172 protein-coding genes, 2 pseudogenes and 1 riboswitch (1 of these 175 only partly in view) are annotated in these 189,776 nt (G+C 72.3%); of the genes and pseudogenes, 66 read left to right on the top strand and 108 right to left on the bottom strand.

What is annotated here, in order from left to right; all coding sequences use genetic code 11:
- Positions 1 to 623 precede the first annotated feature (623 nt).
- On the top strand, positions 624 to 947 hold the full coding sequence (locus FDO65_RS15850) for a DMT family transporter (protein ID WP_137450613.1): 324 nt from the start codon (positions 624 to 626) through the stop codon (positions 945 to 947).
- Between the two features lie 110 nt (positions 948 to 1,057).
- Here the strand turns inward: FDO65_RS15850 and FDO65_RS15845 are convergent, their stop codons facing one another.
- Positions 1,058 to 2,788, bottom strand: coding sequence for a PHA/PHB synthase family protein (locus FDO65_RS15845; protein ID WP_137450612.1), 1,731 nt, complete (start codon positions 2,786 to 2,788; stop codon positions 1,058 to 1,060).
- A gap of 295 nt (positions 2,789 to 3,083) precedes the next feature.
- On the opposite strand from FDO65_RS15845, the gene FDO65_RS15840 reads away from it, so the two are divergent.
- Both FDO65_RS15840 and FDO65_RS15835 read left to right on the top strand, forming a co-directional pair.
- A complete protein-coding gene (locus FDO65_RS15840; protein ID WP_137450611.1) occupies positions 3,084 to 4,154 on the top strand; it encodes an alpha/beta fold hydrolase in 1,071 nt (356 codons plus the stop codon).
- A complete protein-coding gene (locus FDO65_RS15835) occupies positions 4,151 to 5,014 on the top strand; it encodes a shikimate dehydrogenase (protein ID WP_137450610.1) in 864 nt (287 codons plus the stop codon). Before FDO65_RS15840 ends, FDO65_RS15835 begins: the two co-directional genes overlap by 4 nt.
- Positions 5,015 to 5,021: 7 nt before the next feature.
- Here the strand turns inward: FDO65_RS15835 and FDO65_RS15830 are convergent, their stop codons facing one another.
- Positions 5,022 to 5,885 carry a DUF333 domain-containing protein gene (locus tag FDO65_RS15830; protein ID WP_137450609.1) on the bottom strand — a complete coding sequence of 288 codons (864 nt, stop codon included), beginning with the start codon at positions 5,883 to 5,885 and terminating at the stop codon, positions 5,022 to 5,024.
- 103 nt (positions 5,886 to 5,988) lie between these two features.
- Complete coding sequence (locus FDO65_RS15825; protein WP_137450712.1) at positions 5,989 to 8,085, bottom strand: PhoX family protein; 2,097 nt, start codon at positions 8,083 to 8,085, stop codon at positions 5,989 to 5,991.
- A gap of 383 nt (positions 8,086 to 8,468) precedes the next feature.
- Between FDO65_RS15825 and FDO65_RS15820 the strand changes: the two genes are divergently transcribed.
- A complete protein-coding gene (locus FDO65_RS15820; RefSeq protein ID WP_137450608.1) occupies positions 8,469 to 9,623 on the top strand; it encodes a DUF5685 family protein in 1,155 nt (384 codons plus the stop codon).
- A 110-nt stretch (positions 9,624 to 9,733) separates the two neighbouring features.
- Complete coding sequence (locus tag FDO65_RS15815; protein ID WP_166442214.1) at positions 9,734 to 10,642, top strand: alpha/beta hydrolase; 909 nt, start codon at positions 9,734 to 9,736, stop codon at positions 10,640 to 10,642.
- A gap of 69 nt (positions 10,643 to 10,711) precedes the next feature.
- On the opposite strand, the gene FDO65_RS15810 is transcribed toward FDO65_RS15815, so the two are convergent.
- From FDO65_RS15810 to pheS, 7 genes are all read right to left on the bottom strand, one after another.
- A complete protein-coding gene (locus tag FDO65_RS15810) occupies positions 10,712 to 11,923 on the bottom strand; it encodes a ribonucleotide-diphosphate reductase subunit beta (protein ID WP_137450606.1) in 1,212 nt (403 codons plus the stop codon).
- Positions 11,924 to 11,970: 47 nt separating this feature from the next.
- Positions 11,971 to 14,868, bottom strand: a complete 2,898-nt coding sequence (locus FDO65_RS15805; RefSeq protein ID WP_137450605.1) for a ribonucleoside-diphosphate reductase subunit alpha — start codon at positions 14,866 to 14,868, stop codon at positions 11,971 to 11,973.
- A 141-nt stretch (positions 14,869 to 15,009) separates the two neighbouring features.
- Positions 15,010 to 15,251, bottom strand: a riboswitch (cobalamin riboswitch).
- Between the two features lie 55 nt (positions 15,252 to 15,306).
- On the bottom strand, positions 15,307 to 16,065 hold the full coding sequence (locus FDO65_RS15800; RefSeq protein ID WP_137450604.1) for a methyltransferase domain-containing protein: 759 nt from the start codon (positions 16,063 to 16,065) through the stop codon (positions 15,307 to 15,309).
- A 77-nt stretch (positions 16,066 to 16,142) separates the two neighbouring features.
- Entirely contained in the window at positions 16,143 to 17,756 is a 1,614-nt protein-coding gene (locus FDO65_RS15795; RefSeq protein WP_166442213.1) for an FUSC family protein, read from the bottom strand.
- 166 nt (positions 17,757 to 17,922) lie between these two features.
- A complete protein-coding gene (locus tag FDO65_RS15790) occupies positions 17,923 to 18,510 on the bottom strand; it encodes a DUF5998 family protein (protein ID WP_137450602.1) in 588 nt (195 codons plus the stop codon).
- Between the two features lie 126 nt (positions 18,511 to 18,636).
- Positions 18,637 to 21,147, bottom strand: a complete 2,511-nt coding sequence (gene pheT, locus FDO65_RS15785) for a phenylalanine--tRNA ligase subunit beta (RefSeq protein ID WP_137450601.1) — start codon at positions 21,145 to 21,147, stop codon at positions 18,637 to 18,639.
- Positions 21,148 to 21,150: 3 nt separating this feature from the next.
- Positions 21,151 to 22,251: a phenylalanine--tRNA ligase subunit alpha gene (gene pheS, locus FDO65_RS15780; protein WP_137450600.1), complete on the bottom strand. Its 1,101-nt coding sequence runs from the start codon at positions 22,249 to 22,251 to the stop codon at positions 21,151 to 21,153.
- A gap of 237 nt (positions 22,252 to 22,488) precedes the next feature.
- Here pheS and FDO65_RS15775 point away from each other — a divergent pair, with 237 nt between their 5' ends.
- The gene (locus tag FDO65_RS15775) at positions 22,489 to 23,028 is read left to right on the top strand and encodes a type II toxin-antitoxin system PemK/MazF family toxin (RefSeq protein ID WP_420847547.1); all 540 of its coding nucleotides are present in this window, start codon (positions 22,489 to 22,491) and stop codon (positions 23,026 to 23,028) included.
- 72 nt (positions 23,029 to 23,100) lie between these two features.
- Here the strand turns inward: FDO65_RS15775 and FDO65_RS15770 are convergent, their stop codons facing one another.
- The 5 genes from FDO65_RS15770 to infC all read right to left on the bottom strand — a co-directional run bounded on the left by FDO65_RS15770 (position 23,101) and on the right by infC (position 26,948).
- Positions 23,101 to 24,531, bottom strand: coding sequence for a dicarboxylate/amino acid:cation symporter (locus tag FDO65_RS15770; RefSeq protein ID WP_137450598.1), 1,431 nt, complete (start codon positions 24,529 to 24,531; stop codon positions 23,101 to 23,103).
- Between the two features lie 110 nt (positions 24,532 to 24,641).
- Positions 24,642 to 25,466, bottom strand: a complete 825-nt coding sequence (locus FDO65_RS15765) for a TrmH family RNA methyltransferase (protein ID WP_137450597.1) — start codon at positions 25,464 to 25,466, stop codon at positions 24,642 to 24,644.
- A gap of 161 nt (positions 25,467 to 25,627) precedes the next feature.
- Positions 25,628 to 26,017: a 50S ribosomal protein L20 gene (rplT, locus tag FDO65_RS15760; protein ID WP_137450596.1), complete on the bottom strand. Its 390-nt coding sequence runs from the start codon at positions 26,015 to 26,017 to the stop codon at positions 25,628 to 25,630.
- 70 nt (positions 26,018 to 26,087) lie between these two features.
- Positions 26,088 to 26,282, bottom strand: coding sequence for a 50S ribosomal protein L35 (gene rpmI, locus FDO65_RS15755; protein ID WP_137450595.1), 195 nt, complete (start codon positions 26,280 to 26,282; stop codon positions 26,088 to 26,090).
- A gap of 105 nt (positions 26,283 to 26,387) precedes the next feature.
- Positions 26,388 to 26,948 (bottom strand): translation initiation factor IF-3, encoded by a 561-nt coding sequence (infC, locus tag FDO65_RS15750; RefSeq protein ID WP_137450594.1) that lies wholly within the window; start codon positions 26,946 to 26,948, stop codon positions 26,388 to 26,390.
- A 304-nt stretch (positions 26,949 to 27,252) separates the two neighbouring features.
- Here infC and FDO65_RS15745 point away from each other — a divergent pair, with 304 nt between their 5' ends.
- Positions 27,253 to 27,645, top strand: coding sequence for a DUF1844 domain-containing protein (locus FDO65_RS15745; protein WP_240757642.1), 393 nt, complete (start codon positions 27,253 to 27,255; stop codon positions 27,643 to 27,645).
- A 3-nt stretch (positions 27,646 to 27,648) separates the two neighbouring features.
- Here FDO65_RS15745 and FDO65_RS15740 read toward each other — a convergent pair whose 3' ends face one another.
- From FDO65_RS15740 to FDO65_RS15725, 4 genes are all read right to left on the bottom strand, one after another.
- Positions 27,649 to 28,278 carry a PH domain-containing protein gene (locus FDO65_RS15740; protein ID WP_137450593.1) on the bottom strand — a complete coding sequence of 210 codons (630 nt, stop codon included), beginning with the start codon at positions 28,276 to 28,278 and terminating at the stop codon, positions 27,649 to 27,651.
- On the bottom strand, positions 28,275 to 28,775 hold the full coding sequence (gene ribH, locus FDO65_RS15735) for a 6,7-dimethyl-8-ribityllumazine synthase (RefSeq protein ID WP_137450592.1): 501 nt from the start codon (positions 28,773 to 28,775) through the stop codon (positions 28,275 to 28,277). Before ribH ends, FDO65_RS15740 begins: the two co-directional genes overlap by 4 nt.
- A 33-nt stretch (positions 28,776 to 28,808) precedes the next feature.
- The gene (locus FDO65_RS15730; protein WP_137450710.1) at positions 28,809 to 30,032 is read right to left on the bottom strand and encodes a bifunctional 3,4-dihydroxy-2-butanone-4-phosphate synthase/GTP cyclohydrolase II; all 1,224 of its coding nucleotides are present in this window, start codon (positions 30,030 to 30,032) and stop codon (positions 28,809 to 28,811) included.
- Positions 30,033 to 30,103: 71 nt separating this feature from the next.
- On the bottom strand, positions 30,104 to 30,805 hold the full coding sequence (locus FDO65_RS15725) for a riboflavin synthase (RefSeq protein WP_205850066.1): 702 nt from the start codon (positions 30,803 to 30,805) through the stop codon (positions 30,104 to 30,106).
- 305 nt (positions 30,806 to 31,110) lie between these two features.
- On the opposite strand from FDO65_RS15725, the gene FDO65_RS15720 reads away from it, so the two are divergent.
- The gene (locus FDO65_RS15720; protein WP_137450590.1) at positions 31,111 to 31,698 is read left to right on the top strand and encodes a DUF4188 domain-containing protein; all 588 of its coding nucleotides are present in this window, start codon (positions 31,111 to 31,113) and stop codon (positions 31,696 to 31,698) included.
- Here FDO65_RS15720 and rpe read toward each other — a convergent pair.
- From rpe to FDO65_RS15630, 19 genes are all read right to left on the bottom strand, one after another.
- A complete protein-coding gene (rpe, locus tag FDO65_RS15715; RefSeq protein WP_137450709.1) occupies positions 31,695 to 32,351 on the bottom strand; it encodes a ribulose-phosphate 3-epimerase in 657 nt (218 codons plus the stop codon). The genes FDO65_RS15720 and rpe overlap by 4 nt on opposite strands.
- 74 nt (positions 32,352 to 32,425) lie before the next feature.
- Positions 32,426 to 33,910, bottom strand: a complete 1,485-nt coding sequence (locus FDO65_RS15710) for an RsmB/NOP family class I SAM-dependent RNA methyltransferase (protein WP_137450589.1) — start codon at positions 33,908 to 33,910, stop codon at positions 32,426 to 32,428.
- Complete coding sequence (fmt, locus tag FDO65_RS15705) at positions 33,907 to 34,863, bottom strand: methionyl-tRNA formyltransferase (protein WP_137450588.1); 957 nt, start codon at positions 34,861 to 34,863, stop codon at positions 33,907 to 33,909. The genes FDO65_RS15710 and fmt overlap by 4 nt, the downstream gene beginning before the upstream one ends.
- A 94-nt stretch (positions 34,864 to 34,957) precedes the next feature.
- Complete coding sequence (locus tag FDO65_RS15700; RefSeq protein WP_205850065.1) at positions 34,958 to 37,021, bottom strand: primosomal protein N'; 2,064 nt, start codon at positions 37,019 to 37,021, stop codon at positions 34,958 to 34,960.
- A gap of 185 nt (positions 37,022 to 37,206) precedes the next feature.
- The gene (locus FDO65_RS15695; RefSeq protein WP_137450587.1) at positions 37,207 to 37,872 is read right to left on the bottom strand and encodes a GNAT family N-acetyltransferase; all 666 of its coding nucleotides are present in this window, start codon (positions 37,870 to 37,872) and stop codon (positions 37,207 to 37,209) included.
- A gap of 8 nt (positions 37,873 to 37,880) precedes the next feature.
- Positions 37,881 to 39,083, bottom strand: coding sequence for a methionine adenosyltransferase (metK, locus tag FDO65_RS15690; protein ID WP_205850064.1), 1,203 nt, complete (start codon positions 39,081 to 39,083; stop codon positions 37,881 to 37,883).
- 7 nt (positions 39,084 to 39,090) lie between these two features.
- Positions 39,091 to 39,240 (bottom strand): hypothetical protein, encoded by a 150-nt coding sequence (locus FDO65_RS22240; protein WP_166442212.1) that lies wholly within the window; start codon positions 39,238 to 39,240, stop codon positions 39,091 to 39,093.
- On the bottom strand, positions 39,240 to 40,544 hold the full coding sequence (gene coaBC / locus FDO65_RS15685) for a bifunctional phosphopantothenoylcysteine decarboxylase/phosphopantothenate--cysteine ligase CoaBC (protein ID WP_205850094.1): 1,305 nt from the start codon (positions 40,542 to 40,544) through the stop codon (positions 39,240 to 39,242). The genes FDO65_RS22240 and coaBC overlap by 1 nt, the downstream gene beginning before the upstream one ends.
- A 119-nt stretch (positions 40,545 to 40,663) precedes the next feature.
- Positions 40,664 to 40,948, bottom strand: a complete 285-nt coding sequence (rpoZ, locus tag FDO65_RS15680; RefSeq protein ID WP_240757638.1) for a DNA-directed RNA polymerase subunit omega — start codon at positions 40,946 to 40,948, stop codon at positions 40,664 to 40,666.
- A 184-nt stretch (positions 40,949 to 41,132) separates the two neighbouring features.
- The gene (gene gmk / locus FDO65_RS15675; RefSeq protein WP_240757637.1) at positions 41,133 to 41,711 is read right to left on the bottom strand and encodes a guanylate kinase; all 579 of its coding nucleotides are present in this window, start codon (positions 41,709 to 41,711) and stop codon (positions 41,133 to 41,135) included.
- A gap of 20 nt (positions 41,712 to 41,731) precedes the next feature.
- Positions 41,732 to 42,046 carry an integration host factor, actinobacterial type gene (mihF, locus tag FDO65_RS15670; protein ID WP_137450586.1) on the bottom strand — a complete coding sequence of 105 codons (315 nt, stop codon included), beginning with the start codon at positions 42,044 to 42,046 and terminating at the stop codon, positions 41,732 to 41,734.
- Between the two features lie 255 nt (positions 42,047 to 42,301).
- Positions 42,302 to 43,816, bottom strand: a complete 1,515-nt coding sequence (locus tag FDO65_RS15665; RefSeq protein ID WP_137450585.1) for an amino acid permease — start codon at positions 43,814 to 43,816, stop codon at positions 42,302 to 42,304.
- Positions 43,817 to 43,931: 115 nt separating this feature from the next.
- Positions 43,932 to 45,155, bottom strand: a complete 1,224-nt coding sequence (manA, locus tag FDO65_RS15660) for a mannose-6-phosphate isomerase, class I (RefSeq protein ID WP_137450584.1) — start codon at positions 45,153 to 45,155, stop codon at positions 43,932 to 43,934.
- Positions 45,156 to 45,287: 132 nt separating this feature from the next.
- The gene (locus tag FDO65_RS15655; protein WP_137450583.1) at positions 45,288 to 46,604 is read right to left on the bottom strand and encodes a hypothetical protein; all 1,317 of its coding nucleotides are present in this window, start codon (positions 46,602 to 46,604) and stop codon (positions 45,288 to 45,290) included.
- Entirely contained in the window at positions 46,601 to 46,855 is a 255-nt protein-coding gene (locus FDO65_RS15650; RefSeq protein WP_137450582.1) for a Trm112 family protein, read from the bottom strand. The genes FDO65_RS15655 and FDO65_RS15650 overlap by 4 nt, the downstream gene beginning before the upstream one ends.
- A 121-nt stretch (positions 46,856 to 46,976) precedes the next feature.
- The gene (locus FDO65_RS15645; protein ID WP_137450581.1) at positions 46,977 to 48,386 is read right to left on the bottom strand and encodes a phosphomannomutase/phosphoglucomutase; all 1,410 of its coding nucleotides are present in this window, start codon (positions 48,384 to 48,386) and stop codon (positions 46,977 to 46,979) included.
- A gap of 206 nt (positions 48,387 to 48,592) precedes the next feature.
- Positions 48,593 to 48,940 (bottom strand): DUF3499 domain-containing protein, encoded by a 348-nt coding sequence (locus tag FDO65_RS15640; protein WP_137450703.1) that lies wholly within the window; start codon positions 48,938 to 48,940, stop codon positions 48,593 to 48,595.
- Positions 48,941 to 49,014: 74 nt separating this feature from the next.
- Entirely contained in the window at positions 49,015 to 49,614 is a 600-nt protein-coding gene (locus FDO65_RS23125) for a metallopeptidase family protein (RefSeq protein WP_137450580.1), read from the bottom strand.
- Between the two features lie 39 nt (positions 49,615 to 49,653).
- A complete protein-coding gene (locus FDO65_RS15630; protein WP_137450579.1) occupies positions 49,654 to 50,055 on the bottom strand; it encodes a YccF domain-containing protein in 402 nt (133 codons plus the stop codon).
- A gap of 222 nt (positions 50,056 to 50,277) precedes the next feature.
- Here FDO65_RS15630 and FDO65_RS15625 point away from each other — a divergent pair, with 222 nt between their 5' ends.
- Positions 50,278 to 51,207: a CAP domain-containing protein gene (locus FDO65_RS15625; protein ID WP_166442211.1), complete on the top strand. Its 930-nt coding sequence runs from the start codon at positions 50,278 to 50,280 to the stop codon at positions 51,205 to 51,207.
- A gap of 83 nt (positions 51,208 to 51,290) precedes the next feature.
- On the opposite strand, the gene FDO65_RS15620 is transcribed toward FDO65_RS15625, so the two are convergent.
- Positions 51,291 to 51,572, bottom strand: a complete 282-nt coding sequence (locus tag FDO65_RS15620; RefSeq protein ID WP_137450577.1) for a WhiB family transcriptional regulator — start codon at positions 51,570 to 51,572, stop codon at positions 51,291 to 51,293.
- A 309-nt stretch (positions 51,573 to 51,881) separates the two neighbouring features.
- Between FDO65_RS15620 and FDO65_RS15615 the strand changes: the two genes are divergently transcribed.
- The 4 genes from FDO65_RS15615 to FDO65_RS15600 all read left to right on the top strand — a co-directional run bounded on the left by FDO65_RS15615 (position 51,882) and on the right by FDO65_RS15600 (position 55,714).
- The gene (locus FDO65_RS15615; RefSeq protein WP_137450576.1) at positions 51,882 to 52,631 is read left to right on the top strand and encodes a site-2 protease family protein; all 750 of its coding nucleotides are present in this window, start codon (positions 51,882 to 51,884) and stop codon (positions 52,629 to 52,631) included.
- Positions 52,632 to 52,702: 71 nt separating this feature from the next.
- Entirely contained in the window at positions 52,703 to 53,719 is a 1,017-nt protein-coding gene (cofD, locus tag FDO65_RS15610; protein WP_137450575.1) for a 2-phospho-L-lactate transferase, read from the top strand.
- Positions 53,706 to 55,091: a coenzyme F420-0:L-glutamate ligase gene (locus tag FDO65_RS15605; RefSeq protein ID WP_137450574.1), complete on the top strand. Its 1,386-nt coding sequence runs from the start codon at positions 53,706 to 53,708 to the stop codon at positions 55,089 to 55,091. The genes cofD and FDO65_RS15605 overlap by 14 nt, the downstream gene beginning before the upstream one ends.
- A complete protein-coding gene (locus tag FDO65_RS15600) occupies positions 55,088 to 55,714 on the top strand; it encodes an NUDIX hydrolase (protein ID WP_137450573.1) in 627 nt (208 codons plus the stop codon). The genes FDO65_RS15605 and FDO65_RS15600 overlap by 4 nt, the downstream gene beginning before the upstream one ends.
- Positions 55,715 to 55,726: 12 nt before the next feature.
- Here the strand turns inward: FDO65_RS15600 and FDO65_RS15595 are convergent, their stop codons facing one another.
- From FDO65_RS15595 to FDO65_RS15555, 9 genes are all read right to left on the bottom strand, one after another.
- On the bottom strand, positions 55,727 to 56,377 hold the full coding sequence (locus FDO65_RS15595) for an META domain-containing protein (RefSeq protein WP_137450572.1): 651 nt from the start codon (positions 56,375 to 56,377) through the stop codon (positions 55,727 to 55,729).
- Between the two features lie 128 nt (positions 56,378 to 56,505).
- The gene (gene manB, locus FDO65_RS15590) at positions 56,506 to 57,597 is read right to left on the bottom strand and encodes a mannose-1-phosphate guanylyltransferase (protein ID WP_137450571.1); all 1,092 of its coding nucleotides are present in this window, start codon (positions 57,595 to 57,597) and stop codon (positions 56,506 to 56,508) included.
- A gap of 131 nt (positions 57,598 to 57,728) precedes the next feature.
- Entirely contained in the window at positions 57,729 to 58,619 is an 891-nt protein-coding gene (gene rfbA / locus FDO65_RS15585) for a glucose-1-phosphate thymidylyltransferase RfbA (protein ID WP_137450570.1), read from the bottom strand.
- Positions 58,620 to 58,770: 151 nt separating this feature from the next.
- Positions 58,771 to 59,679 (bottom strand): glycosyltransferase, encoded by a 909-nt coding sequence (locus tag FDO65_RS15580; protein WP_420847546.1) that lies wholly within the window; start codon positions 59,677 to 59,679, stop codon positions 58,771 to 58,773.
- 77 nt (positions 59,680 to 59,756) lie between these two features.
- Positions 59,757 to 60,947, bottom strand: a complete 1,191-nt coding sequence (locus tag FDO65_RS15575) for a glycosyltransferase family 4 protein (RefSeq protein ID WP_137450568.1) — start codon at positions 60,945 to 60,947, stop codon at positions 59,757 to 59,759.
- 124 nt (positions 60,948 to 61,071) lie between these two features.
- Positions 61,072 to 62,157 (bottom strand): glycosyltransferase family 4 protein, encoded by a 1,086-nt coding sequence (locus FDO65_RS15570; RefSeq protein WP_137450567.1) that lies wholly within the window; start codon positions 62,155 to 62,157, stop codon positions 61,072 to 61,074.
- A gap of 68 nt (positions 62,158 to 62,225) precedes the next feature.
- On the bottom strand, positions 62,226 to 63,353 hold the full coding sequence (locus tag FDO65_RS15565) for a glycosyltransferase family 4 protein (RefSeq protein ID WP_137450566.1): 1,128 nt from the start codon (positions 63,351 to 63,353) through the stop codon (positions 62,226 to 62,228).
- Complete coding sequence (locus FDO65_RS15560) at positions 63,350 to 64,306, bottom strand: GDP-mannose 4,6-dehydratase (protein ID WP_137450565.1); 957 nt, start codon at positions 64,304 to 64,306, stop codon at positions 63,350 to 63,352. Before FDO65_RS15560 ends, FDO65_RS15565 begins: the two co-directional genes overlap by 4 nt.
- Positions 64,303 to 65,289 (bottom strand): GDP-mannose 4,6-dehydratase, encoded by a 987-nt coding sequence (locus FDO65_RS15555; protein WP_137450564.1) that lies wholly within the window; start codon positions 65,287 to 65,289, stop codon positions 64,303 to 64,305. Before FDO65_RS15555 ends, FDO65_RS15560 begins: the two co-directional genes overlap by 4 nt.
- Before the next feature lie 131 nt (positions 65,290 to 65,420).
- Between FDO65_RS15555 and FDO65_RS15550 the strand changes: the two genes are divergently transcribed.
- The 9 genes from FDO65_RS15550 to FDO65_RS15510 all read left to right on the top strand — a co-directional run bounded on the left by FDO65_RS15550 (position 65,421) and on the right by FDO65_RS15510 (position 77,339).
- The gene (locus FDO65_RS15550) at positions 65,421 to 66,545 is read left to right on the top strand and encodes an FkbM family methyltransferase (protein ID WP_137450563.1); all 1,125 of its coding nucleotides are present in this window, start codon (positions 65,421 to 65,423) and stop codon (positions 66,543 to 66,545) included.
- Entirely contained in the window at positions 66,542 to 68,161 is a 1,620-nt protein-coding gene (locus tag FDO65_RS15545) for a glycosyltransferase (RefSeq protein ID WP_137450562.1), read from the top strand. The genes FDO65_RS15550 and FDO65_RS15545 overlap by 4 nt, the downstream gene beginning before the upstream one ends.
- On the top strand, positions 68,148 to 69,767 hold the full coding sequence (locus FDO65_RS15540) for a glycosyltransferase family 4 protein (RefSeq protein WP_137450561.1): 1,620 nt from the start codon (positions 68,148 to 68,150) through the stop codon (positions 69,765 to 69,767). Before FDO65_RS15545 ends, FDO65_RS15540 begins: the two co-directional genes overlap by 14 nt.
- Complete coding sequence (locus FDO65_RS15535) at positions 69,760 to 70,695, top strand: ABC transporter permease (RefSeq protein ID WP_137450560.1); 936 nt, start codon at positions 69,760 to 69,762, stop codon at positions 70,693 to 70,695. Before FDO65_RS15540 ends, FDO65_RS15535 begins: the two co-directional genes overlap by 8 nt.
- A 3-nt stretch (positions 70,696 to 70,698) precedes the next feature.
- Positions 70,699 to 71,901 carry an ABC transporter ATP-binding protein gene (locus FDO65_RS15530; RefSeq protein ID WP_137450559.1) on the top strand — a complete coding sequence of 401 codons (1,203 nt, stop codon included), beginning with the start codon at positions 70,699 to 70,701 and terminating at the stop codon, positions 71,899 to 71,901.
- 82 nt (positions 71,902 to 71,983) lie between these two features.
- Positions 71,984 to 72,970 (top strand): methyltransferase domain-containing protein, encoded by a 987-nt coding sequence (locus tag FDO65_RS15525; protein ID WP_137450558.1) that lies wholly within the window; start codon positions 71,984 to 71,986, stop codon positions 72,968 to 72,970.
- A gap of 257 nt (positions 72,971 to 73,227) precedes the next feature.
- Positions 73,228 to 74,838, top strand: a complete 1,611-nt coding sequence (locus FDO65_RS15520) for a hypothetical protein (RefSeq protein WP_137450557.1) — start codon at positions 73,228 to 73,230, stop codon at positions 74,836 to 74,838.
- A gap of 87 nt (positions 74,839 to 74,925) precedes the next feature.
- Entirely contained in the window at positions 74,926 to 76,224 is a 1,299-nt protein-coding gene (locus FDO65_RS15515) for an alpha/beta hydrolase (protein WP_137450556.1), read from the top strand.
- 47 nt (positions 76,225 to 76,271) lie between these two features.
- The gene (locus tag FDO65_RS15510) at positions 76,272 to 77,339 is read left to right on the top strand and encodes a glycosyltransferase (protein ID WP_205850092.1); all 1,068 of its coding nucleotides are present in this window, start codon (positions 76,272 to 76,274) and stop codon (positions 77,337 to 77,339) included.
- A 74-nt stretch (positions 77,340 to 77,413) separates the two neighbouring features.
- Here FDO65_RS15510 and FDO65_RS15505 read toward each other — a convergent pair whose 3' ends face one another.
- Positions 77,414 to 79,549: a DUF4214 domain-containing protein gene (locus tag FDO65_RS15505; RefSeq protein WP_166442210.1), complete on the bottom strand. Its 2,136-nt coding sequence runs from the start codon at positions 79,547 to 79,549 to the stop codon at positions 77,414 to 77,416.
- 337 nt (positions 79,550 to 79,886) lie between these two features.
- Here FDO65_RS15505 and FDO65_RS15500 point away from each other — a divergent pair, with 337 nt between their 5' ends.
- Positions 79,887 to 81,017, top strand: a complete 1,131-nt coding sequence (locus FDO65_RS15500; RefSeq protein ID WP_137450554.1) for a glycosyltransferase family 4 protein — start codon at positions 79,887 to 79,889, stop codon at positions 81,015 to 81,017.
- Between the two features lie 30 nt (positions 81,018 to 81,047).
- Here the strand turns inward: FDO65_RS15500 and FDO65_RS15495 are convergent, their stop codons facing one another.
- The 4 genes from FDO65_RS15495 to rfbB all read right to left on the bottom strand — a co-directional run bounded on the left by FDO65_RS15495 (position 81,048) and on the right by rfbB (position 85,338).
- Positions 81,048 to 82,196, bottom strand: coding sequence for a M15 family metallopeptidase (locus FDO65_RS15495; protein WP_137450553.1), 1,149 nt, complete (start codon positions 82,194 to 82,196; stop codon positions 81,048 to 81,050).
- Between the two features lie 383 nt (positions 82,197 to 82,579).
- Positions 82,580 to 83,503: a dTDP-4-dehydrorhamnose reductase gene (gene rfbD, locus FDO65_RS15490; protein WP_137450552.1), complete on the bottom strand. Its 924-nt coding sequence runs from the start codon at positions 83,501 to 83,503 to the stop codon at positions 82,580 to 82,582.
- Between the two features lie 9 nt (positions 83,504 to 83,512).
- A complete protein-coding gene (locus tag FDO65_RS15485) occupies positions 83,513 to 84,283 on the bottom strand; it encodes a PIG-L deacetylase family protein (protein WP_137450551.1) in 771 nt (256 codons plus the stop codon).
- Between the two features lie 38 nt (positions 84,284 to 84,321).
- Positions 84,322 to 85,338, bottom strand: a complete 1,017-nt coding sequence (gene rfbB, locus FDO65_RS15480) for a dTDP-glucose 4,6-dehydratase (RefSeq protein WP_137450550.1) — start codon at positions 85,336 to 85,338, stop codon at positions 84,322 to 84,324.
- Positions 85,339 to 85,677: 339 nt separating this feature from the next.
- Here rfbB and FDO65_RS15475 point away from each other — a divergent pair, with 339 nt between their 5' ends.
- The 3 genes from FDO65_RS15475 to FDO65_RS15465 are packed head-to-tail and all read left to right on the top strand — an operon-like array spanning position 85,678 to position 89,859.
- Positions 85,678 to 87,870: an LCP family glycopolymer transferase gene (locus FDO65_RS15475; protein ID WP_137450549.1), complete on the top strand. Its 2,193-nt coding sequence runs from the start codon at positions 85,678 to 85,680 to the stop codon at positions 87,868 to 87,870.
- A gap of 55 nt (positions 87,871 to 87,925) precedes the next feature.
- A complete protein-coding gene (locus FDO65_RS15470) occupies positions 87,926 to 88,702 on the top strand; it encodes a TIGR03089 family protein (protein ID WP_137450548.1) in 777 nt (258 codons plus the stop codon).
- A gap of 50 nt (positions 88,703 to 88,752) precedes the next feature.
- Positions 88,753 to 89,859, top strand: coding sequence for an iron-siderophore ABC transporter substrate-binding protein (locus FDO65_RS15465; RefSeq protein ID WP_137450547.1), 1,107 nt, complete (start codon positions 88,753 to 88,755; stop codon positions 89,857 to 89,859).
- Between the two features lie 51 nt (positions 89,860 to 89,910).
- Here the strand turns inward: FDO65_RS15465 and FDO65_RS15460 are convergent, their stop codons facing one another.
- From FDO65_RS15460 to FDO65_RS15445, 4 genes are all read right to left on the bottom strand, one after another.
- Positions 89,911 to 91,095, bottom strand: a complete 1,185-nt coding sequence (locus tag FDO65_RS15460) for an acyl-CoA dehydrogenase family protein (RefSeq protein ID WP_205850062.1) — start codon at positions 91,093 to 91,095, stop codon at positions 89,911 to 89,913.
- Positions 91,096 to 91,184: 89 nt separating this feature from the next.
- Positions 91,185 to 91,721, bottom strand: a complete 537-nt coding sequence (gene purE, locus FDO65_RS15455; protein ID WP_137450546.1) for a 5-(carboxyamino)imidazole ribonucleotide mutase — start codon at positions 91,719 to 91,721, stop codon at positions 91,185 to 91,187.
- Positions 91,718 to 93,091 (bottom strand): 5-(carboxyamino)imidazole ribonucleotide synthase, encoded by a 1,374-nt coding sequence (locus FDO65_RS15450; protein ID WP_137450545.1) that lies wholly within the window; start codon positions 93,089 to 93,091, stop codon positions 91,718 to 91,720. The genes purE and FDO65_RS15450 overlap by 4 nt, the downstream gene beginning before the upstream one ends.
- Before the next feature lie 63 nt (positions 93,092 to 93,154).
- Entirely contained in the window at positions 93,155 to 93,934 is a 780-nt protein-coding gene (locus FDO65_RS15445) for a hypothetical protein (RefSeq protein WP_137450544.1), read from the bottom strand.
- 395 nt (positions 93,935 to 94,329) lie between these two features.
- On the opposite strand from FDO65_RS15445, the gene FDO65_RS23120 reads away from it, so the two are divergent.
- Together FDO65_RS23120 and FDO65_RS15425 are read left to right on the top strand one after the other, a co-directional pair.
- Positions 94,330 to 97,386: a sigma-70 family RNA polymerase sigma factor gene (locus FDO65_RS23120; protein WP_166442209.1), complete on the top strand. Its 3,057-nt coding sequence runs from the start codon at positions 94,330 to 94,332 to the stop codon at positions 97,384 to 97,386.
- 146 nt (positions 97,387 to 97,532) lie between these two features.
- Complete coding sequence (locus FDO65_RS15425; RefSeq protein ID WP_205850061.1) at positions 97,533 to 98,087, top strand: GtrA family protein; 555 nt, start codon at positions 97,533 to 97,535, stop codon at positions 98,085 to 98,087.
- Here FDO65_RS15425 and FDO65_RS15420 read toward each other — a convergent pair.
- From FDO65_RS15420 to FDO65_RS15390, 7 genes are all read right to left on the bottom strand, one after another.
- Positions 98,048 to 99,352: an ATP-binding protein gene (locus tag FDO65_RS15420; protein ID WP_137450543.1), complete on the bottom strand. Its 1,305-nt coding sequence runs from the start codon at positions 99,350 to 99,352 to the stop codon at positions 98,048 to 98,050. The genes FDO65_RS15425 and FDO65_RS15420 overlap by 40 nt on opposite strands.
- Before the next feature lie 22 nt (positions 99,353 to 99,374).
- Entirely contained in the window at positions 99,375 to 100,058 is a 684-nt protein-coding gene (locus FDO65_RS15415; RefSeq protein WP_137450542.1) for a response regulator transcription factor, read from the bottom strand.
- A gap of 9 nt (positions 100,059 to 100,067) precedes the next feature.
- Positions 100,068 to 101,282 carry a PH domain-containing protein gene (locus tag FDO65_RS15410; protein WP_137450541.1) on the bottom strand — a complete coding sequence of 405 codons (1,215 nt, stop codon included), beginning with the start codon at positions 101,280 to 101,282 and terminating at the stop codon, positions 100,068 to 100,070.
- Positions 101,283 to 101,413: 131 nt separating this feature from the next.
- A complete protein-coding gene (locus FDO65_RS15405; RefSeq protein ID WP_137450540.1) occupies positions 101,414 to 102,139 on the bottom strand; it encodes a YggS family pyridoxal phosphate-dependent enzyme in 726 nt (241 codons plus the stop codon).
- 28 nt (positions 102,140 to 102,167) lie between these two features.
- A complete protein-coding gene (locus FDO65_RS15400) occupies positions 102,168 to 103,220 on the bottom strand; it encodes a D-2-hydroxyacid dehydrogenase (protein ID WP_137450539.1) in 1,053 nt (350 codons plus the stop codon).
- Between the two features lie 66 nt (positions 103,221 to 103,286).
- The gene (locus tag FDO65_RS15395; RefSeq protein ID WP_137450538.1) at positions 103,287 to 104,168 is read right to left on the bottom strand and encodes a biotin--[acetyl-CoA-carboxylase] ligase; all 882 of its coding nucleotides are present in this window, start codon (positions 104,166 to 104,168) and stop codon (positions 103,287 to 103,289) included.
- A complete protein-coding gene (locus tag FDO65_RS15390) occupies positions 104,161 to 105,618 on the bottom strand; it encodes a DUF222 domain-containing protein (RefSeq protein ID WP_137450537.1) in 1,458 nt (485 codons plus the stop codon). The genes FDO65_RS15395 and FDO65_RS15390 overlap by 8 nt, the downstream gene beginning before the upstream one ends.
- Before the next feature lie 243 nt (positions 105,619 to 105,861).
- Between FDO65_RS15390 and FDO65_RS15385 the strand changes: the two genes are divergently transcribed.
- Together FDO65_RS15385 and FDO65_RS15380 are read left to right on the top strand one after the other, a co-directional pair.
- Entirely contained in the window at positions 105,862 to 106,227 is a 366-nt protein-coding gene (locus FDO65_RS15385) for a TraR/DksA family transcriptional regulator (RefSeq protein ID WP_137450536.1), read from the top strand.
- A 319-nt stretch (positions 106,228 to 106,546) separates the two neighbouring features.
- On the top strand, positions 106,547 to 106,804 hold the full coding sequence (locus FDO65_RS15380; protein WP_137450535.1) for a hypothetical protein: 258 nt from the start codon (positions 106,547 to 106,549) through the stop codon (positions 106,802 to 106,804).
- 83 nt (positions 106,805 to 106,887) lie between these two features.
- Here the strand turns inward: FDO65_RS15380 and FDO65_RS15375 are convergent, their stop codons facing one another.
- A complete protein-coding gene (locus tag FDO65_RS15375) occupies positions 106,888 to 107,127 on the bottom strand; it encodes a hypothetical protein (protein ID WP_137450534.1) in 240 nt (79 codons plus the stop codon).
- A gap of 770 nt (positions 107,128 to 107,897) precedes the next feature.
- Between FDO65_RS15375 and FDO65_RS15370 the strand changes: the two genes are divergently transcribed.
- On the top strand, positions 107,898 to 108,278 hold the full coding sequence (locus FDO65_RS15370) for a cold-shock protein (RefSeq protein WP_137450533.1): 381 nt from the start codon (positions 107,898 to 107,900) through the stop codon (positions 108,276 to 108,278).
- 1,325 nt (positions 108,279 to 109,603) lie between these two features.
- On the opposite strand, the gene FDO65_RS22230 is transcribed toward FDO65_RS15370, so the two are convergent.
- Positions 109,604 to 109,828, bottom strand: coding sequence for a hypothetical protein (locus FDO65_RS22230; RefSeq protein WP_166442154.1), 225 nt, complete (start codon positions 109,826 to 109,828; stop codon positions 109,604 to 109,606).
- Between the two features lie 82 nt (positions 109,829 to 109,910).
- Here FDO65_RS22230 and FDO65_RS15365 point away from each other — a divergent pair, with 82 nt between their 5' ends.
- The 5 genes from FDO65_RS15365 (at position 109,911) to FDO65_RS15345 (ending at position 114,756) form a co-directional block, all read left to right on the top strand.
- A complete protein-coding gene (locus tag FDO65_RS15365) occupies positions 109,911 to 110,936 on the top strand; it encodes a CapA family protein (RefSeq protein WP_205850060.1) in 1,026 nt (341 codons plus the stop codon).
- A 35-nt stretch (positions 110,937 to 110,971) separates the two neighbouring features.
- Positions 110,972 to 111,619 carry a Maf family protein gene (locus FDO65_RS15360; protein WP_137450532.1) on the top strand — a complete coding sequence of 216 codons (648 nt, stop codon included), beginning with the start codon at positions 110,972 to 110,974 and terminating at the stop codon, positions 111,617 to 111,619.
- Positions 111,620 to 111,710: 91 nt separating this feature from the next.
- Positions 111,711 to 112,178 (top strand): DUF1707 SHOCT-like domain-containing protein, encoded by a 468-nt coding sequence (locus tag FDO65_RS15355; protein ID WP_166442208.1) that lies wholly within the window; start codon positions 111,711 to 111,713, stop codon positions 112,176 to 112,178.
- Between the two features lie 319 nt (positions 112,179 to 112,497).
- On the top strand, positions 112,498 to 112,890 hold the full coding sequence (locus FDO65_RS15350) for a VOC family protein (RefSeq protein WP_137450530.1): 393 nt from the start codon (positions 112,498 to 112,500) through the stop codon (positions 112,888 to 112,890).
- A gap of 129 nt (positions 112,891 to 113,019) precedes the next feature.
- Entirely contained in the window at positions 113,020 to 114,756 is a 1,737-nt protein-coding gene (locus FDO65_RS15345) for an ATP-binding cassette domain-containing protein (protein ID WP_276606862.1), read from the top strand.
- Here FDO65_RS15345 and FDO65_RS15340 read toward each other — a convergent pair.
- Positions 114,737 to 116,143: an NAD(P)H-quinone dehydrogenase gene (locus FDO65_RS15340; RefSeq protein WP_137450529.1), complete on the bottom strand. Its 1,407-nt coding sequence runs from the start codon at positions 116,141 to 116,143 to the stop codon at positions 114,737 to 114,739. The two genes, FDO65_RS15345 and FDO65_RS15340, sit on opposite strands and share 20 nt — an antisense overlap.
- Before the next feature lie 222 nt (positions 116,144 to 116,365).
- Between FDO65_RS15340 and FDO65_RS15335 the strand changes: the two genes are divergently transcribed.
- Positions 116,366 to 116,833 (top strand): gamma-glutamylcyclotransferase family protein, encoded by a 468-nt coding sequence (locus FDO65_RS15335; protein ID WP_137450528.1) that lies wholly within the window; start codon positions 116,366 to 116,368, stop codon positions 116,831 to 116,833.
- 10 nt (positions 116,834 to 116,843) lie between these two features.
- Here FDO65_RS15335 and FDO65_RS15330 read toward each other — a convergent pair whose 3' ends face one another.
- The 5 genes from FDO65_RS15330 to FDO65_RS15310 form a co-directional block, all read right to left on the bottom strand.
- Positions 116,844 to 118,754 (bottom strand): sensor histidine kinase, encoded by a 1,911-nt coding sequence (locus FDO65_RS15330; protein ID WP_137450527.1) that lies wholly within the window; start codon positions 118,752 to 118,754, stop codon positions 116,844 to 116,846.
- Positions 118,754 to 119,179, bottom strand: coding sequence for a response regulator transcription factor (locus FDO65_RS15325; protein ID WP_137450526.1), 426 nt, complete (start codon positions 119,177 to 119,179; stop codon positions 118,754 to 118,756). Before FDO65_RS15325 ends, FDO65_RS15330 begins: the two co-directional genes overlap by 1 nt.
- Positions 119,176 to 119,643, bottom strand: a complete 468-nt coding sequence (locus FDO65_RS15320; RefSeq protein WP_205850059.1) for a response regulator — start codon at positions 119,641 to 119,643, stop codon at positions 119,176 to 119,178. Before FDO65_RS15320 ends, FDO65_RS15325 begins: the two co-directional genes overlap by 4 nt.
- 162 nt (positions 119,644 to 119,805) lie before the next feature.
- Positions 119,806 to 121,095 carry an amidohydrolase gene (locus FDO65_RS15315; RefSeq protein ID WP_137450525.1) on the bottom strand — a complete coding sequence of 430 codons (1,290 nt, stop codon included), beginning with the start codon at positions 121,093 to 121,095 and terminating at the stop codon, positions 119,806 to 119,808.
- 202 nt (positions 121,096 to 121,297) lie between these two features.
- Complete coding sequence (locus FDO65_RS15310) at positions 121,298 to 122,215, bottom strand: DMT family transporter (RefSeq protein WP_137450524.1); 918 nt, start codon at positions 122,213 to 122,215, stop codon at positions 121,298 to 121,300.
- Between the two features lie 60 nt (positions 122,216 to 122,275).
- Here FDO65_RS15310 and FDO65_RS15305 point away from each other — a divergent pair, with 60 nt between their 5' ends.
- From FDO65_RS15305 to FDO65_RS15290, 4 genes are all read left to right on the top strand, one after another.
- Complete coding sequence (locus FDO65_RS15305) at positions 122,276 to 122,917, top strand: TetR/AcrR family transcriptional regulator (RefSeq protein ID WP_166442207.1); 642 nt, start codon at positions 122,276 to 122,278, stop codon at positions 122,915 to 122,917.
- A gap of 110 nt (positions 122,918 to 123,027) precedes the next feature.
- Positions 123,028 to 124,527 (top strand): glutamate-cysteine ligase family protein, encoded by a 1,500-nt coding sequence (locus FDO65_RS15300; RefSeq protein WP_137450522.1) that lies wholly within the window; start codon positions 123,028 to 123,030, stop codon positions 124,525 to 124,527.
- Positions 124,528 to 124,696: 169 nt separating this feature from the next.
- Positions 124,697 to 125,809, top strand: a complete 1,113-nt coding sequence (locus FDO65_RS15295; RefSeq protein WP_137450696.1) for an LLM class flavin-dependent oxidoreductase — start codon at positions 124,697 to 124,699, stop codon at positions 125,807 to 125,809.
- A complete protein-coding gene (locus FDO65_RS15290; RefSeq protein ID WP_137450521.1) occupies positions 125,806 to 126,456 on the top strand; it encodes a CE1759 family FMN reductase in 651 nt (216 codons plus the stop codon). Before FDO65_RS15295 ends, FDO65_RS15290 begins: the two co-directional genes overlap by 4 nt.
- Before the next feature lie 157 nt (positions 126,457 to 126,613).
- On the opposite strand, the gene guaD is transcribed toward FDO65_RS15290, so the two are convergent.
- The 9 genes and pseudogenes from guaD to FDO65_RS15250 all read right to left on the bottom strand — a co-directional run bounded on the left by guaD (position 126,614) and on the right by FDO65_RS15250 (position 137,142).
- Positions 126,614 to 127,921, bottom strand: a complete 1,308-nt coding sequence (gene guaD / locus FDO65_RS15285; protein WP_137450520.1) for a guanine deaminase — start codon at positions 127,919 to 127,921, stop codon at positions 126,614 to 126,616.
- A gap of 71 nt (positions 127,922 to 127,992) precedes the next feature.
- Positions 127,993 to 128,391: a hypothetical protein gene (locus tag FDO65_RS15280; RefSeq protein WP_137450519.1), complete on the bottom strand. Its 399-nt coding sequence runs from the start codon at positions 128,389 to 128,391 to the stop codon at positions 127,993 to 127,995.
- Between the two features lie 149 nt (positions 128,392 to 128,540).
- Positions 128,541 to 129,413, bottom strand: coding sequence for a xanthine dehydrogenase accessory protein XdhC (xdhC, locus tag FDO65_RS15275; protein ID WP_137450518.1), 873 nt, complete (start codon positions 129,411 to 129,413; stop codon positions 128,541 to 128,543).
- The gene (gene xdhB / locus FDO65_RS15270) at positions 129,413 to 131,860 is read right to left on the bottom strand and encodes a xanthine dehydrogenase molybdopterin binding subunit (RefSeq protein WP_240757633.1); all 2,448 of its coding nucleotides are present in this window, start codon (positions 131,858 to 131,860) and stop codon (positions 129,413 to 129,415) included. Before xdhB ends, xdhC begins: the two co-directional genes overlap by 1 nt.
- Positions 131,857 to 133,467, bottom strand: a complete 1,611-nt coding sequence (locus FDO65_RS15265) for a xanthine dehydrogenase small subunit (protein ID WP_137450517.1) — start codon at positions 133,465 to 133,467, stop codon at positions 131,857 to 131,859. The genes xdhB and FDO65_RS15265 overlap by 4 nt, the downstream gene beginning before the upstream one ends.
- A gap of 93 nt (positions 133,468 to 133,560) precedes the next feature.
- Positions 133,561 to 134,037 (bottom strand): annotated as a pseudogene (uraD, locus tag FDO65_RS23340) (2-oxo-4-hydroxy-4-carboxy-5-ureidoimidazoline decarboxylase); the annotation flags it as partial.
- A 99-nt stretch (positions 134,038 to 134,136) separates the two neighbouring features.
- Positions 134,137 to 136,044, bottom strand: a pseudogene (uraD, locus tag FDO65_RS15260) (2-oxo-4-hydroxy-4-carboxy-5-ureidoimidazoline decarboxylase); the annotation flags it as partial.
- A gap of 397 nt (positions 136,045 to 136,441) precedes the next feature.
- On the bottom strand, positions 136,442 to 136,903 hold the full coding sequence (locus FDO65_RS15255) for a helix-turn-helix domain-containing protein (RefSeq protein WP_137450515.1): 462 nt from the start codon (positions 136,901 to 136,903) through the stop codon (positions 136,442 to 136,444).
- On the bottom strand, positions 136,900 to 137,142 hold the full coding sequence (locus FDO65_RS15250) for a thiamine-binding protein (protein ID WP_137450514.1): 243 nt from the start codon (positions 137,140 to 137,142) through the stop codon (positions 136,900 to 136,902). Before FDO65_RS15250 ends, FDO65_RS15255 begins: the two co-directional genes overlap by 4 nt.
- 61 nt (positions 137,143 to 137,203) lie before the next feature.
- Here FDO65_RS15250 and FDO65_RS15245 point away from each other — a divergent pair, with 61 nt between their 5' ends.
- Positions 137,204 to 138,232, top strand: a complete 1,029-nt coding sequence (locus FDO65_RS15245; RefSeq protein ID WP_137450513.1) for an MSMEG_6728 family protein — start codon at positions 137,204 to 137,206, stop codon at positions 138,230 to 138,232.
- A gap of 168 nt (positions 138,233 to 138,400) precedes the next feature.
- Positions 138,401 to 138,790 (top strand): nuclear transport factor 2 family protein, encoded by a 390-nt coding sequence (locus FDO65_RS15240; RefSeq protein WP_137450512.1) that lies wholly within the window; start codon positions 138,401 to 138,403, stop codon positions 138,788 to 138,790.
- 63 nt (positions 138,791 to 138,853) lie between these two features.
- Here FDO65_RS15240 and FDO65_RS15235 read toward each other — a convergent pair whose 3' ends face one another.
- The 3 genes from FDO65_RS15235 to FDO65_RS15225 are packed head-to-tail and all read right to left on the bottom strand — an operon-like array spanning position 138,854 to position 142,076.
- On the bottom strand, positions 138,854 to 140,083 hold the full coding sequence (locus tag FDO65_RS15235) for an MFS transporter (protein WP_137450511.1): 1,230 nt from the start codon (positions 140,081 to 140,083) through the stop codon (positions 138,854 to 138,856).
- Positions 140,080 to 141,279, bottom strand: a complete 1,200-nt coding sequence (locus tag FDO65_RS15230) for an acyl-CoA dehydrogenase family protein (RefSeq protein ID WP_137450510.1) — start codon at positions 141,277 to 141,279, stop codon at positions 140,080 to 140,082. The genes FDO65_RS15235 and FDO65_RS15230 overlap by 4 nt, the downstream gene beginning before the upstream one ends.
- On the bottom strand, positions 141,276 to 142,076 hold the full coding sequence (locus FDO65_RS15225; protein ID WP_205850058.1) for a DUF429 domain-containing protein: 801 nt from the start codon (positions 142,074 to 142,076) through the stop codon (positions 141,276 to 141,278). The genes FDO65_RS15230 and FDO65_RS15225 overlap by 4 nt, the downstream gene beginning before the upstream one ends.
- A 131-nt stretch (positions 142,077 to 142,207) precedes the next feature.
- On the opposite strand from FDO65_RS15225, the gene FDO65_RS15220 reads away from it, so the two are divergent.
- Together FDO65_RS15220 and meaB are read left to right on the top strand one after the other, a co-directional pair.
- Entirely contained in the window at positions 142,208 to 142,651 is a 444-nt protein-coding gene (locus tag FDO65_RS15220; protein WP_137450509.1) for an SgcJ/EcaC family oxidoreductase, read from the top strand.
- Positions 142,652 to 142,711: 60 nt separating this feature from the next.
- A complete protein-coding gene (meaB, locus tag FDO65_RS15215) occupies positions 142,712 to 143,740 on the top strand; it encodes a methylmalonyl Co-A mutase-associated GTPase MeaB (protein ID WP_240757632.1) in 1,029 nt (342 codons plus the stop codon).
- Positions 143,741 to 143,756: 16 nt separating this feature from the next.
- Here the strand turns inward: meaB and FDO65_RS15210 are convergent, their stop codons facing one another.
- Positions 143,757 to 145,232: a serine/threonine-protein kinase gene (locus FDO65_RS15210; protein WP_166442206.1), complete on the bottom strand. Its 1,476-nt coding sequence runs from the start codon at positions 145,230 to 145,232 to the stop codon at positions 143,757 to 143,759.
- 215 nt (positions 145,233 to 145,447) lie between these two features.
- On the opposite strand from FDO65_RS15210, the gene FDO65_RS15205 reads away from it, so the two are divergent.
- Positions 145,448 to 146,266, top strand: coding sequence for a purine-nucleoside phosphorylase (locus FDO65_RS15205; RefSeq protein ID WP_137450507.1), 819 nt, complete (start codon positions 145,448 to 145,450; stop codon positions 146,264 to 146,266).
- 28 nt (positions 146,267 to 146,294) lie between these two features.
- Positions 146,295 to 147,959, top strand: coding sequence for a phospho-sugar mutase (locus FDO65_RS15200; protein WP_137450506.1), 1,665 nt, complete (start codon positions 146,295 to 146,297; stop codon positions 147,957 to 147,959).
- Here the strand turns inward: FDO65_RS15200 and FDO65_RS15195 are convergent.
- The 3 genes from FDO65_RS15195 to upp form a co-directional block, all read right to left on the bottom strand.
- Positions 147,956 to 148,438 carry a hypothetical protein gene (locus FDO65_RS15195; protein WP_137450505.1) on the bottom strand — a complete coding sequence of 161 codons (483 nt, stop codon included), beginning with the start codon at positions 148,436 to 148,438 and terminating at the stop codon, positions 147,956 to 147,958. The genes FDO65_RS15200 and FDO65_RS15195 overlap by 4 nt on opposite strands.
- 36 nt (positions 148,439 to 148,474) lie before the next feature.
- Positions 148,475 to 148,981: a hypothetical protein gene (locus tag FDO65_RS15190; protein WP_137450504.1), complete on the bottom strand. Its 507-nt coding sequence runs from the start codon at positions 148,979 to 148,981 to the stop codon at positions 148,475 to 148,477.
- Between the two features lie 105 nt (positions 148,982 to 149,086).
- Entirely contained in the window at positions 149,087 to 149,782 is a 696-nt protein-coding gene (gene upp / locus FDO65_RS15185; RefSeq protein ID WP_137450503.1) for a uracil phosphoribosyltransferase, read from the bottom strand.
- A 70-nt stretch (positions 149,783 to 149,852) separates the two neighbouring features.
- Between upp and FDO65_RS15180 the strand changes: the two genes are divergently transcribed.
- Together FDO65_RS15180 and FDO65_RS15175 are read left to right on the top strand one after the other, a co-directional pair.
- Positions 149,853 to 150,938 (top strand): alpha/beta hydrolase, encoded by a 1,086-nt coding sequence (locus FDO65_RS15180; RefSeq protein WP_166442205.1) that lies wholly within the window; start codon positions 149,853 to 149,855, stop codon positions 150,936 to 150,938.
- 38 nt (positions 150,939 to 150,976) lie between these two features.
- Positions 150,977 to 151,426: a nitroreductase family deazaflavin-dependent oxidoreductase gene (locus tag FDO65_RS15175; RefSeq protein ID WP_137450501.1), complete on the top strand. Its 450-nt coding sequence runs from the start codon at positions 150,977 to 150,979 to the stop codon at positions 151,424 to 151,426.
- 88 nt (positions 151,427 to 151,514) lie between these two features.
- On the opposite strand, the gene FDO65_RS15170 is transcribed toward FDO65_RS15175, so the two are convergent.
- The gene (locus tag FDO65_RS15170) at positions 151,515 to 152,150 is read right to left on the bottom strand and encodes a DUF937 domain-containing protein (RefSeq protein ID WP_137450500.1); all 636 of its coding nucleotides are present in this window, start codon (positions 152,148 to 152,150) and stop codon (positions 151,515 to 151,517) included.
- A gap of 167 nt (positions 152,151 to 152,317) precedes the next feature.
- Between FDO65_RS15170 and deoC the strand changes: the two genes are divergently transcribed.
- The 5 genes from deoC (at position 152,318) to FDO65_RS15150 (ending at position 157,620) form a co-directional block, all read left to right on the top strand.
- Positions 152,318 to 153,322, top strand: coding sequence for a deoxyribose-phosphate aldolase (deoC, locus tag FDO65_RS15165; protein ID WP_137450499.1), 1,005 nt, complete (start codon positions 152,318 to 152,320; stop codon positions 153,320 to 153,322).
- Between the two features lie 5 nt (positions 153,323 to 153,327).
- A complete protein-coding gene (locus FDO65_RS15160) occupies positions 153,328 to 154,854 on the top strand; it encodes an aldehyde dehydrogenase family protein (RefSeq protein WP_137450498.1) in 1,527 nt (508 codons plus the stop codon).
- Positions 154,851 to 155,759: an aldehyde dehydrogenase family protein gene (locus FDO65_RS15155; protein ID WP_137450497.1), complete on the top strand. Its 909-nt coding sequence runs from the start codon at positions 154,851 to 154,853 to the stop codon at positions 155,757 to 155,759. Before FDO65_RS15160 ends, FDO65_RS15155 begins: the two co-directional genes overlap by 4 nt.
- Before the next feature lie 141 nt (positions 155,760 to 155,900).
- A complete protein-coding gene (locus FDO65_RS23115; RefSeq protein WP_276606861.1) occupies positions 155,901 to 156,023 on the top strand; it encodes a hypothetical protein in 123 nt (40 codons plus the stop codon).
- Positions 156,024 to 156,258: 235 nt separating this feature from the next.
- A complete protein-coding gene (locus FDO65_RS15150; protein ID WP_137450496.1) occupies positions 156,259 to 157,620 on the top strand; it encodes an FAD-dependent oxidoreductase in 1,362 nt (453 codons plus the stop codon).
- Between the two features lie 79 nt (positions 157,621 to 157,699).
- On the opposite strand, the gene FDO65_RS15145 is transcribed toward FDO65_RS15150, so the two are convergent.
- The 3 genes from FDO65_RS15145 to FDO65_RS15135 form a co-directional block, all read right to left on the bottom strand.
- On the bottom strand, positions 157,700 to 158,728 hold the full coding sequence (locus tag FDO65_RS15145) for a peptidoglycan-binding domain-containing protein (protein WP_205850057.1): 1,029 nt from the start codon (positions 158,726 to 158,728) through the stop codon (positions 157,700 to 157,702).
- A complete protein-coding gene (locus FDO65_RS15140) occupies positions 158,725 to 158,928 on the bottom strand; it encodes a DUF5302 family protein (protein ID WP_137450495.1) in 204 nt (67 codons plus the stop codon). The genes FDO65_RS15145 and FDO65_RS15140 overlap by 4 nt, the downstream gene beginning before the upstream one ends.
- A 101-nt stretch (positions 158,929 to 159,029) precedes the next feature.
- A complete protein-coding gene (locus tag FDO65_RS15135; RefSeq protein WP_137450494.1) occupies positions 159,030 to 159,263 on the bottom strand; it encodes a hypothetical protein in 234 nt (77 codons plus the stop codon).
- 333 nt (positions 159,264 to 159,596) lie between these two features.
- On the opposite strand from FDO65_RS15135, the gene FDO65_RS15130 reads away from it, so the two are divergent.
- Positions 159,597 to 160,889, top strand: a complete 1,293-nt coding sequence (locus FDO65_RS15130) for a primosomal protein (RefSeq protein WP_205850056.1) — start codon at positions 159,597 to 159,599, stop codon at positions 160,887 to 160,889.
- Between the two features lie 37 nt (positions 160,890 to 160,926).
- Here FDO65_RS15130 and FDO65_RS15125 read toward each other — a convergent pair whose 3' ends face one another.
- A complete protein-coding gene (locus FDO65_RS15125) occupies positions 160,927 to 162,030 on the bottom strand; it encodes an adenosine deaminase (RefSeq protein WP_137450493.1) in 1,104 nt (367 codons plus the stop codon).
- A 69-nt stretch (positions 162,031 to 162,099) separates the two neighbouring features.
- Between FDO65_RS15125 and FDO65_RS15120 the strand changes: the two genes are divergently transcribed.
- Genes FDO65_RS15120 through FDO65_RS15110 form a run of 3 tightly spaced genes read left to right on the top strand, consistent with a single transcriptional unit; the run spans position 162,100 to position 164,215 of the window.
- Complete coding sequence (locus FDO65_RS15120) at positions 162,100 to 163,350, top strand: FAD-dependent monooxygenase (RefSeq protein ID WP_137450492.1); 1,251 nt, start codon at positions 162,100 to 162,102, stop codon at positions 163,348 to 163,350.
- Between the two features lie 13 nt (positions 163,351 to 163,363).
- Positions 163,364 to 163,768 carry a GatB/YqeY domain-containing protein gene (locus tag FDO65_RS15115; protein ID WP_205850055.1) on the top strand — a complete coding sequence of 135 codons (405 nt, stop codon included), beginning with the start codon at positions 163,364 to 163,366 and terminating at the stop codon, positions 163,766 to 163,768.
- 24 nt (positions 163,769 to 163,792) lie between these two features.
- Positions 163,793 to 164,215 (top strand): OsmC family protein, encoded by a 423-nt coding sequence (locus FDO65_RS15110; RefSeq protein ID WP_137450491.1) that lies wholly within the window; start codon positions 163,793 to 163,795, stop codon positions 164,213 to 164,215.
- A 2-nt stretch (positions 164,216 to 164,217) separates the two neighbouring features.
- On the opposite strand, the gene FDO65_RS15105 is transcribed toward FDO65_RS15110, so the two are convergent.
- From FDO65_RS15105 to FDO65_RS15060, 10 genes are all read right to left on the bottom strand, one after another.
- Positions 164,218 to 164,625 carry a type II toxin-antitoxin system VapC family toxin gene (locus tag FDO65_RS15105; protein WP_205850054.1) on the bottom strand — a complete coding sequence of 136 codons (408 nt, stop codon included), beginning with the start codon at positions 164,623 to 164,625 and terminating at the stop codon, positions 164,218 to 164,220.
- The gene (locus FDO65_RS15100; RefSeq protein ID WP_137450490.1) at positions 164,622 to 164,858 is read right to left on the bottom strand and encodes a FitA-like ribbon-helix-helix domain-containing protein; all 237 of its coding nucleotides are present in this window, start codon (positions 164,856 to 164,858) and stop codon (positions 164,622 to 164,624) included. The genes FDO65_RS15105 and FDO65_RS15100 overlap by 4 nt, the downstream gene beginning before the upstream one ends.
- Before the next feature lie 48 nt (positions 164,859 to 164,906).
- Positions 164,907 to 166,190 (bottom strand): thymidine phosphorylase, encoded by a 1,284-nt coding sequence (locus tag FDO65_RS15095; protein ID WP_137450489.1) that lies wholly within the window; start codon positions 166,188 to 166,190, stop codon positions 164,907 to 164,909.
- Positions 166,191 to 166,230: 40 nt separating this feature from the next.
- Positions 166,231 to 166,665 carry a cytidine deaminase gene (locus FDO65_RS15090; RefSeq protein ID WP_137450488.1) on the bottom strand — a complete coding sequence of 145 codons (435 nt, stop codon included), beginning with the start codon at positions 166,663 to 166,665 and terminating at the stop codon, positions 166,231 to 166,233.
- Positions 166,665 to 167,960: an ABC transporter permease gene (locus FDO65_RS15085; protein ID WP_137450487.1), complete on the bottom strand. Its 1,296-nt coding sequence runs from the start codon at positions 167,958 to 167,960 to the stop codon at positions 166,665 to 166,667. The genes FDO65_RS15090 and FDO65_RS15085 overlap by 1 nt, the downstream gene beginning before the upstream one ends.
- A complete protein-coding gene (locus FDO65_RS15080; protein WP_137450486.1) occupies positions 167,957 to 169,069 on the bottom strand; it encodes an ABC transporter permease in 1,113 nt (370 codons plus the stop codon). The genes FDO65_RS15085 and FDO65_RS15080 overlap by 4 nt, the downstream gene beginning before the upstream one ends.
- Complete coding sequence (locus tag FDO65_RS15075) at positions 169,066 to 170,691, bottom strand: ABC transporter ATP-binding protein (protein WP_137450485.1); 1,626 nt, start codon at positions 170,689 to 170,691, stop codon at positions 169,066 to 169,068. Before FDO65_RS15075 ends, FDO65_RS15080 begins: the two co-directional genes overlap by 4 nt.
- A 102-nt stretch (positions 170,692 to 170,793) precedes the next feature.
- Entirely contained in the window at positions 170,794 to 171,921 is a 1,128-nt protein-coding gene (locus tag FDO65_RS15070; protein WP_137450484.1) for a BMP family lipoprotein, read from the bottom strand.
- A gap of 284 nt (positions 171,922 to 172,205) precedes the next feature.
- A complete protein-coding gene (locus FDO65_RS15065) occupies positions 172,206 to 173,225 on the bottom strand; it encodes a fibronectin type III domain-containing protein (protein WP_137450483.1) in 1,020 nt (339 codons plus the stop codon).
- A complete protein-coding gene (locus FDO65_RS15060; protein WP_166442204.1) occupies positions 173,222 to 174,259 on the bottom strand; it encodes a fibronectin type III domain-containing protein in 1,038 nt (345 codons plus the stop codon). Before FDO65_RS15060 ends, FDO65_RS15065 begins: the two co-directional genes overlap by 4 nt.
- A 481-nt stretch (positions 174,260 to 174,740) precedes the next feature.
- On the opposite strand from FDO65_RS15060, the gene sdhC reads away from it, so the two are divergent.
- Genes sdhC through FDO65_RS15040 form a run of 4 tightly spaced genes read left to right on the top strand, consistent with a single transcriptional unit; the run spans position 174,741 to position 178,158 of the window.
- Positions 174,741 to 175,169 (top strand): succinate dehydrogenase, cytochrome b556 subunit, encoded by a 429-nt coding sequence (gene sdhC / locus FDO65_RS15055; RefSeq protein ID WP_137450481.1) that lies wholly within the window; start codon positions 174,741 to 174,743, stop codon positions 175,167 to 175,169.
- On the top strand, positions 175,169 to 175,600 hold the full coding sequence (locus FDO65_RS15050; protein ID WP_137450480.1) for a succinate dehydrogenase/fumarate reductase transmembrane subunit: 432 nt from the start codon (positions 175,169 to 175,171) through the stop codon (positions 175,598 to 175,600). The genes sdhC and FDO65_RS15050 overlap by 1 nt, the downstream gene beginning before the upstream one ends.
- A gap of 15 nt (positions 175,601 to 175,615) precedes the next feature.
- Positions 175,616 to 177,367: a succinate dehydrogenase flavoprotein subunit gene (gene sdhA, locus FDO65_RS15045; RefSeq protein ID WP_137450479.1), complete on the top strand. Its 1,752-nt coding sequence runs from the start codon at positions 175,616 to 175,618 to the stop codon at positions 177,365 to 177,367.
- Positions 177,367 to 178,158: a succinate dehydrogenase iron-sulfur subunit gene (locus tag FDO65_RS15040; protein WP_137450478.1), complete on the top strand. Its 792-nt coding sequence runs from the start codon at positions 177,367 to 177,369 to the stop codon at positions 178,156 to 178,158. Before sdhA ends, FDO65_RS15040 begins: the two co-directional genes overlap by 1 nt.
- A 78-nt stretch (positions 178,159 to 178,236) precedes the next feature.
- Here the strand turns inward: FDO65_RS15040 and FDO65_RS15035 are convergent, their stop codons facing one another.
- The 3 genes from FDO65_RS15035 to FDO65_RS15025 form a co-directional block, all read right to left on the bottom strand.
- On the bottom strand, positions 178,237 to 178,548 hold the full coding sequence (locus tag FDO65_RS15035) for a hypothetical protein (RefSeq protein ID WP_137450477.1): 312 nt from the start codon (positions 178,546 to 178,548) through the stop codon (positions 178,237 to 178,239).
- A 34-nt stretch (positions 178,549 to 178,582) separates the two neighbouring features.
- Positions 178,583 to 179,986, bottom strand: a complete 1,404-nt coding sequence (locus FDO65_RS15030; RefSeq protein WP_137450476.1) for a trypsin-like serine peptidase — start codon at positions 179,984 to 179,986, stop codon at positions 178,583 to 178,585.
- A gap of 397 nt (positions 179,987 to 180,383) precedes the next feature.
- Complete coding sequence (locus FDO65_RS15025; RefSeq protein WP_137450475.1) at positions 180,384 to 181,094, bottom strand: LuxR C-terminal-related transcriptional regulator; 711 nt, start codon at positions 181,092 to 181,094, stop codon at positions 180,384 to 180,386.
- Positions 181,095 to 181,431: 337 nt separating this feature from the next.
- Here FDO65_RS15025 and trxA point away from each other — a divergent pair, with 337 nt between their 5' ends.
- From trxA to FDO65_RS15005, 4 genes are all read left to right on the top strand, one after another.
- Positions 181,432 to 181,812, top strand: a complete 381-nt coding sequence (gene trxA / locus FDO65_RS15020) for a thioredoxin (protein WP_137450474.1) — start codon at positions 181,432 to 181,434, stop codon at positions 181,810 to 181,812.
- An 82-nt stretch (positions 181,813 to 181,894) separates the two neighbouring features.
- Positions 181,895 to 182,779 carry a GNAT family N-acetyltransferase gene (locus tag FDO65_RS15015; RefSeq protein ID WP_137450473.1) on the top strand — a complete coding sequence of 295 codons (885 nt, stop codon included), beginning with the start codon at positions 181,895 to 181,897 and terminating at the stop codon, positions 182,777 to 182,779.
- Positions 182,780 to 182,882: 103 nt separating this feature from the next.
- Positions 182,883 to 186,413 carry an ABC transporter ATP-binding protein/permease gene (locus FDO65_RS15010; RefSeq protein ID WP_137450472.1) on the top strand — a complete coding sequence of 1,177 codons (3,531 nt, stop codon included), beginning with the start codon at positions 182,883 to 182,885 and terminating at the stop codon, positions 186,411 to 186,413.
- A 137-nt stretch (positions 186,414 to 186,550) separates the two neighbouring features.
- Positions 186,551 to 188,134, top strand: coding sequence for a D-alanyl-D-alanine carboxypeptidase family protein (locus FDO65_RS15005; RefSeq protein WP_205850053.1), 1,584 nt, complete (start codon positions 186,551 to 186,553; stop codon positions 188,132 to 188,134).
- Between the two features lie 24 nt (positions 188,135 to 188,158).
- Here the strand turns inward: FDO65_RS15005 and FDO65_RS15000 are convergent, their stop codons facing one another.
- A complete protein-coding gene (locus FDO65_RS15000; RefSeq protein WP_137450470.1) occupies positions 188,159 to 189,325 on the bottom strand; it encodes a YhjD/YihY/BrkB family envelope integrity protein in 1,167 nt (388 codons plus the stop codon).
- An 81-nt stretch (positions 189,326 to 189,406) separates the two neighbouring features.
- On the bottom strand, positions 189,407 to 189,776 hold the end of the coding sequence (gene trpS, locus FDO65_RS14995; RefSeq protein ID WP_137450469.1) for a tryptophan--tRNA ligase. The gene runs 638 nt beyond the window's last position; 370 of the gene's 1,008 nt are visible here — the last part of the coding sequence; the start codon falls outside the window, past its right edge; its stop codon occupies positions 189,407 to 189,409.

The following is a 189,776-nucleotide window of genomic DNA, read 5'->3' as shown; positions in this document are numbered from 1 at the left end:
ACAACCAACCACCCACCCCCAAAGGAGAAGGACCGGTCAGTCAACAAACCATAGAAAACATTATCCAGGCGTCAAAATGAGCTAGCTCACTTCAATACCAAAGGAATCCCAAAGACCAGACACAAAGTCTGGCCAACGGGGTAAAACATAAATTGGCACTGACTATCGGTACACTGTTGAGTTCTCAAGAAACGGACGCGCACACCTTGGAATTTCGCAATCCCGCGTTGGGCACTCGTACTACGTTACCCGATCCAGTTCGCAGTGTCAACTGCCTGTCTCGGACTCTTCCGGGGCCTGGCGGCTCCGTCCTCCTTGCGGAGGCACACTCTGTCGGCCGGAGTTCCGGCTGTGTGAGCGGGAGAGTGTCGCTGCCTTGTCCCTGTGGGGCTCGGCGGCGACAGGTGAAACATTACGGAAACGTTCTGAGCTTGGCAAATCGCCTGGTCAGGCCCGGTTTCGAGCCCCTGTGAGGCCCTCAGGGGCCTTCGTGACCCCCTCCTGTGGAGGTGCTGAACCTCGAAACGCCCATATCGGTCGCGGTCGTTGACCAGTGCTGTGACCGTGCGTCGTCGATACTGACTCTCCGTCGATGAGTTACCCGGGTAACGCGGAGGTTTGTCATGGTCTGGTGGTTTCTGGTCGGGGCGATCGTGTCGGAGGTCACCGCCACCGTCTCCCTCAAGCTGTCCGACGGTTTCTCCCGACTGCTGCCGTCGGTGCTGGTGGTGGTCGGCTACGGCGCCGCCTTCGTGCTGCTGGCCCTGGTGCTGAAACGCGGCATGCCCCTGGGGCTGGCGTACGGCATCTGGGCCGCAGCCGGTGTCGCGCTCGTCGCCCTCGTCGGCGCGATCTTCCTCGGCGAGGGGTTGTCCGGGATCCAGATCGTCGGTCTGGTGCTGGTGGCCGGCGGGGTCCTGGCCCTGGAACTGGGTGCCCAACACTGACCGGACTCTCGACCCGGAACCCAGCTGCACATCCGAGGCCGGAAACGACGAAACGGGTGGGTTCGACCTCTCGGCCGAACCCACCCGCTGTCGACGGACCGCACCTGTCGTCAGGAGCGCACGTACTCCCCCGGACCCTCGCCCAGCACCGGGTACTGCGCACTGCCCATCGCGGGCGGCGACACCAGGGCACCGGCGTTCTCGGACGACCAGCTCGCCCAGTCCTCCCACCACGTGGTGCTCTGCTTGGCGGCGGCCGCGCGCCACTCCTCCGGCGTCGCCGGCAGCTCGTCGGACTCGCCGACCAGGTACCAGGCCTTCGGGTTCGGCGGCGCGACGATCCCGGCGATGTGACCGCCACTGCCCAGTACGAACCGAACCGGGCCACTGATCAGATCGACCGTCCGGTACGCCGCCTGCCACGGGACGATGTGGTCGTTGATCGCACTGACCACGTACGTCGGCGACTTGATCACGCTGAGGTCGACGGTCACCCCGCCGATCTCCAGCTCGCCCTGAGCGAGCTTGTTCTGCACGTAGAAGTTGCGCAGGTAGAACGCGTGCATGGCCGCCGGCATCCGCGTGCTGTCGGAGTTCCAAGCGAGGATGTCGAACTTCGGCGGCTCCTGGCCCATCAACCAGTTGCTGACCACGTAGTTGAAGATCAGGTCGTTGGCCCGCAGCACGTCGAAGGTGCCGGCCATGGTCTCGCCCTCGAGGGTGCCCGCCTTGGTCATCTTCTTCTCGAGCCGGGCCACCGCCCGACGGTCGGTGAACGCCGACAACGCCCCCGGCTCGGAGTAGTCGAGCATCGTGTTCAGCAGGGTCAGCGAACCGATGCGATCGTCGCCCTCCTGGGAGAGCACCGCGGCGGTGATCGCCGTCATCGCGCCGCCGAGACACAGGCCGACGATGTCGATCGTGTCGGCCCCGGTGATCTCCTGGATCACGTCCAGCGCAGTGCGCGGACCGTAGATCAGGTAGTCGTCCATCGTCGTCCCGGACATCTCCTTGGACGGGTTCCGGTAGCTGATGGCGAAGACCGTCCGGCCGTGCTGCACGGCCCATTCGATGAAGCTGCGCCCGGGGGCGAGGTCCATCACGTAGTACTTGTTGATCCACGGCGGGCTGCACAGCAGCGGGGTCTCGTGGACCTCCTCGGTCTGCGGCTCGTACTGCAGCAGTTCCATCAACTCGTTGCGGTAGACGACCTTCGCCGGGGTGCAGGCCAGGTTGCGGCCGACCTCGAAGTCGCTGGCATCGACCTGTCGGGGACGGCCGTTGTTGTTCACCACGTCGTCCAGGAACTGCCGGGCGCCCTTGACCAGACTGGCGCCACCGGTGTCGAACGCCCGCTGCAGCGCCGCCGGGTTGCCGCCCAGGAAGTTCGTCGGGGCCAGCGCGTCGATCAGCAGGTCCGTCGCGAGGCGCGCCTTCTTGGCCGACTCCTCGTCCAGCGGGACCCCGTCGACGATCTCGCGGGCGAACCGCGACGAAGCCAGGTAGGCCTGACGCAAGGAGAAGTACGCCGGGTTGGACTCCCAGGCCGGGGCGGCGAAGCGCCGGTCCTTCGGATCCACCGGAACCGGCGGCTCCGCCGGCTTGCCCAACCACCGGGACACGGCCGCCAGCGGCGTCCGGGCCAGGTCGCCGGCCAGACTCAGTGCCGCCTTGGCCGGAACCGTCGGGTGGGTCAGTGAGGAACCGACCGCCTTGACCAGGGCCTCTCCGAATCCCGCCGAATCCAGATCCTCGAAGACACTCGACTCCGGGCCCAGCACCGCAGCCGCCCGTTCGGCGATCTCCGTCGGATCGGTCGGGAACGGCAGGGGCGCGGCCATGGTGGCTTCTCCTCAGGACGAGCGCCGGGACGACGGGCGCGATCGCGGTGTCGGGCGGAGCGCACCCATGGACATCGGGCGCATGTCGACTCTATCGAGCCCGACCCCGCCAACCCAGACCCCGGCGAGCGACGCCCGTCACTTCCCTTCCGTCCTCCCGCCCAGCGGAAGGACGGAAGGGAACGCGGTCGACCGGCCTGGTTAGGCTGCGGCGCGGTGGAAGTCGAGGGGGCAGCGGCGCCGTCCTGCGGTCCGCCGCGACCAGCGCTGACGTCCGACCGGAGACGAGGACCCGATGGCCACCACTGACGACGCGATCACGGTGCGGACCGTGGACACCTCACGCATCGGCGTCCAGGTCCACCACCGCACCCCGGACGCCGGGGATGCCGCCGGCGTCACCACCGTTCTCGTGCACGGCAACGTCTCGTCCAGCGTGTTCTTCCACCCTCTCTTACGGGCCCTGCCGACCGACGTTCCGGCCATGGCTGTCGACCTGCGCGGGTTCGGTGGCAGTGACCCCGCACCGGTGGACGCCACCCCCGGCCTGCGCGACTTCGCCGATGACGTCTGGGCCACGCTGGACGCCCTCGGTCTGGACCGGGTCCACCTCGTCGGCTGGTCCATGGGCGGCGGGGTGGTCCTGCAGATGCTGCTCGACGCCCCCGGTCGCGTGCACGCGCTCACCCTCGTCAACCCGGTGTCGCCCTACGGATTCGGCGGCACCGGACCGGACGGAGCCCCGGTCCATCCCGACGGGGCCGGGTCCGGCGCGGGCGGGGCGAATCCGCAGTTCGTCGCCGCCCTGGCGGCCGACGTCGGGACCGACCAGTCCGACCCGTTCTCGCCCCGCTCCGTGCTGCGGGCGTTCTACGTGGCCCCCGGCTGGCCCCACCAGGGCACGCCGCTGGAGGACGAACTCGTGGCGAGCATGCGGACGACGGTCACCGGCATGGACAACTACCCCGGTGACGCGGCCGCCTCGCCGCACTGGCCGACGCTCGCCCCCGGCCGCCGCGGAGTGCTGAACACCATGGCTCCGACCCACCTCGACCTGTCCGGTGTCGTCGACATCGCCCCCCGGCCCCCGGTCCTGTGGATCCGCGGCGAGGTGGACCAGATCGTGTCCGATGCGTCGATGTTCGACCTGGCCCAGCTCGGCCGGCTCGGAGCCGTCCCGGGCTACCCGGGCGTCGACGAGTTCCCACCGCAGCCGATGGTGGGCCAGACCCGCGCCGTGCTGGACCGGTACGCCGCGGCCGGCGGGCAGTACCGCGAGGTCGTGCTGCCGGGTGTCGGGCACTCCCCGCACATCGAACAGACACAGGTCGTCGCCGATCTGCTGGTCGGGCAGGCGCGGTCGTGACCGTCGCACGTCGGGCCGCCGTGCTCGGCAAGCCCATCGGCCATTCGCTGTCCCCGGTGTTGCACACCGCCGCCTACGCCGCATCGGGACTGACCGAGTGGTCCTACGACCGCCACGAGTGCGACACCGACGGGCTCGTCCCGTTCGTCGATGGTCTCGGCCCGGAGTGGGCCGGTCTGTCGTTGACCATGCCGCTCAAACACGCGGCACTGGACGTGGCGACCCGGGTCACCGAGCGGGCCGCGGCGGTCGGCGCGGCCAACACGCTGATCCCGGACGGCGGCGGGTGGCTGGCCGACAACACCGACGTCCACGGAGTGGTCGGGTCGCTCCGGGAGGCCGGGGTCACCACCGTTGGCCGGGCCGCCGTACTCGGCGCCGGAGGGACCGCACAGGCGGTGGTGGCCGCCCTGTCCGATCTCGGTGCGCCCGAGACCACGGTGCTGGTCCGCAATCTCGCCCGGGCTGCCGGGGTGCGGGCGACCGCGGAACGGCTCGGAGTGCCGATCACCGTCCTCGACGGGGTGCCGGACCGACCGATTCCCCCCGTCGACCTGGTGGTGTCCACGCTGCCCGGCCGCGCGGCCGACGCCTACGCGGGCACCGAGTGGGCGCCCCGCACCGTGCTGTTCGACGTGCTCTACGACCCGTGGCCGACCCGGCTGGCCGAATCGGCCGCGGCCGCGGGCTGCACCGTCATCAGTGGTCTGGACATGCTGCTGCACCAGGCAGTGGAGCAGGTACTGCTGATGACCGGTCGCCCCGGTCCGGTGGAGGCGATGCGGTCGGCCCTGCGCGCCGAGGTGGTCCGGCGTGGCCTGTCGCCGGACGCCCTGCGGCTGGCACCCGCGGAGCGGTAGGACCCGGTCAGGACGTCGGCGTGCTGGTGCTCGACGGGCTGGGCGACCCGGTGACTCCGACGGTCGGCTGCCCGATGGGGGTACCCACCGGGAAGACGCCGGGCAGCGGATCCGGGGGCTGATAGGTCATGACCTGCGTCAGGTCCAGCCCGCGGACCACGCCGCCGGCGTGGTAAGCTAGCCCCCACTCGTCGATGAACGACTCGTCCGGGAACACGCACAGGTTGACGACGACTTCGTCCGGGTCGTCCTTGTTCACCCAGCCGCCCCCACTGGCGCTGATCTCGCCGAACGTCGACGAACCGCCGAGCTTCGCGCAGTAGCCGGTGGCCGGATTGGCGCCTCCGCTGGAGGTCGGCACCGGCGGCCGGGACAGGTAGGCGAGACCGGCCAGCGTCGGTCGGGCCGAGGTGAGCGTGGCGAAATCGACGTAGATCCGGCTGCGGGCCTCGTCGTCGGCCTGGAAACGGCAGACCTGGGTGGTCCCGGCCAGCGGGAGCCACCCGGTCTGGTCGCCGTTGGTGCCGAAGGTCGCGTCGCGCGTCTGGACGTCGCCGCCCTTGCTCTCGCAGTACGCCGCGCCGCCGCCGTCGCCCCCGCCCGACGCGGCCGTGGCACTGGACGTGGGGCTGACGGGGATGCCCGACCGCGCCGTCGCCGCACTGGACGACAGGGCGGACGCGGCCGAGGACGGAGCCGCCGCGGACGACCCGGACGCCGCGGTCGAGGCCGACTCGACGCTCGCCCCACCCGAGGAACAGGCGGCCACCGCCAGGACGGTGCCGACGGCCAGCGCCGCCGCCGCGACGCGGATCGGCCCCCGACCCGCAGGTCCCACGATCCTCGGCGGCCGCTGTCCGGCTGTGGTCATGGCTCCCCCGTCCCCGACCCGGCGGGTCCGACCGCCAGCATGGCACCGGGGCCGGCCCGGCGCGCCCCGGGACACGACGGGTCCCGGGGCCGCGCACTGCGGATCAACTCGTGCGGTACACCTGCACGATCGACGGCCGCGGCCCGCGCCACGAGCCGGCGGGGGCCGACTGGCCGTCGGCGACATAGTCCGGGAAGTAGGAGTTCTGGGCGGCCCAGGTCCCGTCCTCGCCCGGGTGCTGGACGGCGACGTAGACCATGCCGTCCCGGTCGCGGACGACCGGCCCGCACGTCTCGGCCTCGGCCGGGACGGCGAGGAACTGCCGTACGTACCCGCGGTTGCGGCCGGTCAGCGGGACGTGGAACAGACCGTCGCTGTAGCCGATGCTGCTGGGCGCCCCGTCGGTGGCGATCCACAGGTCACCGCGGGAGTCGAAGGCGATGTTGTCCGGGCAGGAGATCGGGGACACCTGGTCGGCGGGGAACCCGGCGAAGTAGGTGTGCGGGTTGGTCTTCGGATCACCGCACACCAGCAGCAGCGACCAGCGGAACGTGGTGGCGCGCACGTCGTTCCGGTCCTCGGTGATCTCGACGATGTGCCCGTCGCGGTTCTCGTTGCGGGGGTTGACCTCGGTGGCGCCCTCGTTGCCGCTGGTACCGCGGCGGCTGTTGTTGGTGCAGACGACGTACACCTTGCCGGACTTCAGGCTGGGCTGGACGTCCTCGCAGCGGTCCATCTTGGTGGCGCCGACCGCATCGGCCGCGAGCCGGGTGTTGACCAGCGCCTGCTCGGCGGTGAAACCGGCGACCTTGCTGACGCCGTTGACGACCAGCGGCAGCCACTGGCCGGTGCCGTCGAACTTCCCGTCCGTCGGAAGCGTTCCGCTGCCGTCGATCTCGGCCGCCGGCGAGTTGCCACTGAACTTCGCGACGTACAGGCTGCCCTCGGAGAGCAGGGTCTTGTTGTGGGCGCGGGCGGCCTTGCCCTGGCCGGGCTTGACCTTCTTGCTGGACACGAACTTGTACAGGTAGTCGAAGCGCTCGTCGTCGCCCATGTAGGCGGCGACCTGCCCGCACGATCCGACGATGACGTTGGCACCCTCGTGCTTCAACCGGCCCATCGCGGTGTGCTTGACCGGCGCCTCCTTGGGCGAGAACGGGTCGAGCTCGACGATCCAGCCGAACCGGTTGGGTTCGTTGACGTAGCCCTCGGCGCGCGCGTCGAACCGCGGGTCGATGTTCTCCCAGCCGTAGGTGCTCTCCTTGTCGGCGAGCCCGTACCGCTTCTCGGCGGGCGAGGTGCCGGCGGCATGGAAGTAACCGTTGAAGTTCTCCTCGCCGGACAGCACCGTGCCCCACGGGGTGGTACCGCCCGAGCAGTTGCCGAAGGTGCCGAGCACGGTGCGACCAGCCGGGTCGTCCTTGGTCTTCAGGGACGCGGTACCGGCCGCGGCACCGTCCACGGAGAACGGCGTCGAGGCGGTGATGCGGCGGTTGTAGCCGCTGCCGACCACGGGACGCCAGGGCTGGCCGGCCTTCTCGCGGCGCAGGTGCACCACGGCCATGCCCTGGGCGGCCATCTCGACGGCCCGCTGCCGGTTCAGGACGGCGGGGTCGGACGTCTCCGAGAACATGATCCCCGGGTTGGTGTACTCGTGATTGCAGACCAGCAGGGCTTCCCGGCCGTCCTTGCCCGGCAGCATCAGCAGGTCGGTGTAGTCGTTGTTGTAGCCGAACTGCCGGGCCTGCCGCTGCGCGGTCTGGTTGTTCACGTCGAACGTCTCGGCCGGATCGAACAGCGGGTCGCCCCAGCGGATGATCGGCGACCAGGTCCAGCCCGGCGGCACGGTCAGGGCGTCGACGTCGGCGGGTACCGGGGCGATCGCGGTGAAGTCGATGCTGGCCCCAGCGGTGCTGCGGGCGGTCGCGGCCGTCGGGCCGGCATCGCCGGCGGCGGTGGCCGCGTCCGGCACGGCCGGGTCGGCCGCGGCCGCGGCCGGCAGCGCACCCAGCGCGGGCAGCACCAGGGTCAGCGCGCCGACTCCGGCGCCCTTGAGCATGGTGCGGCGGGTCAGGGCCGCGGAGACGACATCGCGGAAGTAGATGTTGTCGGTCTCGTTGGGGACCGGCTGGGTGCAGGCGTCGGCGCACTTGAGGTGACAGGTCACCGGGCTCCGCTTGCCCCGGGTGTGGCCGAGCATCGGCAGCAGGCGACGGCCCCCGGCCGTGGGATCGACGGACGAGTGATCGGACGGAGCAGCGGTCACCGGGTTCTCCTTCGGGGCAGGCGGCGTCCCCCTCGGACAGCGGGAGACCAGCGGACGGCGGCGGCCCGTCGCAGGTGAAAGCTATGAGAGCCGCCCGAGCGTGGCGTCGACGTGCGGTGACCCGTCGGTGAATGGTCCGTGACCGGATGGTGACGCAGTGCGGTTTCCCCTCACCACGACGGTGCACGGACCGTGCCCGGAGGGGTGGTGCACCCCGCTGCGGCGGCACGGGGGATGACACCGGTGCGGCCGACCCCCCTTCGGGTCGGGGGCTGTCACCCGCGCGGGACGCCGTCCCCGGTGGTCGACTGTCGCCCATGTTCGGACTGCTGCACACCTGTGGTCATGTGCTCGACGGCGAGTTGCTGGAGCGCTGGCGGGCGCACCTGTGCGGCCTGTGCCTGACCCTCCGCGACCGGCAGGGCCAGCCGGCCCGGGCGCTGACGAACACCGACGCCGTCGCGCTCGCCGTGCTGGTCAACGCCCAGAGCAGAGCGGCGGTGGCCACCCGCACCGCGGGCCCCTGCCCGCTGCGCGGCATGCGCCCCGCCCCGGTCGTGTGCAGCAGCAACGACGGGATGCGGCTGGCCGCGACCGCGTCCGTGACGCTGGCCGCCGCGAAAGCCCAGGACCGACGGGTGGAACGCGAGAACGACCTCGGCGCAACCGGTGTCGTGCAGCGGGGCGTCGACCGGGCGACGGCGCGCATGGCCCCGTCGCTGATCCGGCGGGCGCAACGGGACACCGAGATGGCGGAACGGATCGACCTGCACCGCACCGTGCGACAGCTCGCGGACCAGGGGCGGGGCGAACGGGCCGTCCGGGTCGGAGATCCGGTGCTGTCGGTCACCGGGCCCAGCGCGGCCGCCGCCGGTCGGATCTTCGCCGCGTCCGCCGGTCTCGCCGGTCGCCCGGAGAACGAGTCCAGTTTGCGGGCCGCGGGCGAGGCGTTCGGCGCGCTCGCCCACCTCCTGGACGCCGTGGAGGACCTCGACCGCGACCGGCGTACCGGTGCGTTCAACCCCATCCTGGCCACCGGCACCCCGATTCCGCTGGTGCGGCGGGACTGCGCCCGGCAGGTGCGGCGTCTCCGTCACCACCTGGGACGGCTGGACCTGGACCGCACGAGCCCGGACGCCCGCCTGGCGCTGCGACTGCTGGGCGACGGCACCCACCAGGCCGTGCACCGGACGTTCGATCGGGCCGCCGCCGGTCCGGGGTCACCGGACCGGACTTCGGGCGCCGGCTGGCCCACCGACCTCCCGCCACCGGTGCCGAAACCGCCGTCCCGGCCGCCGTTCTGGCCCAGGCTCCTGCCCTGGATCGGCGTCTACTGCACCGGCTACGCCTGCTGCGCCGAACACGAGAACCCGTGCACCGGCCAACGGCACCCACCCGCGTGCAGCGGCGGGGACGGGTGCGGGGACTGCGGGGATTGTTGCGACTGCTGCGACTGCGGATGCGACTGCTGACCGCGGGTCTGACCGGGCCTCCTTGGGGTGGTCGTCACCGGCAAGGCGGCGCCCAGCGATAGGGGACGGCCATGCTGCCGGGAGGCCATCGGAACACGGGGGGGGGCGACATGGTCAGTCCGCAGGCGGTCACCTGGTTCGAGGAACATCTCGCGCCGGGGTCGAACGCCCCACCGGCGGGTCCGTCACTGCCCGCCGACGTCCGGATCGAGACCGCCGGGGACATCGGCGACCCGGCCTTGACGGCCCGGTGGTTCGTGCCCGCGGCGGCGGACGTCGAGACGGTCATCGCGGTGGACGCCCCGTGGCCGGCTGCCGTGCTCTTCCTGCCCGGCTCGAAGGTCGCCGGCGGCGCGGACCCCTCCGCGTGGGCGGCCCAGTTGGCCGCGCGGAGCGGCGTCCGGGTGCTCCTGCCGTCGGGCGACGCCCCCGGCGGTCTGTCGTCCGCGGCAGTGCGCTGCTACCACTGGCTGCTCGCCGACGCCGGCTACTTCGGCGACCACCTCGCGATCGTCGCCGAGGGTGATGCGGCGGCGTCGGCGCTGGCCGTGCTCGGCGACCTGGCGCGGGCCGACCACGGCGGGGACGGCCCGGCGCTGCTGGTGCTGCTCTCGCCCTGGGTCGACGGCCAGGTGGCCGACCCGCTCGACCGGGACCGGGGCGAGATCTCCGCCCCCGATGCCACCGACCTGCGCCTCGGCGGCGACCTCGTCCACACGGTGTCGGGTCTGCGCCGACGGGCGCCGGAGATCCTGCCGACCGCCCCCGGGACCGCCACCGACATCGAGCTGTTCGCCGTGGGGCAGGTCATGGTCCACGTCGGCAGCGCCGAGATCCTCGTCGGCGACGCCCTGACCGCGGTCCGCGCGTTCGCGGGTCAGGACATCCCGGTGACCCTGCGGGTGTGGCCCTACCAGCAGCACGGATTCCACCGGCCGATCGGCAGTTTCCCCGAGGCCGACCTCCTCACCGACGACATCGCCGGCGCGGTCCGGGCCACCCTCCGGACGGCACCGTAGGCCGCCTGGAGGTCGGTCGGGGTCACTTCCACGGACGTCACCGTAGGGCGACCCGCACCGCGGTCACGGTCACTCCCAGGCGAGCCCCCCACCGGACTGGTACTCGATGACCCGGGTCTCGAAGAAGTTCTTCTCCTTCTTCAGGTCCATCATCTCGCTCATCCAGGGGAACGGGTTGTCGACCGCCGCGTAAAGCGGCTCGAGACCGATCTGGGCGCAGCGTCGGTTGGTGATGAACCGCATGTACTGCTCGCACTGGGCGGCCGTGAGGCCGAGCATCCCGGTCGGCATGGTGTCGCGACCGTAGGCGATTTCGAGTTCGCAGGCCCGGGCCAGCATCCCGCGGACCTCGGCCTGGAAATCGGTCGACCACAGGTGCGGGTTCTCGATCTTGATCTGGTTGATGACGTCGATGCCGAAGTTCAGGTGGATCGACTCGTCCCGCAGGATGTACTGGTACTGCTCGGCGATGCCGACCATCTTGTTGCGGCGGCCGAGCGACAGGATCTGCGCGAAACCCGTGTAGAACCACATGCCTTCGAAGATCACGTAGAACGCGACCAGGTCCCGGAGGAAGGCCTGGTCGGCCTCCGGGGTGCCGGTGCGGAACTCCGGATCCTCCAGCGACTGAGTGTACTGCAGCGCCCAGGCGTCCTTCTCGGTGATGGACGGCACCTCCCGGTACATGTTGAACAGCTCACCCTGGTCGAGCCCGAGCGAGGTGCAGATGTACTGGAACGTGTGCGTGTGCACGGCCTCCTCGAAGGCCTGCCGCAGCAGGTACTGGCGGCACTCCGGGTTGGTCAGCTGCCGGTAGACGGCCAGCACGATGTTGTTCGCCACCAGCGACTCCGCGGTGGCGAAAAAGCCGAGATTGCGCTTGAGCATGAGCCTTTCGGCGTCGGTCAACCCGTCCCGCGACTTCCACAGGGCGATATCGGCCTGCATCGACACCTCGGTCGGCATCCAGTGGTTGTTGCATCCGGCCAGGTACTTCTCCCAGGCCCAGGTGTACTTCAGCGGGAGCAGCTGATTGACGTCGGCGCGGGCGTTGATCATCGACTTGTCCGACACCGACACCCGGCCGCCGGTGCGGTCGATGTCGCCCAGACCGGTGGCCGACACCGCCCCCGGCGCAGCGACCGGGGCCGGCGCCGTGGGGGTGGACGGGGCGGGCGTCGGGCGCGGCTGGGTCGGGACGGCGGCGGGAGCTGGCGGGGCGACGGTGGCGGTGGCGGTGGAACCGGCCGGCTCGTCGAAGGTGGACCAGAAGTCCGTCATGAGGGGACCTTTCGAGAGTTCAGGGATCGACAGTGCAGGGCGGGCGGCTACTGGCAGGCCTCGCACTCGGGGTCCTCCAGGGAGCAGGCCGCCCCCGCGGGTGACGACGGCGCCGGCACCGCGACCGTGACCGGCACCGGCACCGGGGCCACCGTGGTCGGCGAGACGGCGTTCAGCTTGCCGTCGGTGCCCCGCAGGGTGGACTTCTCGACGTGGCTGGCCGACGTCGACCGCAGGTAGTAGGTGGTCTTGCAGCCGGTGGTCCAGGCCAACTGGTACAGCTCGTCCAGCTTGCGGCCGTTCGGGTCGGCGACGTAGAGGTTGAGCGACTGGGCCTGGTCGATCCACTTCTGCCGCCGGGACGCCGCGCGGATCAGCCAGCTGCCGTCGATCTCGAACGCGGTGGCGAACAGCGCCTGCAGGTCCGCCGGGATGCGGTCGATGGCCCGCAGCGACCCGTCGAAGTACTTCAGGTCGGCGACCATGACCTCGTCCCACAGACCCCGGTCCTTCAGGGCGGCGACGAGATACTCGTTGATGACGGTGAAGTCACCGGACATGTTCGCCTTGACGTACAGGTTCCGGTAGTTCGGCTCGATCGACGGGCTGACGCCGACGATGTTGCTGATCGTCGCCGTCGGTGCGATCGCCATGACGTTGGAGTTCCGCATCCCGACCGTCCGCACCCGCTCCCGCAGGCCGCCCCAGTCGAGCCGGGCGGTGGTGTCCTGGTCGAGATCGCCGCCGCGCGCCCGCGCCAGCAGGTCGATGGAATCCAGCGGCAGGATGCCCCGGCTCCACAGCGAACCGTCGAACGAGGCGTACCGCCCCCGTTCGGCGGCCAGCGCCGACGACGCCGAGATCGCCCAGTAGGACACGTGTTCCATCGAGACGTCGGCGAACTCGACGGCCTGCTCCGAGGCGTACGGCAGGCCGAGCCGGGAGAGCGCGTCGGCGAACCCCATCAGCCCCAGGCCGACCGGACGGTGCCGCAGGTTCGACCGTCGGGCCGACGGGATCGTGTACATGTTGATGTCGATGACGTTGTCGAGCATCCGCACGGCCGTCGTCACCGTGCGCCGCAGCCGCTCCACGTCGAGTTCCGCGTGCGCCCCCTCGCCGGCGATGTGTGCGGCCAGGTTCACCGAACCCAGGTTGCAGACCGCGGTCTCGGCGTCGGTTCCGGCGCTGGTGTTGAGGGTGATCTCGGTGCACAGGTTGGACGAGTGGACCACCCCGGCGTGCTGCTGCGGGGACCGCAGGTTGCACGGATCCTTGAAGGTGATCCACGGGTGGCCCGTCTCGAACAGGGCGGTCAGCATCCGTCGCCAGAGCGTCACCGCCGGCACCCGCCGGTGCACCCGCAGCTCGCCGCGATCCGCGGCGGCCTCGTACTCGGCGTACCGGGCGGCGAACGCCGGCCCGTAGAGGTCGTGCAGGTCCGGGGTCTCGTCCGGGGAGAACAGCGTCCAGTGGCCGCCGGACCGCACCCGGCGCAGGAACTCGTCCGGCACCCAGTGCGCGGTGTTCATGTCGTGGGTGCGGCGGCGGTCGTCACCGGTGTTCTTGCGGAGCTCCAGGAACTCCTCGATGTCGATGTGCCAGGTCTCGAGGTACGCGCACACCGCCCCCTTGCGCTTGCCGCCCTGGTTCACCGCGACGGCGGTGTCGTTGGCGATCTTCAGGAACGGGACCACCCCGGACGACAGCCCGTTGGTGCCCTTGATGTGGGCGCCGATCCCCCGCACCGGGGTCCAGTCGTTCCCCAGCCCGCCGGAGTACTTGGCCAGCAGGGCGTTGTCCTTGATGGACGAGAAGATGCCGTCCAGGTCGTCGTCCACGGTGGTCAGGAAGCACGAGGACAACTGCGGCCGGGTGGTCCCGGCGTTGAACAGCGTCGGCGTCGAGCACATGAAGTCGAACGAGGACAGCAGCCGGTAGAACTCGATCGCCCGCCCCTCCCGGTCGATCTCCCGCAACGCTATGCCCATCGCCACCCGCATGAAGAACGCCTGCGGCAGTTCGTATCTCGTCCCGTGCTCGTGCAGGAAGTAGCGGTCGTAGAGGGTCTGCAGACCGAGCAGGGTGAAGTCGTTGTCCCGCTGACCGTCCAGGGCGGCCCCGATCCGCTCGAGGTCGAATTCGGCCAGAACCGGGTCCAGCTGACCGAGTTCCACACCGCGGCGGACGTACGCCGCGAAATAGTCGGCGTACCGGTCGGTCATCTCGACGGCACTGGCGCCGTCCGGCGTGCCGGCCACCGCGGTCAACGCCTCCGACCGCAGGGCATCGGCCAGCAGGCGGGCGGCCACCCGGGAGTACCCGGGCTCGGTCTCGACCAGCGCCCGGGCGGCCAGCACGGTCGCCGACGCCAGCTCGGAGGCGGTGATGCCGTCGTACACGGTGCGGTCCAACTCGGCCAGCACCGCCTCGGGGGCCACGTCGGCCAGCCCGGCGCACGCCTCCGTCACCGATCGGCGCAGCCGGACCCGGTCCAGCGGAGCCGCGGTGCCGTCGGCGGCGACCACCGAGATGCTCGGCCCACCCGTCGGTTCGGCCGGCGTCGACCGCCGGGCCCGGCGATGCTCCTCCCGGTACAGGATGTAGGCGCGGGCGACGTCGGCGAAGCCGCCGCGCATCAGCGCCAGCTCGACCTGGTCCTGGATGTCCTCCAGGTCGATCGGCCGGGCCGGGGATCCGAATCGGCGGGCCAGGGTGGCGGTCACCTCGCCGGTCACGGTGGACACCTGGTCGCGCAGCCGCGACGACCGGCCGGCGGACTCGCCCTGGACGGCCAGGAACGCCTTCGTCACGGCGACCGCGATGCGACCGGTATCGAACTCGGCCAGGCTGCCGTCCCGGCGCACCACCCGCATGTCGGCGGCCGTCGGCGCCACGGGCACGGGATCGGTGTCGACCGGGAGGGGGGTCAGGGTGCTCGTCATGCTCTCTCCTCGCGAGCCATCGGAAGCCGATGACCTCGTCGGGAGGAAAGCGCAGCACCGGGACGACGGGCCACGCAGCGCGCGCCGACCACCCCGATTCCGCAGCCACCCTCCCACGGGGCGCACCGGCGGCGTGGGTCGGTGACCCACGCATCGAGGGCAGGTCTTCGGACTCACGGGCACGATCGGCCTCGGACGCGAACGCCCGACCGACCACCTACCGGCCGTCGCTTCCCAGGTCGTGTCGCAACCCAGTGCCGTCCCTCGGAGGGACAGACGGCTTTCGTTCCCATTCACCGCTGCGGGGCAGTCCCGGTCTCGCACCGGGTTCCCTGTTGTCTCCCGGCGGGTGACCGCCGGGAACCTTCGACGCAACGGACCCTACATGTGGGCTGCGCTCAAACTCGCATCACCACATGTCGTGTCGCGGTATGTCGTTCAGTCGGCGGCGGGCCGCCGGTAGACCGAGACGTGCGCGGCACTGTCGGCGGTGAACGGGGTGCCGGACCAGTCCGCCGAACGACTCTCCAACCGCAGGCCGGCGACCCGGGCCATCAGGTCGAGCTCGGCCGGCCAGACGTACCGGTGATGGGAGTCGAACCGCCGGTACGACCCGTCGGGCTGCCGGTTGAGATGGACCGAGGTGAGGAGCTGGCGGGCCGGGTCGAAGGTGTCCACCCCCACGTGGGTGTCGGTCACCTCGAACGGGACGGCCGTCTGCCCGGGCGGTAGCCGACGCAGATCGGGCACGCCGCACTCCACCACGAAGGCGCCACCCGGACGGAGATGCCGGGCGGCGTTGACGAAACAGCCGACCTGCTCGTCCTGGGTCAGCGGATTCATGATCGTGTTGAAGATCAGGAACACCAACGAGTACTCACCCACGACGTCGGGGCCCGCTGCGTCGGCCGTGGCCATGTCGCCTTCGGTCACCGGGATCTGGTCGGCCCGTACCTTGGCCCGCAGCTGCGTGATCATCGGCGCCGAGAGCTCGATCCCGACGACCGGCACCCCGGACTGCCACAGCGGCACCGCGACCCGGCCGGTGCCGATGGCGAACTCACAGGCCGGTCCACCGTCGGCCAGGGCCGCGAGCCGGGCGACGGTGGGCCCGACCACGGCATCGTCGAACATCTCCGCGCAGTCGTCGTCGTAGTTCCGTGCGATGGCCTCGTCCCAGATGTCCGCGGTGGTCATGGACGGCGAGCCTGCCCGGCCGAGGCACCGTGGTCCACCGGTTTTCACCGCTTCCCCGTGCTGCCACCCCACAGCGTTCAGCGCCCGGATGGGTCCACGCTCGTCGGCGGCTCGACAAGCCGTGGCAGCCGGTCGGTCCGCGCCGCCGACGCATCCCCGCCGTCGACCGGGCGAGCCGACGGGATCGACCCGCCGGCGGGTGACACCACCCGCAGCAGGCTCGTCTCGACCGCGGACCGGCCGACCGGGCGGAACGTGCCCGTCTCCAGGACCGACCGCAGTACCGGGCGGAAAGCCCCCGTCTCGGTGGCCGACCGGCCCACCGGCCGCAGACCACCCGTCGCCTCGGCGCCACCGCGGCGACCCGGCCGACCCGGATGGGCGCCGGAGTGCGGACCGAGCCTCTGGCCGGGGGCGTGTGGTCCCCGGCGGGCCGGTCCGACCCCGGGAGCCCCACGCCGCGGTCGCCACCGCGACACCAGCTCCACCGGCCCGGCCAACCCCGGAGCGGGCGGCCGGGTGTGCACCCGCTGGCGCACCGCCTCGTCGAGATCGCGCAGCACCCGGTGCACGGTGACCCGCACCGGCTCGGTCAGCTGCCACCCCTCCTCCGCCGGGTCGGCCCGCAGCGAGGCCAACTCGTCGATCCGGTCCCGGGCATCGCGCAGGGTGGCGAGGGTCGTCGCCACCACGGCCGCCCGGTCCGCCTCACCGTCGGTGCCCTCGGCCCGGGCCAGCGACCCGACCGCCGCGACCGTTACCGCCACGTCGGCGACCAGGGCGGCGAAGATCCGCCGCCGGTCCTCCCCGGCGGCCGGGTCGGGGTTCGGGTCGTCGCGGACGCCGTCCAGGATCGACCGGAACATGCTGCGCACCGCGATCGTGGTGTGCTCCAGCGCTTCGAGCTCGCCCCGCAGGTTGGCGCCCGTGTCCGGCACGCCCAACGCCCGCGGGTTCAACCGCCGACTGTCGGCCAGCTCCTGCAGGCCGGCGTCGATCTTCGGCAGCTGACGACTGAGTTCGCGGGCCGCCTCCATCCACCGCACCGCCTGCGCCTGCGTGATCGGGTCGCGCAGCTCCGCAGCGGCCCCGGCCAGCAACCGGGCCAGCTCACGGGCGAACCGGTCGACGGACTCGGCCGCCCGCCGCGGACGCACCGCCGGCGGCAGCACGACGTTGACCAGCACGCCCACCCCGGCGCCGACCAGGGTCTCGAAGATGCGGTCCGACGCCGCGGCCTCCGAACCACCCACCGCCAGCACCAGCATCGCGCTGATCGGCACCTCCAGGGCATGCGGTCCGAGCCGCAGCAGCTGACCCAGCATGATCGCCACGGCCAACAGCACACCCAGGCTCCACCAGGACAACCCCACGTAGGCCGAGAACCCGACCGCGACCAGCACGCCGAGGGTGACGCTGGCGATCCGTTGCAGCCCACTGGCCAGGATGTCCTTCAAGGTCACCTCGACCACCAGCAGAGCGGTCAGCGGCGCCAGGATCGGCACGGTCGACGGGAACACCGCCAGGGCGACGACGAAGGCGGCCACCGCGGCGCCGGACAACCGCAGGGCCCGACCGAAGGCCGCCGCACCCCGGACCCGCAACCGGGACCGGGTGTCCGCCAGCAGACGGCGCACCCGCGACTGCGGACGCGCCCCCGGCCCCCCTGGACCGACCTCGGACGTGAACACCTTTGCCATCCCTCCCGCGACCCGGCGCCGGGTCCACCCGGGCCGAGGAGACGGGCGGTGCCGGTCACCACCTCGCCGTCAACAGACGCCGGGGTACCGGTCGGGGATGCGCGGGACGACTGTGAGCTGGCTGTCCATCCGCGGCGGACGCCAGACGGTCACCGCGTCAGCGCAGGTAGGTGGTGGCCGTGCGGGCCGACAGCGCCTTGGCGAAGGCGATCGCGTCCCGCAGGGCCGACTCGCCCTCGGCGTCCGCGCTGATGCGCAGCGACAGGTCGTCGGCGGTGATGCTGCCCGTCATACCGTGGTCGGCCTCGCACTGCGGGTCGGCGCAGCCGGCCGGTTCCAGATCGACCCGGTTGACCGCCCCCCAGCCGATGGTCAGCGTCAATTCGCGCCCCAGCCGGCCCTTGCGGTACTTCTCCGGCCGGGAGACCACATGCGTCACCATCACGCTGCGCACGGCCGAGATGGGCACCGCCTCGCTGGTCACGATGCCGTGGGCCTCGTCGCCGTGTTCGGCGTCGCCGCCGTGGTCGTCGGCGTGGACGAAGATCAACCGGCTCGGCGTCAGGACGACCACCGACAGGTGCCGGCGGATGGTGTCGACGTCGAACGTCGTCTCCCCGTGCACCAGATGCGCTCCGACCTCCTCGTCGGCCAGGGCGATCTCCAGCGCATCGGCGACCAGTTCCGGGTAGTAACCGGAACTCTCGATCTTGTGCACCAGGTCGGTCGGCTGTCCCACAGGCATGTCCTCATGGTGGCACCCGGGCGGGCCGGCTGACCAATCCGGCCGCCGATGGGGACAGCCTGCCGGGGATGGGGATGCCTCGGTGGGGTCGGTCGCCGACCCCACCGAATCCTGCGTGCCACGCGATCAGTCGCGCAGGCGAGCCCCCAGCCGCTCCCCCGCCACCGCGAGGGCGGCGTCGCGCACGGCCGTGGCGTCCGCCGCGGTGAGCGTGCGATCGGCCGCACGCACCTGCAGAGCGAAGGCCAGCGACTTCGTGCCGGCCGGCACCCGGTCGCCGGTGTACACGTCGAACAACCGCACCGATTCGAGCAGCTCACCGCCACCACCGCGCAGGGCATCCTGCACGTCCGCGGCGGCCGTCCCCACCGGGACCACGACGGCCAGGTCGAGGTTCACCGCCGGGTACGGCGAGATGCGCGGCGCGACCGCCGGCACCGGGTCGGGCAGGCCGTCGAGGTTCACCTCGAGGGCCACCGTGCGCGGGGGCAGACCCAACCGCTCGACCACCGAGGGGGCCAGCTCCCCGGCGAAACCGATCGGCCAGTCACCCACCCGGATGCTCGCGCAGCGACCCGGATGCCACGGCGTCTGCTCGGCCGGCACCACCCGCAGGCTCACCCCGGCCACCCGGCCGACCCGTCGGGCCAGCTCGATGGCGTCGGCCCACCCGGCCGGACGACCCGCGCCCCACCATCCCGGCCGCTCCTGCGACCCCGGACCGGCCAGCAGCGCGGCCAGGTGCAGCGGCTGCTGCGGCAATGCGGCATCCAGCACGGCCAGCTCGGCGTCGCTCGGCCGCGCGTCGACCGTCGGCTTGCCCGGGGTCGGCGGGTTGGCCTTGGGCAGGAAGACCGAGCCGATCTCGTACAGCGCGAGATCCCGGGCGCCCCGGGACAGGTTCCGCTGGGCCGTCTCGACCAGGCCGGGCAGCAGACTGGTCCGCAGCTGCGGCTTCTCCGCGTCCAGCGGGTTGGCCAGGGTGACCGCGCGCCGACGCACGTCGTCGCCGCCGAATCCGAGGGCATCGAGCTCGGCGACGCCGACGAACGGGAACGACAGCACCTCGATCAGCCCGGCCGACGCCAGGTCGGCGGCGATGGCCCGGGTGCGCCGCTGGGTCGGCGTGAGACCGGTCCCGGCGGGCGCCACCGGCAGCACCGAGGTGATGGTGTCGTAGCCCTCCAGCCGCGCCACCTCCTCGACCAGGTCGGCCGGCCGGGTCAGGTCGGGCCGCCAGGACGGCGGGGTCACCAGGACGGCGCCGTCCTGGCCGGAGCCGGACACCGTCGCACCGACCTGCTCCAGCCGGCGCACCACGGTGGCCCGGTCGTACGGCCGGCCGGCCAGCCGCTCCGGCTCGGACAGCGGCAGCGTGATGGTCACCGGTGTGAACGGCTCGCCCTGGACGTCCGAGCGCCCGACGATCTCGCCGCCGCCGTAGGTGACGAGCAGATCCGCGGCCAACTCGGTGGCCGCCGCCGGGATGGCGGGGTCGACGGCCCGCTCGAACCGGCGGGAGGCCTCGCTGGGCAGCCGGTGCCGGCGCAGGGACCGGGCGATGGTCGGCGGATCCCAGGTCGCCCCCTCGAGGAGGACGTTCTCGGTGCCGTCGCCGATCTCGGTCGACGCGCCGCCCATGATGCCGGCCAGCGAGATCGGCCCCGACTCGTCGGCGACCACCAGGTCGCCGTCCGGCCCGGCGGCCAGCTTCCGGGTCGCCCCGTCCAGGGTGGTCAGCGTCTCCCCCGCGACCGCACGCCGGACCTCGATGGCCCCGGACAGCGTGTCGGCGTCGAAGGCGTGCAGGGGCTGACCGAGATGGACCATGACGTAGTTGGTGACGTCGACGGCCAGCGAGATCGACCGGATCCCCGCGGCGGCCAGCCGGCGCCGCAACCAGAACGGGGACGGCGCCGTGGGATCCACCCCGGCGACCCGCACGGTGGCGAACCGTCGGCAGCCGACCGGGTCGGCCAGGGTCACCGGCCAGCCCGGCTGCGCGCGGTCGGGCAGCACCCGCGCCGCGGGGTCGGTGAACGGCACGTCCCAGGCCGCGGCCAGATCACGGGCCAGACCCCGAACCGACAGCGCGTAGCCGCGATCGGGGGTGATGGCCAACTCGATGACCGTGTCCTCGGCCCCGATCAGGGGCCGTGCGTCCGTGCCGATCTGATCGGCCGGGGTGTCCCGGTCGAGCACCAGGATCCCGTCGTGCTCGGTGCCGATGCCCAGCTCGCGGACCGAGCAGATCATGCCGTCGGAGATCCGGCCGTACGTCTTGCGGGTGGCGATGGCGAAGTCACCGGGCAGCACCGCGCCCGGCAGGGCCACCACGACGGTGTCGCCCTCGACGAAGTTGCGGGCGCCGCAGATGATCCCGCGCGGCTCGTCTGAGCCGTCCGGTCCGTTGCCCGGGCCGACGTCGACCGTGCAGAAGCGGATCGGCTTCTTCAGACCGGTGAGCTCCTCGATGGTCAGCACCCGGCCCAGGACCAGCGGGCCGGTGGTCGGCGGCACGGTGTGCACCGCCTCCACCTCCTGCCCGACCTGGACCAGGGTGTCGGCCACCTGATCGACCGTGGTGCCGGCGGGCAGCGGGAGGACGTCGGCCAACCAGGCCAGGGACAGCCGCACGGCTCAGACCTCCGTTCCGAAAGCGGTGGTGAAGCGGACGTCGCCCTCGACGAGGTCACGCATGTCGGGGATCTCGTTGCGGAACTGCAGGGTCCGCTCGATGCCCATGCCGAACGCGAACCCGGTCCACTCCTGCGGATCCAGGCCGCAGGCGACGAGCACGTTCGGATCGACCATGCCGCAGCCGCCCCATTCGACCCAACCGGCGCCGCCCTTCTTCTGCGGGAACCACACGTCCAGCTCGGCACTGGGCTCGGTGAACGGGAAGAACGAGGGACGAAGCCGGATCGTCGACTCCGGCCCGAACATCGCCCGGGCGAAATGCTCCAGCGCGCCCTTCAGGTGGGCCATCGTCAGGTGCCGGTCGATGGCCAGCCCCTCGACCTGGTGGAACACCGGGGTGTGGGTCGCGTCCAGCTCGTCCGACCGGTAGACCCGACCCGGGCAGACCACGTAGATCGGCGGCTCGCGGCGCAGCATCGACCGGATCTGCACCGGCGAGGTGTGGGTGCGCAGCACCATCCCGTCGCCGGGACGGCCGGCGGAGTCGGCGATGTAGAACGAGTCCTGCATCTCCCGGGCCGGATGGTTCTCCGGGAAGTTCAGGGCGTCGAAGTTGTACCACTGCGACTCGAGTTCGGGCCCCTCGGCGACCTCCCAGCCCATGGCCACGAAGACGTCCTCGATGCGGGACATCACCGTCGAGATGGGGTGCCGGGCGCCGACCGGCTGCCGGTCGTAGGGCACCGTGACGTCCACCGTCTCCTCGACGAGGATGCGGGCCTCACGCTCGGCCGTCAGCGCCGCCTCGCGAGCGGTGATCGCCTCGGTGACCCGGCGCCGGGCCTGCCCGATGGCCTTGCCGGCCGCCGCCTTCCGGGACTTGTCCAGGCCGGCGATCGCGCGGTTGGCCAGGGCCAGCGGGCTCTGGTCACCGGCGTGCGCCAGCCGGACCTGCTTGAGTTCGTCCAGGCCGGACGCGGCGGCGACCGCCCGTTCCGCGTTGTCGGCGGCCCGGGCGAGGGCCGCCTCGTCGGTCGGGTCGACCGTCGGCGTGACGGCGGGGGTTCCAGCGGGGTTCTGGGGTGACGCGGGGGTCGACATCAGTGCCTTCCGAAGGCGGTCAGGGCCACCCGGGAGTCTAGAGAACGTCCCCGACGGTGCCGACCGGTTTCCCGCCGCCCCTGCGGACGGGGACGGCGTCCGCCGTCCGTCGTCCGAAGGGCTGGGCTCCGGTCCGTCGCCGGGCCGGGCCCGCATCCGGCTGGGTACGGTGCGGCCATGTCGCTTCTCGATCGTCTCGGCCAGTTCGCGCGGTCGGCCCTGCAGACCGTCACCGCCCTGACCCCCACCAAGCCGGCCGAACGCCGCCCCGCGCCGTCGGGTGCGCGGACACCGGCCACCCCCGGGCGCCGGCCGGCCCCGTCCGCGGCGACCGGGGAGACCGAGTCCCCCGGTCGGAGCGGACCGGCCGCGACGGTGGAGATCGACCCGCGGCGGATCGGCGCGGTGCGGATGAGCTACAACCCGGTCGTCGACGGCGACCCCGACCCGGGTGAGGTCATCTGGACCTGGGTGCCGTTCGAGGAACGCGACGGCCGCGGCAAGGACCGCCCGGTGCTGGTGGTGGCGGCCGAGGCCAAGGGCACGGTGCTGGCCGTGCAGCTGACCAGCAAGGACCACGGCGGCGAGCGGGACTTCGTGCCCGTCGGGACCGGCCGCTGGGATTCCCAGGGCCGGCCGTCCTGGGTCAATCTGGACCGGGTCTTCCGGGTGCACCCGGGCGGGATGCGCCGCGAGGCCTGCGCGCTGCCCGGCGACCGGTTCGTCAAGGTCGCCGTCGCGCTGCAGCGGGAGTACGGCTGGTCCGCCGGGAAATGACGAACGCCGCCAGGACGGTCGGTCCTGACGGCGTTCGGTTCCCGCTCCGCGCGGGTGACGCGGGGCGGGCGATCAGGCGGTGGCCGGTACCCGGTCGGTCCGCTCCGGACGAGCGGCCGAGTCGGAGTCGTCCGGCAGGCCGTCACCGTTCGGGCCGTTGTAGACGGCCTCGTCGAGCAGCCCGTTCCGCTTGGCCACGATGACGGGCACCAGGGCCTGACCGGCCACGTTGGTGGCGGTCCGCATCATGTCCAGGATCGGGTCGATGGCCAGCAGCAGACCGACGCCGGCCAGCGGCAGACCCAGGGTGGACAGGGTCAGGGTGAGCATCACGACCGCGCCGGTCAGCCCGGCGGTGGCCGCCGAACCGACGACGGACACGAACGCGATCAGTAGGTAGTCGGTGATCGAGAGGTCGATGCCGAAGACCTGCGCGACGAAGATCGCGGCCAGCGCCGGGTAGATCGCCGCGCATCCGTCCATCTTGGTCGTGGCGCCCAGCGGCACCGAGAAGCTCGCGTAGTCCAGCGGGACGCCCAGGTTGCGGGTCGTCACCTGCTGGGTGACCGGCATGGTGCCCACCGACGAGCGGGAGACGAACGCCAGCGTGATCGCCGGCCAGGCCCCGGCCAGGAACTTGCGCGCCGAGAGGCCGTGCACCTTGAGCAGCACCGGGTAGAGCACGAACAGCACGATCAGGCAGCCCACGTACACGTCGACCGTGAACACGGCCAGCGGACCGAGCAGGTCCCAGCCGTAGTGCGAGACGGCGTAGCCGATGAGCGCACCGGAACCGATCGGGGCGAGCCGGATGATCCACCACAACACGGTCTGCACGATCGACAGACCGGACTCGGCCAGCGCCAGCACCGGCTTCGCCTTCGCGCCGGCCTTGAGAGCGGCCGCACCCAGGACGATGCCGATGACGACCAGCTGCAGGACGTTGAACGAGACCGAGGTGGTCGCGCTGATCGCGTTGCCGCTCTGGGTCGCGGTGGTCGAGGCCTGCAGGCCCAGGAAGTTGGCCGGGACCAGACCGGACAGGAAATCGGTCCACCCGCCGCTACGGCCCGAGTAGGACGCCGCGTCGGCCGCCAGGCCGGTGCCGCGCCCGGGGTTGGTGATCAGGCCGATGGTGATGCCGATGATCACCGAGATCAGGGCGGTGATGGCGAACCAGATCACCGTCTGCACGGCCAGCCGGGCCGCGTTGGCCACCGCGCCGAGCCGGGAGATCGAGACGATCAGAGCCAGCAGGATCAGCGGGACGACCGTCGCCTTCAGCAGGGTCACGAAGATCGAGCCGACCTGATTCAGCGTGCCGTCCAGCCAGCCGAGGCCGAACACCCGGGCCGCGAAGCCCAAACCGGCCCCGACGACCAGACCGATCAGGGTCTGCGCCCAGAACGGGACCTTCCGTCGGGCCCTGGGCGCCCGGGCGGGCACGGTCGCGTCCGTACCTCCCGCGCCGCCGTTCGAGCCCGCAATTGCCGCGTTCGACATGACGCGTCCACCTCCACCGAAAATGTGTGTCCGGTGTGGTCAACCCCTGAGCGCCGCGAACGATTCCGACGGTGACCGGGTAGTGACGGTGAGAGCCGTCACCACCCGGGTCAGGCGTCGACGCCGGCCGCCCGCTGAGCGGTGGCGCTCGCGTACAGGCACACCGCGGCAGCGGTGGCCAGATTGAGCGACTCGGCCCGGCCGTAGATCGGCACCCGGACCGCCGCGTCGGCCGCGGTGACGACCGCCGCCGGCAACCCGTGAGCCTCGCTGCCGAACAGCCAGGCGGTCGGCAGCTCGAGCAGGCCCTGGGCACTGGCGGTGGGCAGGTCGAGCTCGGCCGTGCCCGTGGTGGCCAGTACGGAGACACCGGCCTCGTGCAGGGCCTTGATGGCCTCGGCCCGATCGCGGACCCGGACCACCGGCAGATGGAACAGACTGCCGGTGGTGGCCCGGACGGTCTTCGGGTTGAACGGGTCGACCGCATCCCCGGCGACCAGCACCCCATCGGCCCCGGCGGCGTCGGCCAACCGGATGATCGTGCCCAGGTTGCCCGGGTCGTTGGTCTCCACGCAGACCGCCAGCAACCGCGGCGAGGACGCCAGCAGCTCGTCCGGATCGGTCTCCGGCAGCGCGCACCGGGCGACCAGCCCCTGCGGGGCGACCGTGTCCGACAGCGCAGCCGCGGCCCGCTCGGTCACCTGGGTGACCTCGACGCCGGCGGCGAACGCCGACCGCACCAGGTCCACGTGTCGCGCGGCCGCGGCCTCGGTGACGAACAGTTCCAGCACGGTGCCCGGCCGATCCCGCTCGGCGGCGATCGCCTCGGTGACCGGACCCGCCCCCTCGGCCAGGAACTGGCCGGCCTCGGTCCGACGGGGACGCCGCAGCAGCTTGTGAGCGGCGACGATGCGGCTGGACCGCTCCGTCAGCACACCGTCCGGTGCTTCCTCGGACTCGACCGGCGCGGCGCGCCCGGCGCCGGTCGGCCGGGTGCCGCGGTTCTCGGAACGGTCCCCCCGGGTAACGGACGACCGCCCGACCGACGAGGTGTCGGTCGGGCGGTCGGCGGTACGACGGGACCGCGGGGACGGGTTCAGGCCGCGTCCGCGCTGTCGGTGCCGGCGTCAGCCGGGAGCGCCTCGCGGGCGACGACGACCAGGGCGGCGAACGCCGCGGGATCGTAGACGGCCAGCTCGGCCAGGATCTTGCGGTCCACCTCGACGCCGGCGGCCTTGAGGCCCTGGACGAAGCGGTTGTAGGTGATGCCGTTGGAACGGGCCGCCGCGTTGATACGGGTGATCCACAGCTGGCGGAAGTCGTTCTTGCGCTTGCGGCGGTCGTTGTACGCGTACGTCAACGAGTGGAGCGACTGCTCCTTCGCCTTGCGGTACAGGCGCGAGCGCTGCCCGCGGTAACCGCTCGCCTGCTCGAGGATCGCGCGACGCTTCTTCTGGGCGTTGACTGCCCGCTTCACTCTGGCCATCGGAGGACCTGGCTTTCTCTATCGCCCGAGGCGTGGTTCGGCGCTCGGGTCAGTGGTTCGGGACGGGGGGTCAGATGCCCAGGAGGCGCTTGATGCGGGGAGCGTCCGGAGCCGCGATCTCGCCGCCCTTGCCCATGCGTCGCGTCATCTTGGAGGTCTTCTTCTCCAGGTTGTGGCGCTTGCCGGAGCCGTCGTGACGCAGCTTTCCGCTACCGGTGACCTTGATCCGCTTCTTGGTCCCGGAGTGGGTCTTCATCTTGGGCATCTGTTCCTCAATCCATCTGCAATTCGTGGTGCGGGACGTCTGTGGGGCGTCCGGACATGCCTCAACCGGCCGGGACGGGTGGACCCGACCGATCGGAGCGGAACGTCAGGACGTGGACGTGGTGGTCTCGACCGGGGTGGGCCGAGCCGTCTTCGCCTGCTTGTGCGGGGCCAGGACCATGATCATGTTGCGGCCGTCCTGCTTGGGCGCGCTTTCGATGACGCCGAGATCGGCGACGTCGGTCGCGAGCCGCTGCAGCAACCGGAACCCGAGTTCGGGACGGGACTGCTCGCGGCCACGGAACATGATGGTGACCTTGACCTTGTCCCCGGCCTTGAGGAATCGCACGACGTGACCCTTCTTGGTCTCGTAGTCGTGCGAGTCGATCTTCGGCCGGAGTTTCATCTCCTTGATGACCGTCAGGACCTGGTTCCGACGAGCCTCACGGGCCTTCTGCGCGCTCTCGTACTTGAACTTGCCGTAGTCCATGAGCTTGCAGACCGGGGGGCGGGCGTCCGGGGCCACCTCGACGAGATCGAGGTCGGCATCCTGGGCGCGTCGCAGAGCATCGCCGATGCTGACGATGCCGATCTGCTCGCCTTCGGCTCCGACGAGACGAATCTCCGGAACGCGGATCCTGTCGTTGATACGTGGTTCGACGCTGATCGAATCCTCCTGGGGCTGGGGTCATCGGGTGGTACTGGTTGGTGCTGGTCGTCCCGGGTGGGCCGGCCTGGCGCGGCCCGCTCGGGCCGCCGCGACCGGTGGAACAACACAAAAGGCCCCGCGTGAGAACACGCGGAGCCCGAAGAACGCGAACGGCCAGACAGTGGGCATGCCACGATCTGCTGCACCCGCCCGAAGACGGGTGGACCGGTACCCGACCGCCGGAGGCAGTGCGGGTGGGAGTCGGGCTCCACTTGTTCCCTCGCGCGAACGAGGGTGGTCGCATCTGACAGAGTACACGGCGATGACTACTCCACCCAGCCACGCCCCTGACAGTGACCCGACGAGCGACCCGGCCCACGTCGACGAGCTCACCCCGGACGCCCGCGACCTGGTCGACATCCCCGCCGGTGAGGTGATCTCCCGCGCCGCCGTCCTGCTGATGAGCGCGGCGGCCGAGCAGCTCGGTCTGGCCGCCGACGACCCGCAGGCCCCGCCGCACCGCGACCTCGACCAGGCCCGGACGCTCATCACGGCCCTCGCCGGCCTGGTCAACGCATCGGCGCCCGACCTGGGCCCGCACGCCGCGGCGTTCCGCGACGGCCTGTCGGCCCTGCAGGCGGCGTTCCGGGAGTACTCGGTGCACCCGGACGAACCCGGGCACGGACCGGGCGAACGCCCGGCCCGCCACCACTGACCGTCAACGCCCGCCGCGCCGCCCCCGGCCCTTGCCACCCTTCTCGGCCAGCCGGCGGTCGATGATCTCCAACCGGCCCAGCGGCCGGTCCGGGTCCTCGACCACCGGTGGCGGCGCGCCCGCGGGTCGCACCATCGGCGCCGGCCCGAAGCGGGCGTGCAGGTCCCGCAGCTCGTTCATCGCGCGGACCGCCCGGCCCCGGTCCATCGCCTGGACAGCCAGGACCGGCGTCGCTTCGTCGTCGGGCAGGAGCAGCTGCGCCCACGGTGACCCCGGCGGGAACCTGATCCGCTGCACCAACGGCCAGGGGTAGAACTTCTCCCCCGCGATGTTGCGGACGGCCACGCCCGTCTCGTAGACCCGCAACCGGGGCAGGGCCGCCGTCATCATCGCCGCGGCCATCAGCGCGCCGACGCCGATGATGCCGACCTGGTCGAACGTCCGGAAGGTGATGCCGGCATCGCCGGACGCCTTCAGCAGGATCCCGACCACCACCGCGGTGGCCAGCGTGACGAACGCCGCGGCACCGGCGATCCAGACCATGCGGCGGGGACGCACCTGCAGCAGGACCGCGCCCCGGTCCCGGGGCCGCCACTCGTCCGGCGCCATCGGCCGCGGGTCGGGGCCGGTCACCTCCCGAACCCCAGTCGGCCCACCGTGCCTCGAAGCTCACGGAGCACCAGCGCGGTCTGCAGGGCCGCGACCATCGACTCGGCCCCCTTGTCCTCGGTGGCGCCCGGCCCACCGGCCCGGGCGATCGCCTGCTCGACGGTGTTGCAGGTCAGCACGCCGTTGCCGACGGCGATGCCCGCGTCCAACGACACCCGGGTCAGCCCCGAGTTGGCCGCCTCGCAGACGTAGTCGAAATGGGCGGTCTCGCCCTTGAGCACCACGCCGAGAGCGACCACCGCCTCGTGGCCGGCGGCCAGCGCCTGGGCGACCACCGGCAGCTCCATCGCCCCGGGCACCCGGACCACCGTCGGGGTCGAGGCACCGGCCTCGGTCGCCGCCCACACGGCCCGGTCCAACAGCTGGTCGGTGATCTCCGAATGCCACTGCGTCAGCACCACGCCGACCCGCATCCCCGCGGCCGACGGGACCTCCACGACCGGGCGTCCCGATGTCGCCATCAGTTCGTCACCCCGTCCGGGGTCGCCAGATGCTCACTCATGCCCGAGTCCGTCCAGTTCATGGCCCATCCGATCTCGTTTGGTGGTCAGGTAACGCACGTTCTCCGGGTTGGCCGCCAGGGGCAGGGCGACCCGGCCGATCACGCGCAGACCGTAGCCTTCCATCCCGGCCCGCTTGGCCGGGTTGTTGGTCAGCAGACGCATCGACCGGATGCCCAGATCGGCCAGCACCTGGGCGCCGGTGCCGTACTCGCGGGAGTCGGCCGGCAGGCCCAGGGCGAGGTTGGCGTCGACCGTGTCGGCGCCGGCGTCCTGCAGTTCGTAGGCCCGCAGCTTCTCGAGCAGGCCGATCCCGCGGCCCTCGTGCCCGCGGACGTAGAGCACGACCCCCCGCCCCTCCCGGGCGACCGCGTCCAGCGCCGCCTGCAGCTGGGGGCCGCAGTCGCAGCGCAGGGACGCCAGCGCGTCGCCGGTCAGGCATTCCGAATGCACCCGGACCAGGACGTCCTCGCCGTCCCCCAGGTCCCCGGTCACCAGGGCGATGAGCTCCTGGCCGGTGACCGTGCTGACGTAGCCGACGGCCCGGAACTCCCCCTGCGGGATGGGCAACCGGGCCGTCGCCACATGCCGCACCTGCGTCTCGGTGCGGCGGCGGTAGGCGATGAGATCGGCGATGGTGATCAGGGCGAGCCGGTGACGGCGGGCGAAGTGGCGCAGGTCCGCGAGCCGGGCCACCTCGCCGTCGTCGGTGACGACCTGGGCCAGCACCCCGGCCGCGGCGCGGCCGGCCAGCCCGGCGAGGTCGACCGACGCCTCGGTGTGACCGGGACGGACCAGCACGCCGCCCTCCCGGGACCGCAGCGGGAAGACATGGCCGGGCCGTCGCAGCTGGTCGGCGGTGGCAGCCGGATCGGCCAGCACCGCGATGGTGCGCGCCCGGGCCTGGGCCGACGCCCCACGGGACCCCGCATCGACGGCGTCCACGCTGACGGTGAACGCGCTGTCCGCGCCCTCCGGAGTCTGGTGGAGCATCGGCGGGAGTCCGAGCCGGTCGCAGGCCTCACCGGGCAGGGCGACGCAGAGCACGCCGGTCGTGTACCGCACCGCGAAGGCGACCAGCTCGGCCGCGGCGCCGTCCGCGGCGAACACCAGCTCACCCGGGTTCTCCGGGTCGGCGTCGTCGACCACGACGACCGCGCGGCCGGCGGCGATCTCGGCGACGGCCGTGTCGATGGTGTCGAACCCGGCGCCGGTCACCGTCCGGCGCTCCCACTGCCGGTCCTCGGGGCTCTCGTCCGGGAAGATCCCGGCGCGCTGGAACACCTCTGTCACGCCGGCCGTCCCGGTCCGGTCGAGGCGTCGATGCCGGCCGCCGGGTCGATGGCGGCCGGCACCCGGGCCCCGAGCAACCGCTCGACGTACTTGGCCACCACGTCCACCTCGATGTTCACCCGGTCGCCCGGGACCCGGGCGCCGATCGTGGTCGCCGTGCGGGTCTCCGGGATGACGCCGATGGTGAACTCGGCTCCCTCCGGGGTGTCGACGACCTCGATGACGGTCAACGAGATGCCGTCCACGGCCACCGCGCCCTTGCCGGCCAGGTAGCGGGCCAGGTCGGGGCCGACGGCGATCCGGACGTCGTTCCAGGCCTCGTGCGGGACGACCGCCACGATGGTGCCGGTGCCGTCGACGTGGCCCTGGACGATGTGCCCGCCCAGCCGTGTCCCCGCGGTCACCGACCGCTCGAGGTTGACCGGGTCGCCCGGCCGACGGTCACCGATCGTGGACCGCGACAACGTCTCGGCCATCACGTCGACGGAGAACGTGTCGGTGCCGCGGTCGACCACGGTCAGACAGACCCCGTCCACCGCGATGGAGTCGCCGTGGCCCGCATCGGAGGTCACCTGGGGACCACGCACGGTGATGCGGGCGGACCCTTCCGGTCGTCCGACTGCGGGGGCCGACCCCTGGTCCGATGCGCGGCGGATCTCGACGATCTCGCCGAGTTCCTCGACGATCCCGGTGAACACCTGAATGCCTCCTACTGACGTCCTGTGCCGGCGCTCGACGGACGCCGGAAGACGGCGGCGCGACCTGCCGGACATCCATCCTGCCTCGCGCCGGGCACCGGTGACGACCGGCCCGATCACCAACGGGTCGCGCGGCAGGCCTCAGTCGCCATCGGGACGCCCGGATCCTGGCGCTGCGTCGGCCGGCGAGGGGGCGAACCTGGGTCGAGAACTCCCCGGTACCCACGTCTTGACATTCGCAAGTGCAGCTATCCAATATTGGAGAGCAGCACTATCCAAATGTGCCGACCCGCCGAGGAGACCCCATGTCCGACCGCACCGACCCGACCCGGCCCGTGACGACCGGCCGGGGTCGCGCCCGCCTCGGCCGCTTCACCCACGCCCCCCTCGACCCCGCCGACGGCGAACTCGTCGTCTTCCTCATCGGCATGACCGTGCAGCGCTGGTGGCGACCCGACCTGTGGCTGCGGACGATGAGCCGGATGGGCCCGATGCTGGCCGAGCTCTCCCGGGACCCCGACAGCGGTCTGGCCGGCTTCCGCACCGGTCTGGGCGCGCGCGGACCGTTCCTCGTCCAGTACTGGACCTCGATCGACAAGCTGTACGCCTATGCCTCCGACACCACCGCCCGGCACCGCCCGGCCTGGGCCGAGTTCAACCGCAGGGTGCGTGAGCACCCCGACGCCGTCGGCGTCTGGCACGAGACGTACACGGTGGCCCGCGCCGAATCGGTCTACGTGGCGACCCCACCGGCCGGTCTGGCCGCCGCCACCGGGGTGGTGCCCATCGGCACGGCGCGCACGGCGGGCCTGGACCGCGCCCGGGACCGGCTGGCCCGGTCGTCGTCCGTCCCGTCCGGACCGACGCCCGGTGCGCCGACCGCAGCCGTCTAACGACCGGCGGCGTCCGCCGCCAACTGCCGCAACCGGGCGATCGCCGCGGCCGGGTCCTCGGTCGAGTAGACGGCCGAACCGGCCACGAAACAGTCGGCCCCGGCCTCCGCGGCCTGACCGATGGTGTCGGCGTTGATGCCACCGTCCACCTGGACCACCACGGTTAGGTGGCCGGTGTCGACCAGCCGCCGGGCCTGCCGCACCTTGGCCATCGTCTCCGGCATGAACGACTGCCCGCCGAATCCCGGCTCGACCGTCATCACCAGCAACGTGTCGAAATGGGCCAGCGCGTCGGACCAGTCGTCCAGCGACGTCCCCGGCTTGAGCGACAGACCCGCCTTGCCCCCGGCCGCGCGGATGTCCGCGGCCGTCCGGATGGGATCACGGACGGCCTCGGCGTGCACGGTGACGTTGTAGGCCCCGGCCTCGGCGTACCCGACCGCCCACCGGTCCGGGTCCTCGATCATCAGGTGGCAGTCCAGCGGGATGTCGGTGGCCGCCCGCAACGCCTGCACCACCGGCAGGCCCAGGGTCAGGTTGGGCACGAAGTGGTTGTCCATGACGTCGACGTGCAACCAGTCGGCATCCGAGACCCGGGCGGCCTCGTCGGCCAGCCGGGCGAAATCGGCGGACAGGATGCTGGGCGCGATCATCGGGTGCACGGCCCGACCCTAACGAAATCGTCCGGATCCCGCGGACGCCCCTCCCGCCCGCACCCGGGCCACCGTCAGCGGCGACGCAGTAGGGCGAGGAACATCGCATCCGTCCCGTGCCGGTGCGGCCAGAGCTGCACCGTCGGGCCGTCGCCGAGATCGGGTACCCCGGGCAGATACGGACGGGCGTCGACGAGTTCGAGGCCCGCCGGCGCGCGCTCGGTCACCCCGACCGTCTCGCTCAGGTGCGGCGAGCAGGTCACGTATGCGACGAGCCCGCCCGGCCGCACCATCCGCGCCGCGGCGGCCAGCAGTTCCCGTTGCAACCGCACCAGGTCGCCCACGTCGGCCGGCTGCCGTCGCCAACGGGCCTCCGGGCGACGCCGCAACGCGCCCAGGCCGGTGCACGGGGCGTCGAGCAGCACCCGGTCGAACGAACCCTCCGGCAGCCCCGGATCACGGCCGTCGGCGGTGTGCACGGTGACCGGCAGACCCCGGGTGGTCCGGCGGACCAGGTCGGCCCGGTGCGGGGTGATCTCGATGGCGTCCAGGGTCGCTCCCCGCTCGGCCGCGATCGCCGCCAGCAGGGCGGCCTTGCCGCCGGGCCCGGCGGCCAGGTCGAGCCAGCGGGTGTCCGGACCGTCCACCGGCGCCGTGGCCAGGGCCAGGGCCACCAGCTGCGAGCCCTCGTCCTGGACGGCCGCCCGGCCGTCGGCGATGGCCGCCATCCCGCCCGGATTGCCGCCCCCGGAGTAGACGCCGTAGGGCGAGAACCGGGCGGGCACCCCACCGGCCATGTCGGCCAGCTCGTCCCGGTCGATCAACCCGGGGCGCGCCACGAGGTGGGTGAGCGGCGGGGCGTCGTCGGCGGCCAGCGCGGCCTCGAGCTCGGTGTCCGGGCGGCCCGCCGACCCGGTGGCCAGCGCGTCGGCGAACGCCGAGACGATCCACCGCGGATGGGCCCACCGCAGGGCCAGCACGGCCAGCGGGTCCGTCCCCGGCGGGGTCAACCGGGCGATCCACCCGTCGATGTCGTGTTCGGTGATCCGCCGCAGCACCGCGTTGACGTAGCCGGCCGCGCCCGGACGGGGGCCGGCGCGGACCAGGTCGACGGTCGCCGAGACCGCGGCGTGTGGGGGGATCCGGGTGTGCAGCAGCTGATAGCCGCCCAGTCGCAGGGCGTCGACCACCACCCCGTCCAGCTCGGCGTGCGAACGGTTGCCGCAGGTCGACGCGATCGCGTCCAGCTGACCGAGCGCCCGGCAGGTGCCGTACGTCAGCTCGGTGGCCAGGGCGGCGTCCCGACCGGTGATACCGCGTTCGCGCAGCAGCACCGGCAGCACCAGGTTCGCGTACGCGGCGTCCTCGCGGACGGCCCGCAGGACGTCGAGCGCGACCTGCCGGGCCGGGTCTTCGGCCGGTGGGCGGCTGGGCGCGGGGCGCCGGGTCGGCCCCGAGGTGCCCCGGTCACGCCCACCCGGCGGGTACGACGGCCGCGACCGGCGGTCCCCCCGTCCGCCGCGGTGGCCACCGGAGGGGTGCTGGTCGGCCGGGGTCACGAAGTCTCCTCGATGCTGGTGGTCAGGCGGGTGCCGGCGGCCGGACGGACGCCACGGGCCCAGTCGGCCGCGGCCATCGGCTTGCGGCCCGGCGGGGTGACGGTGCCCAGCCGGACCGGGAACGTCCCTGTGCCCACCAGGACCTCCCGTTTGCCGGCCACCACTTCTCCGGGGGCCGGCGCGGGACCGTCGTGGTCGGCTGCGACCGGCTCGACCGGGCCCAGGGCCAGGCGCCCCCAGGGCGACCCGGTCCAGGCCCCCGGCTCGGGGGTCACCGCGCGGATCCGGCGGTCCACCGCCGCGGCCGGCGCGGTCCAGTCGACCCGGGCGTCCCCGGGGGTGATCTTGGGAGCCAGCGTGACCCCGTCCGCCGGCTGCGGCCGGGCCTGCAGCGATCCGTCGGCCAGCCCGTCCATGGTGGCCACCAGCAAATCCGCACCCGTCTCGGCCAACCGGCCCAGTAGCGCGCCGGCGGTGTCCCGCGGATCGATCCGTTCGGTCACCACTCCGTACACCGGCCCGGTGTCCAGACCGCGTTCCAGGCGGAACGTGCTGGCCCCGGTGACGTCGTCACCGGCCCGGATGGCGGCCTGCACCGGGGCGGCCCCCCGCCAGGCGGGCAGCAGGGAGAAGTGCAGGTTGACCCAGCCGAGACGGGGCAGATCGAGCAGTGCGGGAGGGACCAGGTTGCCGTAGGCGACGACGGCCACCGCATCCGGGGCGAGGTCGGCCAGCCGGTCGGCCAGTTCCGGGTCGCGGGCGGACGCCGGGCGAAGGATCTCCACGCCGGCCGCCTCGGCCGCGACCGCCACGGGCGACGGGTACAGCCCCCGTCCGCGACCGCGGCGGGCGTCCGGGCGGGTGATGACCGCAACCACCTCGTGATCCGACCGCAGCAGCGCGGACAGCGAGGGCACGGCCGGCTCCGGGGTGCCGGCGAAGACGATGCGCAGGACCGTTCCTTCCCTGGGTGGACGCCGGATCGACCGGCCGTACCAGCGTAAACGAGCGCCCCGACGGCCGGCCCGGTCTCCGGCGGCCTGCGGATCAGAACAGGGCGGTCGGATCGACCTGGACCCGGACGCTGCCGGCGTCCTTCCGGGCCGACCGGGCCACCACGAGGGCGCGGACGGCGGCGAGCATCGTCCGACGATCCCGGGGCCCGGCCCGCAACAAGGTGCGAACCCGCGGTTCGAGCGGACCCGTGGGCGCGCCGGACGCCCCGGCCGTCCGGGACGGTGGGGGCGGTTCCAGATCCACCGGCCCGAGGACCTCCACCCCGTCCGGCGGTTCCCACCCGTCCAGCAGCGTCGCCATCACCGGTTCGGTCGCGTCCAGCGAGACCATCGCCGACACCGGGGGGAATCCCAGCTCGCGTCGAGCGGCCAGTTCCGCCGCGGCGGCGCCCACCGCGTCCCAGCGGATCAACGCCTGCACCGTCGGCGTCCCCACGTCGGCCCCGACGACGACCCGGCCCCCTTCGCCGACCGGCCGGACCAGCGCGGCGGCCGCCATCCACCGGCGCAGGGTCTCCTCACCGGCGCGCAGATCAGGACGCCCGAGCAGCGCCCAGCCGTCCAGCAGCAGCGCCGCGCCGTAACCGCCGTCGGCGACCGGTTCGGCGCCGGGAGTGGCGATGACCACAGCGGGACGGCCGTCCACCCGGTCCCGGACGTGCGGGGCCGCCGACGTGATCACCGGCACCGCCGGGAACGCCCGACCGAACTCCTCAGCCGTCCGGCCCGACCCGACGGTCACCGCCCGCAGCTCCGGACTGCCGCACGCCGCGCACACCACATGGGCGTCGGGAACCCCGCACCACCGGCAGGTCGGGGGGCCGCCGCGGTCGGGTTGCCCGAGCGGGCCGGCGCAGCGCCGACAGGACGACGGGCGCCGGCAGCGCCCGCACGCCAGCGCCGGCCGATAGCCGCGCCGCGGCACCTGCACCAGGACCGGCGCCCCGGCCGTCAACGCCGACCGGGCCGCCGCGAAGGCGGTCGGAGACAGCCGGGCGTGGGCCGCGCCGGAATCCGCGCCCGGCCCCCACCCGTCGGCCGCCGCCTCGATCCGGGGCGCGGCGACGCGCACCCGTTCCCGGGCCGCCGTGATGGGGTGGGCCCAGCCGGACTCGACCAGCAGCTGCGCCTCGGCCGTCCGGGCGAAGCCGCCCACCAGCAGGGCGCACGGCCGGGCGGCCGACCGCAGCATCAGCACCTCGCGGGCATGCGGGTACGGCGCACGGGGCTCGGCCAGCAGGTCGTCGCCGTCGTCCAGGACCGCGACCAGGGCCAGGTCGGCGACGGGGGCGAAGACGGCGGCCCGCGTTCCGGCCACCACCCGCACCTGGCCGCGGCGCACGGCCAGAAACCGCCGGTACCGCTCCGCCGGTCCCAGTTCGGCGCTCAACGTCACGTGGGGTCGTCCCCCCAGGCCGGCGGTCAGCGCCTCGTCGAGCCGTCGCAGGTCACGGGCGTCCGGGACGATCAGCAGCACCCCGGAATCCGGCGGGACCGCCGCCGCGGCCTCCACCACCCGGGCCGTCCAGTCGGCCCCGGGCAGGGCCTGCCACACGGCACGGGCCGGACGACGGTCGCGCAGGGCGGTCAGGAACGCCGGCCCGGCCTGGTAATCGGCCCAGCCCCCGACGGCCGGGGTCGTGTCGGATTCGGGCGCGACCGGCGGGTCGGACACCGGCTCGGCCTCCACCCGTGCGTGCCGGGGCGGGATCGCCAGCCGGAGCACGTCGCCGATCGACCCGGCGTACCGGTCGGCCACCGCCCGGGCCAGGGCGGCGATCTCGGCGGTCAGCACAGGCTCGGGCGAGACCACCCGCTCCAGCCAGGCCAACCGGCCTCCGTGCTCGGACTCGGCCCGTCGTTCGACCACGAACCCGGGTACCGCCCGCCCGGCGAACCGGACCTTGACCCGGACCCCGGGTTGGGCTGTGGCACTGTCGGCCTCGTCGACCAGGTAGTCGAACGGCCGGTCCAGATGGGCCAGCGGGACGTCGACCAGTACCCGGGCGATCGGCCGGTCGACCGCCCGGGTCCGTTCCCGGGACGTCGCGGGCCGGCGGCCGGTGACCTCGGGTCGGCTCGCGGACGTGGTCACTCCTCGTGGATAGCAGAACGGTCCGACAGGACGCGGCCGGGATGCGGCGGTCGCGTGCCGCCCCGGTCCGCCGGCGCGGGTGAAAGCCGCTGGCGCTGATCGAGTGTGCGGTGGGGGCGGCTCCCACGGCGTGGTGCGGCGTGATGATCGGCGCCAGCACAGTGGGGCGGCGTCAGCGGACCTGTTCAGCGCCGGCCGATGATCCGTTCCTGCAGACCCAGCCGGACGGTCGGCCAGTCGGCGTCGATGATCGAGAAGACCACGGTGTCCCTCAGCACCGGCGGGTCGGTCGGCGCACCGTCCGGCCCGGCCGGCGGCCAGAACTGGTGGTTGCGCAGCACACCGTCCTGCTTGGCCCCCAGGCGGGCGATCGCCGCCCGGGACCGGTGGTTGTGCCAGTGGGTGCGGAACTCGACGGCGACGCAGTCGAGCTCCTCGAACGCCCGGGTCAGCAGCAGGAGTTTGGCCTCGGCATTGACACCGGTGCCCTGTGCGCTGCGGCGGAGCCAGGTCGAGCCGATCTCCAGACGCCGGTTGTCCGGGTCGACGTTCATGAACGTCGTCATGCCGACCACCCGGTCCGCGGTGGTGGGATCGGTCGCGACCACCACCCACGGCGCCATGCTGCCGGCCCGCTGGAGCGCGAGCCGACGGTCGATCTCGGCCGCCATCCCTTCCGGCGGGGGGATGCGGGTGTACCAGGTGTGCCACAACTCGCCGTCCCGGACGGCTTCGGCCAGCTGGTCCCGGTGCCCCACGGTCAACGGCTCCAGCCGCACCCCGGCGCCGGAGAGCGGCGGGGTGGCGGCGTACTCGTCCCGGGACCCGGGGCCGGGCCGACGACCGAACACCGCTGCGGTCAGGCGCCGACGAGCGACTTCAGGTCCGCCGCCCGGTCGACGTTCTCCCAAGGCAGGTCGATGTCGGTCCGCCCGAAGTGCCCGTAGGCCGCGGTCGGCGCGTAGATCGGCCGCTTGAGGTCGAGATCGCGGATGATCGCGGCCGGGCGCAGGTCGAACACCTGCCGGATGGCATCGGAGATCTTGTCCGGGTCGACCTGTTCCGTCCCGAAGGTCTCCACGAACAGGCCCACCGGGGCGGCCTTGCCGATGGCGTAGGCGACCTGCACCTCGATGCGCTCGGCCAGACCCGCGGCCACCACGTTCTTGGCCACCCAGCGCATCGCGTACGCCGCCGACCGGTCGACCTTCGACGGGTCCTTGCCGGAGAACGCGCCGCCGCCGTGCCGGGCCATGCCGCCGTAGGTGTCGACGATGATCTTGCGGCCGGTCAGACCGGCGTCGCCCATCGGACCACCGATGACGAACCGACCGGTCGGGTTCACCAGCAACCGGTAGTCGCTGGTGTCCAGGTCGAGCGCGTCGAGCTCCGGCTGCACCACCTGGTCGCGGACGTCGACCGCGAGCAGCTGCTCGAGGTGGATGTTCTCGGCGTGCTGGCTGGAGACGACGACGGTGTCCAGGCGGACCGGCTTGTCGCCCACGTACTCGATGGTGACCTGGGTCTTGCCGTCGGGCCGCAGGTAGGGCACCGCGCCGGACTTGCGCACGGTGGACAACCCCCGGGACAGCCGGTGGGCCAGGGCGATGGGCAGCGGCATCAGCTCGGGGGTGTCACTGCAGGCGTACCCGAACATCAGCCCCTGGTCGCCGGCGCCCTGCGAGAGCAGGGCGTCCTCGGAATCCCCTTCGGCACCCGTGCGCACCTCCCAGGCGGTGTCGACGCCCTGGGCGATGTCCGGGGACTGCGCGCCGATGGCCACGTTGACCCCGCAGGACGCGCCGTCGAAGCCCTTGGCCGAGGAGTCGTAACCGATGGCCAGCAGGCGTTCCCGGACGATCGTCGGGATGTCCGCGTAGGCGCTGGTGGTCACCTCGCCGGCCACGTGCACCTGACCGGTCGTCACCATGGTCTCGACCGCCACCCGGCTGGCCGGGTCCTGACGGAGCAGCTCGTCGAGGATCGAGTCGCTGATCGCGTCGCAGATCTTGTCGGGGTGGCCTTCGGTGACCGACTCCGAGGTGAACAGGCGGGACGTCACGTTGGGCTTACTCCTCGATCGGATGGAACGGGCCGGACGGGCGGAACTGCCCGGGCGCCGCGCGGGGTGCGGCGATGACCGCTCCCCGGGCCCGGTACCCCGGCATGGTCGGCCACAACCCGCAGGTGCGACCGCCGTCGGCGTTCGATTGTGTCATCAGCGGGCATCGGTGCCGCCGAGGGTGGGACCCGACCCGCCGAGCCGACGGGACAGGGCATCGACCACGGCGGCGGCCAGCACGGACTTGGGGCCGAGCGGCACGCTCGCCTCCAGTTCGATGTCGTCCGTCGCACCGGCCGCGGCCAGCAGCCAGGCGGCGTTGTCCGGACGTCCGAACGCCCGACCGGCGTCGACCCGGTTGACGACCAGGACGTCGCAGCCCTTGCGGCGGAGCTTGTCCCGGCCGAAGTCGAGCACGGACGTGGTCGGGTCCGCGGTGCCGTCGCCGGTCTCGGCCGCGAACCCGACGACGACGGCGGCCCGGTCCGGTCCGGGGCGGGACAGCGCGGCCAGGATGTCCGGGTTCTCGACCAGACCGATCGTCGGCGGGCCCTGACCGGCCGCCTTCTTGATCTTGACGGCCGAGGGGTCCATGGGCCGGAAGTCGGCGACGGCGGCGGTCATCACCACGGCGTCGACGGGTCCGCCGTCCGCGCCGACCGTCGTCTCCAGCATCGCCTCGTGCAGCTCGAGGGCCGTCCCCACCTGCCGCACCCGCACCCCGGGCGGCTCGACGAGGTCGACATTGGCCGCGACCAGGGTCACGTCGGCACCGCGGGCCGCGGCGACCAGCGCGATCGCCCAGCCCTGCCGGCCCGACGAACGATTGCCCAGGTACCGCACCGGATCCAGTGGTTCGCGGGTGCCGCCGGCCGAGACGACGACCCGGCGACCGGCGAGGTCGAACGGCAGGGCGTCGGCGCGGCGGAGCAGCAGGTCGGCGAGCTGGGCCAGGTGCTCGGGTTCGGGCAGCCGGCCGGGACCGGAGTCGGCGCCGGTCAGCCGGCCCACGGCCGGGTCGACGACGACCACCCCGCGACGGCGCAGGGTGGCGACGTTGTCGACGGTGGCCGGGTGGGTCCACATCTCGGTGTGCATGGCCGGGGCCATCAGCACGGGGGCCCGGGTCACCAGCAGGGTCGCGGTCAGCAGGTCGTCGGCCTGCCCGGTGGCGGCACGGGCCAGCACGTCCGCGGTGGCCGGGGCGATGACCACCAGGTCGGCCTGCTGGCCGGTGGCCACGTGGGTCACGGCCGGGACGTCGAAGAAGGTGTCGGCCGAGACCGGGTGCCCGGACAGGGCCTCCCAGGTGGGGGCGCCGACGAAATCGAGCGCGGCGCGGGTGGGGACCACGACGACGTCGTGACCGTCGGCCCGTAGGCGTCGGAGCAGGTCACACGCCTTGTAGGCGGCGATGCCACCGCCGACCCCGAGCACGATCCGACGCGGACGGGGCGGCAGGGACGCCACTGCCGCCTCGGCTCCGGCGGGCGGGGTGCCCACGGTGCCGGGCGGCAGTGACGAGGCCGGCCGGTCGGTCGCGGAGGCGACCAGCCGGTCCGGCGGGGTGGGCCCGAAGGTCACTCGCCCTCGGTGTGCTCGAGCAGACCGGCGTTGATCTCGCGGAGCGCGATCGACAGCGGCTTCTCCTTGGGCAGCGGCTCGACCAGCGGGCCGACGTACTCCAGCAGACCCTCACCGAGCTGGGCGTAGTAGTCGTTGATCTGCCGGGCGCGCTTGGCGGCGTAGATCGACAGGCCGTACTTCGAGCTGGTGCGGGTGAGCAGCTCGTCGATCGGCGGGAAGGTGATGCCGGCCGCGGCCATCTCGGCGGCGGTCGGGGTACCGGTCTCGGCAGTGCTCATCGCACGGGCTCCTCACAGCAGGGGGTGATGCTTCTGATGCCGCGCGGAACGCCCGGCAGACGGGCGGACCCGACGGCGGGCGAGTCGCGGCGTGAGTGGAACGGACGGGCCGACGCCGGCGGCCGGTGGCGGCTCGCGAAGGAGCATGCCGATGGTCACGCGCAGCACGGAACGGCGAGCCGACTCACGACTCAGCCAGCAATCGTATCAACCCGTCGACCGCGGCATCGACGTCCGTGTTCACGATCGTGTGGTCGAACTCCGCCTCGGCGGCGAGCTCGGCCCGGGCCGCGGTGAGCCGGCGCTCCTGGGTCTGCTCGTCCTCGGTGCCCCGACCGATCAGCCGCCGGGCCAGTTCCTCGAACGACGGCGGAGCCAGGAACACCAGCACCGCCTCAGCGCCCAGCCGCGGCGACGAGCGCACCTGCCGGGCGCCCTGGACCTCGATTTCCAGGAGCACGTCCGTTCCGGCGGCCAACCGCTCCTCCACCGGGCCCTGGGGCGTGCCGTAGTAGTTGCCCGCGAACTGCGCGTACTCGAGTAGCTCCTGCCGCTCGATCAGCTCCGCGAACTCCTGCGCGGTGACGAAGAAGTAGTCGACCCCGGGCCGTTCGCCCGGCCGCTGCGTCCGGGTCGTGGCCGACACCGAGTACCACAGCTGCGGGCACCGCACCCGGATCCGCTGCAGCACGGTGCTCTTGCCGACCCCGGAGGGGCCGGACAGCACGAACAGACGACCACGCCGCACGGTTCCCCCGGTCACCGGCCGAGCGTCGGTGTCGCTCAGAAACCGAACTCGTTGAGCAGGGCCTGACGCTGACGCTCGCCCAGTCCGCGCACCCGACGGCTGGGGGCGATCTCGAACTGCTCCATCAGCTGGGCGGCGCGGACCTTGCCGACCCCGGGCAGCGCCTCGAGCAGGGCCGAGACCTTCAACTTGGCCAGCGCCTCGTCCGACTCGGCGTCGGCGAGGACCTGCTTGAGGGACGTGCCGCCGCGCTTGAGCCGCTCCTTGAGCTCGGCACGGGCACGACGGGCGGCGGCGGCCTTCTCCAGGGCCGCAGCACGCTGCTCGTCGGTCAGTTGGGGCAGTGCCACGTCAGGCCTCACTTCGTGGGTCAGGGCTGTGCAAACAGATGGGAAAGGTCGATCGGGTCGGCGTGTGTCGGTCACGGCACCGGCGTGCCGGCCGTCCCGCCGCGCCAGGCGGGCGGCATCGGAGCTGGTCACCGGAGGAGGACCCACCGCTGGTGGCAGTGCCACCCGATCCGGCTCCGAACCTACCCAGGGGCGACCGTGGCGGCAAACCTCGGGCTGGGCGAGCCGTCGGCCGACCCGCCCCGGCGACCGTCGTCAGGGCTTGTCACGGGGGTCGGCAGCAGCGGCCCGGCTCTCCTGGGCGGACCGTCGGCCGAGCACCGAGTGCTTGCGTCCGTAGAAGTAGTAGACGGCGAAGCCGATCACCATCCAGACCAGGAACCGGATCCAGGTCTCCGCGGTCAGGTTGACCATCAGCCACAGGCAGGCCAGCACCGCGAGGATCGGCAGCACCGGGACGAACGGGACCTTGAAGGAACGTTCGAGGTCCGGTCGGGTGCGGCGCAGCACGATGACGCCGATGGAGACGAGCACGAAGGCGAACAGCGTGCCGACGTTGACCATCTCCTCGAGGACACCGATGTCGACGAACCCGGCCACGAGTGCGACCACGGCGCCCACCCCCAGGGTGATCCGCGCCGGGGTGCCGGTCTTGTCGCTGACCTGGGCCAGTCCGCGGGGCAGCAGCCCGTCGCGGCTCATGGCGAAGATCACCCGGCTCTGACCGAGGATCAGCACGAGGACCACGGTCGTCAGGCCCGCGATGGCGCCGACGGCGATCACCTTGGCCGCCCAGTCGACGCCGATCAGGGAGAAGGCGCTGGCCAGGGTGGCCTGGTCGCCCGGCAGCTCGGTGTACGGCACCATCCCGGTGAGGGCCAGCGTGACCAGCACGTACAGCACGGTCACGATGACGAGCGAGCCGAGGATGCCGCGCGGCAGGTCCTTCTTCGGGTTCCGGGTCTCCTCCGCGGCGGTCGCCACCACGTCGAAACCGATGAAGGCGAAGAACACCAGCGACGCGGCGGCGAGCAGACCGAACCAGCCGAAGCTGGTGCCCGCGTTCCCGGTCAGCAACTGGAACAGCGGCTGCTGCAGGGCGGGGGTCGGGTCCTCGGCCGGCGCCGGCACGGCCGGCGGGATGAACGGCGACAGGTTCGCCGGGTTGAAGTGCAGGAACCCGACGACGATGACGAGCAGCACGACCGCGACCTTGATGGCGGTGATGATCGCGTTGGCCCGGGCCGACAGCTTCGTTCCGGACACCAGCAGCAGGGTGACGACGGCGACGATCAGGACGGCGCCCCAGTCGAACGTGGTGAATCCGAGGTCGACGGTCGAGGACAACGACCCACCGAACTGCTCGAACAGGTTGCCCAGGTACAACGACCAGCCCTTGGCCACCACGGCGGACCCCAGGGCGAACTCCAGGACCAGGTCCCAGCCAATGATCCAGGCGACCAGCTCGCCGAGCGTGGCGTACGAGAACGTGTAGGCCGACCCCGCGACCGGGACGGTGCTGGCGAACTCGGCGTAACACATCGCCGCCAGGCCGCACGCGACGGCCGCGATGACGAACGACAGCGACACCGCCGGTCCCGCGGTGGTCGCGGCCACCCGGGCCGTCAGGGTGAAGATGCCCGCGCCGATGACGACGGCGACGCCGAAGATCGTCAGGTCCCAGGCGCTCAACGAGCGCCGGAGCCGGTGCCCCGGCTCGTCGGTGTCCTGGATCGACTGCTCGATGGACTTGGTGCGCCAGATGGACACGCGGTCTCCTCTGCCCCGGGGAACGTCGGGAGCGATCCTCCTACAGGCCGGTCGATGTTCACCCACCCGACCCCCACCATTCCCCGGGACACGGCGATGACGCACCGCGAGCAGGTCAGTCGGACAGACCGTCCCGGGCCCGGAACACGGTGGCCGGCCCGCTGACCCGGATCGGCCCGTCGGCCGCGGCGACCCACACCGACCGGCCGCGGGGCACCGTCAGGGCCTCGCCCCCCCCGGCCGCGTCTGCCCCATCGGGCACGCGTTCGACGCGCAACTCGCCCTCGAAGACCAGCAGCACCTGCGGGCCGTCGTGGTGCAGCGTCCGCGGTTCGTCGCCGAGGTCCAGACGCGACAACCGGAACTCGGGGAACGGGGTCGCGAAGACGACCTCGTCCGGCACGTCGCCGGGCTCGCCGTCCTGGAGCGGGACGGCGACCGGCGCGAAGTCCAGGACCCGCATCAGTTCCGGGACGTCGACGTGCTTGGGGGTGAGTCCGCCCCGCAGCACGTTGTCGGAGTTGGCCATGATCTCGATGGCGGCCCCGGACAGGTAGGCGTGCAGGTTGCCGGCCGGCAGGGACAGCGCCTGCCCCGGACGCAGGGTCACGTGGTTCATCAGCAGGCTGGCGAGCACCCCCGGATCCCCCGGGTACCGCTCGCCCAGCTCCAGGGTGGTCCGGTACTCGTCGGCGAACCGCGACCCTTCCCGCACCCGGTCGACACAGCAGGCCAGCACGTCGGACAGCAGCGGATCCAGGGCACTGGACGGCAACGTGATGCCGACCGAGAAGAACGCCCGGATGCCGCCGGCGTCCGGTTGACCGGACAACAGGCCCAGGTAGTGCTCCAGCCGTGGCGACCCCAGCTCCTGCAGGATCTCGACGGTGTGGGCCGGGTCGCGGAACCCGCACAGCGCCCGGAACTCGGTCAGGGCGTAGACCAGCTCCGGCTTGTGCGAGCTGTCCTTGTAGTTCCGGTTCGGCGACGAGCGCGGGATGCCGGCGTCCTCCTCGGCGGCGAAACCGCGGGCGGCCTGATCGGCCGACGGGTGCGCCTGCAGCGACAACGGCTCGGCCGCGGCCAGCACCTTGAGCAGGAACGGCAGCCGATCGCCCAGATGCTTGCGGACCCGACCGCCCAGGGCGGCTTCCGGGTCGTCGGCGACGACGTCGACCAGTGCCCGTTCCCCGTCCGGGCCGACGACGGTCGACGAGTCCGCCGGGTGGGCCCCGACCCAGAGCTCGGCCTGCGGATGCGCCGAGGGTGACGGCTCGCCCAGCAGTTCGGCGATGGTCGTGCGCGACCCCCACGCGTACGGCCGGATCCGGTTGTGCATCACGTCCACGAGACGCCCTCCCGGGTCTTCATGTGCTCCATTTCTCCATTCCCCCTGCTGACGATGATGCCGCACCGCGGCGTTCGGACCTCGATCTGCGGTCCACCGCCGCCGATGAGCGGTGACCGTGGGTCAGGACCAGCGAGGCGGCCACTCCGCGCCCGATACCGTGCCCGACCGGTCCCCCGGCGGACCCTCCAGACGGGCCCCGGCGGTGACCACCGGGCGGAACAGGGCCGCCCCGGCCGGGCCCAGGCCCTCCGGCGCGTCGGACGGCGGACGGGCCCCGGTGACCAGGCCGGTGTAGACGGCGGCGAAGTCGACCCGGGCCAGGAGGTCCAGCAGGGCGGCGAGACGGTGCTGCACCGGCGACCGGGGACCGGCGGCCCTTCCCGAGCCCGGCAGCGCGGCCGGCGCCGCGAACGGATCGTCGTCCGGTCGACCGGGGACGGCGACCTCGTCCGCGCCCAGCCGGAGCGCCCGGGGCAGGGCGTCCGGGGCCAGCGGTGGGCGACCGGTCGGTCCCGGGCCTCCCAGCAGCTCCCCCGACACGGCGTCCGGGGTGCCGACGAGCACGACGGCTGCCCGGTCGGCCGGGTCGGCCCAGTCCGGTTCGTCGTCGGCGAACGGATCAGCGAACAGGTCGGCCGACCCGGCCGCCATCCGGGCCACCAGCGGGGCCGCCGCCGGCACGTCGGTCGAACGCAGTGCCGTCACCGGCCGCCCGCCCAGTGCGGCGAAGGCCAGCACGGCGTGTTCGGCGACGGCGTCGCCCACCGGGTCCAGGCCGATGAACACCGGTGGGCCACCGAGGACGTGTTCGGCCAGCAGCAGGGCCGGGTTGACGAAGAAGTCGGTGTTCGGATGGCAGGCGACGGCGATGCCGTCGACCTGGTCGGCCAGGTCGGCCAGCGCGGCCGGGGAGACGTCCACGGCCGGCAGCAGGCCCGCCGCGCCCGCGACGCCGACCAGCAGGGCGAGACGCCCGGCGGCGGCCAGCGCCTCGGGGACCGCGATCGTCGGGACCAGCACACCGGTCCCGGCCCGACCGGCCATCGCCGGCACCGGCCCGTCCGCGGCGCAGCGGGTGATCACGGAGGCACCCCGACGGACGGCCACGGCCAGCGCCTCGGCGGCGGCGTGGTCGTCGACCGTGGTCGCCAGCACCACGACGACATCCAGCGGGCCGACCCAAGGCGGCAGGGACGGGGCGGCGACGATCGGGACGGGGCAGCCCGGGCCGATGACCGCAGTGAGCAGGGCGACCGCGGCGGGCGCGCCGGAACCGACGACGACGAGCGCGCGGGGCCGGTCGAGCGACGGCAGACGGGACAGCTGGTCGGCGACCGCCCGGACCTGCGCACCAGCCAGGGCGGCCGCGGGCAGTAGGTCCGAACCCACGTCCCAGGGGCGCCGGGCGATGTCGTGCAGACCCTGCGGACCGGTCACGACGAGACCGGTCCGTCCGGTGGTTCGGCCTCGTCGAGCAGCAGGACCGGGATGCCGTCCCGGACCGGGAACACCCGGTGGCATTCCGGGCAGAACAGGGACGTCGCGGCGTCGGCGGGCGCGGGCGACCCGGGTCGGCCCGGTCGCAGCGCCGCCCGGTGGGGCGTGGGGCAGGCCAGGACGGCGAGCAGGCGCGGGTCGAGAGCCGCCGGGCTCGCCGCCGGGGAAGCGGAGTGCGGGGTGCTGGTCATCGCCGACCACCTTGTCACAGAAGCGGGTCCAACCGGACCCGTTCGGACCCGTAGGGCACCGAGGGTGTTCCCGGTCCCGACCCGTTTCAGTCGGGTCGGGACACGGGTCTGCCGTCGCGGGTCAGGACCGGATCAGACCGAGGATCTCGTCCCGCAGGGCCCCCATGGCCGGCTCGTCGGCCGCCTCGACGTTCAGGCGGAGAAGTGGTTCGGTGTTGCTGGCCCGGACGTTGAACCAGCCACCGTCGGGCAGGGTGACCGTGATGCCGTCGAGTTCGTCGACCTCGGCGTCGTGGTCGGCCGCCCACGCCCGGATCTGGTCGAGCTTGATCGAAGCGTCGGGCACGGTCGAGTTGATCTCGCCCGACGCGGCGTACCGGGAGTACGCGGCGACCAGGTCCGAGAGCGGGCCGTCCTGCTCCCCCAGCGCGGCCAGGACGTGCAGGGCCGCGAGCATCCCCGTGTCGGCGTTGAAGAAGTTGGCGAAGTAGTAGTGGGCGGAGTGCTCGCCGCCGAACACCGCGCCGGTCCGGGCCATCTCGGCCTTGATGAAGGAGTGACCGACCCGGGTGCGGATGGCCTGGCCGCCGTTCTCGCCGACGATCTCGGGGACGGCCCGGGAGGAGATCAGGTTGTAGAGGATGGACGCCCCGGGGGCCTTCGCCAGCTCGCGGGTGGCCACCAGGGCGGTGATCGCGCTGGGCGACACCGGCTCGCCCCGCTCGTCGACGACGAAGCAGCGGTCGGCGTCCCCGTCGAACGCCAGGCCGATGTCGGCCCCGACCCGGCGGACCTCGGCCTGCAGGTCGACCAGGTTGGCCGGCTCCAGCGGGTTGGCCTCGTGGTTGGGGAAGGAGCCGTCGAGCTCGAAGTACATCGCGTCGATGGTCAGCGGCAGATCGCCCAGCACGGCGGGCACGGTGTAGCCGGCCATCCCGTTACCGGCGTCGACGACGACGTGCAGCGGGCGGATCCCGGTGAGGTCGACCAGCGACTTCAGGTAGTCGGCGTACTCGGCGACCAACGATCGCTCGCTGACCGTGCCCGGGGTGGCGGCGACGACCGGCTGGGCCTCGCCGTCCAGGACGGCCTGGGCCTCGTCGCGGACGCGGGCCAGCCCGGTGTCCAGGCTGATCGGCTGCGCACCGGCGAAGCACATCTTGATGCCGTTGTAGCGGGCGGGGTTGTGAGAGGCCGTGAACATGGCCCCGGGCATATCCAGGTGACCGGAGGCGAAGTAGAGCAGATCGGTCGACCCGAGCCCGGCCATGACGACGTCCAGGCCGGCCGTGGTGACCCCCTCGGCGAAGGCGCCGGCCAACTCGGGCGAGGAGTCGCGCATGTCGTACGCCACGACCACCGAGGTGGCGTCCCGTTCGGCGAGCTGGACGGCGAAGGCGTTGCCGATGGCCCGGGCGACGTCGGAGGTCAGCTGCGAGCCGACCAGTCCGCGGACGTCGTAGGCCTTGACGAACTCCGACAGCCGCGGGGCGGCCCCGCCCGTCTCGTCATCGCGTACCGAAACGCCCACGCCGCACTCCCTGGATCCGCGTGCCGCGAAGCGTCCGCCCCGCGCCGATGGTCGAACGCACCGGACGGTGCGGCTCGAAGTCTGAAACGGTCACTGAACGTATGTGATGGTGACCGAAAGTCTCGCGTGCAGGACTCTACCGGCGGACCCGGCCCACCCGACCGGCGCCGGGGACGACGGTGGTGTGATGCGGCTCGCCGCAGCCGTCAGCTGTCGTCGCGCAGCACGCGCAGGTGACCACGACGTCCGGTGGCGCCCCCACCGGCCGGCGCTTCCGCCGCGGGCCGTTCGACCCGGCCGGCCTCGCGGACCGCGTTGGCCAGCGCCTCCAGGTCGTCGGTGTGCCCGGTGTCGTCGGGCAGCTCGCCGTCCGGCCGGACGACCTCCCAGCCACGCGGAGCCGTGAGGTTTAACGCGTGCGAGGAGCACAGGTCGTAGGAGTGCGGCTCGGCCGCGGTGGCCAACGGACCGACGACCGCGGTCGAGTCGGCGTAGGCGAACGTCAGGGTGGCGACCGCAGGGTTGGTGCATCCGGTCCGGGAACAACGCCGCAGTCTCGCCACCGCGGCACGATAACCCCGCGGAGGGCGGTCGGCCCGGGAGGCACGCCGCGCGCGCCGGGAACCGGTCAGCGACCGTCGTCCGGGTCGGCGTCGTCCGGGCCGAGCACCGCTTCCAACTGCTCGACGAGCACCTCGGTGACCAGGTCGACCAGATCGCCGCTGTCCGCCGAGCGAGCCTCCAACGGGCGCCGGTAGACCACGACCCGCGCCTTGGTCGGACGGCCCCGATGGTCGACCCCGGCGGGCAGGAACCGGCTGAGCGGCACGCCGACGTCGACCACCACATCGTCGGCCGGTGGTTCGGGCCCGTCGGCCGGCACGGTCGGGACCTCGTCGACCGCGAACTCGAGCGCGTCGAGCTGGCCGGGCCAGCGGCCCTCCAGGTCGGCGACCGCCTCGAGCACGGCCTCGTCGAACTGTTCGGCCCGGGTGCGGGCCCCCGGCAGACCGGCCGGGATCAGCGGCGTCCGGGGGCCGCGGCCGTGCCGGTCCCGCCGGGCGGCCACCTCGACGGCCGGGTCCTGGACCGGGCCGCCACGGCGGCGGCGCCAGCGCGAGCGGCCACTGCGGGGGGACGGGAACCGCCCCGACCGGGACCGGGGGGCGCCGTCGGCCGGACGCTCGGCGCCCGCCCCGCCGCTGGGTTCACGCAGCTCCCCGCTCATGGTCGCCCAGGGTAGTGGTCGGGCGGGGTCACCCGTCGATCAGGCGACGGTGCGCAGGGCCCGGGCGTCCGGCAGGGCCACGATCTCGCAACCGAGGGGCAACAGGGAGATCGGGATCAGCTTGAAGTTGGCCAGCGCCAACGGGATGCCGATGATCGTGATGGCCAGGGCGATGCCGGTCACGACATGTCCGATAGCCAGCCACAGGCCGGCGAAGAGGAACCAGATGACGTTGCCGACCGCCGAGGGGGCTCCGGCATCCGGGCGGCGGACCACCGTTCGGCCGAACGGCCAGAGGGCGAACAGAGCGATGCGGAATGACGCTAGGCCGAATGGGATCGTAATGATCAGAATGCAGCACACGATCCCGGCCAGCAGGTAGCCGATCGACATCCACAGCCCGCAGAGCACCACCCAGATGAGGTTCAGGACCAGTCGCATACCCATAACGTAGTCGCCCGGATTGACGGATCGACTCGGTCGAAGGAACTTCCGGTCCCGCACGGTGACAGGGCTGTTGGTCGCAATGCGTCACGGTTACGATTTTTTGGTGACGGTGCGCTACCGTCCGTGACCAAGGGAGATCGTTTCACCATGGTGCCTTCGTCCACCTCCCCGGGGCCGCGTGCCGCTGCCCCCCGCAGTCGGTGGAGCCGGCTACCGGTGGCCCTCCTGGCCGTCGTCCTCGCCGCCACCGCCGCCCTCGGCGTGCCGGCGACCGCAGCGGCCGCCGCCCCGCGCGACTCCATCGACGTCGAGTTCGTCAAGCTCGTCAACCAGGCCCGCAGCCAGAACGGCCTGAGCCCGGTGGTGCATTCGGCCGACCTGCGCCGCCTGTCCACGTCCTGGTCCGACAAGATGGCGACGGGTGGCACCAGCTGCCGACTCGCCCACAACCCGGACGCCTGGAACCAGCTGCCCAGCTACGGCGCGGCCAGCCGCACCAAGTGGGGCGAGAACGTCGCCAGCTGGACCACGGACCAGTACTCGGCCCAGGACATCTTCAACCTGTACATGGAGTCCCCGGGCCACCGGGCCAACATCCTCGGCAAGGACTACCGGTTCATCGGCGTCGCCACCGTGTCCGGCAGCGGGGGTTGCGCCGGGACCGACTGGAACACGATGACCTTCACCGACAAGGTGGACAACCCGGGCAACGTGGTGAACGCCGGTGGCGGCGGCACCACGCCGACCAGCCGCAAGGTCGCCTTCAAGTCGATGGCCAACGGCAAGTTCGTCAGCGCGGAGGCCGCCGGCACGAAGCCGCTCATCGCCAACCGCGACAGCGCCAGCGGCTGGGAGACCTTCACCATGACGACGACGTCGGGTGACAGCCGAACCCTGCGGGCGATGGCCGACAACGAGTTCGTCAGCGCGGAGAACGCCGGTTCGGCTCCGCTGATCTCCAACCGGGCCAGCGCCAGCGGCTGGGAGACCTTCACACTGATCACCAACGGCGACGGCACCTACAGCCTGCGCGCCCAGGCGAACAACAAGATCGTCACCGCCGAGGCGGGCGGCAGCCGGCCACTGATCGCCAACCGAGACTCCGTCAGCGGCTGGGAGAAGTTCCAGATCGTCCCGATCGGCTGACCGGCCCCGAGTGACAGCTGAGCCCCCGTCGACCGGGTCGACGGGGGCTCAGTGCTGTCGGTGACCGGCCGGCGGACGAGCGGTCAGCCGGCGGCCCGCTTGAGCCGCCGGCGTTCCCGCTCGGACAGCCCGCCCCAGATGCCGAAGCGCTCGTCGTTGGCCAACGCGTAGGACAGGCACTCGGCCCGCACCTCGCAGCCCACGCAGATCTTCTTGGCCTCCCGGGTCGATCCGCCCTTCTCCGGGAAGAAGGCCTCCGGATCGGTCTGCGCGCAGAGTGCGCGCTCGTGCCACTCGGGCTCGGCACCCGCAGGTGCGAGAGCCAGCCCGCTCGACGCGATGGAGAGTTGTCCCTGGCTGGTCATCGACCAAGTCCTTTCCATGGGAGCGGCGGTGCCACCCCGTCCGTCAGCCGGTACCGCCGCCCCATCCACGATGGGGTGACGAGCGTGGAATCATCGACACGCCAACAGTTGTCGTTTCGACAACAGAGAGGCGATGTCGCTCCGACCCCCTGTCGAAGCTCCCCCGGCTGAATGACACCGATGTGATTACACAGGTGTGTCCCGCCCGGAGTCAAGCCGTCGGAGTGCTATACGCACCACGATCGTGGAGGCCGACCCGGATGGGGAACGGGGGCTCGGAAGTCGATCACCAGCGGTCACACTGGCGGCATGTCCTACCGAACCGGCGGAACCTGGATCTTCCCGACCGTACTGATTGTGACCGCTGCCGTCGGGGTGTTCCTGGCCACCGACGCCCGACCCGGCGGGCTGCCGACCGGAGTGTTGGTCTTCCTGTTCGTCCTGGGCGGCTGGCTGGTCACCCTGTGCCTGCACGAGTTCGCCCACGCCCTCGTCGCCTACCTCGGGGGCGACGTGTCCGTACGGGCCCGGGGCTACCTCACGTTGAACCCGTTGCGGTACACCGATCTCGCCTACAGCATCGTCATCCCGCTGATCCTGCTCGCCGTCGGCGGCATCCCCCTTCCGGGCGGGGCCGTGCTCGTCCAGCCGGGCCTGCTGCGCCGGCCCTGGTTCGCCAGCCTGGTCTCGGCCGCTGGTCCGCTGGTCAATCTGCTGGCCGGCGCCGTCCTCGCCGCGGTCGCCGGCGGGATGGACTCACCGTTGGGGGCCGCCCTGTCCTTCCTGGCCCTGTTGCAGTTCGTGGCCGGGATCCTGAACCTGTTGCCCGTCCCCGGGTTCGACGGCTTCGGGATCATCGAGCCGTACCTGTCGCCCGCCTTCCGCGAGCGCATCCGGCCGATCCGCCCCTGGCTGCCGCTGGCCGTGTTCGCGCTGCTGTGGAGCGTGCCCCAACTGGGGTCCGCCCTCTTCGGCGCCGGCTACCGGTTGCTCGTGGTCAGTGGCGGGAACCCCCTGCTCGCCGCGTACGGCGCCGGGGCGTTCCAGTTCTGGCGCTGACCCCGCCTGTGGGGGGCGGCCCGTCCGGCGAACAGATCGACCGGTCCGCGCGTCTGGAAGGATTGATCGACGTGAGGATCACGGTGCTGGTCGGCGGCGTCGGCGGGGCGAAGTTCCTGCTCGGCGTGAAGCAACATCTGGGCTGGTCGCCGTTCGGGCCGCCCCCGGCGAATCCCGACGCCGGGGTCCAGCCGACGGTCTCGGCCGTGGTGAACACGGCCGACGACATCCGACTGCACAACCTGCAGGTCTGCCCCGACCTCGACTCGTGCCTGTACACCCTGGCCGGGGTCTCCGACCTCGAACGCGGATGGGGCCGACGGGACGAGACCTGGACCGTCTCGGCCGAACTCGCGGGCTACGGAGCCGAGGCGCCCTGGTTCTCCCTCGGCGACCGGGACATCGCCACCCACCTGGTCCGGACCCGGATGCTCGACGCCGGTTACCCGTTGTCGCTGGTCACCCAGGCCCTGAGTGCCCGCTGGCAGCCCGGGGTCGACCTCCTGCCGATGACCGACGACCGGGTCGAGACCCACGTGGTGGTCGACGATCCGGAGCCGACCGACGACGGGCCGGCCGGCCGGGTCGCCCTGCACTTCCAGGAGTGGTGGATCCGGCACCGGGCGGCACTGCCCGCCCGGGAGATCACCCCGATCGGCGCGGCCGAGGCCACCCCCGGACCCGGGGTCCTCGACGCCATCCGCACCGCGGACATCGTCCTGCTCGCCCCGTCCAACCCGGTGGTCTCGATCGGCACCATCCTCGCCGTTCCCGGCATCGCCGACGCGGTCCGCACCACGACCGCCCCGGTCGTCGGGGTCTCCCCCATCATCGGCGGCGCCCCGGTCCGCGGGCACGCCGACGCGTGCCTGGCCGCCATCGACGTGCCCTGCACGGCCGAGGGGGTCGGCCGGCACTACGGCGCCCGCACCGACGGCGGCCTGCTCGACGCCTGGCTGATCGCCCCCGACGACCACGCGGACGTCCCCGGCGTCGACGTCGTCCGGGCGCCCCTGCTGATGAGCGACCCGGCGGCCACCGCCGGGATCGTCGCCACCGCCCTGGAGGTCGCCGGTGTCCGCTCCTGAGCAACCGGCCCCGACCGGCCAGGCCCGTTCCCTGCACCTGCACCCGGTGACCGGGCTGCCGGACTTCCGGCCCGGCGACGACCTGGCCGCCGCGCTCGTCGAGCACGCCCCGTGGATCGCCGACGGCGACATCCTCATCGTCACGTCCAAGGTGCTGTCCAAGGTCGAGGGCCGGCTGGTGCCCAGCCCCACCGACCCGACCGAACGCGACGAGTTCCGGCGCCGGCTCATCGACGAGCAGACGGTGCGACTGGTCGCGCAGGTCGGCCGCACGAAGATCGTCGAGAACCACCTCGGGATCGTCGCTGCCGCCGCCGGCATCGACGCCTCCAACGTGCACACCGACGAGATCGCCCTGCTGCCGGAAGATCCCGACGCCTCCGCGCGCGGTCTGGTCACCGCCTTCGCCGCGCGGGGCCGCCGGGTCGGGGTGATCGTCACCGACACCCAGGGCCGGGCCTGGCGCAGCGGCGTCACCGACGTGGCGATCGGCGCGGCCGGCGTGCTCGTCCTGGACGACCACCGGGGCGGGGTCGACGAGTTCGGCAACGAGCTGACGGTCACCCAGGTCGCGCTGGGCGACGAACTCGCCGCCGCCGGTGACCTGGTCAAGGGCAAGCTGGGCGGCGTTCCCGTCGCCGTCGCCCGCTGGTCGTCGGCCCTCGTGCCGCCCGACCCCGAGCCGCAGCCCGGCGAACCGGGGCCGCCGGTGGATCAGACCGCCCGGTCGCTGATCCGACCGACCCACGAGGACCTCTTCCGCCTGGGCACCGACCTGGCCGTCGAGCAGGGCCGCCGGGAGGCCGTGCTGCTGCGCCGCACGGTCCGCGCGTTCACCACCGCGCCCGTCGACCCCGCCGCGCTGACCCGTGCCGTCGGCGTCGCCCTCACCGCGCCCGCCCCGCACCACACCCGACCGGTCCGGTTCGTCTGGGTGCGCGAACACCGGGACGCGCTGTTCGAGGCCATGCAGGCCGAGTGGGAGGCCGATCTGGCCGGCGACGGCTGGACGCCCGACCGCATCGCCCGGCGCACCGCCCGGGGCCAGGTGCTGCGGACCGCCCCCGAGGTGATCGTTCCGTTCCTGACCGGACAGGGCCGGCACGACTACCCCGACGCCCGACGACGCGACGCCGAACGCACCATGTTCACCGTCGCCGGCGGCGCGGCCGTGCAGGCGCTGCTGGTCGCGCTGGCCGCCGAGGGGCTGGGCTCGGCGTGGATCTCGTCGACGATCTTCTGCCCGGCCGTGGTCCGCGGCGTCCTGCAGGTCCCCGACGACTGGACCCCGCTGGGTGGAGTCGCGGTCGGGTACCCGACGGAACCGTTGGTCCCACGGCCGCCGTCCGACGAGGGCCTGATGCTGCGATGACGCACGACGACGACATCCCGGGCCCGGACCCGCAGGTGGTCGCCGCCCACGCGCCGCTGCACACCGACGCCCTGACCGTGCTGCGCGGGTGGGTCCCCCCGGACCCGGCGCAGGCGGCCCTGCGGGAGGCGTTCCTGGCCCTCCTGCTGGCCCGCCCCGACGCGACCGCGCGGGCCTGTGTGCCCGGTCATCTGACGGCCAGCGCCGTCGTCTTGTCGGCCGACCATCGCGGCGTGCTGCTGACTCTGCACCCGCGGATCGGCCGGTGGGTGCAGCTGGGCGGGCACTGCGAACCCACCGACGCCACGCTGCTCGCGGCCGCCACCCGGGAGGCCGACGAGGAGTCGGGGCTGACCGCGCCCGGTGCGAGCGGGACCCGGCTCCGGCCGCTGGCCGGCGGTCACCCCGTGCACCTGGACGTCCACCCGATCACCTGCTCGCTGGGCCGGCCCACCCGGCACTTCGACGTGCGCTACGCCTTCGTCGCTCCGGCCGGGGCGACGCCCGTCATCTCCGACGAATCCGACGACCTGCGCTTCTGGCCGGTCGACGCGCTGCCGGAGGACGTGGACGACGGGGTGCGGGACACGGTGGCCGCGGCACGGCGTTCGCTCCGTCGCTGACGCGGCCCCCGGTCAGCCGGAGACCGTGGTGGACGTCGTCGCCGGCGTGCCGGACGTCTGATCGAACGCGTCGGCGCCCACCGTCGGGTCGGCGGTGAAGACCATCCCGGAGGACCCGTCGGTCGAGGTGATGGACAGGGTCCCGGCCTGGTCGACCGTGAAGGTGCGCGGACCGGACAGCAGCGCCAGCATCACCGTCTCGGTCGTGCCGCTGGCCCCGTCGCAGTAGATCAACGTGGCCCGGGGTGGATCGAAGGTGATCTCCCCGGTGCGTCCGTCGCCGGCGGCGTCGACCGTGGCGGCCCCGATGCCGCGGTTGCAGCTCGTGTTGAAGGCGACCTGCAGGCCGGCCTGGTCGGGGGCGAACCGGACCCACCCGTTCAGGCCCGCGGCCACCGCGGCGGTGGAACCGCCGGACAGCAGACCGGTCAGCTTCCAGCCGGTCCCCGACAGCGCCTCGACGGCCGCCGTGGCGCCAGGCCCGGACGGGGCCGACGCTGTGGTGCTGCTGACCGTCGACGAGCCGGACGGGCCACTCGGGGCCGTGCTGCCGCCGCCGCTGCAGGCGGTGAGCAGCACCGCTGCCGCCACCAGGGCGCCCCACCGGCCGGAGCTGCGACCACTCGGCCGGACGGAGGTGGACAGCATCGGGGCGCGGCTCACTCGGGTCGTCTCCTTGGGGCGTGACGTTCGGTCGGTGGTGCGTTGGACCAGGGTGTCATGTCCGGCCGACTGCCCGGGAACGCCGACGGCCGGCCCCCGGGCGGGGCCGGCCGTCGGTCGGGGCACGATCAGGCGTCGGCCGAGAACCGCACCCCACCGTCGGGCAGCTGCACACCCGGCCAGACCCGCACGCCGGACAACAGCTCGCACCGGTCGCCGACCACGGCGCCGTCGCCGATCACCGCGTCGACGACGATCGCGTCGGCGCCGATCCGGGCGCCGGCCCCGATCACCGAGTTCTCCACCCGGGCCCCGGCCCCGATCTGCGCGTCGGCGAAGACGACCGACTGGGTCACGTGGGCCCCGGCGGCCACCGAGGCACCGGCGCCGATGGTGGTGCCCGCCGTCAGGATCGCGTCGTCGGCGACGGTGGCCCCGGGCAGGACGAGCGACGCGCCGGTCGGACCGGGCAGCGCGGCGGTCGGTGCCGTACCGAGCACCAGATCGGCCGAACCCCGGACGAAGGCGGCCGGCGTACCCAGGTCCAGCCAGTAGGTCGAGTCGACGTGGCCGAAGACCCGGGCCCCGGCGGCCAGCAGGCCGGGGAAGGTCTCCCGCTCGACCGAGACGACCTGGCCGGCCGGGATGTCCTCCAGCGCGGCTCGCGAGAACACGTAGCAGCCGGCGTTGATCTGGTCGGTGGGCGGGCTGTTCGTCTTCTCCAGGAACGCCTGCACCCGCCCGTCCTTGCCGGTGGGCACGGAACCGAAGGCGCGCGGATCGGCCACCTTCACCAGGTGCAGGGTGACGTCGGCGCTGGTCCGTCGATGGGTGGACAGCAGATCCCCGAGGTCGACCCCGGACAGGATGTCGCCGTTGAAGATCATCGCGGTGTCGTGTCGCAGCCGGTCGGCGACGTTGCGGATGGCGCCGCCGGTGCCCAGCGGGCTGTCCTCGACGACGTACTCGATCTCCAGGCCGTGCGCCGAGCCGTCGCCGAAGTACTCGGTGAACGTCTCGGCCTTGTACGAGGTGCCGAGGACCACGTGGGTCATCCCGGCGGCCCGGATCCGCGACAGCAGGTGCTCCAGGAACGGCACCCCTGCCGTCGGCAGCATGGGCTTGGGGGCCGACAGGGTCAGCGGCCGCAGCCGGGTGCCCTTGCCTCCGACCAGCACCACCGCATCCACGTCGGTGGCACCCTTGCGCGCTTGGGTCATCAGGTGTTCTCCATCAGGCTCGTCGATCCCTGGCGATCCGGCGGTCCGCCGAATCGCGTCCGGCTCGACCGCGGCGTCGAACCGGTGCGTTACGTCCTACTCCCCGGGCCGCGACCCGGGATACCGGCCCCTCAGCCGGCGGCCCCGGCCGCCCGGGCGACGGCCATGACGTACTGGCCGTACGGCGACTTCGACAGGGCCCGACCCCGCTCGAGAACCTCGTCCGCGGTGAGGAACCCCCGCAGCAGGGCGATCTCCTCCAGGCAGGAGATCCGCACCCCCTGCCGGTGTTCCAGCACCTTGACGAACTCCCCGGCCTCCAGCAGCGAATCGTGCGTACCGGTGTCCAGCCAGGCGAACCCACGACCGAGGTCGGTGAGCGAGGCCCGGCCGCGGGCCACGTAGATGTTGTTCAGGTCGGTGATCTCCAGCTCGCCGCGCGGGCTGGGCTGCAGGTCCCGGGCATAGGAGACCACGTCGTTGTCGTAGAAGTAGAGGCCGGTGATGGCCAGGTTCGACTTCGGCTTCGCCGGCTTCTCCTCGATTGACACCAGGCGGCCGGAGGCGTCCCGCTCCCCCACGCCGTACCGCTCCGGATCCCGGACCGGGTAGCCGAACAGCACGCAGCCGCCGTCCCGGGCCACGGCCTCGGCCGCCTGACCGAGGGTCTCGGAGAAGCGGTGCCCGTAGAAGATGTTGTCGCCCAGCACCAGGGCGACCGAGTCGTCGCCGACGTGATCGGCGCCGATGACGAACGCCTGGGCCAGGCCCTCGGGCCGCGGCTGCTCGGCGTACGACAGCTGCAGACCCCACTCGCTGCCGTCCCCCAGCAGCCGCCGGAACCCGGCGTTGTCCTCCGGGGTGGTGATGATCAGGATGTCCCGGATCCCGGCCAGCATCAGCACCGAGAGCGGGTAGTAGATCATCGGTTTGTCGTAGACCGGCAGCAGCTGCTTGGACACCGCCCGGGTGATCGGATGGAGCCTCGTCCCCGCGCCGCCGGCCAGGATGATCCCCTTCATCTGGTCAGCCCCCCTCCACGGTCGGCCCGACCGGGTCCGGGGGTGTTCCCACGGTCACGTTCCGGTCACGCATCGACGTGCGGGACCCTATCGGATCGGTGACCGGCGGTAACCGGCTCGTGGGTGGCGTCACCCGTGCCGGCCGCCGCCCTCACCGGTCCCCGCTCGCCGGCCCGACCCGCCGGTCCGGCAGGGCCGCGCCCCCGGCGACCGTCGCCGACCGGCGGGACAGGAACGCGCGGAGGGCGAGCCCGGCCCGCAGCACCAGCCGCAGCGGCGCCTGCCAGCGGGCCGGATACCGCCGGGACAGGTACCGGTACGCGGAGCGGTGGTGGGCGTCGGCCATCAGCGCCGGTGCCTTCTCCGTCGCGTGGCCGCCGGTGTGCACGACGCGGGCGGACGGGACGTACACGTTGCGCCAGCCCGCCCGGGCCAGCCGCTCCCCCAGGTCCACGTCCTCGAAGTACATGAAGTACCCGGGGTCGAACCCGTCGACCGCGGCGAACGACTCCCGGCGCAGCAGCAGGCACGAGCCGGACAACCAGCCGGCCGTCCGCTCGACCGGTTCGGCCCGGTCCAGCCGGTACGACCGGGTCCACGGGTTCGACGGCCTCCACCACCCCAGCGCGGCGTGTCCCACCCCGGCGACCAGCGAAGGCAGCGCCCGGGCCGACGGGTACACCACCCCGTCCTCGGTGGTGATGAGCGGACCGAACGCGCCCGCGTCGGGGTGCCGCCCGGCGGCGGCGATGAGCTCGTCGACCGACCCCGGGCCGAGCACCACGTCGGGGTTGACGACCATCACCCACGCCACGGCCGGACCCAGATCGGCCACCCCGGCGTTCGCCGCCCGGCCGTACCCGAGATTGCCCCCGGTGCGCAGCAGTCGGACCTCCGGCCCGCCCGTAGCGTCGGCGTCCCGGGCCGCGGCGCGTTCCACACTGCCGTCCGTCGAGCCGTTGTCCGCCATGACCACCGTCACCGGCCGGCTGGTGGCGCCGGGGACCGAGTCGAGGAAGGCGGTCAGCGACTCCCCCGGCGAGTACGTGACGACCACGATGCCGACCCGGTCGGCCGGCCCGGCGGCATGCTCACCGGCCCGCGCTCCGGGTGGGGGCGCGGGTGCGGTCGGGTCGGTCACGCGGTCTCTCCTCGCTCCTCGGGTCGGTCGACCCGGTTTTGATGGTGTCGATCGCTGCGGGCCGCCCGGTCGTAGGCCTCCCGATGCGCGTCCGCGCTGGCCGCCCAGGTGAAGTCCTGCGCCCGCTCCACCGCAGCCGCGGACAGGTCCGCCCGGCGCTGCGGGTCGTCCAGCAGGTCGGACAGGGCGGCGGCGATGTCGCCGGCCCCGGTTCCCGAGTAGGCGACCGCGTCCCCGCCGACTTCGGGCAGGGCGAGTTTGCGGGTGGTCAGCACGGCCGCGCCGCAGGCCATCGCCTCCAGGACCGGCAGGCCGAACCCCTCGCCGAGGCTCGGGTAGGCCACCACGGTGGCCCCGCCCAGCAGACCGGGGAGCAGTTCCACCGGCAGGTGACCGGGACGTCGCACCCGCAGATGGGACGGCACCGCGGCCACCGCCGGTTCGACGGCGTCGTCCCAACCCTGGGCGCCGGCCAGCACCAGCGCCGGCGGGGACGGCCGTCCCGCACAGGCGCGGATGAATGCCCGCACCAGCGCGGGCACGTTCTTGCGGGGTTCCAGAGTGCCGAGGAAAGCGACGAACGGCTCGTCCGGTGCCAGGTCGCAGGCCCGGCGGGCCGCCGCCACGACGTCCGGGGCCGGCGGGTGGAACGTGGTGGTGTCGACGCCGTGGTAGGCCACGACGAAATCGTCGGTGCGGGCGCCGGTGTAGTGGGCCACCTCGCTGGCCGTGGCCCGGCTGGGCACTACGCAGACCGCCGCGCGACGCACCGACGTGCGCGTCCATCCACGGAAGAAGCGGCCCTTGACCCCCAGGTGGACGCCGCGATCGGAGAAGAACGTGGCGTCGTGGAGGGTGACGACGACGGGCAGCGAGGCGGCCAACGGCATCGTGTAGTGCGGGGAGTGGATGAGGTCGACGGGCAGCCGGCGGGCGATCCGCGGCAGGGTGGTCTGCTCCCAGGCCAACCGGGCCGGTCGGCTGCCGAGTTCCTCGACGGCCGGGACGATGCGGCTGTGCGGAGCGAGCTGGGAGAACGTCTCGGCATCCCGGGGCTGACAGACCACGGACAACGCCGCTCCCGCGGAGTCCAGGGCGGCGGCGAGATGGTCGACGTAGCGGCCGACCCCACCCCGCTCGGCCGGGATGGCGGTGGCGTCGAGCAGCACCCGTGGCTCCGTGCGCACACCCTCCCCTTCCTCGTCCGTCCCCTCCGGGCGGGCCGCGAACGACCGCCGGACGGCGGACCGGTCAGATGTGGATATCACGTTTCCGGTCGGTCGGGCCCGGGCAGCGCCGGACCCGCGGGGATCAGGCGGTGTGCACCTTCCACACCGCCGCGGCGGCCGCCGCCCAGGTGAATCCCGCCGACCGCGCCCGACCGGCGGCGGCGAGGGCGGCGGCGGTGTCCGGCTCCGTCGCGGTGGCCAGGGCCGCCGCCAGCGCGGTCGGATCCTCCCGCCGGGCCGCCAGGCCGGCCGGGCCGACCAGCTCGACCAGGGCCGGTGCGTCGGAGGTCACCACCGGCACCCCGGCGGCCATGGCCTCCAGCACCGGCAACCCGAAGCCCTCCGAGCGGGAGGGCGCGGCCAGCACGGCGGCGCCGTCGAGCACGGCACCGAGGTCGGCGTCGTCGATCCGTCCGGTGGCCACGACCCGGCCGGGGGGCAGTCCGGCCTCCCGGGCCAGTCCGGCGAGATCCACGCCACCCCACCCGGGCGGGCCGACGACGACGAGACCGATCCCGTCCGCCGCCGGTTCGGCGACGGCCCGGACCAGCACGTCGAGTCCCTTGCGGGGTTCCAGGGTGGCGACCGCGGTCACGTAGCGGTCGGGCAGACCTAGCCGGCGGCGGCGCTCCGCGGCGTCGGCCGGCACCGGCAGGGCGGTCACCCCGTGCGGGACGACGACCAACCGGTCCGAGGCGGCCGGGAAGATGCCGGCCAGGTCGTCGGCCACCGCCAGCGACGGCACGACGATGGCGTCGGCCCGGCGGATCTGCCGGCCGATGATGCTCCGGTGCCACCGCACCCCCCGCGGCGTCAGCAGCTCCGGGTGCGTCCAGGGGACCGCGTCGTGCACGGTCGTGACGATCGGGGTGCGTCCACCGGGAGCGAGTGGCGTGGTGGCGTGGATGCGGTCGCCTCGCGGGTACGGCGGCAGCCCCCGCATCCACAGCTCGGCCAGCACGCGATGGCCGGCCGGCAGGCGCCGGGGCCCGGCCACACCCGGGAGCGCGGCCGCGGCCGGATCACGGTGAAAAGCGGTGACGCCCTGCACGTCCCACCCCGGAGGAGGGTCGGCCGCCAGCGCCGTGGTGATCTCCCGGGCGTAGCGGCCCGTCCCGCCGGGGATGGGGGCCAGCAGCTGCTCGAGCACCACGGTCAGCGTTGGCATCGGGCAAGCAGATCACAGGATGGTCACGGCGACTGCGCCGGGTCCGCCTGGTGGGAAGAGCCGTTCGCTCAGCCGGCGGCGAGCCGGTAGGCCCGCACCGTGGCCTCGGCGGAGGCCTGCCACGTCCACGCGGCGGCCCAGCGGCGACGGCGATCCCGCTCGGCCTGCTCGGCCGCCCCCGACGGGGCGGCGGCGGACTCGGTCAACCGTTCGGCCAGGGCCTCGGCGTCGCCGACCGGGAAGGTGGCCGCCAGCCCGCCGGTCACCTCCAGCAGGGCCGGGTCGGTGGAGACGATGGCCGCGGTGCCGGTGGCCATGGCCTCCAGGGCGGGCAGGCCGAAACCCTCGTACCGGGACGGCATCACGACGGCCCGCGCGCCGGCGACCAGGCTCTTCAGTTCGGCCTGCTCCGCGTACGGGCGGATCCGCACCCCCGGCGGCGGTCCGTCCTGTAGTCCGGGGATGTCGCCCCAGCCGGCCGGTCCGACCAGCACCAGGTCGGGCAGGTCGGCGTCCCGTGACCGGGCGAGACCGTAGGCCGCGATGAGGGTGTCGAGCCCCTTCCGGGGTTCGCGGGTGCCGACGAACAGGAAGTGGTCGTCCGGCAGGCCGAGAGCCGACCGCTGCTCGGCAGCGGGGGCGGTGGCCGCGAGCCACTCCGGGGTGACGCCGTGCGGGGTGACGACGACCTGCCGGGCCAGCCCCGGGTAGTGCTCGGCGACCTGGTCGGCGATGGCCCGGGTCGGGGTGCACACCACCGCGGCCCGGCGCAGGGAGCGGGGCACGAGGTCGACCAACCGGCGGCTGTGCGCGTCGACCGTTTCGGCCAGCAGCAGATAGGCCAGGTCGTGCACGGTGACGACGCCGGCGGTCCGCCGACCGGTCGGCGGCAACACGAAGTTGGTGCCGTGGAAGACGTCGTTGCGCCCGGCGAACCAGCCCACGGTGGGGTGTTCCGTCCGGGTCCAGACCCGGTGCAGCAACCGGGCGGGGGCCGGCAGCGACCGGGCTCGCACCCCGGGCGGCACCATCGCCCGCAACTCCCGCCACCCCCGGGTGGTGAAGGCGGTGGCGCTGACGCGTAGGTCGTCTCGCTCCCCCAGCGCCGTCAGCAGGTTCTCGGTGTAGCGCCCGATGCCGGTGCGCTGTCCGTAGAGCGGGGTGCCGTCCAGCGCTACCGACAGGGACCCGATCACCGCAGGTCCGCGTCGACCATCCGCCCGACGAGCTCGTCGAAGTCGACGGTCGGGGTCCAGCCCAGTTCGCGGCGGGCCTTGCCGGAGTCGCCGACCAGTTCGACGGCGTCGACCGGGCGGACGAACGCCGGGTCGACGACCACGTACTTCTCCCAGTCGTCGATCCCGGCCCGGGTGAACGCGGCGGCCACGAAGTCGCGGACGCTGTGGGACCGCCCCGTCGCGATGACGTAGTCACCGGCGACGTCGTGCCGGGCCGCCCGGATCATCGCGTCGACGTAGTCCGGGGCCCAGCCCCAGTCGCGGCGGGCGTCGAGATTGCCCAGGCGCAGCTCGTCCTGCTCGCCCCGGGCGATGAGCGCCGCGCCCTGGGTGATCTTGCGGGTCACGAACTGGGGCGGCCGCCGCGGCGACTCGTGGTTGTACAGCACGACCGACACCGCGAACAGTTCCCGTGATCGGAAGGTGCCGGCCATGGTGTGCGCGTACGCCTTCGCCGCGCCGTACGGGGTGATCGGGGCGAGCGGCGTCGACTCGTCCTGCGGGCTGTTCACCGGGTTGCCGAAGATCTCCGCACTGGACGCCTGCACGACCCGGACGTCCTGACCGGTCGCCTCCTTGTGCTGGTAGGCGGCGTGCAGGATGCCCGCTGCGGCCAGCCCGGACACCCGGCCGGTGCCGACCGGGTCGGCCCAGGATTGGGCCACCGAAGAGATACCGGCCAGGTTGTAGATCTCGTCCGGGCCGATCTCAGCGACGAGCGCGGCCATCCGGGTCGGGTTGGTCAGGTCACCGAGGTGCGGCTGCACGTCCGGGAACCGGGTGCGGAAGGTGGTGAGCTGCTCCGGCCACCGGAACAGCCCGTGCACCTGCACCCCCTGGCCGAGCAGCTGCTCGGCCAGGTAGCCGCCGTCCTGGCCGGAGACCCCGGTGACGAAGGCGGTGCGGCTCACTTGCCGTGCAGCGCCCGCTGCTCGGCGAGGTCGGAATCGACCATCATCTCGACCAGCTCCGGGAAGGAGACGGTCGGCGTCCAGCCGAGCTTCTCCTTGGCCTTCGCCGGGTCGCCGATCAGCAGGTCGACCTCGGCCGGGCGGAAGAACTGCGGGTCGACGTAGACCAGGTCCGACCAGTCGGACACGCCGACGCGAGCGAACGCGATGTCCAGGTACTCACGGATGGAGTGGGTCTCACCGGTCGCGACCACGTAGTCGTCGCCCTCCGGCTGCTGCAGCATCCGCCACATGGCGTCGACGTAGTCGCCGGCGAAGCCCCAGTCGCGCTTGGCGTCGAGGTTGCCCAGCGAGATCTTGTCCTGCAGGCCGAGCGAGATGCGGGCGACGGCCCGGCTGATCTTGCGGGTGACGAACTCCGGCCCACGACGCGGCGACTCGTGGTTGAACAGGATCCCCGAGCTGGCGTGCATGCCGTAGGACTCGCGGTAGTTGATCGTCATGTAGTGGCCGTAGACCTTGGCCACGCCGTACGGGGACCGCGGCCAGAGCAGCGTCTCCTCGGTCTGCGGGACCTGCTGGACCTTGCCGAACATCTCCGAGCTGGACGCCTGGTAGAAGCGCACCTTGCTCAGATCGTCGCCGGCGTAGAGGCGGGTGGCCTCCAGCATGTTCAGCACACCCAGGCCGGTGACCTCGCTGGTCAGCCGAGCGTTCTCCCAGGAGTAGGCCACGAAGGAGATCGCGCCGAGGTTGAAGACCTCATCCGGCTGCGCGTGATTGAGCGCCCGCAGCAGGCTCGACAGGTCGGTGAGATCGCCCGTGACGATCTGCACACCGGGGACCTCACGCTCGACCAGTTCGCGCTTGGGATTGTTCTGTCCGCGGATTAGGCCGAAGACCTCGTAGCCCTTGGCGAGCAGCTGCTCGGCGAGGTAGAGGCCGTCCTGGCCGGTCACACCGGTGATGAGCGCGCGTGGCACTTGTCGATCTCCTGTTGGGTTGGGGTCGCCTGCAGGTCCGGCGATCGTAGCGTCCCGGCCGTGACGGGCGACGCCGCGACGCGGGGTCGACAGTCGGTCTTCGACAGGGCTGCGCCGGTACGGTAACCAGCGTGAACGGCCAGCCCTTCGTGTCCCATGCCCAAAATCGCGAGGACGTCGTCCTGCATCGCGCGTTGAAGCAGGTGACGAACGGGCGGTACGTGGAGGTCGGGGCGAACCACCCGCAGGACGACTCCGTCTCCCGCGCGTTCTACGACCACGGCTGGAGCGGCATCACGGTCGAGCCGGTGCACGCGTTCGCCGAACTGCACCGATCCCAACGGGAACGGGACACCCTGGTCGAGGCGGCGATCAGCGACAGCCCCTCGCCGACGCTCACGCTCCACCAGATCGCGGGCACCGGGTTGTCCTCCCTGGTGGACACGGTCGGCCAGACCCACCGCGACACCGGTTGGGACGTCATCGACGTCGAGGTCCCCGTCCGCCGCCTGGACGATGTCCTGCACGAGGCCGGATGGCAGCCCGGCGACGACATCCATTTCCTGCTCGTCGACGTCGAAGGGGCCGAGCGCGACGTCCTGGCGACCATCGACCTGCAGCGGTGGCGGCCGTGGGTGGTGGTCGTGGAGGCGACCGAGCCGACCACGACGACGCCGGCCTTCGACTCCTGGGAGCAGCTGGTCACCGGAGCGGGCTACGAGTTCCGGCTGTTCGACGGTCTCTCCCGCTTCTACGTCTCACCCGACCATCGGACCGACATCGGGCCGCTGCTCGATTACCCCGCGTGCGTCCACGACGAGTACGTCACCGCCGAGACCGTGCGGCTGCGCCGCGAGACCGAGGAGGCCTACCACCGGGCCAACGGGGCCAACTCGGGAGCCGACGCCCTCCAGCGCGAGGTCGAGCGGTTGCAGGCGGAACTGGACGAACTCCGCCCGCAGGTGGCCGGCTTCGACCGGGAACGGGAGGAACTGACCGCCCAGGCCCGACGCAGCGACGACCTGCGCGTCGCCGCCGACGCGGTCGCCGCCCGCTGGCGCCACAAGGCCGTCGACGCGTGGGCGACGTCCGTCGCGGGCGGCATGACGATCGACAGCGGCGAGGTCGGTCCGCTGCGGGAACGGGTCGAGCACCTGGCTGCCGAACTGGACGCCACCCACCGCACCCTGTCCTGGCGGATCACCAAGCCGCTGCGCTCGGTCCGTTCGGTCAGCCTGCGCAAGGCGGCGAAGTGAAGTCACGGTCCACCCCGCGCGGCACCCCGACGGCCACCCGGCCGGTGACGCCCGGGCCGGCGGACGCCGCGCTGGCTCTGGCCGCGCGGCTGCGCGCCGCGGCCGGTGCCCTGCAGGTCAACGTCCCCCCGCCCGCCGGGAATCCCGGCCAGGACGCCGCCGACGTGCTGGTGCAGCTCTGCCGGGACCTGCACGCCGACCCGGCCGACGACCGCATCTGGCTGGTGATGACCTGCATCGCCACCGCGTATCCCAGCCGGGACGAGATCGACGACGCCCGTCGCATGATCGAACTGAACGCCCCGGACGACGTCGCGCTCATCCTGTTGGAGAACGGCCTGCACCGGGCCCGGCTGTCCGGGCTGCCACTGGCCCCGTTCGAGCTGCTCGTCGGTCAGGTCCTGGTGGACGTCGACTTCTCGGCCCGCCACGACCTGCACACGGGCATCCAACGGGTGGTCCGCAACCTGCTGCCGCACTGGAACCTCGAGCGGTCCATCGTGCCGGTGGTGTGGGCCCGCAACCAGGGCATGCTGCGACGACTCGATCCGACGGAATCGACCCGCATCTACGACTGGGTGGCGCACGAGAAGGTCGTCGCCGAGCGGCGGCGCAGTGGACTGCGCGAACTGGACGCTCTCCCGCCGGCCGAGTCCACCACCGTGGTGCCGTGGCGGTGCGTCCTGGTGCTCCCCGAGGTCCCGCCCCGCGAGGCCGTCGAGCGGATCGCCGCCATCGGGGCGTGCAGCAACACCTCCGTCGTCGCCGTCGGCTACGACATGATCCCGCTGGTGTCGGCCGACACGGTCGGCATCGAGGAACCCACCAAGTTCATGCCCTACCTCGCGGCCGTCAAGTTCGCGGACCGGGTCGCCGGCATCAGCCGGGCCGCGGCCGACGAGTTCGCCGCGTTCGCCGCCATGCTGCCCACCCAGGGGCTGACCGGGCCCGAGGTGGTCGCCGTCTCCCTGCCGGTCGAGTTGAACGCCGAACACCCTCCGGCCCCACCCGCCGGGTCACCGGCGGCCCACACGGACCGGCCACAGATCGTCATCGTCGGCAGCCACGACACCCGCAAGAACCATCTGGCCGTGCTGCACGCCGCCGAGCTGCTGTGGCAGGAGGGCCTGGACTTCGGTCTGACCTTCATCGGCGGCGGCGGCTCGAACAAGGAGTTCTTCCGCCGGGCCAAGACCCTCGCCGGGCGGGGGCGCGCCGTCGAGGTGCGGACGTCGGTCCCCGAGGACGAACTGCGCCGGGCGGTCGCCGAGGCCCGGTTCACCATGTTCCCGTCCATCCACGAGGGTTACGGGTTGCCGGTGGCCGAGTCGATGGCGCTGGGAACCCCGGTGATCACCACGAACTACGGTTCCACCGCCGAGATCGCCGCGGACGGCGGGGCCCTGACCGTCGACCCGCGGGACGACGCCTCGATCACCGACGCCATGCGGACCTTGCTGACCGACGACGGCGCGGTCGCGGAACTCCGCGCCGCCATCGCGGCCCGCACCGAACGCACCTGGCAGGACTACGCCGACGAGCTGTGGGCCGGGCTCGTCGAGCCGGCCCTGACGGCCGCCACCCGGAACGGAACTGGACATCATGCGGCTTCGTGACCTCGCGGGTCGCTCCCGCCTCGCCCGCCGTGACCAGCGGCCCACCCTGGACCAGCTGGTGCACGACGTGACCGCGCACGGCGCGGCCCGACGATCGGCCCTGGCCGCCCGGCTGCGGACGCTGGTCGAAGCCCTCGACCTCCCGCCGGTCCCCACCGGAGACGACAAGTCGACCGTCACCACCGCGCTCGGCGTCCTGGTCGACGGCCTGGTCGGGATGACCCACCGGCAGGCCTGGGTGATGCTCGCGGTACTGCGCGCCCGGTTGCCGCTGGCCGAGGACGTCCGGACCGCCGTCCGCTACACCCAGACCGACGGCCCGGTCGCCGGGCTGCGCCTCGCGCTGGCCGCCGGACCGATGGAGCGGCTGCTGCACCACGGCCCGTTCCGTGCGGTCAGGGTGGTGCGCGACGCGGTGGTCGTCGACGTGCACCACACCGCGGAGGCCGGTTTCGCCACCGGTATCCAGCGGGTCACCCGGGAGACCACCCGGCGCTGGGCCCAGACCCACGACATCGAGCTCATCGGCTGGCACGAGGACCTGTCCGCGTTGCGGTCGCTGACGCCGGCTGAGGCGCACCGCGCCTGTTTCGGCGGGCCGCCGGTCCCGGCCGCCGAGCGCAAGCCCGGACCGGTCCTGGTGCCGCTGGACTCCACCGTCGTGCTGCCCGAACTGGCCACCGAGACCGAACGCACCGACACCCTGCGCTGCCTGGCCGAGTACTCGGGCAACCGGTTCACCATGATCGGGTACGACATGGTGCCGATCACCGTCCCGGAGACGACGCACGGGGCCATGCCCGGGGCGTTCGCCCGCAACCTCGCGGCGATGCGCTACGCCGACGCCGTCGCCACGATCTCCAAGTCCGCGGCCGTGGAATACGCCGGGTGGGTGCGCATGCTCAACGGCATCGGTCTGCCCGGGCCCCGGGTAGTGCCGTGCGTACTGCCCAACGAGGTCGGGTCGGTGACCGACGAGCAGCTCGAGGCGTCCAGTGACCGGCTGCTGGTCCCCGGCGTGCCGATGGTGCTGGTCGTCGGCACGCACGAGCCCCGCAAGAACCACCTGGCCGTCCTGCACGCCGCCGAACTGCTGTGGCGCGAAGGCCACCGGTTCACCTTGACCATGATCGGTGGCCGGGCCTGGAACAGCGCCCGGTTCGACCAGGCACTGAACTGGCTCCAGCAGCTGGGCCGCCCCATCGAGATCGTGTCCAAGGCCGACGACGCTCTGCTCTGGAGCGCGTACCGGCTGGCGCGGTTCAGTGTGTTCCCGTCGGTCAACGAGGGCTACGGGCTGCCCGTGGTCGAGTCGATCCTGTCCGGTACCCCGGTCATCACGTCGCGGTTCGGGTCGATGGCCGAGATCGTGACCGAGGGCGGAGCCCTGCTGGTGGACCCCTACGACGACCACGATGTGGCGAACGCCATGCGTACGCTCCTGACGGATGACGCGGAGTGGGAACGACTGAGGCAGGAGGCGCGTCAGGTGTCGGTGACGACCTGGGACGACTACGCAGCACAGACCTGGCGCGAGCTGGCCGCACCGCGACCCGCCGCGGATCCGACGACGGCGGCGACCTCGGTGGCGGCGGCCGGTGACTGAGCCCAGCAAGGGGCGGTCGTCCCTCGAGGCGAGCCGCGAGGCCCGTAACCAGGCCCTGGCCGCTCAGCCCCTCGTGCCCTCCGGGCCGGTCTCGGGTTTCGTGAGCGGCACCGTCGACTCCGTCCGTGGGGTCTGGCGGTACCGCGAGCTGCTCGACCTGCTGGTCAAGCGGGAGCTCAAGTCCCGGTATAAGGACAGCGCGCTGGGATTCGTCTGGTCGCTCATCCGGCCATTGACCCAGCTGCTCGTCTACTACATCGCGATCGGCAAGTTCCTGGGTGCCGAGCGCGACACTCCCGAATTCGCGATCTACATCTACACCGGCCTCACCGCCTGGGCCCTGTTCAGTGAGGTCATCTCCTCCGGCACCGGGTCGATCGTGGCCAACGGCGGTTTGGTCAAGAAGATCTACCTGCCGCGCGAGGTGTTCCCGCTCTCGGTCATCGGCTCCGCACTCTTCAACTTCGTCATCCAGTTGTTCATCCTGCTGGTCGCCACCCTCCTCGCCGGGAGCCCCCCGTCCTTGGCCGGTATCGGCTACGTCGTGCTGGGCACCGCGGTGTTGCTGGTCTACGCCACCGCCATCGCGTTCCTGCTGTCGGCGATCAACGTCTACCTGCGGGACGTGGCGTACCTGGTCGAGGTCGGCCTGATGGTCGGCTTCTGGCTGTCCCCGATCGTCTACCGCTGGAGCTTCGTCCAGAACGCCCTGTCCTCCGAGCTGCTCAACCAGATCTACCTGGCCAACCCGGTCACCCTGGCCGTGCTGTGCTTCCAGCGCGGCATCTGGGTGGCCGGCGCCGGTCTCCCCCAGCCGAGCGACCTGGGGCTGCGGGCCGTCATCGCCTTCCTCATCGGCATTCCGATCCTGTGGCTCTGCCAGCGGGTCTTCGCCCGGATGCAGAACAACTTCGCGCAGGAGCTGTAGACCATGACCGACTCGGTGAGCGTGATCCGCGTCCGCGACGCCAGCAAGCGTTTCGTCATCCGCAAGGAGAAGTCGCTGAAGGAGCGGCTGGTCAACTTCGGCCGGTCGAACCAGCACAAGGACGACTTCTGGGCCCTGCGGGACATCGACCTCGACATCCACGGCGGCACCACCGTCGGGCTCATCGGCCCGAACGGGTCGGGCAAGTCGACTCTGCTCAAGCTGATCGGCGGGATCCTCCAGCCGACCAGCGGCACCGTCGAGCACCGCGGGCGGCTGGCCGCCCTGCTGGAACTCGGCGCCGGTTTCCACCCCGACCTCACCGGCCGGGAGAACGTCTTCCTCAACGCCGCCATCCTCGGGCTGTCGCGGAAGCAGACCGCCCAGTTCTTCGACGCGATCGTCGCGTTCTCCGGCATCGAGCCGTTCATCGACACCCAGGTGAAGTTCTACTCGTCCGGCATGTACGTCCGGCTCGCGTTCGCCGTCTCGGTGCACGTCGACCCGGACGTGCTGCTGGTCGACGAGGTGTTGGCCGTCGGCGACGAACCGTTCCAGCGCAAGTGCATGGACCGGATTCGCCGGTTCCAGGCCGAGGGACGCACCATCGTCCTGGTCACCCACGCCCTGGACACCGTGGCCGACATCTGCGACCGGGCCGTGGTGCTCGAAAACGGCCGCATCCAGGTCGACGGCCCACCGGTCGACGCCCTCCGGCATCTGCGCGCCGACTTCGAGGTCATGCGCCAGGAGGACATGGAAAAGCAGCGGGAGGCCGTCGGCGACAGCGAGCCGCCGAGTGCCGCCCGGATCGTCGGTGTCACCGTCAGCGGCGACGACGGGCGACGGATCAGCGTCATCGAACCGGGCGATCCGCTGGTCATCGACGTCGACGTCGACGTCGACGGCCGGGTCGAGGACCCGGTGCTGGGCATCGGTATCGACAGCCCCCTCGGCCAGGTCGTCTACGGCACCAACACCAAGCTGATGGGGCGACGACTGCCGCCGCTGTCCGGGCCGTCCCGGCACACGTTCCGGCTGCCGCAGGTGTGGCTCGGCGAGGGTCAGTACACCGTGCACGCGGCCTTCGCCCGCGACGGCGGGGTCGAACTGCACCGGTTGCCGGGCGCGGCATCGCTCACCGTTCACGCCTCCGGCCGAGGTGTCGGGTTCCTCAACATCGACACGGAGTTGCTGTCGTCCTGATCGGGGTGACGGCCGGTGCCACTTCGGGTGGAGACCGGTCCGAGGCATTGGGCCGCTTCCACCGTCGACCTAGCCTTCGAGCATGTCGATCCCGGTGCAGTCGCGCGAGGCACTCCTGTCCGCTGACGACGCGGTGACGGCGGCCGTCGACGCCGGCGACCCCGAGCAGCTGCCCGAGGACGTCTTCCTGACCGTGGCCTACCGCGTCCTGCTCGACCGGGCCCCGGACGCCGGCGGGCTCGCGCATTTCCGCAAGCGGCTGGCCGCCGGGGCGACCCGGCGGGACATCGTCTGGGAGATCCGGGACTCCTCGGAGTTCCGGTCCCGCCGGCAGTCCCCGCTGGCGGCGCTGCACGCGGCCCGACTGGCCTGGACCCGGAGCCTGCCCCGGGCGGGGACGATCGTCGACCTGGGCGGGGCTTCGACCAGCAGCCCCCGCGGGGCGCTCATCGAGATGGGCTACCCGTACGACTTCGACAGCCTGACCATCATCGATCTCCCGCCGGACGAGCGGCACGAGGAGTTCCGCAGCGAACGCTGGCCCGACCACGTCGACACCGAGCTCGGGCCGGTGCGGTACGTGCACGCCTCGATGACCGACCTGTCGGCCATCCCGGATGCGTCGGTCGACCTGGTCAACTCCAGCCAGACGTTCGAGCACATTCACCCGCACGAGGGTGAGCAGGTGCTCGCCGAGGTCCGTCGGGTGCTCAAGCCCACCGGCCTGCTCGCGTTGGACACCCCCAACCGGGCCCTGACGGCCGTCGAACTGGCCGATCAGGACGCGGAGTTCATCAACCCCGACCACAAGATCGAGTACACGCACCCGCAGATGGTGGCGCTCTTCGATCGGCACGGCCTGTCCGTCGTCCGGGCCCAGGGCATCGCCTGGCTGCCCGAGTCGGCCACGACGGGGGTCTTCGACGCGGACGAGATCAGCACCAACGCCGGTCTGTACGACGACATCGAGCGCTCCTACCTGCTCGCCTACCTCTGCCGGCCGACGCCGGGCGCGCTCAGCAGGATGCGGCGACGGGTCGAGTCCGGTCTCGGCCGGTTCCGCCGCTGACCGCTGCCCCGCCCGCCCCGGCCACGGGGCTTGGAGACGGCTGAGCAACGCTCGTGAGCGTCGCGCGTCCACGGACGTCGCGTGGATGCGACGGCCGCCGTACCGGGCAAGTCCGTTGCCGACGGTCGGCCGTCCGACCCGCTCCGACGCTCCCGGATCGGGGGACGAGCCTCGCTACAGTAGCGAAGCCGTCGCACCTGGTGGGAGGACTCTCGACCACGTCCGGGTGGCGGCACGGCCACGGCGAAAGGGAAGTAGTGACCGCGAGACCGTACTCCGCAGCACCGGGTGACCCCTCGACGGCGGAGGGGACGACCAGCACCGTCCCCGCGGAGCCGGCCCCCGCCCGCCGGGGCGGCGCGAGCCGCATCGGGGGCGCTGTCGTCTTCGCCCTCACGCTCGTCGTCCTGGCCGTGGTGACGATCTTCCGCTACACCGCGCCCTACCTGCAGGCCGACGGCGTCCAGCAGTCGATCATGTCGATCCAGAACGTCGACCTCTTCTACTGGGGCCAGAACCGGTTCGCCGCGGTGGTCTCGTTCCTGGCCAGTCCCTTCTCCGATCCCGCGGTCAACCTGTTCGTCTGTCTGCTGATCAACTCGCTGTGCTTCTACGGGATGCTGCTGGTCATCGCGGTCATGGGCGTCCGGGCGCTCACCGGTGAGTTCCGCTGGCCCGCGGTGTACGTGCTGTGGGTCCTGACGGCCGCCACCGCGAACGTGATCATCGTGCCGTCGAAGCTGCACATCATCTCGTTGGAGAGCCAGCCGTACTCGATGTCCTGGCTGCTGACCCTGGGCGCGTTCCTGCTGTGGAAGCGATCGGTCTGGTGGGCGTGGGCGCTGGCCGCGGCGTGCGCCGGGGTGGCGATGGGCCTCAATCCGTCGGTGCTGACCGTCGCCGCGTTCCTCGCGATCATCGAGATGTTCCGTCGGCGCCAGTGGCTGCGGTGGCCGGCCTTCGGCGTCATGTGGGTGGCCTGGTTCGCCGTGTGGCAGTTCCTCTCCAGCCGACTCGGCGGCAACGCCGGCCCCATCCCGGACGCCCCGCAGGACTACTTCTCCTTCAGCCGCGGCCAGTTCGTCGCCGAGTTCCCGCAGGCCGTCGGGTCCGTCACCGGGGCGCTGTCCCCGAGCCGGCTCATGGTGCTGGGCGCCGTCGCCGCCCTGGCCGCCCTGCTGCTGCCGGCCGAGCGCCGGGCGGCGCTGCTCCCCCGGTTCGCCCTCGTGGTGCTGTTCTCCCTGGGCTACTTCACCGTCTTCGCCGGCAATCCGTGGGTGTCGCTGAACGGCTACCCGGTGCGGTACTTCTTCCCGGTCCTCATCGCCGTCGTGCTGTTCCTGGCCGCCCCGATCGCCGGGGCGCTGCTGACCGCTCGCGTCCCGGTCGCCGCCGCGGTCCGGCAGCCCGTCGTCGCGGTCGGGGCGGTGGTGGCCGCGGCCGCTTCACTCGTCGGCCCGCTGACGCCGCCCAGCGACTCGGTCGTCCTGCAGGACATCCGGGCCGCCGGCGACTTCGCCCGATCGAACGACATCAGCTTCCTGTCCGGCTACTACTGGGACATGTGGCCGCTGTTGTGGGAGACCCTGGAGGACGGCCGGGAGTCGCACTTCGTCACCGGCTTCAAGAGTGGGGGCGACCCGGATGCCTACAAGGAGCGGTTCCAGGCCGACCTGGCCTCCGGTACTCCTCCCCGGGCGATGTGTGTGAACGAGACCGACAGCTTCTGCACCACCTACCTGGACTACTGGACCGAGCCGGGCTGGCAGTTCACCGGGCAGACCTGCCCGGTTCCGGGACCGACCCCGCAGTTGGGGTCGCCCCAGCAGAAGACCTGCCGCGTGCTGGAGTACACCGGCGGGCGGTGAGCGCGGCCGCACCCTCGGGTGCGGACCCGGACCGCCCGACGGGCGTGGCCCGGAACAACGGAGTTCGGAAGACGTGACGGGGGACGGATGACCGGGGTGTCCTTGCAGGACGGCTGGCTGCCCACGCTGCTGCTGGTGCTGGGCGTCGTCGGGGCGGCGTTCCTGCTGGCCCGCCGCGAACGCTGGTGGTGGATCTGGTTCGTCCCGGTCGCCGTGGTGGTCTCCGCCGTGGTCGCCTGGGCCCTGGGCACCCTGTTCGCCGAGGCCGTCATCGGCCAGAAGCTGGAGAACACCTCCGACTACGTCTGGCTGGGCGTGATCGTCGCCGCGATCGTCATCGGCATCGGCCGCTGCGTGCGGGTGACCTGGTGGCAACCACTGGTCACCCTGCTCGCCGCCGTGCTGGTCATCGCGGCCGCGGCCAACCAGATCAACCGCACCTACGTGCAGTACCCGACCCTGGGCGACGTGCTCGGCGCGCAGAGCGAATACCTGATCGACGGACCGCCGCCGGTGCCGACGACCGTCGGCGAGTTGCCCGCCGGACCGCTGGAGAGCGTCTGGACCCCGGAGGGCAACATCTCCGCCAACGGGCGGGTCAGCCCCATGACCATCCCCGGCACGGTGTCCGGCTTCAAGGCCCGCGAGGCGCAGGTCTACTACCCGCCGGCCTACGAAGCCACCAATCCACAGCGGCTCCCGGTGCTGGTGCTGCTGGCCGGTCAACCCGGCAGCCCCGGGGACTGGTTCCTCGGGGACCGGCTGCAGCAGGTCATGGACCCGATGGCCGCCAAGAACAAGGGCATCGCGCCGATCGTCGTCGTCCCGGACATCCTGGGCGACGCCACCGCCAACCCGGGTTGCTTCAACTCGTCGCTCGGCAACGTCGACACCTACCTGTCGGTGGACGTGCCGGCCGCGATCAACGCGCAGCTGCTCGCCCAGACCGACCACCAGCACTGGGCGATCGGCGGCTTCTCGGCCGGCGCGACCTGTTCGCTGCAGATGGCCACCAACCATCCCGACATCTACCCGACGTTCCTCGCGTTCGCCGGGGAGCTCAACCCCTCCACCGGCGGGTCCATGCAGGACACCATCAATACGGCGTTCGGCGGAGACGCGGCGAAGTACAAAGCCGTCAACCCGCTCGACCTGATGGCGTCGAAGCAGTATCCGAACGTCGCGGGCTGGTTCGTCGCCGGTAGCGAGGACCCGATCTTCGGGCCGGTGCAGCCGCAGTTGCTGGCCGCGGCGCAGAAGGCGGGGATGAACGTCCAGCTGTACACCAACCCGGGGACGGGTCACGCCTGGGACACCGTCACCGGCGGCCTGGCTCACGTGTTGCCGTGGCTCTACGGACGGCTCGGCATCACTGCCGCGAGCTGACCCGGCTGGTAGCGTCGCCGGTCGTGACCGGCCTCGATCCCGCCCCCGTGACACCCGCTTCGTCCTCGTCGAACACCGCACGGTTCGGCGATCTGCGCATCGCCGCGATCGTGCCGTGTCACAACGAGGAGGCCGCCGTCGGGCAGGTGGTCCGCGATCTGCGCGCCGCCGTCCCCGGCATGGACATCTACGTCTACGACAACCGGAGCACCGACCGCACCGTCGAGGTCGCCCTGCAGGCCGGGGCCATCGTGCGGCGCGAGGAGGTCAAGGGCAAGGGCAACGTGGTGCGCCGCGCCTTCGCCGACATCGAGGCCGACGTCTACCTGCTCATCGACGGGGACGACACCTACGACGCGTCGGCCGCTCCGCGGATGATCGAGACGCTGCTGTCCGGTCCGTACGACCACGTGCTCGGGGTGCGCAAGCAGACCACCGAGTCGGCCTACCGGCCGGGTCACTCGGCCGGCAACAAGATGTTCAACAAGCTGGTCACGAAGGTGTTCGGCACCCCGGTCACCGACATGCTCAGCGGGTACCGGATCTTCTCCCGTCGCTTCGTCAAGTCGTTCCCGGCGGTCTCCCGTGAGTTCGAGATCGAGACCGAGCTGACCGTCCACTCGATGAGCCTGCGCGTGCCGCAGACCGAGTTCGAGGTCGACTTCAAGGACCGCCCCGAGGGCAGCGAGAGCAAGCTCAACACCTACCGGGACGGTTACAAGATCCTGTCGCTGATCTTCCAGCTGATCCGGCACGAGCGGCCGCTGGCCTTCCACGGCCTGCTCGGGTTGATCGTCGCCGTGATCGCCCTGCTCCTCTCGATCCCCCTGCTGGTCGAGTACGCCGAGACGGGCCTGGTCCCCCGCTTCCCGACCGCCTTCCTGGCCGCGTCGATGGTCGTCATCGCCGTGCTCATCGTGACCATCGGGTTCATCCTCGACGGCATCACCCGCAGCCGACGCGAGTCGGCCCGACTCGTCTACCTCGGCTACTCGGCCCCGGCCCGCACGTCGGTCACCGCCGGCGGCCGGACGCAGGTGCTGCCGACCCCGCAGGCCGCACACGCCCACGAGCACCTGTCGGCCGATTCCGACCGGGAACCCGCCCGGCGCTAGACCCGTTCATGATCACGGCCCCGGAACCGACGGTTCCGGGGCCGCCTCGTTGCCGGACCGAGGTCAGCGCCGGGTCACGACCGCCGCTGGTAGTACTCGTTCGACGCCGCCAGCGCGGCGGCCAGCGACAGGTCGCCGTTGTCCCGTACGAACCCGGACCACGAACGGATCGCCCCGTCGTCGGCCGGCCGGCCGAGCAGGGTGCGATAGAGGCGGTCGATCCGCACCTGCACCGTCTCCTGGGCCTGGTAGAAACCGAACGCAAGGGTGTCGCGGCCCATGCCCGCCTGCAGCGCCCGGACCCAGCCGTCCACGCCCCCCTGGTCCGGTTCCCGCAGCAGGAGCTTGCGGTAGAGATCACGGACCCAGGTCTGGTTGTCGGACCGCCCGACGTTCTGGAAGTACTCGGGTGAGGCGTAGAACGCCGCCGCGATCTGGGCGACCGGCATGCCCGACTGCGCGGCGCGCACCCAGCCGGCCAGCCCGGAGGCGTCCGGTTCCCGGCGCAGGGTGTCCCGGTAGAACCGGGTGATCACGGTGGAGATCCATTCCGGGGACTGGGACAGCGTGGTCGCCAGTTCGTAGCGCGACACCTGCCCCCGCTGGACCCGGTCGCTCCACGCGCTCAGCTCGGACCCGCTGGGCGACCGGCTCAGGAAGTCCCGGTAGACCCGGCTGACGAACGCCTCGGTCGCGCTCCGGTCGGGTGTCGCCGTGGCGATCCGGCCCGTCCGCTGCTGGTCGCCCCGGGCGGTCGGCCACGGTGCCGCACCCAGCGGCTTTCCGGTGCGCCAAGCCTCGACGACCAGCAGATCCTGACCGTTCTTGCGGCCGAACAGCGGCTGGAAGATGTAGGTCTGCCCGTTGACCTGGGCGATCGTCGGCGTGTTGGCCGGGGCGTAGACGGTCCCGCCCCACGACGACCCCCGCTTGGCCTCCAGATCCCCGCTGGCGGCGTCGACGACCGTCAGCTGCTGTTCGCCGTGGGTGACCGCCTCGATGCGGCCGTCGTTGTCGATGTCGGCCAGCGCGACGCCGGTCTTCGTGCCGATGGCCGGGTTGCCGCAGTTGCCCCCGTCGGTGATGCACCTGCGCCACCGTTCGGCGCCCGTCGCACCGTCGTAGGACAGCATCCAGCCGCCGTAGGAGACGACGAACACGTCGGGCCGACCGTCCCCCGTCACGTCGGCCAGCGAGGGGGAACCGACGACGCGGGCCGGGGTGGCGGTCTGCCACAGCACGTTGCCGTTGCGGCCGTTCAGTGCGGTGATGACCCGGCCGGCCGGCTCGCCCCAGTAGCCGCCGGTGCCGACCACGACGTCCAACGCCCCGTCGCCGTTCAGGTCGCCCAGCGCGGGTGAGGACCAGATGACCTGCCCCCGCAGGAACCAGTTCCACTTGGGGGTGCCGTCCCGGTTGAACGCCCAGACGTACCCGCCGCCGACGTTGCCGCAGGGCTGGGTGCCGATGTCGTTGCCGGCACAGTCGCCGCCGACCACGACGTCGACCGCGCCGTCGCCGTCGATGTCGCCGATGGCCGGGGACGACCAGATGGAGTCCTTCAGCCATTTCGGCCACCCGGACAGTCCGGCGCCGGTCCGGGCGTTGTTGGCACCGAGCGCCTGCCCCCAGCTCGCCGTGACCACCGACGGCTGATCACCCTGCAGGTAGCCCAGCGCGGGCGTGGCCAGGAACCCGGTCGGACCGTTCGCCACGATGGGCGGGTCCTGACGGCTCCACAGCCGGCGGGTGTCGTTGCCCCGGAACGAGTAGGCCGCCAGCACGTTGGCCGTCGATCCGGTCACGACGTCGGACACCCCGTCGCCGTTGACGTCCGCGATGACCGGGCTGGGCTGCACCCCGCCCGACCGGGCGCCAGCGTTCACACCGCCCACGTCGACCAGGGCCTGGCTCGACCCGTCCAGACCGAACACCTGCAGGCTGCTGCTCACCCCGCCGCCGACGATGACCTCCGGAGTGCCGGATCCGTTGACGTCGGCCACCGCAGCCGAGGACCACTGCTCTCCGGTCGCCCCCGAGTCCAGACGCGATCCGCCGAACGGCAGCAGGGCACGGGCCGCGAACGGGCTGCCGACCTCCGTCAACGTCGTCGTCGCGCCCGCCGACACGGTGTCCTGGCCCGCGACCCACCGATCGACCACGGTCAGCGAACCGGCGACGACGGCCGTCACCAGAAGGGGGATCAACACGGCCTGCGTCACTTTGCGTAGCCGTCGACGGGACGACGGCAGGGGGGATCCCGGGAATGTCGAGGTCATCGCAGTGTCTTCCTCTCGGTACCTGCACCATCGTCCGAGGTCAGAGCCACGAACGCATCACCGGACGGGATGGAGCATTCATCCCATTCCGGTCGTGAATGTCTTGATCAATATGACCGTGTGTCACTGACGGGATCGTGGATCAGGCGGGCGACCCACGACCCGCCGGTCGGTCCGGAGCGGCCGACCGCGGCCGACCGGCCGATACAGTCGGAACCCCTGAGCGGTCGCCTTCGGCCGCACCGATCCCGCCGCGAAGGGCTGCGCCATGCCGACCCCACGACCGACGGTGCTGATCGACGGCACCCCGCTGATCGGCCCGCGCACGGGCATCGGCCGGTACACGCACGGCCTGCTGGCCGAATTGGCCCGCCGGGGCGACGTGGACGTGGCGGCGGCCGGGCTGGCCCGCGGGGCCGATCCCCTGGTGCTGCCGGAGCTGCCGCCGGGGGCGCCGCTGCGCCGTACCCGGGTCCCGGGTCGCATCGTGCTGGCCGCCCGGCGCCTGGGACTGGAACCACCGCTGGAGCTGCTGTGCGGCCGGGCTGACGTCTTCCACGCCACGAACTTCCTGGCCCCGCCGATGTGGCGGACCGCCCTGGTCGTGACGGTGCACGACCTGGCGTTCCACACCCACCCGCAGACCATGAATCCCGCGGCGGTCGACCTGGCCACCCGTCTGCCGCCGACGCTGCGCCGGGCGGCCGCCATCTGCACCGTGACCGGCGCCGTCCGGGACCAGGTGGTCGACGTCTTCGGGGTCGACCCGGCCGACGTGTTCGTCACCCCGAACGCCGTCGGACCGGAGTGGTTCACCGCCGAGCCGGCGGATGCCGCACTGCGGGCCCGGATCGGTCTGCCGGAGCGTTACCTGGTGTTCGTCGGCACCCGGGAACCCCGCAAGGACCTGCCGACCCTGTTGGCGGCGCACGCCGAGCTGCGTCGTCGAGATCCGGAGGCCCCCGCGCTGCTGGTCATCGGCGCCGGTGGGTGGGGCGCCGATCCGACGTCGACCGTGCCGGACGGAGTCGTCAGCCCCGGCTATCTCCCCCAGGACGACGTGGTCCGGCTGGTGGCCGGGGCGCAGGCCCTGGTGCTGCCCAGTCTGGACGAGGGGTTCGGGATGCCGGCCACGGAGGCGCTGGCCGCGGGCGTCCCGGTGATCGTCAGCGACATCCCAGCACTGCGGGAGGTCACCGGCGACGCCGCCCTGCGGTTCCCGGTGGGGGACGCCGAGGCCCTGACCGCGACCATCGCCGCGACGCTGCGCGGGCAGACCCCGGACCGGGACAGCCGGGTCGCCCAGGCCCGGACGTTCACCCCGTCGCGGACCGCCGCGGCCGCCGAGCGGGCCTACCACCACGCCGTCGACCGGCGGCGGGACCGACGGTCGCGCTGATCCACCACTGGACATCGACGGCCGACCGGCTCAGACGTCCATCAGGACGAAGCTCTCCCAGGACCCGACCGCCGTCCGGTTCGCGATGAGGGGGGCACCGCCGGCCGCGTCCGCGCACACGTACCGGCCGTTCGCCTGGGAGAGCAGCGCGTAGCTGCCGTCGCCGTTGCGCTGCAGGGCAAAGGCCTCCCAGGTGGAGGGGGTGGGCCGGTTGGCGATGAGCGGCTGGTTGCCGAAGTCGTCGGCGCAGACGAAGTTGCCGTTGGCCTGCGATCGCAGTGCGATGAGGTTCCCGCCCATGCTGAAGACGTCGAACCGTTCCCACTGCTGCACGGTGGGCCGGTTCGACACCAGCGGTCGGCCGCCGCCGGCCTCCGCGGTGACGATCTGGTTGTTGGCCTTGGCCCGCAGCGCGACGGTGCGGGTGGGGGTGCCGTAACCGTTGATCTGCCCGACGGTGGCGGCGAGCCGGCGGTCGCCGGGCGAGACGTTGATCTCGAAGTGCATCTCGTCGGTGGTGCCGCGGTAGTCGCCGCCCCAATAGACCGTGCCGTTGCAGGACGACAGGATGTTGCGGATCGCGTTGACCTGGCCTGAACTGAACGTGCCCTTCGCACCGTTCGGGTGGCGGCTCCAGTTCAGGTCCATCGCGGTGCCGGAGGCGTGATTGGACCAGACGCTCGGGTTGTTGACGTTCCGCCGGTACTCGTAGCCGCCGCACTGGCTGCGGATCAGGCCCTCGACCTCGCTGTTGAACCGGCGGGCGACGTAGGCCAGGATCGTGCCGGCGTCGCCGCCCACCAGATCGAGGCTGACGTTGGTGCCGGGGATGGCGAAGGTCCGGATCCCGATGGTCGACCCGGGGGTACCCACCGGCCAGTCGTTGTAGGACGTCGCGGCCATGGTGCCGGCCATGGTCCGGCTCTGCGCCTGCAACGACTTCTGCTGCGCGGTGGCGAACTGCTGGGCGAACTGGGGATCGCTGGCCGGGGCGCCGTCGGCGAGCGCGCCGGCCGGGCGTTCGTCAGCGGCCCAGGCCGGGAGGGCCAGTCCGCCGGTCAGCCCGGCGGCCAGAGCGCCACCGAGGCCGACGGCGCCGACCCGCAGAGCGGATCGTCGGGAGAGCCCCGGCCGGGTGTGGGCGTCGCACATAGAGAAGGCCTCCGGATCGTTCGCCACCGATTACTGACGGCGATCATCCGAACACGCTCCGGCGTCGCCCCAGGAAAGGTGACACACGCCGGCCTGAGTTGACCATCGTCCGTGCCCGTAGCGAAGCTCTTTGCCCTCCCGTGACCTTTCGCTGCGCGAGCGATATTCCAGAAGAACAACGCGCGATAGGGGGCGACCCCCGGGGCATATGTCACGGGCACATCACGGGGCGTGTTCAGCCACCGGGGTTGTCTAGACCGGTACGGGGCGGCGTGCAGCGAAACAGGTGAATTTGTGTTTTCCGGGGCAACGAACCCTGATTCGCTCAGCCCGCACTCAGCTCATACACAGGCGAAGACGGCGTCCCGGGGTCGGCTGCCGTCGACTCCCGGCCGGACCGGCGCGCGCCGTCAGCCCGCGAAGGCCCCCGGATGATCGGTGATCCCGGCGGCCAGGGCCTCGTCCCACGGTCGCAGCGGAGCCAGTCCGGCCGCCGCCCACGCCTGCCCGGAGAGCACCGAGTACGCCGGCCGCGGAGCCGGTCGCACGAAGGCCGCCGAGGTGGTCGGGCGGACCCGCTCCGGGTCGGCCCCCAGAGCGGCGAAGATCGCCCGGGCGAAGCCGAACCAGGTCGTCTCCCCGGCGTTGGTCAGGTGCAGGACCCGACCGGATGCCGCCGCGTCGGCCAACCACGCCGAGTCGGCGAGTTCCAGCAGACCCGCCGCGAGGTCGGCGGCGTAGGACGGCGTGCCGCGCTGGTCGTCCACCACGTCGACGGTCGGCCGGCTGCGCTCGAGCGCGGCCATCGTCTTGACGAAGTTGCCGCCGGTCGCGCCCCACACCCACGCCGTCCGCACCACGACGGCGGTCGGGTCGGCGGCGTGGACGGCCCGCTCCCCCGCCAGCTTCGAGGCACCGTAGACGCTGCGCGGGCCGGTCGCGTCGGTCGGCTCGTAGGGCCGGTCCGCCGAGCCCGGGAAGACGTAGTCGGTGGACAGATGCACGAGGTGCACGTCATGGCGGCTCGCGGCCGCGGCCAGCAGACCGGGACCCCGCTCGTTGACGGCGTACGCCCGTTCCTGGTCGGTCTCGGCCAGGTCGACCGCGGTGTGGGCCGCGGCGTTGATGATCACCGCCCGGTTGCGGGCGCCCGTGTCCGGGTCGGAGGCGGAGTCCTGGGAGAAGGCGGTGACGGCCGCGTCCACCGCGGCGGCGTCGGTGATGTCCAGGTCGGCCGACCCGAGCGCGGTGACCGCCCATCCGCGGGCGTGGGCGGCCGCGGCCAGCTCGGATCCGACCTGGCCATGGGCACCGGTGATCAACACAGACGTCACCGGGTGAACCTAACCCCCGTCGGGCTCGGCCTCGGCGGAACGCAACTCGACACCCCGGAACAGGGCGGCGTACCGCACGCCCATGGCCCGCCCGCCGGCCTCGGCGATCTCCGTGAGCATGGCCCGCGGGGCCGGATGCCAGGGCAGTGCGGCCAGATACCCGGCATGGGCCTCCAGGGAGGCGATACCGGCCTCCAGCGCCGGCTCGTCGATCTCGACGCCGTGATCCTCGGCCGGGTCACCGCTGATCAGCAACCACCGCACCGGCCACGGCTCCAGACCCTCGTCGAGCAGCTCGGTGAAGACCCACCGGTTGTCGGCGTCCCGGACGGCGTCCAGAGTGGCGAGGCCGGCCACCCGGTGATCGGCCTGGTTCAGCCCCCACGGCGCCTCGATCGCCCACGTCTGACCGACGACCGCGTCCGGCCGGAAACGGCGGATCGCCCGCGCGATGTCCCGACGCAGGGCCAGGTCGTGCGTCAGCACCCCGTCCGCTCGGTCCAGGAAGTCCAGCCGGCTGACGCCCACCGCGGCGCACGCGGCCTGCTGGTCGGCCGTCCGGATCCTCCTCGTCTCCTCCGGGGGGCTGCCGTCCATGCCGGCCTCACCCCGGGTGAGCAGCAGGTAGGCGACCTCGACGCCGCGTCGGGTCCAGGTGGCCACGGCCGTCGACGCGCCGTACTCCATGTCGTCCGGATGCGCGACGACGCACAGCACCCGGTGGAAATCCGCGTCCGGAACGGCTCTGATGCCAGCCGTCTGCTCGCCCTGATCAGCCATGTCGACCGATGCTAGAGCGAGCGGGACCCGCCGGCCGGCTACTGCGCCCCGACCTGCGCCTTCGCGTTCTTCAACGGCTCCCACCAGGTCCGGTTGTCCCGGTACCAGGCGACGGTGTCGGCCAGCCCCTGGTCGAACGGCACCTGCGGGGTGTAGCCCAGTTCCTCGCGGATCTTGGAGATGTCGACGGAGTAGCGCTGGTCGTGGCCGCCACCCCGCGGATCGACGATCCGCTCGATGAAGGAGGAGTCCCGGCCGGTCGCCTCGATGAGCTTGTCGGTCAGTTCGGCGTTGGTGAGCTCCGTGCCGCCGCCGATGTTGTAGATCTCGCCGATCCGCCCCCCGGCCAGCACCAGGGCGATACCGCGGCAGTGGTCGTCGACGTGCAGCCAGTCCCGGATCTGCGCGCCCTTGCCGTACAGCGGGACCGTCAACCCGTCCATCAGGTTGGTGACGAAGAGCGGGATGACCTTCTCCGGGAACTGGTACGGCCCGTAGTTGTTGGAGCAGCGGGTGATGCAGACCGGCACGCCGTGGGTGCGGGCGTAGGCCCGGGCGATGAGATCCGAGGACGCCTTGGACGCCGAGTACGGGGAATTCGGTTCCAGCGGCCAGCTCTCGGTCCAGGATCCCTCCTCGATCGAGCCGTACACCTCGTCGGTGGAGACGTGGACGAACTTCTTGATCGGGCTGTGCAGGGCGGCCTGCAGCAGGGTCTGCGTCCCCAGCACGTTGGTGAGGACGAAGTCGGCGCCGCCCATGATCGACCGGTCGACGTGCGATTCGGCCGCGAAGTGGACGACCGCGTCGACCTGACCGACCAGCTCGGCGACCAGCTCGGCGTCGCAGATGTCGCCCTGGACGAAGGTGTAGCGATCGGAGCCGGCCACTTCGGCCAGATTCGCCTCGTTGCCGGCGTAGGTCAGCTTGTCCAGCACGGTGACCCGGGATCCGGCCAGCTCCGGGTAGGCATCGGTCAACACCCGGCGGACGAAGGTGGAGCCGATGAACCCGGCACCACCGGTGACCAGGATGTGCGAGAACGAGGACGTCATGGCCGGCATTCTGCCGGACCCTGGGTGTCGAACCGGGGCTGCCACGAGCCGCCCTCATCACTCCGGGTGAACCCGTCACCGCGTCCTCGATCGTCCCGAGCGCCGGCGACACCCGCCGCAGGAACCCCGACGGTCGAGCCCGCGCCGATACCCTGGTCCCACGTCGGGGGGCCGGACGGGGACGTCCCACGGCGGCGACGGGCAACCGGCGCACCGCGGCGGGCGTCCCTTCCCTGCCGGGTCGCCCCGGTTCACCGGACGGGCCCCGAGGTCCGTTTCGCACCGCAGCGGACTCCGGCGAGGACGACGATCGCTCCACCCAACCGCGAAGGGGAACGCATGGCGCCCAGGGACGACTCGGATCCGGGTCGCGGCCCGCGCCGTTACGGCCCGAACGCCCACCGGCGCGGCCCCGACCAGGGCGACCCGTACGCCGAAGGACGCCCGTCCGAACAGGGCGGTCCGGGCGCCGCCGATCAGCGGTTCGGCCCCGGCCCGAACGACCCGCGCTTCGCCCCTCCCCCCGGCCAGCATCTGCGCCCCGGACCGTACGACCAGTCGCCGCGCCCTCCGGCGCCCCGTGACCCCTCCGGTCCGGGCGGTCCCGGCAACCCTGGGTCCCAGGACCGGTCGGCGCCGTTCCGCGGTCCCCAGTCGGGTCCGGGCGGCTGGTCCGCCGGTCCGGGCCGACCCGAGTCGCCCTACCCGGCCGACCCGCGGCGCCACCCGTCGGACGGCAACCGGGCGGGTGGAGCCGGATATCCCCGGGCCGGTCGCGCCCCCTACGCCGGGACACCAGGATCCGGCTCCCCCCAGGCGCCGCGCCGCACGGCCGTCCCCGGCACCCCGGCCACCCGTCGTCCCCGCCGCCCCGTCGAACCGCCACCCACCGCGGTGCTGCCCGGTCTGGCGGCGGCCGGCGGTACGCCACCTCCGCCCGCCGCCGATGCGGTCGCCGACGGCCGCGAGCACCCGAAGCGCGACAACCGTCGCCGGGCCCTGCTGGCCACCCGCATCGTGGCGGCGGTGCTGTCCGTCGCGCTGCTCGCCGGGGCCGGGGTCGCGTGGGCGTTCACCGGAGCCCTGCAGAGCAACAGCGGAACCTCCGACGCGGCCGCCAACGCCGGTAGCGGAGGGGTGACGTTCGAGAACGGCATGACGATCCTGCTGGTCGGCTCCGACGCCCGGACCGATGCGGACGGCAACCCGCTGTCGGCCGAGGAGCTCAAGCAGGTCGGCACCGAGGACGACGGCGGCGGAATCAACACCGACACGATGATGCTGGTGCACGTGCCGAAGGGCGGCGGGCGGGCGACCGCGGTGTCACTGCCCCGCGACACCTGGATCAGCTCGGCCGTGACGGCGAAGGTCGAGGGTCCGTACTCGGACGGTCGCCAGGGCCAGTACGCGCCCAACAAGCTGAACTCGTTCTACTCGACGGCCAAGTCCTACACCGCGACCTACCTGGTCAACCAGGGGGTGACCGACCGGGCGCAGATCGAACGGGATTCCAACGAGGCCGGCCGGACGATGCTCATCAAGGTCATCCAGGCGTTCTCCGGCATGAAGATCGACCACTACGCCGAGGTCAACCTGCTCGGCTTCTTCCTGCTGTCCAACGCGATCGGCGGCGTCCCGGTCTGCCTGAACAACGCGGTCGACGACCCCTGGTCCGGGGCGAAGTTCGCCGCCGGCCCGCAGGAGGTGCAGGGCACCGCCGCGCTGGCGTTCGTGCGGCAGCGCCACGGTCTGCCCAACAGCGACCTGGACCGGGTCAAGCGGCAGCAGGCGTTCCTGGCCGGGGCGGCGGACAAGATCCTGTCGGTCGGCACCCTCACCGACCCGACCAAGCTGACCAACCTCGTCGGGGCCGTGGACCGCTCGGTGGTCTTCGACAAGGGCTTCTCGGTGCTGGACTTCGCCCAGCAGATGACGAACCTGTCATCCGGCAACATCACCTTCGCCACGCTCCCGACGACGGGTCCGGAGAAGTCAACGAACACCGACGCCCTGGCCACCGACCCGGCCCAGGTGAAGGCGTTCTTCGCCAGCATCTCCGAGGGCGACCCGACGGCCAGCGTGTCGGGCACCTCCAGCGCGCTGCCCAGCGCGGCGCCCACCGTCGACCCGTCCTCGGTCACCGTCGACGTCCGCGACGGCACGATCGCCGACGGCGTCACCGATTACGTCGTCACGACCGTCGGCAACGCCGGATTCACCGTGGGCACCCAGGGCGTCGTCCCGGGCACCACGTCCCGCTCGCAGACCACGGCGACGACCGTGCACTACAACCCGGCCGACGGCACCGACGGCGCCCAGCAGGTGCTGGACACCCTCGGGGTCGGTTCCCTGGTCGCCGACAAGGAGGTCGCCGCCGGTCACGTCACGGTGGTCGTCGGGACCGATCTGACGGTGCCGTCGGGGCTGCGGGCGCCGGGGGCCGTCTTCCTCTCGCCTGCTCCGGCCGGCGGGGTCGCGGCCGCGCAGCCGGCGGCCTGGGCGCAGGCGGCATCGGTGCCCTGCGTCAACTAGCAGCTGCGCTCTCCCGCGGGCTCGGGCGGCCGGAGGCCCGGGCAGGATGGGCGGCGTGACGTTCTCCCCCGACCTGACCGAGACACTGCTTCGCCCGCTGCTGCGCACCGACCCGCACCGACCCCGGCTCACCTGGTACGGCGGTGAGCCGGCCGGGCGGACGGAGCTGTCGACCGCCTCGCTGGCCAACTGGGCGGCCAAGACGGCCGGCCTGCTCACGGACGAGCTGGGGGTGGCGCCGGGCGCCGGGGTGCGGGTGCTCGGACTGCGGTCGTGGCAGGTGCTCCCGGCGGCCCTGGGCAGCTGGTGGGCCGGACTGGCCCTCGACCTGAGCGCGGCGGGGGCCGGGTTCGCCGACGCCGTGTTCGCCGCGCCGGACGCCGACCCCGAGGTGGTCGCCGCGCTGGTCGACGAGTCGGATCCGGACACGGTCCTGGCTCTGTCGACGCACCCGCTGGCCCTGCCGGCCGGCGATCTGCCGCCGGGAGCCCGGGACTACTCGATCGCCGTGCGGGCCCACGCCGACCGGTTCCCGGGCGTACCCGTCGAGCCGACGGCGACGGTGCTGCAGGCCGATGGCCCCCTGGGTGGGGACGCCGCGACGGTCGCCGACGTGATCGAGCGGGCCCGGGCGCTGGCCGCGGGTTGGGGCGCGCAGCCCCGGGTGCTCGCCGAACTGGGCGTGACCGTCCGGACGACCGCCGAGCTGGTGGCGGCGGCCGTAGCGGCGCTGGCGGTCGACGGCTCCCTGGTGGTGGTGGACCCGGCGAGCGGCCACGCGGCGGGCACCGTCGGGGCGGACGAGCAGATCACCGTCTCGCACCCGTTCTGACCCCGGCGGTACTTAGGCTAGGTTTACCTTCCTCACTGGAAGGAGACCTCATGCGCATCTCTCTCGGTCCCCGACGCCTGGCGGCGGTCGCGGCGGCGATCGGGCTGGCCCTGGCCGGGTGTGGTTCCCCGGCGAGCTCGTCGAGCGGCCCGACGGCCGGCTCGGGGTCCGGCACTCCCGCCTCGGCCGGGACGTCGACGGCGGCCGCGACCTCGATGGCCGGCCCGGCCACCGACACGTTCCCGGTCACGGTCGAGCACCGCTTCGGCAGCACCACCGTCCCCGCCGAACCACAGCGGGTGGTCGTCGTCGGCCTCACCGAGCAGGACGTCCTGCTCGAGCTCGGCGTCGTGCCGGTGGCGACGACCGAGTGGTACGGCAATCAGCCCGACGCCGTCTGGCCCTGGGCACAGGACCTGCTCGGCGGGGCCCACCCGGTGGTGCTCGATCCGACCGACGGGCCGCAGATCGAACGGATCGCGAGCCTGACGCCGGACCTCATCATCGGCACCAACGCCGGGCTGACGCAGGAGCAGTACGACCTGCTGTCCCGGGTCGCCCCGACCGTCACCTCGCTGCCGGGCTCGGCCCAGTACTTCTCCCCGTGGCAGGACCAGACCCGGCAGATCGCCAAGGCGGTCGGCCGTTCCGCCGCCGGCCAGGCGCTCGTCGACCGGGTCGAGCAGCGGTACGCCGAGGTCAAGGCGGCCTACCCGCAGTTCGCCGGACGGACCGCGTCGTTCTCCCAGGGCGCTCCGTACGAGGGCACCCTGTGGGTGTACCCGCAGGGCATCAACACCGACTTCCTCACCGAGCTGGGGTTTTCGATGTCCGGCGGGCTCGAGAAGTTCCAGGCCCAGGCCGGTCAGCAGGCCCAGGTCCCGGGCGAGAACATCGACCTGATCGACTCCGATGTCGTCGTCTTCGCCACCGAGGCGCAGCAGCAGTTCGACGAGCTGCAGGGCTGGGCCCCCACCGGGACCCTGCAGGCCGTGCGGGACGGCCGCACCGTCTACACCGACGGGGAGCTGGCCGGCGCCATCTACTTCCTGACCCCGCTCAGCCAGCTGTACGTCCTCGACCGGTTGCCGGCCGCGCTCGACCGGGCGCTCGCCGGTCAGGCACCGAAGCAGTTCGCCAACACGACCACCGCCTGAGCCGCCGGAGTGGCCCGGCCGACAGTCGGCCGGGCCAGCCGGGACCGGCGGCTACCGCAGCAGGCTCCGGGCCATCACCAGACGCTGGATCTGATTGGTGCCCTCGTAGATCTGGGTGATCTTGGCGTCCCGCATCATCCGCTCGACCGGGAAGTCGCGGGTGAATCCGGCCCCGCCGAGCAACTGGACGGCGTCGACCGTCACCTTCATCGCGGTGTCCGAGGCCAGGCACTTGGCCGCGGCGGCCAGGAACGTGGTGTTCGCGTCGCCCCGTTCGGCCGCCGCGGCCGCCTGGTAGACCAGCGTCCGGGCCGCCTCGATCTGCATCGCGGCGTCGGCGACCATGAACTGCAGACCCTGGAACTCGGCCAGCGACCGGCCGAACTGGCGCCGTTCGCGCAGGTAGTCGACCGCGATGTCCAGGGCGCCCTGCGCGATCCCGACGGCCTGGGCGCCGATGGTGGGCCGGGTGTGGTCCAGGGTGGCCATGGCGGTGGCGAAGCCGGTGCCGGGCGCCCCGATCATCCGGTCACCCGGGACGCGACAGTTCTCGAAGTGGATCTCCCGGGTCGGCGAGCCCTTGATGCCGAGCTTGCGTTCCTTGGACCCGACGACGAAGCCCGGGTCGCCGGAGTGGACCACGAAGGCGCTGATGCCCTGGGCCGGACGGGCGGCGTCCGGGTCGGTGACGGCCATGACGGTGTACCAGGTGGACACCCCGGCGTTGGTGATCCAGCACTTCGTGCCGTTGAGCACCCAGTCGTCCCCGTCGGCCACCGCCCGGGTGCGCATGGCCGCGGCGTCCGAACCGGCCTCCCGTTCGGACAGCGCGTAGGAGATCATCGCGTCGCCGGCGGCGATGGACGGCAGCACCTGGCGTTTCAACTCCTCGGAGCCCGACAGCAGGATCGGCATCGAACCGAGCTTGTTCACCGCCGGGATCAACGACGACGACGCGCAGACCCGGGCGATCTCCTCAATGACGATGATCGTGCTGATCGCGTCGGCGCCGGCCCCGTCGAACTCCTCGGGGATGTGCACCGCCTGGAAACCGGCGGCGGTCAGCGCCTTCTGCGCCTCAGAGGGATAGCGCTCCTGCTCGTCGACCTCCGCGGCGTGCGGGGCGATCTCCTTCTCGGCGATCTCCCGGATGGCCGCTCGGATGTCCCGATGGTCCTCGGTGAGGGCGAACAGGCCCCCTGCCGTGCCGGTCGTCGTGCCCGCCGTCTGCCCCATTGCCGGCCGCCTTCGCTCGTCGCTCGTCAGGTCGGCCTCGATGTTACCCGTGAGTAACTTTCCGGGCCAGACCCTGGCCGCCCCGCGGCTCAGGCCGGGCCGGCCACCGTGGCCCGCAGCGCCTCGTGCTTGGCCAGCACGGTGGTTTCCAGATCGGCGGCGAACGTCGCCAGCTGGTCGCGCAATGCCCGGCCGGCCTCGTCCGGCGCGGCGGCCAGGATCCGCACCGCGAGCAGCCCGGCGTTGCGGGCGCCACCGATCGACACCGTGGCCACCGGGATCCCGGCCGGCATCTGCACGATCGACAACAGGGAGTCCATGCCGTCCAGGGTGGCGAGCGGCACCGGGACGCCGATCACCGGGAGCACGCTGGCCGAGGCGACCATCCCGGGCAGGTGGGCGGCCCCGCCGGCCCCGGCGATGATCACCCGGAGCCCCCGGTCGGCCGCCGTCGTCGCGTACTCCAGCATCCGGTGCGGGGTGCGGTGCGCGCTCTGCACCCCGACCTCGAACGGCACGCCGAACTCGGTCAGGGCGTCGGCCGCCGCCGACATCACCCGCCAGTCCGAGTCGCTGCCCATGATCACACCGACCACCGGGGCCGACCCGCCCGCTGACGCGCTCATCGCGACCCTCCTCCGTTCACGACCACACTGACCTGCGGCGACGCGGCGTCATCCTCACCGGTCGCGCCGTGTTCCAGGCTGTATCCGTCCAGCCAGACGCCGCTGCCCAACCAGTGCGCCGCCAGCTGCGCCCGACGTCGCAGTTCCGGCAGGTCCGCGCCGATGACGTTGACGTGCCCCAGCTTGCGGCCCGGCCGGAACGCCTTGCCGTACAGGTGCACCTTCACCTCGGGGAAGCGGGCCGCCAGGTGATGCAGCCGCTCGTCGATGCTGAGGACCGCCTCGGAGAACGCGCCCTCGCCCGCCCCGACCCCGACCGGGCCACCGAGGACGTTGCCCATCACGGTGAACGGCGCGATCGCGTCCGTCCGACCCAGCGGGTAGTCCAGGACGGCGCGCAGGTGCTGCTCGAACTGGCTGGTCACCGAGCCGTCCATCGTCCAGTGCCCGGAGTTGTGCGGTCGCATGGCCAGTTCGTTGACGAGCAGGGCCGGGGGGCCGTCCGGTCCGTCCGAACCGTTGGTCTCGAACAGCTCCACCGCCATCACCCCGACCACGTCGAGTTCCTGGGCGATCTGCAGGGCCAGCCGCTCGGCCGCGGTGGACAGGGCGGACGGCAGGTCCGGCGCCGGGGCGATCACCTCGACGCAGATGCCGTCCTGCTGCACGGTCTGCACCACGGGCCAGACCGCCGCCTGCCCGAACGGCGAACGCGCCACCATCACGGCCAGCTCGCGCCGCAGCGGGACGAAGCTCTCGATCACCACCGAGCCGGCGGTCGTGGCGAAGGGGCCGTCCCCGCTGGTCAGCTGCGCGGCCAACCGGCCGGCCTGGGCGGCATCCTGCACCACCCAGACCCCGCGGCCGTCGTATCCGCCGCGAGCGGTCTTGACCACCGCGGGCCAGCCGTGCGCGGCAGCGAAATCCTCCACCCCGCGGGCCACCGCGGCCGCGCGATCGCTCTCGTCGCCGGTCGGGGCCGCGACGTCGACGACGGCGAACGCCGGGACGGGCGCCCCCAGCTCGCCCAATCGGCGCCGCATGAGGGCCTTGTCCTGGGCGTACTGCAGGGCGTCCGGGCCGGGATAGACGTCATGGCCCTCGGCGACCAGCGTGCGCAGGTGCCCCGTGGGGACGTGCTCGTGGTCGAAGGTGACGACGTCGCAGGTCTGCGCGAACTCCCGCAGGGCGTCGAGGTCGGTGTGGTGGCCCAGCATCACGTCAGGGGTGACCAACGCGGCCGACTCGCCGGGGTCGATCGCCAGCACCCGCAGTGTCTGACCGAGCGGGATGGCCGCCTGATGGGTCATACGGGCGAGCTGACCCCCACCGACCATTCCGACCTGGGGCATTCCCGTCCGTTCATCCACGGTGGTGAAGCGTAATGGCCCACCGAACGTCCGAGGGACGGACGAAATCGCCGGACACGGCGCCTACCGACCGAGTCCCTCCACGAGCGCCACGGCCGCGTCGAGATCGTCGGGCAACTTCTCGATCCAGATACGCGGCGGTCCGCCCTGCGAATCCGGGGCGCTCTGCGGGCGCAGGCTCTCCATGACCCCGCCCAGCAGTTGCACGCGGCGGGGCAGCACCCGGTCCCGGGCGGTCAGGGCGACGGCGACGCGGTCGTCCAGACGCGCCAGCGTCTGACCGGCGTCGAACACGGTGCGCAGCGCGTGGGCGGCGACGATGAGCGACGTCTGGCCGGACCAGCCCGGGCCGCCGGCAGCGGTGCGCACGACGACCAGCGCGGTGCCCGCGGACACCCGGCGTCCCACCACCTCCGCGGCCCGGTACACCTCGGTGAGCCGTTGGCGCAGGTAGTCGGCGGATGTCAGACCGGTCAACGGGTCCAGCACGGCGACGGCCGGGGCCTGGCTGCGATCCGCCCACCCCAGCGACACGGCCCGGCACAGCAGATCGGCGGGTAGCGACGGGGCGACGGTGACGAGGGCGTCGATGTCCGCCAGGGTCTCGGCCAGGCCGATGCCGGCGGCGGCGCGCACGGCGCCGAGCCGCTCGGCGCAGACCCAGACGTCCTGACCGGCCGCGCAGGCCTCGCACAGCGCATCGACGGCCGCGTCGTGCCAGTCGCCATGGAAAGTCCAGGGCCCGGCCGCCGACATCTCGAACCACCGACGGCGCAGCACGTCGGCCGGTCCATCCCCCCGGTGCGGGGTCGACGGATCGAACGGGTCCAGGGCCAGACTCACGGCCGGGTCACCTTCTTTCGTGCCGTCATCGGTGCCGGGTGGTCGCGTGCCCGGCGGAGCGGAGGGCCGAGCGGAACGGTCTGGAACCCCTGCGGTCGGGGCGATCACCGGAGAGGGGTGATCCATTCCACAATCCCCCGGCCGGGGACCGTTCACTCGGCGGACGCTCACAGCAGAGACGGCCGACCGGGCGGGGCATCACGCGAACGGCGCGAAAAATTCGCTCGGCCGGGTCCGTTCACCCGATGTGGTGAGGCCGGCCCCGGGTATCGGTCGACGAACCCGGACGGCCGGCCACCCGGGCATGCAGGATCACCGTCTGCTGGGCAGACGCAGGGTGCCCCGTACGTCACAATGACCTTTCCGGCGTCCGGACGCGGCCGGGCGGGGGTGCGGTGAGCAGCAGCGAGGAGTGGCACGGCGAGCTCGCCGATGTCGTCAGCGACCCCGAACTGATCACCCAGGTGCGCGGCGGCGACCGTTCCGCCTTCGGTGAGCTCTACCGGCGGCACAGCAGTGCGGCCACCACGCTGGCCCGTCAGTTCGCCCGCTCACCCGCCGAGGCCGACGATCTGGTCTCCGAGGCGTTCGCCCGCGTCCTCGACCAGCTGCTCACCGGGCACGGCCCGGACACCGCGTTCCGCGCGTACCTGTTCACCTCCCTGCGCAACACGGCCTACGACCGCACCCGCAAGGACCGGCGGCTGCAGTTCACCGACGACATGACCGGGCACGACCAGGCCGTCGCCGGTGACGACCCGGTGGTGGCGCAGGTCGAGAATGGCCTGGTGGCGACCGCCTTCGCCCGGTTGCCCGAACGCTGGCAGGCGGTCCTCTGGCACACGCAGGTGGAGGGCGAATCACCGGCGGCGGTCGGCGCGCTCCTGGGCATGGCCCCGGGCGCGGTGTCCTCCTTGGCGTTCCGGGCCCGGGAGGGTCTGCGGGAGGCGTACCTGCAAGCCCACCTGGCCGACACCGCCGGCGAATCGTGCCGGACGACGGTCGAACGCCTGGGCGCCTGGACCCGCAACGGCCTGTCCCGGCGAGAGAAGACGCAGGTCGACGCGCATCTCGCCGGATGCGAGCGATGCCGGGCGCTGGGCGCCGAGCTGCAGGAGGTCAACACCGGACTGCGGGCCCTGCTCGCGCCGGTGCTGCTGGGCGCCGCCGCGGCGGGCTATCTCGCCAGCCTTGGCCCGATCGCTCCGCTGGCGGCCGGGCTCTTCGGAGTGGCCCCGGCCGGCGCGGCCCTCGCCGGATCCGGGTCCGGCGTCGCCGGTTCGGCCGCGACCGCCGGCGTCGCCGGTTCGGCCGGGACCGCCGGCGCCGCGGGCGTGGCCGGCGCCACGGGCACGGCCGGCACCGTGAGCAGCCTGGGCGCCGTCGGATCGGCCTCCGGGGTGGGCACGGTCGGCGCCGCGACCGCGGGTGCTTCCACGGCCGCGGCCACCGGCGCGGGCAGCGCCGTCGGCCTGACCGCCGGAGCCGCGCACCTGGTCGGCGCGACCGGCGTGGTGGCCACCGGAACGGTGGCCGGCGTGGGCGCGGGAGCCGGCGTCGCCGCCGCCGGGGTGGGTGCTGCCGGCCTCGGCGTCGGCGCGGCGGGACTCGGTGCCGTCGGGGTGGGCGCCGCCGGAGTGGGTGCGGTCGTCGGGGGCGCTGCCGTCGCCGGGGCCTCGGCCGCGGCGACCGGTCTACTGGCCGTCGGCACCGCCGCAGCCGCGGCCGCCGTCACCGGCTCGGTCATCGCCCTGTCGAACGTCGCGCCGGCCCCGCAGATCGAGGCGGGGGCGGCGCCGGCCAACACGATCGTCGTGGAGTCGTCGGTCAACAACCAGGCAATCGGCCCGGACGCCACCTCGACGACGATCGCGGACCCCACCGCGCACACACCCGCGTCCACCGCACCGCTTGACCCCGTCGTCGACACCTCGACATCGACCACACCGACCGCTGCCCCGGTCACCGACGCCACCCCGGTCTCGACGTCGGAGCAGTTCAGCCTGCTCCCGACGGGCATCGGTCTGCCCAGCGTGCCGGCCGACGGCACCGGCGGTACCGGGTCCGGTATCGACCTGTCCCTCGGCGCCCCGTCGGTCCCGGTGGTGACGCCGCCGGGCACGACGACACCCGTTCCGGCCACCTCCATCGAGGTGCCGTCCACGACGTCCGCACCGAGCGTGACATCCACGGCGCCGACGCCCACCGCTCCGTCCTCTCCCGCCCCCCAGCCGGTCGGGCCCCCGGTCGATCCGACCCCGACGCCGACCCCGGCCCCCGACGCCACGCCGACGCCGACGCCGACCCCGGACCCCCCGACGACCGCTCCGACCCCTACTCCGGCTGAGTCGGGTACGAGCGCCCCGGCCTCGGACACGTCCACGGAAACTCCTGACCCGGGGCCCGCCGCGACGACCACAGTCGCCCCGACCTCGAGCGAGGATCCGCCGCCCGACCCGGACCAGCCCCCCGGCGACACCGGGACCCCGGCCCCGACCGCGTCCTCCCAGACGTCGGCCACCACCTCGGCGTCGCCGTCGTCGACCGCGACCGTCCCCCCGACCACCGACCCGTCGCAGACCCCGCCGCCCAGCACCAGCGAGCCGGCGCCGACCACCTCGACGGATCCGGCCCCGACCGACAACCCCCCGGTCCCGACCGACGAGCCCCCGTTGCCGGTGCTGCCCGTGGTGGTCGTCCCGCCGACACCGCAGCCGGTGGTCGCCGGGGCCGCGGCCCAGGTCGCCATCGAGATGGTCGGCCCGGGTGAGCCGACCGGGGCCACCACCGCGTCGACCGCCCTGGTCACCGCACCGGAGGGGGTCAGCCTTCGGGACATCCGCGTGGCCCTGCTGCTGCCCGCCGAACCGTCCGACCCCGCCGACCGGGTCGCGGCCGCCGACGAGACCACGACCGTCGCGTGTGCCGATCCCCACCAGTGCTCGGTCACCCTCCCGGCCATCCCGGTCCAGGGCCGCCTGGCGCTGGAGGCGACCCTCGACGTGGCCCCCGACGCCCACACGGAGTCCGCCCTGACCGTGGCGATCGGCGACCGGCCGGTGTCCGTCCCGTTGTCGGTGGCCTCCGGTATCGCCGAGGTGCGGCTGACCGGTCCGAGCGAGATCCCCGCCGGTGGCGCCGCCGCCGTCGACGTGGTCGCGGTGCCGGCCGCCGGGGTGAGCCGGCCCGGCGGGTTGGTCGTGGTCTCCGACAGCGACGACGTCACGTTCCCCGTCGTCCCGGACGGTTGCATCGCCGAGAGCGACCGCCGCCTGCTCTGCTCCGGTGAGATCACCGCCCTGCGGATCCTCGTGGGGTCCGGGCAGCCGCCCGGCCCGCTGCCCCTGCTCTTCCTGGATACGGCGGGTCGCGCCGTGCCGGTGACGTGCACGGTGCACCCGGTGGTGGTGTCCACTCCAGCCGCTGGCACCCCGCCCACCGACGCCGGCTGACCGCGCCCCGAGCGGCGTCGGTCGCGACCGCGGCCGAGGTTGCCTGCGGGAGAGGTTGTTCTCACCCGGGTGCTGTCGGCGCTGGTCGGGACGCCGTGCGGCGTCGTCGCCCCCGCCCGGACCGACCCCGGCCGTAGGATCGCTCGGTGACCCTGATCGACAGCCTGCGGGAGCGCATGCCCGCCAAGTACCGCGAGCTGGCGAAGTTCGCCGTGGTCGGGGGCGTCTCGTACATCGTGGACATCGGCCTTTTCACGTTCCTCTCGCACACCGTGCTGGAGAACAAGGTCATCACCGCGAAGGCCATCTCCATCCTCGTGGCCACCGTGGTCAGCTACGTGCTGAACCGCGAGTGGTCGTTCAGCAACCGCGGCGGCCGCGAACGGCACCACGAGGCCATGCTGTTCTTCGCGGTCAACGGGACGGCGCTGCTGGTCAACCTGATCCCGCTGGCAATCTCCCAATACGTGCTGGGGTTCAACACGATGAACCACACGCGGCTGTTCGTCTCCATCTCCGACTTCATCGCCGCCAACATCGTCGGCACCCTGCTGGGCATGGCTTTCCGCTTCTGGGCCTACCGCCGGTGGGTGTTCCCGGACGAGATGGTCGAGGTCGACCAGGAGATCCACGAGGTGGTCGAGAAGCGCAAGGGCCACCGTCAGGATCCGGGTACGTCGGACCTGCCTCCCGCCGTCTGAGCCGCGGACGAAGCACCCTCGGCCGGTTCGCCGGCCCGCCGCAGGAAGATCGCGAACACGGGGGGTGCGGCCCGGCGGAGTTCCAGCCGGCCACCGTCGGCCTCCACGAAGGCCCGGGCCAGGCCCAGTCCGATCCCGGACGACGACGCCGTCGACACCCCCCGGTCGAAGACGTGCGGCACCAGCGCGTCCGGCACCCCCGGGCCCTGATCGCCCACCTCGACGACGACCATGTCGCCGCTGCGACCGCCGACGGTCCGCACCCCGATCTCCACCGGACCGGCCCCGTGCCGCAGGGAGTTCTCCACCAGTACGGCCAGCGCCTCCCGTAACCGCCCGGGGGTGGCCCGGACCAGCACGTTCCGCGGGCACCGCACCAGCAGGCTGCGCCCGGCCTCGACCAGCCGGGGTTCCCATTCGGTGTCGATCTCGGCCAGTTCGTCGGCCAGTTCGACCTCGCTCGCGCCGGCTGCCCGTTCCGCGCGGGCGTTGGCCAGCAGGTCGTCGACGACGGTGACGAGCCGGTCGGTCTGGTCCAGGGCCTCCTGGATCTCCTCGGCGACGAGCGGGTCGGGGTGGTCGGCGAGTTCCTCCAGGCTCAGTCGCAGGCCGGTCAGCCGGGTGCGGAGCTGGTGGGAGATGTCGCCGGCCAGGTCGCGTTCGCGGCCGATGAGGGCGGCGATGTCCTGCGCGGACGTGTCGAGCACGTCGGCCACCCGGTCGAGTTCGCCGATCCCGTACCGGCGCCGGAAGGTCCGGAAGTCACCGGCTCCCAACCGTGCGGACCGGCGGGCGAGGTCGGACAACGGGGTGACGATCCGCCCGGCGAGCAGCAGGGCCACCCCGGTCCCGACGATGACGGACAGCACGACGGCCAGGGCCACCAGCGCAAGCGCCGTCCACTGCTCGGTCCGCAGGTAGTCCTGCGGAACGGCGAGGCGCAGGAGCCCGCCGCCGGCCATGACGAGTTGCGCGGAAGTGGTCTCCCCGCTGATGGGCGGGCCGATGGACTGGTCGATGCGACCGGCCATCCGGATGTCGAGACGGCCACCCGGCGGGACCGCGGTGGCCAGCTGGCCGAGGTCCAGCCCGGATGACGCCGACTGGTTGGCGATGGACACCGCGACGCTCTCCAGGCGGGTCTGCAGGTCGCGGTGGACGAGGTCGTCGACGACGCGCCAGGAAATCACCGACAGGGGGACGCCGAGAGTCAGCACGGTGGCCGCGATGACCAGCAGGATGGACAGCAGGACGCGGCGACGCATCAGACCGGGCCACCCCGTCCGGTCACGCGTCGAACCGGAAGCCGACTCCGCGGACCGTGGAGATGGGGTTGCCGGCGTCCGGAGTGCGGCGAGCCGCCGCCAGTTTTCGGCGCAGCCAGGACATATGCATGTCGAGGGTCTTCGAGGCCTTCAGGGCCGGGTCGTTCCACACCTCGGCAAGGATCTCCTCCCGGGTGACCACCTGCCCGGCGCGGCTCATCATGACGCGGAGCAGCTCAAATTCCTTGTTGGCCAGGACGACCTCGGTGCCGTCGACCTCGACCCGCCGGGCCGATGCGTCCACCCGGACACCGTTGACCTCCAGCAGCGACGGCAGGCGACGGCGCAGCAACGCCCGGACCCGGGCCAGCAGCTCGGCCATCCGGAACGGTTTGGCGACGTAGTCGTCGGCGCCGGCGTCCAGTCCGACGACGAAGTCGGCCTCGTCGGTGCGGGCGGTGAGCATCAGGACGGGCACGTCACGACCACCGGCCCGGATGCGCCGGCAGACCTCGAGTCCGTCGAGGTCGGGCAGGCCGAGGTCGAGGATCACGAGGGTGACGTCGGCGTGGGCCGGTGCGTCCAGCACGGCGAGCGCTTCGGTCCCGGTGGCGGCGGCCGCGACGTCGTGGCCTTCCCGCTCCAGGGCCCGGGTCAATGGACGGCTGATGGCCGGGTCGTCCTCCACCACCAGCACGGTCGTCACTCCGTCACTCTAGGTCGTGCGGTGACCCGGATCGCGGGGGTCGGCGTTCGTGGCGTCGGCCGGTCCGGACGTCGGCCGGTTGAGCCACGGGTCCGTCGGCGGGTCCGGGTGGTCCTGGGGCGCGCCGTAGTAGGGGGCGGGTCCATACGCCGCGGGCGGCCCGTAGTGCTGCGGTCCGCCCGGTGCGGCGGGCTGCGGGCCCGGCGATCCACCGCCTGACTGCCCCGGCCCGGGGGCCGGCGGTCCGCCGTACTGATGCGGTGCCCCGTAGTGCCCCGGAGCGGCGTACTGCTGGGGTCCGCCCCACTGCTGGGGTCCGCCGCGTTCCCGGGGTCCGCCGAATTCCTGGGGTCCGCCCCACTGCTGGGGTCCGCCGCGTTCCTGGGGTGCCCCGTACCGGGCGGGCGGGTCGGACTGCGCAGGTGCACCGTAGTGCGCAGGTGCCCCGTACTCCGGCGGCGTCGCCGCCGGCGGCTGGTACTGCGGCGCCTCGTCACGGGGAGTCGACCGTCCCTGCGCGTACCGGTGGTCGGCCTCGTACGGCCCCGGGTCGCCGCCGTCGGTCCGGTCGTCGTCCCGGGCGGCCCCGAACACGCGGGTCGGCGTGTACCGCGGGCCGTCGTCCGACCTCGGGGTGCGGTCGTCGAGGTAGGTCTCGGGCGACCGGTCCTGGGCGACACTGTCGACCGGACCGCCGTCGAGGACGTCGTCGTCACCCCACCGACCGCGGCTGTAGGCCTCCCGCTCGTCCCGGATGAGCTGATTGAGGGTGGCCTGGGTCTTGGGAAGTTCGGCGATGTTGTGGAACTTCAGCGGCTGATCGGCGGACGACTCGACGACGAGGGTGCCGTAGCCCATCAGGCGACCCCAGAACGTCACCTCGGTCTCCATGTTGGCGATCTGCCCGAGGGGGATCTGGTGCTCGCGCCGGGACAGCAACCCGGTGCGGAAGAAGACGTGGTGATTGGAGATGGCGAAGTGTTCGGTGCGCCACCGCACCACGGGCACCACGACCAGCCAGATGAGGCCGATCAGCATGGCGACGGCGATGACGATCCAGGCGATGTGGAAGTACTGCCAGTCCTGCAACCAGACCAGCAGGGCGACTCCGCCGCCGACGATCAGCAGGAAGAAGACCACCGGGAGGACGAGCACCTTCCAGTGCGGGTTCTTGTTGACGATCACCTGCTCGCCGCGCGCGAGCAGGTTGTCGGGGTACGGCATCCGTGGTCACCTCCGTGACGGAGCACGCCGGAGCACGGCGGGCGGGTCGGGCCATCCCGGACAACGCCAGTGCTGCCGGCGACGTTCGAGGCTGGCCACACGCTACCGCCGGGAGTTCGCCCGGGGCCCGGTCATGCCACTGGTGGGCGAGCCCCGAACACCGCCGAGCCGACGCGGATCATGGTGGCGCCCTCGGCGACGGCGTCCGCCCAGTCGCCGCTCATCCCCATCGAAAGGTGCCCGGCGTCCGCCGCGCCCGGGGTGCGGCTGCCCACGACCCGGTCGCGGATGGCGGCGAGGTCGGCGTAGCCGGCCCGGACGGCCGACCGGTCGTCCGACCGCAGCCCGATGGTCATGAACCCGACCAACCGCAGACGCTCGAGCGCCACCACCGCGTCGACGAGGTCGTCGACCTCGTGGGGGGCGACACCGGACTTGCTGTCCTCCCCCGAGACGTTGACCTGGATCATCACGTCGAGCGTGCGCCCCAGGGTTTCGCAGCGCCGGTCGAGCCGGCCGGCCAGACCTGCGGAGTCGATGGTCTGGACGCAGTCGACGTGGTCGAGGACGGCGTTGACCTTGTTGGACTGCAGGTGACCGATGAGGTGGGTGCGGTGCGGCAGGTCGGCGAGGTCGTCGGCCTTGGCCACCACCTCTTGGACCCGGTTCTCCCCGATCAGGTCGAACCCGGCGGCCAGGGCTGCGCGGATGACCGGCGGCGCGATCGTCTTGGTGGCCAGCAGGATCTGGACGTCGCCGGCGGTCCGACCGGAGGCGACGGCGGCCGCGTCGACCTGGTCGCGCAGGGTGCGCAGCCGCTCGACCGGACCGGTCGGGGTGGTCGGCGGGGTGCTCATGCGGCGACCATAACGAAAGGGCCCCGGCTCAGTAGAAGTGGCGGGTGTCGACGACGTTGCGCAACGGCCGACCGTCGAGATGGCGCCGCAGGTTGTCGGCGAACAGCTCGGCGATCCGCTGGTCCTCCAGTGAACTCAGCGCGGCGGTGTGCGGGGAGATGAGGACGTCGTCCCGGTCCCACAGCGGGGAGTCGGCCGGCAGCGGCTCGACGGCGGTGACGTCGAGGGCGGCGTAGCCGATCCGGCCGCTGTCCAACCCCTCCAGCAGTGCGGTCTCGTCGATGACGGTGCCGCGACCGACGTTGACGACGATGGCGCCGGGCTTCGTCGCGGCGATCATGGCCGCGTCGTACAGGCCCTCGGTCTCGACGGTGCCGGGCAGCGTGATGACGATGCCGTCGGCCCGCGACAACGCGTGCGGCAGTTCGTCGATCCCGTAGACGCGGTCGACGTGTTCGACCGGTGCGGGGTGACGGCGCACGCCGATCACCGTGGTCCCGAACGCGGCCAGCACGCGGGCGGTGTCGGCGCCGATCCCGCCGAGACCGATGACCAGCACGGTCATCTCGTGCAGCTGGCGCATCGCCCAGCGGTCGGTCCACTCGTGCCGGCGCTGCTGCGCCCGCAGCCGGGGAAGGTCCTTGGCCCCGGCCAGTAGACCGAACACCGCGAACTCGGTGAGCGTCGGCCCGTGCACGCCGGCCGACGTCGTGAAGACGACCCGGTCCAGCTCGTCGGCGGTCAGGTCGGCGTCCTTGACGGTGGAGCCGCCGCCGGCGGCCATCGTCTGCACCCACTGCAGGCGGGGGTTCTCGCGCACGGCGCGCGCCAGCATTCCGGCGTCGACGTCGGGGATGCCGTAGAGGATGTCGCCCTGGGCGAGCAGCTCGAAGAACCGGCGTTCCTGTTCCTCGGTCCGCCGGTACGCGGGGTCCCCGGTGTGGTCGCCCGGGAAGCGCTGCGGGGGCAGCAGTTCGTCGTCGACGAGGAAGTCGACCCGCGGGTCGACATCGGTGACGATCGACCGCAGCTCGGGGGCGAGCGGGGTGGCCAGGACCACGCGGATGCGGTCGTCGGTCATCGGATCTCCTTCGGCGATGCGGTGCGGTGCAGCGCGGTGCGGCGCGGTCGGTCGCAGGTGGACGGGCTAGGTGCGCCTGGCCGGGCGGAGGTGCACGACGTCGGCGGCCCCGTAGGTGCGTCGGGTGCCGTCGGCGGTGACCACGACGATGGCGCCGTCGACGGCGATGTCGGCGGCGTAACCGGTGATCTGCCGGTCACCGGGCAGATCCAGGCGGACGGCGCGCCCGAGCGTTGCGCACTGGGCGCGGTAGGCGTCCCGCAGGCCGCTGCGGACGGGGTCGCCCCCGGCCTGGCCCCAACGGTCGAACCAGTGCCCGAGCCGTTCCAGGATGGCGGCGAGCAGCAGACCCCGGTCGAGGAGCGGTGAGCCGGCGGCCAACAGGGAGGTGGGCGGGGTCGGCGCGGTGGCCGCGGGCGTTCGGGGCGGCGTGGCGGCGGCGAGCTCGTCCGGGGTCAGGCTCACGTTGATGCCCGTCCCGACGACCACCCCCGGTCCGGCGAATTCGCCGAGGACGCCGGCGCACTTGTGGTCGTCGATCAGGACGTCGTTCGGCCATTTCAGGGTCGCGGGCAACCCGGTCGCGGCGCGCAGGCCCTCCACGACGGCGACGCCGAGCACGATGCCGACCCAGCCCCGCTGTGGGCCGGCGACGCGGGGCAGACGGTGGGCGACGGAGAACATCAGCCCGGCCCCAGCCGGGCAGTGCCACGACCGGCCGGCGCGACCCCGCCCGCTGACCTGCTCCTCGGTGACCAGCACGGTGCCGTCGGCGACGTCGGGGGCGGTGGCCGGGTCGGTCAGGCGGTCGGCGAGATCGGCGTTGGTCGAACCGGTCTGCGGTACGTGTTCGACGGACCAGCGCCCGGCAAGGCCGCCGACGGCCGCGGCGAGGCCGGCGGCGGACAGCGGCCGGCGAGAGTCGGCGACCGCGGGGGCTTCACTCACTCGACCACCCTAGGTGTACCCACCGTCTCCGACGTCCTGGCCAAAGCTGCTGGAATTGACGTGACGTCGGTTCGCTAGAACGGCGGCAGGTCACCGTCGTATCCCGTCCGTGCGAGATACCATGCAGCGGAGCTGGTTTCGGGTGGGTTCCAGTGTCGGGTGTGTGCTCGGGTGTAGGTGCGTCCGAGGGGGGTGGTCCAGTGGTGGTCGCCGTCTTCGGTGCGGTGGAGTTGGTAGCCGCCGGTGTCTTTGGCGCGGTGGTGGCGGCGGCACAGGACGGCCAGGTTCTCGGCGGAGGTGTCGCCCCCGGTGGCCCGGGGTGGAAGGGTTCGCGGTGGTCGACATCGCAGCGGTGGGCGGGTTGCCGGCAGCCCGGCATGACACAACTCGCATCGCGGGTGAGTACGAAGTCGGTCAACGCTTTCGGCGGCGTGTACGTCTTCCTTCCGTAGTCGAGGAGGGCGCCGCTGGTGGGGTCGCAGGTCAGGCGCCGCCAGGTGGCGTCGGCGGCGATGACCCGGGCTTGGGCGGGGGTGATGGGTCCGTGCCCGATGAGTTCGGCGACCTCACCACGCCCGGACCCCGGGTTCACCAGAGCTGATGCGGGGAGGGTGACCAGCAGGTGCGGTCGGCGCCGCTGGGTGGTCGGTAGGGGCCGGTCGGGCAGGAGGCCGCGGTCGAGGATGTCGGTGCACACGTCGACCAGGGCATGGACCCGCCGTTCCCCGATCGACCGGTCATCCCCCTCTGTCTTGCCGGCGTCGGCGGCAGCGGTCAGGCAGTCCCAGATCACCGCGACGTCCTGCGCGGTGCCGTACAACGACAGGCAGGCCATCCCGTCCAGGTCACTGCGCCGGGACACGGAGCGTCGGCGGCGGGCCTGCTCGTGGCGGCGTTGCGCGCCGTCGGGGTCCCGGCGGATCACCGACCGGGCGACCGCGTTCCGCAACCCCGGCACCGTCAACGACCCGGCGGCCGGGAGGACGTCGGCCTCCACCTGGGCGGTGGTCTCGCCGGTCAGGTCAGCGGTGCCCCGGCAGATCACCGACGCCTTCCCGGGCGAGATCTGGCCCTGCTCCAGCGCGTGCAGGGTGGCTGGGCAGCGGGCGGTCAACTCGGCCGCCTCCAGCAGATACCGGCCCGCCGTCGACTCGGCCACCCCCAGAGCCAGAGCGAGTTCGGTGGCCAGGAACTCCTCCACCCCGCCCGGGTCCTCCCCGGCCGCGGCGGACAGCTCGACCAGGTCATGCACCTGCCGGGCCGACTCGTAAGCCACCCACCGCTGCCGGGCGATCACCGCATCCAGCAACACGTTGGCCCACTCCCGCGCCGAACACCCCACCGGACGCTCCGGCCGCGACCCCAACAACGGCGGCAGCTCGGACGCCGGGGCCGCCGTCACGAGTGCGCGCCAAGCGGACATGTCGAGCACTGGCTCGGGCAGCATCATGCAACCATCATAACGTAAAACGAACGTGTGTACTAGCCGCCGTTTGTTCGATTTTACCCGGGCATCGGGCTGGCTAATATCGATGGTCGTCCAGCCGGCCGACCAGAGAGCCGACACCTGCGACGTGGGCTTGAGGATGGAACGCTCGCGGTCACAGCACCGGGCGACGACCACTCCCCGGGTCTGAACCACAGCGCGGCCCAACGGCAGCACGGACCAGCACGCCAAGCGCAGGATGGCAGGGTGCAGGACGACGTCGAGGGGAACCAGGGTGGCGACCGCGCGCGGCTGGAGCAGCAGCAGGTCGAGCTCACCGCGGAGTTGGCCGTCCACCAGCGCGCCCTGCGGCAGGTCCGGCAGCTGCGGGCGGACCGTTCCGACGACGACGAGCACGACCCGGAGGGCGCCCCGCTGTCGGCCGAGTGGTCGCGCATCGAACGGGCCCACCGGGCCGTCGAGGAACGGTTACTGGCCGTGCGGGCGGCGCTGACCAGCGTGGCGGACGGCCGGTACGGAATCTGCGAACGATGCGGCGAACCCATCCCGGCGGGCCGGCTCGAGGTGCGTCCGACGGCCACCCGGTGTGTGGCCTGCGCCGCCGTCCGTTGATCCGCGTGCCCCGGCAAAGCCCGCGCCAACGGCTGGCTCGGCGAAATCCGTTGCCAGCAAATCATTCTCACAGCGGCTGCCGAAGAAGCCTGCGCGTTCGACCGAGCCGAACGGCGCCACTCACCGAGCATCCGGCCTCGGCTGGCCCGCCCGCGTGGCCGAGGAACCGACGGGCCGGGGGCGGACTTACCGCGTCAACCAGCGTCGCGGATCGTCCTGGTGTGTTGCCCACGGTTATCCCCGTCGGGGATCGGCTGACGGGACCCCGACAGATGGCCGGACCGTCGACACGGAGTCGTGGTGAGCGCATGATCGGCCCGTGGCCAAGTCGGACGCTCCTGCCATCGTCGCCGCACGTCGTTCCGCCGCCCGGACCGGGCTCATCGCCAGCGTCGCTTTCCTGGTGCTCTGCTCCGCCCTCAATGCCTGGGTGCTTGTCAACGACTTACATCACAATCGCACCATCACGCTTCCCCTGGTCGAGTTCGGAGCGATCGCCGCCGGCTTGTTTCTCACCGCCCTGAGATGGAAGCGTCGGATGACCCGGTACCCGATCCCCAACCGGAACTGTGGGTAGGGGGTCCCCTGGCGCCGACCCGTAGCGAGACCGACCAGCCGAAGCCAGCCACATTTTCGACGTTCCAGGTCGTTACCTCGAGCCTACGAGCCGTCCCGATAGCTCACTCCGTCGCTCCAATGGCGCTGCTTGTTGAGCTTGGCCGCTACGTCCGTCCGCAGCTTGACGCGACGCGCGACCACGAACACCAGCGCCACCCCGCCCAGAACCAGCATCCACCCCCAGTCCCGGTCCCCGACGAACGTCAACACCAGGCCGACAGCCTCGACGACGAGCCCCAAGACGAGCGCGGATAATTCCCATTTGCGGTAGCGGCCGCGCATCAGTGGTCTTCGGATCGAACGGTCGTCATCGGCTCGTGGCGCTGTGCTGTCACGACGCAAATGATCACGGCGACCTCACATAACGATGGCCGGGAAAGCCTCATGTACTTCCGCCCGACGGCGATCATCCCTGGGGTCTAGCGACCCTGAGACGCCCCTGTTGGTGCAGGCAAGGTCCGTTGGTGCAGGCACGGTCCGCCCCTCGCATGCAGATCGAGTGACGGGACACGCTCGACGGCAAGTACTCCATGAGGCGGTGCATGCTGCCGAGATGACATCACGTGAAGATGCGAGCAGATACCCGGTACACGAGATCGACCCTGGTTTCAGTGGTCGCGCTCCGGTGCGGCCGCCGGCCGTCCCGGCGATGATGTGTGTCTTCTGCGCCCACCAGGCACTTGCCACCGACGGCCTGCAAGACGACCCGGATTCCGCGGACCTCACACCCCGGTTCCACCGAGCTCTCCGGCGAAGTGGCGCCGGGAGATGGCAGGTACCGATCGCCCGCCTCGTGGCTGACGGCAACAGCGTCTGCGTCTTCCATCTGGTCCACCCCGAGAAGCCGGTCCCGGTGACGGATGTGCGGCACCTCGATTGAGCCCGACGCCTGAGCCAGCGGCAACCGAGACGACTGCACGGACTCGGCCACACACAGCGATGCGGCCCGCGCCGTCTCACTAGCCGATCTTCGAGCGGGCCCGTGAGTCAAGCTGACCAACGGAGCGGGAAACCGGTTTACCCGCGCAGCTACTGGCCGTCATGCTCTGGGCATGGCGCGTGGAGTCGTGAAGTTTTTCAAGGCCGAGAAGGGCTGGGGCGCAATAGCCTCGGATGAGCTGCCCGCCGGGACGGACGCCTTCGTCCACTTCTCGCACATCGAGGCCGCGGCCAACACCTACCGCACCCTGGCAGCCGGCGACGTCGTCGAGTTCGATTTCGAGGTAGCGCAACAGGACAGCTTCCGTTGCCGGGCCACCCGAGCCCGGTTCCTGACTCCAGGGCCAGCGCCAACCCTTCGACGCGACGGTGACCGAGTCGCCATCGTTCCTGCAGGCACCCCGGACACCCCGCTGCTCCCCAAGACAACCCACCGCCCCGGGGCAAAGCCTGACGCCGCTGACATCGACCCGGTCGCGACCACCGACAGTTGACCGAGCAGCCGGAACCGACCAGTTCAACCACTGCCCCGTCTCATCGGACCACGACGGCTCCACCGCCGGGGATGGCCGATGATTGTCTTGATGGCGCCGGTGGGTGATTGGCGGCGGGCCGAACAGTTCTTCGGCCAATTCGATGGCGACGACGGTTTCCGTGGCCGGAGGTCAGCGGTCAGCCTTCAGTTGCCACGCCGGGCTCAGCCACACTGATCGAGTTCATCGGTGACGCGCACTCCACGGACCTCCGGGTTGACTATTGGTCTATCGAAGGTTCTTGCGGCATGGTCGACTGGTGGCAGGTGAAGCCGAGCACGAGGCAACCGATATCAAGAGTGGGGTGAAGCGGCGGCAACCGTTCCACATGACGGGGTCACCCCGGGCGGCAGCTTGGTCGACGTGCCTGTGGGTTGTGCTCGGCCTCAGTCAGGTGTTCCTGACTCGGTCGTACGCCCTTTCGTGGGTGCGGATAGTGCTGATTGTCGGCTACGCGCTCTTCGCGGTCGCGTACGCGATCACCCTGATCAACTTGCGGCGTCACCCGGAGCTTGTCCGGCCGTATCGAGCCTGGTGGATGTAGCTGACGCGCCGGGATCGAAGGAGCGGGCACGTCGGTGGTCTCGGATCGCTCGCACCCCGGTGACCAGCCAAAGCGCAGCTTGGCTCAGCCCTAGAAAGACCACGCTCGACTCACCGCGTTGCCAGCCGGCCCTGATGCAGAGCGCTCCGACGAGCACGCCACACCCGAAGAGCAGCAGGCGCCACCGCAGCGGCAATGGCCAGGTCACGGTCTCCGCCCGTTGGAGGAGTCCGCCGAGTCAGCGTCAGAGTGGGTCGAACCTGGTCCCCGCAGCTCGTAGTACATCCGCCACCACACGTAGATCAACATCCCGGCCAGCAGTACCGTGCAAATGATGCTGGCAGTCGGTGACTTGCCATTACGCATCCCTTCGCCCCACGCCAGTGCGTCGCCCACAATCCCGCCAATGGACATGAAGACCAGGAAGCGGATATCGATGCCCAGGCTCAGCCAGCGCCGGCGGAGGCGATCTACCGGTCCCATGCATCGGGACGCTACGCCCTGCGATCATCGTCGACAGTGTCTGCTCCGTCACCGCCCATCGCTGACAACATGGCTCCGGTTGGGACGTCGAAGCACGGTCCGCGGCGAAGTAGGCCACGACCGGGACCATGTCGATGCCCGGGCCGACCGACGGTCGGCCTCTCACCAACGGGCGGTGTGTCCGATTCCGGCGTGGCTGTGATGCGGAGACCGATCCGTACACCTACTGTTCCTCCGTGTTTGACGGAGAGCGACGACGTCACCGCGCACTGTTGATCAGCCTGGCCGCCGGCCTGGTCCTTTCGGCGTGCGCCACCGGCCCCGCATCGGCACCCACCGGGAGCTCCGGTCCGACGGCGACCTCCTCGCCGTCGTCCGCGGCGACGGCCACCGTGGCCCCGCTTTCCGCGTCCGAGGCGTCCGCGCCCACCGGGCCGACCGCACCGACGACGGTTCCCGACCCGACGACGTCCGCTGCGACCATCGAATCGACGGCAGCGGCGGCCCCGACCGGGATGCCGGAACCACCGCCACGCGTGGATCCCGCCTGTCCCGGCGTGCGGTGCGTGACGGTCACCCTCACCGGCGACGTGCTGCTGCACCCCGAATTGGTCGAGCAGGCCCGGCTCGATGCCACCCCGGGCGCGCCGACGGCCCAGGACGGGCTGGACTTCCTCCCGATGCTCGCCGCCCAGCGGCCGTGGACCGAACCGGCCGACCTGGCGATCTGCCACCTGGAGACACCGCTCGCGTCCCCGGACGGGCCGTTCCTGGGGTGGCCGGAGTTCTCCGCCCCGCCGCAGGTCCTGCCGGCCCTGCGGGCCGTGGGTTACGACGCGTGCACCACCGCCAGCAACCACACGCTCGACCAGGGACCGCGAGGCGTCGACCGCACCCTGGACGCGCTGGACGCGGCCGGACTCCGGCACGCCGGGTCGGCCCGCTCGGCGGCCGAGGAGGCCACCCCGGTCGTCCTCGACACCCCCGGCGGGCGGGTCGGCCTGGTGGCGGCGACGTACGACCTGAACGGGCATGACCCCGACGCGCCCTGGCGGGTCGACCTGCTGGACGCCGACGCCATCCTGGACCGGGCGCGGGCGGCCCGCGCGGCCGGCGCGGAGGTGGTGCTGGTCGCCCTGCACGCGGGCACCGAGTACGACCGGGAACCGAACGGCGATCAGGAGTACCTCGCCCGCACGTTGCTGGCCGACCCGGCCGTGGACCTGGTCTACGGCCACCACGCCCACGTCGTGCAGCCCATCGAGAAGATCGGCGGCAAGTGGGCGGTGTACGGGCTGGGCAACGCGATCGCCGCCCAGCGGACCTCCGCGCCGGGCGTCCAGGACGGCCTGCTGGTCACGGTCCGGTTCAGCCGGGACGCCTCCGGCGCCTGGACCACCGCCGGCGTCGGCTGGCTGCCCACCCACGTGGACGACGGTCCGCCGAACCGCTGGTGTCCCGCCGACGGCACCCCCACCTGCGCACCGGTCGACCCGGACGCGGCGGCGGCCGGCGCCGCCGACACCGCCGCCATCGTCGAGTCCCGGGGCGCGGCGCAGGCCGGCGCGGTGCGGTTGCCGCCGACCGGTTGACCGGTCCCACCCGTCGGCTGACGCAAGATCGGATCATGACGACGTTCGTACTGGCCTCGGCCTCCCCCGCCCGGCGATCCGTGCTGCGGGCCGCCGGTATCGAACCGGTGGTCCAGGTGTCCGGGGTCGACGAGGACGCGATCCTCGACGCACTGGCCGACACGCCGCCGGCAGACCGGGTTCTCGCCCTGGCGCGGGCCAAGGCCCGCGCGGTCGTCGACGGGTGGACGCCGCCGGGAGGGGCGGCGCCGGGAGCCGACCTGGTCGTCCTGGGTTGCGATTCCATGCTGCTGCTGGACGGGGCGCTGCAGGGCAAACCGGCCGACCCGGACGAGGCCCGCCGACGCTGGGCGGCGATGGCCGGACGCACCGGCGATCTGGTGACCGGCCACTGGGTGATCCTCTGGCAGGGCGGCGCCGTAGTCGGCGAGACGGGGACGACGGCGGTGTCGCAGGTCCATCTCGGCCGGCCGGATCCCGACGAGGTCGAGGCCTATCTGGCCACCGGCGAACCGCTGGCCGTGGCGGGCGCCCTGACCATCGACGGATACGGCGGCTGGTTCGTCGACGGCATCACCGGCGACCCGTCAAACGTCATCGGGGTCTCGCTACCCACCCTGCGCGGCCTGCTGCGGGAGATCGGGGTGCGGGTCACCGATTTGTGGACGTCGCCGGGAGGCTGATCCGCCGCCGACCTGACGACTGAACCGTCGATCGGGGTGCGCGGAGCGCGTATCCCCCCGACGTCGGCCGACACTCTCTACAGTCGACGGGGTGAGCACCGCGGACTCCTCCGACCTCGATCCCCGTCAGATCCGTGTCGGTGACGCCGAACGCACGGCGGCCCTGGACGCGCTGGGCGAGCACATGGCCAGCGGCCGCATCGACCTCGACGAGTACGGCACCCGTAGTGCTCAGGTGACCCAGGCCCGCACGGTCGCCGACCTGCAGGCCCTGTTCCGGGACCTGCCCGCCCCGCACCCGGATCTGCCGGGTGGCGCCGCCCTGCCGGCCGTGGCCCCGCCCGCGTACGCGGCTCCGGCGCCGCCTGCCGGGTCGACCGCGGTGGCCCGGCAGGACGACCGCAGCCCGGCTCAGCGGATCGCCGCGGTGGCCACCGGCCTGTCCGGCATCATCGCACTGGTGCTGTTCATCGCGACCGGGTCGTGGTTGTGGTTCCTCATCGTGCCGGCCATCGGGATCGTCACGTCCCAGGTGTGGGGCAAGGGCTGGAACCGCTGATCGCCCGCGCCGGCGTGACCGGGCCGGTCATCGGGCACTGACCACCCATGACCGTTCCCCAGGCTCCGCATCCCAACGGCCCCGGCACGCCGCCGCTCGACCCGAGTGGCCCGGTCCCCGATGTGCCGGTCCCCGGCTCGCCGTCCCCCGGCCGGCCTCCGGTTCCGCTCGAACCCGAGCCGTTGGCGCCGTCGCCGGTGCCCGAGCCCGGCCAGCCGCTGCCCGGTCCGCTCAGTCCCGACCCGACCGCGCCACCCGTCGGCTGATCCGGCCACCCACCGACCCGGCCGTTGTCGGTGCCCGGCGCTACGGTCGCCCGATGATGGACCATCTCGGGATCCAGGTCGCCGACGTCGCCGCGGCCGAGGACTTCTACCTGTCGGTGTTCGGGCCGCTGGGTCTGCGCGAGTACCTGCGCTACCCGGTCGGGTCGTCGTTCGTCGTCGGACTGGGCGGGCCGGACGGCCAGCCCGACTTCTGGCTCAGCCCGGCCGAGGGTGACGAGACCCGTGAGCTGCACATCGCTTTCGTCGCCCCCGACCGGGCCGCGGTCGATGCGGTGCACGAGGCTGCCGTCACCGCCGGGGTGAGCGTGCTGCACGCGCCCCGGGAGTGGCCCGAGTACCACCCGGGCTACTACGGCGTCTTCCTGCGTGATCCCGACGGTCACAACGTGGAAGCCGTGTTCCACGGAGGCCCACCGGCCGGCTGACGGAAAAGCGGTGGACGAACGCCGACCGCCGTGGGTACCGTCGTCGGCATCATGGATCGCTGACATCGCCCCGACCCGCGCCCGTGGCGGCACGCCCGGCGGGTCCCCTCCCACCTTCGGGGATCTGCGATGTCTTCCACCTCCTGCCGGCCCACGTCCGCCGACGTCGGCCCCGTAACCGACCTCGGATCGATGGGGACGCCCGGCGTCCTGCGGGTCAGGGACGTCTCCCGCCGCTTCGGCGACCGCGTCGTTCTCGACGGCATCGACCTTCTCGCCGCCCCCGGTCGCCGGATCGGCCTGATCGGCGAGAACGGCTCGGGCAAGTCGACGTTGCTGCGCATCCTGGCCGGGGTGGACGAGCCGGACACCGGAACGGTGCGCCGGCCAACGGATCTCGCGTATCTCCCACAGGAGCCGTCGTTCGTCGGGGCCGAACCCGGACCGCACGTCAGCATCGGCGACGTCCTGGACGCCGCCCTCGCGCCCCTGCACCGCCTCGTGGCCCTGGTCGAGGAGCGGGGCGCGGCGATGGCCGCCCGGCCGGCGGACCGGTCCCTGGCCCGCGCCTACGGCGAGACACTGGAGACAGCCCAGCGCCGGGAGGCCTGGGACGCGGACCGCCGCGCGACCGTCGCCGCCGACCGCCTGGGGTTGGCGGCCCTGCACCGCGAGCGGCCGGTGACGGACCTGTCCGGCGGGCAGCGCTCCCGGCTGGCCCTGGCCGCCCTGATCGCCGGCCGCCCCGACTGCGTGTTGATGGACGAACCCACCAACCACCTGGACGACGACGCGCTCGACCTGCTCGAGGAGTTCCTCGTCGGCCTGCCGGGCATCGTGGTGGTCGCCAGCCACGACCGGGTCCTGCTGGACCGGGTCTGCACCGACCTGTTCGACCTGGACCCACCGGGCCCGGGCACCGACGGGACCGGCGGCCGCCGGTTCGGCGGCGGATACCGGCGCTACCTGGCCGACCGGGAGGCCACCCATCGGCGGTGGGTCCGCACGTACGTCGAGCAGCAGGAGACCATCGAACGGCTCCGGCGCGACGCCGAGGTCGACACCACCCGGGTCGCCCACGGCCGGGGCCCGCGGGACAACGACAAGTTCATCCATGCTTTCAAGGGGGCGAACGTCGAACGGGCCGCGGCCCGGCGCGCTCGGGATGCCGCCCGGCGCCTGGCCGACGCCGAGCGGACCGCTCTCCCCCGGCCGCCGACACCGCTGCGCTTCACCGGACACCTCGGCTCCCCCCGACCCGCGCCGGACGAGACCGCAATCCTGGTGGAGGATCTCGCGGTCGAAGGCCGGCTCCGGCTACCGCACCTGCGGGTGCCGGGCGGGCAGCGACTGCTGGTGCTCGGCGGGAACGGCACCGGCAAGTCCACCCTGCTGCGGGTCCTGGCCGGCCAGCTGAGGCCCACCAGCGGACAGGTGCGGGTGACCGCGCAGTCGGTCGGACTGCTCGGTCAGCACGTGGCCTTCCCCGAGCCGGATCAACCCGCCCGGCGCGTCTTCGCCGCCGCGTTGGTCGACCGGGCCGCCGACGTCGACGAGGCCGGGACACTGCTGCTGGACCTCGGACTGCTGCGCGCGACCGATCTCGACCAGCCCGTCGGCCGCCTGTCGGTCGGCCAGCAGCGCCGGCTCGCGCTGGCCGTCCTGGTCGCCCGCTCCCCCGAACTGGTGCTGCTCGACGAGCCGACCAACCATCTGTCGCTGGCCCTGGCCGACGAACTGGAGCAGGCGGTCGGCACGGCACCGGCAACGGTGGTGCTGGCCAGCCACGACCGGTGGCTGCGGACCCGCTGGTCGGGGCCGACCCACGAGCTGGTACCGCAGGGACCTACAACTGCCCGCTGGTGACGAACATCAACCGCCGGGCCAGCTCGGTCAACGACCCCGACAACGACGGGTACACCGAGAAGGTGTAGGCGAGATTCCTGACGGTGAGCCGGTTCTGCACGGCCATCGCGATCGGCAGGATGAGTTCAGAGGCATCCGGGGCGACGACCACCCCGCCGGTGATCAGCCCGGTGGTGGGGCGGATGACCAGCTTGACGAAGCCCTCTTCGAGCCCGTGCATCTTCGCCCGGGCGTTGGTGGCCAAGGGCAGCTTGAGCACCTGCAGCCCGCTCGGATCCTCCTCGGCGTCGGCCTGCGAGTTGCCGACCGTCGCGATCTCCGGGTGGGTGAACACATTGGCGGACACGGTGTTCAGGGCCAGCGGCGGCACGCCTTCCCCCAGCGCGTGCCACATCGCGATCCGGCCCTGCATGGCGGCGACCGACGCGAGCATCAGCACGCCCGTGCAGTCCCCGGCCGCGTAGACGTTCGCGGCCGACGTCCGGGACACCCGGTCGACGGTGATGAAGCCCTGGTCGTTGACGTCGACACCGACCCGGTCCAGGCCGATGTCCGCCGTGTTGGGGACGGCGCCGACGGTCATCAGGGCGTGGCTCCCGCGGATCTGGCGGCCGTCGGTGAGGGTGACCACCACGCCGTCGCCGTCCCGCTCGACCGAGCTGGCCCGGCTCTGCCGCGCGAGCTCGCCGCCGTGCTCGCTGAAGACCTTCTCGATCACGGCGGCCGCGTCGGCGTCCTCGCTGGGTAGCACCCGGTCGCGGCTGGACACCAGGGTGACCCGCACGCCCATCTCCGTGAACGCCGAGGCGAACTCCGCTCCGGTCACCCCGGACCCGACGACGATGAGGTGCTCGGGCAGCTCGGTCAGCGAGTAGACCTGCCGCCAGGTGAGGATGCGATCCCCGTCGGGTCGCGCGGTGGGCAGGACCCGCGGCGACGCACCGGTGGCCACCACGACGAAATCGCAGTCCAGGTCGAAGGGGTCGCCGTCGACCGGCTCCACGTGCACGACGTGCCGGGCGAGCCCGGTGGTGCGGTCGGCGAACGCGGCCCGGCCCTGCACGACGGTGATGCCCTGCGTCTCGAGCTGGGAGCGGATGTCGGTCGACTGGGCCAGGGCGAGACCGTTCACCCGACCGTTGACGGTGGGCACGTCGACCGACACCCGGTCGGCGTCCACCGTCAGGCCGAGGTCCCGGGCCCCCAGCACGGCCGTCCGACCGGCGGCCGAGGCGATGAACGCCTTGGACGGCACGCAGTCGGTGAGGACGCAGGCGCCGCCCACCCCGTCGAGCTCGATGAGGGTGACGTCCGCGCCGTACTGGACGGCGACGAGAGCCGCCTCGTACCCGGCGGGTCCCCCGCCCATGATCGCGATGGTCGTCATGTGCCTGCTGCCCCCGGGATGTCTGGCTGGTGGTACCGACCGGTGCGGTACCCGAACGACGTCAACGGTAACGGGCGGTCCCCCGCCCGCCGTGGGCAGCGCCAGGGCGACCCCCGGCCGGGCGCCGGGGCGGCCGTCGAGAGCGGGTCCCTCGGGTGCGGGGGACATCGCTCCCCCGTGCCCCTTGGCGCTCTCGCCACCGCGGGCGGCTAGTCTCCGATCATGACCTTGTACGCCGCGTACGGGTCCAACATGGATCCCGCCCGCATGCTCCGGCTCTGCCCGTCGGCCCCCGTCACCGGTACGGGATGGCTGCCGGGGTGGCGACTCACCTTCGGCGGTGAGGACCTGGGCTGGGAGGGTGCGCTGGCCACGGTCGTGGAGGACCGGGACGGCGCCGCGGACGGCCCCGGGGTGTTCGTCGTGCTCTACGACATGGCTGAATCGGACGAGAAGGCGCTGGATTCCTGGGAGGGCGCCGACCTCGGCCTGTACTCCAAGATCCGGCTGCGGGTGCACACATTGGACGGCGAGAAGCTCGCCTACCTCTACGCCCTGCAGGCGTTCGAGGGTGGCCTGCCGTCGAGCCGCTACCTGCAGGTCATCGCGGACGCGGCCGAGGCCGCCGACGCCCCGGCCGAGTACGTCACCGACCTGCGCTCGCGACCGGCCCGCACCGAATCGGGCTGAGCCACCCGGGTCAGCCGCGCCCGCTGGTGCCGGGGCCCCGGCGCAGGGGCACCTCCAGGGTGAAGGCGGTGCCCTCGCCGACCGTGCTGGCCACCCGGATCCGGCCGTCGTGGGCCATGGCGATGGCCCGGGTGATGGACAACCCCAGCCCGACACCGGGGACGGCGTTACGGGTGGCCGTGCTGGCCCGGAAGAACCGGCCGAACAACTTGTCGACCTCGTCCGCCGGGATGCCGACGCCGGTGTCGCTGACGACGACGTAGGCGTAGGGCCCGGACTGTGGCCCGTCGTCCTGCGTCCCGTCATCGAGCTCGTCGTCGAGTTCGTCGGTCACGCCCAGGGTGACCGCCACCCGACCGCCACCCGGGGTGAACTTGACGGCATTGGAGATCAGGTTGTCCAGCGCCTGGCCCAACCGCACCGGGTCGCCCCAGACCACGGCGGGTTCGGTGGTCTCGCACAGGATCAGCCGGACGTCCCGACCGGCGGCGATGGGCTCCGCCGTACCGATCGCGGCCTGGGCCAGCACGTGCAGGTCGACCTCGCTCTCCTGGAGCTGGAACCGGCCCGCCTCGACCTGCGCGGTGAACAGCAGGTCGCCGACGAGCCGCAGCAGCCGGTTGGCGTTGCGCTCGATGGTCTCCACGTACATCCGCTGCTCGGCGGTCAGCGGCTCCTCGTCCTCGTCGGACAACAACTCGAGGTAGCCGAGGATGGAGCTGAGCGGAGTCCGCAGCTCGTGCGAGATGAGGTTGACGAACTCGTCCTTGAGCCGGGCCTGCTCACGCTCGACGGTCACGTCCGTGGCCACGAACAGATAGCCGTCGATCTCGTCCGACGACCCGTACCGACCGGTGACCGTCACCTGCAGGCGGCGGTCGCCGTCATCGGCGGCGGCGAAGGTCCAGTCGAACAGACGCGACCCGCCGTCGGCCACGTCGCGCGGCAACTCGTCGAACAGGGTCGCGGCGGCCCTCTCGACGGCGGGGTCCTTCTCCGGCGGACGCAGGCTGAGCAGCGGACGGCCGATGGCGTCGTGGGCGGCGAGCCCGAGCAGCCGTTCGGCGCCGGCGTTGAAAACCTCCACCCGGCCCTGGATGTCGGTCGCCACGATGCCCTGTTCGGTGACCGAGTCGATGACCGCACGCAGTTGCGACCGCTGGTCGCGCAGCATGCGGGAGACCGCGACGGCCTCGACCGCCCGGTCCTGGGCGGCGCGGGTCATGACCTCCTGCTCACGACGCAGCGACTGCACCGCGGCGACCCGCGAGCGCAGCCGCCGGGTCAGTTCGTTGACCGACAGGCAGGTCAACCCCAGGATCACCGGCGTCAGGATCAGCCGCACCCACTGGCCGTCCTTCGCGCTGGCCCATCCTTCGTAGGCCAGGGGCAGCGACATCGACACCAGCGTCACGACCCCGCCGAGCAGCAGCGGGAGGCGGCCGGGCTCGACCCCCAGCGAGAGCACCGGCAGGATCAGCAGCGCGGTGAAGACCGACACCGGTCCGCCGGTGCCGGCCCGCAGGAATCCGCAGGCCAGGATGTCGAGCAGCGGGATCGACATCAGCAGCAACCGCGGGACCGCGCCGTCGTCCGGGGAGAGGCGGCGGAACCCGACGGCGGCGAACGAGGCGGCGGCCATGACGACCCCGCCGAGGACGACCGCGTTCCAGTCGGTCACGGTCACCCCGGGCACGGCCAGCCACAGCTGGCAGATGACGTAGGTGATGGCCATCGGGACCTGACGTTCCAGGACCGAATGCCGGTCGACGGCGAAGCGGCGTACCCAGTTGCTGGCCGGCAGCAGGCCGGTCGGGGCGGTGACGTCGGCGTCGAGCGGGCCGACCCTCCCGCCGGTCCCCCGCGGGTGAGCCGCCGACGCCCCGTCAGGAGCGCTGGGCAGGGTGGTCGGCGTGGCCATCAGTGCGCCTGCGCGGTGACGCTGCTGTCGACCGCCAGCATGGCCCGGACCTTCTCAGCCAGGGTGCGGGGACTGAACGGCTTGAGCGCGTAGTCGTCGGCGCCGGCGGCCAGGCCGGCAGCCACCGCTTCGGGCTGGACCGCGGCCGACAGCATCAGGACCCGCAGATTGCCCAGGGCAGGATCGGACCGGACGTCCCGGCACACCTCGAGGCCGGTCCGGCCGGGCATCGACACGTCGAGGATGGCCAGGTCAGGGGCGTGTTCCCGGATGGCCGCGGTAGCCGTGAGACCGTCGCCGACGCTGGCCGCCACGGTGGCGCCGGCCCGGCGCGCCGCCAGTTCGACCAGCGCTCGGATGTCGGTGTCGTCGTCGGCGATCACGACCACCGGGGTACGAGCCGCGGCATGGGGATCGCCGGTCATGGCGTCGCCCCGGCGGCGCGCAGGTCGGCCAGCACCTGACGCAGGGCGGCCGAGGTGACCGGTTTGGGCAGCACGCCGTCGGCCGCCGGGTAGTCCTCGACGTCCAGCACGGAGCAGACGACGACCGGGCAACCGGGATGTCGGTCCCGCAGCTGGTCCAGCAGGTCGCGGCCGCTGAGGTCGGGCAGCCGCAGGTCCAGGACGATGACGCGCGCCGGGCCCGCGGGCCCGGCCACATGACCGTCGTCCGGGCCGGACGCCGGGACGGCCATCGCCTCGGCCGCCGACGCGGCGGCGTGAACGGTGTATCCGGACCGTTCCAGCAGCCTGGTCAACAGGACGCGCTGATCGAGGTCGTCCTCGATGAGCAGCGCCATCGATCGGCCGCCGCCGGCGGGCGTCGACCCGCTCGTCTGCGCGACGGGCGCAGCGGTGTTCCCGGCTCCGCCAGCGGACATCTTCATCGTCTTCTCCCCCACCGGAATCGCCGTCCGCCGGCCCCGGCGCGGCGCACCTCGAGCCAGCACGCTCAGCGATTACTCGGTGACCAAGCGTAGCCGAACGGCGAGAAGGGTGGGCGCCCGGAAGAGTCATCCGTCCGGCCCCGAACGGGTTGTCGTGCCGGGTCAGGTGGACTCGGTCGACCGGTCCACGGGATGGGGGGCGGACAACGCAGCCAGAGCGGTGTGGGTCATCAGCCGCACCCCGGCGGCGATGGCCCGCTCGTCGGCCACGAACGTCGAGGAATGCAGGTCCACGCGGGGGCTGATCCCGTCCCAGACGCCCAGGCGGGCGAACGACCCGGGGACGTGCTCCAGGAAGACGGCGAAGTCCTCCGCCCCCGTCGACTGCTCGGCCAGCCGGATCGCGTCCGGCCCGAGAGCCCGCTGGGCGGCGGTGCGCATCAGATCGGTACTGGCCGGGTCGTTCTCGACGGGCGGGACGCCCCGCTTGTAGCGGAGCTCGTACTGGGCCGTCGTCGGGGCGAGCACGTCCGCGACGAGCTCGCGGACCAGCGTCTCGGCCCGGTCCCACGAGCGGCGGTCCATCATCCGCAGGGTGCCGCGGAGCACGCCCTCCTGCGGAATGGCATTGGCAGCCTCCCCGGCGTGCACGGCTCCCCAGACCAGGACGGCCGCCGCGCGGGGGTCCAGCCGACGGCTGAGCAGGCCGGGCAGGCCGGTGATGACGGTGCCCAGGGCGTACAGCAGATCGGTGGTCAGATGCGGCCGCGAGGTGTGACCGCCCGGACCGGTGACGAGCAGCTCGATCTGGTCCGAGGTCGAGGTGATGGCCCCGTCCTTCAACCCCACCAGGCCGACCTGCAGACGCGGGTCGCAGTGCAGGGCGAAGATGCGCGAGACCCCCTCCAGGCCGCCCGCGGCGATGACGTCGTGCGAGCCGCCGGGAAACACCTCCTCCGCCGGCTGGAATAAAAAGCGCACCCGGCCGGGCAGTGTCCCGGCCCGCCGCAACGCCAGTGCCGCGCCGAGCAGCACCGTCAGATGCACGTCGTGCCCGCAGGCGTGGGCGACGTCCGGCAGGGTCGACGAGAACGGCAGACCCGTCCGCTCCCGCAGGGGCAACGCGTCGATGTCGGCCCGCAGGCCGACCACCCGTTCCCCCTGGCCGATCTCGGCGATCAAGCCGGTCCCGCCGGGCAGCAGCCGAGCGGGGATGTCATGGTCCCGCAGCACCCGCAACAGCAGCGCACTCGTCGCCGACTCCTGGCGTCCGAGTTCGGGATGGGAGTGCACGTCGCGACGAATACGCACCAGATCGGGCAGCCGGGACTCGAGCGTCCGGTCGAGCCACCGGGGCCCGCGCCCCTCGCCGGGGTCGCCGACCTCGTCGACCGCGGGCACGACGACCCTCCGCTCCGCGTCGGCGGCACGTGTGCGCTCGGCGGCACCCATTCCGGTTCTCGCCTCCCACGTGCTCGATGGAGCGCCGCCACCCGTGGTCCACGGCGCGACGGCCTTCGGCGCTGGACTGTAGTCGGCCCGATCCGGACCCCCGCGGCCGGACCGTGGGGTTCGGCCCGGACGGGTTCGGCCGGTGGTGACGGCACCGGGCAGCGATGGCCACGTCCCCCGCCCCGTCCGGGCCGTCGACGGGTCACCGTCCGACATCGTCGGCGCACGCGCCGCCCACCGAGGCGGGGCGGGACCGGAAGCTGCCCTGCCGGAGGAGCAGACCAGCCCCGAGACCACCCAGGGCCAGGCCGAGCGCGGTGCTGACCCGGAGCGCCTCGCCGCCGATCAGGGTGGCCCCCACGGCGGTCACCGCGGGGGTCAGATACAGCAGGGCGTTGGTGCGGTCGGCCCCCAGCACGTCGATCGCCCGGTAGTAGGCGGCGTAACTGCCCAGACCGGCGGCGACCGCCAGGGCCACCGCCACCCAGAACGCGGGCACCGGCGGGGGGAGCAGATCACCGCCGGCGACCGACATCGCCGCCGTGAACCCGGCGGTGAACACGCTCTGCAGGGCCAGGCTCTGCCGCAACGGGAGGACCGGCGCCGGCCGCGCGCGCCACGACTCGTGCAGAACGGTCCCCGCCGCGAGGGCGCCCATGGCCAGGAACGGCAGGGCAAGTGCCTGCGCGGTCGCCCCGGCACCGAGGTCACCGGCGGCGGTCACGGCGACCCCGGCCGTTCCGGCCAGCACCCCCCAGACATGCCCCCGGGTCCACGCCCGGCGATACAGGACGGCGGTGGCGAGCAGGACGACGGCCGGTTGCATCGAAGCGATCAGCGCGGACGTGCCCGCCGGCACGCCGGCGGCCGCGGCCCAGTAGATCCCCGTGAGGTAGAGGCACTGGCACAGCAGGGCCAGTACCGCCTGTTCCACCCACACCCGTGCGCCCAGGCGGGAGGAGGGCCGCGGCAGGAAGGGGGCCAACAGCAGCGCGAGGACCAGACAGCGCCATGTCAGCAGGGTCTGGCCGGCGGCGCCGCCGGCACCGAGGTCGGCGGCCAGGAAGCCGGAGCTCCACACGAGAACGAGGGCGACGGCGAGAACCGTGGGACGCGACATGCGGGCCAGGTAACCATACCGGTCGGTATACTCGCAGTGTCCCTACTGAAAGGAGCGACCGTGACCGCCCCCACTCACGCCCTGACGTCGCTGGACGATCACACCCCCCAGGCCCTGCGGCCGGTGCTGCAGCCCCTTCCCCCGCTCACCGACGCCGGGGTGCGGCTGCTCGACGCCGCCAGCGACCTGTTCCACCGCCGGGGAGTCCGCGCCGTCGGCGTCGATCTCATCGCCGAGGTCGCCGGGACGACGAAGAAGACCCTGTACGACCGCTTCGGCTCCAAGGACGCCCTGGTCGCCCTCTACCTCCTGCGCCGCGCGCACCGCTGGCGGGCGCATCTGTTGGCCCAGCTCAACGCCCTCGACCTCGCCGACGACCCGGCCGCGGCCCGCGCCCAGCAGGTCCTCTGCGTGTTCGACATCCTGGAGGACTGGATGGGGCAGGAGCGCCGGGGCTGCGCCTTCGTCAACACCTTCGCCGAGCTGGGCGACGGCGACCACCCGGCCATCGCCGTCATCCGGGCGGAGAAAGCGTGGATGCGGGCCCTGTTCGACACGCTGGCCGGGGACGGCGAGGTGGGTGGGCATCTGCACCTGCTCTACGAGGGGACGCTGGTCGTCCTCACGGCCGGCGGTGATCTGTCGGCCGTCGCGCAGGCGCGCCGCGCCGCCGAGCGGGTGCTCGCGGCCCCCCGCCCCTGACGTCGGCAGACCACTCACTTCGCCGCGAGACCACCGGTCAGTGCCGCGCACCGGTGTGGTTGGCTGTCCCCGACTGCGGTCCGCGCAGGCCCTTGATCCGAGGCGGTCCCATGGGTGACGACATCCAGCCCGCGGTCTACACCCGCGAGCAGCGACAGGCCTACCGCGCCAAGGTGCGGCGGTGTCTGGACGTCTTCGAGCGGATGCTGATCGGCCACACCTTCGATGCGCCGGACGGGGTCGCGCCGCTGACCGGCCTGGAGATCGAACTCAACCTGGTCGACGACACCTGGCATCCGGCGATGGCCAACGCCGAGGTTCTCGAGGCCATCGCCGATCCGGACTTCCAGACCGAGCTGGGCCGCTACAACATCGAGTTCAACGTGCCGCCGCGGCCGCTGGCCGGCGACTCGCTGCTGGACCTGGAGGACCGGCTGCGGGCGTCGCTGGACCACGCCGAGTCACGGGCCAACAGCACGGGCTCGGAGATCATCATGATCGGCATCCTGCCGACGCTGCGGCCGGGGCATTTCGAGACCGAGTGGATGAGCGCCAACCCGCGCTACCAGGCCCTGGACGAGGCGGTGTTCGCCGCCCGGCGGGAGGACCTCGAGCTCGACATCGCCGGGCCGGGCCCGGGAGCCGAACACCTGCAGATGTTCGCCGACACCATCGCCCCGGAGTCGGCGTGCACGTCGGTGCAGCTCCACCTGCAGGTCGCCCCCGGTGATTTCGCGGCCTGCTGGAACGCCGCCCAGGCGCTGGCCGGCCCGCAGCTGGCGCTCGGGGCCAACTCGCCGTTCCTGTTCGGGCACCGGCTGTGGGCCGAGACGCGCACCGAACTGTTCCTGCAGGCCACCGACACCCGTTCCCCGGAGCTGCGGAACCAGGGGGTCCGCCCGCCGGTGTTCTTCGGCGAGCGGTGGATCACCTCGATCTTCGACCTGTTCGAGGAGAACGTCCGCTACTTCCCGGCGCTGCTGCCGGAGACCACCGACGAGGACCCGGAGGCCGTGCTCGCCGCGGGCAACGCGCCGAACCTGCAGGAACTGCGGCTGCACAACGGCACCGTCTACCGCTGGAACCGGCCGGTCTACGAAGTCGTGCAGGGCCGCCCGCATCTGCGGGTGGAGAACCGGGTCCTGCCGGCGGGCCCGACGGTCGCCGACGTCCTGGCCAACGCCGCGTTCTACTACGGCGCCCTGACGATGCTCGCCGCCGACGAGCGCCCGGTGTGGACGAAGATGTCGTTCGACGCGGCGGCCAGCAACTTCCGGCAGGCCGCCCGGTACGGCACCGACGCCGTCTTCTACTGGCCGGGTTTCGGTGAGGTGCCGTGGGACGAGCTGGTCCTGCGGCATCTGCTGCCGCTGGCCGACGAGGGTCTGCGGCAGTGGTCGGTGTCCGACACGGCCCGCGCCCGCTACCTCGGCATCATCCGCGACCGGGCGAAGTCCGGACGCAACGGCGCCTGGTGGCAGACCGAGACGGTCGCCGCCCTGCAGCGTCAAGGCCGTTCCCGCGACGAGGCCCTGACCGAGATGCTGCGGCTCTACTCGGCCGGGATGCACTCGAACGAACCCGTGCACACCTGGGCAGTGCCCGACTGAGCCGTCGCAATACGCGACTGGCCGCGGTCTGCCGACCCTGAGGGAATAGACTCGCCGTAAAAGTGTTTGAACGGTCAAGTACTTGCCTGATGGTGCGGCCGGGCAGCCTGACCGCGGAGGGTTGGAGACGGACATGACATCGACGAACCAGAGCACCCCTGAGAGCGGCATGCAGTTCGGCATCTTCACCGTCGGCGACGTGACCGTCGATCCGACGACCGGCCGCGAGCCGACCGAGCACGAGCGCATCAAGAACATGGTGGCCATCGCCCGCAAGGCCGAAGAGGTCGGCCTGGACGTCTTCGCCACCGGCGAGCACCACAACCGGCCGTTCGTGCCGTCCTCCCCCACCACAATGCTGGGCTACATCGCCGCACAGACCGAGCGCCTCATCCTGTCGACCTCGACCACGCTGATCACCACGAACGACCCGGTGAAGATCGCCGAGGACTTCGCGATGCTGCAGCACCTGGCCGACGGACGGGTCGACCTCATGCTGGGCCGCGGCAACACCGGCCCGGTCTACCCGTGGTTCGGGCAGGACATCCGGCAGGGAATCCCGCTGGCCGTCGAGAACTACGCGCTGCTGCACCGGTTGTGGCGCGAGGACGTCGTCGACTGGCAGGGCAAGTTCCGCACCCCGCTGCAGGGCTTCACCTCGACCCCGCGTCCGCTGGACGACGTGCCGCCTTTCGTCTGGCACGGTTCGATCCGCACCCCCGAGATCGCCGAGCAGGCCGCCTATTACGGCGACGGCTTCTTCGCCAACCACATCTTCTGGCCGGCCGAGCACACCAAGCGGATGATCGCGCTCTACCGGCGGCGGTTCGAGCACTACGGCCACGGCTCCGCCGACCAGGCCATCGTCGGCCTCGGCGGGCAGGTGTTCATGCACAAGAACTCGCAGGACGCGATCCGGCAGTTCCGGCCCTACTTTGACAACGCCCCGGTCTACGGGCACGGCCCGTCGCTCGAGGACTTCTCCGAGATGACGCCGCTGACCGTCGGCAGCCCGCAGCAGGTCATCGACCGGACGCTGGGCTTCCGCGAGTACGTCGGCGACTACCAGCGTCAGCTGTTCCTGATGGACCACGCCGGGCTGCCGCTGAAGACCGTGCTGGAGCAGCTCGACCTGCTCGGCGAGGAGGTCGTCCCGGTGCTGCGGCAGGAGTTCGCCGCCCGCCGTGCCCCCGGCGTCCCGGCCGCGCCGAACCACGCGTCCCAGGTCGCCGCCCGGGATGCCGTTGTCCGCAACGATTCTCGGGAGAAGGTGTCGGCATGAGCACGACCTACCGTCTCGCGGTGATCTCCGCCGGGCTGAGCTCGCCGTCGTCCAGCCGGGTGCTGGCCGATGAGCTGGCCGCGGCCACCGTCCGGCACCTGTCGGCCACCGCCGCGGGAGTGTCCGTCGCGGTGGACGTGGTCGAGCTCCGGCCGCTGGCCCACGAGCTGATGGACAACCTGCTGACCGGGTTCCCGCCGCCGGCCCTGAAGGCGGCGATCGCCACGGTGACCGGCGCGGACGCCGTCATCGCGGTGACGCCCATTTTCACCGCGTCCTACAGCTCGCTGTTCAAGGCGTTCTTCGACGTCCTCGATCCCGAGTCGCTGACCGGGATGCCGGTGCTGATCGGCGCGACCGGTGGGTCCGAGCGGCACTCGCTGGCGCTGGACCACGCGGTGCGGCCACTGCTGGCCTACCTGCGGGCCCTGGTCGTGCCGACCGCCGTCTACGCCGCGTCGACCGACTTCGGCGCGGCCGGCGGCGACACCGCCGGCCTGGCCGGACGGATCGACCGGGCCGGTGCGGAGCTGGCCGTTCTGCTCGCCGGTCGTCCGGCCCGTTCTCACGCGCAGTCGGCCGACGATGCCAGCGCAGCTGACGATTTCGACCACGTCATCGATTTCGAAAAGCTGCTCGCCGGCTGACGCTGCTGTTCCGCGCTGACGCTGACAAAACCGGTCGACGCTGATCATCTTCCTGCGACACGCCCTCCGGACCCTGCCATCTCGCTCAGATGATCAGCGTCAGCGGCGTTGGGCCGCGTCCGCTGAGATGATCAGCGTCAGGCCGCTCGGCTCATCATCAGGAGAGCTGCCGACCGGCCAGCCACACCCCGGCGACGTCATTCGCGGTGGCCAGCGCGAACACCCGGGCCAGGGCGTCGGCCGCGTCCGCACTGTTGGCCAGGTTGACGGCCAGGGACGTGCCCTCGTCCGGGCGCAGCCAGACGGCGTCGAAGTCCTTGCCGACCGACAGGTCGCCGACCCGGTCGAACAGGCCAAGAGCAGCCGCACCGGCGGCGGTGGCCAGGTAGAGCAGGTGGGTCGGGGTCAGCTCGTAGCCGGTGCCGCCGGGGCGGCCGTCGGTGCCGAGGAGCTGCTGCATGAAGTAGGCCTGCAGGCCCTCCTTCAGCAGGAACAACCCCGTCCCGCCGCCGACGTCGGACCCCAGTGACACCCCGACACCGTGCTCGACGTGCCGGCCGAGCGGGAACAGCCCGCTGCCCAGCGAGGCGTTGCTGGTCGGGCAGTGCGCCGTCCACGACCCGGCCGCGGCCATCGCGGTCAGCTCGGCGTCGCTCGGGTGCACGTTGTGGGCGAAGACGCTGCGATCGGTCACCAACCCGTGCCGGGCGTACGACTCGAGATAGTCGGTGGTGCCGAACAGCTCGGCCACAGTGGCAATCTCGGCCCGGTTCTCGTTGATGTGCGAGGTGAACCAGACACCCGGGTTGTCGGCCAGCAGCTGGCCGCACACCTTGAGCATGTCGTCGCCGGCGGACAGCGAGAACCGCGGCGTCACCGCGTATCTCATCCGGCCCTGGCCGTGCCAGCGGTCGATCAACCGCTGTGACGCGGCCTGCGCCTGCGCGGGCGTGTACAGCAGTTCCTCCCGCAGGATCCGGTCGGAGACGACGAGCCCGGCGGTCAGGTTCAACCCGACATTCCCGGCGGCGGTGAACAACTCGTCCATGGCCGACTCGAAGTGCGCCCCGAACACCAACGCAGACGTGGTCCCGCCCCGCACCAGCTGGCCGAGGAACTCGCGGGCCACCGCGGCGGCGTACTCGGGCTCGGCGAAGCGGGCCTCCTCCGGAAGTGCGCACTTGTCCAGCCACTCCAGCAGCGGCATCCCGAGGCCACCGATCACCCGGGTCTGCGGGAAGTGGACATGGGTGTCGACAAACCCGGGCAGCAGCATCCCGCCGGACAGGTCGACCACGTCCTCGTCGGGATGCGCGGCCTGCAGGCTCACGAAGGTGCCGCGCTCGGCGATTCGCCCGTCGTGGACGAGCACACCGCCGTCCTGCTCGACCCGCAGGGCGGTGCCGGCGTCAGAGGTGAATGGGTTGGCCGGGGTGTCGATGACGGTGGCGCGGTAGAGCGTCACGGGGTTCCTCCAGGTACGGGGCAAGGCGGGTCCGAGAAGGGCGGTGCCGCACCGGGAACCGGTGGACGGCGTCAGAGCCCGTCGGGGGCGAACACGAGCGTCGAATCGGGGGTCAGGTTGCTGCGGTCGACCACGGTGTGGACGCCGTGGGGCTGGAGCTCGGTGATGGTGACGGACAAGGCCTGGCCGGTCCGATCGCCGATCCTTAGATGCATTGGGTCGCCGGTGCGGACGTCCTCCAGCTCGATGCCCCCGGTCATACTCCGGGTGGCGAGGAGTTCCACCCCGCGGAGATCGCCGAACTCCTGCGTGGTCACCGGTGACCCCTGGACGCCGATCGACACCGTCCACGCGCCGGGCGGGAGCAGCTGTGCCGGGGTCGCCGCGGCGGCCGAACCCGCACCCAGCAGGGCCAACGACCCTACGGCGACGGGGAGCAGGGTGGCGGCGAGGACGAAGCGGACGGACATGGCGGGCCTCCTGAGGGCCGGAGCAGCGCTGATGACTGCTGTCGACTCTCGTCCGGCAGGGGGCCCCGCGAGTCAGCCCATCGCCCGATCCACGGGTGGACAGCGACGCTCCCCCGATCGGCGGACGGCCGGCGGGGCGCACCGCGCGATCACCCCGGCCCGCCGGTGAGACCGGCGTCCAGCAAAGGCGTCTCGGCCATCGAAGCAGCGCCCTTGTCACTAGAGCCGGAAGCACCGATCAGCCCGAGCATCTCGGCGGCCACCGAGATCGCGATGACCGCGGGTTCCTTACCGCCGATGCCGGGCAGCCCGATAGGGCACCGGATCCGGTCGATCGTGGCAGCGTCGTGCCCGGCCTCGGTGAGCCGTCGCCGGAACCCGGTCCACTTGGCCGACGAGCCGATCAGCCCGATCGAGCCGAGTTGCGGCAACCGCAGCGCGGTGTCGCACAGGGCGAAGTCCTCGGCGTGGTCGTGGCTCATGACCAGCACGTGCGCGCCCCGGGGCAGCGCCTCGAGCTGCTGCTCGCCGAGCAGCAGGTGCTGCACGCTGACATCGGCCGGGCCGCCGGTGATCTCGGCCAGCCGAAGCGGTTCCAGCTGGTCCTCGCGGGAATCGACCAGCACCAACCGGAGGTCGAGCCGCGACAGGATGCGCCCCAGTTCCAGGCCAACATGGCCCAGGCCGAAGATCGCGACGGTCGGCCGGGCCGGCAACGGCTCCAGCAGCAAGGTGACCTCGCCGCCGCAGCACTGCCGGCCGTGCCGGTTACGGGCCTTGTCGGACAGCTTGGACACCTGGGTCTCCGGGGTGATCACACCGGTGGCGATGATCTCCCGCGCCCGGGTGATCGCCGCCTCCTCCAGGTTGCCGCCGCCGACGCTGCCCCAGCTGTGGTCGGCGCCGACGACCATCTTGGCGCCGGCGTCCCGCGGGGCGTGCCCGCGCACCGCGGCGACGGTGACCAGGACGACCGGCGATCCTTCGCGCCGGGCCCGGGTCACCGCGTCCAGCCAGTCCATCAGACCCTCACCGGTTCGCCGGACGTGCGCGCGTGGCCGTTGTGGGACCCGTTGGCGAGAGCCGCGTCCGCCGACCCGTTCTCGGCCGCCGCACGCGCTTCCTCGACCGCCCAGAACACCGCCTCCGGTGTGGCCGGGCTGCGCAGATCCACCGAGTGACCTTCCGGGCCGAACGCGGCGGCCGCGGCCCGCAGCGCTTCCCGCACGCTGAACGCGTGCATCAGCGGCGGCTCGCCGACGGCCTTGGAGCCGTAGACGACGCCGGACTCGGTGGCCTTCTCGAAAAGGTGGACGGCGAAGTGCTCGGGCATCTCGGAGAAGCTGGGGATCTTGTAGGTGCTGGCGGCCTGGGTGTTCAGCCGGCCTCGGTGCGGTCCGTCCGAGGTGTCCCAGCGCAGCTCCTCCAGGGTCAACCAGCCGGTGCCCTGCACGAACCCGCCCTCGATCTGTCCGACGTCGATGAGCGGGGACAGGCTGTCGCCGACGTCGTGCACGATGTCGGCCCGCAGCACCCGGTAGGCGCCGGTGAACCCGTCGACCTCGACCTCGGAACATGCCGCGCCGTAGGCGAAGTACTTGAAGGGCTCGCCCTGCATGCGGTTGGCGTCCCAGTGCAGCCCGGCGGTCCGGTAGAAGCCGGCGGCCCACAGCTGCACCCGCTGGAAGTAGGCGTCGTGGCAGAGCTTGGCCCACTCGATCTGCTTGTCGTGGAAGCCGATCCCGGTCACCACCCCGTCGACGAAACGCACGTCGTCCGGGTGGATGCCGAGTTGCCCGGCGGCGACGACGTCGAGCCGGCGACGGATCTGCTCGCAGGCGTCCTTGATCGCGCCGCCGTTGAGGTCGGCGCCGGAACTGGCCGCGGTGGCCGAGGTGTTCGGCACCTTGTCGGTGCGGGTCGGGGCTAGCCGCACGTAGCTCAGCGGGACGCCGAGGGCGGTCGCCGCGACCTGGATCATCTTGGTGTGCAGGCCCTGTCCCATCTCCACGCCGCCGTGGTTGATCAGGACCGAGCCGTCCTTGTAGACGTGCACCAGGGCGCCGGCCTGGTTGAACGCCGTCAGGTTGAACGAGATCCCGAACTTCACCGGCGTCATGGCCAGGGCCCGCTTGGAGTGCTCGGACGTGGCGTTGAACTCTTCGATCGCCAGGCGCCGGGAGACGACGTCGGCCTTGGTCTCCAGGGTCGCCCAGATCTGTTCCAGCCGTTCGGCGTGCCGGACCGGCTGACCGTACGGGGTGGGCTGTCCGGGGACGTAGAAGTTGCGCCGCCGCAGGTCTTCGGGCTGGGCGCCGAGCAGCGGGGCGCACCGGCCGAGGATGTCCTCGATGACGATCATGCCCTGCGGTCCGCCGAACCCCCGGAACGCCGTCTGCGACGTCTTGTTGGTCTTGGCGATCCGGCCGTGGACCTCGATGTCCGGGATCCAGTAACAGTTGTCGATGTGGCAGAGGGCCCGGGCCAGTACCGGCTCGGACAGGTCCAGGCTCCAGCCGCCGTCACTGGTCAGCGTGGCCTTGAGCGCGCGGATGCGGTGGTCGGCGTCGAAACCGACCTCCCAGGCGGCGTGGAACGGGTGCCGCTTGCCGGTCATCGTCATGTCCTGCGTGCGGTTCAGGCGCAGCAGCACCGGGCGGCCGGTGATCGTGGCACCCAGGGCGGCGACCGCGGCGAACCCGTGCGGCTGCATCTCCTTGCCGCCGAAACCGCCGCCCAGGCGCAGACACTGGACGGTGACCTCGTTGCTGTGCACGCCGAGGACGTGGGCGACGATCTCCTGCGTCTCCGTCGGGTGCTGGGTGCTCGACTGCACGAAGACCTGTCCGGCCTCGTCCACCCGGGCCAACGCGGCGTTGGTCTCCAGGTAGAAGTGCTCCTGACCGCCGAACTCGAACTCGCCGGTGAACCGGTAGGTCGAGTCGGCGAGGCCGGCCTCGGCATCGCCGCGGCTGACCGTGCGGGCGGCGCCCTGGAAGCTCTCCGCCTCGATGGCCTCGGTGATGGTCATCAGCGACGGCAGCGGCTCGTACTCGACGACGATGGCCTCCGCGCCGCGCCGGGCGTCGTCCTCGGTCTCGCCCAGGACGTAGCAGACGGCGTGGCCGTAGAAGCGGACCTCGTCACCGAACAGCGGCTCGTCGTGCTTGATGCCGGCGTCGTTGACCCCGGGAACATCGGCGGCGGTGAGCACCCTGACCACACCGGGGACGGCGTAGGCCGGGGTGACGTCCAGCTTCGTGATCTTCGCGTGGGCATGCGGGGCCTGCAGCGGCCAGGCGTGCAGCAGATCCTTGGTGTGCGCGACGAGATCGTCGGTGTAGAGCGCGGTCCCGGTGACGTGCCCGGGAGCGGACTCGTGCGAGATCGGCAGGCCGACCTTGGGATTGTTGGGGCGGTCGGCCAGCGGGCCGTGCGTGATCTTGTCGTTGTGCGAGAGCTGGCTCACGAGGAGCTCCCGTTCTGCCGCGGGGCGGCGTTCTGGGCGTGGAACTTGCGCAGGGCGGTACCGAGCATGGCCCGGCGGTAGGCGGCACTGGCCCGGTGGTCGTCGATGGGAGTGCCTTCGGCGGCGAGGATCTCGGCCGCCGCGCGGGCGGTCGCCCCCGTCCACGGTTGACCGACCAGGGCGGCCTCGGTGTCCCGGGCCCGGATCGGGGTGGCGGCCACGCCGCCCAGACCGATCTTGATGTCAGCGATGGTCTGGCCCTCCAGCACGAGGGCGAAAGCCACCGCGACGCTGGAGATGTCGTCGAAGCGCCGCTTGGCGATCTTGTGGAACCCGGTGACCGGGGCGACCGGGGTGGGCACCCGGATCGCGCCGATCAGCTCGTCGGGCCGGCGCACGGACTTCCGGTAGCCGGTGAAGTACTCACTCAGCGGCACCGTGCGCTCCCCCGCCGTCGAGGCCAGGACCAGCGAGCAGTCCAGGGCCAGCAGGACGGGCGGGCTGTCGCCGATCGGCGACCCGGTGCCCAGGTTGCCGCCCAGCGTGGCGCCGTTGCGGATCAGCCGGGAGGCGAACTGCGGGAACAGCTCGGACAGCAGCGGCACCCGCCCGGCCACCGCGCGCTCCACCTCGGACAGCGTCAGCGCGGCGCCGATGACGAGCGCGTCCGGCTCGATCGTGAACTCGCGCAGCTCGGCGATGCGATCGACGGCGACGGTCAGGTCGGCCCGGGAGTGCCGGATGTTGAGCTCGACGCCCCAGTCGGTGGACCCGGCGACGATCCGGGCGCCCGGGTTGTCGGCCAGCAGGGTCAACGCGCCGGCCAGATCGGTCGGGCGGCGGTACTCGGTCCCACCCTCGGTGATGACGGTGGCCGGCGCGGCCGGAGCGGGCTCGGCCCGGCGGGCGGCCAGCGCGTCGTCGGCGGCCGGCTCACCCAGGGCGTAGGCGGCGTCCCGGATCGGCCGGTAGCCGGTGCAGCGGCACAGGTTGCCGGACAGGGCGTGCAGATCGAACCCGTTGGGCCCGTGCTCGTGATCGACGGCGTGCCCCGGCGCGGCCGGGTCGTCCGCGGGACGGCCGTCCGCCGCGGCGTCGGCCACCGACGGGTCGGCCCCGGCGACCCGCTCCGTGGTCCCGGTCGGCGTGCGATCGGGGCGGTAGTACTCCGATGCCATCGAGCAGATGAAACCCGGGGTGCAGTACCCGCACTGGGAGCCACCGCGGTCGGCCATCTGCTGCTGCACCGGGTGCAGCGCCCGGGGGTCGCCGAGCCCCTCCGCGGTGACGACCTCCTGGCCGTCGAAACCGGCGGCCGGGACCAGGCAGGCGTTGATCGCCGTCCACCGGGTGGTGTCCTCCCCACCGACGGCGTCGGGACCCTCGGGGCGGGCCACCAGCACGGCGCACGCGCCGCACTCGCCCTCGGCGCAGCCCTCCTTGCACCCGGTGAACCCGGTGCCGCGCAGCCACTCCAACAGGGTGGTGTGCCCGCCGACCGGGCCGAGCGGGCGGGCCCGGCCGTTGACCACGACGGACGGCTCGTCCGCCGCCGGAGACGTCCCGCCGGCCCGCTGGGCGTGGGGGGCGATCACCTGCTGGATCATGATGGAACTCCCTGCTCCCCCGCCGGTCCGGGGTGGACCGGCGGGGGCTGTGGCGTGTGCGGCGGTGGACTGCGGGCGGCGGCAGTGCGTGGCCTAGGAGGCCAGTATCTGCTCCAGGCGGGTCAGTGCGATCTCTCGCAGCTGGGTGACCACCTCCGTGCGTTCGGCCTCCGGCGAGTTGCCCAGCCGGCGACGCAGCTCGGACAGGATCTCGTCGGCCGAACGGCCGGCGGCCCGGATGAGGAACACCCGGTCGAACTTCTGCTCGTACTCGGCGTTCCCGGCCAGGATGGCCTGCTGGGTCTCCTGCCCGGCCTGCCCGACGGCGGACTGCTCGCGCTGGGAGAAGGCCACGTCGTGACCGGCCCCGGCGCGCTCGCCGATCCGCGGATGGCGGGCCAACGCGGCGTACAGCTCGTCGTCGCTGAAGTCGGCGGCAGCGTCGCGGGCCCGGTGCAGCAGGTGCTGCGCGGACTCGTAGGGGCGGCCGGACAGCACGTCGTCGACCCAGCGGGGCACGTCCAGACACGTCTGCAGCTGCTGCCGGGCCTCGGACTCGGGCGCGGAGTTGAAGCGCCGCGTCCCGGCTTCCAGCGGCCCCTCGGGGCGCCGATGGGCCGACGCGGTCGGGGGCGTGGTCAGGGCATCCACCTCCTCCAGCAGGATGGCCCGGGGCAGCACCAGCGGGCTGGCGTCGGCGACCAGGTCGTCGAACCGGTGGTTGGCGATCTTGGAGACCTCGATGAGGGCGGTCGCCCGCTCCTGGTTCGGCGAGTTCTGCATGCGCTCCCAGCCGTGCCGCAGGATGGTGTCCCGCTTGTCCAGGTCACGCACGGACATGATCAGCGGGATGCCGAACCGCTCGCGGTAGGCCTGGTTGAGGTGGCTGAAGCGCTCGTGGTCCTCGTCGTCCAGCAGGGCCAGACCGGACGCGGTCCGATCCTTCTTCGACTCCGCCGAGGAGTTCCCGTCGGAATCGCCGCCCAGCTCAGGGTAGGACGAGAGCAGCTCGCGCAGCTCGGTGTTGTTCGCGGTGAACAGGGCGTCCTGGAACGCGGCGCGCAACGCCGGGGTGTCGGCGAACGGGCGCAGGTCGTACGCCCGCTCGGTCACCCAGGTGGGTCCGTGAAACAGCGCCGAGAACGTGCGGACGAACTCGTCGCGGCTCATCTTGTTGACCGCGTCCAGCCGGATGACGCCCTTGCCGGGGGTGCCGGCGACGGCCGGGCCGTGCCCGCGGTCCAGGTGGTGGAACACCAGGTTCAGGATGATCGCGGTCAGGCTGCCCAGGGTGATACCGCTGCCCAGGATGATTTGCGCCCACTCCGGGACGGCCTTGGCCACGTCCGGCTGGAACGTCACGAAGACGGCCAGACCCACGCTGGTGCCGACGATGACAACGTTGCGGTGGTCATGGAAGTCGACCCGGGACAGGGTCTGGATGCCGACCACCGCGACGGTGGCGAACATGGCCAGGGCGGCGCCGCCCAGCACCGGGTGCGGGATGCTGGCGACCAGGGCACCGGCCTTGGGGATGAGGCCGATGACGATCATGAAGACACCGGCGGCGGCAACCACATAGCGGCTCTTGACCCGGGTCAGCCGGACCAGGCCCACGTTCTCGGCGAAGCAGGTGTACGGGAACGAGTTGAGCACTCCACCGAGGAAGGTGGACAGCCCGTCGGCCCGCAGGGCGCGGGAGACGTCCTCGGCGCCGACCCGCTTCTCGACGATCTCGCCGGTGGCGAAGACGTCGCCGGTGGTCTCCACCGCGGTGATCAGCATGACGACGATCATCGAGATGATCGCGGCCACCGAGAACTTGGGCAGACCGAAGAAGAACGGGGTGGTGACGCCGAACCAGGCGGAGTCGGCCAGGCCGTCGAAGTGCGCGTCGCCCAGCAGCGCGGCGACCGCGGTGCCGATGACCAGGCCCGCCAGCACGGCAACGGTGGCCAGGAAGCCCTTGAAGACGCGCTGGATCAGCACGATCAGCAGCAGGGTGCCCAGGGCGTAGGCCAGGTTCTTCGGGTTGGTCGGGTCCGGGGTGGCGGCCCCGCCGACGGCGTCGGCCGCGGCCACCGGCAGCAGCGCGATACCGATGATCAGGATGACCGAACCGGTGACCACCGGCGGGAAAAACCGGATGAGCTTGGCGAAGTACGGCGCGATGAGGAACGTGAACAGGCCGGCGACGATGACCGAGCCGTAGATGTAGACCAGGCCCTGGGTGCCACCGCCCTGGGCCATCGCGATGGCGATCATCGGGCTGACCGCGGTGAACGTCACGCCCTGCAGCAGCGGCAGCCGGACGCCGATCTTCCAGAACCCGACAGACTGGATGATCGAGGCGATGCCGCAGGTGAACAGGTCGGCGTTGATGAGGTGGATCAGTTCCTGCTGGCTCAAACCGATGGCGTTGGCCAGCAGGATCGGCACCACGACGGCGCCGGCGTAGAACGCCAGGACGTGCTGGATGCCGTAGACGGCGAGCTTCGGGATCGGCAGAACCTGATCGACCGGGTGTTTGACGGACGTGGTCCGGGCCGATCGGCCCGACGTGGTGGTGGAAGCCATGGAGACCTCTGATCCGGAGGACGGCCAGGGCACGCTGCTGCGTACCCGGCGGACGGGAGTGGACCGGACTGCGGCCGCGAGACGGCCGCGGGGGAAGTGTGCGCGCAGTCTGCGGCGGTGAATGTGCTGGTGTACGGCGCGGGCGTGTCGGCGGGGTTACGGACCCGGGCTCGGATCGCAGTGGTGGGTCGTCGGGCGCGGCGGCGGCCGTAGCGGCATGGAGGACCTGCTCTCCGTTGAGCGGTGGGTCCGTGAGGGCGGGACCGGAGACGACGGTGTCGGTGGTCCCGCACTCACGACTTCGGCGGAACTTGTCTTCCGCCCAACGGAATCTAGCGAGTGACCCAGGCCACGTCAACAGTTTGTTGAATACACCGGTGCGGACCGTCGGGCCGCACTACGCGCGTTCGCGGTTGAGGTAGTTGTAGACCGTGAAGCGGCTGACCCCCAGGGCGCCCGCGACGGTCTCCACCGCCTTGCGATAGGAGAACGCCCCGGCCTCCTCGAGCAGCCGCACCGCCCGCTGCTTGTCCGGGCGGGGCAGGTCGGCCAGCGGTTCGTCGAACTGCCGCTCCACGCTCGCGAGGATGCCGGCCAACCCACCGAGATCCGCGTCCTCGGTCCCGGCCGGCGACCCGCCGTCCGCCGACCCGGCCGGCTCGCCGGTGACCGGGCCGGGCAGCCGCACCCCGGCCACCACCGCGCCCCGCCAGTGCAACGGCACATCCCGGGCATCCAGCTCGGCCGGGTCCACCAGACGGGCACCGATCCGGTCGAGGAGCGGCCGCACCGCGCCCAGCAGTTCCGCGGCGGACACCTCGTCCGACGGGTCCGCGACCAGCGCGTCGACCTCGCTCATGGCCCGTCCGGACGGACCTGCAGGGTGATGCGGCTCGCGCCCGATCGCAGGGCGGCCGCGATGACGTCCCGCAGGGTGTCGGCGACCACCTCGAGGTCACCGTCGACCTCGGTGCCGAACGGCCCGAAGTCACCGTGCAGACCAGAGGCATCGACCACCTCCCACGCCGCCTGGGCGTGCGGGGGCGGTTGCCCCTCCCCCTGGAAGGGTTCGGAGGTGAACTCGGCGACGACCCGCACCCCGACACCCTAACCAGGGCGAGCGGCGTGAGACCGACCCCGGCGGGCAACTCTGCCCATCGTGCAGACCTTTCTCCCCGATCCGGACTTCGCCACGTCGGCCGCCCTCCTGGACACCCCGCGGCTGGGCAAGCAGCGGGTCGAGACCCTGCAGATCCTGCGGGCGCTGACGCTCCCGGAGTACGGCTGGCGCAACCATCCGGCCGTGGTGATGTGGCGGGGTCGGGTCGACGCGCTGGTGCGGTACGGGCTGGACTGCGTCGACGAATGGCGACGCCGCGGGTTTCCGGACACCACGGCGGACCAGATCGCCGAGTTCGCCCCGGACGTCGTCGGGCTCACCCAGGACGACCTGCAGGCGGCCGGCCGGTTACCGGGCTGGCTCGGCCGGGAAAAACTGCACCGTTCGCACCGCAGCAAGCTGCTCGGCAAGGACCCCGACCACTACGGCCCGCTCTTCGGCCCGAGCCGGAAAACCGCGGCCGGCGCCACCGAGGCAGACCTGGGCGAGCGGGCCGAGCGGGACCCGGGCGAGCGGACCGCCGACCGCCCGGACGGTGGTCTGCCGGACGACCTCGACTACGTCTGGCCCGGCGCCGACCCGGGGGCGGCGAGGCCGACCGAGGAGCCGGTGGTCGACCCGGCCACCTGCTGGTGGATCGTCAACCCCACCTCGGCGGACCGGCTCGGCCGGCTGCTGACCGAAGGCGTCATCGGCCTGGGCGTCGAGACGGGGGTGGTCCAGGACGCGACCGGGCTGTCGCTGGCCGACCTGCGGGCGACGCTCGACCCCCCGACCGGCCGGGTGACCCGGCCGCTTCTCGCCCTGTCCCGGTTGCTGCAGGACGTCGAGCCGGGTCGACAGGTGGGCGTCCTGATCGCGCGGGGACGTCAGGTCCTGATCGGCGAGGTGACCGGCGACTACAGCTACACGGTCGCCCGCGCGGCCACCGCCGCACACGGCGACCCGATCGTCCACCGCCGCGACGTCCACTGGCATTCCGTCGTCGAACGGGCGCGGTTCCAGCCGCCGGCGTTGCTCCAGGATCCGCGCCCGTTGTTCGCCGTTCGGCCCCCGATCGGCGCCTGAGCGCATCCGGACCTCGGGACGGGAACCGAAACGGCGCGACGTTCGGCGGCCCGTCCGGGTGACCACGGGCCGCTCCGGTGGGTACTCACTCCGGCACTGACCCCCGCACCGGCACCGCCGGTCCGAGCCGGCCGACCGGTCGGTCACGTCCGATCGAAGGGAACCACCATGTCCGACGACCACGCCCAGGCCTTCGCCGACGCTCTGCAGCACCTCGAGAAGAGCGGTGACGTGGACGCTTTCGTCCAGGAGCAATTCGCCGACGGGGCGACGCTGCTGCGCCCCGAGGTCGACCAGGAGGTCAGCGGCAGCGACGGCGCCCGGCAGTACTGGCAGCAGTACCTCGGCCAGTTCTCCGACATCGCCTCCTCGTTCGACCGGATCACCGGGTCGGGGAACCTCGGCGTCCTGGAGTGGACGAGCACCGGCACCCTGGCCGCGGGGGCGTCGATCAACTACCGCGGCGTGAGCCTGCTCGACTTCGACGACCAGGGGAAGGTGTCGCGGTTCGCCACCTACTTCGACACCGCCCCGTTCGCCGGGGCTGCGACCTCCTGACCCGCCGTATCGGCAGCGGCCGACGCTCCGACCCACCCGGGACGGGGCGTCGGCCTTCTGGTCTCAGGCCGCGGACGGCAGTTCGTCCTCGACCTTGCGGGGCCGCACCGCCGCCAGGCCGGCCACGATCTGCAGGACCACCACCGCGCACATCGCCAGCAGCGGGATCGTCCAGTCGCCGCTCAGGTCGAACAGCAACCCGAACCCGATGGGGCCGACCGAGGCGATCAGGTACCCGACGCACTGCGTGAACGCCGAGAGCGACGTGGTCGCGAGCCCGGTGCGGGCCCGCAGCGCGATCAGGGTCAGGGCCAGCGGGAACGTCCCGGTGCCGACCCCGATGAGCGCCGCCCACAGCCACACCGGGTCCGTCGGCGATGCGATCAATCCGACGAACGCGGCCAGATAGCAGGACGACAACCCCAGTACGAGCAGCTGCGGACGGCTGGCCCGGCCCAGCAGCGGCGGCACCAGCGCGGCGAACGGGACACCCACCGCGATCGCGATCGACACCTGCGCGGCCGCCACCACGTCGGGCAGACCCGCCCCCACGAGGATCTGGGTCAGCCAGCCGAACACCACGTAGGCGACCATCGACTGGCAGGCGAAGTAGACGGCCAGCGCCCAGGCCACCCGGGTCCGCGCCAGCTGGCGCAGCGGTATCCGTCGACCGGCCGGCGCGCCTGCGGCCTTCGCCGCGGGGCCCCGGTCGGCCCGCAGCATCGCCAGCCACGGCACCAGGGCGATCACCGCGGTCACCGTCCACAACCCGAGACCGACCTGCCAGTCGCCCCCCAGCGCCCGTTCCACCGGGATGGTCAACCCTGCGGCCGCCGCCCCGCCGACCGTCAGCAGGGTGGTGTAGGCGGCGGTGAGCAGCGGGATGCGATCGGGGAAGTGCGCGCGCACCAGCCCGGGCATCAGGACGTTGGCCACCGCGATCCCGGCCAGCGCGAGGAGCGAGCCGGCGAACAGGGCCGCCACACCGGGCAGGAAGGCGCGGGCCACCTGCCCCATCACCAACGCGGCGAGCGCGACCACGACGGTGCGATGGGCGCCGAACCTCGCGGCCAGCGCCGGGGCGGCCAACCCGGTGACCGCGAAGGCCAACGTGGGCAGCGACAGGAGCAACCCGGTGGTGCCGGCCGGGAGTCCGGTCGCCGCCCGCAACTCGGGGATGACCGCGCCGAGCACGTTGACCGCCGGGCGCAGGTTGAAGGCCAACAGCAGGATCGCCGCGGCGATCAGCACCCGCGGACCCGCAGCGGGACGCGGTGCCGGTTCGGCCGTCACCGGAAAGCGGGTAGACCGGTGATGGCCTGCCCCATGACAAGCGTGTGGACGTCGTCGGTGCCCTCGTAGGTCCGCACGCTCTCGAGGTTGTCGGCGTGCCGCAACGGTGAGTGCTCCAGGGTGATCCCGTTGCCGCCCAGCAGTTCCCGGGCCTGCCGGCAGATGGCGATGGCCTCCCGCACGTTGTTCAGCTTCCCGAACGAGATCTGCTGGGGCTGCAGGCGTCCCGCGTCCTTGAGCCGGCCGGTGTGCAGGGCGACCAGCTGGCCCTTCTGCAGTTCCAGGACCATGTCGGCGAGTTTGCGCTGGGTCAGCTGGTACCCGGCGAGCGGACGGTCGAACTGGGTGCGCTGCAGGCTGTAGCGCACCGCGGCCTCGTACGAGTCGCGGGCCGCGCCGAGGACGCCCCAGAGGATGCCGTACCGGGCCTCGTTGAGGCAGCTGAACGGCCCCTTCAACCCGACCACCCCGGGGAGGACGGCGTCGGCCGGCAGCCGGACGTCGTCCATCGTGATGTCGCACTGGATGGAGGCGCGCATCGACAGCTTGCCGGCGATGGGGGTGGCGGTGAACCCGGGCGAGTCGGTCGGGACCAGGAAACCCCGGATGCCGTCGTCGGTCTGCGCCCAGATGACCGCGACCGCGGCGATCGACGCCAGCCCGATCCACCGCTTCGCCCCGGACAGGACCCAGTCCGCACCGTCGCCCGCACCGTCCCGGCGGGCGAACGTGCGCATGCTGGCCGGGTCGCTGCCGGCGGTCGGCTCGGTGAGGCCGAAGCAGCCGATGAGTTCACCGGTGGCCATCCGCGGCAGCCACTGCCGCTTCTGTTCCTCCGAGCCGTGCCGGTGGATCGCGGTCATCGCCAGGGACCCCTGGACGGAGACGAACGTCCGCAGCCCGGAGTCGCCGGCCTCCAACTCCATGGCCGCCAGGCCGTACTCGACGGCGCTGCGACCGGCGCAGCCGTATCCGGTCAGGTGCATCCCGAGCAGCCCGAGAGCGCCCATCTGCGGGGCGATCTCCCGCGGGAAGTGCGCGCGCTCGTACCAGTCGGCGATGTACGGACGGATGCGGTCGTCGACGAACGCGCGGACCGTCGCCTGCGTCCGCCGCTCCGCGTCGGTCAGCAACGAGTCGAGGTCCAGGTAATCGCGGGCCCGATCGGTCAACGGCTCGGACGGCGTCGGGGTCATGCGGTGGCTCCTCCGGTCGGCAGGCGATGCAGTGCGGTCGTCGGCAGGGCGATCCATCCCTCGATCGCGGCGACCGCCGCGTCCGCCGGCGGCGGGACGGTCGCCGCGCCGATCACCACGGCGCGGGCGACCAGTGCGCTGACGAGGGCGTCGAGCGCGTGATCGGAACGGCACAGCAGCTCGCGCTGGCCCCCGGACACCCGCAACCACGGGATCGTTGCCAGGAGGTTACCGACCAGGGCGCTGCGGACCGCCGCGTTGGCCGTCCCCTTGTACGCCCGGGAGGTCAGCCCCCAATGCCGCAACGCGACCGCCGGGTACACCTCGGCCACCGGCCCGCGGCCGCTGCGGTCCACGGGACGGCCGGGTTCGGACAGGCGGGCCAGGATGCCGGCCACCCGGACCGCGGGATGCGCGATGCGATCGGCGGCCACGCTCAGCGGCCGGTGCCCGGCGGCGATGACGGCCAGATCGGTGCGCCGGTACAGCAGCGGACGGCGCGCGTCCGGCGTGCCCAGGTCGGTCGGCGCGGTGCCGCCCCGGTGGGCCAGCAGGAACTCGACGAACCGCTCCGGCCACCCCAGCGGGCAGTCGATCCCGGTCCGCCCGCCCGCCCGCGCCACCCGGCCGATGACCTCGACGATGGCGTCGTCGGCCACGCCGACGGTGAGCTGGGTCAGCTCGGCTTCACCGTCCATGGACCAGTCGACGACGGCGACCGCTGTGTTGGTCGGCGCGGCGGCCAGGTCCACGCCGGCAGTGGGCGCGGCGGCTCCGATCGCCGCGGTCGTCGTCACCCCCCGAGCATGCCCGTCCGGAACCGGTCCGGACGACGACACCGACCCGGGCGGGCGGACGACGGACCCCGTCCTCGGCACCTCGCGGGTCGCCGGGGCTGGCAGACCGCCCGGTCGGTGACAATCTGGGTATGACCTCGACCCCCGGCCGTCACCCGGAGCACGAACGTCGAGCGGTAGAACGCACGCGGTACCTCGCCCACCGGCTGATGACCGCCTACAACGACATGGACGCGGACGCCTTTGCCGCGCTGTTCACCCCGGACGCCGTCTTCATCAACATCTTCGGCACGCGGATGCCGGGTCGCGCCGAGATCGCCCGCGGGCATCGGGCCGGGTTCGAGACCCGCCTGGCCGGAACCGCGCTGACGGCTGACGATCTCCGCGTCGCTCTGGTGCACGAGTCGACCACGGTGGCGCACCTGTCCTGGACTCTCCGCCACACCCCCGCCGCGACCGCACACACGCTTGCCCCGTGCCGCGGCATCTTCACCCTGGTCGCCGCGAGCACCGACGGCGCCGACTGGGCCTTCGTCGCGGCCACTAACGTCCGGCAGACGCCGACCACCGGCTGAGACGGCGGACCCGACGTCCGAGCCGGAAGTCCAGTCCGGTGCCCCCGTAGCATCGCCCGCGTGTCGACTCCCGTTCCCGCCGCCGACCGTCCGACCGCCGGCGGGGCAACGGCGACGGACACCACCCGGCTGCTGACCGACCTGCAGAACGGTTCCCGTGCGGCCCTCGCGCGAGCCATCACCCTCGTGGAATCCACCCGGGCCGACCACCGGGCCGCGGCGCGGGATCTGCTGGCCGCGCTCCCCGAACCGGAGCGACCGACCGTCCGGATCGGCATCAGCGGGGTCCCGGGGGCCGGGAAATCGACCCTGGTGGAGATGCTCGGCACCCGGCTGACCGCGGCCGGGCACCGCGTCGGCGTCCTGGCCGTCGACCCGTCCAGCGCCCGCACCGGCGGGTCGGTACTCGGCGACAAGACCCGGATGCCGCGCCTGGCCGTCGACCCCGACGCCTACATCCGGCCCTCCCCCACTGCGGGCACGCTCGGCGGGGTCGCCCGGGCGACCGCGCAGACCGTCCCGGTGCTGGAGGCCGCCGGTTTCGACGTCGTGCTGGTCGAGACGGTCGGCGTCGGCCAGTCCGAGACCCACGTGGCCGCGATGGTCGACACGTTCCTCCTGCTGGCCCTGGCCCGGTCGGGTGATCAGTTGCAGGGCATCAAGAAGGGCGTCCTGGAACTGGCGGACGTCGTCGCGATCAACAAGGCCGACGGCGACCGCGCCACCGAGGCCCGGGCGGCGGCCCGCGAACTGGCTGGGGCCCTCCGACTCACCGCGCGGGGCATGGACGAGGTCTGGACCCCACGCGTCGTGACCTGCTCCGGGCTCACCGGCGACGGGGTGGACGAGCTGTGGGCCACCGTGACGGCGCACGCCGCGGCCCTGGGCCCGGAGCGGATCCGGCAGCGGCGGGCCCAGCAACGCTGGGCGCTGGCCCAGGCGCTGGTCCGCGACGAACTGGAGGACCGCTACCGCCGGTCCCCGCAGGTGCTGGCCGTCCGGGACGACGTCCGCCGGGACGTGCTCGACGGCGTGCTGTCCGCGTCGGCGGCGGCCGACGCACTGCTCGGCGCGTTCGACGCGACCTGACCGCCCGGGCGAGACGTCAGAGCTGGCCGGGGGTCTCGCCCGTGTCGGCCGGACCGGCCGTGGCTGCCGGGGGCGCGGCGGCCGAGGCCGTGCCGTCGCTGGCGGCGTCGGCGATCAGCCGGACCCCCAGGAACGCGGCCACCGCGATCAGCGCCGCCACCAGCAGGGCGACGAGCAACCGGGCCCGGCTGCGCGGGGGCGCCACGTCCGGCAGGGCCGGCAACGCCGCCGATCCGGTGCCGTCGGTCGCCCACGGTGGCGGGGGCAGATCCTTCGACGCGGCGGGGACGGGGGTCTGCGCACCGGGGCCCACGCCCGAGCGGGTGGCCCGCCCGGTGGCGGACACGTCGGCCGGGCTCGACACCGGTTCCGGACCGGCCGGCCGCAGGCCGCTCGCCGGGGTGGCCAGCGGTGAGGACGCCGGACGGGCGGGCCGGGCCTGGTGCGGCATGCCGTGGGCCGGGGTCGCCGCCGGGCTGGGCGGCAGCTGTCCGGCCAGGCCCAGCTTCATCCCGGACGGGTCGTCGGCGACCGCCCGCAATGCGGTGAGCGCCCGGTCCAGCCGCATGCGCAGATGCGGGGTCTTGACCAGCAGACCGGACACCACGCCGCCGATCCGGCCGGCGTGCGGGTGCGGCGGCACCGGGTCCTTGACCACGGAGGTCAGGGTGGCGATGGCCGACCCTTGGTCGAACGGCGGATGCCCCTCGACGCACGCGAAGAGCAGCCCACCCAGGCCCCACGCGTCGGACACCGGCCCGGCGGGGACGCCGCTGGCGACCTCGGGCGCGATGTAGGCCGGCGACCCGAGCAGCAGCCCGGTCGCGGTCAGGGTCTGCTCCCCCGAGCTGCGGGCGATGCCGAAGTCGGTCAGCTTGATGCGGCCGTCGTCGCAGATGAGCACGTTGGCCGGTTTGACGTCGCGGTGGGTGATACCGGCGGCGTGGGCGGCGAGCAGTCCGCCGGCGACCGCGACACCGATGGTGGCGGCCTGCCCGTCGGACAGACGCTCGACCTGCTTGATGATGTCGGCCAGCGACCGCGCCCGCAGCAGCTCCATGACGATGACCGGGCCGCTGTCCAGGGTCAGGATGTCGAAGAGCGTGACGACGTACGGGTTGGACAGCGCACCGATCGCCCGGGCCTCCCGCAGCGTCCGCTGCTGCAGCTGGCGGACCTCGTCGGACGACATGCCCGGCGGGTAGTCGATCTCCTTGATGGCGACCCGACGCTGCAGCACCTCGTCGGTGGCCGCCCACACCGTGCCCATCGATCCCTTGCCGATGACGGAGTCGAGCCGGTAGCGCCCGGCCAGCCGTCGCCCGGACGCCGAAGCGTCGGGGGTCCGGGTCGCGGCCGGCGGCCGAGCCCCGGACCGGCTGAGCAGCGACTCCATCACCGCGGGTTGGGTGTCCTGCGGGGATGCCGCCGGAGCGCCCGGCGCCGGACGTGCGACCGACCCACGATCGGGCGGCGTCTCGGTCGGCGGCATGCGGTCCATCGTGCCAAACCGGGGCCCACGCAACGCCCCGGAAACAGCTGTGTCCCCGTTCCGGACGGCATGTCCTTTCCCACCCCGACCGCACGCAACCCGATCGGGGAGTCGGGCATCTGATCAGACCCACTCGGACGGGTCAGCCAGGCCGGCTGGGCCGGAGCGGCCGACCGGCCGCCCCCGCGGACGCCGGTCGATCTAGGCTCCGGGGCATGTCCGACGCCTCGAACCCCGCCGCCCCGTCGCCGCAGGAACTCGCCGCCCAGGCCGCCGCCGTGCTGGCCGAGCGCACCGGCGCCGCCACCCACGACGTCGCCCTGGTGATGGGCTCCGGTTGGCTGCCGGCCGCCGAACGGCTGGGTACGCCGGAGGCCGAGATCGACATGACCGATCTGCCCGGCTTCCGGGCCCCTGGGGTCGCCGGCCACGCCGGCAAGGTGCTGTCCGTCGTGATCGGCGACAAGCGGGCCCTGGTCTTCCTCGGCCGCACCCATCTGTACGAGGGCCGCGGGGTCGCCGCCGTGGCCCACGCCGTGCGCACCACCGCCGCCGCCGGAGTGCGGACGCTGCTGCTGACCAACGCGGCCGGCGGACTGCGCCCCGGGATGCGCCCCGGTGAGGCCGTCCTCATCGCCGACCACCTCAACCTGACCGCCACCTCACCGATCGCCGGGGCCAACTTCGTCGACCTCACCGACCTCTACTCACCGCGGCTGCGCGAGCTGGCCCGCCAGATCTCCCCCGAGCTCACCGAGGGCGTCTACGCCCAATTCCCCGGGCCGCACTTCGAGACCCCGGCCGAGATCCGGATGCTCGCCACCCTGGGCGCCGACCTGGTCGGCATGTCGACGGTGCTGGAGGCCATCGCCGCCCGCGAGGCCGGACTCGAGGTGTTCGGCCTGTCCCTGGTGACCAACCTCGCCGCCGGCATCACCGGCGAGGCCCTCAACCACCAGGAGGTCCTGGACACCGGCCGCGCCGCCGCGGCCGACCTCGGTGAACTGCTCCGTGAGCTGATCACCCGGTCCTGACCTCCCGCACCGAACGGACGGAGCCGACATGTCCCTGGCCGCGCCGCTGCCCACCGAGGTCCGCACGGCCGCCCTGCGGTGGATCGCCGACGACCCGTCGCCGGCCGACCGGGACGAGCTGCAACGCGTGCTGGCCGACGCCATGGCCGGCCGGGGCGAGGCGGTCGCCGACCTCACCGACCGGATGCGGGCCCCGTTGACCTTCGGTACCGCGGGCCTGCGCGGACCCCTGCGGGCCGGACCGGCCGGGATGAACCTCGCCGTGGTGCGCCGGGCCGCCGCCGGTATCGGGCGCCACCTGCGGGCGACCGGCGCCGCCGGCCGCACCGTGATCGTCGGGCACGACGCCCGGCACCGGTCGGCGGAGTTCGCCCGGGACGCCGCCGGGGTGCTGGCTGCGCAGGGTTTCACCGCGCTCCTCGCTCCCGGACCGCTGCCCACCCCGGTGACCGCGTTCGCCGTCCGGCACCTGGGTGCGGCGGCGGGCGTGCAGATCACCGCGTCCCACAACCCGCCGAACGACAACGGGGTGAAGGTCTACCTGGCCGACGGCGCCCAGCTCGTCGGCCCCGCCGACGCCCGCATCGAGGCGGAGATCGCCGCCGTCCCGGCCGCCGTCTCCGTCGATGTCGGCTCCCCCGGGGCCTGGCCGGACGACCTGGTCGACGCCTACGTCGACCGACTCGGTGAGCTGGCCCGCACCGCGCCGGCCGCCGACCGGTCGTCGCTGCGCGTCGCGCTGACCCCGATGCACGGGGTGGGCGGCGAGGTGACCGTGCGCGGACTGCGGGCCGCCGGCATCACCGACGTGCACGTGGTCGCCGCCCAGGCCGTCCCCGACCCCGACTTCCCGACCGTCCCCTTCCCCAACCCGGAGGAACCGGGCGCGACCGACCGGCTGCTCGCCCTGGCCGCCGACGTCGACGCCCACCTGGCCATCGCCCTCGACCCGGACGCCGACCGGTGCGCGCTGGGGATCCCTGGCCCGGACGGCTGGCGGATGCTCACCGGCGACGAGGCCGGCGCCCTGCTGGGCGACCACCTGCTGCGCACCCTCGACCGCACCGCGCACCCCGACCCGCTGGTCGCCACGACCATCGTCTCCGGGGAACAACTGCAGGCCATCGCCGCCCGGCACGGCGCCCGCTACGACGAGACACTCACCGGGTTCAAGTGGATCGTCCGGGCCGGCGACGGGTCCGGCACCGGCCTGGTCTTCGGCTACGAGGAAGCCCTGGGCCTGTGCGTCGATCCGGGCGTCGTGCGCGACAAGGACGGCATCTCCGCCGCCGTGGTCGCCGCCGACCTGACCGCGCTGCTGCGCTCCACCGGGGCGACCGTCACCGATCGCCTGGCCGAGATCGTCGACGCGGACGGGCTTTTCGTGACCGGTCCGTTGTCGATCCGGGTGACCCGGCTGGCCGACATCAGCGACGCGATGCGTCGCATCCGCGCCACCCCGCCCACCGAACTGCTCGGCGACGACATCACCGAATCCGCCGACCTGCTCCCCCGCACCGACGCCGTCCGCTGGCGCACGACCCGCGCGCGGGTCGTCGTCCGGCCGTCCGGCACGGAACCGAAACTCAAGGCCTACCTGCAGGTCCGGGGCACCGACGGTCAGTCCGCCGACCAGGTGCGGGCCGACCTGGACCGGCTGCGCGAGGAGGTCCGGGCGGTGCTGGGGCTCTAGCGCGTCGGCGGGGCACCGTCGGAGGCCACCGGCACGAAGGTCATCCGGTTCAGGCCGTTGTCCAGCACGACCGAACGTTGTCCCGCGGCATCGTCGACGGCGACAGCGGGACGGGACCTGAGCATCTGCTGGAACTGTTCGGCCTGTCGGTCGACGACCGTGCCGCAACTGACGGCCGGGCCGGCCATGCCGCCGAGATTCATCCGACCGGCGACGATCGAGATCGGTCCGGCCGCCCCCGCGCAGCCGGTCGACGCGACCAGGTTCGTTCCCCTCACCTCCCACCACACGTCCATCCCGGGCGCCGGGGCGGAGCCGTCGGGGAGCGCATCGGACTGCCAGCGGACGTCCCGCAGGGCGGCGAGCAGCGACTGATCGTCGACCGGCGGGCTGGGTGGATCAGCCCCGAGGGTGCAGCCGGCGAGCAGCACGGCCGTGAGGCCGGCCGTCGCCACTCGTCTCGCCAGTGGTGTGGTCACCGCAGTCCCCTCCCCACGGGTCGCTCGAACGCCACGTCAGCCGGTGGGAACGCTGTCGGACCGGATCCCGGCCGGCGGGGCCGGGGTGAACGTCATCCGATGAGAACCGTTGTCGAGCACGACCGCGGGTGGTGAGGCTCCGAGATCGACGAGGATCTCCGGGCCGGACGCCAGCATGTCCGCCCACTGCTGAGCCTCGCGATCAACCTCCGGCCCGCAGCCGACGGCGGGGGTCACCCGGTTGCCCAGAATCAGGCGGCCGCCGACGATGTCGACCGGCCCGTAGGTCGCCGCGCACCCCCGGGAAGCGGTGAGATCGCTGCCCGCGACCTCCCACCAGATCTCCAGCCCGGCAACCGGACTCGAACCGTCAGGCAACGTCGCGGACTGCCAGCGCGTGCCCTGCAGTGCCGCGAACTGGCCGCTGTCGGTCATCGTCTGCGGGCGCGTGGACGCCGGCGTGTGGCAAGCGGCCAGCAGGGCGCTGCACACGACGACCACCGCCACCGGCGTCCGCCGGCGGGAACCCGCGACGAGCGGCACGACCACCTCCCGGCGACGACGACCCGGGCAGGCCGGCACCCCTCGACCTGGCCGGGCCCCTGCTCAGGCGAAGACGGAGCCGACGGGGCGAGAGGTTGCAGCGTCTCAGTGTCCGGGCGGACCGAACTGCCGATCCCCCGCGTCCCCCAGACCCGGGACGATGTAACCGGAGTCGTTGAGGCGTTCGTCGACGGACGCGGTGACGACGCGGACGCCGAGCTTCGCGTCGGCCAGGGTGCGCAGACCCTCCGGTGCCGCCAGGGTGCAGATCGCGGTCACCTCGGTGGCGCCCCGGGCGTTGAGCAGTTCGATGGTGTGCACCATGGAACCGCCGGTCGCCAGCATCGGGTCGAGGACGTAGACGGGTCGTCCGGCCAGGGACTCGGGCAGCGACTCCATGTACGGCGTCGGTTGGAGGGTCTCCTCGTTGCGGGCGAGGCCGACGAAACCCATCTGCGCCTCGGGGATCAGCGCGTGGGCCTGGTCGGCCATGCCCAGACCGGCCCGCAGCACCGGCACCAGCAGCGGCGGGTTGCTCAGCCGGGTGGCGTTCGTCCGGGCGACCGGGGTGTGGATGGGGACGTACTGGACCTGCAGGGTGCGGGACGCCTCGTAGATCAGCATCAGGGTGAGTTCGCGCAGCGCCGTCCGGAATGCGCTGTTGTCCGTCCGGGCGTCACGCATGGTGGACAGGCGGGCCGCTGCCAGCGGATGGTCCACGACGATGATGTCGAGATCGGCGGGGATCTCGTGCGGCGCGAGATGGCTGGCCAAGGAGTCCTGCTTTCTACCGTCGGTCATGGACAGGTCCGCCGGTCGACGCCGACGGTCCCGCCGTCTATCAAAGCCTGTCCCGTCCCCGAGGAGAGCCATGGGTCGCAGTGACCGCACCACCGGCCGGGTGTTCGGGCGGGTCGGCCGCGGCGCCGCCGTCGCGGTGGGGCTCGCGCTGGTGCCGGTGTCGACGTTCGCGGCGGTGCTCCTCACCCCGCGTCCGACGGTCGCCCTCATCCGGTTCGCCTTCACCAAGGGCGCGGCCCGCACCCGGGCGGCGATGCAGGCCGGGATCGACGGTCCCCTGTTCGCCGATCCGGAGACCGGCCGGCGACAGGCGGTGCCGACCGTCACCGATCACCTGGACGTCGCCTACGGCCCTGATCGCGACGAGCGGCTCGACGTGTTCGAACCGGCGACGACCGGGCCCTCGACGGGGCGCCCGGTCCTGGTCTGGGTGCACGGCGGCGGATGGGTCTCCGGCGACAAGTCCGACGTGGCGCCCTACCTGCGGGCCCTCGCCGCCGTCACCGGGGCGGTCTGCGTCGGGGTCAATTACTCGGTCCCACCCCGCCGGTCCTACCCGACGGCCATCCGTCAGCTGACCGACGCGCTCGCCTTCCTCCGCCGGGAGGCGGACCGCTGGGAGCTGGACGCGACCCGGGTCGTGCTGGCCGGCGACTCGGCCGGCGCCCAGCTGGCCGGGCAGCTCACCGAGGTGGTCACCACACCGGGTCTGGCCGACGACATCGGCGTCCCCGTACCGCTGCCGGCCGAGCACCTCCGGGCCATCGTGCTGTGCTGCGGGCTGTTCGTACTCCCGCACGGCATGCCCGCGCCGGCCGTCGTCCGCTTCGCCGGCGACCAGGTCAGCCGCGCCTATCTGGCCGGGCCCGTGCGACCCGACGACCCGCGGATCGAGCAGCTCGACGTCGCCGCCCGGGCCACCGACGCCTTCCCGCCGACGTTCGTGACCGCTGGCAATGCCGATCCGCTGCTGCCGTCGTCCCGGGCCCTGGTCGACCGGCTGCACGAACTCGGCGTGCCGGTGCAGACCCGCTTCTTCCCGGACGACCACACCCCCCGGCTGCCGCACGAATACCAGTTCCACCTGGACCTGGCCGACGCCCGCACCTGTTTCGCCGACATCGCCGCCTTCGTCGGCCGGCACACCGCCGACTGACCGGCCCGGCCGTCGGTCGACGGCCTACCGTGGAGGGCATGCCTCTCACCGGTGAGTACGAACCGAGCCCGTCGGCCTGGGTGCGTGAACAGGTCGAGCTCTACGAATCCTCGAACGGCCAGCAGGGCAACACCCTGCTCGACACCGGACTGCCCGTCGTGGTGTTCACCATGTACGGCCGCAAGTCCGGCAAGTTGCGCAAGGTGCCGCTGATGCGGGCCGAGCACGACGGCCGCTACGTCCTGGTCGCGTCCAAGGGTGGTGCCCCCGAGAACCCGGAGTGGGACGCCAATCTGCGGGCCGACCCGCGGGTCAGCGTGCAGGACGGCGCGACGATCGTCGACGGCCGGGTGCGTGAACTCGAGGGCGCCGAGCGGCAGGAGTGGTGGGACCGGGCCGCGGCCGTCTTCCCCACGTACAACGAGTACCAGGCCAAGACCGATCGGCAGATCCCCGTCTGGCTGCTGGAGCCGGCCCCGATCGACTGATGCCCGGGCATCGACCGTCAGCACACGACCGGCGCCGGACGAGAGGTCTCGTCCGGCGCCGGCGGTGTCTGTCGTGGGTCGAGCAGGGTCAGCGCTTGCCGCCGCCCAGCAGACCACCGAGCATGCCGCCGAGACCGCCGCCGGCACCCCCGGAACCGCCGCCACCGAGCAGACCGCCGAGCATTCCCCCGAGTCCCCCGCCGCCGGCTCCCCCGGACCCGCCGCCGAGCAGACCGCCCAGCATCCCGGCGAGCCCGCCACCGTCCGCGGACCCCTCGCCGCCCTGACCCTTGTTGAAGAACTGCTTGGCCAGGTAGGCCATGACGATCGGGGCCAGCATCGGCAGCAGCTTGCTGATCAACCCGGACTGCCCGCCGCCGTCCCCGCCGCCGTCCCCGCCGCCGAGCCCACCGAGACCACCGAGCGCGTTCACGACCTCCGACTTCTTGTCGCCGAAGACGTTGCCGACGATCTTCTCGCCGTCCGCCTCGTCGACCTGGTCCAGGCTGACGCCGCCGTCGAGCAGCGAGCTGTCCTGGTGCTGGGCCAGCGCGGATTCCAGCGACTGGGCGCCGGCCGGGTCCTCGGCGTTGGCCTGCAGGCCCGCCAGCAGCGTCGGCAGCGCGGTCTTGGCCGCCTGTTCGGCCGTCGCCTCGTCCACCCCGAGCTTGTTCGCCAGTTCGCCCATGGGCAACTGCCCGAGCAGATCGTCGACCGCCGTCATCGTGGTCCCCCTCGAACCCCGGCGGCTGTCACGGGACAGCACTGCCCGACCACCGGGCCGACCGGATGGTCGAAGAATAGGCACGGCCCCGGTGCCCCGCCGGGCGAAAGTCCTGGTCACACCCCGTTCGGGGCAGCCTGTCGGAGCTCCGCCCTACGATGGCCCCCATGAGCACAGCCGCTCCGCCACTGCCCACCGGCCCGGGGGCGGGCACCATCCTCGACTCCTCGCTGGCCGACGCGGTCGCCGACGAGGCCGCCCTGCGCCGCTTCCTGCACGGTCTGCCCGGGGTCGACCCGGTCGGGCTGGAGGCCCGGTCGGCCACGCTGGCCACCCGGTCGATCAAGAAGGACGCGAAGCGGCAGGCCATCGACCTGGCCATCGCCATGGTCGACCTGACCACGCTCGAGGGGGCGGACACGCCGGGCAAGGTCCGCAACCTGTGCGCCAAGGCGCGGCGCCCGGACCCGGGACGCCCGGACACCCCGACGGTGGCGGCCGTCTGCATCTACCCCGACCTCGTCCCGGTGGCGGTCGACGCGCTGGCCGGGTCCGGGATCGGCATCGCGTCCGTGGCCACCGCCTTCCCCACCGGCCGCACCAGCCGCGCCGTCCGGCTGGCCGACACCCAGGTCGCCATCGACGCCGGCGCCACCGAGATCGACATGGTCATCGACCGGGGCGCGTTCCTGGCCGGCCGGTACGGGCGGGTCTTCGAGGACGTCGTCGCCGTCAAGCAGCTCTGTGACGCCGCCCCGGGCCCCGGACCACGCCTGAAGGTGATCCTGGAGGTCGGCGAGCTGGCCACCTACGACAACGTCCGCCGGGCGTCCTGGCTGGCCCTGCTCGCCGGGGCGGACTTCATCAAGACCTCCACCGGCAAGGTGTCCCCCGCGGCGACCCTGCCCACCACCCAGGTGCTGCTGCAGGCGGTCCGCGACTTCCGCGACCGGACCGGCCAGCAGCGGGCGGTCAAACCCGCCGGCGGCATCCGCACCACCAAGGACGCCATCCGTCACCTCGTGGCGGTCAACGAGATCGCCGGCCCGGAATGGTTGAGCCCGTACTGGTTCCGGTTCGGGGCGTCGTCACTGCTGAACGACCTGCTGCTGCAGCGGCGCACCCAGACCGACGGTCACTACAGCGCCGCCGACTACATCACCCTGGATTGAGAGCGATGACCCCAGCACAGCCCGCGACCGTCGCCACGCCGGCCATCGACTGGCAATACGCCCCCGCGCCGGAGTCGCCGGCCATCGGGCGGGTGGCCGAGCGGTACCGGCCGTTCATCGGCGGCCGGTTCGTCGACGGCCGCGGCGAGGACGTCAAGACCGTCAACCCGGCCACCGAGGAACCGTTGGCCACCGTGTCGCTCGGCGCCGCGGCCGACATCGACGACGCCGTCTCCGCCGCCCGGCGGGCCTACGACGACGTGTGGTCGCGGATGCCCGGCCTGGAGCGGGGCAAGTACCTGTTCCGGATCGCCCGCGGCATCGCCGAACGGGCCCGTGAACTGGCGGTCGTCGAGACCCTCGACAACGGCAAGCCGATCCGCGAATCCCGGGACGTCGACGTCCCGACGGCGTCGGCGCACTTCTTCTACTACGCGGGCTGGGCCGACAAACTCGCCCACGCCGGGCTGGGCGCGGCGCCGCGGCCACTGGGGGTGGCCGGGCAGATCATCCCCTGGAACTTCCCGCTGCTGATGGCGGCCTGGAAGATCGCCCCGGCCCTGGCCTGCGGCAACACCGTGGTGCTCAAACCGGCCGAGACGACCCCGCTCACCGCGCTGGTGCTGGCCGAGATCATCGCCGACGCGGGACTGCCCGACGGCGTGGTCAACATCGTCCCAGGTGCGGGCGATGTCGGAGCAGCTCTCGCCGCGCACCCCGGCCTCGACAAGGTCGCGTTCACCGGGTCCACCGAGGTCGGTCGCCAGATCCAGCGCGCCCTGGCCGGGACGGGCCGACGGTTGACCCTCGAACTCGGCGGCAAGGCGGCGAACATCGTCTTCGACGACGCGCCGCTCGACCAGGCCGTCGAGGGCATCGTCAACGGGATCTTCTTCAACCAGGGGCACGTCTGCTGCGCCGGGTCGCGCCTGCTGGTGCAGGAGTCGGTGGCCGACGAGGTGGTCGACCGGCTCCGGGCGCGCGTCACCGCCCTACGGGTCGGTGATCCGATGGACAAGAACACCGACGTCGGCGCGATCAACTCGGCCGAGCAGCTCGAACGCATCACCGCCCTGTCGGCCAGTGGCGACGACGAGGGCGCCACCCGGTGGACGTCACCGTGCCCGCTGCCCGACCGGGGCTGGTTCTTCCCGCCGACACTGTTCACCGACGTCGGCAACTCGATGCGCATCGCCCGGGAGGAGATCTTCGGGCCGGTGCTGACCGTGTCCACCTTCCGCACGCCGGACGAGGCGGTCGCCAAGGCCAACAACACGCCGTACGGCCTGTCGGCCGGTGTCTGGACCGAGAAGGGCTCCCGCATCCTCGGCATGGCCGGCGCGCTGCGGGCCGGGGTGGTGTGGGCCAACACCTTCAACCGCTTCGACCCGACCGCGGCCTTCGGCGGCTACCAGGAATCGGGCTTCGGCCGGGAGGGTGGCCGCGCCGGTCTGGCCGCCTACCTGGCCTCCGACGACAGCCCAGCGCAAACCCCCGACCCATCGAGCAGTCCGACGGGAGACGCCCGATGACCCGCGTCGGCGTGGCCAAGACCTACAAGCTGTACATCGGCGGAGCGTTCCCCCGCTCGGAGTCCGGACGGACCTACCCGGTCACCGATGCGACCGGGGCGTTCGCCGCGAACGTGGCCCAGGGTTCCCGCAAGGACGTCCGCGACGCCGTCGGCGCCGCCCGCAAGGCCTTCGGCGGGTGGTCCCGCCAGACCGCCTACAACCGCGGACAGGTGATCTACCGGATCGCCGAGATGCTGGAGGGCCGGCGCGCGCAGTTCGTCGAGTTGCTCCGCGCCGCACCGGCCGGCCCGGACGCCGCCGGCGCCCTGGACCCGGTGGTGGCCGTGGACGCCGCGATCGACCGGCTGGTGCACTACGCCGGCTGGACCGACAAGCTGGCGGTCGCGTTCGGCAGCGCCAACCCGGTGGCCGGGCCGTACTTCTCGTTCACCACCCCGGAGCCCACCGGGGTGGTCGGGGCCGTCGCGCCGGCGGACCCGCTGGTGGGGCTGATCGACGTCATCGCCCCGGCCATCGCCGGCGGGAACACCGTGGTCGTCGTCGCGGACGCGCACCGACCGCTGCCCGCCGTCACCCTGGCCGAGGTCCTGGCCACGTCGGACCTACCCGGTGGCGTCGTCAATGTGCTGACCGGGCACGTGGCCGAGCTGTTGCCGGTGCTCGCGGCGCACGCCGACGTCAACGCCCTCGATCTGACCGGTGTCGCCGCGGCCGAGCACCACGACCTGCGGGTGGCCGCCGAGCGGGCGGCCGCCGACACCGTGACCCGGGTCTTCGTCCCCCCGGCCGGCACGAGCCTGCTCGTGCCGACGGGCACAGCCCGGTTGCGCGCGTTCCTCGAGTACAAGACGGTCTGGCACCCCACCGGCGCGGTCTCGCTGGCCGGAGGTGGGGGCTACTAAAGCGGGGTAGCCGGGATCACAGCGCCGGGTAACACCGGCGTCATCGGGAGCTGGCTCACTGAAGTCGCCCACAGCATCGGCCGCTCCCGGCCCCGCTGTTCGGGTCGCGGCGACCACCCGGACCCATCCTCGGGGGAGCTCATGATCCATCTGTCCGACCTGGCGACCTTCGGCGCGGCCTTCGTCTTCGCCGTCTGGGCCTACGCGGTGCACCTGTGCCGGGACATCGGTCCGGACGGGGCCGACGAGACGGCGTGGGACTGATCGTTTCGTCGCACTCGGTGAGCGCGCAGGAAGTAGGTGCGCCAGAAACGAATACTCTTCGTGGTTGTGTAATAACTCAGTGCTGTCGGACGATGTCATCAGTGGGAGCCTGATGCGGCCGGCGGCGGGGTTCGGCCGCATCAGGCCCCACTCATGACCTCGGTCACGATCCATCTCCTGACGCCTGGCGACGACCTAGCATGGAAGGGTTGCCTAACCTGCCAGGAGATCTGAAATGTCCGAGGCTCTTCGCGTCGCCGTGGTCGGCGCCGGTCCGGCCGGCATCTACGCCGCCGACATCCTCACCACCCGCGATCCGGACGCCAGCGTCGACATCTTCGACCGCCTGCCCACCCCGTACGGCCTGATCCGTTACGGCGTCGCGCCCGACCACCCGCGGATCAAGCAGATCATCGTCGCCCTGCACCGGGTGATGGAAAACCCGCGCATCCGCTTCGTCGGCAACACGCACGTCGGCGTCGACATCAAGGTCGACGAGCTGCGCGAGTTCTACGACGCCGTCGTCTTCGCCACCGGCGCCGAGCGCGACCGGTCGATGGGCATCCCCGGCGAGGAGGCCGACCGCTCCTACGGTGCGGCCGACTTCGTCGCCTTCTACGACTCGCACCCGGACCGCGAGCTGCACTGGGACCTGACCGGGGCCAAGCACGTCGCCGTCATCGGCGTCGGCAACGTCGCCCTGGACGTCGCCCGCGTCCTGGCCAAGTCGGCCGACGAGATGCTGGTCACCGACATCCCCGCGCACGTGCACGCCGTGCTGGCCGACTCGGCCGTCACCGACGTCCACATGTTCGCCCGCCGCGGGCCGGCCCAGGCCAAGTTCACCCCGGTCGAGCTGCGCGAGCTGGACCACTCCCCCAACGTGCAGGTCATCGTCGCCCCCGAGGGCATGGAATTCGACGACGAGTCCGAGTCCGCCCTGGCCCGCAGCAAGTCCCTGCGCATGGTCGTCGACGTGCTCAGCGAGTGGGCCATGCGCGACCCCAAGCCGGGCCCGCACCGCCGCATCCACATCCACTTCCTGGAGAACCCGGTCGAGATCGTCACCGACGCCGACGGCGGGGTCGCCGGACTGCGCACCGAGCGTCAGGAACTGCGCGGCGACGGCACCGTCGGCGGCACCGGCCTGTTCACCGACTGGGACGTGCAGGCCGTGTACCGGGCCGTCGGCTACCGGTCCGAGGCCATCGAGGACCTGCCGTTCGACCACGCCAAGCTGGTGCTGCCCAACGCCGGCGGACGGGTGCTGAACCTCGACGGCGCCCCGCTGCCCGGGGTCTACGCGACCGGCTGGGTCAAGCGCGGACCGGTCGGACTCATCGGCCACACCAAGTCCGACGCCGCCGAGACCATCACGAACCTGCTGGAGGACGCGCCCGAGCTGTCGCGCGCCACCCAGCGCACCGCCGCCGACGTCGACGCCCTGCTGGCCGCCAAGGGCCTGCCGGTCACCGACTTCGCCGGCTGGGACCGGTTGGACGCCCACGAGCTGGCCGCCGGCGAGCCGCACGGCCGTGGCCGCGTCAAGGTCGTCGATCGCGCCGAGATGTCCCGCATCGCAGCCCGTCAGGCCTGACCACCGCCTCACGACGACGGCCGCCCGACCCCACTGCGGGGTCGGGCGGCCGTTGTCGTTCGAACGCGCGATCAGTGGATCAGCAGCCGGCGCTGCGTAGAGCCGTCCAGGTCTGCGCCCCGACCTCACCGTCGACCGTCAGGCCGCGGGTGGCCTGGAACCGACGGACCGCATCAGCCAGCGCCGGGGTGAAGACGCCCCAGGTTGCGGAGTTCAGCTCGCCGACCTCGTCGTTGAGCTTGAGTGCGAGGAGGCGCTGCAGCTCACCGGTCCACTGGCTGCGAGCCGACCCCGGGTACAGGGTCGGCGGCGATCCGATCGTCGTCACGCAGGCGCAGGAGCTGGACGAGCTGTCGCCGGGTACCGAGCTGCGGACGGAAGCGTCGAACGGTCCCGCCAGCCGGGTCGTGCAGGCATCGGCAGCCGTCGTGAACGGCCCCGACCAGAGCACCCAGGCGTCCGAGGTGAACAGCCCGCACCCGGCCGAGGTCGTGGTCCGGTGGGCCCCGGCCGGCAGTTGACCGGCGGCCCGCACCTCGTCGACCCGGCGGACGAAAGACGCCTCGTCGGTCTCGGAGGCCAGCAGCACGAAGGACCCGGAATTGCAGGCGATGGGCTGATCGGCCACCCCGGACAGACCGGTGGCGGAGACGGTCGGGGTGACGGTGGTGGTCAGCACCACGGTGCTCGGTGCCGCACCGCCGACGGCGGCCTTGGTGGCGGATGTCGTGGGGGCCGGCGTCGCCGTCGTGACCGGTGCCGGCGCGGCCACGGCACCGGTGGTCTCCCCGCCGCTACCGCGGAAGGCGAGGAAGGCGGCCGCCCCGCCGGCCAGCACGAGGAGCGCGACCACGGCCACCAGCACCACGACCCGGCCGCCACCCGGCCGCCGCGGCGGGCCGCCCACCGCGCCCGCCGGTCCCGGCATCGCGTACCGGGTGGCCGGGTCGGGCGGCGGGTACGACGGCACCGGTCCGGTCGGCGGGGCCCCGAACTGCTGCGTCGGCTTGTCCAGGCGCACCGGACCGGTCGACCCGACCAGGTGCAGCCCGCACCGGCCGCAGTACTGCCCCGCGGTCCCGGGCTGCCCGCAGCGCGGACAGATCATCCGGACTTGCGACGGAACTGACGGGTGGCCTTGTTGTTGGCCGTGGATCCCCCGACGCCGCCGTGGCCGTCCAGGTGGGCCGACCGCTGCTGCCCGGCGGCCTTCTTCTTGGCCAACGCCGCCGCGAACGCGGCCTTGGCGTCCACCGGGGCGTCGGACTCGGTGGGTGCAGGGGTCGTGTCGTCGGTCGGGTCGGCCATGGGAACCTCCGGGGCACCATCGGTACGGCGTGGGCGGGTCGTGCCCCGCCATCTTGTCCTGCGCGGCCGGGCTCGGGCCACCCGGTTACGACCGGCCCGGGTCAGCCGAGCCGGTCGGAGAGGACGACGTCGACCCGCGGGGTGGTCTCGATGCGGTCGCGGAGCACCGCGCCCGCGCCGTTCTCCGTCCCGTCGGGGCCGGCGGCCGGCTGCACGGACCGGGCGAGGTCGAGCAGCATCGCCGTCCGTCCCCGGGTGACGTAGTACAGGGCCGTCTGGACGTCACGGGCGCTGCCGTGTCGGCGGATCACTTCCAAAGCCTGGGACGCACTCATCTGTTCCTCGATCCCGCGGGCTCACGGCGGCGGGAGCTGGTGGTGGTGGTTCGAACCGGTGACCGGTGGGCGGGAGTGGTCGTCACGCACAGCGGGGTGGGTTCGTGGGTGTCCTGCTCAGGACGTCGTCACCCGCAGCGACGTTGTTGCACCCATCGGGTGTGAGACGGGCCACGGGACGAGTCCGACCGGGTGATGACGATCTGAGCACGGCGAGAGTACCGGGTGGGCGCGCCGCGGCCTGACCAGCAGCGGCCCCGCAGTCGCTAGGCTCGCCCGGGGGCTCGGCGACGGTCCCCGCCCGCCCAGACCCTGCCCCGAGAGGACCCCCAGGTGGCACCGGAGATCGTTCCCATCGAACTCGGCCTGACCGACGGCAACATGGTCACCCTCTGGGCGCCACGCTGGCGGGAGGACGGCGAGGACTGGGAGGCCTTCCTCGGGCACGGCGACGACCTCTACGTCTTCCCCGATTCGACCCGGTTGGCCGCGTTCGTCCGCAGTGGCGCCGAGCACGACCTGACCGACCACCCGGAGTGGGCGACCGCGCGGGCGCTGCTCATCGACGAGCTGACGCCGGACGACGATCATCGTTTCGACGTCGTCGGGGTCCCCGACCTGGTCGCCGAGGTCCCGGACATCTGGACACTGGCCGAGCTGGCCGACACGGTGGCCATCGTGCGTTCGCTGGCCGAGGTGTGCGGGTTGGAGAAGGTCGAGGAGATCCTCGACTCGGCCGACGGGTTCGCCGTGCTCCCGCTGGGCGAGCAGGCGTTCTCCGGCCGGCAGGGCGAGAAGCTGTGGGACGAGATGGGGGCCGTCGTCGCCGAGCGGTGGGACGAGGTGGTCGACGCCCTCGACTCCGTCGTCGCCACCCCGGACATCGACGCCGTGGCGCTGACGGCCGCGCAGGAGGAGGCCGCCGCCATCGCCGCCGCCGCGCGCACGGTCGCCCCGCAGGACGAGCCCGACGAGGACCGCGACGAGGACCTGGAGTTCTGGGACGACATCGGCATCGACTGCCTCGAGGTCACGGTCGACGGTCGCACCGGCTGGACGCTCCGCTGCTACCTGGACGAGACCCCGGTGTTCCTGGCCGACCACGGCCGGATCCTGGTGTGGTCGTCGCCGGGCGAGCTGGAGAACTTCCTGACCGTCGAGGGCCACGACCACGACCTCGCCGGGCTCGAGGTGTGGCCCGAGGTGCGACGCGCCGTCGCCGACGGCGACGCCGCCGTCCTGGCCGGCCCGGAGAACACCTACCTGCTGGACGGCTACGAGGCCGCCCTGCGGGAGGGGCCCGAGGTGTTCGTCCCGCGGAACCGGCAGGCCGGTCCGCTGGACGAGGAACTCAGTGCGGAGGCGACCGACCCGGCGCAGCTCGCCCTGGCCGTCGAGCTGCTCACCGACGCGGCCACCGCCCGCGGGGACGAGGAGACGGTCGAGGCCCTGTCGACCGCCACGCCGCTGGGTCAGCTGCTGAACGCCGCTTCCAGGCCCGACCCGGACCGGCAGCCGCCCTCCCCGCCGTTCGACGACGAGATCGCCACCTGGACCGTGCTCCGCGACCGGTTCGCCGCCGGGCTGGAATGGGACCGCGGCGCCGCCGAGGCCGAGAGCGCGTGAGGGCACGGGGGCGCCGGACCGGCGCCCCCCACCCCGCTCAGCCGTTGCGCAGCCGGTCGTATCCCGGCTTGATGACGTCGTTGATGATGGCCAGCCGCTCGTCGAACGGGATGAACGCCGACTTCATGGCGTTCACCGTGAACCACTGCAACGTGTCCCACCCGTAGCCGAACGCCTCGACCAGGCCGGCCATCTCGCTGGTCATCGAGCAGCCGGACATCAGCCGGTTGTCGGTGTTGACCGTGACCCGGAACCCCAGTTCGGTGAGCAGCCCGATGGGATGGTCGGCGATCGACGCGGCGGCGCCGGTCTGCACGTTCGAGGTCGGCGCCATCTCCAGCGGGATCCGCCGGTCCCGGACGTAACCGGCCAGCCGGCCCAGATTCGGCCGACCGTCGGAGCCCGACCCCCGGTCGACGGTGATGTCGTCGACGATGCGCACCCCGTGGCCGAGCCGGTCCGCCCCGCACCACTGGATGGCCTCCCAGATCGACGGCAGACCGAACGCCTCCCCGGCGTGGATGGTGAAGCGGAAGTTCTCCCGGCGCAGGTACTCGAACGCGTCCAGGTGCCGGGTGGGCGGGAACCCGGCCTCGGCACCGGCGATGTCGAACCCGACGACCCCGCGGTCGCGGAAGTCGATGGCCAGCTCGGCGATCTCCCGGGACCGGGCGGCGTGCCGCATCGCGGTCAGCAGGGTGCCGACCCGGATGGGGTGGCCGTTCGCGGCCGCCGCGCGCATGCCGGCCTGGAATCCGTCGAGGACGGCCTGCACGACCTGGTCCAGGGTCAGGCCCTGCTCGACGTGCAGTTCCGGGGCGAACCGCACCTCGGCGTACACGACGCCGTCGGCGGCCAGGTCCTGCACGCACTCGGACGCGACCCGGATGATCGTCTCCCGGGTCTGCATGACCGCCACGGTGTGCGTGAACGTCTCCAGGTACCGCTCCAGCGAACCGCTGTAGGCGGACTCGGCGAACCAGGCGGCCAGGGCGGGGACGTCCGTGGTCGGCAGGTCGGTGTAGCCGATCTGCTCGGCCAGGTCGACCAGGGTCGCGGGACGCAGGCCCCCGTCCAGATGGTCGTGCAGGAGCACCTTCGGCGCGCGGCGGATGTTGTCCTCGGTCAGTTCGGCAGGCACCCTTCGGACGCTACCCGGGCCGACCCGTGGGGCCCGGTTGCCGGGCGCCGCGTCGGGTACAGGCGCTCCATGACGAGAACGGCGCTGATCACGGGAGCGGGCATCGCGGGCGAGGTCGCCGCCTGGTGGCTGGCCCGCTTCGGGTGGCGGTGCACGGTGATCGAGCGGTCGTCGGAGCTGCGCACGCAGGGCCAGAACATCGACGTGCGCGGCGCCGCCCGGGAGGTGCTGCGGCGGATGCCCAGTGGCGGCTTCGACGGTCGCACCCCAGCCCGGACAGTGGACGACGAGGTGGGTGACCGCAGCACCGGCGAGGTGGGCACCCGTTTCGTCGACGGCGACGACACCCCGCTGGCCGAGTTCCCGGCCGGCGAGTCGGACACCGACGGCGCGACCGCGGAACGGGAGATCCTGCGGGGGCAGCTGGCCGAGCTGCTGTTCGAGCGGACCCGGGGCGACGTGGACCATCGGTTCGGTCTGACCGTGCTGCGGTGTGAAGAGGCACCGGACGGCCTCGACGTGACGTTCAGCGACGGGTCGTCCGAGCGGTTCGACGTCCTGCTGGTCGCCGAGGGCGTCGGCTCGACCACCCGTCGCCGGGTGTTCGGCGACACCGCCGAACGGCGGGCCCTGGGCCTGACGATGGGCTACTACTCGGTCGCGCGCGCGCCCGAGGACGACGACTGGTGGAACTGGTACAACGCGCCGGACGGCCGCTCGGTGACGACCCGTCCGGACAACGTCGGCCGCACCCGGGTGACGCTGTCGTTCCGCAGCGACGACCGCCACGACGAACTGTCCCGCGACGAGCAGAAGCTGATGCTGCGCGACCGGTTCGCCGGTGCCGGGTGGCGGACCGAGCGGCTGCTCGCCGGTCTGGACGTCGCCGACGACCTCTACCTGGAGGACCTCGGCCAGATCGTCAGCCCCACCTGGAGTTCCGGACGGGTCGCGCTCCTCGGGGATGCCGCCTGGTGCGCCACCCCGGTGAGCGGGATGGGTACCAGCCTGGCCATCGTCGGCGGGTACGTGCTGGCCGGCGAACTGGCCGCCCACGTGCACCACCGTGACGGCTTCGCCGGGTATGAGCGCATCCTGCGGCCGTACGTGGAGCAGGCCCAGAAGCTGCCCCCGGGCACCCCGCAGGTCGTGCACCCCCGTAGCGCCATCGGGCTCGGGGTGCTGCGCACCGCGCTCCGGGTGGCCGGGTCCGCGCCGGTCAAAGCGGTCAGCGGCGGGCTCATCAGCCCGCCGGCCGACAAGATCGACCTCCCCGACTACGCCCACCTCATTCCCGTTGACGGAAACTCGGCCCGATGACCACACTCGCCGGGTGTCCCCGCTTCCCGAAGACGAGTCCGACGACGTGCTGACCGAGCTACGGGCGCGGCTGCGCAGCGACCTGAAGACCGCGATGAAGGCCCGGTCCGGTGTGGACGTCGCGGCGATCCGCTCGCTGCTGGCCGCGCTGGACGACGCCCAGGCCGTCCCGGCCCCGGCGCACGTCCCCGCCTCGTCGCTCGCCGGAGAACACGTGGCCGGGGCGTCGGTCGGCGTCGGGTCGACCGAGGTGGCCCGGCTGGAACTGACGGAGGCCGAGATCGCCCTGGTCGTCGACGGTCAGATTGAGGAACGACGGGCCGCGGCGACCACGTTCGACGCCGTCGACCAACCCGACGCGGCCGAACGACTGCGGGCCGAGGCGCGGGTCATCGAGGGGTATCGGACGGCGACCTGACCGCGAGCAGGCAGGATCTGGGCCATGACGGATTCCAACGCGCGCAGTGTCGAGGTCACCCGGCTCGGTCCGGGCCGGTGGCAGGCCACCAACCCACGGGGCGGCCGGATCGACTTCGGCGACGGGGAGACCGACTCGTTCACCCCGGTCGAGCTGCTGCTGGCCGCCATCGGCGGATGCTCGGCGATCGACGTCGACATGATCACCGGTAAGCGCGCCACCGCCGACGAGTTCACCGTGCGGGTCAGTGGCGACAAGATCCGCGACGAACACGGCAACCGGATGACCGACCTGCAGGCCGTCTTCGACCTCGTCTTCCCCGAGGGTGCGGCCGGCGACAAGGCCCGCTCCGTGCTGGCCCGGGCCATCGAACAGTCCCGCGACCGGCTCTGCACGGTCAGCCGGACCGTCACCGTCGCCAGCCCGGTGGAGATGCGCCCAGCCTGAAGTCAGTCGAGTTCAGGCGCGGAGACGAACCGGCACCGCGTTCCTGGCGCCCGGATCAGTCTGGCATCCAGCGTGGCCAGAGGCGCGTCGATCGTCTCCGCCAGCGCGACGTACCAGGCGTCGTAGGTCGTGACGTTCGGACGGAGGGCCCAGACCCGTTCGGCCAGCGGCGCATAGGGCCACAGGTCGACGGGCATATGCGCCAACTGGGCGTGAGCGACGGTGCCCGATTCCTCGGTCAGCCGCCCGGCCGCGACGGCGCGCCGCAGGATGGATGCGACCTCCACCGGCAACAGGTGGGGCGCGACGAGGTCGCCGCTGGTCACGATCTTCTCAGCCCAGGTCCCGTCCGGTCCGCTGTCCAGGAGAGCCGCGACGACGGTGGACGCATCGACGACCACCAGGGTCACCGACGGTCGGCGTCTCGATCGGCCAACATCTGCTGCCGCGAGTACTTCGACGGCGCAAGCTGCTTCCGCAGCTTGACCTCGGCCATCCACGACTCCGGGTCTGGTCGTTCAGCCCATTCGATGAGGTGTTGCCTCAGGTACTCCTGTAGCGAACGCCCGGAAAGAGCGGCACGCGAGGCCAGCGCCGCACTCGTCCGGTCCGGGATGTCTCTGACGGTGATGGCCTTACCCATGCCTGCATTATGGCAGCAATACCTGCAGTATGGAGGTAGCTGTCACCGCTATCGCACCGTCTCCAGCACCAACCGCCGCGGCTCGACCACGGTTCCGACCGGGGCCAACGTCACCGCGGCGGCCAGTTCGGTGTGGGCGACGGCGAACTTCTCCGGGGTGTCGGTGTGCAGCTCGAACAGCGGCTGCCCCGCTCGCACGGTGTCGCCCGGGCTGACCAGGCAGAGCACCCCGGCGGCGGCCTGCACGTCGTGTTCGCGGCGCTCGCGACCGGCGCCGAGCCGCCAGGCGGCCACCCCGACCGGCAGCGCGTCGACCGCCGCCACCACGCCGTCGGCTTCGGCCGTGACGGTCTCGACGTGCTTCGGCGTGGGGAGCGGCGCGTCAGGGTCGCCGCCCTGGGCGGCGACCATCGCCCGCCAGGTGTCCATCGCCTTCCCGGAGGTCAGCACCTCGGCCGGGTCGACGGACAGCCCGACCAGCTCGACCATCTCGCGGGCCAGCGCGACGGTCAGCTCGACCACGTCCGCCGGTCCTCCACCGGCCAGCACCTCGATCGATTCGGCGACCTCGACCGCGTTGCCCACCGCCCGGCCCAAGGGGGTCGACATGTCGGTGATCAACGCCGACGTCCGCACGCCCGCGGCCGCCCCCAGACCGACCATGGTGCGAGCCAGTTCCAGCGACTCGTCGAACGACTTCATGAACGCCCCGGTGCCGGTCTTCACGTCCAGCACCAGCGCCGACGTGCCCTCGGCGATCTTCTTGCTCATGATCGACGCCGAGATCATCGGGATCGACTCGACCGTCGCGGTGACATCCCGCAGCGCGTAGAGCTTGCGGTCGGCCGGGGCCAGGTCCGCCGACGCCGCGCAGATCACCGCGCCGATTCCGGCGAGCTGGCGGTGCATCTCGTCCGGCGACAGGGTGGCCCGCCAGCCCCTGATCGACTCCATCTTGTCCAGCGTCCCGCCGGTGTGACCCAGGCCCCGGCCGGACAGCTGCGGCACCGCCGCCCCGCACGCCGCGACCAGTGGGGCCAGCGGCAGCGAGATCTTGTCCCCCACTCCGCCGGTCGAGTGCTTGTCGACCGTCGGCCGCCCGACCCCGGACAGGTCCATCCGCACCCCGGACGCGATCATCGCGCCGGTCCACGCGGACAGCTCGGCCGGGGACAGCCCGTTGAGCAGGATCGCCATCAACAGCGCCGACATCTGTTCCTCGGCGACGTCGCCGCGGGTGTACGCGTCGATGACCCACTCGACCTGGGCGGTCGACAGCTCACCACCGTCACGCTTCGTGCGGATGACGTCGACTGCGGCAAAGCCGGACATGCGGGGGTTCTCCTTCGAACTCCGGGGAGCCGGGACAGGCTCAGGACGGGAGGTGCTCGGGACCGAACGCGGCGGGCAGCACCCAGGTCATCGGACGGGGGCCGTCCGGGGTGTCGATGAGCAGCTCGGGTCCGCCGAACTCGTAGAGCACCTGACGGCAGCGGCCACACGGCATCAGCAGCTCGCCCGCCCCCGACCGGCAGGCCAGCGCGACGAGCCGGCCGCCGCCGGACAGCCGCAGCTGCCCGACGAGCGTGCACTCGGCGCACAGACCCAGGCCGTAGGAAGCGTTCTCGACGTTGCACCCGGTGACCAGGCGCAGCTCGCCATCCGCACCCTCGGCTACCGCGGCCGCCCCGACCTGCAGGTGCGAGTACGGGCAGTAGGCGTCAGCGGCCACGGCGACGGCCCGCTGCCGCAGGTCCTGCCAGTCCTCGTCGCTCCCGGTGAACGTGCCGGAGAAGGTCGGGGACATCAGTGGCCACCGCCCTTGCGGTAGATCAACCCGTCGGCCTTGGGCATCCGCAGGTTCTGCGACGCCAGCCCCATCACCAGCAGGGTGATCGCGTAGGGAGCGGCCTTGACCAGCTGCTGCGGCAGCGTGTCGGTGGCCGAGAACCACCAGACGCAGAGGACGGCGATGAGCCCGGCCACGATGGCGACCGTGCGGGCGCCCTGCCGGAACTGCAGCACCGCCACCACGACCAGGGCCGCCGCGACCAGCAGCAGGAACGCGCGCATCGCTGTCCCGGACGAGTCGTACTGCTGCACACCGTCGGTGTAGCCGAACAGGCCGGCGCCCATGGCCATGCCGCCCGGCCGCCAGTTGCCGAAGATCATCGCGGCCAGGCCGATGTAGCCGCGGCCACCGGTCTGCCCGTCCTGGAACTTCAGGCCGATGACCAGGAACGCGCCGGCCAACCCGGCCAACGCCCCCGAGATGGCGACGGCGACGTACTTGTAGAAGTAGACGTTCACGCCGAGCGACTCGGCCGCGTAGGGCGCCTCACCGCAGGACCGCAGCCGCAGCCCCAGCCGGGTCCGCCACAGCACGAACACCGACCCGACGATCAACAGCACGGTGAGCACCGTCAGGACGGACAGGTTGGTGGTGACGCCGCGGACGATGCCGGCGACATCGGAGACGAAGAACCAGCCCTTGGCCTCGATGTCGCCGAGCCAGTCCGACAGCCCGGGGATGGTGATGCGCTGGACGTCGCTGACCGGCGGCGACTGCCGCTGACCGCCGCCCGGGGCGTCGGAGAACAGCAGGCGGGACAGGTACAGCGTCAGGCCGGGCGCCAGAATGTTGATGGCGACACCGGAGATGATGTGGTCGACACCGACGGTGATGGTCACCAGCCCGTGGAGCAGACCGCCGAGCAGACCGCAGACCATCCCGAAGAACACGCCCGCCCACGGCCCGTACTGGTAACCGGCGAACCCGGCCCCGAACGTGCCGAGGACCATCATCCCCTCGATGCCGATGTTGACCACGCCGGCCCGCTCGCTCCACAGACCGGACAGCCCGGCCAGGGCGATCGGCACCGCCGCGGTGATCGCGGCCTGGATCGCGCCGGACGAGTCGAGGTTGGTGGCGTCGGTGAACACCCGGACCGCCGAGACCACCAGCAGTCCGAGGACGACGATGCCGAGCCAGGCGGCCGGCGGCAGGTTGCGCATCCGGCGCTTGGTCGTCGGCGTCGGCACCGCCAGATCCGAGTCGATCCCGCCGCCACCGGCGGGAACACCGAGAGATCCCGTCGTCATGCCGCCACCTCCTGCTTCGGCCGGTTGGCCAGGGCCCGCGCGACGTCCCGCGCCTCCAGGTTGAGCCGGTACCGGCGGACGAACTCGTACGCGACGACGACCGACAGCACGATGACGCCCTGCATGATCGTCACGAGCTCCCGGGGGACCCCGACGCCCTGCAGCGCGTTGGCCGAGTTGTCCAGGGCCGACCAGAGCAGCGCCGAGAAGATCATCCCGACCGGGTGGTTGCGGCCCAGCAGGGCGATGGCGATGCCGGTGAAGCCGATGCCGGCCGGGAAGTTCAGCGAGTACGAACCGGCCGACCCGTTCAGCAGCTCGGGCATGCCGACCAGGCCGGCCACCGCGCCGGACAGCAGCATGGCCGCGACGATCATCTTCTTCACGGAGATACCGCTGGCCACCGCGGCCGACTCGGACAGTCCGGTCGCGCGCAGCGAGAACCCGAACACCGTGCGGGAGAGCACCAGCGCGTACAGGGCACCGACGCCCAGGGCCAGGAAGACCAGCGTGAACAGCGGGGTCGTCGACCCCTCGAACGCGATCACCCCGACCTGACCGCCCTCGGTGATCTTGGGCGTGGCGATGTTGTTGCCCTCCAGCACCGCGAGCAGCTGCGGGGTCAGCAGCCAGGCGATCAGGAAGGTGGCGATGGCGTTCAACATGATGGTGCTGATGACCTCGGAGACACCCCGGGTCACCTTGAGGAACGCGGCGATCCCGGCCCAGGCGGCCCCGACGGCCATGGCCACGGCCAGCGTGATGAGGATCCGCAGGAAGCTCGGCAACGAGCTCATGAACGACGCCCCGGCGACCGCGGCCGACAGCATCGCGGCCAACCGGTACTGGCCGTCGACACCGATGTTGAAGAGGTTCATCTTGAACCCGATGGCCACGGCCACTGCGGCCAGGTAGTAGATCGCGGTCTGGTTGATGGTGCCCAGGACGTTGCGGAGCCGTTCGAAGGCCCCGGCCATCGCCCCGAACGCCTCGGCCGGGCTGTGCCCGGTGACGACCAGCAGGATCGAGGTGATCAGGACGGACACCAGCAGCGCGGCGACCGGGGCGGCCGCGCCGAGCAGGATGCGCCGCGCGCGGGACCCGGTCATCGCCGATCACCACCCGGGGTGCCCGTCGCGGCGCCGGTCATGGCCCCGCCGAGTTCTTCGGGGGTGACGGTGCGGGGGTCGTACTCGTCGATGAGCCGTCCCCGCAGGATGACGGTCAGTCGGTCGGACATGCCGATGAGCTCCTCGAGATCGGCCGAGATCAGGAGCACGGCCAGACCGGCCGCGCGGGCGGTGCGCAGGTGCTCCCAGATGGCGGCCTGGGCGCCGACGTCGACCCCGCGGGTGGGGTGGGAGGCGATGAGCAGGACCGGGTCCTCGCTCATCTCCCGGCCGACGATGAGTTTCTGCTGGTTGCCGCCGGACAGCGACGCCGCGGTGACGTCGATGCCGGGGGTGCGGACGTCGAACGTCTCGACGATGCGGCGGGTGTCCCGCTTCGCCCCACCCCGGTCGAGCAGCATCCCCCGGGCGGACGGCGCCCGGGTCTGGTGGCCGAGGATGCGGTTCTCCCACAGCGAGGCCTCGAGCAGCAGGCCCTGCCGGTGCCGGTCCTCGGGGATGAACCCCATGCCGGCCTCCCGGCGGGCCCGGGTCGACTTCTGGGCCAGGTCGGTGCCCTGCAGTTCGACCGAACCGGCCGACAGCGGGCGGATGCCCATGATGGCGTCGACCAGTTCGGCCTGGCCGTTGCCCTCGACCCCGGCGATGCCGAGGACCTCACCGGCGTGGATGGTCAGGTCGACGTCGGTCAGCACGTCCCGGGCCGAACCGGGCGGACCGGCGACCGTCAACCCGCGGACCTGCAGGACGACCCGGTCGGTGACGGTCGACTCGCGCAACTCGGGCACCGGGAGGGCGGAGCCGACCATCAGCTCGGCCAGCTCGCGGTTGGTGACGGTCTTCGGGTCGGCGGTGCCGACGGTGGTGCCGCGGCGGATGACCGTGATGTCGTCGGCGATGGCCCGGACCTCGTCGAGCTTGTGCGAGATGAAGATGATCGTCAGGCCCTCGGACTTGAGCTCCCGCAGATTGCCGAACAGCTCGTCGACCTCCTGGGGCACCAGCACCGCGGTCGGCTCGTCCAGGATGAGGATCTTCGCCCCCCGGTAGAGCACCTTGAGGATCTCGACCCGCTGCCGGGCCCCGACGCCGAGCGTCTCGACCAGCGCCCCGGAGTCGACCGCCAGGCCGTAGCGCTTGGCCAGGTCGTCGATCACCTTCCGCGAGCCCTTCACATCCAGCCGGCCGCCGGCGACCTTCTCCGAGCCCAGGACGATGTTCTCCCAGACCGTCAGGTTGTCGGCCAGCATGAAGTGCTGGTGGACCATGCCGATGCCGACCGCGATGGCGTCGGCCGGCGAGGAGAAGGTGACGTCCCGCCCGTCGACGGTGATGGTCCCCTCGTCGGGCTGGTGCATCCCGTAGAGGGTCTTCATCAGGGTCGACTTGCCGGCCCCGTTCTCGCCGACCAGGGCGTGCACGGAGCCCCGGCGGACGGTGATGTTGATGTCGGAGTTGGCCACCACCCCGGGGAAGCGCTTGGTGATGCCGGTCAGCCGGACGGCGGCCGGCGCCGCACCGGACTGCGGGCCGGCGGAGGGAGTGGTCACGGGCGACTCTCCTTGGGCGGTGTCGTCCGACGGGACCGTCGGACGATGCATCGGGGGGCGGAACGGTGTCGGCGGACAGTGATCCTGGAACAGACCAGCGGCCCCGGCGAACACTCCGCCGGGGCCGCTGGCACCATCACAGCACGGGGACCGTCAGCCCACCGTGGAGGGCACGGTCACCTCGCCGGAGATGATCTTCTGCTTGGCCGCGTCGATGTCGGCGACGTAGTCGGTGATGAACCCGCCGGACGTCGAGTAGCCGACACCGTCGTTCTTCAGGTCGTAGACCTTGACCCCCGTCAGCGGGGCACCGTTGGTGCCGCTGCGGATGAAGTCACCGACCGCGACGTCGACGTTCTTGAGCATCGAGGTGAGGATCGAGTCCTTCACGTCGGCCAGCGCGGAGATGTTGTACTGGTCGGAGTCGACGCCGATGCCCCACTTGCCGGCGGCCTTGGCGGCCTTGAAGACACCGGCGCCGGAGCCGCCCGCGGCGGCAAAGATGACGTCGTTGCCGTCGTTGTACATACCGGTGGCGATGGTCTCGCCCTTGCCCGGGTCGTTGAAGCCGCTGAAGTCCGGGGGCTCGCTGATGTAGCGGCTGGTGACGGTGGCGTTCGGGTTGGTGGCCTTCACCCCCGCCTCGAAGCCGGCCTGGAACTTCTGGATCAGCGGGGTGTTGACGCCGCCGATGAAGCCGACCTTGCCGGTGGTGGACTTCTTGGCCGCGGCCACGCCGACCAGGTAGGAGCCCTGCTCCTCGGCGAAGGTCAGCGACGCGACGTTCGGCTCGCTGGCCAGGGAGGCGTCGTCGACGATCGCGAAGTTGACGTCCGGGTTGGCCTTGGCGACCTCACCGAGCGGGCCGGCGTAGGCGAACCCGACGGCGACGATCTCGGTGGCGCCGTCGTCGACGAGCTGGTTGAGGCGGTCGACCTTGGCCGAATCGGGCTCGCTGGCCCCGGCGGTCAGCTCGCCGACGATCTCGATCCCGTTGGCCTTCGCCTCGTCGAGGGCCTTGGCGGCCAGGTCGTTGAACGACTGGTCACCCCGGCCGCCGATGTCGTAGGCCAGGCCCACCTTGACGGCGGTGGAGCCGACGCCACCCCCGGAGGTGGTGGCCGAGCCGGACGCGCCGCTCGAGCTGGCGGCGGAGGTCGTCCCTCCCCCGGCCGTGGTGGTGCCGCTGGACGAGGTGCTGCTGGGCGAGGAACAGGCGGCGACCGCGAGAACGGTGGCTGCCAGTCCGGCCAGCAGCGAGAAACTGCGAGCTCGACGCACGATGGGGTCTCCTCTGCCGGTACTGAACAAGCGGTAGGCCGGCCGGGACCGCGACGGTGCGAGGCACCCCGGCGCCGCCCGGACGTTACCCGGCGGTAGGGAACCGGGCCACGTCCGGCCGTCGGCCGTGATGGCATCGTGACCGAAGGAATCACGCAGTGAGGGTGCCGTGACGCCGGGTCTTCCGTTCGATGACCCCCTGCACCGCAAACCGGACCAACCCGCACGCGCCCGGCCGCCCCGGCCCGATGGGCCGGGGCGGTCGGGTTGCGGGGGTCCCTGGGTCAGAGGGTGACGGTCACCGCGTCGCCGCGCTTGTCGTTGGGCGAATAGTTCAACCAGGCGTCGATCGTGAAGGTGTAGGTCGAGCCGCGCTGGAGCCTGGTGAAGGTGAAGGACCGGGAAATGACCGGCACGGTCGACGACCAGGTCCCGGTTCCATTGGCGTCGGTCCCGTCCCGACCGACGCGGACCCGGTCGGGCGTATGGGCGTGATTGCCGTAGTAGAGGAAATCCCAGGTGACGGTCACGGTCCCGGCCGCCGGGTCAGAAGTGACGGCGGTGATCGTCGGCTTGTGCACGTAGTCGGGGATCGTGTTCGGGGCCAACGTGGACGCAGCCGGGCCGGCACCGACGGCATTGATCGCCTCCACGGTGAACGTGTAGCTCGTCCACCCCAACTTCGTCATGGTGAAGGACCGGACGCCTGGCCCCACGACCGTCGACCAGGGCCCGGTGCCGTCCGTGTCGTAGCCGGCCCGGCTCACCCGGTAGCCGGTGATGTCACTGCCACCAGTGCTGGCCGGCGGTTGCCAGGTCACGGTCGCCGTGTGGGTCTGGTCCGGCTGGGGGTACGCCACGATGTAGTCGGGAACGACCGGCGCGCCGGGGACCGTCGCCACCGTGACCTTGACCGTCGCGACCGGCCCCAGTCCGGCGGCCCGCTTCGCCCGGACCGACAGCGTGTAGGTGCGGCCGGGGACCAGCAGCGTGAAGCTCTGGCTGCGGGCCGAGGCCGCCACGGTGGTCGACCAGGCACCGGTGCCGTTGCTGTCGGTGCCGTCACGGCCGACGACGTATCCGGTGATGGCCGACCCACCGGTGGAGGCCGGGGGCGACCACTTCAGGACGGCGGATCCGGCTCCGGTCGTCGACGCGGAGACCGACGTCGGCCCGGTCGGGGCGGTCGCCGCCGCCGCGACGCCACCACCGGCGATGCCCAGGACCAGGGTCAGCACGGCAACCAGGGTGACGCGGAGCGGATGGCCCCCAGCGCGGGCGATCGACAGCGTCGGGGTGCTCACAGCTGCACCGTCACCGTCTGGGTCAGCGAGGTGGGACCGGACGGTTTGCCGGTCAGCCACAACAGATACGGGGTGATGGACAGCCGGTAGGTGTTGCCCGCCTTGAGCTGGGTGAACGTGAAGCTTCGAACGGTCGCGCCGACCGTGGTGGACCAGACGCCGGTGCTGCTGCGGTCGACGCCGTCCCGGCCGACCAGGAAGCCGTCCGGGGTCTGCCAGTGGTTTCCCGTCGGGTCGACGCGCCAGGTGATGGTGGCGGTCCCGGCGGCCCTGTTCGTGGTCACCGTGTAGCCGGCGACCTGACCCATGAAGATCTGCGGCGTGCCGGTGTACACCGGAGCCTTACTGGCCGGACCGGTCCCCGCGGTGGTGATGGCCTGCACGGTGGCCGTGTACGAGGTCGGGCCGAGCTTGGTGAAGGTGAACGACCGGATGTTCGCCGGCACGGTGGTCGACCAGGCACCGCTGCCGTCCGTGTCGTAGCCGTCCCGGGCGACCCGGTAGCCGGTGATGGTGGCGCCGTTGGTCGTCCACGGCGGGGACCAGGTGATCGTGGCCGAGCCGGTGTTGGCCGCCGGACCGGTGAAGGGCACTCCCGGGGGCGGAACCGTGGTGTAGACGGTGGCGGCCGGGCTCGTGCCGGCCGCGGTGCGGGCGGTCACGGTGAAGCCGTACCACTGGTCGGGCAACAGCAGCGTGAACGTCTGGCTACGGGCCGAGGCCGGAACCACGGTGGACCATCCGTAGGTCCCGTTCGCGTCGGTGCCGTCTCGGCTGACCTCGTAGCCGGTGATCGTCGACCCGCCGTTGTTCGCCGGGGGCGACCACTTCAGGGTCACGGTGCCCTTGGCGGTCACCGTGGCGGTGAGGGCCGTGGGAACGGTGGGAGCGGTCGCGGCCGCGGCCGCGGCGATCCCGCCGCCCAGCAGCAGCGAGCCGAACAGCGCCAGCACGAGCAGGGCGGACCAGCCGGCCCTGCCCCGCCTGGGCCTCGGACTCAGTGGTCGGTCGACGGTGTCAGCGACACGGGACATGACGGGACCTCTTCCCCCAGCGTGGCCCCACCCGGAGGCGCACGAAACCCGCCGGGCCGCGACGTGGGCACCGACAGTGACGGTCCGATCCGGGCAGGTCGTCGACAACCGGATGGAACGGCCAGGGAAGAATGGCAGTCGGGGCATCGGCTCACAATGCGTCGAACGGAATGCACCCTTTCGGGCCATCGGTCGATTCCGCAGGTGATCATTCGGGTGATGCTCGACAACCGAGAACCGGCAGACAGCGCGGTCCGGGGAGTCGCCTGCGAGGGCCCGGGATCCCCCGGCGGTCGACAGACGAAGCGCCTTCGGATGCGACTGGAATGTCACACCCAGGAAAGTCGCAGAGCCGTCGGGCCCGGAGCTAGCATCGGCGGAAGATCGCGCACGCCCGGGAACGCCGACCCGGAACGTTGTCGCTGGTCGCGTGCCTTACAGCTGTGTGTCCCGCCGTCGACGCCGGAGGTCGAAAACGATCATGTCCAGTCCGAGTCCCACCGCCGGCGCCGTGGTCGTCGCCCGACCGCGCCGCGGGTCGGTCTACTGGGGTGACGCCGGGATGTGGTCCTGGGTTGCCCACCGCATCACGGGTGTCCTGACCTTCTTCTTCCTCTTCGCGCACGTACTCGACACCGCGCTCGTGCGGGTCTCCCCCGAGAGCTACAACGCGATCATCGAGACCTACAAGAACCCGGTCGTCAACCTGCTCGAGGTCGGCCTGGTCGCCGCCGTGCTCTACCACGCCCTCAACGGCGTCCGGCTGATCCTGGTCGACTTCTGGAGCAAGGGCGTCAAGTACCAGCGCCCGATGCTGTGGATCATCCTCGCCGTCTGGTTCGTCCTGATGATCCCGGGCGTGTACTTCATGCTGCAGCGGACCGTCAGCGACATGTTCGGAGCCTCCTGATGACCGCCGCGTACGACCCGCCCGCCACGCGGGGCATCGAGGCGCCGCGGGCGCCCAAGCGCCGGGTGGCCGGCCGCAAGTCGAACTTCGAGATGTACTCGTGGCTGTTCATGCGACTGTCCGGCATCGTGCTGGTGGTCCTGGTCCTCGGCCACCTGCTGATCATGAACATCCTCGACGGCGGGGTGCACCGCATCAACTGGGGCTTCGTCGCCGGTCGCTGGGCCAGCCCGTACTGGCAGGTCTGGGACCTCGTCATGCTGTGGCTCGCCGAACTGCACGGTGCCAACGGCCTGCGGGTCGTCATCAACGACTACGCCCGCAAGGACAGCACCCGTTTCTGGCTCCAGCTGATGCTGGCCGCCTCGGTCGTCCTCATCCTCGGTGTGGGCACGCTGGTGATCTTCACCTTCGACCCCAACATGAGCTGACAGGAGCGCTGAACCATGCAGTACCACCGCTATGACGTGGTCATCGTCGGCGCCGGCGGCGCCGGGATGCGCGCGGCCATCGAGTCCGGCCAGCGCACCCGCACCGCCGTCCTGACCAAGCTCTACCCCACCCGGTCACACACCGGCGCGGCCCAGGGCGGCATGTGCGCCGCGCTGGCCAACGTCGAGGACGACAACTGGGAATGGCACACCTTCGACACGGTCAAGGGTGGCGACTACCTGGTCGACCAGGACGCCGCCGAGATCATGTGCAAGGAGGCCATCGACGCGGTCCTGGACCTCGAGAAGATGGGGCTGCCGTTCAACCGGACCCCCGAGGGCCGGATCGACCAGCGCCGCTTCGGCGGGCACACCCGCAACCACGGCGAAGCGGCCGTCCGCCGGGCCTGTTACGCCGCGGACCGCACGGGCCACATGATCCTGCAGACGCTGTACCAGAACTGCGTGAAGCTCGGGATCGAGTTCTTCAACGAGTTCTACGTCCTCGATCTGATGATGAGCAAGACCGACGAGGGCGAGGTCTGCTCCGGGGTCATCGCCTTCGAGCTGGCCACCGGCGAGATCCACGTCTTCCAGGCCAAGTCGGTCGTACTGGCCACCGGTGGCGCCGGAAAGATCTTCAAGACCACCTCCAACGCGCACACCCTGACCGGCGACGGTCTGGGCATCGTGCTGCGCAAGGGGCTGCCGCTGGAGGACATGGAGTTCTTCCAGTTCCACCCGACCGGCCTGGCCGGGCTCGGCATCCTCATCTCCGAGGCGGTGCGCGGCGAGGGCGGCATCCTGCGCAACGCCGAGGGCGAGCGCTTCATGGAGCGTTACGCGCCGACCATCAAGGACCTCGCCCCCCGCGACATCGTGGCCCGGTCGATGGTGCTGGAGGTCCGCGAAGGCCGCGGGGCCGGCCCGAACAAGGACTACGTCCTGCTCGACGTCACCCACCTCGGCGCGGAGGTCCTGGAGACCAAGCTCCCGGACATCACCGAGTTCTCCCGCACCTACCTCGGGGTCGAGCCGACCACCGAGCCCGTGCCGGTGTTCCCGACCTGCCACTACGTCATGGGTGGCATCCCGACGAACATCAACACCGAGGTGCTGTCCAACAACACCGACGTCGTCCCGGGCCTGTACGCGGCCGGCGAGTGCGCCTGCGTGTCCGTGCACGGCTCGAACCGGCTCGGCACCAACTCGCTGCTCGACATCAACGTCTTCGGGCGTCGGGCCGGTATCGCCGCGGCCGAGTACGCGCTCACCGCCGAGTACCCGATGCTGCCGGAGGACCCGGCCCAGACGGTCATCGACATGGTCGAGGGCATCCGCACCTCCACCGGGCGCGAGCGGGTCGCGGACATCCGCACCGAGCTGCAGAACTCGATGGACGTCAACGCGGCCGTCTACCGCACCGAGGCCACGCTGAAGCAGGCGCTGGACGACGTGCGGCTGCTCAAGGAGCGGTACTCCCGGATCTCCGTCCAGGACAAGGGGCAGCGGTTCAACACCGACCTGCTCGAGGCCGTCGAGCTGGGCTTCCTGCTCGACCTGGCCGAGGTCCTGGTCGTCGGCGCCCTCACCCGGACGGAGTCCCGCGGCGGCCACGCCCGCGAGGACTACCCCGACCGTGACGACGCCAACTGGATGCGGCACACCATGGCCTACAAGCAGGGCAAGGAGCTGACCGCCGACATCCGCCTGGACTACAAGCCGGTTGTGCAGACCCGTTACCAGCCGATGGAGCGCAAGTACTGATGACTCTCACTGTCGACGAAGCGACCGGTCCCGCCGATTCCGGCGGGCCCGGGGAGCTGCCGCCCATCCCCGATGGCGCGATCATGCTCACCGTCAAGATCCAGCGCTTCAACCCGGAGCTGGACGACGCCCCGCACATGGAGTCCTACCGGGTGCCGGCGCTGCCCGGTGACCGGCTGCTCAACACGCTGCACTACATCAAGTGGTACATCGACGGGACGCTGACCTTCCGGCGGTCGTGCGCGCACGGCGTCTGCGGTTCGGACGCCATGCGGATCAACGGCCGCAACCGGCTGGGCTGCAAGGTCCTGGTCAAGGACCTCATCGGGGACAAGAAGAACGAGGTCACCGTCGAGCCGATCAAGGGCCTTCCGCTGCTGAAGGACCTGGTCGTCGACATGGAGCCGTTCTTCGACGCCTACCGTGCGGTGAAGCCGTTCCTCATCACCGAGGGCAACCTGCCGACCCGCGAGTACATCCAGTCCCCCACCGACCGCGCGCGGTTCGACGACACCACCAAGTGCATCCTGTGCGCGGCGTGCACCACGTCGTGCCCGGTGTACTGGTCGGAGGACGCGTACGTCGGTCCCGCGGCCATCGTCAACGCGCACCGGTTCATCTTCGACTCCCGGGACGACGGTGGACAGGAGCGGCTGGAGATCCTTTCCGATGCCGAGGGTGTGTGGCGCTGCCGCACCACCTTCAACTGCACCGAGGCCTGCCCGCGCGGCATCCAGGTGACCAAGGCGATCCAGGAAGTCAAGCGCGCCTTGATGTTCCGTCGCATCTGACACCGCACCCTCACCGCACCGACACGAAGCCGGCTCCCCGCAGGGAGCCGGCTTCGCGCGTTCCGGTCGCCGTCCGGGTCACCACTGGACCGTGATGTCGACCTCCTCCACGACCCAGAGCTGGATCGGTGGTTCACCGGTCAGCTCGATGGTGACCTCGCTGAGCGAGTCGTCGAACACGTCCACGTCACTCCGGCCCACCCCGCCGTCCGGTCCGGTCGCCGCCAGCCGCCAGCGCCCCGCCGCCAGACCGTCCAGGGCGAACCATCCGTCCCGGTCGGTCAGCGGCGCGAGGTCGACGTGCTCACCGGGGCCGGTCACCACCGTCACGGTGGCGTCGGTGACGGCCTGACCGTCCCGGACGACGTAACCACAGACGTTGCCGCTCATCGCTTCGCCTCCCACCGCCGTCGGTACGAGCCGGCTACAGCTTGCTCCAGGCGATGAGCCGTTGCGCCACCGGCGCGGTGATCCGGGTGGCCGAGTTGCCGCTGCCGGACCCGTAGTTGTGGATCCCGACGACGGTGCGGTTGCCGTTGCGGTTGATGTAGACCGGTGCCCCACTCTGGCCGCCGACGGTGTCGATGTCGTAGCCCAGCGTCGCCGGGGCGACGGTCTTGATCTTCCGGGCCATTCCCCACAGCTGGGCGAACGGCTTGTCGCCGGGGTAACCGGCGAGGACGGCCGGCTTGGCCACCAATTCCTGGGCGGTCAGCGCCCCCACGCCGAAACTGCCCAGGTTCTGCCCGTTGAAGGCCCCGGGAGCCACCACGACGCAGCCGTAGTCGCTGGCCGGCTTGCGCTGGTTGACCCAGCCCCCGACCGACCGCAGCTGGACGGACTCGGCCGATCCGAAGGGCCGGTCGGAATCGTTGGCGCCCGGGATGACCTCGACCTTGCGCGCCCACCCGCCCTGGCCGTGCAGGTAGACGCAGTGGCCGGCCGTCGCGACGGCCCGAGGGCCGATGAAGAAGCCCGTGCCCCGGTACACCGCCCCGGTCGGGAAGGTGATGCGCAGCGCGCAGATCCGCCGCCACGGGATCTTGCGGGTGTCGGTGATGCGCACCCGGTCGTCGGTCCCGATGATCGTCTCCAGCACGGCCGCGGCCTCGGCGATGACGGCCTGCGCCTCGGGGGTGGCCGCCGCCGACTCGGCACCGCTCTCGCCGCGGGCCTGGGCCATCCGCAGCAGTTGGGCGATCTGGGCGAGCAGCGCACCCTGGCTGCCCGGCCGGACCCGGCCGGCCGTCGCGGCGGTCACCGGCGGGGCCAGCTTCCTGACCACCGCGCGGGCCCGGGGCGAGAGGGCGCCCTGAATGCCCTTGGCCACCACCGGGCCGACGCTGGAGATCAGCGTGGGCACCAGGGCCGCGAGAATGGGGAGGAACTCGGCGGTCTCGCCCAACTCCTGGGCGCCGGCCTCGGCCAGACCGGTCTCCTGCGCCGAGAACTCCGACGCCAACGTGGTCGACTCGACGAAACCCTCGATGCCGCGCAGGTCGGAGACGGCGCTCTCCTCGCCCGCCTCCGCGCTGAGCTGCCCCTCGGTCGCGGTCACCACCGACGTTTCGGCATCGGGCGACACCTCCACGTCACCCGACGCTTCGCCGGTGTCGCTTTCCCCGCGGACCTCGTCACCGGCGACCTCCGCGCTCGTCACCACCCCGGACTCGGCCGGCGCCGGCACCGGCGCCGAGACCGCAGTCGTCGGCCCGGCAGCGCCGTAGGCCGAACCCGATGTCGCACCGCCGTCCTCGTCGAGTCCGCCCGTGCCCTCGCCGTTCCAGGTCGCCGGCGTCGCCGACGACCGCACATCCACTTCGGTCATGATGTCCACTCCCACCCGTTGGTTTCCTGCTTTTCGTACTGCCGCGTTGATCTCCGTACGCCCCGACCATTCCTCCCCGACCATTCCTCTCCGGCCTGGCGTGGACCGGGGGCGGCCGAATGCGCTGGGGCCGTTGCTGTTTGCCGACAACGGCGAGAACGATCTTCCGCACGCCTCCCCCTTCCTTTTCCGGCCGCCTCCGTCCGGCCGAGCCGGAAAAGATGCCGTGGTGAATGAGGAAAAAGGTTAGGGAAATGACGACGACGGCGGATCGACCCGTGGATCCATCAACGATCCATCGACGGTCGCGGTATCGGGATGGATCCAAAGGACCACCTGGACCGGCCGCCGGCATCCCGGTCCCCCGCCGATCGACGGGCGGCGCCGAAGCCGCGGTTCAGGAGATGACGAGACTGAGCGTCCGACGGTCGCGGAGCGCGCGCAGGCGTGCGGCCGCCTCGCCCCGCCGGCTCACCTGCATCTTGTCCAACAGGTGATGGACGTGGTTCTTGACCGTGCGCACCTCGATGCACAGCTCACGGGCGATCTGCTGATTGGACCAGCCCCGTTCCAGCAGCTCGAGCACTTCCCGCTCCCGAGGAGTGATGTGTCGCAAGGGGTCCGGCTCAGCGCGACCACGAGTCGTGGCACCGCCACCCAGGCGCCGGAGCAGGACCCCACCGAGCCCGGGGGAACACGCCGTCTGGCCGGCGAGCACCCGTTGCACCACGGCTCGCAGCTCCTCCAGGTCGCCGGACCGTTGCAGCATGCCGTCGACCCCCAGCTCGACACAGGCCAGCACGGACGTCTCGGTCTCCTCCACGGAGAACGCCACCGTCGGGCCCGCCCAGCCGGCCGCGGCCAGCCGTCGCGTCCACTCCCCCGCTGCGCCGTCGTTCGACGGCGCAAACATGACGACGTGCGGACGGAGGTCGGCGATCCGGCCCATTCCCTCGGCGCTGCTGATACCGATCGCCGTCTCGACCCACGGGCACTGGTTCAACAGCAGGGTGAGTGCGTCACAGAGAAGGCGGCAGTCGTCGACGACCGCGACGATGCACCGGTTCGCCGGCTGATCCTCGGCCGCGATCGGCAGCGTCGTCGTCATGCCGTCCCTCCTCGTCGCATCGGCCCGGTCAGGTCTTCTCGTCGCCCCCCGGCACGCGTCGACCCGTCCCACAGGACACCGCGCCTCGCCCGGTGATGCCGTCCCGCGGTGATTGCCGACGCCGAAGCACGACCGCCGGCCGAGCACCCCGATGGTCCTCCCGGGCGGCCGTCCGGTGTCCCGCCGACCGAATGAACGGCGGTCGCCCCGATCGACCGGGGACGCCACACCTCCGGGTCCGACCGGGCAGGAACGCCACGGGAATGTCCGTCGGCCGGGCACCGTTGTGCCCGGAAGACAGAGACGTGATGAGACGTGAACCCGAGGGGACTTTTCCATGGCGACGGTCGACCTGACCCAGCAGAGCTTCGAATCCACCGTGACCGGCGAGGGCATCGTCCTGGTCGACTTCTGGGCCGCGTGGTGCGGGCCGTGCCGGCAGTTCGCCCCGGTGTTCGAGGCCGCGTCCGACAAGCACCCCGACATCACCTTCGGCAAGATCGACACCGAGGCCGAGCAGGCCCTGGCCGCCGCCGCGAACATCCGCTCGATTCCCACGCTGATGGCCTTCCGCGACGGCATCATGGTGTTCTCCCAGCCGGGCGCGCTGCCCGCGTCCTCGCTGGAGCAGCTCATCACCGCGGTCGAGGACCTGGACATGGACGACGTGCGGGCCAAGGTCGCGGCGCAGCAGAACGGTGCCCCGCAGCAGGCCTGATCCTGCTCCCGACGGGCCGGCCGGTGGAGGACACGACCTCCGCCGACCGGCCCGTCGGCGTCCGTGGGTCGAGAATGTCCCGGTGAGCCCCCGCCCCGACCCCGCGCACCGCGTGTCGGAGACGAGCGACGCGGCCGAGTTCCTGCGCTCCGCCGCCCCGCTCCTGGCGGCCCACCCGTACCCGGCGAACGTGCTGGCCACGGTGGCCGGGACCCGCGCGACGCAAGCGGCGGGGACCGGCGACGCCCGCTGGTGGACCGTCCGGGACGCCACCGGCGCCGTGGTCGGTGCCGCCGGGCAGACCGGTGCCCGTCAGGTGCTGCTCTCCCCCATGCCCCCCGCGGCCGCGGCCGCCCTCGCCGCCGCCATCGACTCGTCCGCCCGGCGGCGCGTGCACGGACCGCCGGACGTGGCAGCCGCGTACGCCGCCGCGATCCCAGGGATCCGTCCGCGGACGGTGCGGGTGGAGATCGTCCGCGTGCTGGACGAACTCCGCCGGCCCGCCGTGCCCGGGTCGGCGCGCCGCGAGACGAACGCCGACCTGCCGGTACTCGTCGACTGGATGGCGGCATCGGCCGACGAGATGGGCACGGCCGGCCCGGGCGCCGGTCGCGCGGAAGCCGCGGCCGGGGTCGAGCAGCGCCGGGCGCGCACCGGGTTCCTGCTCTGGACGGTGGACGGTCGTCCCCGGTCGGTGGCCGGCTGGGCGCGGAGCGGGGCCGTCGCCCGCATCGGCCCCGTCTACACGCCTCCGGCCGAGCGGCGTCACGGCTACGGCAGCGCGGTCACCGCGGCCCTGGCCGACGACCTGCGCACCGATGGGGCCACGGTGATGCTGCTGGCCGACGAGGCCAACGCCACCAGCAACCACATCTACGCCGAGCTGGGCTTCGCCGCGGTGGACCGGCTGGCGCTGCTCGACCTGGTCGACACTTCGGGCGTATCCGGTCACCCGGGGACGGACTGACCACCCGGACGGGTAATTGATTCGACGGGCCCACCCGTGCCGTCGAGGATGGGGACGCCGCCCGGCAGTATGCCGGCGGCTGTTCGCGCCCGAAGGAAGTCGCATGCGTCTGCTCCACGACCTGTGGGCCACCTCGGCCCGCCGGACCGGTCTCATCGGCCTGCTGGTGCTCGTCGGGGCCGCCGGTCAGGCCGCCGCGCTCGCCCTGGCCGGCCCGGTGCTGGTCGACCGTTCGGCGCCGCTGTTCGCCGTGCTGGCCGCGGCACTGGTCGCGGCCGTCCTGACCGAGGTGGCGATCGGGCTGCTCGCGGCCCGGTTGACCGCCGACTGGGCCGCCCGGGTCCGGCGCGGACTGAACCGGGTCGCCTTCGGGCAGGGGCTGCCGGCGCTGGAGACCACCCCGGTCGGCGAGCTGCTCGACCGCATCGACAGCGACGTCTACCAGGTCGGATCGGAGCTGCGCGGCAGTGGCGTCCGCATCGCCCAGTCCCTGGCCGTCGCCGTCTTCAGCGTGCTCACCGCGTTCCTCGTGTGGTGGCCGGCGGGTCTGGGCATGGTCGCGGTCTGCGTCCTGCTGGGCGTCACCATGAAGGACCCGGTCCGCCGGATCGGCCCGGCCCGGATCGCCGAGGAGGAGGCCTGGTCGGATCTGGCCGCCGTGATGGAGGAGTCCGTCCACGGTCAGGACGACGTCCGCACCAGCCTCGCCGCGCCCTACGTCCGGCGCTTGTTCGCTGTCCGGGCCGCCGAGGTGCTGCGCCGTGGCCGCATCGTCTGGCGCCGTTCGGCCCGAGTCACCCTGGGCGCCGGCGCGATCACCCGCACGCTCATCGTGCTGGTCGTCCTGGTCGGGGCGTGGGCGCTGACCACCGGGGCCGTCGACGGCGCCCGGCTGACCGCGATCTGGCTCCTCGCACTGGGCTTCGGCGGCACCCTCGAGCAGGTCACCCGCATGGTCCCCGAGGTGCAGAACGCCCTCGGCGCCTGGGCCCGGGTGCAACTGCTGCGGGACGTGGCGCAGGAGCCGACGGCCGGGGTGTCACCCCGGGACGGCGACGTCACCCTCACCGACCTGACGTTCCGGTACGCCGAGTCCGACACGACCCGCCCGCCGGCGCTGAACGGCGTCACCCTGACCTTCCGCCCGGGCCGGTCGTACGCGCTCATCGGCCGCACCGGGTCGGGTAAGTCGACGCTGGCCAAGGTGCTGACCCGGGCGGTCGAAGTGCCGCGCGGCAGGGTGCGGCTGGCCGGCACCGACATCGACGACATCGCCGTCGAGGAACTGCGGCGGTTCATCGCGATCGTCCCGCAACGCACCGAGATCCTGGCCGGCACACTGGCCGAGAACATCGCCCTGTTCGACTCGGAGCTGCTACCGGGGGTCGACGCGGCCATCGCCGAGCTGGGGCTGACCGGTTGGGTGGCCGGGCTGCCCGAGGGCGTGCACACGAGGTTGGGCGAGGGCGGCTACACCCTGTCCGCCGGGCAGGAGCAGCTCGTCGCCTTCGCCCGCATCCTGGTCCGCGACCCGCACATCGTGATCCTCGACGAGGCCACCGCCCGGCTCGATCCGGTGACCGAGGGGTGGGTGCAGCGGGCCACCGACCGGTTGCTGGCGGGGCGGATCGGCATCATCGTCGCCCACCGGCTCAGCAGTGTGCGGCGGTGCGACGAGGTCGTCGTGATGGCGGACGGGGCGGTGCTGGAGGCCGGCCCGCTGCAGGAGTCGCGGCGCTTCGCCGAGCTGGTGGCCAGCGGGGTCCGGTCCACCGGATCCGGGTCCGGCGCACTTCTCACGGTTCCGCCCGGCCCCTCCGACCATGCTGACGACCGGTGGTCCACCGAGGAGGACACCACTGCCCCTGCGGCCCCGGCTCCGGCCCGTCCGGACCCGACCGACAGCGTCGTCGGCACCGCGCCGGCGATGGCCGACCCACCGCCGTTGCCGCCGACTCCCCCGGCCCGCACCATGCGGGAGATCGCGCGGCTGGCCGTCAACGATCCGAGGTTCGGGCTGGCCGCGGTCGGCCTGTTCGCCGTGATGACCCTCTTCGGGCTGGACGGCGCGGTGCTCCCGGTGCTGTGGACGGCGGTCGTCGACGGGGTCGGCGACCCGTGGCTGCCGGCGCTCGGCATCGCCGCCGCGCTGATCGTGACCATCCCGGCGCTGTACTACACGGGCGCCTGGTTCCCGGAGTGGTGGGTCCGGCAGATGCTGCGGATCAGCCTGCGGCTCGTGCACGGCCAGATCGGCCCGCGGCGGGTCAGCAAGCACACCCCGGCCGAGGTGGTCGCCCAGGGCGGCGACACCGAGCGGGTCGTCATGCTGGCCGACAACCTGGTCGACATCGGCATCAGCGTCGTCCTCATCGTGGCGATGACCCTCACGTCCGGCTCGTTCGTCCCGGCGGCGTTCTTCCTCGGCACCCTGCTGGTGTCGGGGCTGGCGGCGACCCTGTTCGGCCCCCGGCTGGAACGGGCGGCCGCCCGGACGGTGGCCGCGCGGGCCGCGTTCGCCACCGCCCTGGTGTCGTCGTTGTCGGCCGCCCGCACGGTGAAGCTGGCCGGGGCGACCGGTCCCGTGCTGCACCACCTGGCCGAGCTCGACGCCGTGCGCAGCGACCACCAGCGCCGGGAGATCGCCATCCAGGTGTGGGCCCGGTCGACACCGTCGGTGGCCAGCGGCCTGCTGCCCATCGGGGCCTGGGCGCTGTACCTGGGCGGCGGGTTGTCCGCGGCGGCGACCCTGGTCGCGGTGTCGGTGCTCGGCGCGGCCCGCTGGTTCGCGTGGACGGCGGCCTCCCTGGTGTCGCACTTCCCGTCGGCCCGGGTGTGGACCCGGCGGACCGCGGCGATGGCCGGCACGGCCGCGTACTCGGCGGCGGTGCCCGGCGTCGACCTGTCCGCCGGGACGGCGCCGGCCCCGGAGGTGACCCCGCGGGAGCCGTTGCGGCGGCTGGAACTGTCCGGCTTCTCCGCGGTCCACGAGAACGGGACCGTCGGTGCCGCGGACGTCGACCTCACGGTGGAGCGCGGCGAGCTGGTGCTGGTGACCGGTCCGGTCGGGTCGGGCAAGTCGTCACTGCTGCGCGCCCTGGCCGGGATCGTGCACCACACCGGCTCACTGCGCTGGAACGGCCGCCCGGTCGACGAGCCGGAAGCGTTCCTGCGCCCGAACCAGGTCGGGTACGTCGCCCAGCTGCCCCGGGTGCTGTCCGGCACGGTGGCCGACAACATCGCCCTCGGCCACACCGTCAACACCACCGACGCCGTCTCCACCGCCCAGCTCGATCACGACCTGGCCGCGGCGGGTGGCGGGTTGCACCTGGTCATCGGGCACAAGGGCACCCGCCTGTCGGGCGGGCAGTTGCAACGCCTGGCGCTGGCCCGCGCGCTGGCGCCACGCACCGAACTGCTCATCGCCGACGACGTGTCGTCCGCACTGGACGTGACCACCGAGCTGGCGTTGTGGCGGGCGTTGCGCGAACGCGGGGTGACGGTGGTCGGCTCGACGTCCAAGCGGGCCGCCCTGGTGCAGGCCGACCGGGTGGTGGTGCTGCTCGGTGGTCGGGTCGCCGCGGAGGGATCGTGGGCCGAACTGGAGCCCCGGTGGGCCCACCTGGCGGGCTGAGTCCCGTCGGTCCCCGGCGGTGCCCGGCCACCACCGCGCACCGCCGGTTCAACGCCTGACCGGGTGCGCTCCGCTACGGTGAGCGACGGACGAGCGGGGGGGAACCAGTGGTGGTAGCGAGCAGGCGTCGTCGGCGGGTGGCCGCGCACGGAGTGCGCGTCGTCGCGGTGATCGGCACGGCGGTGAGCCTGGCAGTGGGTCCGGCTCTGCTCGGTGCGCCGATCGCCGGGGCCGCTCCGAACACCGACCCGTTCTCGCCACCGTCGGTCACCGTGCAGACGCCGTCCACCGACGGCTGCCCGCAGCAGCAGAAGCCGCCGCCGGCCGTCGACACCTCCGAGGACTCACCGCCCGGCCAGACCGCCCCGGAGCCGCTCCCGGTGCCGGCCCAGCCGGTCGGCGGCGGTCAGCTCGGCAGCTGCGGTTTCGCGCTCCCACCGGACGCCCCGCCCCTGCCGTCGGACATCTCGGCCGGGGCCTGGCTGATCGCCGACCTGGACACCGGTGAGGTCCTGGCCGCCAAGGACCCGCACGGGCGCTACCGGCCGGCCAGCACCCTCAAACTGCTGACCGCCCAGGTGATGCTGAAGAACCTGGCGAACCTGGACCAGGTCGTCGAGGGGACCCAGGCCGACACCGCCCAGGACGGCACCCGGGTGGGGATCGAGGCGGGCGGCAAGTACACCGTCCGGGACCTCATCTCCTACCTCGTGATGATCTCCGGCAACGACGCGGCCAACGCTCTGGCCCGCACCAACGGCGGCTACGACAAGACCATCGCCGACATGAACGCCACGGCCAGGGCTCTCGGTGCGCTCGACACCCGGGCGGCCACGCCTTCCGGGCTGGACGGCCCCGGTCAGTCGACGTCCGCGTACGACCTCGCCCTGTTCGCCCGGGCCGACATGAACACCCCGCCGTTCCCGGAGCTCATCTCCCGGCCGGACATCCGGGTGCCGGGCGCCGACGGCGGCGAGGGCTACATCGCGGCCAACGATAACCAGATCCTCGCCCAGTACCCGGGCGGTCTCGGCGGCAAGACCGGGTTCACCGACGACGCCGGGAACACGTTCGTCGGGATGGCCGCCCAGAACGGCAGGCGCCTGGTCGTCACCATGATGAACGGCACCCAGCAGCCCCGCCGGCAGTGGATGCAGGCGGCGTCGCTGCTGGACTGGGGCTTCGCCCTGCCGGCCGGTACCCCGGGCGTGGGCGAGCTGGTGACCTCGCTGGCCGAGGCTACCGGCGGGGTGACCCCCACCCCGACCATCCCCGCGTCCGCCTCGGGGGCGACCGAGTCGTCCGCCGCCAGTTCCGCGGCCGAACCGACCCCGTCCCCGGCCGCCGCCCAACAGCCGACCACGACCGGACTGTCGACCTCGGTCCTCGTGCTGCTGCTGATCGCCGTGCTCGTGGTGGTGGTCGGGGTGCTCCTGCTGCTGCGCCGCCGGCACCTCAACCAGCGGGCCACCTTCGCCGGTGACGCCACCCCGGACGCCGCCGACGCGCACCTGGCCGAGGGCGGCGCGGCATCCACGCCGGTGACGACGGAGACTGGTACTCAGCCGACGGTCATCGTTCCGGCCGAGACCCCGCCGTCCGCCGACCCGGGCGACTCGGCCGACACCCCGCCGACCGCTCCCGGTTCCGTCGCGGAGCAGACCGGCCCGGACGACGATGGTCCGACCGGGCGCACCGACAAGCCCGACACCACGTCCTGACCGCCGGCCTGGACGCCGACGCGCTCAGCGACGGCCGAACAGCCGGGCCTTCCAGCCCACCACCGCCGCCGCCCCCGCCCCCAGACCGACCAGGGTGGCCGCGGTCGACGCGGACACCGGCTTGGCCACCGGCACCCCCGGCGGCAGGTCGTCGTTGAGATCGGTCCCGCGACCGAAGTACTCGAGACCCTCGATGTCGCCGGGGCCGTCGTCCTGGTTCTCGGCCTCCGGCGCGGTGGCGATCCACGCCGCGGTGAACAGCACCAGCTGGGCGACCAGGTTGAAGAAGAACAGCAGCACGATGACCGGCCCGAAGATGGCAGCAGCTTTGGAACCGCTGGCGATCGTCGGGAAGGCCGTGATGACGATGAACTTCATCAGCTCGAAGCCGACCGCGGCGATGATCGCCCCGCGGATGCGGTAGCGGCGGGCCACCCGCAGGGTGCGGCGCGGGATGATGGTGTAGACCCAGTAGAAGATGACCACGTCGGCGACCATCGCGATCAGGATGGTGGTCCCGGTGGTCACCGGGGCCAGCCAGGCGGCGTCGCCGAGCCCGAAGAGGTCGCGGATGATGTCCCGGCCCTGGGTGGCGATACCGCTGATACCGACCGACACCACGATGGCCACGGCCAGCCCGGCCAGCGCACCCAGGTCCTTGAGCAGGGTCGGCACGAAACCCTCGACGTGGCTCTGGTCGTCGAAGTCCTTGCGCAGCAGGGCCTGCAGGGCGTTGCGCAGGTTGGCCATCCAGCCGATCCCGGAGTACAGCGCGATCAGCAGACCGATGATGCCGACGCCGAGCGGGTTGGCCACCACGCTGTCGATGAGGCCGACGATCTGAGTGGTGAAGTCACTGGCCGGTAGTACTTCGGTGATCTGCTGCTCGACCTTCCGCAGCAGATCCGGATTGTTGCGCAGGACGATCCCGCCGACGGAGAACGCGACCATCAGGATCGGCACCAGCGACAGGAACGAGAAGTACGTCATCGCTCCCGCGAACTGGCTGCCCAGCCGCTCGTTGTAGCGGCCGATCGCCGCGATGATGTGCTTGATCCCCGGGCGGGAGGCGATGCGCTTGCCGGTCATCGCCGCCTTGCCGACCGCCGACGGATCCTCGGGAACCGGCCCCTTGTCGGGATCGGTCTGGTCGTCGCTCGACCGGACGGGCGCCGAGGTCGGAGTGGCCACTGGTGCCTCCGGAGGATCGGGGACCCGATGGACGGCGTCCCGCGCGGACGGACTGCTACGTGTTCGCCTGTACCACGATTGTCAGACCGACAAACCGACCTTGTCGTACACCTGGCGGACCGTCTCGTCGGCGACCTCGCGGGCGCGGACGGCACCGGCCAGCAGGATGCGGTCGAGTTCGACCGGGTCGGCCAGGTAGCCGGCCACAGTGGCCTGCAGCGGGGTGGCGAAGGCGGCGAACGCCTCGGCCAGTTCCTTCTTCAGGTCGCCGTACCCCCGACCCTCGAAACCGGCCTCCAGGGTGGGGATGTCGCTGCCGGTGAACACCGACAGCAGGGTCAGCAGGTTCGACACACCCGGCTTCTCGGCCTCGTCGAACCGGATCTCCCGGCCGGTGTCGGTGACCGCCGACTTGATCTTCTTGACCATGGCCGGCACCGGGGCCAGCAGG

It is taken from the genome of Nakamurella flava (genome assembly GCF_005298075.1).
Taxonomy (GTDB): Bacteria; Actinomycetota; Actinomycetes; order Mycobacteriales; family Nakamurellaceae; genus Nakamurella; species Nakamurella flava.
This window is presented reverse-complemented; position numbering and strand designations above follow the sequence as displayed.

What these genes read in the sequence shown, in the direction of transcription:
- FDO65_RS15850 (WP_137450613.1), top strand. Translation starts at nt 624, where the DNA reads ATGGTCTGGTGGTTTCTGGTCGGGGCGATCGTGTCGGAGGTCACCGCC.
- FDO65_RS15845 (WP_137450612.1), bottom strand. Translation starts at nt 2,788, where the DNA reads ATGGCCGCGCCCCTGCCGTTCCCGACCGATCCGACGGAGATCGCCGAA.
- FDO65_RS15840 (WP_137450611.1), top strand. Translation starts at nt 3,084, where the DNA reads ATGGCCACCACTGACGACGCGATCACGGTGCGGACCGTGGACACCTCA.
- FDO65_RS15830 (WP_137450609.1), bottom strand. Translation starts at nt 5,885, where the DNA reads ATGACCACAGCCGGACAGCGGCCGCCGAGGATCGTGGGACCTGCGGGT.
- FDO65_RS15825 (WP_137450712.1), bottom strand. Translation starts at nt 8,085, where the DNA reads ATGCTCGGCCACACCCGGGGCAAGCGGAGCCCGGTGACCTGTCACCTC.
- FDO65_RS15820 (WP_137450608.1), top strand. Translation starts at nt 8,469, where the DNA reads ATGTTCGGACTGCTGCACACCTGTGGTCATGTGCTCGACGGCGAGTTG.
- FDO65_RS15815 (WP_166442214.1), top strand. Translation starts at nt 9,734, where the DNA reads ATGGTCAGTCCGCAGGCGGTCACCTGGTTCGAGGAACATCTCGCGCCG.
- FDO65_RS15810 (WP_137450606.1), bottom strand. Translation starts at nt 11,923, where the DNA reads ATGACGGACTTCTGGTCCACCTTCGACGAGCCGGCCGGTTCCACCGCC.
- FDO65_RS15805 (WP_137450605.1), bottom strand. Translation starts at nt 14,868, where the DNA reads ATGACGAGCACCCTGACCCCCCTCCCGGTCGACACCGATCCCGTGCCC.
- FDO65_RS15800 (WP_137450604.1), bottom strand. Translation starts at nt 16,065, where the DNA reads ATGACCACCGCGGACATCTGGGACGAGGCCATCGCACGGAACTACGAC.
- FDO65_RS15790 (WP_137450602.1), bottom strand. Translation starts at nt 18,510, where the DNA reads ATGCCTGTGGGACAGCCGACCGACCTGGTGCACAAGATCGAGAGTTCC.
- pheS (WP_137450600.1), bottom strand. Translation starts at nt 22,251, where the DNA reads ATGTCGACCCCCGCGTCACCCCAGAACCCCGCTGGAACCCCCGCCGTC.
- FDO65_RS15770 (WP_137450598.1), bottom strand. Translation starts at nt 24,531, where the DNA reads ATGTCGAACGCGGCAATTGCGGGCTCGAACGGCGGCGCGGGAGGTACG.
- rplT (WP_137450596.1), bottom strand. Translation starts at nt 26,017, where the DNA reads ATGGCCAGAGTGAAGCGGGCAGTCAACGCCCAGAAGAAGCGTCGCGCG.
- rpmI (WP_137450595.1), bottom strand. Translation starts at nt 26,282, where the DNA reads ATGCCCAAGATGAAGACCCACTCCGGGACCAAGAAGCGGATCAAGGTC.
- FDO65_RS15745 (WP_240757642.1), top strand. Translation starts at nt 27,253, where the DNA reads ATGACTACTCCACCCAGCCACGCCCCTGACAGTGACCCGACGAGCGAC.
- ribH (WP_137450592.1), bottom strand. Translation starts at nt 28,775, where the DNA reads ATGGCGACATCGGGACGCCCGGTCGTGGAGGTCCCGTCGGCCGCGGGG.
- FDO65_RS15720 (WP_137450590.1), top strand. Translation starts at nt 31,111, where the DNA reads ATGTCCGACCGCACCGACCCGACCCGGCCCGTGACGACCGGCCGGGGT.
- rpe (WP_137450709.1), bottom strand. Translation starts at nt 32,351, where the DNA reads ATGATCGCGCCCAGCATCCTGTCCGCCGATTTCGCCCGGCTGGCCGAC.
- FDO65_RS22240 (WP_166442212.1), bottom strand. Translation starts at nt 39,240, where the DNA reads ATGACACAATCGAACGCCGACGGCGGTCGCACCTGCGGGTTGTGGCCG.
- rpoZ (WP_240757638.1), bottom strand. Translation starts at nt 40,948, where the DNA reads ATGAGCACTGCCGAGACCGGTACCCCGACCGCCGCCGAGATGGCCGCG.
- manA (WP_137450584.1), bottom strand. Translation starts at nt 45,155, where the DNA reads ATGCACAACCGGATCCGGCCGTACGCGTGGGGGTCGCGCACGACCATC.
- FDO65_RS15650 (WP_137450582.1), bottom strand. Translation starts at nt 46,855, where the DNA reads ATGACCAGCACCCCGCACTCCGCTTCCCCGGCGGCGAGCCCGGCGGCT.
- FDO65_RS23125 (WP_137450580.1), bottom strand. Translation starts at nt 49,614, where the DNA reads ATGAGCGGGGAGCTGCGTGAACCCAGCGGCGGGGCGGGCGCCGAGCGT.
- FDO65_RS15630 (WP_137450579.1), bottom strand. Translation starts at nt 50,055, where the DNA reads ATGCGACTGGTCCTGAACCTCATCTGGGTGGTGCTCTGCGGGCTGTGG.
- FDO65_RS15620 (WP_137450577.1), bottom strand. Translation starts at nt 51,572, where the DNA reads ATGACCAGCCAGGGACAACTCTCCATCGCGTCGAGCGGGCTGGCTCTC.
- FDO65_RS15615 (WP_137450576.1), top strand. Translation starts at nt 51,882, where the DNA reads ATGTCCTACCGAACCGGCGGAACCTGGATCTTCCCGACCGTACTGATT.
- FDO65_RS15600 (WP_137450573.1), top strand. Translation starts at nt 55,088, where the DNA reads ATGACGCACGACGACGACATCCCGGGCCCGGACCCGCAGGTGGTCGCC.
- manB (WP_137450571.1), bottom strand. Translation starts at nt 57,597, where the DNA reads ATGACCCAAGCGCGCAAGGGTGCCACCGACGTGGATGCGGTGGTGCTG.
- rfbA (WP_137450570.1), bottom strand. Translation starts at nt 58,619, where the DNA reads ATGAAGGGGATCATCCTGGCCGGCGGCGCGGGGACGAGGCTCCATCCG.
- FDO65_RS15570 (WP_137450567.1), bottom strand. Translation starts at nt 62,157, where the DNA reads ATGCCAACGCTGACCGTGGTGCTCGAGCAGCTGCTGGCCCCCATCCCC.
- FDO65_RS15540 (WP_137450561.1), top strand. Translation starts at nt 68,148, where the DNA reads ATGCGGCTTCGTGACCTCGCGGGTCGCTCCCGCCTCGCCCGCCGTGAC.
- FDO65_RS15530 (WP_137450559.1), top strand. Translation starts at nt 70,699, where the DNA reads ATGACCGACTCGGTGAGCGTGATCCGCGTCCGCGACGCCAGCAAGCGT.
- FDO65_RS15525 (WP_137450558.1), top strand. Translation starts at nt 71,984, where the DNA reads ATGTCGATCCCGGTGCAGTCGCGCGAGGCACTCCTGTCCGCTGACGAC.
- FDO65_RS15515 (WP_137450556.1), top strand. Translation starts at nt 74,926, where the DNA reads ATGACCGGGGTGTCCTTGCAGGACGGCTGGCTGCCCACGCTGCTGCTG.
- FDO65_RS15500 (WP_137450554.1), top strand. Translation starts at nt 79,887, where the DNA reads ATGCCGACCCCACGACCGACGGTGCTGATCGACGGCACCCCGCTGATC.
- FDO65_RS15485 (WP_137450551.1), bottom strand. Translation starts at nt 84,283, where the DNA reads ATGGCTGATCAGGGCGAGCAGACGGCTGGCATCAGAGCCGTTCCGGAC.
- rfbB (WP_137450550.1), bottom strand. Translation starts at nt 85,338, where the DNA reads ATGACGTCCTCGTTCTCGCACATCCTGGTCACCGGTGGTGCCGGGTTC.
- FDO65_RS15475 (WP_137450549.1), top strand. Translation starts at nt 85,678, where the DNA reads ATGGCGCCCAGGGACGACTCGGATCCGGGTCGCGGCCCGCGCCGTTAC.
- FDO65_RS15465 (WP_137450547.1), top strand. Translation starts at nt 88,753, where the DNA reads ATGCGCATCTCTCTCGGTCCCCGACGCCTGGCGGCGGTCGCGGCGGCG.
- FDO65_RS15460 (WP_205850062.1), bottom strand. Translation starts at nt 91,095, where the DNA reads ATGGGGCAGACGGCGGGCACGACGACCGGCACGGCAGGGGGCCTGTTC.
- purE (WP_137450546.1), bottom strand. Translation starts at nt 91,721, where the DNA reads ATGAGCGCGTCAGCGGGCGGGTCGGCCCCGGTGGTCGGTGTGATCATG.
- FDO65_RS15420 (WP_137450543.1), bottom strand. Translation starts at nt 99,352, where the DNA reads ATGCGTCGCCGCGTCCTGCTGTCCATCCTGCTGGTCATCGCGGCCACC.
- FDO65_RS15410 (WP_137450541.1), bottom strand. Translation starts at nt 101,282, where the DNA reads ATGCCGTACCCCGACAACCTGCTCGCGCGCGGCGAGCAGGTGATCGTC.
- FDO65_RS15405 (WP_137450540.1), bottom strand. Translation starts at nt 102,139, where the DNA reads ATGAGCACCCCGCCGACCACCCCGACCGGTCCGGTCGAGCGGCTGCGC.
- FDO65_RS15400 (WP_137450539.1), bottom strand. Translation starts at nt 103,220, where the DNA reads ATGACCGACGACCGCATCCGCGTGGTCCTGGCCACCCCGCTCGCCCCC.
- FDO65_RS15390 (WP_137450537.1), bottom strand. Translation starts at nt 105,618, where the DNA reads ATGATGCTGCCCGAGCCAGTGCTCGACATGTCCGCTTGGCGCGCACTC.
- FDO65_RS15375 (WP_137450534.1), bottom strand. Translation starts at nt 107,127, where the DNA reads ATGCGCGGCCGCTACCGCAAATGGGAATTATCCGCGCTCGTCTTGGGG.
- FDO65_RS15370 (WP_137450533.1), top strand. Translation starts at nt 107,898, where the DNA reads ATGGCGCGTGGAGTCGTGAAGTTTTTCAAGGCCGAGAAGGGCTGGGGC.
- FDO65_RS22230 (WP_166442154.1), bottom strand. Translation starts at nt 109,828, where the DNA reads ATGGTCGCAGCGGACGTCGTCGGGTCGGGAACCGTCGTCGGTGCGGTC.
- FDO65_RS15360 (WP_137450532.1), top strand. Translation starts at nt 110,972, where the DNA reads ATGACGACGTTCGTACTGGCCTCGGCCTCCCCCGCCCGGCGATCCGTG.
- FDO65_RS15350 (WP_137450530.1), top strand. Translation starts at nt 112,498, where the DNA reads ATGATGGACCATCTCGGGATCCAGGTCGCCGACGTCGCCGCGGCCGAG.
- FDO65_RS15345 (WP_276606862.1), top strand. Translation starts at nt 113,020, where the DNA reads ATGTCTTCCACCTCCTGCCGGCCCACGTCCGCCGACGTCGGCCCCGTA.
- FDO65_RS15340 (WP_137450529.1), bottom strand. Translation starts at nt 116,143, where the DNA reads ATGACGACCATCGCGATCATGGGCGGGGGACCCGCCGGGTACGAGGCG.
- FDO65_RS15335 (WP_137450528.1), top strand. Translation starts at nt 116,366, where the DNA reads ATGACCTTGTACGCCGCGTACGGGTCCAACATGGATCCCGCCCGCATG.
- FDO65_RS15330 (WP_137450527.1), bottom strand. Translation starts at nt 118,754, where the DNA reads ATGGCCACGCCGACCACCCTGCCCAGCGCTCCTGACGGGGCGTCGGCG.
- FDO65_RS15325 (WP_137450526.1), bottom strand. Translation starts at nt 119,179, where the DNA reads ATGACCGGCGATCCCCATGCCGCGGCTCGTACCCCGGTGGTCGTGATC.
- FDO65_RS15320 (WP_205850059.1), bottom strand. Translation starts at nt 119,643, where the DNA reads ATGAAGATGTCCGCTGGCGGAGCCGGGAACACCGCTGCGCCCGTCGCG.
- FDO65_RS15315 (WP_137450525.1), bottom strand. Translation starts at nt 121,095, where the DNA reads ATGGGTGCCGCCGAGCGCACACGTGCCGCCGACGCGGAGCGGAGGGTC.
- FDO65_RS15310 (WP_137450524.1), bottom strand. Translation starts at nt 122,215, where the DNA reads ATGTCGCGTCCCACGGTTCTCGCCGTCGCCCTCGTTCTCGTGTGGAGC.
- FDO65_RS15300 (WP_137450522.1), top strand. Translation starts at nt 123,028, where the DNA reads ATGGGTGACGACATCCAGCCCGCGGTCTACACCCGCGAGCAGCGACAG.
- FDO65_RS15295 (WP_137450696.1), top strand. Translation starts at nt 124,697, where the DNA reads ATGCAGTTCGGCATCTTCACCGTCGGCGACGTGACCGTCGATCCGACG.
- FDO65_RS15290 (WP_137450521.1), top strand. Translation starts at nt 125,806, where the DNA reads ATGAGCACGACCTACCGTCTCGCGGTGATCTCCGCCGGGCTGAGCTCG.
- FDO65_RS15280 (WP_137450519.1), bottom strand. Translation starts at nt 128,391, where the DNA reads ATGTCCGTCCGCTTCGTCCTCGCCGCCACCCTGCTCCCCGTCGCCGTA.
- xdhC (WP_137450518.1), bottom strand. Translation starts at nt 129,413, where the DNA reads ATGGACTGGCTGGACGCGGTGACCCGGGCCCGGCGCGAAGGATCGCCG.
- FDO65_RS15265 (WP_137450517.1), bottom strand. Translation starts at nt 133,467, where the DNA reads ATGATCCAGCAGGTGATCGCCCCCCACGCCCAGCGGGCCGGCGGGACG.
- FDO65_RS15255 (WP_137450515.1), bottom strand. Translation starts at nt 136,903, where the DNA reads ATGAGCGAGGTCGACGCGCTGGTCGCGGACCCGTCGGACGAGGTGTCC.
- FDO65_RS15240 (WP_137450512.1), top strand. Translation starts at nt 138,401, where the DNA reads ATGTCCGACGACCACGCCCAGGCCTTCGCCGACGCTCTGCAGCACCTC.
- FDO65_RS15230 (WP_137450510.1), bottom strand. Translation starts at nt 141,279, where the DNA reads ATGACCCCGACGCCGTCCGAGCCGTTGACCGATCGGGCCCGCGATTAC.
- FDO65_RS15220 (WP_137450509.1), top strand. Translation starts at nt 142,208, where the DNA reads ATGACCTCGACCCCCGGCCGTCACCCGGAGCACGAACGTCGAGCGGTA.
- FDO65_RS15210 (WP_166442206.1), bottom strand. Translation starts at nt 145,232, where the DNA reads ATGCCGCCGACCGAGACGCCGCCCGATCGTGGGTCGGTCGCACGTCCG.
- FDO65_RS15205 (WP_137450507.1), top strand. Translation starts at nt 145,448, where the DNA reads ATGTCCGACGCCTCGAACCCCGCCGCCCCGTCGCCGCAGGAACTCGCC.
- FDO65_RS15200 (WP_137450506.1), top strand. Translation starts at nt 146,295, where the DNA reads ATGTCCCTGGCCGCGCCGCTGCCCACCGAGGTCCGCACGGCCGCCCTG.
- upp (WP_137450503.1), bottom strand. Translation starts at nt 149,782, where the DNA reads ATGACCGACGGTAGAAAGCAGGACTCCTTGGCCAGCCATCTCGCGCCG.
- FDO65_RS15180 (WP_166442205.1), top strand. Translation starts at nt 149,853, where the DNA reads ATGGGTCGCAGTGACCGCACCACCGGCCGGGTGTTCGGGCGGGTCGGC.
- FDO65_RS15175 (WP_137450501.1), top strand. Translation starts at nt 150,977, where the DNA reads ATGCCTCTCACCGGTGAGTACGAACCGAGCCCGTCGGCCTGGGTGCGT.
- FDO65_RS15170 (WP_137450500.1), bottom strand. Translation starts at nt 152,150, where the DNA reads ATGACGGCGGTCGACGATCTGCTCGGGCAGTTGCCCATGGGCGAACTG.
- deoC (WP_137450499.1), top strand. Translation starts at nt 152,318, where the DNA reads ATGAGCACAGCCGCTCCGCCACTGCCCACCGGCCCGGGGGCGGGCACC.
- FDO65_RS15160 (WP_137450498.1), top strand. Translation starts at nt 153,328, where the DNA reads ATGACCCCAGCACAGCCCGCGACCGTCGCCACGCCGGCCATCGACTGG.
- FDO65_RS15155 (WP_137450497.1), top strand. Translation starts at nt 154,851, where the DNA reads ATGACCCGCGTCGGCGTGGCCAAGACCTACAAGCTGTACATCGGCGGA.
- FDO65_RS23115 (WP_276606861.1), top strand. Translation starts at nt 155,901, where the DNA reads ATGATCCATCTGTCCGACCTGGCGACCTTCGGCGCGGCCTTCGTCTTC.
- FDO65_RS15150 (WP_137450496.1), top strand. Translation starts at nt 156,259, where the DNA reads ATGTCCGAGGCTCTTCGCGTCGCCGTGGTCGGCGCCGGTCCGGCCGGC.
- FDO65_RS15145 (WP_205850057.1), bottom strand. Translation starts at nt 158,728, where the DNA reads ATGATCTGTCCGCGCTGCGGGCAGCCCGGGACCGCGGGGCAGTACTGC.
- FDO65_RS15140 (WP_137450495.1), bottom strand. Translation starts at nt 158,928, where the DNA reads ATGGCCGACCCGACCGACGACACGACCCCTGCACCCACCGAGTCCGAC.
- FDO65_RS15135 (WP_137450494.1), bottom strand. Translation starts at nt 159,263, where the DNA reads ATGAGTGCGTCCCAGGCTTTGGAAGTGATCCGCCGACACGGCAGCGCC.
- FDO65_RS15120 (WP_137450492.1), top strand. Translation starts at nt 162,100, where the DNA reads ATGACGAGAACGGCGCTGATCACGGGAGCGGGCATCGCGGGCGAGGTC.
- FDO65_RS15110 (WP_137450491.1), top strand. Translation starts at nt 163,793, where the DNA reads ATGACGGATTCCAACGCGCGCAGTGTCGAGGTCACCCGGCTCGGTCCG.
- FDO65_RS15100 (WP_137450490.1), bottom strand. Translation starts at nt 164,858, where the DNA reads ATGGGTAAGGCCATCACCGTCAGAGACATCCCGGACCGGACGAGTGCG.
- FDO65_RS15095 (WP_137450489.1), bottom strand. Translation starts at nt 166,190, where the DNA reads ATGTCCGGCTTTGCCGCAGTCGACGTCATCCGCACGAAGCGTGACGGT.
- FDO65_RS15090 (WP_137450488.1), bottom strand. Translation starts at nt 166,665, where the DNA reads ATGTCCCCGACCTTCTCCGGCACGTTCACCGGGAGCGACGAGGACTGG.
- FDO65_RS15085 (WP_137450487.1), bottom strand. Translation starts at nt 167,960, where the DNA reads ATGACGACGGGATCTCTCGGTGTTCCCGCCGGTGGCGGCGGGATCGAC.
- FDO65_RS15080 (WP_137450486.1), bottom strand. Translation starts at nt 169,069, where the DNA reads ATGACCGGGTCCCGCGCGCGGCGCATCCTGCTCGGCGCGGCCGCCCCG.
- FDO65_RS15075 (WP_137450485.1), bottom strand. Translation starts at nt 170,691, where the DNA reads ATGCATCGTCCGACGGTCCCGTCGGACGACACCGCCCAAGGAGAGTCG.
- FDO65_RS15060 (WP_166442204.1), bottom strand. Translation starts at nt 174,259, where the DNA reads ATGTCCCGTGTCGCTGACACCGTCGACCGACCACTGAGTCCGAGGCCC.
- sdhC (WP_137450481.1), top strand. Translation starts at nt 174,741, where the DNA reads ATGTCCAGTCCGAGTCCCACCGCCGGCGCCGTGGTCGTCGCCCGACCG.
- FDO65_RS15050 (WP_137450480.1), top strand. Translation starts at nt 175,169, where the DNA reads ATGACCGCCGCGTACGACCCGCCCGCCACGCGGGGCATCGAGGCGCCG.
- sdhA (WP_137450479.1), top strand. Translation starts at nt 175,616, where the DNA reads ATGCAGTACCACCGCTATGACGTGGTCATCGTCGGCGCCGGCGGCGCC.
- FDO65_RS15040 (WP_137450478.1), top strand. Translation starts at nt 177,367, where the DNA reads ATGACTCTCACTGTCGACGAAGCGACCGGTCCCGCCGATTCCGGCGGG.
- FDO65_RS15035 (WP_137450477.1), bottom strand. Translation starts at nt 178,548, where the DNA reads ATGAGCGGCAACGTCTGTGGTTACGTCGTCCGGGACGGTCAGGCCGTC.
- FDO65_RS15030 (WP_137450476.1), bottom strand. Translation starts at nt 179,986, where the DNA reads ATGACCGAAGTGGATGTGCGGTCGTCGGCGACGCCGGCGACCTGGAAC.
- FDO65_RS15025 (WP_137450475.1), bottom strand. Translation starts at nt 181,094, where the DNA reads ATGACGACGACGCTGCCGATCGCGGCCGAGGATCAGCCGGCGAACCGG.
- trxA (WP_137450474.1), top strand. Translation starts at nt 181,432, where the DNA reads ATGGCGACGGTCGACCTGACCCAGCAGAGCTTCGAATCCACCGTGACC.
- FDO65_RS15010 (WP_137450472.1), top strand. Translation starts at nt 182,883, where the DNA reads ATGCGTCTGCTCCACGACCTGTGGGCCACCTCGGCCCGCCGGACCGGT.